The organism is Cellulomonas sp. Y8, assembly GCF_008033115.1.
Taxonomy (GTDB): domain Bacteria; phylum Actinomycetota; class Actinomycetes; order Actinomycetales; family Cellulomonadaceae; genus Cellulomonas.
This window is the reverse complement of sequence record NZ_CP041203.1, coordinates 1,377,408-1,602,046: the sequence shown is the minus strand read 5'-3', so window position 1 is coordinate 1,602,046 and position 224,639 is coordinate 1,377,408. Positions and strand designations below refer to the sequence as shown.

Below are 224,639 nucleotides of genomic sequence, written 5' to 3'. Positions count from 1 at the left end.
CGCCGTCGAGCGCACGCTGTTCAACGTGCTCGCCGCCTCGCCGTCGGCGGAGGGCACCGCGTTCTTCTACACGAACCCGCTCCAGCAGCGGGTGCCGGGCGACGTCCCGGACCCGGACGTGGCGAGCCCGCGCGCGTCGTCCAGCCTGCGGGCGCCGTGGTTCCACGTGTCCTGCTGCCCGACGAACGTGACCCGCACCGTCGCGTCGCTCGCGGCCTACGTGGCCAGCACCGACGACGCCGGGGTGCAGCTGCACCAGTACGCCGCGGGCACCGTCGCGGCGACGGTCGGCGGCGAGCCGGTGCGGCTGCGGGTCGAAACGGGCTACCCGCACGACGGGCGCGTGGTCGTGTCGGTCGGTCGAGGAGGCGCCGGCGGCGTGGACGCTCACACTCCGGGTGCCGTCCTGGGCGGCGGGTGCCACCGTGGACGGCCGCCCGGCCGAGCCGGGGTACGTGGCCGTGGCCGGGCCGGCGGCCGGCGGGAGCGTCGTGCTGGACCTGCCCGTCGCGCCGCGGTTCACCGTCGCCGACCCCCGGGTCGACGCCGTCCGGGGCCAGGTCGCCGTCGAGGCGGGGCCGCTGGTGTACGCGCTCGAGTCCGTCGACCTCGGGGCCGACGTCGGGCTGGCGCGGGTCGACACCGGGATCGCGCCCGAGGCCCGCGACGGCGCGGTGACCGTGCACGCGCGCACGGTCGACGTTCCCGAGGGGGACTGGCCGTACGCCGGCCGCCCCGCGGAGGCCGGGGAGGACGCGCCCCGCGAGGTGCCCCTGGTGCCGTACCACGCCTGGGGGCAACCGCGGGCCGTCGACGATGCGGGTCTGGATGCCTGTCGGCTGACGCCGTCGGGCCCGCCCCGGGCCCGACCGCGCGCGGCCTACGGTCTCCCGCGCGCCCCACGCCGATCGGCGGTGGCGGCGCCGGAGACCGTAGGCCGCGTCGCCGCGCGCGCGGTTGCCCTCGCGACCGCTGCCCTCGCGCGCCGCGCGCGGGCTCATCCCGCGCGGGTGGCGCCCGCCCGCGAGCGTCGTCGCTAGCGTCGGGCGCGTGTCCGCCACCGGCTCGACCGACGTCGCGGCCGTCCCCACGCGGGACCTGGCCCGGCTGACGCTGCTGGGCGCGCTGGTCGGGCTGCCCGCCGGCGTGGTCGCGTTCGCGTTCGTGGGCGCGGTGCACGTGCTCCAGGACCTGCTGTGGACCGAGCTCCCCGAGGCGCTGGGCACCGACGAGCCGCCCTGGTTCCTGGTGCTCGGGCTGCCGGTGGTCGCGGCGGTGCTGGTCGCGGCCGCGCGCCGGCTGCCGGGCGACGGCGGGCACGACCCGGTCGAGGGTCTGAGCATGGCGCCCCTGCCGCCGGTCTCCGCGGCCGGCGTGGCGCTCGCCGCGCTGGCCGGGCTCGGCTTCGGGATCGTCCTGGGCCCCGAGGCGCCGCTGATGACGCTCGGCGGCATCGTCGGCGTGTGGATGACGTCGTGGACCGGCGTCACCGGCCGCGCGCGGGGGCTGCTCGGCGTCTCCGGGGCGTCCGGCGCGATCTCGACGCTGTTCGGGGGGCCGCTGGTCGCCGGGGTCATGCTGCTCGAGGCGGGGGCCGGGGCGCTCGCGGCCGCGGCGCTGCTGCCGCCGCTCGCCGCCGCCGCGGTGGCGTACGTGCTGGTCACGGGCTTCGGCGACTGGGCCGGCGTGCCGGTGACGGGGCTGGCCGTCCCCGACCTCCCCGAGTACGACCGCGTCCGGCCGGGGTCGCTGCTGCTGGCCCTGGTGGTCGGGGTGGTCGCGGCGGTGGTGATCGCCGGGGTCAAGCGGCTCGCCCGGGCGCTGCGGGCGACGGGGCCGCGCGTCGGCCGGCTGCCGCTGCTGCTCGCGTCCGGGGCGGCGGTCGGGGCGCTCGCCCTGCTGGCGGGCGCGCTCGGCGCCGACCCGCGGGACGTCCTGTTCTCCGGCCAGTCGTCGATCCCGGCGCTGGTGGCCGAGGAGTCGGTGGGCGTCGTGCTGGTGCTCGTGGTGGCGAAGGGGCTCGCCTACGCGATCAGCATGGGCGGCGGGTTCCGCGGCGGCCCGATCTTCCCGGCGATCTTCCTCGGGGTCGGGCTGGCCTCGGTCGCCGTGGCGGCGCTGGACGTGTCGCCGACGCTCGCGGTGGCCGTCGGGGCCGCCGCCGGGATGGCGGCGACCAGCCGGCTGCTGCTGTCCGCGGTGATGTTCGCGGCGCTGCTGGTCGGCCGGGCGGGGCTGGACACGGCCCCGGCCGCGGTGGTCGCGGCGGCCGCGGCCCTGCTGACGGTCCGCCTCCTCGACCCGCCGCCCCGGCCGGCCTGACTCCCGGCCGGACGCGCCGGGACCCCGCCCGGCGGTGCCGAGCGGGGTCCCGGTCGCGCGGAGTGGATCCCTCTGCACCGACACGCCGTGGCGCGCCGGTGCGGAGGGATCCACCCGGGTGAGCTGCGTCAGGCGCGGTGCGCCGGCTCGCCCTCCGACGGCACGCCCTCGTCGGGGTCGGCCGACGTGCGGTGCATCGGGTGCGGGTGGCTGCGCTCGAGCGAGGCGCCCTCCACGTCGACGTCCGGCAGGATCCGGTCGAGCCACTTCGGGATCCACCAGGCCCACCTGCCGGCCAGGTGCATGACGGCCGGGATCAGCAGCATGCGGACCACGAACGCGTCGAGCAGCACGCCGAACGCCAGGCCGAAGCCGAGCGGCCGGATGATCGACGACTCCGCGAAGATGAACCCGGCGAACACCGACGCCATGATGATCGCCGCCGCCGTGACGACGACCCGGCCGGCGTGCAGGCCGCGCCGGACCGCCACCCGGGGGTCGACGCCGTGGGCGTACGCCTCGCGCATGCCGGACACCAGGAACAGCTGGTAGTCCATCGCGAGGCCGAACAGCACGCCGGTGACGATGATCGGCAGGAAGCTCAGCACCGGGCTGGGGTCGTGCACCCCGAACACCGAGCCGAGCCAGCCCCACTGGTAGATCGCCACGACGCCGCCGAACCCGGCGAACAGCGACATGACGAACCCGAGCGTCGCGGTGACCGGGACGAAGATCGACCGGAACACGATGATGAGGATGATCAGCGACAGGCCGACGACGATCGCCAGGTAGCCCGGCAGCACGTCGGACAGCTTCTCGGAGACGTCGATGTTGGCGCTCGCGGTGCCGGCGACGCCGAGCTCCACGTCGCCCTCGATCGGCGACGAGTCGCGCAGCGCGTGCACCAGGGCCTCGGTCGACTCGCTGTTCGGGCCCTCGGTCGGCACGACCTGGAACGCGAGCATCGTGCCGGCCTCGTTCGAGCCGATCGGCGCGACCGCCACGACGTCGTCGTGCGCCGCGAGCTCGGTCCCGATGCGGACCTGCTCCGCGGTCAGGTCCTCCGCGGAGACCGCGTCCGGGAGGTTCGCCACGACCAGCAGCGGGCCGTTCACGCCGGCGCCGAACTTGTCCGCAGTGATCTGGTACGCCCGGTACTGCGTCGACTCGGGCGACTCCGACGAGCCGTCCGGCAGGCCGAGCCGCATCGACAGCGCCGGGATCGCGATGATCAGCAGCGCCGCGACCCCGGCGACCAGCGTGAGCACCGCGCGGGACGTCTTCATCGGGGTGGTGGGGACGGCCTCGGGCTCCTCGTGGCCCACCGTGGCGCGCTTCTTCTTCGGCAGCACCCTCAGGCCGATCCGGGACAGCAGCGCGGGGGTCAGCGTGATCGCGATGAGGATCGCCACCAGGATGCAGATGGCGCCGACCGTGCCCATGAGGCCGAGGAACGGGATGCCGGTGACGTTGAGCGCCAGCAGCGCGACCAGCACGGTGGTGCCGGCGAACACGACCGCGTTGCCCGCGGTGCCGTTGGCCAGGCCGATCGACTCCTCGAGCTCGACCCCGTCGCGCAGCTGGCGGCGGTGCCGGTTGAGGATGAACAGCGAGTAGTCGATCCCGACCGCGAGGCCGAGCATGATGCCGAGCACCGGGGTGACGGACAGCATCTCGACCGCCCCGGACAGCGCCAACGACGCGACCGCGCCGATGCCGACGCCGACGAGGGCCGACAGGATCGGCAGGCCGGCGGCGACCAGCGAGCCCAGCATGACCAGCAGGACGATGCCGGCGACGACCACGCCGATGACCTCGCCCGGGCCGAGCACGCTCGGGATCTCCTGGGTCAGGTCGGACGACAGCTCGACGTCCACGCCCTGCAGGTCCGCGGACTCGAGGGCGTCGACGACGGCCTCCTTGGTCTCCGGAGCGATCTCGAACTGCGAGTCCTCGAACGCGATGGTGCCGACCGCGGCGGTGCCGTCCTCGGAGACGAGACGGATGCCGGAGGACAGCTCCAGCAGGTCGGCGCCGGCCTCGAGCTGGGCGCTCTGCGTCTCCAGCTCGGCGAGGCCGTCGGTCAGCTGCTGCGCCTGCGCGTCGAGCTGCGCCTGCTGCGCGTCGATCTCCGCCTGGCCGGCGTCGAGCTGCGGCTGCACCGCGGCGAGGGCGCCCGCGGCCTCCGCCTGCGCGCGCTGGGCGTCGAGCTGCGCCTGCGCGGCGTCGAGCTGCTGCTGGCCGGCGTCGAGCTGGGCCTGCCCGGCCTCGAGCTGGGCCCGGCCCTGCTCGATCTGGTCGCGGCCCGCGGTGACCTGCGCCTGCTGCTCCCCGAGCTGGGCGGTCGTCTGGAACGGGTCGGTGGCGCCGGTGACGCCGTCGACGTCCGCCAGGCCGGCCAGCGTGTCGCTGATCGCGGTCTGCTGGGCGTCGGTGAACGGGGCGTCGTCGGCGGTGTGGAACACCACCGTGCCGCTGCCGCCGCTCGCGGCGGGGAACTCGTCGGCCAGCTGCTCGGTCACGCGCTCGGTGGCGGTGCCGGGGATGGTGACGGCGGAGGTGAGCTGCCCGCCGAACGCGAAGTACGCGCCCACGGCCAGGGCGAGCACGACGACCCAGGCCGTCACGACGGCCCAGGCGCGGCGGGCCGAGAAGCGCCCGATGCGGTAGAGGAGTCCTGCCATGGTCCCTGTTCTCTCGGTGGTGGTGGGAGTGCGGGGCGTCAGTGCTCCGGCATGTACCCGGCTCGGACGCTCTGGATGAGCCGGTCGACGAGGGCGTCCCACTGCGCGCGGGCGTCCGGCGCGGCGGGGTCGGTGGTGGTGCACCAGTGCATCGCGATCACGGCGACGCCGTGCACCAGGGAGGAGACGAGCAGCCGGACGTCCAGCAGCTCGGCGCGGGGGTAACGGCGGACCAGCTCGGCGGAGAGGTGGTCGGCGACCCGGGAGAACGCCTCCTGCGCGAGCATGTTCGCGCGGGGGTCGTCCCCCTCGGCGAGCGGGCCGAGCGCGCCGGCCAGGTAGGTGATCGCGGGCGGCAGGTCCGCGCCGCGCAGGGTCTGCGCGAGCTCGTCGAACATCGACGCCCGGGAGCCATCGCCCACCGGGGTCGCGCTCGCGACGGCCTGGACCTGGTCGATGACCACGCCGAGCCGCTCGGTGCAGGTGGACAGGACGACGTCCTCGAGCGACCCGAAGTGGTTGAACACGGTGCGCCGGGACACGTCGGCGCGCTCGGCGAGCTCGTCGACCGTGAACTGGGCCGTGCCGCGCTCCGCGATGAGGGCGTCGGCGGCGTCCAGGATCGCGCGGCGGGAGCGCGCCTTGAGCGCCGCCCGCCGGTCGGTCCCCGCCGTCTCCGTCGTCACGCGGACGACCGTAGGCACGTGGGTGCACTCTGTGCAACCGTGCACGGGGTGCAATTCGGACAGGTGTGGCTCAGGTCACCAGGCCGGCCCGGTGCGCGACCGCGGCCGCCTCCAGCCGGGTCCGGCAGCCCAGCTTCGCCAGCACCCGGCTGACGTGGGTCTTCGCGGTGGTCTCGGAGACGGTGAGGGCGTCGGCGACCTGCTGGTTGGACCGGCCGCCGGCGAGCAGCACCAGCACCTCGCGCTCGCGGGCGGTGAGCAGGTCGAGCCCGGGCGGGTCCACCGGGCCGGTGCCGGGCGCAGGGACCCCGGGCGCGGACACCGACGCGGCGAGCACCCGGCGGGTCACCTCGGGCGCGAGGACGCCCTCGCCGGCGGCGACCCGGCGCACGGCCTCGACCAGCTCCGCCGCGCCGACCGACTTGAGCAGGAAGCCGACGGCGCCCGCGCGCAGCACCCCGAACAGGTACTCGTCGAGGTCGAAGGTGGTCAGCGCGACGACGGCGCCGAGCCCCTCGGCGACGACGCGGCGGGTCGCCTCGATGCCGTCGGTGCCGGGCATCCGGACGTCCATGAGCACGACGTCGGGGCGCAGCGCCCGGGCGTTCGCGACGGCCGCGGCGCCGTCGGCGGCCTCGCCCACGACCGTGATGTCCGGCGCCTGGTCGAGCATGAGGCGCAGGCCGGCGCGGATGGCGCCGTGGTCGTCGGCGAGCAGGACGCGGACCGTCATCGGGCGGCCGCCGTGCGGGTGGCGAGGGCGGCCGGGCGCCCGGCCGCCCCGGCTGCGGGGGCCGCGTCGCCGAGCGGCAGCACCGCCCGCACCCGCCACCGGGCGCCGTCGGGCCCGGCGGTCACGTCACCGCCGAGCGAGCGCGCGCGCTCGCGCATGGTGAGCAGCCCGGTCGCGGACCCGAGGGCCGCCCGCCCCGGTCCGCCGGCCCGGTCCGCGTCGCCGGCGCCCGCGTCGCGGGGGACTGCGTCGTCCGCGCGCGCGCCGCCCGCAGGCCGGAGCGCGCTCACCACCTCCACCTCCAGCGCGCCGTCCCCGGCGGCCACCCGCACGTCGACCCGGCCCCCGGCGGGCCCGTGCGCGGCGGCGTTCCGCAGCGCCTCGGCCGCGATCCGGTAGGCCGCCTGGTCGACCACCGCGGGCAGCGCAGGCTGCGGGGACGCGGACACGCGCACGTCCAGACCGCGGCCCTCGGCGTCGGCGACCAGGTCGGGCAGCCGGTCCAGCCCGGCGGCCGCCCCGGCCGGCGGGTCGCCCCCGCCCCCGCGCAGCACGAGCACCATCGACCGCATCTCGGCGAGCGACGCGACCGCCTCCGCGCGGACGGCGCCGAGCGCGGCCCGGTCGCGTCCGGCGTCCGGCGTCCCTGCGAGTGCCGCCTCCGCGTGGATCGCGATGGCGGACAACCGCGAGGCCACCACGTCGTGCAGGTCGCGGGCCATCGCGGCGCGCTCCTCCTGGACGGCAGCGTCCCGGTCCAGGTCGGCGATCCGCTCCACGTCGGCGGCGTGCGCGCGTGCCAGGTCGGCCTGCTGCCGCTCCAGCGCGGCGCGGCGGGCCTCCGAGGCGGCGAGCTCTGTCCGGCTGCGCACGTCCGAGGCCCACCACAGCGGGGTGACCAGCAACGCGGCCGCGAGCAGCAGCGCCTGGACCGCGCCGCGCACCCCGTCGGCGAGCACCCAGCCGGCGATCCCGGCCGCCACCGTGAGGAGGACGGCGGCCGCCGCCAGCCACCGTCGCGCCCGTGTGGGCAGCTGCACCCCCGCGGTGTACAGGGCGTCGACGAGCACCAGCAGCAGGCCGACCGAGCCGCCGACGGCGAGGCTGCCGGCGAACGCGCCCGTCGCCACGAGCAGCACCGCCAGCGGGTGCCGGCGCTTGGCGGCGAGGGCCGCGCAGCCGACGACCAGGAGCGCGGCGTGCAGCGCGTCCGCCCCCGGCCCGTCGGCCGCGGGGGCGGTGCTGGTCACCCCGAGGCCGAGCAGCAGCAGGCCGACGCCGAGGTACACCAGGGCGACGCCGCGGTCGTCGAGCCGCGGCCACCGGGCGGGTCGTCGCGGAGGCATGCGGCCATCCCAGCACGGACCTCCCCCGGGCGGGTCCTCCGAACGGACGACCCCGGCCCCCGGGATCGTGCGGACGGCCGACGCCGGCGCCCCGTCCCCGCCGCGAGGCTGCCCGGCATGGACGCCCTGCGCGAGAACCCCGTCGCCCTGCTCGTCGTCGCCTGCGAGGTCGCCTTCTGGGTGTTCCTCGCGGCGGCGGTCGTCGCGCGCTACGTGCTGCGGCGACGCCGCCTGTCGACGGTGCTGCTGCTCTGCGAGCCGCTGCTCGAGGTGGTGCTGCTGGTGGCGACGGTCGGCGACCTGCTCCGGGGCAGCGAGGCGACCTGGACCCACGGCCTCGCGGCGCTCTACCTCGGGTTCACGGTCGCGTTCGGGAAGCGCACGGTGCACGCGGTCGACGCGTGGGTGGCGCACCGGTTCTTCGGCGGGCCCGAGCCGGTGCGGCCGCCGAAGCACGGGCCGGTGCGGGTCCGGTACGAGTGGGCGCTGTGGCTCCGGGTGCTGCTGGCCTGGACCGTCGCGTGGGGCGTGCTGGGCGCGCTGCTGCTCGTCGCGTCCGGCGCGGGCGAGGCGGCGGCGCAGCAGCGGGAGGTGCTGCTCGGCTGGGGGGCGCGGGCCACGCTCGTGCTGGTGGGGTGGCTGGTGTTCGGCCCGGTGTGGGAGACGCTGACGCCCGCGCGGCGCGAGGAGGAGCCCCGCGCGGGCGACGACGCTCAGCCCGCGAAGATCCGGCGGTAGGTCTCCGGCGGGAGCTTCGGGTTGCGGTTCTCGTCGCACAGGCCGTTGGTCTCGAGGCCGGTGTCGGTGAGCTTGGGTGTAGCAGTAGCCCTGGAGCACGGCCGACGCGCGGACGGCCCCGACGATGTCGGACAGCCGCGCCTCCAGGTCCTCGGCCGAACGGGCCTCGGAGTAGCCCCAGGACCCCTCGGGCGCACCCGGCGCGAAGGACACGCCGCCGAACTCGGTCAGCAGGACCGGGATCGTCCCCGGCTCGGGTGCCGGGCCGCCGACCCACATCCGGCGACCGGCCGGCCCGACGCCGTCGAGGGTCGCCGCGACCGCCGCCGCGTCGGCGTACCGGGGGCCGAGCACCGCGCCGCTGTCGGCGTAGTCGTGCACCGTCAGCAGGTCGGAGGCCGTGTGCTCCCAGCCGTCGTTGGAGATGACCGGCCGGGTGGGGTCGAGCGCACGGGTCAGCTCGGTCAGCGCCCGGCTGTACGCCTGCTGCGCCGGGTCGTGCGCGACGTGCTGCACGCCCCACGACTCGTTGAACGGCACCCCACGCGATGATCGACGGGTGCGACACGTCGCGCCGCACGACGTCCAGCCACTCGCGGGTCAGCTGGGCGACCGCCTCGTCGCTGAACCGGTACGCGCCCGCCGTCTCGGACCACACCGCCAGGCCGAGCACGTCGCACCAGTACAGGTACCGCGGGTCCTCGACCTTCTGGTGCACCCGGACCGCGTTGAACCCGAGGTCCTTGGTCAGCTGCACCTCCGCGCGCAGGGCGTCGGGGCTCGGCGGGGTCAGGTGCGACTCCGGCCAGTAGCCCTGCTCCAGTACGGAGCGGAGGTAGAACGGGCGGTCGTTGAGCAGCAGCGTCGCGCCCTCGGTCGCGACCGAGCGCAGGCCGCAGTACGACTCCAGGCGGTCGAGCTCCGCGCCGTCCCCGAGCAGGGTGACCTCCGCGTCGAGCAGCACCGGGCTGTCCGGCGACCACAGCAGCCGCTCGTAGAGCTGGCCGTTGGCCTGCCGGGGGATCGCGACGGACACCTCGGCGACCGATCCCTCGACCGGCACCTCGGCGGCGCCGAGGTCCTCGCCGGCCCGGGTCAGCCGCACCCGGACCCGGGTGCCCGCGGGCGCGGTGGCGCGCAGCCGGACCTGGGCGGTCATCCGCCCGCCCGGGACGTCGGGCCGCCACGCCACGTCCGCCACGGCCACCGCCGGCACCCGCTCCAGCCACACCGTGCGCCAGATGCCGGAGGTCCGGTGGTACCAGATCGCGTGCTGCTCGGGCTGCCAGTCCTGCTTGCCGCGGGGCTGCTCGACGTCGGTGCGGTCGTCGGTCGCGCGCACCACGACGACGTGCGCGTCGGACGCGGTCTCCGGGTCGAGCAGGTCGGTGACGTCGACGGAGAACGGGGTCTGGCCGCCCTCGTGCCGGACGGCGTGCCGGCCGTCGACCCACACGTCGGCCTCGTGGTCGACGGCGCCGAGGTGCAGCAGCAACCGGTCGCCCTCCGGACCCGCGCCCAGGTCGGCGGGGACCGCGAACGACCGGCGGTACCAGAGCGCCGCGTGGTCCCCGTGGTCGCCGATCCCCGAGGCGGCCGACTCCGGGGGGAACGGCACGACGATCTCGCGTGCGAACCGGTCCGCCGCCGACGGGGCGTGCCAGCGCTCGCGCAGCCCGGCGTCCGCGTCGTCGAACGCGAAGGCCCACGGCCCGTCGAGCGACCACCAGCGGTCCGGGCGGACGAGCTGGGGGCGGGGGTGCAGGCCGCGGTCGGCTGCTGACGTCGTCGTCATGGCGGTCCTTCGGGGTCGCGGGAGTGCTGGCCAGGTCGCGCACCGCCATGTTGCCACGTGGCAAACGCGCGCGTCACGTCATGCGGCGGTGCGTGTCGGTGCCGGGCGCGCCCGACGCGGGGTCAGGACCCGGCCGTCGACTCCCGGCCCACGACCGCGTGCGGCACGGTGACGTCCTGGGCGGGCCCGGCCTCCTCGCCGAGCTGCACCCGCGTCACCAGCCGGCCGACCGCGGCGCGCGCGATCGCGTCCCGGTCCGGCCGCACCGACGACAGCGACGGCGTGGCGAACCGCGCCTCCTCGACGTCGTCGAACCCCATGATCGCCACGTCCTGAGGCACCCGGACCCCGCGGGTCAGGCACGCGCGGAGCGCGCCCGCCGCCAGCACGTCGGTGAAGCAGAACACCGCGTCCGGCCGCGGGTCCTCGTCCAGCAGGGCCGCCATGGCGTCGAACCCGGCGGAGCGCTCGTAGGCGTCGACGTACCGCATGAGCCGGGGGTCCGCGGGCAGGCCGGCGTCCTCGAGCGCGAGCCGGTACCCCGCCTCGCGCTGGCGGCCCGTGCGGGCCGCGGCACCCGGCTCGAGCCCGATCGCCGCGATCCGCCGCCGGCCCGCGGCCGCCAGGTGCGCGGTGGCCTCGCGCGCGGCGGCGACGTTGTCGATGTGCACGTGGTCGAAGGACGTCGGGACGGTCCGCTCGCCCAGCAGCACCACGGGCCGGACGGGGTCCGCGGCGACCAGGTCGTCCGGGGTCAGCGCCAGCGGGCTGAGCACCAGGCCGTCGAACAGCGCGCCGCGCGGGCCGCGCAGCAGCAGCTCGCGCTCGCGGTCGGGGTCGCCGTCGGTCTGGTCGACGACGACGGTGAACCCGGCGCCCGTCGCCTCGCGCACCACGGCGCGGGCGAGCTCGGCGAAGTACGGCTGGTCCAGCGCCGGCACGACCAGGCCCAGCAGGCCGGTGCGGCCGGTGCGCAGCGAGCGGGCGGCGGCGTTCGCGCGGTAGCCGAGCCGGTCGATCACGGACTGCACGTGCGCGCGGGTCCGGGGGGCGACGTGCGGGTAGCCGGTGACGACGTTCGACACGGTGCGCGGGGACACGCCCGCAGCCCGGGCCACCTCCTGCAGCGTCACCGCCGCCCTGCGCGCCATGCGGGGCACCCTAGCGCGGCGTTCGGCACGCCCGGCGGGCCGGCGCCTCGGCTCCGCCCGGTCCGCGAGGGGGTATGCGACGCGTCGAGCGAGTAGCCGCCGACTACTCCCTCGACGCGTCGGTTACCCCTTCGCGCCGGTGAGCGGGCCGGACGGACAGGAGGGCTCCCCGCCGGCGTCGGTAAGGTGCCGCTGTGCCGTCGCGCCCTCTGCCGTCCGTCGCGGTCCCGCCGCAGGTGGGGCCGGTCGTCGGGGCCCGCCGCGGCGGCGCGGTCGTCGCGCTGCTCGCCCTCGGTGCCGTCGGGGTGGCCCAGGTCGCGACCGCGGCCGTGCTGCCCGCGCTGACGCGGCAGCTCGGGCTGGCCGACTGGCAGGCCGGCGCCGTGACGTCGCTGTCCGCCGCGGTGGTCGTGCTGTCGAGCCCCTGGTGGGGGCGCCGCGCCGACCGGCGCGGCCCCCGACCCGTGCTCCTGGCCGCTGTGCTGGCCGGCGCGCTCGGCGCGGGCGTCGTCGCCGCGGTGCTCGCCGCCGGCCCCGCCCACGCGGGCTGGGCGTGGGCGCTGCTGCTGCTCGCGCGGGGCCTCGGGATCGGGGCCGCCGTCGCCGCCGCGGGACCCGCGACCCAGGTGGTGCTCGTCGCCCGGTCCCGCACCCAGGCCGAGCGGGTCGGCTGGATCGCCCGGGCGGGCGCCGTCCGCGGGCTCGCGACCGCCGTCGGCGCGGGGCTCGCTGCCGCCCTCGCGGGGCTGGGCACGGCGACGCCCGTGCTCGCGACGGTGGTCCTGCTCGCCGGTGCCGTGGTCGTCGTGATCGCGGCCGGCGGCCGGCTCGGGGGCGCGGGCGCGGCGGTCGGCGCCCCGGTCGCGGACGACCGGCCCCGCGCCGACCGGCTCGGCGGACTCGCGGTGCCCGGGGTGCGGGCGGCCGTCGTCGCCTCGGTGGCCGTGTTCCTCGCGCTCGCGCTGGTCCAGGGCAGCGTCGGGTTCCTCGTGCAGGACCGGTACGACCTCGGCCCGGCCCGTGCGACGGCGCTGACCGGCGGCCTGCTGCTCGCGGCGGGTGTGGGGTCGATGCTGACCCAGGGCCTCCTGGTGCCCCGGCTGCGGTGGGCGCCCTGGCGGCTCGTCCGCGTGGGGTCGGCCCTGGCCCTCGGGGCGCTCGTGGTCTACCTCGCGCCGGTGCCGGCAGCGGTGCTCGTCGGGGTCGCGGCGGTGTTCGGCGCCGCGGTGGGCGGCGCGGCGGCGGGCTGCACGTCGGCGGCGTCGGTCGCCGTCGGCCCCGGCAGCCAGGGCGACGTCGCCGGCCTCGTGAACGCGGGGAACGCCGCGACGTTCGTCCTCGGGCCGCTGCTGGCCACCTCGGCCTACGGGCTGCGGCCGGAGGCGCCCGCCGTCCTCGCGGTGCTGGCCGGCGCCGTGGCGCTGGCCGCGGCGGCGCGGAGCGGGCGGTGACCCCGGTGACCCCCGCCACCCCGGCGCCGCGGGGCGTCCCCCGGGTGCCGAGCTGGGCGGTGCCGCGACCGCGCCCGCTCGGCCTGCTCGACCCGGACGCGTCGCTCGTGGTCCTGCACGGTCCCGCGGGCGCGGGCAAGACCCTGCTGCTCGCGTCCTGGGTGCGCGCGGGCGTCCCGGCGGAGCGCACGGTCGTCTGGCTCGACGCCGAGGCCGCCGGCCCGGAGCCGTGGTCCGCCCTGCTCGAGCAGGTCGCCGGGGCGGGGCTGCTGGACGACGGGCCCGCCGACGCGGCGCGTGGTGCCGTCCGGCGCGGAGGACGGGCGGTCGCGGCGGAGGTCGTCCGGGCGCTCCGGGCGATGTCCGGCCCGGTGCTGCTGGTGCTCGACGGGTACGAGGCGATCTCCTCGCCGCGGGTCGACGACGACCTGGTCGAGGTGCTGGCCGGGACCGACCTGCTGCACGTCGCGGTCACCACCCGCTCGACGCAGGACCGGCTGCTCGCCGCCGCGGCGCTGCGGCTGGACGTGGTGGCGCTCGGGCCGGACGACCTGCGGCTGGACGACGCGGAGGTGGCGGACGTGCTCGCGCGCGCCGGTCAGGACCCGGCGGCGGCGCACCGGGTGCGGGAGGCGGGTGACGGGCTCGGGGTGCTGGTGCGGACGGTCGCGCTCGCCGCCGCGGCGGGCACCGTCGACCTGCGCACGGCGTCGCACCGTGACCTGGTCGACGTCGCGGCCCGCGGGGTGCGCGCCGTGCTGGAGCGCGACCCGGGCGACGAGGCCGTCCTGGCGGCGGCGCGCCGGGTCTCGGTCGCCGCGACCCTGACGCCCGCCCTCGCCGACGCCCTCGCCGGGGACGGCGGGGCGGCGCTGCTCGCGCGGCTCGAGCGCGACGGGCTCGGTGCGTGGGAGGAGGCGGCCGCGGTCCCCGGCGGCGCGCCCGCGGCGGGCGGGCCGGAGCTCCGGCTGACGCCGGTGGTCCGCGCCGCCCTGCGCGCCGACCTCGAGCGCGCGGAGCCGGAGGCCGTCGACCGGCTGCTCCGCACCGTCGTCGACTGGGGCCTGGGGGCTGGCCGGTACTACCCGGCGCTGCACGCCGCGGCCGAGACCGGCGACGTCGACCTGGTGACGACCGTCGTGATGCGCGTCTGGGGCGCCGGTCAGCGGACCAGCGCGGAGGACACGATCCGGGTGCTCGAGCGGCTGCCCCGGACCGCGGTCGCCGCCCGCCCGGCGCTGGCGCTGCTGCTCGCGCTGCTGCACAACACCCGGGCCGAGCACCGGGCGCGCGCCCTGGAGTGGCTGGCCGTCGCCGCGGGCGGGGCCGTCCTGCACCTGCCGCGGGCGACGACCGCGGAGCGCGCGGTGCTCCGCTCCGCGGAGAGCGTCGCCATGCGGCTGCTCGGCCGCGGCGGCCGCGCCCGGACGGCGGCGCTCGCGGCCGTGGAGCACCTCGCCGCGACACCGCCCGGGTCGGACGCGACCGTCGACGGGCTCCGGGCGCTGCTGCACCGGCAGCTCGGCACGTCGCTGCTCACGGCGGGCGACGTGGAGCGCGGCCTCGCCGTGGCCGCCGGCGGGCTGGCGCACGAGCGCACCGGCTCCCTCGGCGCGTTCACGGCCCAGGCGCTCGCGGCCGGCTTCCTCGCGGTGCAGGGCGACGTGGCCGGCGCACGCGCGGCGGTCGGGGCCGCCGCGGCGACGGAGCCGCCCCGGCGCCCCGAGACCGCGTACCGGCGCTCGCCGCTCGATCTGGCGCGGGTCCACCTGGCCCTCGAGGACGGCGACCCGGCCGCTGCGGCGGCGCTCCTCGACGGCCTGGCGGACGAGCTGCGGACCAACGAGTTCTGGCCCGCGTTCGCCGAGGCGCGGGCCACGGCCGACCTGCTGCTCGGCCAGGCGGTCGCCGGCGAGGAGGCACTCGCGTCGGCCCTGCACCGCGGCCGGCGTGCACCGACCACGGGGTACTGGCGGGCACGGCTCGCCGCGTCGCGGGCGCTGCTGGCCCTCGCCGCGGGCCAGCCCGAGCGGGGCCTGCAGCTGCTCGAGCCCGTCCGCGGGCCGCACGCCGCGGCCCGGGTCGCGCGCGGGCGGCTGCTGCTGTCGGTCGGGCGGCGGGACGAGGCGCGGGCGCTGCTCGCGGCGCCGGACCTGCCCGACGAGGGGCCGCGGCTGCGCGCCGCCCGGCAGTTCCTGCTGGCGGCCGCGACGGCGCCCGTCCCGACGGCGCCCGTCGGGGGGGCGTCGGGTGCCGACGCGCGCGCCCGCGCCGAGGCGCACCGGGCGGTGGCGTCCCGCGCGCTGCGCGAGGGGTGCGCGGTGGTCGCGGCGGGCGGCTCGCGGACGGGTTGGCTGCTGGTGTCCCCGGCCGAGCGTGCGGCGATCGCGGCCCTGGGGGCGCCGGATGCCGCGACGGCGGACGTGCTCGCCGGGCTCGCCGGCCTGCCGGCGCCGGTCCCGGACGGGGCCCCCGGGGCGGGTCTCACCGAGCGCGAGCTCGTCGTGCTCCGGCAGCTCGCGGACGACGCCGGGCTGGCCGAGGTGGCCGCGCGGCTGCACGTCTCGCACAACACCGTGAAGTCCCAGGCCCGGACCGCCTACCGCAAGCTCGGCGTCCGCAACCGCGCGGACGCCGTCGCCCGGCTGCGGGAGCTCGGCCTGCTCTGACCCGCGGCCGCGCCGGACGCCGACCTCGGGGGCCGGCGTCCCGCGCGCCCGGCGTGCCGCCCGCCCACGGCGCCCGACGAGCCGCCGTCGCCTTTCACCCCGGCTCTCACCTCCCCGCCCCCGGCCGCGCTCCCGATCCCCGATCCGCCGGACCAGGGCGCGCGACCCGCGCCCGCTCCGCCGGCGCAGTCGAGGGATGGGTACGGGGATGAGCTGGGGATCGGGCGCGCGCGGCGCGTCACGGGGGATGCTGGAGCGGCTGACGGCGCTCGCGACGGTGCTGGCGCTGCTGCTGGTCAGCGCGGTGCTGGCGGTCGCCGCGCCGCAGGCGGCGAGCGCGGCCGAGGGGCGACCGCGGCACGCTGGCGGTGCGCAAGACGGCGTCGGCGACGACGGCGCGGCCGGGCGACGGCGTGACGTGGACGGTCGAGGTGACCTGCGAGTCGATCGTCGCGATGTGCGCCGACGTCGTGCTCGAGGACGCCGTTCCGGAGCCGTTCGTGCTGGACGCGGACGGTGTGACGGTGCAGGCCGAGCAGACCGGGCAGGCGGTCGTGGCCGTGTCCGGCGCGACCGCCCGGGTGGCGTTCCGCGAGACGGACCCGAGCCACCCCGGCGTGGTCGGCCTCGCGGCGGGGCAGAGCGTGAGCGTCCTGCTCCGCACCACGCTGCCCGCGGGGACGCCGCTGTCCTGGGACGGCCGGTCGGTGACCAACACCGCCGCCGTCACGGCGAGCAACGCCGACCCGGTGAGCGCCCCGGCGACCGTCGGGGTCGTCGTCCCGGTGACCCCGAGCGTCGCGGTCACCAAGCGCGTCGCCCCGGCCGACCAGGTCGCGGGCGACCCCGGCGACGTCACCGTGACGCTGGGCGCGCAGAACACCTCGCCCGTCGCCGCCGCGGCGCTGACGGTGACGGACCCGGCGGCCGGGACCCCGGCCGCCTTCGGCCCCGGCACGCCGCTGGTGCTGCGCGGCCTGGGCTCGTGGACGGCGCCCGAGGGCGCCACGTCCGTCGCGGTCGACCTGACCACGCCGGGCGGCACCGTCACGGTCGGTCCGTTCGCGCCCGGCGCGGCGCTCGACGCGGGCGGCGTGGACCTCACGACGGTCTCGGGCGTCGCCCTGCGGTTCGCCGGGGACGGCGCGCCCGAGGGCACCATCGTCGCCGGCGGGGCCGCGGGCTCCGTCGCGCTCGTGCTCGGGCAGGCCGGGACCGCTCCGCGGGACGCCACGACCCGGGTGCCGAACACGGCCGCGGCCGCGCTCACGACGCCGCGCGGCGACGCGACCGGCGCCGCCTCGGCGACCTTCCAGATCAACCCGGTCACCGTCGAGGTCGCGGCCGGCAAGACCTTCGACGGCGCAGCCCGCGCGGAGGTGGTGGCCGGGCAGCCCTCGGTCGTCCGGCTGACCGCCCGCAACGCCTCGAACACCGAGCTGTCCGTGCTGCGCGTCGCGGAGCCCTCCGCCGCCGGCGCGGGCCCGCTCGGCGACCCGGCGGCCGGCCTGCTCGGCTTCGCCGGGTTCGGCGTCGACGGCGCGGGCGCCGTCGACGCGGCCGCGTGGCCCGCCGGCGCCACCGGCGCCACCGTGACCTTCCTCGGCACCGGGGTCGGCGGCCCGGTCGCCGTGGCGCCGCCGGCCGGTGGGGTCACCACCTGGCCCGCGTCGCCCGCCGGTGCCGTCGTGACCGGCTTCGTCGTCGAGTACCGCGGCACGCTCGCGCCCGGCGCCGAGGCGACCGTGCCGTTCCGGGTCGCCACCGACCCCGCGTGGACGCCGGTGCGGACGTTCACCAACGAGGTGGCGGTCGACGGCGAGGCCGCGGACGGCACGCCGGCGGCGGAGCGCACCGCGTCCGCGCGGCTCACCGTGGTCCCGCGGCAGGTCGTGACGACGGCGAGCAAGACGCTCACCCAGCAGGCGCAGGGCGCCCCGCTCCCGGGCGCGCCCGGGCAGGAGCTCGTCGCCACGCTGACCGGCCGGGTCTCCGCCGACACCACCGTCCCCGTCGGGTCGCTCGTGATCGAGGACGCCGCCGGCGGCGACGCCGCGTCGACGCTCTGGGACGCGGCCGCGCTCGACCGGGTCGGCTCCGTCCAGGTCCCGGCCGGCTCGAGCGCCGAGGTCCTGGTCCGGACCGGCGGCTCCTGGGTCCGGCTCGCGGGCCCGACCACCGACGCCGCGACGCTGCTCGACCTCGACGTCCCCGCGGGCGCGGACGGCGTGCGCGTCGTCTACACCCCGACGGGCGCGTCGCTGCCCGTCGACGGCTCGTTCACGCCGCGGGTCGCGCTGGTGCTGGCGCTCGACCAGGCGGTCGCCCCCGGGACCGCGCTGCGCAACGCCGTGGCGGTCGAGGCCACGGGCACCGGCGTCGGCTCCGGGCTCACCGGCCCGTCCGGCGACGGCGACACGGTGACGTTCGGCCCGGGCGACGCCCCGGTGGACATCCGCCGGGTGGACGCGAGCAAGTCGTGGCGGGACGCGTCCGCGCTGATCGGTGTCGACAACGCCGAGCCGGGCGCGGACCGGCCCGCCAACCGCCTGACCATGCGGGTGCAGAACGTGTCCGGCGTGCCCGTCGGTGCGCTGCGGCTGCTCGACCCGGACCCGGCGACCGACGACGGCAGCACGTTCGAGCACGTCGACCTGACGCGCCTCGCGGTGACGGCCCCGGCCGGGACCGGGACGCTGCGGGTCGTGCTGCGCGGCGCCGACGGCGGGGTGCTGCACGACCTCGGCTCGGCGGCCGCCGTCGCGGCGCTGTCGGCGGCGGACCTCGCGGACGTGGTGTCCGTCGAAGCCCGTGCCGACGGCACCCTCCCGGACGGTGCGGCGCTGGTCGTCGTCGCGGACACGGTGCTGCGGGCGGAGACCCGCGCCGGTGCGCCGATCACCGGGACCGCCGACGCGGCGCCGTCGACCACGCTCACCAACACGCTGCTCGGCGACCTCGGCCCCGGCACGCCCGCCGACGTCGCGCAGGCGGCCACCGTGCTGTACCCGGAGGCGCTGCAGCCGCTCGACGGCGCGCTCGCCAAGTCGATGTCCCCGGACACCGGGACGCGGTACGCCGCGGAGGACCGCACGGTGCGGCTGTCGCTCAGCGCGCGCCGGGTCAGCGACGAGGCCGTCAGCCGGCCCGCCACCTACGTGCTGGAGGACACCTCCGAGGCGTTCTGGGACGCGTTCGACCTGGTGGGCCTCGAGGCCCTCGCCGGGGTGACCGCGGCCGACGGCGCCGGCTACACCGCCGCCGTGCAGTACCGCGTCGACGGCGCGTGGACCGCGCCCGTCACCAGCGCGCTGCCGGCCGGCGTCAGCACGACGATGCCGCCGCTGCCCGACGGCGCCGCGGCGCTCCCGGACGGCACGTCGGCGGCGGACGTCACCGGCGTCCGGGTGACGTTCCAGGCGCCCGCCGGGTCCTGGTTCGCGAACCGCCGGGTCGGCGGCTTCGAGGGGCCCACCGCGGTGCTCGCGCTCAGCCCGCGGTCGACCCTGCGGAGCACCGGCGCCGAGGTGCCGGCCGGCGCGCTGACCAACGAGGTCACCGGGACCGTGCAGGCGGAGCGCCAGCCGGCGCCCGTCGTGCTGGATCCGGCCGTGGCGACCTACACGGTCACGGACGGCGTCGTGGACGCCGCCGTGACCAAGACGCCCGCCACCACCATGACCGGTCCCGGCTCGCGGCTGCCGTTCCGGCTGACCGCGACCAACACCGGCACCGCGCCGATCGTGGACCCGGTGCTGGCCGACGTGCTGCCCGCGGACGCCGCCGGGCCGCAGCTCGTGTACGACCCCGACGCGTACGGCACCGCCGCGGTCGCGGTCACGCCGGGTGATGCGGCGATCGCGGCGGCCGAGCCGTCCGTGGTGGTCGACGGCGGCGCGGTCCGGGTGACCTTCCCGCCCGGCACGCGGCTCATGCCCGGCGAGCAGGTGGCCGTCACGGTGCCGCTCGCCGTGCGCGCGGGGACACCGGCCGGGTCCGTGCTGACCAACCGGTTCGTCCTGTCGTCGGCGGACGGCCTCACCCGGGAGGCGACCGCGCGCGTCGACGTGGTGGCGCTGCCCAACTACCTGCGGGTCAAGGACGTCGCCGAGGACCTCGCGCCGGGCGCCGCCCCGACCGGGGTGGTCAACACCTCGGCGAACGGGCAGGAGTGCGTGTCCGCCGACGGCTTCTACCGGACGCCGTGCCTCGTGCGCACCCAGCCGGGCGGGACCGAGACCTGGCGGCTGCGGGTGACCAACACCGGCAACCTGCCGACGGCGAGCGCCACCCTGGTGGACGTGCTGCCGTTCGCGGGCGACACCGGGACCTCGCGGTCCCAGAGCAGCAGCGCGCGGGGGAGCGTGTGGGCCACCGAGTACCTCGGCGACCTGCGGCTCTCCGGCCTGCCCGACGGGGCGACGTCGACCGTGTCGTACCTGCTGGACGGCGCGAGCTGCACCTACACCGGCGACCCGCGCTCGGCCGACCCGTTCGGGGCCGGCTGCGCGGCCGACGTGTGGACCCCCGCGGAGCAGGTCGACGACCTGACCCGGGTGCGCGGCCTGCGCGTCGACCTGGACCTGTCGGCGGCGAACCTGCAGCCCGGCGAGACGGTCACGGCGACGTTCCGGACCCGGTCCGCGACGGCCTACGACACCGCGGCGGCGGACGTCGACGCCCCGGCCTGGAACACGATGGTGGTCACCACCGCCAGCGTGACGCCCTCCGGCGTGGAGCACGAGACGCTCGAGCCCAACCGGGCCGGCGTCGCCGTGCACCGGACGTTCGCCCTCGGGGACCGGGTGTGGCTCGACGAGGACCGCGACGGTCGCCAGGGCCCGGGGGAGCCGGGCGTCGGCGGGGTGACGGTCCGGCTGTACGCCGCCGGCTCGGACCAGCCGGTCGCCACGACCACCACCGATGCGGACGGGCGGTACCAGTTCGACCTGCTGCCGGCGGGGACCTACCGCGTGCGGTTCGTCCTCGACGGCGTGCTCGCGGGGCGGTACGGGTTCACCGCCGCGCGGCAGGGCGACGCGGCGGAGGACTCCGACGCGGACGCCGCGGGCTGGACGCGCGACGTGGTGCTCGGGGCCGGCGAGCCCCGGGTGCGCCCCGCGCTGCCCGAGGACGGGGTCGCGGCGGACTACCTGGACCCGACGGTCGACGCGGGGCTGGTGCGGGTGCTCGGGCCGACGCTGCCGGGCGACCCGGGCGACCCGGGCGACCCGGGCGCGGGCGACCCCGTCGAGGCCGTCGCCGGCGTCGTGGTCACCCCCGGCGGGGGCGCGCTCGCGGTGACCGGCGCGGGCGTCGGTCTGCTCGCGGCGGCCGCTGCGGTGCTGCTCGGGCTCGGCGGCCTCGCGCTGAGCGCCCGCCTGGCGCGCCGGCGGGGCTGACCTCGGCGCCGCGCTCCCCCGGGTCCTGACCGGGGGAGCGCGGCCCCGGCGTGCGGGCACGCCGGGAAGGCGCTTCACTCGGGCCGCATGAGACGCACCGCAGGACTGCTGCTGACCGCGGCGCTGCTGGCGGGGTGCTCGGGCGGGTTCCCCGCCGACCCCGACGGCACGCTGGAGCGGGTGACGGGGGACGCGCTCCGGGTCGGGGTCACCGCCAACCCGCCGTGGACCGAGGTCCAGGAGGGCGCGGCGCCGTCCGGGCTCGAGGCCGAGATCGTCGCCGAGTTCGCCGAGACCCTCGACGCCGAGGTCGACTGGACCGCCGGCAGCGAGGAGGTGCTCATCGGCGACCTGGAGGCCGGCGAGCTGGACCTGGTCATCGGCGGGTTCACCGGCCGGTCGCCCTGGTCGGCGCAGGCGGCGCTCACCACCCCGTACACGACCGTGCCGGACGAGCGCGGCGAGCCCGAGCCGCACGTCATGGCCGCGCCGCTCGGCGAGAACGCGTTCCTCGTCCGGCTGGAGACCTTCCTGCTGGAGGAGCACCGGGACGTGCTGCCGTGAGCGGCCGCGGGCCGGCCGCCGGGGCCGAGGGCGGCGTCACGTTCGGGCACACCGAGCTGCCGGAGGAGCAGTCGGCGGCGCTGCGCCGGGCGATCCGGCTCGCGTGGGGCACGATCGCGTTCCTCCTGGTCGGCGTCACGCTCGTCTACCTGGTGATGGGCAGCTCGCAGGCGATGAAGGCCGCCTGGGCGGAGGACCTGCTGTCGTTCATCCCGCCGATCTCGTTCCTGGTCGCCGTCCGGTTCGCGCGGCGCCGGCCGACCACCGCGCACCCCTACGGGTACCACCGGTCGGTCGGGGTCGGTCACCTGGTCGCGGCGGCGGCGCTGCTGACGATGGGCACGTTCCTGGTGCTCGACTCCGGGAGCGGGCTGCTGGCCGCCGAGCACCCGCCGGTGGGCGTCATGCACCTCGGCGACCACGTGTTCTGGGCCGGCTGGCCGATGATCGGCGCGATGGTGCTGACCGGGATCCCGCCGGTGCTGCTCGGCCGGGCCAAGATGCCGCTGGCCCGCACGCTGCACGACCGCGTCCTGTACGCCGACGCCGACATGAACAAGGCCGACTGGATGACGGCGCTGGGGTCGGTCGTCGGGATCCTCGGCATCGGCGCGGGCCTGTGGTGGGCCGACTCCGCCGCGGCGCTGTTCATCTCGGTCAGCATCCTGCGCGACGGGATCGCCAACCTGCGGGTCGCCTCCGGTGCCCTCATGGACGCGCGCGCGACCACCGTCGACGGCGACGAGCCGCACCCGCTCACCGGCGAGGTCGACGCCCGGCTCCGGGCGCTGCCCTGGGTCGAGGACGCGCGGTCGCGGGTCCGGGACCAGGGGCACGTGTTCCACGTGGAGGCGTTCGTCGTGCCCCGGGACGGCCGGGCGCCGAGCCTGCGGGAGCTCGCGGAGGCTCGGGAGGCCGCGACCGCGCTGGACTGGAAGGTGCAGGACCTCGTCGTGGTGCCGGTCGAGGAGCTCCCGGAGGAGATGCTGCCCGGCGTCGCCGCGGCGGAGGGCGAGGACGAGCGCCGCGCGGGCGCCGGCTCGCGCTGACTGCGGACACGCGGCCCGCCCGCTGCCCCGCGCCCCGCCGCCCCCCTCTCTCCCGCTGCCGCCGCCCGCCCTCCCGCCCTCCCGCCCACCGCCGAATGCACAAGAGACACGTCGAGTGCCTATCGGCTGGATAGGCACTCGACGTGTCGGTTGCGCACTCGGCGCGCGGTGGCGCGGTGGCGCGGGGGAGGAGGGGGGTCAGGCGGGGTCAGGCAGTGGGCGCCGGTGTGGACGGCGTAGTCGGCGCGGACGCCTGCGTCGGGGTCGCCGCCGGGGCGCCGGGCGCGCCGCGCTCCGGGCGGACGAAGAACGCGACCAGCACCGCGCCGACCAGGGCGATCGCGGCCGGCAGCAGCAGCGACTGCGCCATGGCGTCGGAGAAGCCGCCGGTCAGGAACTCCGGCAGCGAGCCCGCCGCCTCGGCCGCGCCGGTGGAGTCCGCCGCACCGGGACCCAGCTCGGCGACCAGCCGCGCCTGGATGAGCGCCGCGATGGCGGCCGAGCCGAGCACCGAGCCGATCTGCCGGGTCGTGTTGAACACGCCGGAGCCGGCGCCGGCCTGCGCGCGCGGCAGGTTGCGGGTCGCGGTCGACGAGATCGGCGACCAGAGGCAGGCGTTCGCGACGCCGAGCACCGCGCTCGGCAGCAGCAGCCGGGCCCACTGGTCGGGGTCGGGGCTCAGCCAGAGGAAGAACCACACCAGCGCGCCGGCCTGGAGCAGCATGCCGACCAGGGCGATGTTCCGCGGGTTCGCGGTGTCGACGCGGCGGCCGATCACCGGCGACAGCACCAGGGTCATCACGGCCATCGGCGCGAGCATCAGCGCCGACCGGGTCGGGGAGAACCCGAGGACGAGCTGGTAGTAGAAGACCAGCGGCAGCGACATCGAGGTCACCGTGAAGCCGAGGGCGCTGATCGCGCCGTTGGCGAGCGCGAAGTTCCGGTCGCGGAACAGGCCGAGGGGCAGCAGCGGCTCGTCCTTCGTCCGAGCCTGGTGCCAGACGAACAGCGCGAGCACGACCACGCCGGCCCCGACGACACCCCACACCGGCAGCCAGCCGCCGATCAGGCCCCAGTCGTAGGACTGGCCCTCCTGGATGCCGAACACCAGCAGGAACATGCCGAGCGCGCTGAGCACGACGCCGAGCACGTCGAACCGGTGCGCGTGCGTCTCGAGCCGCGGCACCAGCCGCCAGGCGAGCACGAACGCGACGACGCCGACCGGCACGTTGACGATGAAGATCCACTCCCAGCCGAGCCCGTCGACGAGCACGCCGCCGAGGATCGGGCCGACCAGCGTCGCGACGCCGGCGACGGCGCCCCACAGGCTCATGGCCTTGCCGCGGGAGTCCGGCGGGAACATCCGGGTGATGACGGCCATCGTCTGCGGGGTCATCAGCGCGGCGCCCAGGCCCTGCACGGCGCGCGCGGCGATCAGCACGCCGATCGACCCGGCGAGTCCGCAGGCGAGCGACGCCAGCGTGAAGACCACGAGGCCGGTGAGGTAGACGGGCTTGGGCCCGAAGCGGTCGCCGAGCCGCCCGGTGACGAGCAGCGGGGCGGCGTAGGTGAGCAGGTAGGCGCTGGTCACCCAGATGACCGCGTCGATGTCGGTGCCGAGCCCGGCCATGATGGCGGGGTTGGCGACCGACACGATCGTGGTGTCGACCAGGATCATGAAGAAGCCCACGACCAGCGCCCAGAGGGCGGGCCAGGGACGGGCGGTCTCGGACATGCGGGTTCCTCGCAGGGAAGCGTGCTCGCGCGGAGCGGGTGGGAGGGGTGCGCGGCGGGCCGCGCCGGGTCACCAGGCGATGTCGCCGGACTCGATGCCCTCGATGAAGGTGCCGATCCAGGTCGACTCGGTCTCGTAGACCGCGATCTGGTAGGTCAGGTCGATCCAGTAGCGGGCCGGCAGGCCCTTGGCCCGGACGCGGTCGACTCCCGAGCGCAGGCCGTCGAGCTCCGACGCGAGCCGGGTGCGCCGGTCGCGGAGGAGGGTCAGGACGGTGTCCTTCGGCAGGTTGTGCGCCTCCGCCAGCGCGAGCGGCAGGCGGGGGTACTCGTTGACCGGGGCGGCGATCATCGCGGCGAGCTGCTCGGAGAGCGCGTCGCGTCCGGCCGGGGTGATCTCGTAGGTGGTGCGCTCCGGGCGGTTGCCGGCGCGCTCGGTGCCGACCGCCCGCACGAGGCCGTCCCGGTGCAGCCGGTCCACCGAGTGGTAGAGCGAGCCGGGGCGGACCTTCACGATGCGGTCGGTGGCGCGGTGCAGGAGCACCTGGTGCATCTCGTAGGGGTGCAGGGGACGCTCGACCAGCAGCGCGAGGACCGCGACTGCGAGGGGGGTGAGCGTGCCGGCCACGTGATGCTCCTTCTTGATTACTCCACGTGGACTATAGGACGTCTGTCCCATGCAGGGAAGTCCTCGCGGCGTGACGCGGCCCACCTGACCCCGGCCGTCAGGGGGCGACGAGGTCCGCGCTGAGCACGACCGCGTCGACCGCCGCCTCGATCCGGGGCCCGCTGCTCGGGCCAGCGCTGCTCGGCGACCCGGTGCCGCACGACGTCCACCCAGTAGGGCCCGGCGTGCAGCGTCAGGGCGACGGCGCCTGCGGCGAGCGTCAGGGTGACGAGGACGGCGGTGCGGGGGCGGCTCACCCCCTGCTCATCGGCGGGGACGGGCAGCCGGCAGAGTCCTCCCGGGCGGGTCGCGCTCGTCGAGTGGAAGGTTCTGACCGACACGCCGAGGGCGTGTCGGTCAGAACCTTCCACCGTCGGGCAGACGGGGCGGTCAGGGGCGGGCCAGGAGCTCCGCGACCAGCGCCGGCAGCGCCTCCTCGATCGGCTCCCGCACGACCCGGTCGGCGATCCGGTCGTACGGCGTGGGCTCGGCGTTCACGATGATCACCTCGGCGCCGGAGTCGGCGGCGAGCGCGGCCAGGCTCGCCACGGGCTCCACGGTCAGCGTCGTGCCGACGGCGAGCAGCACGTCCCCGTCGGTGGCCGCGGCGATCGCGCGCTCCAGCGCCCGGTCCGGCAGCCGCTCGCCGAAGTAGACGACGTCCGGCTTGAGGATGCCCCCGCAGACCGCGCACGGCGGGTCGGGCTCCGCGTCGATGCGGGCGAGCACGTCCGCGGTCGGCTGCCGGTCGCCGCAGACCAGGCAGGACGTCGTGCGCAGCGTGCCGTGCAGCTCGACGACGTCGTCCGGGTCGGAGCCCGCGGCCTGGTGCAGCCCGTCGAAGTTCTGGGTCAGCAGCGCCTGCAGCCGGCCGGCCGCCGCCAGGTCGACGAGGGCGCGGTGCCCCGCCGCCGGCCGCGCCGTCCACGCCGGGTGCGTCCGCCACATCTGCCAGCCGCGTCGCCGCACGTCCGGGTCGGCGACCAGCCGGTCGATCTCCAGCAGCTCGGCCTGCTCGGGGTGCCGGGTCCAGGTGCCGTCGGGCCCGCGGAAGTCGGGGATGCCGGCGCCGGTCGAGACGCCGGCGCCGGTGAGGACCGTGACCCGGAGGCCCGGGGCGGGCATGTGCACGCCTCAGCGTCCCTTGCGACCGCGGGACGAACCGGGTCGGCCGCCGCCCGCACGACCGCGCCCGCCGCCGGAGCCGGACGACGGCCGGCCGCCGCGGGTGGCAGCCCCGCCCCTGCCGGTCGCGCCCCTGCCGGACGCCGCCTTCCCGGCCGTACCCTTCCCGGACCCGCCGGTCCTCGCGTCCGTGCGCTCGGCGCCCGCCGGGGCCGAGCCCGCCGCCCCGCGCCCGCGCGAGCTGTTCACCGTCCGCCCCCGCACGATGCCGATCAGCTCCTCGACCAGCGGGTCGCCGTCCCGGTCCGCGAGCCAGGCGAGCGCGGCCTGCGACCCCGGCGCGTCCGTCAGGGGCCGGTACGTCAGGTCCTTGCGGTGGTGCAGCCGGGCCAGCGACTGCGGCACGAGCAGCAGCCCGACGCCCGACGCGACGAGCGCCACCGCCTCCTCGGTCGTCGCAGGCGGCGGCAGCAGCGACGGCTCGCCGGGCGCGTCGGTCCAGCGCAGCACGTCGTCGGCCGGGGTGAGCAGCGTCTCCTCGGCCAGGTCGTCCGGCGCCACCTCGTCGAGGGCGGTGAGCACGTGGTCCTTCGGCAGCACGACGACGGTGGTCTCGACGTACAGCGGGATCGCGGACAGCACGTCGCGGTCGACCGGCAGCCGGAGCAGGGCGGCGTCGGCCTCGCCCCGCGCGAGCACGGCGCCGGCGTCGGCGGCGGGCGCGTGCACCAGCTCGAGCGGCACGTCGGCGACCCGCTCGCGCCAGGTCCTGACCCAGGAGGCGGGGACGACGCCGGGGACGAGCAGCAGCCGGAACCGCTGCGGGTCGTCGGTCGCGGCGGGCTCGGCGGGCTCGGCGGCGGGAGGCTCGGACATCGGCGTCAGCGTAGCCGCGCCCTGCGTCCGTATCCTGGTGGCGTGACCTCCGAGCCCGCACCCACGCCCGCCCGCCGCGCGCGCACGCCGCAGACCATGAAGCCGGCCACGGCCGCCGCCAAGCTCGGGGTCTACCTGCCCGCGACGCCCGAGGAGTTCCAGGCGGGGCCGGTGTCGCGCGAGCAGCTCGACGACCTGCAGCGGAACCCCCCGGAGTGGCTGGCCGAGCTCCGGAAGAACGGCCCGCACCCGCGCTCCGTCGTCGCCGCGCGGCTGCGGATCTCGACGTCCGGGCTCGCTCGCAACGGCCTCACCGACCCGCTCACCACCGAGCAGATCGACGCGATCGTCGAGGAGTCGCCGGAGTGGCTGCACCGCGAGCGCGCCACCCAGGCCGAGGTGAAGCGCGAGGAGCAGCGCCTGCGCGAGCGCGACGCCGCCCGTGCCGCCGAGGGCAAGGGCGACCGCCCCCGCGGCTGACGCCCGGAACCCGCTCCGCCGCACCCCCGTTCCGACCGAGCGCCGAGATGGCAGCTCTCGGCTGAGCGACCAGGCTTCACGACAGCCGAGAGTTGCCATCTCGGCGAGGTTCACGCCGGGGGTTCGCGGCGCGGTCCGCGCGGGTCAGCCGTGGGCCAGGAGCTCCAGGGACACCACCGCGATGCCCAGGGCGACCTCGGCGACCAGCACCAGGAGCTTCTGCCAGCCGGGGAGCGAGACGCGGCGCACCGCGAGCCAGCCGACGACCCCGAGGCTCGCCACCAGCGCGATCGTCGACGCCCGCAGTGCGCCGTCGACGGTCCACGACCCCGTCGCCGCGATGCCGACGAAGATCATCGGCAGCACCAGCACGCCGAGCGCCCCGGTGCACACCGCGACCATGTGCCGCGCCTCGGCGGCCGTGGGCAGCGCGGCGTGCACGGCGATGTGCGACACCACGTCGGCGAGCAGCACCGCGAGCAGGGTGCCGCCGACGGTGATCAGCAGGGTGGTCGCGGCGACCCCGGCGGTGACGTCGCCGTGCGACCGCAGCGTGAGCACGACGGCCAGCGCGGCGAACGTGACGTACACGCGCTCCTTGAGGCGGTCGGCGCGCTCCTCGGGCGTGGGCGCGGGGGCGTCGGCGTGGGCTCGGCGGTCCATCGGCCCAGGCTAGGGCCGGCTCACCCGAAGGTGTGCGATCCACTCGGCCCGACACCGCGTCTTGTCTTCTGAGGGTGGGCTAACTTAGGTTTGGCTCACCTTCGCCGCGGTGCCCATCGATGGTGCCCCCGTGCGCGAGCCACACCCTCGCAGGAGTCGCTTCGTCATGCCCGCACGCCCGCACGCACCGTCCCGCCGCGCCGCCCGTCGGTCGGTCCCGGCGCTGGTGGCGGCCGTCGTGGTGGCGGCGCTCGCGGGCTGCACGGGGGTGGCGGGGACGTCCGGCGGGACGGCCGCGGTGGCGGGCGACCGGCCCGCGCTGGCCGACGTCACGCCCGTCGACGACCCGCGCGGCTGGGAGGGCGAGCAGACGGCCGTGGCCGCCGCGACCCCCGTCGACCCGGTCGCCGACGACCCGCGGCCCGCACTCCCCGTCACGTTGACGGACGCGCAGGGCACCGAGGTCACGGTCACCGACACGAGCCGGGTCCTCGCGCTCGACCTGTACGGGTCGACGTCCCGGATCCTCTTCGAGCTCGGCCTGGGCGGGAGCGTCGTCGGCCGCGACTCGTCGTCCGACTTCCCGGAGATCGCCGACCTGCCCGTGGTGACGACGAGCGGGCACGACCTGTCCGGGGAGGCGATCCTCGAGCTCGCGCCGACGCTGATCATCACCGACACCACCCTCGGCCCCTGGGACACCGTGCTCCAGATGCGCGACGCGGGCATCCCCGTGGTCGTGGTCGACTCCCACCGCGAGCTCGGCACCGTCGGGGACCTGATCGCGTCCGTGGCGGCGGCGGTCGGGCTCCCCGAGGAGGGCGCCGCGCTCGCCGCCCGCACGCAGGCCGAGATCGACGAGGTCCGGGCCCAGGTCGACCGGCTGGCACCCCAGGACCCCGCCGACCGGCTGCGGGTGGTGTTCCTCTACCTGCGCGGCCAGGCCGGCGTGTACTACCTGTTCGGCGAGGGCTCCGGCGCGGACTCGCTCATCGAGGCGCTCGGCGCGGTCGACGTCGCCGGCGAGATCGGCTGGCAGGGGATGCGGCCGGTGACCGACGAGGGCCTGGTCGCCGCCCAGCCGGACCTCGTCCTGGTGATGACGAAGGGGCTGGAGTCGGTCGGCGGGGTCGACGGGCTGCTGGAGCAGCTGCCGGCGGTCGCGCAGACGCCCGCGGGCGAGCACCGCCGGGTCGTCGACATGGCGGACACCCAGGTGCTGTCGTTCGGGCCGACCTCGGCGCAGACGCTCGACGCCCTCGCCCGGGCCTTCTACGCGCCGGACGCGTCGTGACGGCGCTGCGCGAGCCGGGCGCGGACCGGGCCGCGGCGACCGGCGCCCCGCGCACGCCCGCACCCGTCCCGGGGCTCGCCCGCACCCGGCACCGCCGCGTCGTGCCGCTCGCGGTCGGCCTGGTCGTCGCCCTGCTCGCCCTCGCGGTCGTCGCCGCCGGGACCGGGCAGCTGCGCGTCCCGCCGGCCGAGGTCCTCGGTTCGGTGCTGCACCGGATCGGCCTCGACGCCGGCCCGCTGCCGAGCCACGCGAACGGCGACGCCGCCCTGTGGACCATCCGGTTCCCGCGCGTCGTCATGGCCGTGCTCGCGGGCGCGGCCCTCGCGACCGCCGGCGCCGTCATGCAGGGCGTCTTCGGCAACCCGCTCGCCGACCCCGGAGTCGTCGGGGTGTCGTCCGGCGCGGCGCTCGCGGCCTGCACCGGCATCGTGTTCGGCCTGAACTTCCTCGGTGCGTTCACGTCGGCGGCGCTGGCGTTCGTCGGCGGCCTGGTCACGACGCTCGTGGTCTACCTGCTGGCCCGGTCCGGCGGCCGCACCGAGGTGGTCACGCTGGTGCTGACCGGCGTCGCGGTGAACGCGGTCGCCGGCGCCGGCATCGCGTTCCTCACCTTCCTCGCCGACACCCAGGCGCGCGAGCAGATCGTGTTCTGGCAGCTCGGCTCGCTGAACGGGACGCGCTGGCAGTACGTGGCCGTGGTCGCGCCGTTCGTCGCCGTCGGGCTGCTCGTGGCGCTGCTGGTCGCGCGGCGCCTCGACCTGCTCGCGCTGGGGGAGCGGGCCGCGCGGCACGTCGGCGTCGACGTCGAGCGGCTGCGGATCGTGAGCATCGTCGCGGTCGCCCTGCTCACCGCAGCGGCCGTGGCGTTCTGCGGGATCATCGCGTTCGTCGGCCTGGTCGTGCCGCACCTGGTCCGGATGCTCGTCGGGCCCGGCCACCGGGCGTTGGTGCCGCTGAGCGCGCTGGGCGGCGCGGTGCTGCTGCTCGCCGCCGACCTCGTCGCCCGCACCGCCGTGGCCTACGCGGACCTGCCGATCGGCATGCTCACCGCGCTGGTCGGCGGCCCGTTCTCTTCTTCTGGCTGATCCGCCGCACCCGCCGCCAGGCCGGGGGCTGGGCGTGAGCGCGGCGGCGGTCGGGCTGACCGGGGCCGGGTACGACGTCGACGGGGTCACGCTGCTCGACGGCGTGGACCTGCGGGTCGAGGCCGGGGAGCTGCTCGCGGTCGTCGGGCCGAACGGGGCCGGGAAGTCCACGCTGCTCGGCCTGCTGGCGGGCGACCTGCCCGACCCGCGGCTCCGTGACGTCGGAGGGCGCCGCGGTCGAGCGGCTGAAGCCCGCCGACCTGGCGCGCCGGCGCGCCGTGCTGCTCCAGGAGCACCGGCTGAGCTTCCCGTTCGCGGTCGCCGAGGTCGTCCGCATGGGCCGGGCGCCCTGGCGCGGCACCGCCGCCGAGGACGACGACGACCGCCTGGTCGCCGAGGCCGCCGCCGCGGCCGACGTGCTGCACCTCGCGGACCGCCGGTTCCCCACGCTGTCCGGCGGCGAGAAGGCCCGCACCGCGTACGCCCGCGCCCGCGCGCAGGCCACGCCGGTGCTGCTGCTCGACGAGCCGACCGCGGCGCTCGACCTGCGGCACCAGGAGATGCTCCTCGGCCAGGCGCGCGACCTGGCCCGCGCGGGCCACGCCGTCGTCGCCGTCCTGCACGACCTCAGCCTCGCCGGCGCGTACGCCGACCGGGTCCTGCTGCTCGGCGGGGGCCGGGTACGCGGCCTGGCGCGCGCCCGCCGACGTCCTGCGACCCGACCTGCTCGGGGCCGTCTACCGGCACCCGGTCGAGGTCCTCGTCCACCCCCGCACGGGCGACCTGCTCGTGCTGCCCGACCGCTCCAGCACCACCCCGGAGGACCCCCGATGACCCCGACGCCGCTCCGCGCCCTCGCGGCCGCCGCGCTCGCCGCCGCAGCCGCCCTCGCCGCCGCCGGCCCCGCCGCCGCGGCGCCCCAGGTGGTCGTCGCCGGGGAGGGCGGGCAGGCCGTCGCCGCGCCGGACGCGCCCACGAGCGTGCAGGTGTCCGGCACCGGCTTCCAGTCCGTGCCCGGCGGGTTCGGCGGGGTGTACGTGCTGTTCGGCTGGGTCGACCCGGCGAGCGGCGACGGCTGGCGACCGTCCGCCGGCGGCGTCACGGGCACCCAGTACCGGTACGCCGTCGACGTGCAGGGCCAGGAGAACGCGGGCTACCAGCGGTTCGTCGCGTTCCCCGGCTCGACGACCGCGGCCGACGCCAACGGCGGCGTGGTCGCCGAGGACGGCTCGTGGTCGACGGACCTCACGATCCCCGGGGCGACCCTGACCGCGCTCGACGCCGCCGGCGGCACCGTCGAGGTGGACTGCCGCGCGGTGACGTGCGGGGTCATCACGATCGGCGCGCACGGGGTGGCGAACGCGAACAACGAGTCGTTCACGCCGGTGGCGTTCGAGGACGCCGGCGCGGCGGACGCCGGCGCGACGGGGTCGACCGCCGAGCCCGGCGCCGAGCCGGCGACCGCCGCGCCGACCGAGCCGGCGGCCGGGCCCACCGCCGAGGTGACCGCCGTCGCGGCCCCCGTCGAGGACGGCACCGAGGGCATCGGCGCCGCGCCGTGGGTCGTGGCCGGGTCGGCCGCCGCCGCGGCGGTCGCCGCGACGGTCGCCGGGGTGGCCGCGTCCCGCGCCGCCCGGCGCCGGCGCGAGGCCGAGGCGGCCGGCGCGACCGGCGCCGCACCGGGCGACCGGCCGGCCGAGCGGCACGGCGACCAGCAGCACTGACCGAGGAGGACCGCGGCCCGTCGGGGGGCGCGGCCCGCACGATCGCCCGGGTCCCCGGGCCGGAGAGGGAGACGATGCACCGAGGAACGAGGACCCGCGCCTGGCGCGCGGTGACCGGCGCGCTGGTCGCGCTGGTCGTGGGCGCGGGGTCCGCGCTCGTGGCGACCCCCGCGGTCGCCGCGCCGACGCCGACGCTGACGGTGTCGCCGACGACCGGGCTGGACCCGGACGGCGCGACGATCACGATCACCGGCCGGGACTTCGACCCCGCGTTCACGCAGGGGCCGATGGTGGCCGGCATGTACGCGCAGATCGGGTGGCTGGCGGACACCTGGCGCCCGTCGCAGGGGGCGTCGGCCGGCGCGCGGTCCAACGCCTACCGCGTCGCGGTCGAGGACACCCCGACCGGCGGCGAGTACGTGCAGTGGACGGACGACGACGGCGACGGCCTGGTGGACTTCACCTGGACCCAGACGATCACGAAGGCCGCGCTGGACGCCGTGGAGATCGAGGGCGGGCAGCTCGCGGTGTTCACCGTCGGCGGCAAGGGCGTGGTGCAGGCGGGCAACGAGGTCGCCGTGCCGATCGCGTTCGCGGAGCCGGTGACCGAGGAGCCGGGCACGGGTGAGCCGGGGACCGGGGAGCCGGGCACGGGTGAGCCCGGCACCGAGGAGCCGGGCACAGGCGAGCCCGGCACCGAGGAGCCGACGGCCCCGGCCGAGCCGACGCTGACCGTCACGCCGACGACGGGCCTGGACCCCGAGGGTGCGACCCTGACGATCACCGGCTCCGGCTACGACACCAGCGCGCTCGGCCTCTACGGCCCGAACGCGGGCCAGCCCGCCGGGTTCTACGCGCAGGTCGGCTGGCTGGCGAGCACCTGGCGCCCGTCGGAGGGGGCGGCCGCGTCGGCGCGCACGAACGCGTACTCGGCGTGGGTGCAGGGCGTCAGCGAGACGAGCCCCTACCTGAAGTGGACGCTGGCCGCCGACGGCACCGCGGGCTTCACCTGGACCGTCACGGTCGACAAGGAGACGCTGGACGCGAAGGCGCTCGCGGGCGGCACGCTCGCGGTCTTCACCACCGGCGCCGGCGGCACCACCCAGGCGGGCAACGAGCGCGCGGTCCCGATCGCCTTCGCGGCGGCGGGCGGCGAGACGCCCGGTGGCGAGAACCCGGGCGGCGGCGAGGGCGGCGAGACGCCCGGTACCCCCGGCACCCCCGGCGGCGGGACCCCGGCGCCCTCCTGCGTCGCGATCACCGGCGCCACCTTCTCCTGGGGCGTCCGCGAGTCGTTCCGCTCCTACATCACGAGCCCGATCGCGAGCGGCTCGATCAGCACCACCGGCGTGTCCGGCACCGGCCCGTGGACCTGGTCCGCCGGCACGGGCCGGGTCGACGCCGACGGCCTGGCGACGTCCACGTGGTCGGGCGGCGTCCGGTTCACCGGCCACGAGGGCGCGCTCGACCTCACGTTCGCGAGCCCCGAGGTGCGGGTCACCGGCGCCACCACGGCGTCGCTGCTGATGTCGGTCTCCTCCGGCACGGCCGTCGCCACCCGCGTCGAGGTCGCCACGCTCGACCTGGCGGGCGGCACCGCGGGCTCGACGGCCTCGACGGTCGCCTGGTCCGGCGTCCCCGCGACGCTGACCGCCGCGGGGAGCACGGCGTTCGCCGGCTTCTACCCGGCCGGCGCGCCGCTCGACCCGGTGTCGTTCACGCTGCCGCTCGGCGCGGCCACGGACTGCGGCACGCCGACGGTCCCGACCACCCCCACGGTCCCGACGACGCCGACCCTGCCCGGTGGCGACGCCGAGCCGGCGCCGGTGCGCGAGGTCCAGGGCCTGAACGCGTCGGGCGCGGTCACCGCGGGCGGCGAGCTCACCCTGACGGCGAACGGGTTCGGCGCGGGCGAGGGCGGCATCCGCCTCGAGCTGCACTCCGACCCGGTCCTGCTGGCGACGCTCACGGCCGACGCCTCCGGCACGGTCGCGGCGACGTTCACCATCCCGGCGTCCACGCCGGCGGGGGCGCACACGCTCGTGCTGATCGGCGCGGGCCAGACCCTCGAGTTCCCGATCACCGTCCAGGCCGCGGCGCCGACGTGCGTGGCCCGGGCCGTGTCCGGGGCGTCGTTCACCTGGGGCGTGCGGGACTCGTTCCGCAGCTACGTCACCGGGCCGATCGCGAGCGGGTCGATCAGCGCCTCCGGCGTCTCGGGCTCCGGCCCGTGGACCTGGTCCGGCGGCACCGGCCGGTACAACACCGCCGGCGACGTCGGCTCGGCCTCCTGGTCGGGCGGCGTGCAGTTCACCGGGCACGCGGGCCAGCTGGACCTGACGTTCTCGAACCCGACGGTCCGCGTCACGAGCGGCTCGTCCGCGACCCTGACGATGACCGTGGCGAGCCCGTCCGGCTCGTCCCGCGTGGCGCTCGCCACGCTGGACCTGTCCGCCGGCTCGGAGTCCTCGGGCGCCTCGCAGGTGGCGTGGTCCGGGGTCCCGGCGACGCTGACCCAGGCCGGCGCGACCGTGTTCCAGGGGTTCTACTCCGCCGGCGCGGCGCTCGACCCGGTGTCGTTCACGCTGCCGCTCGGCGCGGAGGTCGAGTGCGACGCCGCGTCCGGCAGCCTGGCCACCACGGGCGCCGAGCCCGGCGACGCGGTCGGCTACGCCGTCGCGCTGCTGCTGTTCGGCGCGCTCCTGACGGCGGCGGCGTACCGTCGCCGGCAGCGCTCGGCCGCGCTCGCGGCCTGATCGACGGGCGGCGCGACCGGACGGTCGCGCCGCCCCGACCACCGTGCCCGGGCACGGTGTCGCGCGGAGGGCGACCGCGTGGCACCGTGTCGGGCGCGCCCCCGTCCACCCGCACCGAACCGAGGACCCGCATGACCGCCCCGCACCCCGGCAGCTCCGCCGGCACCCCCGCCCGGCCCGGCGGGGAGCGTCCCCCCGGCAGCGCGCCGGGCGGCCGACCGGACGGGGCGGCCCGTCCCGCGAACGGGCGCCCGGGCGGAGGGCACCCCGGCGGTCGTCCCGCCGGCGGTCACCCCGGTGCACCCGGCGGCGGCCACCCGGGTCGCCCCGGTGGCGCGCCCCTCGGCCCGCCCCAGGTCCCGACGCCCCCGCTGTCCCGCCGGACCAGCCTGCTGCCCGCCGCGCTGACCTGGGGCGTCGCGGCCGGCACCACCGCCGTCTATCTCGCGCTCGGTGCGGTCCTCGACGGCGCCCGTACCGGCGCCGGCGTCCCGGTCGGCGCCCTGGTCGCGATCGTCCTCGGCGTCGTCGCCCTCGCGGCCGCGGCCTTCGCGGGCCCGCGGCTGAGCCTGGGCGCGGTCGGCCGCCGCGAGGTCGAGCGCCGCGACGTGCTGCTCGACCAGATGTTCCGGCTGGGCGTCGCGTTCCGGACCCAGGAGCGGTCGGGCCGGTTCGTCTCGACGGCCACCGACGGCGTCGAGCGAGTCGCCTCCTACGAGGTCACCTTCAAGTTCCCGATCATCGCCTCGATGACGGTCCCGGTGATCGCGCTCGTCGCGCTCGGCGCGGCCGTCGACTGGGTGGTGGCCGGCTGGCTGGCGCTCGCGCTGCCCGCCATCCCGCTGCTGGTCAACGGGTTCCAGAAGCTGTTCCGCAGCGTGTCCGTGCAGTACCGGATGACCGCGCGCCGGTTCTCCGCCCAGTTCCTCGACGCGATCCAGGGGTTGCCGACGTCGACGGCGTTCAACCGGGCGGCGACCAAGGGCGCGGAGCTCGCGCGCAGCGCGGAGCAGCTGCGCCGGATGGTCATGCGCCTCCTGGCGGGCAACCAGGTGGTGCTGCTCGTCATCGACGCCTCGTTCTCGCTGGCGATGGTCGCCGCCGCCGCCGGCCTCGCGATGGCGCGGCTCCGGGAGGGCGCGATCACCCCCGGGCAGGCGGTCGCGGTCGTCCTGGTGTCGACCGTGCTGCTCGAGCCGCTGGACCGGGTCGGTCAGTTCTTCTACGTCGGCATGGGGGGCCGCGCGGCCGTGCGGGAGATCGACACGGTGCTCGCGCAGCCGGCGACGGCCGGGGATGCGCCGGGCGTCCGCGAGCCGGTGACCAGCACGTTCCACGTGAATCCTCGCGAGGCCGACGCGGTGGGTGATGGCCGTCCCGAGGCGGTGGCGCTCGACCACGTGTCCTTCGCCTACCCCGGCGGCCGCCCCGTGCTCGACGACGTGTCGTTCGCCGTGCCCCGCGGCGGGCGGGTCGCGCTCATCGGGCCGTCCGGCTCCGGCAAGAGCACCGTCGCCGCGCTCGTCCAGGCGCACCTGCGCCCGGGGTCCGGCGTCGTCCGGGTCGGCGGCCACGACGCCACCACGGTCCCGGTCGACTGGGTCCGCGCGCAGACCGCGGTGGTCGCGCAGACCACCTACCTGTTCACCGGCACGCTGGCGGACAACCTGCGGCTCGCCGCGCGCGACGCCCACGACGACCGGCTGTGGCACGCGCTCGCGGAGGCGAACCTCGCCGACGACGTGCGCCGGTTCCCCGACCGACTGGCGACCCGGGTCGGCGAGCGCGGGCTGTCGCTGTCCGGCGGCCAGGCCCAGCGGCTCGCCGTCGCCCGCGCGCTGCTCAAGGACGCGCCCGTGCTGCTCCTCGACGAGCCGACGAGCCAGGTGGACGCCGCCTCGGAGTCGGCGCTGGTCGAGGCGCTCGACCGGGCCGGTGAGGGCCGCACGGTGGTCGTGGTCGCGCACCGGCTCAGCACGGTCCGCGGCGCGGACGAGGTGCTGGTGCTCGCCGAGGGCCGCATCGTCGAGCAGGGCCCGCCCGACCGGCTCGGCAGCATCGACTCGTACTACGCCCGCGCGCTGGACCTGTCCGGCGTCGTCGCGGGCCCGCTCACCGAGCAGGAGGCCCGCCCGTGAGCGCCGCCACGCAGCCCCGCCCCGCGACGCCGGCCGGGGCACCCGCCCCCGCCACGCCCGAGGTCCCCCTGACCCGGGCCGCCATCTCCCGCCGCCTGGTGCGGTTCGGCCGACCCGTCCTGCCGCCGCTCGCCGCGTCGCTCGTGTGCCGCGTGGTCGGCCAGCTGCTCGGCATCGCGCTGCTCGGCGTCTCCGCGTGGGGCGTCGCGCGAGTCGCGCAGGACCCCGACGCGGCGATCGCGCCCGTCGTGTGGACCCTCGTCGCGCTGTCGCTGGTCAAGGGGGTGCTGCGCTACCTGGAGCAGTTCACCGGGCACGCCGTCGCGTTCCGCGCGCTCGCCATGCTCCGCGTCGACTTCTACGACCGGCTCGCCCCGCAGTCGCCCGCCGGGGTGCTGTCCCGGCGCACCGGGGACCTGGTGAACCGCGCGACCAAGGACGTGGACCGCGTCGAGGTGTTCTTCGCGCACACCCTGGTGCCGGCGGTCAGCGCCGTCGTCGTGCCGGTGGTCGTGCTGGTGGTGCTCGCGGCCGGCTACGACCCGGTGCTCGCGCTGGTGCTGCTGCCGTTCCTGCTGCTCGTCGGCGCGGTGGTCCCCGGCTGGGGCCGCACCCCGAGCGCCGCGGCCGCGACCCGGGTCCGCGCCGCGCGCGGCCGGCTGGCCCAGCTGGTGACGGAGTCGCTGCAAGGCGTCCGCGAGGTGCTGGCGTTCGGCGCCGCCGGTCGCCGCCGCGCCGAGGCCCGGGACGTGGCCGCCGAGGTCGACGCCGGGCTCGCCGGCCTCGCGACCTGGACCGCGCGCCGCCGGGCCGCGAACTCGGTGCTCCTGGTCGGAGCGGTCGTGACCGTGGCGCTGGTCGGCGCCGCCCGCGTCGGGTCCGGCGCGCTGGACTGGCCGTCGTACGCGGTGGCGGTCGTGCTCGCGCTGGCGGTGTTCACCCCGGTGCTCGCCGTCGAGGATGTCGCGCCTGACCTCGAGCAGGCCTTCGCCGCGGCCCGCCGCATCTGGCGGATCACCGACGCCGCCCCCGCGACGACGTCTCCCGCCGACCCGGTGCCGCTGCCCGACGGGCCGCTCGACATCCGGTTCGAGGGCGTGGGCTTCACCTACCCGGCACCCGACCTCGACCCCGACGACCCGGCCGCCGCGACGCTGGGCTCCGTCGAGCGCCGGCCCGTGCTCACGGGGCTGGACCTGCACGTCCCGGCCGGGAGCACGACCGCCGTCGTCGGCTCGTCGGGCTCGGGCAAGTCGACGCTGGTGAACCTGCTGACCCGCGCCTGGGACCCGGACGCCGGGCGGGTGCTGCTCGGCGGGGTCGACGTGCGGGACGTGTCGCTCGAGGACCTGCGGCGGCACGTCGCCGTCGTCGGCCAGAGCACGTACCTGTTCAACGACACGCTCGCGGCGAACCTCCGGCTCGCCGCGCCGGACGCCACCGACGCCGAGCTGGAGGCCGCCTGCCGGCGCGCCGCCCTGCACGACGCGGTGCTGGCGATGCCGGACGGGTACGAGACCCGGGTCGGCGAGATGGGGGAGCGGCTGTCCGGCGGGCAGCGGCAGCGGGTCGCGATCGCGCGGGCGCTGCTGCTGGACGCGCCGGTGCTCGTGCTCGACGAGGCGACCAGCCAGCTCGACGTCGCGACCGAGGCCGAGATCCAGGACGCCCTGGCCGAGGCGGCGAAGGGGCGGACGGTCCTGGTCATCGCGCACCGCCCGGGCGCCGTCCGCACGGCCGACCGGGTCCTCCGCATCGAGAACCTCGCGCGCGCCTGACCGCCCGCAGCCGACCCCCGTCTCGGCGTACTGAGGCCGCCGAGCGAGCAGCCGACGCGTCGAGCGAGTACCCGGCGACTACTCGCTCGACGCGTCGGGTACTCCGTGGCGGGCGTGCACCCGCCCGGGGCGGGTGCGGGGGAACGCGTGCTGCAGGCCGGCGCGCGGCGGGTCAGGCGGTGCGGGTGGCGATGACGTCGTGGGACGGGCGGCCCGCCTGCTCGCCGCGGCGCTCGAACTTGGTGACCGGGCGGTGCGCCGGGCGCGGCGCGAAGCCGCCGTGCGGGTTGGTCAGCCCCGGGTCGGCGTCGACGACCTCGAGCATCTGCTCGGCGTACTCCGCCCAGTCCGTCGCGCAGTGCAGCGTGCCGCCGAGCCGCAGCCGGCTGCGCAGCAGGGCGACGTGGTCCGGCGCGATGATCCGGCGCTTGTGGTGCCGCGCCTTCGGCCACGGGTCGGGGAAGAACACGTGCACGGCGTCGAGCGAGTCGGGGGCGACGGTCCGGCGCACCAGGTCGAGGGCGTCCCCGTGCGCGACCCGGACGTTGGTGAGGCCCTGCTCCTCGACCAGCACCAGCAGGTTCGCGATGCCGGGCAGGTGCGCCTCGACGGCGAGGTAGTCCCGGGCGGGGTCGGCGGCGGCCATCGCCGCGGTGGCGTCGCCCATGCCGGAGCCGATCTCCAGCACGAGCGGGGCGGCGCGGCCGAACAGCCGGGCCGCGTCCAGGGCGCCGTCGGGGGTCGTCGGCGGGAGGCCGAGCGCCGGGTCGTGCACCGAGAAGCCGTACCGGGGCCACAGCCGGTCGAGCGCGTCGGTCCGGCGCTCGCCCAGCGCGGCGCGGCGCGGGTGGAAGGTGCGGATGGGGTCGCCGTGGGTGTTCGGGGCGTGCTGGAACGCGTCGCCGGGCCGCGCGTCCGCGGCGGCGGCACCCCCGGCTGCGCCGGCGTCGGCGGTCGGGGGGGCGGGGCGGTCGTCCGGGTCGGGCACGCGTCGAGGGTAACGGCGCCGCCGCACGCGTCCGCGCCGCCCCCGTCCTGGCCGGGCCGGGCCTCGTCGTCGCCGCGCCGCCCCCGTCGCCGCCGGGTCGGGCCCCGTCGTCGCCGCGCCGCCCCCGTCGCCGCCCGGGTCAGGCCCCGGCGGCCGCCGCCTCCTCGCCGGAGCTCGGCCCCATCAGCCCCAGCCGCTCCCCGAACGGCCCGGTGATCGACGCGACCCGCCCGTAGGGCGAGTCCTCCGCCGGGAGGTGCACCCCGCCGCCGAGCCGGGTGGCCGCCGCGACGACCGCGTCCGTGTCCGCGACCCGCACGTAGAGGCACCACTCGGCGCGGTCCCAGCCGCCGCCGATCCCGGCCACCGGCTCCCCGTCGAGCAGCAGCGTCGTGTAGTCGAAGCCCGGCTCGCTGATGTCCTGCAGCGCGTAGTCGAAGACCGCGGGGTAGAAGGCCCGGGCGGCGGTCGGGTCGGCGGACATGTGCTCGGCCCAGGCGATCGCGCCGGGCTCGTCGACGACCTCGGCGCCCAGGGAGGTGCCGGCCTGCCACAGCGCCACCGCCGCGCCGGCGGGGTCGGCCAGCACGGCCATCGCCCCGAACGCCATCACGTCCATCGGCCCGGCGAGCACGGTGGCCCCGAGGGCGGCGGCCCGGTCGGCGGTGCCGGCAGCGTCGGGCGTGGCGAGGAACGGCAGCCAGGCGACCGGGGCGTCGGCGGCCGGCCGGTAGCCGTTGAGCGCCGCGGCGCGCCGCCCGCCGACCAGGGCCTCGGAGTAGAAGCCGGTCTCCTCCGGCCCGACCGCGAACTCCCAGCCGAGCAGCGCGCCGTAGAACTGCCGGCCGAGCTCGAGGTCCGGGACGGCCAGCTCCGCCCAGCAGGGCGTCCCCTCGGGCCAGGGCGTGTCGCGCACGGTCATGTCGTCCCCCTCGGGTCGGGCGCGGGCCGTGGCGGCGCCGCCGGTCCCATCAGACCACCGCCCGCCGGCACCCGGCCAGCGCCGGGACGGCAGAGGGGCGCCCCGACGGGCCGGCGCTCCCTCCGCGCGCCGACCCGCCGGGACGCCCCGTCCTGTGGCCGCCCGTCAGGCGGCGAGCCGCCCCAGACCCGCGAACTCCCAGCCGGCGGTGCGCCAGCGGGTCGGGTCGAGCTTGCCGCGCGCGTCCACGACGCGGGGCGTGGCGGTGAGCGGCGCCAGCTTGTCGGCGTCCGCGTTCGCGAACTGGTCCCACTCGGTGAGCACCAGGACGACGTCGGTGCCCTCGACGGCCTCCTCGATGGAGGTCGCGTAGGACAGCGTCGGGAAGGACCGGCGCGCGGTGTCGCCGGCCTCGGGGTCGAAGACCGTCACCTGGGCGCCGCGCAGGTGCAGCGCCGCGGCGACGTTCAGCGGCCGGGGAGTCCCGGACGTCGTCGGTGTCCGGCTTGAACGCCGCACCGAGGACGCCGATGCGGCGGTTCAGCACGGAGCCGCCGCAGGCCTCGACCGCCATGTCCAGCACGCGCTCGCGCTGGCCCATGTTGATCTCGTCCACCTGCTGCAGCAGCGCCGAGGCCCGGTAGGCGCCGAGCTCGTTGGCGCGGTGCATCAGGGCGCGGATGTCCTTCGGCAGGCAGCCGCCGCCGAAGCCGAGGCCGGCGTTGAGGAACTGGCGGCCGATGCGGACGTCGTGGCCCAGGGCGTCGGCGAGGACGGTGACGTCGGCGCCGGCGGCCTCGCAGACCGTGGAGATCGCGTTGATGAACGAGATCTTCGTGGCGAGGAACGCGTTGGCGCTGACCTTGACCAGCTCGGCGGTCGGCAGGTCGGTGACGACGACCGGGGTGCCCTCGGCGATCGGGCCGGCGTAGACCTCGCGCAGCGTGGCCTCGGCCCGCGCGGAGGTGCCGCCGAGCACGATGCGGTCGGGGTGCAGGGTGTCGTCGACGGCCTTCCCCTCGCGCAGGAACTCCGGGTTCCAGACCAGCTCGAGGGAGAGCCCCGCGGGGACCTGGGCGGCGACGAGCTCGCGCAGCCGCGCCGCGGTGCCGACCGGGACGGTCGACTTGCCGACGATCAGCGCGTCCTTCGTCAGGTTCGTCGCGATGGTGGTCGCGGCGGACTCCACGTAGGACAGGTTCGCGGCGTGGCTGGTCTTCATCTGCGGGGTGCCGACGCAGATGAAGTGCACGTCGCCCCACGCGGCGGCGGACGCCAGGTCGGTGGTGAACCGCAGCCGGCCGGTCTCCAGGTGCTTCTCGAGCAGCGGGTCGAGCCCGGGCTCGAAGAACGGCACCTTGCCGGCGGCGAGCGCGTCGACCTTGGCCTGGTCGACGTCGGCGCCCAGGACCTCGAAGCCGAGCTCGGCCATGGCGACCGCGTGGGTCGCGCCGAGGTAGCCGGTGCCGTAGACGGCGATCTTCAGCGGGGCGGCCGGGGTGCCGGTGCCCGGGCGGGCCTCGGTCTCCTCGACGGGCAGGTCGGCTGCGGCCAGACCCTCGGCGGACAGGGCGGCGGCGGAGAGGGACGCGTCGTTCATGGCAGTGCTCCTCACGGTGGGGCGCGGGTGGCGGGGAGTGCGGGTCCGGCAGGCGGTCACGGGGTCGCCGCCGGGGTCGGGGTGGGCGAGGCGGTCGCGCTGGGCGACGGCGACGGCGCGGGGCTCGGCGAGGCGGTCGGCGCCGGGCCGGCGGTCGGTGCCGGGGACGGCGACGCGGTCGGAGCGGGTGCGGCGGCGGCCGCGGGCTCCTCCGCCGCCGGCGCCGCGGCGGTCGCGGCCGGTGCGGTGGCCAGCACCGTCCCGCCGAAGTTGCGCGCGGTGCCGGCCAGCCCGGTGCGGAATGCCTCGAGGCTGTTGGCCCGGGAGTCCACCCGCCAGTCGTTCGTGGCGAGCTGCCCGTCGACGTAGGTCGTCACCGCGAGGTTGAACCAGGCGAACCCGATCACGTCGTCGTTGCGGCCGGGGTCGAAGCCCTCGAAGAACGACTTCACCCAGGCGGGCTTGGTGCCGCCGACCTCGGACGCGCCGACCTCGGCGAGCAGGATCTTCTTGTCCGTGATCTCCCGGAGCTGGTTCAGCGTCCGGTCGAACGTGTACCCGAAGGTCGCGTCGTTGTCCGACTTGTACGGGGGCCGCTGGTAGCCGGAGACGCCGACCCAGTCCACGTACGCGTCGCCGGGGTAGAGCGCCCGCAGGAAGTCGGTGCTCTGGTTGGCGGCCGGCAGGTTGTTGACGATGTTCGGCGCCCACACCCAGATGACGTACTGGTTCGCGCCGTTCGCCTCGAAGACGTCGTGGACGTGCTGCCACATCTTCACGTAGTCGCCGACGCCGTTGCCGTTGATGGGGGCGCCCGAGCCGGTCTGCTCGGCCCACGGGTACCAGACGCCGTTCATCTCGTGGTCCAGGCGGATGGCGAGCGGCAGCCCGGTCGACGCGATGTCCTTCGCGTACTGGGTGAGGTAGGCGTCGAAGTCGCCGGCGATGATCTTCGGCAGGGTGTAGTCCGGCTCGTCGACCACGTCGTTGCCGGACGCGATCGGCCGGGACTCCCAGGTGAGCATCGGGAGCATGCCGCGCTGCCAGGCCCGGGTCACCGCGTTGGCGCGGTAGGCCTCGTCCCAGCCGCCGAAGAAGCCGACCATCGACTGCTGGCGGCCCACCTCGTCCGCCGCGTCGTCGAACGTGGCCCAGTTGAACGGGGCCTGCTCGGTGTACATGCCGAAGTAGCGGCTGGTCGGGTTCACCAGCGCCGCCTTGCTCGGGGCGGTCGGCCTGGTGGGCGCGGCGGGGGTGCTCGGGTTGTCCGGGCGCGGGGTGCTGGGGTTCGCCGCGCCGGAGCCGGCCGCCGCCGCCGTGCCGCCACGGCCCGACCGGGACGAGGAGCCGGACGACTTCGAGGAGCCCGACCTCGACGACCCGGAGGTCGCCTTCTGGTCCGCCTCGGCCGCCGCGGCGGCCTCGGCCTCGCGCTGCGCCTGGTTCTGCGCGGCGGACTCCTCGCCCTTCTTGCGCGCGGCCTGCTCGTCGCCGAGGACCTCGCGCAGGGCGTCGGCCTGCGCGCGGCTGGACTGGAGCTGGCCCTCGAGCTCGGCGTTCCGCTGCTGGAGCGCGAGCTCGGCGGCGGTCGGCTCGTCGGCCTGGGCGTTGACGATCGAGGAGACCGTCGGCAGGTTCCACACGACGGCGGTGACGGCCACGAGGGCCAGCACGATGACGGCGGTCGCGACGCGGGCGCGGACGGTCATCCGGCCCATCGTCGGGGCCCACCAGTGCTTGCCGCTGGGCGTGATCGGTGCGTCAGACATAGAGGAGGGCCTCCAGGGCGAACAGGACCACGGCGATCACGTAGGGGATCGCCGCGAGCGGGTTGAGCCGCCGGCGGGCGGGGGCGGGCGCGGCGGCACGGGCGTGCCGGCGCGAGCTCTCGGGGGCGGCCACGGTGGCGACCGCGGTGTGCGCGGCAGGGACCGGCGCGGCGGTGGTCGGGGCGGGCGCGGCGGCGCCGGCCTCCAGAGGGGCGTGCCCGGCGACCGCGTGCACGGGCTCGCCGTACGCGCCCGGGTCGGTGGCGTGGTCGCGCTGGGTCGGGAAGCCGCCGCGGTCGACGACGTCCACCGGCGCCGTGTCGGCGATCAGGCCGAGCTCGGCCTCGAGCGTGCCGGGCTGCGGGGCCTCCTCCGCGCCACCCTGACCCGGGTCGCCGCCGGCGTACGCACCGGCTCGGGTGCCCCAGCCGGAGGCGTGCGCCATGCGGAGGAAGCCGAGCAGCCGGACCGGCATGAGGAAGAACGTCGAGACGATGATGAAGATCGGCAGCCGGAAGAAGTCGCTCGGGACCTCCTGCAGGTGCCGTATCTGCCGGATCGCCATCGACAGCACGGAGGACACGACCATCAGGGCGATGACCCAGAACCAGCCGGCCTGGGCGCCGTAGGTCTCGAGCATCGCCTCGTAGAGGTTGACGCCCGTGCCGCTCACCGAGCGGTAGACCCAGCCCGCGATCGTCCCGACGAGCAGGAACGGCAGCAGGATGTCGGTCAGGAAGAAGATCGCCAGGATCGGCGCGTGCCCGAGCATCCAGGGCAGCATCCGCAGCGTGTTGTACTGCGACCCGCGGGCCCAGCGGAGCTGCTGCTTGAACAGCTTCTTCACCTGCAGCGGGGCGTCGGTGTAGACGAGGCTCGTGTGCTGGTAGACGGTCCGGTAGCCCTGCTTGAGGGTGAGGTTCGTCAGCGTGCGGTCGTCGGAGACCTCGAGGAAGACGCCCATGAACCGCTGGGTCATGAAGTCGTCCATGACGTCGATGAGGATGTGCCGGCGGAACGCGATCGTGCGCCCCGGGAGGCAGCCGACCTGGCCGAGCACCGACTGCGCGGGCATCGAGTAGAGCGAGCGCGAGTTCTCCAGCCAGTCCGCCCAGCGGGTGATCCAGGAGCGGGTCGGCTCGAGGATGCGCTGGCGGGTGGTGACGCCGCCGACGTTCGTGTCCTTGAACGGCTTGATCAGCTCGGGCAGCGTGCCCGGCGTCCACACCGTGTCGGAGTCGAGCAGCACGGTGATGTCGTACTTCGACATCTCGGTGCCGATCTTGACGGCGTTGCGCTTGCCCGGGATCGGGGTGTGCACCCAGCGGACGAGCGGTGCGAACTCCTCGCACACGGCCTCGAGCCCGGGGTTGCGCGCGCCGTTGATGACGACGATGACCTCGTCGGGGCGCTGCTCGGTCACCCGGGTCAGCACGTCGCGGAACAGGTCGAGCGGCTCGTCGACCACGGGGACGATCACGCTCGTCGTCTCGTGGTGCTCCTCGGTCCACGGGCGGTACCGGCGGGACAGGCCCACCTTGAGCAGCCACAGGGCCCAGACGAGCCCGGAGAAGATCGTGAACAGGTACAGCTCGGCTTGCTCGTCGAGCATGTGCCGGATCTGCAGGATGAAGATGAACATCGCTCACCTCGGCGTCGGTCGGGAGGGTGCCGGCGGCGACGGTGACGCGGCGGAGAACGGGGTCGGGATGCGCTGTCCCGGTCGGGAGGCGTCGGCCTCTGTGACTGGAGTGGGGGGCAGACGAGGACGTGGTGTCACCCGTTCGGACGGGCGGAGACGAGACGATCGGGTGAGTCTGTGCGCCGGTTGTGCTCCCGGCCTCGAGTGGGCCCAGCGTGTTGGACGCGGTACCCGTCGCGCAACTCGCACCCGGCAATTCGGGCACAGTTTGTGAGATGGATCACAGCTAACGTGTCCGGATTGCCCGCAAATGCGCAGATCACAGTCGTGCAAGTCGGACATGTCCGGAACAGGGAAGCGCTTCAACAGCGTCGCAGGTCAGCGCGCGTGTCGCGCGTTGCGCGGATGTGTCGTACGGGAGTCGGGGGCGTGAAGCCGGTCACAACGCGTGGTGACGAGGGTCAGAGTCACGCGCTGCTATGACCCGACGTCACCCGTGCGGTCGAGCCCCGTGTCGCCGCGTGGGGAAGTGGGCCCGCCTCGTTCCGGTCCGGCTCGACGCGCAGAGTTGAGCGGAATAGGCTCAACTTGCTCGGCGTTGCACCGGACGTCCCGCGCGGAGCCGCGGGGCGACACGCACGCTCGACCACGCGCGCGGCCGACCGGTCGCGCGCGACCCGGACGCACGGAGGGGACGTTGGACGCGAAGCTCACCACCAAGTCGCAGGAGGCGATCGGCGACGCCATCCAGCAGGCGTCGGCCGCGGGCAACCCGCAGCTGGAACCCGCCCACCTGCTGAACGCGCTGCTCGGCCAGGAGGGCGGCGTGGCGAACGGCCTGCTCGACGCCGTGGGTGCCGACCGCCAGGCACTCGGCCGCGCGGTGCGCGCGATCCTGGTCAACCTGCCCGCCGCGAGCGGCTCGTCCGTCGCGCAGCCGACCGCCTCCCGGGCCACCGCGTCCGCGATCGAGGCCGCGTCGGCCGAGGCGCGCACCCTGGGCGACGACTACGTGTCCACGGAGCACCTGCTGCTCGGGCTCGCCGCCGGGCAGACCGGCGTCGCCGACGCGCTCCGCGCCCAGGGCGCCTCCCGCGACGCGCTCGCCGCCGCACTGCCGTCCGTCCGCGGCTCCGCCCGCGTCACCAGCCCGAACCCGGAGGGCACCTACAAGGCGCTGGAGCAGTACGGCGTCGACCTCACGCAGCGCGCCCGCGACGGGAAGCTCGACCCGGTGATCGGCCGGGACGCCGAGATCCGCCGCGTGATCCAGGTGCTGTCCCGCCGGACCAAGAACAACCCGGTGCTGATCGGCGAGCCCGGCGTCGGCAAGACGGCCGTCGTCGAGGGCCTGGCCCAGCGCATCGTGGCCGGCGACGTGCCGGAGTCGCTGCGCGGCAAGCGCCTCGTCTCGCTCGACCTGGCGGCGATGGTCGCCGGCGCGAAGTACCGCGGCGAGTTCGAGGAGCGGCTGAAGGCCGTCCTGGAGGAGATCACCTCCTCCGAGGGCGAGGTCGTCACGTTCATCGACGAGCTGCACACGGTCGTCGGCGCGGGCGCGGGCGGCGAGGGTGCGATGGACGCGGGCAACATGCTCAAGCCCATGCTGGCCCGCGGCGAGCTGCGCCTGGTCGGCGCCACCACACTCGACGAGTACCGCGAGCGGATCGAGAAGGACCCCGCCCTCGAGCGGCGGTTCCAGCAGGTGTTCGTCGGCGAGCCGTCCGTGGAGGACACCGTCGCGATCCTGCGCGGGCTCAAGGAGCGGTACGAGGCGCACCACAAGGTGACGATCGCGGACGCCGCGCTGGTCGCCGCCGCCACGCTGTCGGACCGGTACATCACCGGCCGCCAGCTCCCGGACAAGGCGATCGACCTCGTCGACGAGGCCGCGTCCCGGCTGCGGATGGAGCTGGACTCCTCCCCGGTCGAGATCGACGAGCTGCAGCGCGCCGTCACCCGGCTGGAGATGGAGGAGGTCGTGCTGTCCGAGGCGGACGACCCGGCCTCCCGCGAGCGGCTGGAGAAGCTGCGCGCGGACCTCGCCGACCGCCGCGAGGAGCTCGCCGGGCTGACCGCCCGCTGGGAGAAGGAGAAGGCCGGCCACAACCTCGTCGGCGACCTCAAGGCGCGCCTGGACGACCTGCGCTCGACCGCGGACCGGCTGCTGCGCGAGGGCGACCTCGCCGCCGCGGCGCGGCTCCAGTACGGCGAGATCCCGGCCGTGGAGAAGGAGATCGCCGAGGCGGAGGCCAGCGAGCGCGAGGCGGACGCCGCGGCCGCCGAGGCGCAGGCGCCGATGATCGCCGACAAGGTCGGTCCGGACGAGATCGCCGAGGTCGTCGCCATGTGGACCGGCATCCCCGCCGGGCGGCTGCTCGAGGGGGAGACCGCGAAGCTGCTCCGGATGGAGGAGGTCATCGGCGAGCGGCTCATCGGCCAGTCCGCCGCGGTCGCCGCGGTGTCGGACGCCGTCCGGCGGTCCCGCGCGGGCATCGCCGACCCCGACCGGCCCACCGGGTCGTTCCTGTTCCTCGGCCCCACCGGCGTCGGCAAGACCGAGCTGGCCAAGGCGCTCGCCGACTTCCTGTTCGACGACGAGCGCGCCATGGTCCGGATCGACATGTCCGAGTACGCCGAGCGGCACTCCGTCGCGCGCCTCATCGGCGCGCCCCCGGGGTACGTCGGCTACGAGGAGGGCGGCCAGCTCACCGAGGCCGTCCGACGGCGCCCGTACTCGGTGCTGCTGCTCGACGAGGTCGAGAAGGCGCACCCCGAGGTGTTCGACATCCTGCTGCAGGTGCTCGACGACGGCCGGCTCACCGACGGCCAGGGGCGCACGGTCGACTTCCGGAACGTCATCCTCGTGCTGACGTCCAACCTCGGCTCGCAGCACCTCGTCGACCCGCTGCTCGACCCCGAGCAGCGTCGCGCCGGGGTGATGGACGCCGTGCGCGCGGCGTTCAAGCCGGAGTTCCTCAACCGGCTCGACGACATCGTGCTGTTCGACCCGCTGTCGCTCGAGGAGATCGGCCGGATCGTCGACCTGCAGGTGGCCGCGCTCGCGGCCCGGCTGCGGGACCGGCGGCTCGCGCTGGACGTCGACCCGGCTGCGCGCGAGTGGCTGGCGATCGAGGGCTTCGACCCGGCGTACGGCGCCCGGCCGCTCCGGCGCCTGGTGCAGCGGGAGATCGGCGACAAGCTGGCCCGGCTGCTGCTCGCGGGCGAGGTCCGGGACGGCGACACCGTGCGGGTCACGCGCGCGGGCGACGGCGGCCTGGAGCTGACCCGGGCCTGACCACGGGCGGTGCGGCGCCGACCGCGGTCCGTCGCGCCGAGCGCGGGGGCAGGAGCTGCCGCGCCCGGCGCGGACGACCGCGCTCGGCGACGCATGTCCGCGATGTCCGGTGTGCGAGGTGTGCAGGACCTGTGCGCCTCGCACGCCCGGCCGCCGTCCTCGCAGGCCGCGGGCGAGGTCGCGTGCGACGATCGACCGCGATGAACGCGACCCTCGCCCTGGCCGCCGGCGTCCCCGCCGCCTCCGACGCAGCGCCCGAGCTCACCGGTCTGGCCGGCTGGGTGGTGGGCGTGATCGAGGCGCTCGGCCCGGCCGGGGTGGGCCTGGTCGTCGCGCTGGAGAACCTGTTCCCGCCCATCCCGTCCGAGGTCGTGCTGCCCGTCGCGGGTTACGTCGCCAGCCAGGGGGAGATGAACCTGGCGTGGGCGATCGTCGCCGCCACGCTCGGCGCGGTGGCGGGCGCCTGGATCCTCTACGGCCTCGGCGCCTGGTTCGGGCGCGCCCGGCTGCGCCGCTGGCTCGAGCGGATCCCGCTGATGGAGGTCGAGGACCTCGACAAGGCCGAGGCCTGGTTCGACCGGCACGGCGGCGCCGCGGTGCTGATCGGGCGGTGCGTGCCGATCGTCCGCTCGCTGGTGTCGATCCCGGCCGGCCTGGAGCGGATGCCCCAGGTCCGGTTCCTGCTGTACACGGCGATCGGCAGCGCCGTCTGGAACAGCCTGCTCATCGTCGGCGGCTACCTGCTCGGCTCGCAGTGGCAGGACGTCGGGCACTACTCGGACTACATCAACTATGCCGTGTACGCGGCGATCGTGATCGTGGTCGTGCGGTTCGTCTGGACCCGCCTGCGCCGCCGCCGGGCCGCCGCGCGGGGCTGACCGCGCGGGGCCGGCCGCGCGGGGCCGGCCGCGCGGGGCCGGCCGCGCGGGGTTGACCGCGCTCAGGCGAACAGGGCCCCGACCCGCGACGCGTAGAGGTCCTCGCCCTTCAGGCGGCTCGTGGCCGCGGCGCCCACCACCCGGCGCACGCCGTCGTCGCCGACGAGCTGCGACGCGCCGCCGGAGCGGCCCAGCGGCAGCAGGATCCGCTCCGGGGCCGGGTGGTAGGTCGCGGCCGGCTCCCGGCCCTCGACCAGCGCCGTGATGTTCGCGGCCACCACCTCGGCGTGCGCCCGCGCCGCCGACGCGCGCTTGGACTCCGGCACGTCCGTGATGTCGCCGACCGCGAACACCGTCGGGTGCCCGGTGAGCGCGAGCGTGTCGTCCACCCGGACCTCGCCCAGCCCGTTGCGCGCACCCAGCAGGTCGCCCGCCAGGTAGTCGCTCGCCGGCAGGTTGCCGTAGCAGCGGAACCACATCTGCGCCTCGACGCGGACGCCGGCCTCGGTCTCCACGACGAACGGCTCGTGCACGCCGACGTCCGACGGCGGCAGGTAGCCCAGGCGGGAGCCCAGCACCAGCTCCACCCGGTCGGCGAGCTGCGCACGCACCACCTCGCGCAGCTCCGGCAGGTAGTCGTCGGTCGTCAGCACGTCGTCGGCCTGGTCCACCACGGTGATCCACAGGTGCGGGTAGGCGTCCAGCAGCTCGCCGACCAGCTCCAGGCCGACCGCGCCGGCGCCGACCACGAGGACGCGCTGCGCGCGCGCGAGCCCCTCGCGCATCCGGGCCAGGCGCGCCTGTGCGACCGCCGTCTCCGACTCGATGAACTTGGCCGGGAACGGGTAGGCGGTGCCCGTCGCGAGCACGAGGTAGTCCGCGTCCAGGGTGGTGCCGTCCGCCAGCCGCACCTGCGAGGAGGTGGCCCGCTCGACCCGCTGCCGCAGCACCAGGCCCCGGTCCAGCAGCCGCTCGTAGCCGAAGAACACGCGGTCCTCCCAAGCCGGGTCGACCGCCGCGCGCAGCGCCGCCGCCGCGTGCACGAACGCGTCCTTCGGGTCCACGAGGACGACGTCGGCGACGCCGTCCAGCAGCGAGGCGACCTGCGTCCCGCCGTACCCGCCACCGACCACGACGACCCGCGGTGCTGCCATGTCCGAACCCCTCTCGCCCCGACGCGACCGCCGGACGCGGCCCCGTGCCCTCGAGCCTGCCACCGCTGCCGTGGCGTGGGCTGGGACGCAGGACCCGCCCGCGCCGTGACGTGCGCGACGTCCGCCGGCGCATGTCCCCCGCGCGCGGTCCCCTCCGCCGCGCGGTCCCCTCCGTCGCGCGGTCCCCCCTCCGCCGAGACGGCAACTCTCGGCTGTGCGAGTGGGGCCGCGGACAGCCGAGAGTTGCCATCTCGGCGAGCAGGGTGGCGCGGGAGGGCAGAGCGGCGCGGGCGGGCAGGGCGGCGCGGGCGGGCAGGGCGGCGCGGGCGGGCAGGGCGGCGCGGCGAGGGCGACGGCCCGGACGCGCCGCAGGCCCGCCGCGCGAGGTGCGCGACGGGCCCGCGGGCGGGTGCGGCGAGCGGCGCCGCCGCCGGGGGTCAGGCCGCGGCCCGCGCCACCAGCGCGTCCAGGCCGTCCAGGTCGAAGCCGCCCATGCCGAAGCTCGCGACGACGCGCATCGGCATGTCGCCCATCATCGCCAGCATCGTCGGGTCGAGCGCGGCGGTGGCCTCGCCGAACGCGGCGCCGAGCAGCTCGGCGCCCCGCGGGTGGGCCAGCCACTCAATGACCGTCGAGTCCGCCGAGAGCGTCCCGTGCAGGGACTCGCCGGTGACCGTCACCTCGGCCGTGCCGCGGATGTCGCGGGACGACGCGCCGACCTCGACCACGGTGCGTCCGCCGCCGACGGCCCAGCGGCGCAGCGCCGGGTGCCAGTACGACAGGTCGCGGGCGTCGAGCGTGAACTGGAGCGTGCGGGACTCGCCCGGCTCCAGCGTCACCTTGGCGAACGCCTTGAGCTCACGGGTCGGGCGCAGCACCGCGGCCTCCGGGTCGCCGACGTAGACCTGCACGGTCTCCGCGCCGGCCCGGTCGCCGGTGTTGGTCACCGTCACCGACACGTCGACGGCGGACGAGGCGCCCTCGCCGGACACGGTGGCCGTGACGTCGGAGTAGCCGAACGTCGTGTACGACAGGCCGTGGCCGAACGGGTACGCGACGTCGACCAGGCGGGTGTCGTACCAGCGGTACCCGATGAGCACGCCCTCGCCGTACCGGACCTGGCCGTTGTCGCCGGGGAAGTTGCCGAACGCCGGAGTGTCCTCGACGCGGTGCGGGATGGTCTCGGCGAGCTTGCCGGACGGGTTCCGCACGCCGAGCAGGAGGTCCGCGACGGCCGAGCCGCCGGCCTGGCCGCCGAGCCAGGTCTCCAGGACCGCGGCGGCGTCGTCCTGCCACTCGACGGCGACCGCCGAGCCGTTGGCCAGCACGACGACCACGCGGTCGTTCACCTCGGCGACGGCGCGCAGCACGGCGAGCTGGTTGGCGGGCAGGTCGAGGTGCGTGCGGTCGTAGCCCTCGGACTCGTCCGGCGCGGGCAGGCCGAGGAACAGCAGCACGGTGCCGGCGCCACGGGCGGCCTCGACCGCCTCGGCGAGCAGCGCGGCATCTGTGGGCGCTGCGGCGTCGCCGTCCACGCCGGCGACCGAGAACCCGGCGGCGAACGCGAGGTCCGTGCTGGTGGCCGCGCGCAGCGCGGTGAGCGCGTCGTCCAGGCGGGTCGGGTTGACCTGGGAGGAGCCGGCGCCCTGGTACCGCGGGGTGCGGGCGAACTCGCCGATCACCACCGCGTGCGCCGCGTCGTCCGCCGACAGCGGCAGCACCGGGGCGTCGCCGACGACCGCGTTCTTCAGCAGCACCGAGCCGTCCGCCGCGGCCTCGCGAGCCAGCGCGTGGTGCGCCTCGACGTCGATCGAGCCGGGGTCGGCCAGCGCGGGCTGGGCGCGGGCGATCAGCGTCAGCACCCGGCGCACGGCGGTGTCGAGCACGGCCTCGTCGAGCTGCCCGTTCTTCACCGCGTCGACGATCAGCGCGTCCGTGCGGCCGCCGGTGGCCGGCATCTCCAGGTCCAGGCCCGCGGCGACGGCGGCCACGCGGTCGACCACGGCGCCCCAGTCGGAGACGACCAGGCCCTCGAAGCCCCACTCGTCGCGGAGGACCTCGGTCAGCAGCCAGGGATCCTGCGAGGCGTAGACGCCGTTGATCTTGTTGTACGAGCACATGACCGTCCACGGCTGCGCCCGCTTCACCACGCGCTCGAAGGCGGGGAAGTAGATCTCGCGGAGCGTGCGCTCGTCGACGTCGGAGGAGACCCGCATGCGGTCGGTCTCCTGGTTGTTCGCCGCGAAGTGCTTGAGGGACGTGCCCACGCCCTCGGACTGGATGCCGGACACGAGCGCCGCGCCGAGGTCGCCGGCCAGCGCAGGGTCCTCGGAGAAGTACTCGAAGTTCCGCCCGCACAGCGGGGAGCGCTTCATGTTCACGCCGGGGCCGAGCAGCACGGCGACCTCGTTGCCGCGGGTCTCGCGGCCGAGGGCGCGGCCGACGCGGTCGAGCAGGTCGACGTCCCAGGTCGAGGCCAGCGCGGCGGCGGGCGGGAAGCAGGTGGCGGGCACGGAGTTGCCGATGCCCAGGTGGTCGGCGCTCTCGGCCTGCTTGCGGAGGCCGTGCGGGCCGTCCGTCACCATCACCTGCGGGACGCCGAGGCGGTCGACGCCGTCGGTGTGCCAGAAGTCGGAGCCGGACGTCAGGGCGGCCTTCTCCTCCAGGGTGAGCTCGGCCAGGACGCGCTCGACGTCGAATGCGGCGGTCATGCGGGGGCACCTCCTCGTGCGGTGGGTCTGTTGCCGCCACTGTAGCCGATGCCTACCGTTCGGTCGGGTTTTAGGACGGGCGCCGCCGACCTCCTGTGAGAACCTGTCCACCACGCGCCGCCCGGCGCGGCAGGAGCACGGTGACGGGGGCAGGGACGATGTCCGTCGAGACGCAGCAACGGGGCTACGCGAAGGGGCGCGCGAAGCGCCGGGAGATCATCGACCAGGCGACGGCCATGTTCGGCGAGGTCGGCTACCGCGGGGCGTCGCTCCGCGAGATCGCGGCGCGGTGCGGGATCTCGCACCCGGGCCTGCTGCACCACTTCCCGACCAAGGAGTCCCTGCTGCTCGCGGTGCTGGAGCACCGGGACGACGTCGACATCGAGTGGCTGGAGACTGACAGCCCGGACGGGGTCACCACCCTGCGGCACCTCGTCGAGCTCGTGGCGCTGAACGCCACCCGGCGGGGGATCGTCGAGCTGTACGCGGTGCTGTCCGCCGAGGCGACCTCCGCCGACCACCCGGCGCACGCGTACTTCCAGGACCGGTACCGGCGCGCGCTCGACACCGCGACGACGGCGTTCGCGCGGGCGGCCGAGCAGGGCGCGCTGCGCGTCGGGGTGGACCCCGACTCGGCCGGCCGGCAGCTGATCGCGCTGATGGACGGCATGCAGGTGCAGTGGCTGATGGACGACGGCGCCACCGACATGGCCGGCGTCGTGCGGCGGCAGGTGCAGGACCAGCTGACCGTCCCGCTGGACGCGGCCCCGGACGCCGCCCCGGCCGACGCGGCGGAGCTCGACGCCGAGGGCTGACCGGCGAGCCGCGGCTAGGCCACCGGCACGGCCGTGCCGTCCAGCAGCGACCCCGTGACCGGGGCCGGCGGCACCGCCACGCACAGCCCGGCCCGGTCGCCGCGCGCCCAGGACGCCTCCGTCGGCGCCCACGCGAGCATCCGCGTCCCCTGCTCCCGCTCGCCGGCGGTCAGGTCGCACGACGCCGCGACCCGCGCCGACGCCTCGGCGGCGCCCGGCCACGCGGCGTCGGGCTCGAACGCGTAGGACGACACCGCCTGCGCGGCGTGCGGGTCCGCGCACGGCACGACGCGGACCCGGTCGACCGGGCCGTCGCCGGGCACGTCCGCGAGGCAGCTGCCCGGGACGAGCTGCACCGCGTGCGCGTCGACCGGCTCCGCGACGTCGGACGGCAGCGGGCGCTGCGCCTGCGCCGAGCCGACCAGCACCGCCGCCAGCGCGATCCATGCGAGCGTCGTCAGCGCACCGAGGACGACGCCCGCCACCGCGAGGCCGCGCCCGCGACGGGGCTCGGGCGCCGCGCGGCGGGTGCGCCGGAGCCCGACGAGCCCGAGCGCCAGCGCGACGGGGCCCGTGCCGAGGACCCCGGCGACCAGGGCCGCGACGGCGACGCCGTCGGTCCGCGGGCGGGGCGGCGCCCAGACGGGGGCGTAGAACGGCTCCGGGTAGCCGTACGGGGCGGCCACGTCAGACCTCCGCCGCGGACCCGGCCGCGAACGTCCCGGCGAGCACCGAGCCCGTGCCCGCCGGCTCGGTCGACAGCACGCAGTAGGCCCACCGGTCGCCGGCGGCCCACTGGTCGGGGTGCACGAAGTACACGTCCGCCCACGACTCCGCCGGCAGCGCGGTCGAACCGACCAGGCGCTCCGCCACCGCGGCGCACCGGTCGAGCAGCGCGGTGTACGCGGCGTCCGGCTCGGCCACGTCGGCGCGGACCGGCTCCGCCATGGACAGCTGCTCGAGGACCTCCGTCGCGTGCCCGGAGGCGCAGTCCACGACACCGGCGTCCGACATGTCGTAGGTCTCCGGCGCGGTCGCGAGGCAGTCGCCGGGGACGAGGTCGTGCGCCAGCTCGAACCACGGCAGCGTGGTCTGCTCACCCGACGCGCCGGCGGGGTCGCCCGGCGCCGGCCAGGAGCCCGCGGACGACGCGGTGGACGCGGTCGAGGCGATGCCCAGCGCGACCACGAAGCCCAGGCCGACGACGAGCGCGGCGGTCAGCACGCCGCCGATCCAGGTGGCCGCGATCGCGAGGCCACGACCCTCGGCGCCCGAGCGACGGACCCGGCGCTGCGCGGCGATGCCGAGCCCGAGGCCGACGGGCGCGGTGAGCAGGCTCGTGGCGAACGACGCGAGGGCGAGGACTAAGGCCGCCACGGCCAGGCCGTCCGTGCCGGGCGCGGGCGGGGGAGCGCCCCAGGCGACCGGCGGGGCGGGCGGGGCGACCGGCGGCGCCGGCGGCCAGGCGACCGGCGGCGCCGGCGGCCAGGCGGCCGGCGGCGCGACGGGCGGAGCGAGCGGCGCACCGGGCCCGGCGTAGGGCGGCAGCGGCGCGTACGGGGGTGCGGACGGCGCCGTGCCCGGCCAGGCCGGCGGACCCGGCTCGGGGGTCGACATGCGCCGAACCTAGCGGGCTCGCCCGCCGCGCCGACCGCCCGTCCGCCCGGTTCCCCCGGACGGGCGTGCGCCCACCCCGCGGGCCGTCAGGCCGCGTCGGCGATGTCGAGCACCACCGGCACGTGGTCCGACGGCGCCTTGCCCTTGCGCTCGACCCGCTCGATCGACGCGCCGGTGACCCGCGGCGCGAGCGCGGGCGAGGCCCAGGTGAAGTCGATCCGCATGCCCTCGTTCCGCGGGAACCGCAGCTGCTGGTAGTCCCAGTAGGTGTACGTGTGCTCGGCGGGGACGTGCACCCGGGACACCTCGGTGTAGCCGCCGGCGCCGAACGCCTGGAACGCGTCGCGCTCCGCCGGGGTCACGTGGGTGCGGCCGGCGAACACGCCGATGTCCCACACGTCGGTGTCCAGCGGGGCCACGTTCCAGTCCCCGACCAGGGCGACCGGCAGCGCCGGGTCCTCCTCGATCCAGCGGCGCGACTCCTGCTGCAGCGCCTCGAGCCAGCGCAGCTTGTAGTCGAAGTGCGGGTCCCCGACCTCGCGGCCGTTCGGGATGTACAGGCTCCACACCCGGACGCCGCCGCAGCTCGCGCCCAGCGCGCGGGCCTCGGTCACCGGGTCCTCGCCCCACCCGGGCTGGCCGGCGAACGCGTGCTCGACGTCGTGGATCCCGACCCGGGACGCGATCGCGACCCCGTTCCACTGGCTGAAGCCGCTCGTGACGACCTCGTAGCCCGCGGCCTCGAAGGCCTCGCGCGGGAACTGCTCGTCCTTGCACTTGGTCTCCTGCATCGCCAGCACGTCCGTGCCGGACCGCTCGAGGAAGGCGATCACGCGGTCGACGCGGGTGCGGACGGAGTTCACGTTCCAGGTGGCGAGGCGCATGACCGGCACGCTACCGGCCGGTCCCGACACCCGCGGAACCGCCGCCCGGCGGACCCGGGCGACCGGGGGTCCGCGACCGTAGGGTGGCGGCATGGGAACCGCACTGATCACGGGCGCCAGCTCCGGCCTGGGGCTCGAGTTCGCCTGGCAGCTCGCCACCGCCCGGCACGACGTCGTCCTCGTCGCCCGCGACGGCGAGCGGCTCGAGCGCCTCGCCGCCCAGCTCCGCGCCGCGGCCGGGGTGCACGCCGAGGTGCTGCGGGCGGACCTGACCGACCGCGACGACCTGGAGCGGGTCGCCGAGCGGCTGCGGGCCGCCGAGCGCCCCGTCGGGCTCCTGGTGAACAACGCGGGCATCGGGCTCGGCCAGCGGTTCGTCGGCAGCGACCTGGCGCAGCAGGAGGCGGCGCTCGCCCTGATGGTCCGCGCGGTGCTCGTGCTGTCGCACGCGGCCGCCGGCGCCATGGTCGAGCGGGGGCGCGGCGCGGTCCTCAACGTCGGCTCGGTCGCGGCCCTGATGACGTCCGGCACGTACTCCGCGCACAAGGCGTGGGTGCGCACCTTCACGGAGGGCCTCGCGGCCGAGCTGGCCGGCACGGGCGTGACGGCCACGGTGGTGTCGCCGGGCCTCACGCACACCGAGTTCCACGAGCGCGCCGGGCTGCGTGCCGAGCAGGCGTACCCCGAGCTGGCCTGGCTGTCCGCCGACCGGGTCGTGGCGACGGCGCTCGCGGACGTCCGGCGCGGGGCGGTCCTGTCCACCCCGAGCCTGCGGTACCGGGTCGCGTCCGGCGCCCTGCGGGTGCTGCCGCGCTCCGCGCTCCGCGCGCTGTCGACCCGCCGCCCGGACCGCGCCCCGGGGGACCGGGAGGCCTGAGCCGCCGCGCCGCCTCGCTACGCTGGCGGCCGTGACGACCTCCTCCCTCTCCCCGACGCCCCGCGAGCAGCTCCGCGACCTCATCGTCGAGCTGGCCGTCGTGCGCGGCCGGGTCACGCTGTCCTCCGGCCGCGAGGCCGACTACTACGTCGACCTGCGCCGGGTGACCCTGCACCACCGCGCGGCGCCGCTGATCGGGCACGTGCTGCTCGACCGGCTGGAGGAGGTCGGCCTGGGCACGGCGGACGTCGAGGCCGTGGGCGGCCTGACGCTCGGCGCCGACCCGGTGGCCACCGCGCTGCTGCACGCCGCGGCGTCCCGCGGTCAGGACCTCGACGCGTTCGTCGTCCGCAAGGAGGCCAAGGCGCACGGCATGCAGCGCCGCATCGAGGGCCCGGACATCGCGGGCCGCCCCGTCGTCGTCCTCGAGGACACCTCGACCACCGGGGCGTCGCCGATCGCCGCGGTCGAGGCCGCGCGCGAGGCGGGCGCGGACGTCCGCGGCGTGGCCGTGATCGTCGACCGGGCCACGGGGGCGCGGGAGAAGATCGAGGCCCTGGGCGTGCCGTACCACTTCCTGTTCGACCTGGCGGACCTCGGCCTGGCCTGACCGCGCCGGCGCGGGGCCCCATCCCCTGCGGATCCTCGCGCTGTCCCCCGATCGATCAGGGGACAGCGCGAGAACCGGGTGGGAACCAGCCGTCCGGGCTCAGGCCTCCGGGGCCGCCGTGGCGCCCGGGTACGACTCCGCCCACTCCGGCACCCGGTCCACCAGGTCCGCCACCGAGTCGAGGACCTGGGTCGGGCGGAACGGGTAGCGCACCAGGTCCTCGGTCCGGGTCGACCCGGTCAGCACCAGGAACGTCCGCAGGCCGGCCTCGATCCCGGCGACGACGTCCGTGTCCATCCGGTCGCCGATCATCGCGGTCGTCTCGGAGTGCGCGTCGATCCGGTTGAGCGCGGACCGGATCATCATCGGGTTCGGCTTGCCGACGAAGTACGGCTGCCGGCCCGTCGCCGCGGTGATCATCGCCGCGACCGCGCCGGTGGCGGGCAGGTCGCCCTCCTGGCTCGGCCCGGTGACGTCCGGGTTCGTCGCGATGAACCGCGCCCCGCCCTGGATCAGCCGGATCGCGCGGGTGATCGCCTCGAACGAGTACGTCCGGGTCTCACCCAGCACCACGAAGTCCGGGTCCGCCGAGGTCAGCGTGTAGCCCGCCTCGTACAGGGCGGTCGTCAGGCCGGCCTCGCCGATGACGTAGGCCGAGCCGCCGGGCTCCTGGTCGGTGAGGAACTGCGCCGTCGCCAGCGCCGACGTCCACAGCGACTCCTCGGCCAGGTCGATGCCGGAGGCCGCGAGCCGGGCGCGCAGGTCGCGCGGGGTGAAGATCGAGTTGTTGGTCAGCACCAGGAACGGGTGGTCGCCGTCCCGCAGCGCCCGCACGAACTCCGGCGCGCCCGGCAGGGCCACGCCCTCGTGCACGAGCACGCCGTCCATGTCGGACAGCCAGGAGGCGATCGGCCGGGCGGTCACTGGTCGAACGCCTTCCGCTCCACGGCGGCGCGCTCGGCGGGCTCGTCGTAGCGCTCGTCGCGGCCGTCCGCGGTGACCTGGCCGCGCTTCGCCGCCCGGCGGCCGCGCCACAGCTCGATCGCGACCGGGATCACCGAGACGAGGACGATCAGCACCGCCAGCGCCTCGATGTTGTCCCGGACGAACGAGATCGTGCCGAGCAGGTAGCCGAGCACCGTGACGCCGACGCCCCACAGCAGGGCGCCGACGACGTTGTACGACACGAACGTCCGGTACCGCATGCCGCCGACGCCCGCGGCGACCGGGGCGTAGGTGCGCACGATCGGCACGAACCGGGCCAGGATCACCGTCCGGCCGCCGTACTTGTCGAAGTAGGCGTAGGTCTGGTCGATGTACTGCTGCTTGAAGATCTTCGAGTCGGGCCGGCGGAACAGCCGCGGCCCGACCTTGTTGCCGATGAAGTAGGCCACCTGGTCGCCGAGGAACGCCGCCGCGAACAGCAGCACGCAGAGCAGCCACAGCGGGAAGTCCAGCGCCTCCTGCGCGACGAGCGCGCCCGCCGTGAACAGCAGCGAGTCGCCGGGGAGCAGCGGGAACAGCAGCCCCGTCTCGATGAACACGACGACGACGATCCCGATCAGCGCGTACGAGCCGAACGAGGAGATGAGGTGCTCCGCGTCGAGCCAGTCCGGCAGCAGCGCGGGCTGGGCGCCGAGGGCAGGGACGAGCGACACGAGCGCGGCTGACGCAGGCATGGGCCTCAGCGTACGGGTCGGGGGCCGGGACCCCGGGCGCCCGGCGTGCAGGTCCTGTGTGGGGTCCGCGGGCGGGGGAGGGGTGCGGCGGGTGCGCCGGCGGTGCGACAGGATGGCCGCCGTGACGACCTCCCCGCAGGCCGGCGAGCCCGGCGTCCTCGGCACCCCGCTCAGCCCTGGCGCGACCCGCGTGCTGCTGCTCGGCTCCGGCGAGCTCGGCAAGGAGGTCGCGATCGAGCTCCAGCGCCTCGGCGTCGAGGTGGTCGCCGTCGACCGGTACCCCGACGCGCCCGCGATGCAGGTGGCGCACCGGTCGCACGTCGTCGACATGCTCGACCCGGCTGCGCTGCGGGCCGTCCTCGACGCCGAGCGCCCGCACGTCGTGGTCCCGGAGATCGAGGCCATCGCGACGCACGTGCTCGCCGAGGTCGAGGCCGCCGGGGTCCGGGTGGTGCCGACCGCGCGCGCCACCGTCCTGACGATGGACCGGGAGGGCATCCGGCGGCTCGCCGCGGAGGAGCTCGGCCTGCCCACGTCGCCGTACCGGTTCGTCGACGACCTGACCGCCCTGCACGCGGCGGTGTCCGAGGTCGGCGTGCCGTGCGTGGTCAAGCCGGTCATGTCGTCGTCGGGCAAGGGGCAGTCGGTGGTCCGGACCGCGGCCGACGTCGAGGCGGCGTGGGCGTACGCGCAGTCCGGCGGCCGCGCCACCGCCGACGACGGTGCCGCGGTGCGGGTGATCGTCGAGGGCTTCGTGCGGTTCGACTCGGAGATCACCCTGCTCACCGTCCGGCACGCCGGCGGCACCACGTTCTGCGCGCCGGTCGGGCACGTGCAGGTCGACGGCGACTACCGGGAGTCCTGGCAGCCCGCGCCGCTCCCGCCGGGCACGCTCGCCGAGGCGCAGCGGGTCGCCGCCGCGGTGACCGACGCGCTCGGCGGCTGGGGCCTGTTCGGCGTCGAGCTGTTCGTCGTCGGGGACCGGGTGCTGTTCTCCGAGGTGTCGCCGCGCCCGCACGACACCGGACTCGTCACGCTCGCGTCCCAGGACTCCTCGGAGTTCGCCCTGCACGCCCGCGCCGTGCTCGGGCTGCCCGTGGGCGAGGTCCTGGAGCTCGGGCCGGCCGCCTCCTGCGCCGTCCTCGCCGAGGGCGACGGCGTGCCGCGGTTCTCGGGGGTCGACGCGGCGCTCGCGGTGCCGACCGCGCAGGTGCGGCTGTTCGGCAAGCCGTCCGTCGCGGGCCGACGGCGGGTCGCGGTGACCGTCGCCCGCGGCGCCGACGTGGAGCAGGCGCGGGAGCGGGCGCGGGAGTCGGCGGCCGCCCTGACCGTGGACCTGGTGTGACCGCGCCCGGCGACGGCGCCCCGGCCGACCCCCGCGACCCCGAGGAGGTCGGCGTCGGCCCCTGGCCCGGCGGCCCGGGCGCCTGGCCCGACGACCCGCGCCTCGACCCGGAGCTGCTCGCGCAGGGCGACCGCCGCAACGTCGCCGACCGCTACCGGTACTGGACCGTCGAGGCCGTCGTCGCCGACCTGGACACCCGGCGGCACCCGTTCCACGTGGCCATCGAGAACTGGGCGCACGACCTCAACATCGGCTCGGTGGTCCGCACCGCCAACGCGTTCAACGCCGCGGGCGTGCACGTGGTCGGCCGGCGCCGGTGGAACCGCCGTGGCGCGATGGTCACCGACCGCTACCTGCACGTCCACCACCACCCGGACGTCGAGCACCTGCTGGCGTGGGCCGCGACGGCGGGCCCGGACGGCGGCCCGCTGCCGGTGCTGGGCGTCGACAACGTGCCGGGGTCCGTGCCGCTCGACGGCTACCCGGTGCCGCGGGCGTGCGTCCTGCTGTTCGGCCAGGAGTCCGCGGGGCTGTCCGACGCCGCGCGGGCCGGCGCGGACGCGGTGCTGCACATCGACCAGTACGGTTCGACGCGGTCGATCAACGCGGGCGCGGCGGCCGCGATCGCGATGCACGCGTGGGCGGTCCGGCACGCGGGACCGCCGCCGGCCTGACCGGCCGAGTCCTCGGCGCGCCGCGGGACGCGCCGAGCGTGGTCCCCAGGCGGGGCTCGTGCCGGTTCCCTTCCGGTCCCGGTCGACGGGACCCTCTGGCGAGCAGACCCGAGGAGGCTGACCGTGATCGTCATCCGCGGCTTCGACCGCGCACTCGTCCGTCGCACCACGTTCTGGTCCGGCGAGCCCGGCCTGGACCTCTGGTTCCGCGAGCAGGCGTCGCAGCAGGAACGTCGGCACAACGTCCGGACCGTGCTCGCCGTGGACGACGACGCAGGGCGGGTCGCCGGCTACTGCTCGGCGAGGGCGTGCGAAACCGTCGCGGACGCGGCCTTCTCGCGCGGTGGCAGCGCGGAGCGGTATCGCGTCCCCGCGGTGCTGATCGCCCGGCTGGCCGTCGACGCCGACTACCAGGGGCAGGGGATCGGCAGGCTCCTGGTCGCCGACGCCCTCGAGCGCATCGCGCGCGTGTCCCGGACGCTCGGCTTCGAGGTCGTGGTCGTCCACGCCCTGCACGAGGCGGCCGCGCGGTTCTACCTCGCGTGCGGCTTCCGGCGGTTCCGTGATCAGCCGCTGTCGCTCTTCCTGACGACGCGCGACCTGCGCGCGACGGTGGCCGAGGTGGATCCCGGTTGATCGTGTGCAGTCCGTGTACGTACAGTGGACGTACGCCTACCGCCCACGAAGAGGTCCCGTGCCCGCTGAACCGCCGCCGGCAGATCGCACCGCCCGGCTCAACATGCGCATCGCGCCCCGCGCCCTCGACACGATCCGCCGTGCGGCCGCAGCGCAGCAGCAGGACGTCTCGTCCTTCGTCCTCGGAGCGGCCATGGAGCGGGCGCGCGCTGTCCTGGTCGAGGAAGGGGCGCTGGTCCTCACCGCACGGGAGGCCGCGCAGCTCGACGAGGCACTGGGCCAGGACCCGCGCGTGGTGCCCGAGCTGGCCACGCTCCTGCGCGAGGCGCGCGAGCTGCGCGCCCGGGCCTCCGGGGAGGGTCCGACCCGGGTCTGACGGCGACGACCGGCGTCTCGTGGGCAGGACGTCCCGCCCGGCCTGCGCGCAGGACGTGCCAGACTTGGGGAGAAAGCGAAACCCCACTCTCTTTGGAGCTGCTGCGATGCCCATCGCCACCCCCGAGGTGTACGCCGAGATGATCGACCGGGCGAAGGCGGGCAAGTTCGCCTACCCGGCCGTGAACATCACGTCCTCCCAGACCATCACCGCCGCGCTGCAGGGCTTCGCCGAGGCGGAGTCGGACGGCATCCTCCAGGTCTCCGTCGGTGGCGCCGAGTACGCGTCGGGCTCCACGGTCAAGGACCGCGTCTCGGGCACCCGCGCGCTCGCCGCGTACGCCACCGAGGTCGCCAAGGGCTACGGCATCACGGTCGCCCTGCACACGGACCACTGCGTCAAGAAGAACCTGGACTCCTGGGTCCGTCCGCTCCTGGCCCTGGAGGCCGAGGAGGTCAAGGCCGGCAAGAACCCGACCTTCCAGTCGCACATGTTCGACGGCTCCGACATCCCGCTGGACGAGAACCTCGTCATCGCGGCCGAGCTGCTCGAGCTGTCGCAGGCCGCGCGCACCATCCTCGAGATCGAGGTCGGCGTCGTGGGCGGCGAGGAGGACGGCCACGAGGCCGAGATCAACGAGAAGCTGTACACCACCTCCGAGGACGGCCTGGCGACGGTCCGCGCCCTCGGTGCCGGCGAGAAGGGCCGCTACCTGACGGCCCTGACCTTCGGCAACGTGCACGGCGTGTACAAGCCGGGTGCCGTCAAGCTGCGCCCGTCGATCCTCGCGGACATCCAGAAGGCCGTCGGCGCGGAGATCGGCAAGGAGAACCCGTTCGACCTCGTGTTCCACGGCGGTTCGGGCTCCACGGCCGCGGAGATCTCCGAGGCGGTCGACAACGGCGTCATCAAGATGAACATCGACACCGACACCCAGTACGCGTTCACGCGTCCCGTGGTCGGCCACATGTTCAGCAACTACGACGGCGTGCTGAAGATCGACGGCGAGGTCGGCAACAAGAAGGCGTACGACCCGCGCGCCTGGGGCAAGCTGGCCGAGGCCGGCATGGCCGCCCGCATCGTCGAGGCCGCGCAGCAGCTGCGCTCGGCGGGCCAGCGCCTGCGCTGATCCGCCCGACGGCCCCCGGGGCCGGCGACGCGACGAGGGCCCGGTCACCGCGACGGTGACCGGGCCCTCGTGCGTGCGGGGGCGCCGGGAGGGCGGTGCTCAGTCCCGGTGGTCGTCCTCGACCACGTCGAGCAGCTCGCCGATCCGGGTGACCTCGAGCAGGAACTGCACCGTCGGCGGCACGTGCAGCAGCCGGACCCGGTGCGGGGTTCGCATGGCCAGGCGGGCGAGGAACGCCACGCCCGACGAGTCCATGAACGTCACGTGGTGCGCGTCGACCTCGATCGGCACACCCGCCTGCTCGGCGTCGGTGGTCGCCTGCGCCAGGTCCGGGCCGAGATCCGCGTCGACCTCGCCGGAGAGGACGATCGTGGTCCGGTCGGGGGACAGGATGACGTGCACCGAGCCCGGCTCGCCGGCGGCCTCCCCGGGACCGGGTACGGTCGGGGCGGCCGCGGCTTCCGCGCCCTGGTCCCCGGCGAGCCCGCCCGGGGGTGTGCTGTTACCGTCGCGCACGATGCTCCCTCCCGTCCGGGTGGCGGTCGGACGACCGCGCCGGTGATGGCCACCGTCCCGGCGGGTTGCTGCACCGGGACCTGTCGGAGACGCTAGACGATCGGAGGCGGTGGTGGTCAACTCCACGCCCGGGGACGGCGCCGCGGAGACCGTCGGCTCCATCGGGCGGGCGGTGGGCCAGATCGTCGGGATGCCGGTCCTCGTGGTCGCCGCCGAGCCGCCCCGCTGGCCCGTCGTCTGGGTCAACCACGCCTTCACCGAGGTGACCGGCCTCACGCTCGACGACGTCGCCGGGCCTGCGGTCGACCTGATCGCGCTGTCCGCGGAGGACTCGTCCGGTCTGCACCAGCTGCAGGACGCCGTCCTGGACCGCCGCGCCACCTCCGCGCTGCTCCGGCTGCGCCGCGCCGGCGGCGACTGGTTCTGGGCGCGCACCGTCGTCACCCCGGTCACCGCCGAGGGGGCCGAGGACCCGACGCACTGGGTGGCGGCGCTCGTCGACGTGACCGACCAGGTGCACCGCGACGCCGCCGTCGCCGCGGAGGTCGAGGTCGTGCGCCGGGAGAGCGAGGACCTCGCGCTCATCGGCGCGGTCTCCGACCTGGTGATGGACCTCGACGACCCGTACGGCCTGCGCGCGATCGCCGAGCTGCTCGCGCTCCGGGTGGTCGGCTGGGCGGGGTTCTACGTGGACGACGACGGGCTGCAGGCCGCGGACGGCGTCGACGTCACCCGGGCCCCGCGTGCGTCCGGTCGCCGGCACGGGCCGGGCGGCACCGGCGTGCCGTTCGTCGCGCGCCGCGGCGCCCGGCCCGCCGGGGAGGACCCCGTGCAGCGCCTGCTCGACGGCGAGGGCGAGCCGCACCTCGTCCTCGACCTGGACACCGACGCCCCCCACCCCCCGGGCACCGCGTCGGCGTGGCTGGCGGCCGACCTGCGCGCGCGGGTGCCCGGCGGCGTCGGCGCCGGGCACGTCGCGGTGCTGCCGCTGCCCGGCCGGCACCGCGTGCTCGGCCTGCTCGCGGTGGTCCCGCGCGCCGCCGTCGGTCCGGACCTCGTGCACGACGCCCCCGCGCGCGGCGGCGTCGACGAGCGCACCCGCACCATCCTGTCGCTCACGGCGCGCCGGGTCGGGCTCGCCATGGAGAACGTGCGGCTGTACGCCCGGGAGCACCGGGTGGCGGAGACGCTGCAGCGGGCGATGCTCCCGGAGCAGGCCGAGGTCGAGGGCCTGGACGTCTGGTCCTACTACGCGCCGAACGTCGTCTACGCCCAGGTGGGCGGCGACTGGTACGACGTCGCGCAGATCACCGAGGACGTCGTCGGCGTGGTGATCGGCGACGTCGTCGGCCACGACGTCGAGGCCGCGGCGGCCATGGGCCAGCTCAGGTCGGTCGTGCGGGCCTACGCCTTCGAGGTCACCGAGCCCGGCCCCGTGCTCGAGCGCGTGGACCAGCTCGTGGGCGGCATGCGCATCCCGCGGTCGGCGGGTCTCGTGCTCACCACGCTGACCCGGCGCGACGCCGAGGACGGCGGCTGCCCGAGCTGGCACCTGGAGTACTCCCGCGCCGGCCACCTGCCCGCGCTGCTCGTGCGGGACGGCGCGGTCACGCTGCTCGACGAGGCAGGCGGACCTCTCATCGGCTTCGGGGACGGGCACCGGCGCACGGCGCGGCACGACCTGCGGCCCGGCGACGTCCTGGTCTTCTACACGGACGGGCTCATCGAGCGCCGGGACCGCGCCCTGCTCGACGGCCTCACCGCGCTGCGCGAGGTGGCCGCGGGCGCGACCGCCGTCGACGCGGCGGGCATCGGCGAGGAGCTGCTGGCCCGGCTCGCGGACAGCCCCGAGGACGACGTCGCGGTCGTCGTCGTGCGCATCCCGGACCTGACCGACACCTCCGGGCACGGCGGCAACGTCCGCAGCCGGCGCTGGCAGCTGCCCAGCGAGCCCGGGTCCATCGCGCGCGCCCGGCACGCGGTCCTCCGGACCTCGCACGCCTGGGAGCTCGGCGACGCGTCGAACGCCGAGCTCGTCGTCTCCGAGCTGGTCGCCAACGCGGTCCTGCACGGCTGGGGCCGGGTCACGCTGCGCCTGCACGACACCGGCGAGGGGCTGCGGATCGAGGTCGAGGACTCCAACCCGACCCCGCCCGTGGCCACCGAGGGGCACCCGGGCCGGATCGGCGGGTTCGGCATGCGGATCGTCGAGCGGCTGGCCGACTGGGGCTGGCGGCCCTCGCGCGGCGGCAAGGTCGTGTGGGCGCGGGTCCGGCCGACGGAGCCGTCGGTGCTGGAGGGGCCGCGGGGCGGGGTCTGACGAGCCCGGCAGGGGTCGTGCGCGGCGTCAGACGCCGGTGGACGCGTCCTGCGTCACGGGGCCCTGGCCGGCGTCCGCCTCGTCCGCGGCGCACCGGTGGTCGGCGTCGATCCGGAACAGCTCGAGCGCGCCGCAGATCTCCAGCACGAACAGGTCGCGCGGGTCCGCGCCGCGCAGGACGGTCGCGCCGCCGCGCTTGCGGCTCGCGTCGGCCAGCGAGATGAGGAACGCGGCGCCCGTCGAGTCCATGAACGTCACGCCGCACATGTCGATGACGAGCAGCTGGCGCCGCAGGCCGACCACGCGGGCGGCGATCTCGGGGAACTGGTCGCGCTCGGCCAGGTCGAGGTCGCCGGCGATGACGAGGGTGGTCGTCGCGGCCGAGGTGGCGATCTCGATCATGGGGGGACCTTCGACGAGGGGGGCGCGGGCTGGACGACTGTAACCACGTCCCGCACGCCACCGCATGCCGGGGCCCCCTACGGCTCGCCCTGACACACTGGGCGGCATGACCGGAGCCAACCTCCTCGGACCCGAGCCCACCCGCCTCCCGGACGGGGCCGACGCCGACGCGCGCGCCGTGCTGACCGCCGGCGGCGACCCGCGCGACGCCGCGCGCCGCGCGCCCGCCTCGTCGCTCGCCTGGGCGCTGCTCGCCGAGCGCGCCCTGCGGGACGAGGGCGACCCGGTCGCGGCCTACGCCTACGCGCGCACCGGCTACCACCGCGGGCTGGACGCGCTGCGCCGCGCGGGCTGGCGTGGCCAGGGCCCGATCCCGGCGGACCACGAGCCGAACCAGGGCTTCCTGCGCGCGCTGCTCGCGCTCGCCGAGGCCGCCGAGGCCATCGAGGAGGACGAGGAGGCCGCGCGGTGCGCGCAGTTCCTCGTCGACTCCGGCACCTCCGCGGCGGAGGTCGCGGGGCTGCGCTGACCGCGCGCGGGCGGCGGCGGCACCCGGGGGTGCGGGCGTCGTCCGGACGGTGATCACGCGGCTCCGGTAGCCTTTCGGAGGTACTGGGGTCGCCTGCCGCCCCGTGCCCGGACCTCCCGCGCCCGAGCCACGCCGCTCGGCCCCGCTGCGGGTGCCGCCGCGAGGCAGGGTGGGAGTGGTGATCACATGCCGGCCGTCGTGGTGCTCGGGACCCAGTGGGGCGACGAGGGCAAGGGCAAGGCGACCGACCAGCTCGGGTCGCGGATCGACTACGTGGTGAAGTTCAACGGCGGCAACAACGCCGGGCACACCGTGGTCGTGAACGGCGAGAAGTACGCCCTGCACCTGCTGCCGTCGGGCATCCTGTCGCCCGGCGTCGTGCCGGTCATCGGCAACGGCGTCGTCATCGACATCGCGGTCCTGTTCGAGGAGATCGACGCGCTGGAGGCCCGCGGGGTCTCCGCCGAGCGGCTGCTCGTCTCCTCCGCCGCGCACGTCATCGCGCCGTACCACCGCACGATCGACAAGGTCACCGAGCGGTTCCTCGGCAAGCGGAAGATCGGCACGACCGGCCGCGGCATCGGCCCCGCGTACGCGGACAAGATCAACCGGGTCGGCATCCGCATCCAGGACCTGTTCGACGAGAACATCCTGCGGCAGAAGGTCGAGGGCGCCCTCGACCAGAAGAACCACCTGCTCGTGAAGGTCTACAACCGCCGGGCCATCACGGTCGACGAGACGGTCGAGGACCTGCTCGGCTACGCGGAGCGGCTGCGCCCGTACGTCGCGGACACCCCGCTCGTGCTCAACCAGGCCCTCGACGCCGGCAAGACGCTGGTGTTCGAGGCGGGCCAGGCCACGATGCTCGACATCGACCACGGCACCTACCCGTTCGTCACGTCGTCGTCGGCGACCGCGGGCGGCGCCTGCACCGGCTCCGGCATCGGCCCGACCCGCATCGACCGCGTCGTCGGCGTGGCCAAGGCCTACACGACCCGCGTCGGCGAGGGCCCGTACCCGACGGAGCTGTTCGACGAGGACGGCGAGTGGCTCCGGCAGACCGGCGGCGAGTTCGGCACCACCACCGGCCGCCCCCGCCGCACCGGCTGGTACGACGCCGTCGTGGCCCGGTACTCCTCGCGGGTCAACGGCCTCACGGACCTGGTCGTCACCAAGCTCGACGTGCTCACCGGGCGGGACAAGATCCCCGTGGCCGTGGCGTACGACGTGGACGGCCGCCGGTTCGACGAGATGCCGGACGACCAGAGCGACTACCACCACGCGAAGCCCGTCTACGAGTACCTGGACGGCTGGACCGAGGACATCTCCGGCGCCCGCGAGCTCGAGGACCTGCCGGCGAACGCGCAGCGGTACCTGGCGCGGCTCGAGGAGATCAGCGGCACCCGGATCTCCGCGGTCGGCGTCGGCCCGGGCCGCGAGGCGACCGTCGCGATCCACGACCTGCTGGGCTGAGGCCGCCGTGGCGCCGCCCGACCGGTCGGGCGGCGCCACGCCGCGTCCACGGAGCGGCGCGCGTCGCCGCGGGCGCGGGGCCGGTCGGTAGGGTCGGCGTCGTGAAGATCCTCGTCGTCGGGGCCGGCGCCCGCGAGCACGCCCTCACCCTGGCCCTGTCCCGCGACCCGCAGGTGACCGACCTGCACGCCGCACCCGGCAACCCGGGGATCGGCGCGCTCGCGACGCTGCACGCGGTCGACCCGCTGGACGGCGCCGCGGTGGCCGACCTCGCGACGACGCTGGGCGCCGACCTGGTCGTCGTCGGCCCCGAGGCGCCGCTCGTCGCGGGGGTCGCCGACGCCGTGCGCGCCGCGGGGGTCCCGGTGTTCGGGCCGAGCGCGCAGGCCGCGCGGCTCGAGGGCTCGAAGGCGTTCGCCAAGGAGGTCATGGCCGCCGCCGGCGTGCCGACCGCCGACCCGGTCGTCGTCACCGAGGCGTCGGCCGCCGAGGCCGCGCTCGACACGTTCGGCGCGCCGTACGTCGTGAAGGACGACGGCCTCGCCGCCGGCAAGGGCGTGGTCGTCACCGAGGACCGGTCCGTCGCGCTCGAGCACGCGCTCGCCTGCCTGGCCAAGCCGGGCGGCCGCGTCGTCGTCGAGGACTACCTGGACGGCCCCGAGGTCTCGCTGTTCGTCCTGTCGGACGGCACCCACGTCGTCCCGCTCGTGCCGGCGCAGGACTTCAAGCGCGTCGGCGACGCGGACACGGGCCCGAACACCGGCGGCATGGGCGCGTACACGCCGCTGCCGTGGGCGCCGGAGGGGCTGGTCGACGAGGTCGTGGCCCAGGTCGCCCGGCCGACGGTGGACGAGATGGCCCGGCGCGGGACGCCGTTCGTCGGCGTCCTGTACTGCGGGCTCGCGCTGACCAGCCGCGGTACCCGGGTCGTGGAGTTCAACGCCCGGTTCGGCGACCCGGAGACCCAGGTCGTCCTGGCCCGGCTGGCGACGCCGCTCGCGGGCGTGCTGCTCGCCGCGGCGACCGGCGGGCTCGGCGACCTGCCTCCGCTGGAGTGGACCGACGAGGCGGCGGTGACCGTCGTCGTCGCCTCGCACGGCTACCCGGAGTCCCCGCGGACCGGGGACGTGATCGAGGGCCTGGACGAGGCCGGGGCGGTCCCCGGCGTCGACGTGCTGCACGCCGGCACGGCCGCCGGCGCGGACGGCGCGGTCGTGTCGGCGGGCGGCCGGGTGCTCTCGGTCGTCGGCACGGGCGAGGACCTGGCGGCGGCGCGCGCGACGGCGTACGCCGGCGTCGACCGCATCGCGCTGGCCGGCTCCCACCACCGCTCCGACATCGCCCGGGCGGCGGCGGAGGGCTGAGGCCGGGCCGTCGCCCGCCGGCAGCGGCGCCGAGCGCGGTGGTTCCCGTCGACCGCGGTACGTGCTGCTGCCGCGCTCGGCGGGACCGACCGCGCTCGGCGGGCGGGGCCGGCTGGCCGGGGCATACTCGCCCGCATGGAGCTGCCCCTCGCCTGGTCCCTCGTCCTGGTCGTCGCCGGCGCCTGGAGCCTGATCGTCTGGCCCCGGTTCGGCGCGCGGATCGCGAAGGACCCGCGGGCCCGGGACGCGCAGGGCCGGCCCACCCGGTTCCTCACCGTGCACCTGGTGCTCATCACCGTGTCGATGCTGCTGGGCGCCGCCGTCGCGCTGCTCGGCGTCCTCACGCTGGTCTGACGCCCGGACGCCCGGCCAGGCCATCCCCGCGGCTGCGGCAGGATGGCCCCATGACCGCACCCACGCTGCCCGGCTGGACGCACACCTACTCCGGCAAGGTCCGCGACCTGTACGTCCCGGACACCACCCAGGAGGCCGGGGCCGCGGTGGCCGAGGCGCACGGCGACGTCGTCCTGGTGGCGGCGAGCGACCGCGTGAGCGCGTTCGACCACGTCCTGAGCCCCGGCATCCCGGGCAAGGGCGTGGTGCTGACCCGGCTCAGCCTGTGGTGGTTCGACCAGCTCGCCGACCTGGTCCCGAACCACGTGGTGTCGGCGGAGGCGCCGGCGGTGCCGGAGGCGGTGCTCGGCCGGGCCATGGTGTGCCGGCGGCTGCAGATGTTCCCGGTCGAGTGCGTGGCCCGCGGCTACCTCACCGGGTCCGGCCTGGCGGAGTACCGGGCGTCCGGCGAGGTCACCGGGATCCCGCTGCCCGCCGGCCTGGTCGACGGCTCGCGGCTGCCGGAGCCGATCTTCACGCCCGCGACCAAGGCGGAGCTCGGCGAGCACGACGAGAACGTCAGCCTGGACGTGGTCGCCGGGCAGCTGGGCCGGGAGCGCGCGGAGGAGCTGCGCGACCTCACGCTGGCGGTCTACGCGCGGGCGGAGGGGATCGCGCGGGAGCGCGGGGTGATCCTGGCGGACACCAAGCTGGAGTTCGGCGTCGACCCGACGACGGGGGCCGTGACGCTCGGCGACGAGGTGCTCACCCCGGACTCCTCGCGGTTCTGGCCGGCGGACGGCTGGGAGCCCGGCCGGTCGCAGCCGAGCTTCGACAAGCAGTTCGTCCGCGACTGGCTGGCCTCGGCGGAGTCGGGCTGGGACCGCGCGGCCGACGGCGCGCCGCCGGCGCTGCCCGCGGACGTCGTCGACCGCACCCGCGCCCGCTACCTCGAGGCCTTCGAACGGCTGACGGGGACGCCGCTCACGGTGTGAGCGACGCCCCCGCCGGGGTCGTGCGTCGGGCCGGGCCGGCTCAGGAGCCGAGCGCGTCCTCGATGAGCGGCACCAGGTTGTCGAGCGCGTACTGCTGCGCGCCGACCGTGCCGAGCGAGTAGGCGGACTGCAGCTCGCTGCCGAGGATCACCGCGCGGCCGTCGGCGACGGCCGGGACCGCCTGCCACTGGGGGTCGTCGGTGATCTCGGAGGCGTCGAGGTAGATCGGGAACGCGACGATCAGGTCGGCGTCGAGCAGGTCGAGCTGCTCGGACGAGATGTCGACGCTGAAGCCGGAGGAGGACACGGGCAGCCCGGCGATGGTCGGCGACTGCTCGAACCCGAGGTTCTCCATGAACTGCACCCGCTCGCTGCCCTCGATGTACGCGCCCCAGCCCTCCGAGGTGCGCGCCGCGGCGGTGAACGTCTTGCCGTCCCACCCCGGGTGGTCGGTCCGGGCCTGCTCGAAGGCGTCGTCCAGGCCGGCCTGGAGCTCCTCGCCCTTCTCCGGGACGCCGAGGGCGGTGGAGATCAGCTCGAGCTGCTCCTCCCCGGTGGTGAGCCAGGTGTCGCCGCCCTCGGGGACGCCGACGGTGGTGGCGATCTCGGAGAGCCGGTCGTACCGGTCCTGGTCGCCGGACGACTTCACGTCGAGGATCAGGTCGGGCTCGAGCGCGGCGATCGCCTCGTAGGACGGCTCGAGGGTGTCGATGATCTCGGGCGACTCGTCGTACTGGCCCTCGGCCCACGGGCCCACGCCGTCGCCGCCGAACGCCAGCCAGTCGGACGCGCCGACGGGCTGGTAGCCCAGGGAGAGCGCGGTCTCGGCGTCGCCCCAGCCGAGCGCGACGATCCGCTCGGGCCGCTGCTCGACGGTGACCTCGCCGAACTTGGTGTCGACCGTGGCCGGGAAGGTGCCCTCGCCCGCCGAGGTCGAGCCGCCCGCGGCGGTAGTCTCGCCCGAGCCGGCGGAGTCGTCGGCGCCGGAGCACGCGCTCAGGGCCAGGACCGCGACCGCCGCGACGGCGGCGACACGCATGGACTTCATCGAAGGCCTTTCGTGGAGGGGGCCCGCGGACTTCGGGAACGGAGTCACGAACGAGCGGATGCCTCGGAAGGTTAGCCTAGCCTCATGATGTGCGGGAACCCCGGGTGAGCGCCGTCGGCGCCCCGCACCCCGCGGCGGTCCGCCCGACGACGTCCACGACCGCCCGACGCGGCACCGCGCTCGTGCTGCTCCTGGTCCTGCTCGTCGCCGCACTGGCCCTCAGCCTCGCCGTCGGGTCGCGCCCCGTGGGCCTGTCGACGGTGTGGGGCGCGCTCACCGGCGGGGACGTGCCCGCGGCGGACCACGCGGCGGTGGTCGGGCTGCGGCTGCCGCGCACCGTCCTGGCGGTGCTGGTCGGCGCGGGGCTCGCGGTGGCCGGGGGACTCATGCAGGCGCTGACCCGGAACCCGCTCGCGGACCCCGGCCTCCTCGGCGTGACCAGCGGCGCGGCGTTCGCGGTGGCGATGGGCGTGGTGCTCCTCGGGGTCACGCGGCCGTCGGGGTACGTCTGGTTCGCGTTCGGGGGCGCCCTGCTGGCGACGGTGGTCGTGTACCTGGTCGGGTCGGCGGGGCGGTCGAACGCCGGGCCGATCCAGCTGACGCTGGCCGGGGTGGCGCTGAGCGCGGTGCTGACCGGGGTGGTCGGCGCGCTGCGGCTGACCGACCAGGAGCGGTTCGCCGTGCTGCTGACCTGGGAGTCGGGGTCGTTCCAGGCGCGCGGCTGGGACGTGGTCCTGCCGGTGCTGCCGTTCGTGCTGCTCGGGCTGGTGGTCGCGGGGCTCGTGGCCGGGGCGTTGAACACGCTCGGGCTCGGTGAGGACCTGGCGACGGCGCTGGGCGCCTCCGTCGGTCGGACGCGGGTGCTGGCGGTCGTCGCGATCACGCTGCTGGCCGGCGGGGCGACGGCGATGGCCGGCCCGATCACGCTGGTGGGGCTGATGGTGCCGCACATCGTGCGGTGGCTCGTCGGCCCGGACCAGCGGTGGATCCTCGGGCTGTCCGCCGTCGCGGGGCCGGTGCTGGTGCTGCTCGCGGACGTGGCGGCGCGGGTGCTGCTGTGGCCGGGCGAGCTGCCGGTGGGCGTCGTGACGGCGTTCGTGGGCGCGCCGGTGCTGATCGCGCTGGTGCGGCGGCGGAAGGCGACCGGGCTGTGACGGGCGTGCGGGTGGCGACGACGCCCGGGGGCCTGCACGTCCGCGACCCGCGGCGCCGGTCCCGCGTCGCCGTGGCCGGCCTCGCCGTCGCCGCGCTGCTGCTCGCCCTCGTGGCGCTCGGCCTCGGCGACTACCCGCTGGGCGTCCCCGAGGTCGTCCGCGCGCTGGTGTCCGACCAGGGCTTCGCCAGCACGATCGTGACGCAGTGGCGGCTGCCGCGGGTCCTGGTGGCGCTGGTGTTCGGCGCCGCGCTCGCGGTGTCCGGCGCGCTGTTCCAGTCGCTGACCCGCAACCCGCTCGGGTCGCCGGACGTGATCGGGTTCGCGACCGGGTCGTACACGGGCGTGCTCGTCGTGACCACGGTGCTCGGCACGGGCACGCTCGGCGTCTCGGCCGGGGCGCTGGTCGCGGGGCTGCTGACCGCGCTGGTCGTCTACCTGCTGGCGTACCGGGACGGCGTGCAGGGCTTCCGGCTCATCGTGGTGGGCATCGGCGTGACCGGGATGCTGCACGGCGTGAACGTGTGGCTGCTGCTGCGCGCGAAGACGGAGGTGGCGCTCGCGGCCTCGATCTGGGGCGCGGGGTCGATCTCGCTGGTCGGCTGGTCGCAGGCGCTCCCGGCCCTCGCGGTGCTCGCGGTCCTCACGCCGCTGGTGTGGGCCGTGCGCGGGCCGCTGCGGCAGCTGGAGCTCGGCGACGACGCCGCCGGGTCGCACGGCCTGCGCGTCGAGGCGTCGCGGCTCGCGGTGGTGGTGCTCGGCGTCGCGCTGATCGCGACCGTGACGGCGACGGCGGGGCCGATCGCGTTCGTGGCGCTGGCCGCGCCGCAGATCGCGCGCCGGCTGGCCGGGTCGGCCGGGCTGCCGCTCGTGGCCTCCGCGCTGACCGGCGCGCTGGTGCTGCTCGCGGCGGACCTGCTGGCGCAGCACGTGCTGCCCACGGCGCTGCCGGTGGGCGTGGTGACCGTGGTGCTCGGCGGGGCGTACCTGCTGGCCCTGATCGTGCAGGAGGCGCGGCGGCGATGGTGAACGAGGAACGGCTGCGGGCCGACGCGGTGACGCTCGGCTACGAGCGCAGGACGGTGTCGACCGGCCTCAGCCTGGCGATCCCGGACGACTCGTTCACGGTGGTCGTCGGCCCGAACGCGTGCGGGAAGTCGACCCTGCTGCGGTCGCTGGCCCGGCTGCTGCGTCCCGCGGCGGGCGAGGTCGTGCTCGACGGGTCGTCGATCCACCGGATGGCCACCAAGGAGGTCGCGCGCCGGGTCGGCCTGCTGCCGCAGACGGCGCTGGCGCCCGAGGGCATCACCGTCGGCGAGCTCGTCGCGCGCGGCCGGTACCCGCACCAGAACCTGTTCCGGCAGCAGTCCGACGCCGACCGCCGTGCCGTGGCGGACGCCATGGACGCCACCCGGGTCACCGACCTGGCGGCCGTGCCGGTCGACGAGCTCTCCGGCGGCCAGCGGCAGCGCGTCTGGGTGGCGATGGCCCTGGCCCAGGAGACCGGCATCCTGCTGCTCGACGAGCCGACGACGTACCTCGACATCGCGCACCAGATCGAGCTGATGGACCTGTTCGCGCGGCTGCACGCCGAGGGCGCCACGCTGGTCGCCGTGCTGCACGACCTCAACCACGCGGCCCGGTACGCGACGCACCTGGTCGTGATGAAGGACGGCGCCGTGGTCGCGCAGGGCCGGCCGACCGAGGTGGTGACGGCCGACCTCGTCGAGGAGGTGTTCGGCCTGCCGTGCCTGGTGATCCCGGACCCGCTCGCGGGCACGCCGCTGGTGATCCCGCGCGGCGCGGCGCACACCGCCGCGGACTGACCGGCGCGCCGCCGGCCGCCGAGATCGGTGCTTCCGCTCGAGATCGGTGGTTGCAGGCACCGATCTCGGCGCGAGGCACCGATCTCGGCGCTCGGTGGGGCGCGTCAGGCCGGGGCCAGGACCACCACGGGCTCGCTCGTCGGCTGCTCCGAGCCGCCCTCCGGCTCCACCGTGAGTGCGAGCGCGTCGCCCGTCCGGTACACGTCCGTGCGGATCTGGAGCGTGCCGTCGGTGACGCCCGTCGTGCCCGCGGAGACCGGCGCGCCGTCCCGCATGACCCACAGCTGGTAGACCTCGTCGGCGCCCGGGGCGTCGACCCCGCTGGCGGTGACCAGGGCGGCGTCCGCCGTGACCACCGCGACGGCGGTGCCGCCCGACGTCACCGGCGCGGAGACGACCTGGGCGCCCGGCTCGGCGAGCAGGGCGGTGATCCGGTCGGCGCGGGCCTCGGCCTCGGCGGCGCGCTCGGCCTGGCGCCAGGCGACGGTCGACGGCACGGCGACGGCGGCCAGCACGGCCAGGGCGGCGACGGCGGTCGACCAGCGACGGCGGGCGCGGCGGCCGGCGGGCCGGGTGGACCTGGCGGGGGTGCCCGCGGGGCGCGCGGAGCGGGGCGGCGCGCCCGGGGCGGGGGGCGTGGCGGGCGCGGCGGGGGCCGGAGCCGTCGGAGCCGCCGCCGGGTGCACCGGCTCGGACTCCGGCACCGACGCCGCAGCGGCGTCCTCCTGCCGCGTGCGCTCGACCTCCGCCAGCACGGCGAGCCGCACGGCGTCGGGCGCGGCGACGGCCACGGCCTCGCCGAGCACCGCCGCGGTCTCGCGCAGCGAGCGGGCCTCGCGCGCGGCGTCGGGGTCGCGGGCGACCAGGTCGTCGACGCGGGCGCGCTCGGCGTCGTCGAGGGCGTCGAGCGCCCAGGCGCCGAGCAGCTCGCGGGTGGCGGCGTCGTCGGGCCGGCGCTCGCCGGGGCGCGGCGGGGTGGGGGTGGTCACGCGGCCACCCCCAGGCAGTCGCGCAGCCGGGTGAGGCCGTCACGGATGCGGCTCTTGACGGTGGGCAGCGGGGCCTCCAGCGACTCGGCGACCTCGCGGTACGTGCGCCCGTCGTAGTAGGCGAGCACGACGGCCTCGCGCTGCGTGTCGGTCAGGCCGCCGAGGCAGTGCCGGACGCGCTCGGCCTCGAGGTTCGACTCGGCCTGCTCGGCCACGACGTCGAAGGCGCGCGGGCGGTCGCCGTCGAGCACCGCCTGGTCGCGCGTGCGCTGGGCCTGCACCGAGCGCACGCGGTCGACGGCCCGGCGGTGCGCCATCGTGGTCGCCCACGCGCGCGCCGAGCCGCGCCGGGCGTCCCACCGGGACGCCGTGCGCCAGATCTCCACCATGACCTCCTGGGTGACCTCCGCCGCGTGGTCCGGGTCGCGGAGCACGGCGAGCGCCGTGCCGTGCACGGCGGGGGACAGCATGTCGTACAGCGTCGGGAAGGCGTCGCGGTCGCCGCCCGCGACGCGGGCGAGGGCCTCGTCGGCCGTCGCGTGGGCGGCGGGCGGGGAACCGGGGGAGGGCACCGCTGCAGTCTGCCGCACGGTGCCCGCCCCGGTCCCGTCGAACCGCCCGGTGCGGGCGTGACGCCGGCCCCGACGGGGAACGGGGCCGGCGTCACGGTCCTCGGCGCCCGTCAGGGGACGAGCGCGGCCGCCAGCGAGTCGATCGCACCGGCGAGGGTCGAGACGTGCATGCCGAGCCCGGCCGCGACGTCGTCCGCCGGCAGCTCGCCGTTGCTCACCTTCTCGAAGAAGGCGCCCGCCTCGGGCCGGTAGCCGTCGAGGTCGGCCAGCGCCTGCTGGCGGCCGTCCTCGTCGCCCGTGGCGTCGGCCACGGCGTAGTCGACGAAGAACCCGATGTGCTCGCGCCACAGGTCCAGGAACGCGGCGCCGTTCTCCTCGCCGGCCAGCGACGTCACGGCGTCGGACAGCGCGACGGAGTTGGCGTCGAGAGTCGCGGCCGCGGCGGTGAACGCCGGGGAGTCCACGCCGCCCTCGGCGGTGTACGCGGTGAACACCGCGTACGAGGCCAGGTACACGTGCTCCTGGAGCAGTGCGGTCAGCGTCGAGCGCAGGGTGGACGCGTCGTCCATCGCGTCGCCGGACAGGCCCGCGCCGGCCGCGAGCCCGGTCGCGATGGTGGCGGCGTCCATGCCGACGTGGTCGGCGGCGGCCTTGAGCGTGTCGGACGCGGTGGGCTCGCCCGCGGCGAGCGCGTCGATCGCGGCCGTCAGGGTCGTGACGTGCATGGTGAGCGCCTCGGCCACGGCGTCCGCGGGCAGGTTGCCGGCGCTGATCTGCTCGAAGAACGCCCCCGCCTGGGTCGTGTACCCGGCGAGGGAGGCCTGGGCCGCGTCGGCCGCCGCCTGGTCGCCCGACTTCACCGCGACGGCGTAGTCGACGAAGTAGCCGATGTGCTCGTCCCACAGGTCGTGGAACGCGGCACCCTGCTCCTCGCCGGCGAGCGAGCCCACGGCGTCCGCGAGGTCGTCGGTGTTGCCGTCGAGGGCCGCCTTGGCGGCCATGAACTCGGCGGAGTCGGCGCCCGCGGTGTACGCGGTGGCCACGCCGATGCCGGTCAGGTAGACGTGCTCCTGGAGCAGCGCGGTCAGACCGGCGCGCAGGGTGGCGGCGTCGGAGTCGACCTCGCCGGCGGTGTCGGTGGCGGCGGCCAGGCCGGTCGCCAGGGTGAGCCCGGTCTCGGGCATGTGCGCGGCTGCGGTGCGGGCGTCGGCGAACGGATCACCGGTGCTCACCGGCTCGACGGAGTCCATGCCGTCGTGGCCGGAGCCCATCTCCATCGACGACGAGGCCGACGGCGTCGTGCCGGTCGCGGTGTCGTCGGTGCTGCTGCAGGCGGCCAGCGTCAGGCTCAGGGTGAGCCCGGCGGCCATCGCGGCCACGGCGTAGGTGCTGCGGGTGCGTCGCATCATCGCTCCTTGCGTCCCTCGGGTGTGGTGTCGCGAGGGGTTCGGAGCGGGGCCCGGCCCGGATGGGGGTCGGAGCGGGTGAACGGCTCCTACGCGGCGCCGTGCCAGGCCAGCGCCAGGACGACGTCCTCGGGTCGCTCCGCGTGCTCGGGCGCGGGCCCGCCGACGAAGCACTGGCACGGTCCGTCGCGGTGCACCAGGCCGGCGTGCGGACGGGCGACGCAGGGGGTGGGGCCGACGGCGGCCCGCAGCTCGTCGAAGGGGGTCCAGGCCGCGGGCAGCCGGGTCACGGTCGCGGCCGGGCGGCCGAGGTCGTCGAGGGTCATGCGGTCCCACCTCCGTGCTCTGGTCCTCCCGGGGGAGGCCCCTGCGGCGTCGGCCGGGCCGATGTCGCCCCGCGGGCCGGGTCGGCCCGTGTGCTGCTGTCCATCGGACGGTCGCACGGGTTCCTGTGGCGTCAGGCGCATCTCGGTGGTATTGAGCGGGTGAAAAACCACACATGTGGTCGACATCACGGGCGAATCGGACGTCCCCGGTGGCGGGGGCGGCCGCGTCGTGCCAGCGCCCCCGCCCGCGGGAGCGCGCTTCAGCCCGCCAGCCGCACCGCCCGCCGCGCCGCCTGGGCCGCGGGGTCCGGCACCGGCGCCGCCGCCAGCAGCCGCCGGGTGTAGTCGTGCTCGGGCGCCCCCAGCACCCGGCTGCGCTCGCCCACCTCGACGACCCGCCCGCGGTGCATCACCGCGACCCGGTCGGCGAGCTCGTCCACCACCGCGAGGTCGTGGCTGATGAACAGGCACGCGAACCGGAGCCGCTGCTGGATCGACCGGAACAGCTCGAGCACGGTGGCCTGCACGGACACGTCGAGCGCGGAGGTCGGCTCGTCGGCGATCAGCAGCTCCGGGTCCAGCGACACCGCGCGGGCGATGGACACCCGCTGCCGCTGCCCGCCGGACAGCTCGTGCGGGTAGCGCGAGGCCCAGGCGGCGGGCAGCTCGACGCCGTCCAGGAGCTCCGCGACCCGTGCGGTCAGGGCGCCGCCCCGCAGCCCGGCGTGCACCCGGAGCGGCTCGGCCACGGACTCGCCGATCGTGTACCGCGGGTTGAGCGAGGCGGCGGGGTTCTGGAACACGACGCCGATCCGCGTGCGGGCGGCCCGGACGGCGCGCGGGGTGTCCCGGCCGAGCCGGGTGCCGACCACCTCGACGGTCCCGGAGGTGAGCGGCGCGAGCCCCAGGGCGCACCGGCCGAGCGTCGACTTCCCCGAGCCCGACTCGCCGACCAGGGCCAGCATCTCGCCGGGCTGCACCCGCAGCGTGACGTCGTCGACCGCCCGGACGACGCGGCCCCGGCGGTTCCGGTACTCGACGACCAGGTTCTCGACGTTGAGCGCGGGCCGCTCAGCGGCGTCGGTGCCGGCCGGACGCTCGTCGGCGCCGATGCGCGGCACGGCGTCCAGCAGGGTGCGCGTGTACGCCGCGGCGGGGGCGTCGAACAGGTCGGCGACGTCGGCCGTCTCCACGACCTCGCCGTGCCGCATGACGACGACCCGGTCCGCCAGGTCGGCGACCACGCCCATGTCGTGCGTGATGAGCACGACGGCCGCCGAGGTGCGGGCGCGCAGCCGGCGCAGGACGTCGAGGACCTCCTGCTGCACGGTGACGTCGAGCGCGGTGGTCGGCTCGTCGGCGATCAGCACCTCGGGGTCGCAGGCCAGCGCCATCGCGATCATCACCCGCTGGGCCTGCCCGCCGGACAGCTGGTGCGGGTAGAACTTCAACCGGTCCTCGGGGTCGGGCAGCTCGACCATGCGCAGCAGCTCGACGGCGCGGGCGCGCGCCTCGTCCCGGGACAGGCCGGGCAGGTGCCGGCGCAGGGTCTCGCGCAGCTGGAACCCGACGGTGAACACGGGGTCCAGCGCGTTGGACGGGTCCTGGAAGATCATCGCGACCCGGCGGCCGCGCACGTCGGACAGCGCCCGGTCGTCGAGGCCGACCAGCTCCAGGTCCCCGAGCCGCGCGCTGCCGGTGACCCGCGCGGTGCCGGGCAGCAGGCCGAGCACCGCGAGCGAGGACACGGACTTGCCGGAGCCGGACTCGCCGACGACGGCCAGCACCTCGCCGGCGTGCAGGTCGAACGAGACGCCGCGGACGGCGTGCACGTCGGGGCTCCGCCCGCGGTCGACGCGGAACGTGACGGTCAGGTCGCGGACGGACAGCACGGGGGCGGCGGCCGTCGCCGCGCCGGGGGTCGGGTCGGTCGTCACGGTTCTCCAGTCCCGGCCTGCGCGTCGCGGTAGGCCTCCCAGTCGGCGAGCATCTTGCGGTGGTACCCCGCGAGCCACTCCATGTAGTTGCGCGCGTTGCGCAGCCGGCGCTCCGGCCCCTCCGCGGGGCCGCCGGTGAGGGCCGCGTCGAGCACCCGCTGCAGCCGCGGCAGGTAGTTCCGCTCGCTCGCCAGCCAGCGCCCCCAGATGTCGTCCTCCACGCGGAAGTAGTGGTTCCGGTCGCCGCCGATCGCGTGCCGTTGGATGAACCCCACCTCCACGAGCCGCCGGGTCGCGGTGGACACCGCCCCGGCGCTCGCGGTGAGCAGCTGCGCGATCTGCTGGGACGACAGGTAGGGGCGATCGGCGATCATCAGCAGCCCGACCACGCGGCCCTCCATGCGGGCGCTGTTCGTGCCCTCCCAGGTGAGCGCGAACTGCTCGATCCACGCCAGCTGCTCCGGCGTCATCGTGAGGTCGGCGGCCGGTGCTGCGTCGTCGCTGGTCATGTTGGTCAGCCCAGGGACGCCGGGACCGGCGCACCGGCGTCCCGGCGGCGGGTCATCCCGGTGCGCCGGCGGCGGAACTCGTCGAGGGGCCAGGAGGTCATCCCGTTGCGCACGGCGGCGATGCTCCCGTCCGCCGCGCGCTCGACGACCACGTCCTCGCCGGCCGACCCGAAGCCCGGCTGCCGGGTGGTGCCGAGCACGTCGCGCCCGCGCACGTGCAGCTCGTCGTACGCGGCCACCGGGTCCGGGGCGGCGGGGTGCAGCAGCAGGAGCCGGCCGCCGAGCTCGGCGATGTCGGTGATCCCCCACAGGGCCCCGAACCGGCCGGTGTACTCGGCGAGCGGCCGGGCATCGGCGGCGGGCTCGGGCGCGTCCGCCGGCGGGTTCAGCGCGAGGTCGATCAGCTTGATGAGGCCGACCGCGATCGGGTCGGCCGGGCCGTCGATCGCGTTCGTGAGGACGCTGACGACCAGCCGCTTCTCCGGGTCGATGTAGGTGCGGGTGATGTGGCCCGGGTACCCGCCGGAGTGCCCGACGATCTCCCGGTCGCCGATGGTGTGCAGGTCCAGGCCGATGCCGTACCGCCCGACCTCCTTGCCGTGCACCTTCACGACCGACTCCTGGCGGTGCAGCAGCCGCTTGCCGCCGTCGGACAGCAGCGACTCGTCGCCGTAGAAGTGCGCGGCGCCGAAGGCCGTCATGTCCCGGGCGGTGGAGTAGAAGCCGGTGGCGGCGGCGAGCGCGCGGGTGTCGACGTGCTCGATCGTCTCCCGGCGGTCGTCGGCGTCGAGGAGGGCGGTGTGCCCGGCGGCGTACCGCGCGGCCAGCGCCTCGTCGTACTCGGCGCCGGTGTCGGCCATGCCGAGGGGGTCGAGCACCGCGGCGCGCAGGTGGTCGCGGAACGGCTCGCCGGTCACGGACTCCACGACCAGGCCGAGGATGCCGTACCCGTAGTTGGAGTACTTGAAGTGCTCGTTCGCGCCGTACACCTCGCCGGCCTCGCGCAGCTCCGCCAGCAGGGTCGGCTCGTCCGGGAAGGGCCCGTCGAGCTGCCAGAAGTCGCCGCGCTCGCCGTCACGGATCACGCCGGCCTGGTGGCCGAGCAGCTCGCGGACGGTGCGGGACCCGAGCGGGGACCCCGCCAGCCCGGCGACGTGCGTCCCGACGGTGTCGTCCAGCCGGAGCCGCCCGGCCTCGACCAGCCGCATCACCGCGGTCGCGGTGAACGACTTGGAGTGCGAGGCGATCCGGAACAGGTGGTCGGTGCGCAGCGGCTCGCCCGTGGTGACGTCGGCGGTGCCCCACGCGTGCTCGAGCACGACCTCGTCCCCGGACCGGATCGCCACCTGGACGCCGACGGCGCGGCGGAACGCGCCCTGGAGGTCGACCCACGACGCGAGGTAGGGGGCGGCGGCGCGGAGGGTGGCGGTCGTGTCGGACATGCGGTGGGCCTCTCGGGACGGTGCGGGGTGGTGCCGGGGGTGGTGCGGGGTGGTGCGAGGTGCGGTGCGGGCGGCGCGGCGTCAGCCGCGGCCCTTCGGGTCGAGGACGTCCCGCAGGACGTCGCCGAGCGTGATCATCGCGAGGACGGTCACGGTCAGGAAGATGCTCGGGAACAGCAGCATGTGAGGGGAGGTCTGGAAGTAGGTCTGCGCGCTGGACAGCTGCAGGCCCCAGGAGATCGACGGGGCGCGCAGGCCGAGGCCGAGGAAGGTCAGCGTCGACTCGGAGACGATGACACCGCCGACCATCGTGGTGGCCACGGCGAGCACCGGGCCGATCGAGTTGGGCAGCACGTACCGCGCGATGATCCGCCGGTCCCGCAGGCCCATCGCCTTGGCCGCCTCGACGTACGGGGCGTCCCGGACGGCGCGGACCGAGCCGCGGACGAGCCGGGCCATGGTCGGCCAGGAGAACAGCGCGAGCACCAGGGCGACCGTGACGGCGGACCGGGTGCCGATCGAGGTGAGCACGACGACCGCGCCGAGCAGGAACGGGAAGCCGAGGAACACGTCGGTGAGCCGGGCGATCAGCCGGTCGGCGATCCCGCCGTAGAACCCCGCGGCGGTGCCGACCACCAGGGCGACCAGCAGCGCGACCGCGGTCGCGAGCACGCCGACGGTGAGCGACGCCTGGGTGCCGTAGATGACGTTGGCGTACACGTCGCAGCCCTGGACGTCGGTGCCGAACACGTGGTCGCCGCCCGGGCGGAGCGCGCTGTCGGCGAGGTCGCAGGCCCGCGGGTCGGGCTGGCCGAACCAGCCGGCGAACCAGGACGGCGCGACGGCGATCAGCAGCAGCACGCCGAGCACCCCCGCGCAGAGCCAGAACAGCGGGCGGCGGCGCAGCGTGCGCCAGACCCCGCGCGGCGCCGCGGGGGCGTCCGCGTCGACCTCGGTGGCCGCGGTCGCGGTGAGGGTGTCACTCATGGCGGATCCTCGGGTCGAGCACCGACGACAGCAGGTCCACGACCAGGTTCGTCAGCAGGAAGATGATGATGAGCGCGGTGGAGACGCCGACGACGGTCGGCCCCTCGTGCGCGCGGATCGCCTGGAACAGCAGCTGGCCGACGCCCGGCAGGTTGAACACGCCCTCCACGACGACGGTGCCGCCGAGCAGGTAGCCGAGGTCGATGGCCAGGAAGGTCAGCACCGGGATCGCGGAGTTCCGCATCACGTGCACGCCGACGACCTGCCGCTCCCGCAGGCCCTTGGCCCGCAGGGTCCGCACGAAGTCGGACTGCAGCGTGTCGACCACCGAGCCGCGCATCAGCCGGGTGACCGACGCGAGGCCGAACACGGCGATGACGGCCGCGGGCAGCAGGTAGGAGGTCGGCCAGCCGTCGCTCGTCCCCGCGACCGGGAACCAGCCGAGCCGGACGCCGAGCACGAGCTGCGCGGTCACCGCGACGACGAACACCGGGATGCTGGTCGCGAGGATGGTGCCGGCCAGGACGAACCGGTCGCCGGCGCGGCCGCGGCGCAGGCCCGCGAACAGGCCGAGCAGCACGCCGAGGACGACCTCGATGCCCCACGCGGTCAGCGCCAGGGTGATCGTGACCGGCCACCGGGACTCCATGCGCCCCGCGACCGACTGGCCGCTGAAGTTGGTGCCGAGATCGCCGGTGAACAGGCCGCCCAGGTACCGGGCGTACTGCTGGAGCACGGGCTCGTCCAGGTGGTACCGGGACCGCAGCTCGGCCACGACGTTGTCCGGCAGCGGCCGGTCGCCGCCGAGCGACCGGATCGGGTCACCCGGGAGCGCGAACACCATGAGGTAGATGACCAGCGTGACGCCGAGGAACACGACCAGGAGCTCGACCGCGCGGCGCACCGCGTACCGGCTCACGACGCGCCGCCCGCGGCCCGCGCCGCCAGCACCTGCGACATCGCCAGCGTGGCGCCGTACTGCACGCCGACCAGCTGCTCAACCGGCAGCACGGTCAGGCCCGTGAGCGAGTCCGCCTCGGCGACCCAGCCGTCGTAGACCTCCCGCGCCCGGTCGGCGACCCGCCGCACCCGCGCCGTGGCGATCCCGGCGTGCACCTCCGCGTCGAGCGCCCGCAGCAGCATGCCCCCGAACCGCAGCCGGAAGCACCGGACGACGTCCTCGTTGCTGAACACCTCGGCCGCGGTGGCGGCGCGGCGCAGCTCCGGGCGCTCGGCCCGCAGCAGCTCGGCGCGGCCGCCCTCGCCCATCATCGGCACGAACGCCTCGCTCGCCCGCAGGAACGGCGAGCGCAGCGTGAGGTCGGGCCGGGCGTCCTCGAGCAGACCGGTCAGCGTCGCGCCGAGGTCGACGAGCTCCTCGCCCTTGGCGCGCACCACGTCGGCGTAGTCCGCCGAGGTCGCGGTGGTGTCGTCGGCGAGCGGGTGCGACCAGTACGGCAGCTCCGCGACCAGCGAGACGGTGCCGTGCCGGCGCGCGTAGGCGCTGGACGACTCGCCGCCGACCATCGTCGCCGCGGCCATGCCCAGCGACTCGAGGTAGTCGTACTCCTCGCGGGTGCTGGACATGTGGAACACCGCGGGGGCGATCGACCGGATCGACGGGGACTCCGGCTCGCCGACGTCGAGGGGCAGGCCGAGCGTGCGGGGGACGGCGTGCAGCGCGTCGACGGCCCCCGGCACCTCCTCGGACAGGTAGTAGTAGACGCCGCCGAGCTCCGCGTTGTGCAGGCTGACCATCAGCTCCGGCCGCACGTCGTCGATCACGCGCATGAGCGCCTGCGTCTCGGGGATGACGTCGTCGAAGTACGCGTCCTTGTAGGCGAACGGGAAGGTCCACTCGACCTGCTCGGACGGCGCGGGCCGGTAGAACCGCCGCGAGTACGCGGTGCGGTCGGACGGGTCGGCGAACCAGGACTCGTTCAGCCGGGTGCCGTCCGGGTCGATGCACGGGACGAGGTGCCAGGTGGCGCCGGACCGCGCGAGCAGGTCGGGGTCGGCCACCAGCTCCGAGGCGAGGTGCTGGAGCGTCCGGAAGCCGATCGGCTCGTTCGGGTGCACGCCCGCGAACAGCAGGTGCGCCCGCGGGCCGGATCCGACGGAGAACATCGGGATCGGCTCACCGAGGCGGGAGGTGCCGATCCGCCGCTCGGCGACGAGCCGCGGGTGGTCGGCCGCGAGCGTGCCGAACCAGGCCAGCAGCTCGTCGACCGGGGGGAAGCCGGACATCGGGGGGACCCGGCGGGCCCGCTCGAGGACGTCCTCGAGCGAGCCCGCCGGGAGGGTGCCGTGGCTCATGCGCCCTCGGCGAGGACGACCTGGGTGTACGTCGGGTTGCCGACCGCCGACGTGGGCAGCTCGGCGACCCGGTCGGACACCACGTAGGAGTAGGTCTCGAAGAACAGCGGCGGGGCCGGGAAGTCCTCGAGGATCCGCTCCTGCACGGCCGCGTAGGCCTCGGCCGCGGCGTCCGCGTCCACCTCGGCGTCGGCGGCCGCGATCAGGTCGGTCACCTCGGGCTCGTAGTACGGGATGCAGTTCGGGCAGCCGCCGCCCTCGACGTAGAACGCCCGCAGGGTGTTCTGCTGGCTCGGGTACAGCGCGCCCCACCGGGAGAAGAACGGCCCGGCGATGTCGCCCGCGGTCCGCTTGTCGGCGAACTCGGCCCAGTCGGTGCTCGGGGTCGCGACCGCGTCCACGCCCAGGTTCTGCCGGAGCTGGTTGGCGATGGCCGTGTACAGCTCGTCCAGGCCGGAGCCGCCCGGGAAGTAGATGTCGATCGTGCCGTCGAACCCGCCGGCCTCCTCGAGCAGCGCCTTCGCGCCCTCGGGGTCGTACTCGCAGAACTCCGCGCAGATCCCCTCGGGGGTGCCGGCCTCGACGGCCGGGGTCAGCGCGGTGGCCGGCGTGAACAGGCCGCCGTAGATGACGTCGTTGATCGTGTCCCGGTCGATCGCCATCGAGATCGCCTGGCGCACCCGGACGTCCGAGTAGCGCGCGTCCCACAGCGGCAGGCCGAGGTAGGAGATGCCGGCCGCCTCGAAGGTGTACAGCCGGTCGCCGAAGTCCGCCGAGGCCTGCGTCTGCCGCGCCACCGGGACGCCCGCGACGTCGATGTTGCCGGCCTGCACGTCGGTGTAGGCGGTGGTCGTGTCGGTGTACGGCACGAACGTGATCGCGTCGACCGTCGGGGCGGGGCCCTGGTAGTCGGCGTACGCCGTGACGGTCATCTCCTCGTTCTCGGCGTAGTCCGTCTCGACCTCGAACGGGCCGTTGCCGACCGGGTGCACGTTGTACGCGTCGAAGTCGTCGAACGCGGACTCCGGCATCGGGTAGAAGGCCGTCTGCGCCTGGCTGAGCTGCATCGGGAACTGGCCGTCGGGACCGGTGAGCGTGACGGTGAACGTGGTGTCGTCGACGACGGCCAGGCCGGACATCTCGGTGGTCGTCGGCTCGCCCTCGGCGGGGTTGAGGTCGGCGTAGCCCACGACGTTCGCGAGCTGGCCGGAGTTCTCCCACGCGTTCGGGCCGTAGGCCACCGCGTTCCAGGCGTCCACGTAGGACTGCGCCGTGACCGGCGTCCCGTCGTGGAAGGTCCACCCGTCCTTCAGCGTGATGGTCCAGGTGGTGCCGTCCTCCGACTCGACGGAGTCGGCCGCGACGTACGTCAGCTCGCCGGCGTCGTCGATCCAGGTCAGCGGGGCCCAGACGGCCATGTTGAAGTCGAAGGCGATCGACTGGCGGCCGGGGATCAGCTGGATCGGGTCGGTCACGGCGACGCGGATCGCGCCGCCGCCCGAGCCCGTCGCGCTGGTGTCGGCGGAGTCGTCACCACCGCCGCCGGAGCAGGCGGCCAGGGCGAGCGCCAGCACGGCGGCACCGGCCGCGAGCCGGATCCGGGTCGTTCTCATGGGTCCTCCACAGGGGGAGCGGCGGCAGGGGCCGCCGGGGCGGGGGAGTGCACGGGGGAGCGGGGTCGGCGGCTCTGCCGGGTGGCCGGTCGCGCGGCGTCGGGGGTGGGACGGCGCGGGCCGGGGGCCGGGTCTGGCGCCCGGCGGCGGTGCCGGACAGTCAACCGCGGTACCCCGTGGTGGAGTCAATAGCCGGGATGCTGAGAGTTCAGTAGGCAATGAAAGTTTTACGTGCGTGACACAGGGCGTGGGTGCCGCCCGAGGGGTGCGTGGTGGTTCGATGGGCCGCGTGATCCACACGACCGACTACGTGCTGACCGACGAGGGGCGCGTGCGCGACCTGGTGCGGGCCCACGGGTGGGCGACGCTCGTCTCCGTGACCGACGACGGGCCGGTGGCGTCGCACGTGCCGGTGCTGCTCGCCGAGGACGTGGCGCTGCCGTCCGGCGCGGCCGGGGACGCGACGCCCCCGGCCGCGCGGCCGGCCCGGGACGCGCACGGCCTGCCCGACCGGTTCACGGCGCCGTCCGCCCCGCTCACGGTGCTCAGCCACCTCGGTCGGCCCGACGAGCTGCTGCACCAGGCCGGGTCCGGCCGGGAGCACCTGCTGATCGTCGAGGGTCCGTACGGCTACGTGTCGCCCGGCTGGTACGGCTACGCACCGGCGGTGCCGACCTGGAACTACCTCGCCGTGCACCTGTACGGCACGCTCGAGCTGCTCGACGCCGAGGACTCGTACGCCGTCATGGCCGCGACCGTCGACCGGTACGAGGCGCCGATGCCCGAGCCGGTCCGGATGCCCGACGTCGAGGGCTACGCGCGCCGGATCGCACCCGGTGCCGTCGGGTTCCGGCTGTCGGTGACCCGCTGGCAGGGCAAGGCCAAGCTCAGTCAGGACAAGCCGCGCGCCGTCGCCGAGCGGGTCGTCGAGCACCTCGGGACCGACCCGCACTACGCCGAGCCGGCGCTCGCGGCCGAGATGCGGGCGGAGCTCGACCGCCGCCCGGACTGGACCTGACGCGCGGTTGACCCGCCGCATGACCGCGGGCCCGCGCCGCCGCCGGCCCTCTTCCCGAACGGAGACCCACCGCCGTGAGCACCGCACCGCTCGTCCTGACCCACGCCCGCCTGGTGGGCGCCGCCCGCACCGTCGACGTGCTGCTGCGCGACGGGCCGGGTGCACGCCGTCGGGCCGGACCTCGCGCGCGGTGCCGGTGCGGGCGTCGAGCAGGTCGACCTCGGCGGCCGCACCGTCATGCCGGGCCTCTGGGACGCGCACACCCACATGACGCAGTGGGCGCTCGCCCGGCAGCGGCTCGACGTCTCGGCGGCGACGTCGGCGGCGCACGCGATCCGGATCGTGCTCGACCGGCTCGCCGCGCGGCCGCTCACCCCGGGCACCGCGCTGGTCGGCTACGGGTTCCGCGACGGCCTGTGGCCGGACGCCCCCACCGCGGATCTGCTCGACGCCGCGGTCGGCGACGTGCCGGTGATCCTGGTGTCCGGCGACCTGCACTGCGCCTGGTTCAGCACCGCCGGCCTGCGGTACGCGGGCGTGGCCGGTCACCCGACCGGGCTGCTGCGCGAGGCCGAGTGGCTGCCGCTGACCAGCGTCGTCGACCACGTGCGGGACGACATCGCCGACGACTGGGTGGCCGAGGCGTCCCGGGCGGCCGCCGCGCGCGGCGTGGTGGGCGTGGTCGAGCTCGAGATCACCGAGAACCTCACGCCGTGGCGCCGCCGGATCGCCGCCGGCAACGACGCGCTCCGGGTCCGCGCCGGCGTCTGGGAGCCGTACCTGGACCGCGTGCTGGCCGAGGAGCTGCGCTCCGGCGACGTGGTCGTCGGCACCGGCGGGCTGCTCCAGCAGGGCCCGCTCAAGGTGGTGACGGACGGGTCGCTCAACACCCGCACCGCGTTCTGCCACGACCCGTACCCGGGCCTGTCCGGCGCCGACGCGCACGGCGTGCTGTCCGTGCCGCCCGAGCACCTGGTCCCGCTCATGGCGCACGCGACCCGCAAGGGCCTGACCTGCGCGATCCACGCGATCGGCGACCACGCGAACACCCTGGCCCTGGACGCGTTCGCCGCGTCCGGCGCCCGCGGGTCCGTCGAGCACGCGCAGCTGCTCACCGACGCCGACGTGGCGCGGTTCGCCGCGCTCGGCGTGGTGGCCTCCGTGCAGCCCGAGCACGCCATGGACGACCGCGACGTGGCCGACCGGCACTGGGCCGGCCGCACCGGGCGGGCGTTCGCGCTGGCCTCGCTCGCCGGCGCGGGGGTCGAGCTGGTGCTCGGCTCGGACGCGCCGGTCGCCCCGCTGGACCCCTGGGTCGCGGTGTCCGCGGCCGTCGAGCGGACCCGGGACGGGCGGGAGCCCTGGCACCCGGAGCAGCGGCTCGACCTGCTCACCGCGCTGCGGTCGTCGGTGGACGGGCAGCCGCTGACGCTCGCGGTCGGGGCGCCGGCCGACCTGGCGGTGCTCGACGCCGACCCGCTGTCGGCGGAGGCGCCGCTGCGGGAGATGCCGGTCGCGGGGACGCTGCTCGGCGGGCGCTGGACGCACCAGGCGTTCTGACCCGTCCGGGGGCGGTGCCACCGACCCACCCACCCGGACGGCGTCGACCGATCGGGTGGTCCGCCCAACGGGGGTGGGTGCTACCACCCAGACGTCCCAGGACACGCGGGCTACCGGGTCGTAACGTCCCCGCACATATGCACTCTGACCTGCACGTCCTCGCCCCCCACGGCATCGGCGGCCGCACCGCGCTCGGGTACCACCCCCGGGACGGCCGCCCCGTCGCGTGCTGGGTCGTGCACCCCACCCGCCGCGAGCCGGGCGTCGTGCCGCGGCTCGAGCGGTACGCCGCCGCGCTGGGCCTGTCCGACACCGACGCCGCCGCGCTGCGCGAGGTCGACGACTACCGCGCGTCCCTCACCGCCGCCGGCGGCTGGGCGACGCTCTGGGTCGGGGACGAGACCGAGCTCGCGGCCGAGCACGACGACGCCTGGCTGGACGCGCTGCTCGACCGCGGCTGGGCCGTTGTCGTCGTCGGGTACTCCACCGACCTCGCCACCTCGGACAACCCGGCGATCATGGCCTACCTGACCGGCGGCGGGAACGCGCACGTCGGGGTGGTCCGCGCCGCCTGACGGACGCGCGCGCGGAGGCACCCCGCGGGATCGGTACGCTGTGACCATCCCCACCGCCGCGAACCAGGGAGCTCACCCGTGGGACGAGTCGTCGTCGATGTGATGCCCAAGCCGGAGATCCTCGACCCGCAGGGCAAGGCCGTCGCCGGGGCGCTGCCGCGGCTCGGCTTCGGCCAGTTCACCTCCGTCCGCCAGGGCAAGCGGTTCGAGCTCGAGGTCGACGGCCCGGTCACCCCCGAGGTGCTGGCCGCCGCCGCCGAGGCCGCGACCCAGGTGCTGTCGAACCCGGTGATCGAGGACGTCGTCCGCGTGGCCGACTCCGAGGCCGACGCGGCCGGGGACCGTGCTGTCCGAGGGCCTGGCCTGATGACCAAGATCGGCGTCGTCACCTTCCCGGGCACCCTGGACGACCGCGACGCCGCGCGCGCCGTGCGCCTCGCCGGGGCCGAGCCCGTCGCGCTCTGGCACGCCGACGCGGACCTGCGCGGCGTCGACGCCGTCGTCCTGCCCGGCGGGTTCTCCTACGGCGACTACCTGCGCGCCGGCGCGATCAGCCGGTTCGCGCCCGTCATGGGCGAGGTCGTCGAGGCCGCCGGCAAGGGCATGCCCGTGCTGGGCATCTGCAACGGCTTCCAGGTCCTCACCGAGGCGCACCTGCTGCCCGGCTCGATGATCAAGAACGACCACCTGCACTTCGTCTGCCGCGAGCAGGTGCTGTCCGTCGAGCGCGCCGACACCGCCTGGACCAGCGAGTACGCCGCGGGCGAGCGGATCACCATCCCGCTCAAGAACCAGGACGGCCAGTACGTCGCCGACGAGCACACCCTCGACGAGCTCGAGGGTGAGGGCCGGGTCGTGTTCCGCTACGAGGACGTCAATCCCAACGGGTCGCGCCGCGGGATCGCCGGCATCAGCAACGCGCGCGGCAACGTCGTCGGCCTCATGCCGCACCCCGAGCACGCCGTCGAGGCGGGCTTCGGCCCGGACGGCGCCCGCGGGCCGCGCTCCGGCACGGACGGCCTGCGGTTCTTCACCTCGGTGATGCGCGCGCTCGTCTCCTGACCCACGCGCTCGGCGCCCCGGACCCCTCGGGTCCGGGGCGCTCCTGCGTCCCGGGCGCCCGCCCGCCCCGCCTGCCGCCCGCCGCCCGCCGCCCGCCCGCTGGCCCTGCCCTCCTGCGACCCGCCGCCCGCCGCCCGCCGCGGCGCCGAGTGCGTATCGGACACGTCGACTGCCTACCCAGTGGATAGGCAGTCGACGTGTCGGATGTGCACTCGCGGGCCGGGCCGGGCCGGCCGGCGCCGGGGCAGGGGCCGGGCCGGGGCAGGGCGGGCCGGTCACGTGCGCCCGGGATGTGGACACGGTGCTGCCTCGCCCGGCGGGGCGCGGCTAGGCTGCCCGCGTGTTCCTGAGCCGGGTGTGTTGTCGCTGAGCTGACACCCTCGCGCGCCCGCGGCCGGACGGCCCTCGCCGCGCACCCGCCTCACCCCGAGGACACCACCCCCATGGCTCAGCCCGTGCTGGACCGCGCGCTCGCGGTCGCCACCCGTCACGTCCCCGCCGCTGCCCGGCCGCGTCGTCCCGACCCGCCGCGCGCCCGCCACCCCGGCCCCGGCGCCAGCCCCGGCCCACGCCGCACCGGTGTCCCCGCTCCGGTCCCCTGCGGATTCTCGCGACGCCGCCCGATCCATCGGTGCACGGCGCGAGAACCAGGTGGGGACCAGCGGCCCGACCGCGGCGGACCGGCTCGCACCGCACGCGGAGCGCGCCCCGGTCGTGCACGTCGGCGCCCCGGCCTACGGCGTGCGGACCGTCGAGGCCCGGCCGGAGTCGGAATCGGGGATCGCCGTGGCCGCCCGCACCGCCGACGTCATCCGGCTCGGCTTCTCCGTCGCGGTGCCCTCCGTCGGGGCGCTCGCCCGGGTGACCGCCCTCGTCGAGGACGCCCTCGCCGAGGTCGGCCGCGACCGGTCAGCGGTCCGGGTGCTGCTCGACCTGGAGGTCGTGCTCGCCGGTGACGAGCGCACCGCTCGCCGCAAGCGGTCGCACCTGGAGTACCTCGATGCGCTCGCCGGGCTGTCGTGGGCGCCCGCCGACACGCGCGTCGTCACGACCGCGGACCGGCTCGTCGCCGAGGTCGGCGAGGTCGCCCGGCGCGCGGGCGTCGACGGCGTGGTCCTGCACCCCCTGGCCGGCGGCGCCGAGGTCGAGGCGGAGCTCCGCGCGCTGGTGGCCTGAACCCGGTCGAGCGGACGGTCCGGCCCGGCACCTCCGCTACCGAGCCCGGCCAAGGCGTCCACCGCCCGGGAGCCGGCGCGCGTCGGTACGGTGGGCTCCCATGACGCGGGTGTGGAACTGGTCGGTCCTGGGCGTGCTGCTGCTGGCCGTCTGGCTGGTCGCGCTCACCGGGACCGGCGACCCCGAGGCCCGCGCCGGGTTCCTCGGGTACGCGGTGCTGATCCTCCTGCTGGGCGCTGTGCCGGCCGCGCTGCTGGGCGGCCTGGTCGGCGCCGGGGTGCTGGCCGTCGCACGCCGCCTGCCGTCAGTCGGTGACCCCCGCCGCCCCCGCGCCCGGCTCGTCGCCGTCGCGGTCACGGGGGTGGGATCGACCCTCCTGGGCGCGGTCCTCGCCACCGGCGGAGTCGCGGCGGCGTTCGCGCCCGCGGTGCTCGGGTGGTCGGCGCTGCTCGTCGGCCTGCCGCTGACCCTCGCGGCGGCGACCGCCTGGGCGCGCTGGCGCCCGGAGCGGGACCGCCCCCGCCGTCCGGCGCCCGAGGGCACCTACCCCTGACTCCGGGGGTCCGACGTGCGGGGACGCCGGGGTTCCGCCACTCTCGGTCCCATGCTGAACGGCTGGCCGCTCGTCGTCATCGGCGTCGTCGCGGCGGTCGCCGGGCTGGCAGGGGTGCTCGGTCGCCTCGACCGCACGCGGTTCGCGCTGTCCAGGCGCCACGGCGAGCCGACCCGGCGCCAGCACATGATCCTGCAGCGGCTCGGCGGGGGGATGTTCGTGCTGGTCGGTGTCGGTTTCGTGATCGCCGGGGTGAACGACCTCTGACGGCCGGGCCGCGTCCGTAGCCTCGGTGCGTGACGAGGCTGCGGCACTGGGCGCTGTTGGGCGTCGTCCTGCCGCTGTGGCTCGCGGTGGTGCGCGCCGCGGGGGTCCTGGGCTGGCACCTCGGCCTCGCGGACTGGCTCGTGCTCGTGGCCTTCTGGACGGCGATCACCCTGGTGCCGGTCCTGGTGCCCTGCCTCGCCGTCGCGCTGCTGGTCGGGGCCGGCGTGCTGGCCGTGGGCCGGCGTCTGCCGCCACCCGGATCCCGGGCCCGCACGGTCGTCGTGGCGGCGGGCACGCTCGCGGTCGCCGCCGTGGCGACCGTCGCCGGGATGTGGCCGCAGGCGGTGTTCTCCGCGCCCCTCGACCTGGTGCCCGTCCCGAGGGTGCTCGCCACCGCGACGGCCTCCGGCGCGCCGCTGGTGGTGGCGGCCGTCGTCGCGTGGCGGCGCAGCGACGGCATCACGCCGCTGCCGGGCGTATGGGACGACCCGGCGGACTGACCGAGGCCGCGCGGTCCTCGCCGTCGGCCGGGCAGCGTCTGCACGGCGAGGCGGAGCTCGGCGCACTGGGGGCCCGACCCTTTCGAGGGGACCCGGCATCGTGCTCCAGGCGTCAGCGGTGCCGGAAGTACCGGAACAGGTGCTTCTCCCGGACGGCGAGAGTGGCGATCGCCACACCCAGCAGGTGACCGCACGCCATCAGCAGGACGCAGGAGGCGGCAACACGGCCGATCGCCCCGGCGTCGAGGGCTCCGACCGGCAACGCGAGCAGCACGACCGTCCCCGCGCCGGTGAGGCCAGCCGCTGCCGCGACCGCAGAGAGCGCCTCCAGCAGCATCTGTGCGAGCAGGGCCGATGGCGAGCAGCCGAGGTGCAGAGCACCCGAGAGGTCGAGACGCCGGCGACGCACGGCTACGAGGCCCACGCACGCTGCCGCAGCTCCGGCGACGATCGGTGCGAAGCGGGTCACCCGGGCGTCATGCTCCGCGCCCCCCGCGAAGGTCTGCCCGTGTCGGGTGCTCAGCTGCTGGACCCTCGGGTCCTCGGCTTCGTCCAAGATGCCATCGCGGAGCGTCGACCACAGCAGCCGCGCGTGCTCCTGCGACGGCGGCCACACCGTGATCCGGCACTCGTCGACAAGGCCGACCGCTGCGGTCGGTGCCAGCACTGCGTAGCCGATCCCAGTGCGGCGTCCGTCGTCCGGGTACGCGTACGTGCCTCGCACGGCGATCGCCTCGCCCCCTGCGAGCAGTTCGTCGCCCGCTTCCAGCCCGAGGTGCTCTGCCACGCGCTCGGCGAGCAGGACGCCTGGGCCGGCCCGACCTGATGGGGCCAGAGCCGACACCATTCCGGGCGTCGCCTCGAACACGGGAAGGTTCGTGCTCGGCATCCGCTCAGGCGCGAGGGTGTTCCTGGCGACCCGCAGTCCGCCCGCGTCGCCGATCCCGGTCACGGAGCCGAGCCGGTCGCACGCGTCGGCGGCCACCCGGCCCTCGGCCACGAGCACGTACGTCGCGGCACCCGACTGCCGGAAGTCGATCGCGCCGGAGACCAAGCGGTCCAGGGCGAACGCGTCGGCAGCCAGGCAGACGACCGTGGCGAGCGTCAGTGCGATCGCCACCCCGCACACCCGGGACGTGCCCGTGGCGACGTCCCGCCAGGCTTCGGAGAGCACCGTGGACGCGCGCACGGCACGTCGCCGTGTCACGGGTGCCTCGGACGGAACTGGGACAGGTCGACCACGTCCGTGCAGGCGTCCCGTGTGCCTCGGTCGTGAGTCGCGACGACCACGATCGCGCCGCGGTTCGCGATGCGGCCGAGGCACGCGTTCACGCCCTGGGCCGTGACCTGGTCGAGCTGGGCGGTGGGCTCGTCGACCAGCAGCAGGTGAGGCGCGCACGCGACAGCACGCGCGAGCATCAGCCGCTGGGCCTCCCCGCCGGACAGCGCGGCGAAGGGGAGATGCGCCCGGTCGCCGAGTCCGAACTCGTCGAGCAGCCGGTCTGCCTCTGGGATCGCGTCCTTCCGCCGCCATCCTCGGAGCAAGAGGCCTAGCACGACGTGGTCCAGGACAGAGCGCCGGGGGACGCCAGACGGGTTCTGGAAGACCCAGCGGACCTGACGCACGCCCTCGCTCCGGACGTCGCCCGCCCAGGGCTGGAGCATCCCGGCGAGGATCGCGAGGAGGGTCGACTTACCCGACCCGGAGGACCCGGTGACGGCGTAGGTCCGGCCCGGCACGAGGACGAGGTCGAGTCCGGTGAACAAGGCCGCGCCCTCGCCGTACCGGTGCCCCAGCCCGCTCAGCTCGACCTGCACGAAGCTCTCCGGCCCACGACGGCGGTCACTGTGGACGGGACATCACCGGACACGGTGACGATCGCCTGCCCCAGTTCCGAGGCGATCACCTGCACCTGGCGCTCGGCACCGTCCCCGATCAGGCACGCGTTGCCCTCGGCGTCCTCCCCGAAGACCGCGGTCACCGGGACGGAGATGACGGCGAGCGGCTCGTCGAGCGTGAGCACACCCGAGAGAGCATCTTCGTCGGTCGCTCGTGCTGCTTGGTACCCAGGGGTCGTGGACAGCAGGGCGAGGGCCTCGGGGTCGTCTACGACGCCGTCGGCCCCGACCGCGACGCTGACATGGTCCACCGCCAGCACACGGGTGCCGGGCACCAGGCCGGAAGGCGTATGGGCGACGGCGCGCACGAGGGGCGGCGCGAGCGTCGCGAACTCCGCGCCGGCAGCGAGGTCACCTCCGACGACAACTTCGCACGACTCCACGCGTGCCGTCGAGGAAGGGAGCCATACGACCGCAGAGCGTCGCAACAGCGGGCCGTCGCGGTGGAGGGCGATCCCGTGCGCCTCTGCGAAGGACCGCAGCGCGGACGTCGTGGAGCGATCGACTCGGCCGGACCCCGAGGTCGCGAAACCGAGTCGGTCGAGCTCGTCTTGCACTGCCTGCACGTCGTCGCCGCGGAGACCCGCGCTCAGATCGCGCCAGAGAGGCGTCGCGGTCGCTAGCCCGACGACGGTGGCTCCGTCGACGGCGATCAGCGGACCACCGCTCGCCACCTCGTCGCCTGGCGTGCACCACGACGCGGTGACCGTGCCGGAGGCCTGCGCGACCAGCGGTAGGGGCTCGGGGGTGGTCAGGGTCACCCGGACCGGTCGCGGGTCGCCGTACTGGTACGACGACACCGGCACTTCGTCCAGCGGGTCCGCGTCGGCCAGGAGGTCCGGCCGCGGCGCGGTGAGCACTGCGGTAGTGACTGCAGCGGTTCCAGTGACGAGAAGCAGCGCGAGCAGGGCAATCGTGCCGCCCGAGACGAGACGGCGGGCCGCGTCAGCCACGGTAGGGCTCGAGCGTGGAGTCCTCGGGGAACAGCCCGAGGATGTCGAATGGGTCCCGGTTGCACGCGATCGTCTCCTCACTCCAGTGGAAGTCGGACCAGGCGTTCCACTCGATGCTGGGGTCTGCTTCCTCGTCGAGGAGGCGGACGAAGTCGTCCAGCGTGAAGGAGGCGGCGAGCAGCCCGTGCCGCTGCAGACACGCGTGCGTGGCCTCGAGCGGAGGAACATTCTCGGGGTTTGCGCGCATCTCCCACGCGAGTCCGAGCGTGTTGGTACGGCACACGCTCTCGGCTGCCAGGATCCGGTCCTGATCGGATGAGCCGAGGTCGAAGCCGCCGTTGTCGAGCAGGGTGACGCTCAGTCCCTGGCCGGCCATGCAGCCGATGTACCAGTCGTGCAGTGCCTGCTGCTCGTCCTCGGTGATGACCCCGTCGCGCAGGATCTCGCGTTCCAGGTCGCTGAGACTGTCACGGTAGTGCTCGGTCAGCTCGGCCGCCCAGGGGCCGTCGAACTGCGGGACATCGCCCGCCAACGGGGCGGTGGTGTAGCGCGGGTCCGGGGTGGCGGTGCACGCGGCAAGCGCGCACACCGCCACCCCGACGGTGATTGCCCGCAAGGTGGGGGCGGTCACAGCTTCCCGTTGACCGAGTAGTAGAAGTTGTTGCCGCAGTACGTCACGCCCTTGCCGCCCGTCGTCCAGTTGCCGCCGGACTTCGCCGCGTTCGGTCCCACCTTGCCGTCCTGGTAGAACCACAAGGGGTTCGGGTTCGTCTTGTTCGTCAGGCCCTGGCGGTTGTACACGCCCCACGTGGGGTAGTAGTTGATGTTTCCGCTGCAGTAATCCCGCGCCTGGATCTGCTCGACGCCGTCACCGGTCGCCGCCGTCGCGGAAGGCGATCCGGCGATGGAGCCGACGGCTAGGCCGGCGGTGAGAGCGAGCGCGCTGAGACCCGCGATGATTCGACCAGGGTGCATGGCGTTTCCTTTTCGACAGGAGGATGAAGTCCGTGATGCGGCTGTCGAATGTGGAAACTAGCAGGAACCAGTCCGCGCGAAAATAGGTGATCTGATCTCGCTGAATGAGCGTGCGAGAAAGACGAATTGAGGTGGCTAGGCGCTCGGGGAGGGCGTGCTGAAAGGCATTTGAGTGGCGCCGCGCCAAGATGAGCACGAGCTCTGCCCCGTCGATCGCGGCATGCGTCTGAACCTGTCAGCCGCCCAGCGTCCCCAGGGCCTGCTCCAGGTCGTCGGCCAGGTCGTCGACGTCCTCCAGCCCCACCGACAGCCGCACCGTCGACTCCGCGATGCCGACCGCAGCACGCCCGTCGGGGCCGAGCTTGCGGTGCGTCGTCGTCGCCGGGTGCGTGACCAGCGACTTCGCGTCGCCGAGGTTGTTCGAGATGTCCACGACCCGCAGCGCGTCCAGCACGCCGAACGTCAGCGCCTTGGCCTCCGCGGGTGTCGACCCCTCCGGCACGCGCAGGTCGAGGGTCACCACCGTGCCGCCGCCCGACTGCTGCGCGAGCGCGAGGGCGTGCTGCGGGTGCGACGGCAGATACGGGTACCGGACCTGCGCGATCGCCGGATGCCCCTCCAGCCGGGTCGCCAGCTCCAGCGCGGACGCCGTCTGGTGCCGGACCCGCAGCGACAGCGTCTCCAGGCCCTTGAGCAGCACCCACGCGTTGAACGCCGACAGCGACGGCCCGGTGTTCCGGATCAGCGTCTGCACCGGCCCGTGCACGAACGCGTCGGTGCCGAGGATGGCCCCGCCGAGCACCCGTCCCTGCCCGTCGATGTGCTTGGTCGCCGAGTACACGACCACGTCGGCGCCGAAGTCGAGCGGCCGGGAGAGCACGGGCGTCGCGAACACGTTGTCCACGACGACGACCGCGCCCGCGGCGTGCGCGAGCCGGCTGACCGTGGCGATGTCGACCAGGTCCTGCATCGGGTTGGACGGCGTCTCGAAGAACACCACGTCCGCGGGGGTCGACAGGGCCTCCTCCCACTGCGCGGGCACGTGGCCGTCGACGTAGTCGGTGCGCACGCCCCACTTCGCGAGGATCTCGTCGAAGATCACCACCGACGACCCGAACAGCGCGCGCGCGGCGACGACCCGCGAGCCCGACCGGACGAGCGCGGCGAGCGCGGTGAACACTGCCGACATGCCGGACGCCGTGGCGTAGCAGGCCTCGGCGCCCTCGAGCAGCCGGAGCCGCTCCTCGAACGTCGACACCGTCGGGTTGCCGTACCGGGAGTACAGGAACCGGTCGGCCTCGCCCGCGAACGCCGCCTCGGCGTCGGCGGCGCGGGAGTAGACGTAGCCCTGCGTGAGGAACAGCGCCTCGGACGTCTCCTGGAACGGCGTGCGGACGTGGCCGCCGCGCACGGCGAGCGTGTCGGGCCGCAGGGACTCCCGGGGAAGCCGCTCGTCGTGCCAGTCCGCCGGTCCGGGAGCGGCGCTCACGCCTCCCGCCACGGCAGGCCGGCCGCGCGCCAGCCCTGGTGGCCCCGGCGGCCGTCGGGGCCGACGTCGCCCTCGAAGCCGGTGAGCACGTTGTACGCCGGGCCGAGGCCCGCGGCGGTCGCGGTGACGGCGGCGGCGACGGAGCGCACGCCCGACCGGCACAGGAACACCCCGGGGCGCGGGTCGTCGGCGGTCACGCCGGCGGCGGCCAGGCCGTCCAGGAACGCCGGGTTGGGCCGGCCGAACGCGTCGGTCCACTCGACGAACGCCGTGCGGCCCTCGCCGGCGTCGGCGGTGTCGGGGACGCCGATGGTCTGCCACTCGCCCTCGGTGCGGACGTCCACGAGGACGGCGCGCTCGTCGGTCAGCAGCAGGTCCCAGGCCTCCTGCGGGGTGAGGTCACCCGCGTACGGCGCGGTCACAGCGGGCGCACCGGGGTGCTCGGGGCCGCCGCGGCCGGCAGCACGACGGCCTGCGCGACGATCACGCGCTCCCCGTCGAAGGTGGCGGCAGGCCCGCCGTGGAGCTCGTAGCCCTCGGCCAGGGCGGCGCTGACCCGCTCGCAGAACGAGCGGTCGTCGGGCCCCGTCAGCAGGCGGTAGCGCAGGCGGTCGTCGGTGTCGGTCATGCCTCTCCTCCATCGGATCTGGCGGAAGCACCCTCGGCCGGCCCCGGTGGGGGTCCGCGGGTTGCTGCGGCGTCGACGAGCCAGATCTCTCGGCCGCTCTGGATGGTGCGGCGATGCTACGCCATCGCCCGGACCAGGACGACCGCCCGACCGCGCCCGGGTGAACCCGTGTCGCACCGTGGACCACGGTTGACACCTGCGCGCGGGCCGTCCCATCCTCGGACGAGGTCATGAGCGCCAGCGCGAAGCCCCGGCTCGCTGGCCGGCAACCCTCCCCTCCGCGGCGGGGTGCCCCGGGTGACGACCTGGCCGTCCACCGACCGGTGGCCGGCAAGCGCGGGGTCGCCCGGTCGGCGACCGGGCCCCCACCGATCCGCTCGGGGGTAGTCCCATGTCCGTCACCGCCACCACCTCGTGTGCCGAGACCGCCCTGCTGCCCGTCGTCGGCGGGGACACGCGCGTCCCGCTCGACGGCCGGTCCGTGCCGTACGCGAACCTCGACTACGCCGCGTCCGCGCCGGCGCTCGAGTCCGTCGCCGCCCGCGTCGTCGAGGTGCTGCCGCTCTACGCGTCGGTGCACCGCGGCGCCGGCTACCTGTCCCAGGTGTCGACGGCGCTGTACGAGGCGTCGCGCGCCACGGTCGCCCGGTTCGTGGGCGCGCGCCCCGACGACGTCGCGGTCATCACCCGGAACACCACCGACGCCCTGAACCTGCTGGCCGGCTGCGTCCCCGACGGCGGCCGGGTGCTCGTCCTGGACGTCGAGCACCACGCGAACCTGCTGCCGTGGGTGCGCTCGGTCCGCGGCTCCGGCCGCACGGCGACGATCCTGCCGTCGGCGCCGACCGTCGCCGAGACGCTGACCGCGCTGCGCACGGAGCTCGCCCGGCAGCCGTACGCGCTCGTCACGCTGACCGGGGCGTCGAACGTCACGGGCGAGGCGCTGCCGATCGCCTCGGTGGTCGCGCTGGCGCAGGAGGCCGGCGCGCGGGTGGCCGTCGACGGCGCCCAGCTCGTGCCGCACCGGGCGTTCTCGCTGGCGGACAGCGGCGTCGACTACGTCGCGTTCTCCGGGCACAAGACCTACGCGCCGTTCGGCGCGGGCGCCCTGGTGGGCCGGCGCGACTGGCTCGACGCCGGCACGCCGTACCTGGCCGGCGGTGGTGCCGTCCGCGACGTGCGCACCGACCGGACGCTGTGGCAGCCGGCGCCCGCGCGGCACGAGGGCGGGTCGCCCAACGTGCTCGGCGCCGTCGCGCTGGCCGAGGCGTGCGACGCCCTGGACGCCCTGCCCGCCGGGGCCCTCGTCGAGCACGAGCGCGCGCTGCGCGAGCGCCTGGTCGACGGGCTCGCGGCGATCCCGGGAGCCCGGGTGCTGCGGCTGTGGTCCGACTCGACCGACCCGGTCGGCGTGGTCGCGTTCACGCTCGGCGACCACGACTCCGGCCTCGTGGCCGCCTACCTGTCCGCCGAGCACGGCATCGGCGTGCGGGACGGGCGGTTCTGCGCGCACCCGCTGCTGGCGCGGGTCGGCGTGACGGGCGGGGCGATCCGCGCCTCCGTCGGGGTCGGGACGGCCACGGAGACGGTCGACCGGCTGCTCGCCGGGCTGCACGCGTACGTCACCGACGGTCCCGCGGCGTCCTACGAGGTCGTCGACGGCTGCTGGACCGTGGCGGACGACACCCGGCCCCGGCCCGCCGTGACCGGCATCGACGCGATCGCGGCGACCGCCGCGGCGGCCTGCGGGCCGGCCGTCGAGGACTGAGACCCCGGCGCCGGGCGGCCCGCGCAGGGGGCGGGTCGTCGGCGCCGGTTTCGGGGTTCCTCCGAGCCGGGACCCCGTGGTGCACTGACCGCGGGGTGCCGGGAGGACGGAGCGGTGAGCGAGGTCGTGGACACGCCGTACGCGGCGCTGGACCGGGCGCGGGCCCGTCGGCGCGGGAGGTGGCGCCGGGTCGGGCTGGTGACGGCGATGGCGGTGCTCGTGGTCGGCGCGGGCGCCGCGGCCGCCGGATACCCCCGGTGGCAGGCGTGGGACCAGCGCGAGCAGCGCCTCGTCGACGCGGGCGTCGCCGACCAGCAGAGTGCTTGGTCGGAGATCGGCGACGCGCTCCGGTCGGGGCGGGAGGTGCTGCTGGACGCGGGGGCGCGGACCGACGACCACGTGGCGCGGGACGCGCTCGCCGGCCTGCTGGAGGAGGCGACCACCCTGGACGCGATGACGATCCCGGTCAACGGGTCGCGCGCGGAGCAGGGGGGCCGAGCCGCACGCGCGCGCGGCGGTCGTGCGCGAGCACGCGGCCCGGATCCGCGCGGCCGCAACCGCGCTCTCGGCGTCGGTCGGGCCCGCGGGGTGACGGCGGGCCGGCGCGGCATCACCGCACCGCGACCCCGAGGTGCGCCGCCAGCGCGCCCGCCAGGTCCAGCAGCTGCGCCTGGCTGATCGTCGCGCCCTTCAGCCCGGCGGTGCCGTCGATGCCCGCGAGCTCCGCGCCGCGCAGGTCGACGTCCTTCAGCTGCGCCCGGGTCAGGTCCAGCCGCCCGACCCGGCAGTCCTCCAGCCGGACCCGCGCCGCGCGGGCGCCCGCGAGGTCGAGGTCGCCGATGGTGCAGCCGACCAGGCGGACGTCCTGCAGCCGGGCGTCGCGCAGGTTGAGGTAGTCGATCTTGCCGCCCTCGACCGTGACCCGGTCCCACGAGCCGCCGAACGCCTCCAGCGCACCGAGCCGGCAGCCCGCGAGCGTGACGTCGCGCCACGTGCCCGAGCGCGCGCGGAGCATCCCCGCCCGGCACTCGGCGAGCGTGGTGTCGACGAGGTGGGCGTGGTCGAGCTCCGCCCCGTCCAGGTCGCACGCCCGGAGCAGGCACTCGATGAACCGGGCGCTCTCCGCGTCGGCACCGGCGAGGTCGAGGCCGTCGAGCAGGAGGCGGTCGTAGTCGCCCTCGGGCTCGACGGGGCCGGGGTACGGGTCGAGGAGGTCGGTGCGCGGGGCGGGCATGGGTCCAGCCTCGCACCCCGGGACCCGGCCTGAGGACGACGGCCGATCGGGGTCCCGGCGCCCCTAGCGTGGTCGGCATGGCGGCGGGAGCGGCGGTGACGCAGGCGGCGCCGGCGCTCGGGACGGCGGAGTGGCTGGCGGAGTTCCTGCTGTCCCCGGGGCCGGCGGCGCTGGCGGCGGTGCTCGCCGCGGCGGTCGGGTTCGCGGCGACGCGGGCACGGATCCGGGCGGACCGGGCGGCGGCGGAGAAGGCGCGTCAGGACGCGGCGCTCCGGTCGGCCGTCGCCAGGCGCGGGCAGGTGGAGGACCGGGACCTCGCGCAGTGGTGGGCGGTCTTCCGCTGGGTGGCGGCGCAGGACGACCCGGACGGGACCGTCCCGGCATCGGGGGTCCTGGAGGCGCTCGGCGGCGGCGCGGACGATGGTGTCCGCTCGGCGCTCGTGACGCTAGCGTTGAGCCGGGGCCGGACGAGCGAGGAGCGCTGCGATGACGCCTGACCCCGAGTCCACGCCGCCTCGGCCGCGCCGCGGGTGGCCACCGGAGGTCCAGGCCCAGGTCGACGAGTACATCGCGCGGCTCTCCGAGGGCGGCGACCTGTGGCAGCGGGCCCGCGACCGGGAGCGCGCGAGGTACGAGGAGCTCGAGGAGGACATCCGCCCGCGCGCGGGAGGGTGTGGCGTACTGGGAGGCCGAGCACCGGCGCCTCACCCGCGGCGGCCCGGTCCGGCGGATGCTCCGCGCCCTCTTCACCTAGACGCCGCGCACCCGCCGGACCGCGTCGGCCTCACCCCCGCGCCCGCACCTCCGCCGTCAGGTGCGGCCTGCGGCGCTTCGCGTCCCACGCCGTCACCGACCACGCCCCGTCACCGGACGCGGCGACCCGCACCACCGGCGTCGACGGCAGCAGCACCGGCGCCGCGAACTCGACGTCCCAGTCGTACGCCTCCCCGCGCCGGGCGCCGACCGCGGCGAGCGCCCGCGCAGCGGTGAGCATCCCGTGCGCGATGGCCCGCGGGAAGCCGAGGGCCCGCGCGGTCAACGGGTGCAGGTGGATGGGGTTGGCGTCGCCCGACACGGCGGCGTACCGGCGGCCCGCCCCGGCGTCGAACGCCCACCGACCGGTGGGCACGGGCGCCACGAACTCCGGGCGGGCGCCGTCCTCGGGCTCCGGCCCGGGCACCCGGACCCCCGGCGCCAGGTAGGTCGACACCCCGCGCCAGGCCGGCGGCTCGTCGGCGGCGCGCCCGCGCGGCGCACCTCGGCGACCAGCTCGACCTGCGCACCCTTGCGGTGCGGCCGCAGGTCCTCCGCCCAGGACCGGATGTCCAGGACGTCCCCGACCCGGAGCGGGGAGCGCTGCTCGACCCGGTTGGCCAGGTGCACGATGCCGAGCGGCGGCATAGGGAAGTCCGGCCGGACGATCAGCGCGATGCCGACCGGGAACGTGAGGACGTGCACGAACCCCGCCGGCAGCACGTCCGACGCCGGCTCGCCGACCAGGTGCTGGTAGGCGGTGAGCCGCGCCGGGTCGGGGACGACGCCGCCGAGGCGGTGCTCGACGGACGGCAGCGCCGGGGCGGTGCGCGGGCTCTCGGCGTCCGGGCCGCCCGGGATCCCCGGCACCCCGCCCAGCACCCGCCGCACCGGACCGCCGACGGCCGCGCGCCCGGAGGCCAGCCCGGCACGCGCGTACAGCCCGCCGAGCCCGGGCGACTCCGCGAGCGTGAGCACCCGCCGACCGGCGGAACCGCCCGCCCCGCCGGACCCGGCTCCGTCCGCCCCGCCGGCCCGCGCCCGCGCCTCGACCGCCGTCACCGTCCCACCATGCTCTGCCCGCACACCCGCAGCACCTGCCCGACGACCCCACCCGCCTGCGGCGACGCGAGGAACGCCACGGCCTCGGCCACGTCCACCGGCAGCCCGCCCTGCTGGAGCGACGAGAGCCGGCGGGCGACCTGCCGGGTGAGCGCCGGCATCCGCGCCGTCATCTCGGTCTCGATGAAACCGGGGGCGACCGCGTTGGCGGTGCCTCCGGACGCGGCGAGCAGCGGCGCGGTGGCCTGCACCATGCCGATGACCCCGCCCTTCGACGCGGCGTAGTTGCTCTGCCCGCGGTTGCCCGCGATCCCCGACGTCGACGCGAGCGACACGATGCGCGGCGCGTCGGCGAAGTCGCCGGAGGTCAGCAGGGTCTCGTTGATCCGGAGCTGCGCCGCGATGTTCACCGCGATCACCGACTCCCAGCGGTCGGCCGTCATGTTGGCGAGCAGCTTGTCCCGCGTGATGCCGGCGTTGTGCACCATCACGTCGAGCCGCCCGTGCCGCCCGAGCGCGTGCTCCAGGATCCGGGCGCCGGCGTCGTCCGCGGTGACGTCGAGCTGCAGCGCGGTGCCGCGGACCCGGTTGGCGACGGCGGCCAGGGCCTCGCCCGCGGCGGGCACGTCGACGGCGACGACGGTCGCCCCGTCCCGCGCGAGCGTGGTCGCGATGGCCTCGCCGATCCCGCGCGCCGCGCCGGTCACGACGGCGACCCGGCCCTCCAGCGGCCGCTCCCAGTCCGCGGGCAGCGCACCGGCCGCGGAGTCGACGGGGAGCAGCTGGCCGTCCACGTACGCGGACCGGGCGGACAGCAGGAACCGGAGGGCACCGAGGACGGCGGGCGCGGTGACCGGCACGTCGTCGGCCAGGACCACGCCGTTGCCGGTCGCCCCGGCGCGGAGCTCCTTCGCGATCGACCGCAGCGCGCCGTCGACGCCCTGACGCGCGGCGGCGAGCGCAGGCGCCTGGTCAGGGGTGGCACCCCGGGACACCGTGACGACCCGGCCGCCGGGGGCCAGCGTCTTCAGCACCGGCGCGAGCGCCAGCAGGGGCTCGGCCAGGTCCCGCGGGTGCGCGACGTCGGTCAGCGCGAGGACGACGGCCGCGAACCGGGTGCCCTCGCCGGCGTGCCGGCGGACGTCCAGGTCCCAGCCCTTGTGCTCGGGCGAGGTGCCGGCCAGGAACTGCGCGAGCGTGTCGGCGTCGCCGCCCTCGCCGAGGACCAGCACCGGCCCGTCGACCAGCGGGGCGCCCGCGCGGTACCGGCGCAGCCGCGCCGGACGGGGGAGGCCGAGCTGCTTCGCGACCTTCGCGGTGAACCCGCTGTTCACCAGGTCCAGGTAGGTGTCGGTGGCCATCACACCGCCTCCAGGATCGCCGCGACGCCGAGGCCGCCCGCGGCGCACACGGACACCAGGGCGCGGACCGGCCGGTCCTCGCCGGCGGCGAGCAGCTCCGCCCGGCGCCGGTGCAGCGTCTTGGCGACCGTCGCGACGATCCGGCCGCCGGTCGCGGCGAACGGGTGCCCGGCCGCCAGCGAGGAGCCGTGCACGTTGAGGCGCTCGCGGTCGACGGTGCCGAGCGCGTCGTCCAGGCCGAGGCGGGACAGGCAGAACTCCTTGTCCTCCCAGGCCGCCAGGGTGGTCAGCAGCGTGGACGCGAACGCCTCGTGGATCTCCACGTAGTCCAGGTCGTCGAGCCCGAGGCCCTGCCGGGCGAGCAGCCGCGGCACCGCGTACACGGGGGCCATCAGGAGCCCGTCCTCGCCGTGCACGAAGTCGACGGCCGCGGTCTCGGCGTCGACCACGGCGGCGAGCGGGGTCAGGCCCCGGGCGCGGGCCCAGTCCTCGGACGCGAGCAGCACCGCGGACGCGCCGTCGGTGAGCGGCGTCGAGTTGCCGGCGGTCATCGTCGCCGGGGTGTCGAGCCGGGTGCCGAACACCGGCTTCAGCTTCCCGAGCTTCTCCAGCGAGGTGTCCGCGCGCAGGTTCTGGTCGCGGACGAGGCCGCGGTACGGGGTGACGAGGTCGTCGAAGAACCCCTCGTCGTACGCGGCGGCGAGCCGCTGGTGGCTGGCGAGCGCGACCTCGTCCTGCGCCTGCCGGGAGATGCCCCACTGCGCGGTGGTGAGCGCCTGGTGCTCGCCCATCGACAGGCCGGTGCGCGGCTCGTCGGTGCGCGGCGTCGCCGGCTTGAGGTCCCCGGGCCGGAGCGCCGACGCGGCCTTGAGCCGCTGCGGGACCGTCTTCGCCCGGGCCAGGGTCAGCAGCGTCCGGCGCAGGCCCTCGCTGACGGCGATCGGCACGTCCGACGCGGAGTCGACGCCGCCCGCGACGCCCGACTCGACCTGGCCGAGCCGGATCTTGTTGGCGATCGACACGACCGCCTCGAGCCCGGTCGCGCACGCCTGCTGCAGGTCGTACGCCGGGGTGCGCGCCGACAGCGGCGAACCGAGCACGGCCTCGCGGGTGAGGTTGAAGTCGCGGCTGTGCTTGAGCACGGCGCCGGCGACGACCTCGCCCAGGACCTCGTCCTGCAGCCCGTACCGGGCGACGAGCCCGTCGAGCGCGGCCGTGAGCATGTCGAGGTTGCTCACCCGGGCGTACGGCCCGCCGGCCCGCGCGAACGGGATCCGGTTGCCGCCGACCACCACGGCGCGCGCGCCGCCGGTCGTCGTGGCTGCCGTGGGTGAGCTGGGGGTCGCTGCCATCGGGGTCCTCCCGCATCGTCGTCGATCAGGGTGGTGCCGGTCGGGTCCTGCCCGCTGCGGCCGGGGAAAGTCGGGACCTCGGTCCCTTGCAGCAACGGTGCCCGAAACTCACAGTACCTGATACCGTCGGTTCTGTGACCCCGATCACCCGCGCACCGTCGACGGCGACGGACGACGGCCGGTCGACCCGGTGGGAGGACCACCGCGAGGCCCGCCGCGCCGAGCTCGTGCGCGTCGCGCGCAAGGTGGTGCACCACGGCGGCCCGGACGTGTCGATGGACGACATCGCAGCGGCCGCCGGCACGTCGAAGTCGATCGTCTACCGGTACTTCACCGACAAGGACGGCCTGCAGCTCGCGGTCGCCGCGGCGGTGGTCGCCGACATCCGCGACGCCCTGGACGTCGCCGCGGCGGGGGCGGCCGGGCCGCGCGACGCGCTGCGGGGGATGGTCGACACCTACCTGTCGATGATCGAGTCCTCGCCGCACGTGTACGCGTTCGTGACCCGCGGCGGCTCCGTGGGCCACTTCCTCGACTCGGTCACCGAGCTGGTGGCGGCGCCGTTCGTGCGGGCGCTGGAGGAGGGCCCCGGCGCCACGGCCGACCCCGCCGACGCCGCCTGGACGCGGCTGTGGGCCGCCGGTGCCGTCGGGTTCGTGCGGGGTGCGGGGGAGCGCTGGCTCGCGGCGCCCGGCACCCCCGACGCCGGCCGCGAGGACCGCGAGGACGTCGCCACCCGCGTCGCCGCCTGGTTGTGGGCCGGGCCGGTCGGCGCGCGCACCCGCGAGCAGGCCGGACGCACCGAGCCCGCTCCGCAGGGAGACCGGCAGGACCGAGAGCACCCGCAGGACTGATCCACCCCGTGCGTCGACGGCGACGCACCGACGGAGGGAACGCGCATGACGACCACCGCACCGACCCCGGCCACCACCCCCGGCCCGGCGGTGACGACCCCGACCGCGACCGTCCGGCCCACCGGCGCCGGGCACCCGCACGGCCGGAAGCACGCGGACCCGCGCGTGGACGTGCCCCGGCTGACCGACGTGCTGCTGGGCCGGTACGCCGACCTGCGCCGCGGCGCGCGCGACGTGGTCGCCCAGCCGCGGTTCCAGCGCGTCGAGGGCCTGCCCGTCCCCGAGCACCGGGCCCGGGTGCTCGACCAGCTCCGGACGCTGGCGCGCGAGGGCGACGTGCTGCGCGCCTTCCCCGAGCGGCTGGGTGGCGCCGACGACCACGGCGGCAGCCTGGCCCGGTTCGAGGAGCTGGTGGCCGCCGACCCGTCGCTGCAGATCAAGGCCGGCGTTCAGTGGGGCCTGTACGCGTCTGCGATCCTGCACCTCGGCACCGAGCGGCACCACGACCGGCTGCTCCCCGGCGCGATGTCGGTCGACGTGCCCGGTGCGTTCGCGATGACGGAGACCGGCCACGGCTCGGACGTCGCCAGCATCGGCACGACCGCCACGTACGACCCCGCCACCGAGGAGTTCGTGCTGCACACGCCGTTCCGGGCGGCGTGGAAGGACTACCTCGGCAACGCGGGCCAGCACGGCACGGCGGCGGTGGTGTTCGCCCAGCTCGTGTCGCAGGGCCCGGACGACCCGCGGCCGGTGAACCACGGGGTGCACGCCTTCCACGTGCCGATCCGGGACGCCGCGACCGGCGAGTTCCTGCCGGGCGTCGGCGGCGAGGACGACGGCCTCAAGGGCGGGCTGAACGGCATCGACAACGGCCGGCTGTGGTTCGACCACGTGCGGGTCCCGCGGGCCGACCTGCTCGACCGGTACGGCTCGGTGGCGGCGGACGGCACCTACTCCTCGCCGATCGCCAGCCCGGGTCGCCGGTTCTTCACCATGCTCGGCACTCTCGTGCAGGGCCGGGTCTCCCTCGACGGCGCGGCGGTGAACGCCGCCAAGCTCGGCCTGGTCGTCGCGGTGACCTACGGCAACCAGCGCCGGCAGTTCGCCGGGGCGTCCCCGACCGACGAGGTGGTCCTGCTCGACTACGGCGAGCACCGCCGCCGGCTGCTGCCGCTGCTCGCCGAGACCTACGCCGCGACGTTCGCGCACGAGCACCTGCTCGCCGCGTTCGACGACGTGTTCTCCGGCCGGGACGACACCCCGGAGTCGCGCGAGGAGCTCGAGACCCTCGCGGCGGCGCTGAAGCCGACGTCGACCTGGCACGCGCTGCGCACCCTGCAGACGTGCCGGGAGGCGTGCGGCGGCGCGGGCTTCCTCACCGCCAACCGGCTGACCTCGCTGCGCGCCGACCTCGACGTCTACGTGACGTTCGAGGGCGACAACACCGTGCTCTACCAGCTCGTCGGCAAGCGGCTGCTCGCCCGGTACGCCGCGCAGGTCGGCGGCGACCCGGCCGTCATGGCCCGGCTGGTGGCGGGCAAGGCGGCCGACGCCGCGCTGCACCGGATGCCGCTGGCCCGGGCCGTGCAGACGCTGGTCGACGCGGGCGACGCGCGCCGGTCGGCCGGCCAGCTCCGGGACCCGCACACCCAGCGGGACCTCCTGGCGGACCGGGTGGCGACGATGGTGGCCGAGCTCGCCCAGGCGCTCCGTCCGGCCCGGCGCGCCGCCCCCGAGGTCGCCGCCGAGCTGTTCGACGCCCACCAGCACGAGCTGGTCGAGGCCGCCCGCGCGCACGCCGAGCTGCTGCAGTGGGAGGCCTTCACCCGGGCGCTCGACGCGGTGCCGGACGCGGGCACCCGCCAGGTGCTCACCCGGCTGCGCGACCTGTTCGGGCTCACCGTCATCGAGCGCAACCTCGCCTGGTACCTGGTGAACGGGCGGCTGTCCGCGGGCCGGGCGCGCACGGTGACGTCCTACATCGAGCGGCTGCTGCTCCGGCTGCGGCCGCACGCGCAGGACCTGGTCGACGCGTTCGGGTACTCCCCGGAGCACGTGCGGGCCGAGATCGCGTCGGGCGCGGAGGCCGAGCGGCAGGCGGAGGCTCGGGAGGCGCAGCGCGCCGCGCGGGCGTCGGGGACGGAGCCGGTGCCGGAGCCCAAGCCGGCGCGCTGAGGCGGGGCGGGGCAGCCCGGGCCGCCACCCCGCCCGCGGTGGAAGGTTCTGCCGGACACGCCCGGGGCGTGTCCGGCAGAACCGTCCACTCGAGGGTCGTGCCGGGCCTCAGACCCCCGGCAGCTGCGGCACCGCCGCCAGGAGCCGGCGGGTGTACGCCTCCTGCGGCGACGCCAGCAGCGACGCCGTCGGCCCCTCCTCGACGACCCGGCCGTGGTGCAGCACGACGGTCCGCTCGCACAGCCGCCCGACGATGGCGATGTCGTGCGACACGAGCACCAGCGTCAGCCCCTGCTCCGCCGCGAGCCGCTGCAGCAGGTCGACGACCTGCCCGCGCACGGACACGTCGAGCGCCGAGACCGGCTCGTCGGCGACGAGCACCGACGGCCGGGGCGCCAGGGCCCGCGCGATCGCGATCCGCTGCCGCTGCCCGCCGGAGAACTGCGCCGGGTACCGGGACGCGACGTCGGGGTCGAGGCCGACCGCGGCCAGCACCTCGGCGACCCGCTCCCGGTGGTCGCCCGGGACCTTCAGCGAGCGGAGCGGCTCCGCGACCACGGCGCCGACCCGCATCCGGGGGTCGAGCGAGGACCGCGGGTCCTGGAACACCGGCTGGACGTCGGCGCGGAGTCGGCGGAGCAGGTGCCGGTCGCGGCGCGCCAGCGACTCGCCGCGGTACCGGACCTCGCCCGCGGTGGGGGAGTCGAGCGCGAGCAGCTGGCGCAGCAGGGTCGACTTCCCGGAGCCGGACTCGCCGACGATGCCGACGCTGCGGCCGGCCTCGACGCGCACCGAGACGCCGTCGAGCGCGCGGGTGGCGCCGAACGTGCGCACCACGTCGACGGCCTCGAGCACGGGCGCGGCAGGGGCGTCCGGCGCGCCGGCGGGGGTCGGGACGGTCGCGGTCATCGGGCCGCCTCCCCGCTCGTCGCCGGCCCCGCGGCCGACCCTCCGGGCAGCCCCGTCACCGCCCGCGCCGCCCCGACGAGCTCCCGCGTGTACGCGGCCTCGCCCCCGGCCAGCGCCGCGGCCACGGACGTGTGCTCCACCACCCGGCCGTCGCGCATGACCACCAGGTCCCGCGCGACGCGGGCGACCACGGGCAGGTCGTGCGTGACGAAGACGAGCGCGACGCCGGTCCGGTCCACGAGGTCGTCGAGCAGGTCGAGCACCTCGGCCTGGACGGTCACGTCGAGCGCGGTCGTCGGCTCGTCGGCCAGCAGCACGCGCGGCTCGCAGGCCAGGGCCATCGCCAGGGCGACCCGCTGCCGCTGCCCGCCGGACAGCTGCCACGGGTAGGAGCCGAGGATGCGCTCGGTGTCGTCGAGGTGCACGAGCCGGGCCAGCCGGGCCGCCTCCTCGCGCGCCGCCGCGCCGCGCAGCCCGCGGTGCAGCCGCAGCGGGCCGGTGATCTGCCGGCCGACGGTCATCAGCGGGTCGAGCGCGGTCAGCGGCTCCTGGAACACCATCGCGACCTGCCCGCCGCGGACCTTCGCCAGCCGCCGCGGGGGCAGCGTCAGCAGGTCCTCGCCGTCGAGCAGGACGCGGCCGGTGGCCCGCATCCCCTCGGGCAGCAGGCCGAGCACGGCCAGCGCGGTCATCGACTTGCCGGAGCCGGACTCGCCGACGACGCCGAGCCGGCCGCCCGCGTCCAGCGACCAGGAGACGCCGTCGAGGATCCGGCGCCCGGTCGAGGTGGTGACGGTCAGGTCCTCGACGGACAGCAGGGCGGTCATCGGTCCCCCCTCAGGTTCGGGTCGGTGCGCTCGCGGACGCCGTCGCCGAGCAGGTTCAGCCCGAGCACGGCGACCACGATCGCGAGGCCGGGCAGGATCGCGCCCCACGGCTGGACGAGCATGGTCGACTGCGCCTCCTGGAGCAGCCGGCCCCAGGACGCGTTGGGCGGCGGGGCGCCCAGGCCGAGGTAGGACAGCGACGCCTCGGCGAGCACGGCGCCGCCGCCGAGCAGCATCAGCTGCACCAGCAGGGTCGGCCAGACGTTCGGCACGACGTGCCGCAGCACGGTGCCCCACCAGCCGGTGCCCGCGGCGTGCGCGGCGGTGACGTAGTCCTCACGCAGCACCCGCGCGACGTTGACCCGGGTGACCCGGGCGATGACGGCCGACCCGGAGATGCCGATGGCCCAGATCGCCGACGACAGGGAGGCCCCGCGCACCGTGACGATGAGCATGGCGAGCAGCAGCGTGGGGAACGCGATGAGCAGGTCGACCGCCGAGAGCAGCGTGACGTCGACCCAGCGCCGGGTGGCGCCGGCGAGCACGCCGACCGCGACGCCGAGCACCCCGGCGACGAGCATCGAGGCGACCGCGACGACCAGGGCGTTGCCCGCGCCGGTCATCAGCTGGGACAGCAGGTCGCGGCCGAGGCGGTCGGTGCCGCCCCAGTGCGCGGCGCTCGGGCCGGCCAGGCGCTCGCCGGTGCCGGTGTCGTCGAGCGCGTAGGGCGTCCAGAACAGCGACACCAGACCGACCAGGGCGACCACCCCGACCAGGACGGCGCCCACGACGAGCGACGGGGGCAGGCGGCGGCCCCCGCGGGACCGCCCGGTCGCGGGGGTCTCCGGTGCGGCGCCGGGCGCCTCGACGCCCCGCGCGACCGGGCTCGTGGTGGTCAGCTCGCCGGTCATGCCGTCACCTCCGCCGTCCGCAGCCGCGGGTCGATGGCGCGCTGCCCGAGGTCGACCAGCGCGTTCATGATCAGCACGATCGCGGTGAGCCCCAGCACGAGCGCCTGCACCACCGGCAGGTCGCGGGAGGTCACCGAGTCGAGCAGCAGCGTGCCCAGCCCGGGCAGGGCGAACACGTTCTCGATCACCACGGCGCCGAGCAGCGAGGTCGCCAGCTCGATGCCGAGGATCGACACGACGGGCACGGCCGCGTTGCGCAGCCCGTGCCGCGCCAGCGCGTGCCACCGGCCGTAGCCGAGAGACCGCGCGGTGCGGAGGTAGTCCTGGTCCAGCACGTCGAGGGTCGCGGACCGCACGTACCGGACCATGACCGCCGACATCGCGATCGCCACGGTCACCACCGGCAGCACCAGCGACCGCACCGCCGCGGCGGGGTCGTCCCAGCCGGTGCGCGGGAACCCGCCGGCCGGCAGCCACCGGGCCTGCAGGGCCAGGACGAGCACGAGCAGCACGCCCACCCAGAACACCGGCACCGCGACGCCGAGCTGGGACACGGCCGACACCGCGACCCCGACCGGCCCGCGCCGGTGCACCGCGGCGATGACGCCGAGGGGCACCGACACGAGCACGGCCAGGACGAACGCGGACAGGCTGAGCGGCACCGTGATGGGCAGCTTCTGCGTGATGAGGTCGGCCACGGGGAGCCGGGACACGAACGACGTGCCCAGGTCCCCGCGGACGATCTGGCCGAGCCACTGCACGTACTGCGTCACCACCGGCTGGTCCGTCCCGAGCTCCGAGCGGAGCTGGTCGAGCTGGTCCGTGGTGGTGCCCACGCCCAGGGTGGCGCCCGCGGCGTCGCCCGGCAGCAGCCGGAGCACGACGAACACGACCACGCTGGCCAGGACGAGGGAGATCAGCAGGGCGCCGATCCGCAGCAGTGCAGCGCGCACGGTGTCAGGACTCCCGGACGATGTCGGCGACGTAGAACGACTCGGTCACCTGGTCGACGGGGAAGCCGGTGACGTCGGAGCGGGCGACGCGGATCTGCGGGTCCAGGTACAGCCAGGCGGACGCCGCCTCCTCGCCGATGGTCTCGTTGACCTGCTTGAGCAGGTCGACCTGCTCGGCCTCGGTGCTCGCCTCGTCGGCCTGGGCGACCCACTCCTGCACCTGCGGGTTGTCGTAGCCCCAGTAGAAGTCGGGGTTCGCGTACCAGAGCACGTCGCGCGGGTTCACGTGGCCCATGAGGGTCGTCTCGAAGTCGTGGTCCGTGTAGACCTTCTGGTACCAGGTGGCGTCGTCGATCGGGTTCGGGGTCAGCGTGACGCCGACGGCGGCGAGGTTCTTGGTGAGCAGCGCGAGGATCGCCTCGGTGGTGTCGTCCGGGATGTAGTCCACGGAGATCTCCAGGTCGGTGACGCCGGCCTCGTCGAGGAGCGCCTGCGCGGCCTCCGGGTCGTAGCCGTGCACGTCGGCCTGGTCGACGAACCACGGGTCCGTCGGCGGGACCATCGAGCCGACGACCTGGCCGTAGCCGTCCCAGACCGCCGACAGGATCGCGTCGCGGTCGATGGCCTTGTAGAGCGCCTGGCGGACGCGGACGTCGCTGAACGGCGCCTCGCGGTCGTTGAACGCCCAGAGCTGCTTGGTGGTCGAGGTGCCCTCGGTGATCGTGAAGTCCGGGTCGTCCTCGAACTGCACGAGCTGGTCCGGGGAGTCCTCGGCGATGACCAGGTCCAGGTCGCCGGTGAGCAGCGCGTTGTTCAGGGCGGTGGTGTCCTGGAAGAACCGGAACGTGACGCCGGCGTTCTGCGCGGGCTCGCCCCAGTAGCCGTCGTACTTCTCGATGGTGAGGTGGTCGCCCTGCACCCACTCGACGAACCGGTACGGGCCGGTGCCGTTGTCGCTGGTGAGCTCCGTGTCCCCGTCCTTCACGATCGTGACGGAGGCGAGGTAGAACGTCAGGCCCTGCGACGGGCGGGACAGGTCGAGCTCGACGGTGGCGTCGTCGACCGCGGTGGCCTGCTGGATGACGAGCAGGTCGCTCTTGCGGGCGGACTTCGACTCCGGGCCGATCGCCTCGGAGATGCTCCACACCACGTCGTCCGCGGTCAGCGGCGTGCCGTCGTGGAAGGTCACGTCCGGCTGCAGGTGGAACGTGTACGACAGGCCGTCCTCGGAGACGTCCCAGGACTCGGCCAGCGTCGGGATCACCTGGCCGTCGACGTCCACCGAGGTCAGGCCCTCGAACACGTTGCGCGTCATGGTCTGCGAGACGCCGGACGAGCCGCCGACGTTGCGGACGAGCCCGGTGGGCTCGTTGGTGGATCCGATGACGATCTCGGCCGAGGCGTCGGGTGTGCCCGAGGCTGCGGACGAGTCGCCGGAGCCCGAGCCGGAGCCGCAGGCGGCCAGCGCCAGGGCGGCGACGGCCAGGGCGGCGCCGAGCGGGGCGCGGCGGGAGCGACGGGTGCTCACGGGGGTGTCCTTCCGGGAGGGCCGCGCGGCGGTGTGCCGCGCGAGGGGGATGGGCGTGCGTCCGGGCGGCGGGCGGGCTGCCCGCGGCCGGGTGCGTGCGTCGGCGCCGCGGCTCCCCGGTGGACCGGAACCAGACCGGTGGGTCGGGAATTCCCGGGACGGGGTGGCGCGACGGGCGCGTGTGGGCGGAGCGGGCTCCGGGCGGCGGTGCCGGCGCGGGTGCGGCGGCGCGCCGGGCGCGTCAGGGACGCGCGGGCGTCAGGGACGCGGGACGCTCAGCGACGACAACAGCACGCGGCGGTCGACGCGGGTCGACAGGCGCGGGTGCGTGCGGGGAGGGTCGTCTGGCGCATGATGCGGATGACTGTAGCAACAACCGACCGCGGGTCGGGACGGGCGGTCCGGCATGCGGGCGCGCGGGTCGGTGCGCGCGGGTCGGTCAGGACGGGTTGCAGAGCGCCGCGATCGTCTCCAGCAGGCCGACGTCCGGCCGCCACGGCTCCAGGTTCCAGGTGGCCTTGTCGGGCGCGCCGATCAGGTGGCAGGTGAGCTGGTCCCGCACGTTCTGCGCGTCCGCCTCCGGCTCGGCGGCGACCAGCGCGGACCAGACCGCCTCCTCGGCGGCCAGGCTGCCCCGGCGCGCCCACGCGGCGGGCTCGACGGCGAGCGAGCGGCCGCCCTCGTCGGCCAGGTCGCGCCAGGTCGCGTCGAGCACGGCCGTCGCCGCGAACGTCGCGGTCACCGTGCCGCCCGCCGCGCCCGACCCGGCGGCGCCCTCCGCGAGCCAGGTCACCGTGCCGTCCTCCGCGGTGCGGACCCGGACGGTGCGGCCGGCGGGGTCGTCCAGCAGCGGGGCGGTGAGCCCGGCCAGCACCGCCCCGTCGGCGCTGCGGACCACGGCGGACAGGTCGTCGAGCACGTCGATCGTGCCGCCCTCCGGGGGCGCGAGCGTCGCGACGGTCACGAGCGTGCGCGTGGGGTCGTCGACCGGCACCGCGACCCCCAGCAGCACGGCGTCGTCGTCGGCGGGCGCGGTCGTCGGGGCGCCGGCGGGGGCCAGCACGGACAGCGTGACCCCGCCCGAGGCCACCGGGGCGCCGTCCGAGCGCGCGGCGGCGGCGCCCGGGGCGTCGGCGGACGCCCCGGGACCGCCCGCGCCGGTGGTGGCGGTCGACGCGACGGACGGGGTGCCCGGGCGCGGCCCCGCCGGACCCCCGGTGCAGCCGGCCAGCAGCAGCGACCCGAGCAGGGCGGCGGCCGCCAGGGACCGGGGTGTGCGTCGCGTCACCGCGCCATTGTCCCGCGACGACGACGTCGCCCGTCAGGCGTGCGGGTCCCAGACGTAGCCCGCGCCGCGGAACGCCCGCTCGAGGTCGGGCGCCGGGATGCCGGTCGTCGTCCGCGCCAGCTCGGTCCCGTTCGTCGCGAGCAGCACGAGCGCCCCGTCGTCGTGCAGCGCCTCCCGGACGTCCGCCCGCAGGTAGGTGCGCCGCCGCCGGCCCCGGACGACCACGACGTGCTCCGGCGACACCTCGAACCGGGGGCTCCTTCTCGACCTCGCCCGTCGCGACGACGAACCCCAGCAGCGCCCCGGCGGCGACCAGCGCCACCGCGCCCCACGGGCCCCAGCCGTCGACCACCCGGTCGACCGTCACCAGGACTCCGCGCCACGGCAGGACCTCCAGGGAGAGCAGCCGGTCCCGGAGCAGGTGCACCACCGCGCCGAGCGCCGCTCCGCCGCCCACCAGGAGCCCGTAGGTCCAGGCCACGTCGCGCCCCGGGTAGGCCAGCACCGTGGCCGGGAGGGCAGCGTCCCGGGGGGCGGGGTCGCCGAGCAGCCCGGGGACCCGCGGGACGTCGGGGGACCCTGGAGGAAGAGCGGTCATGCCGGGAGGCTACGAGCGGGGGGACGCCGCGCGCGTCCACCCTCGTGCGGAGGGCGGGACCGTCCCCGGGCGGACGTCCGAGCGGGGTGCCGGGCGCGGGTAACCTGGGTCACGTCTGCCGATGCCCGCCCGCCGCCGCCGGCCCGGTCCCCCGACCGCCGCGCAGCGGGCCCCCAGCCCGAGGGATTCGATGACCAGCACGACGCCCGCCTCGCAGCGCCCCGCCGAGCCGACCTCGGGCCACGTGTCCGACACCGTCGACGCGGCCGCGGCCACCCCCGACCAGGAGCAGCCGTTCGCGGAGCTCGGCCTCAAGCCGGACGAGTACCAGCGGATCCGCGACATCCTCGGCCGCCGCCCCACGGCCGCCGAGCTGGCCATGTACTCCGTCATGTGGTCGGAGCACTGCTCGTACAAGTCGAGCAAGACCCACCTGCGGAAGTTCGGCGAGCGCGTCACGCCGGAGATGACCGAGCACCTGCTCGTCGGCATCGGCGAGAACGCCGGCGTCGTCGACATCGGCGACGGCTGGGCGGTGACCTTCAAGGTCGAGTCGCACAACCACCCGTCGTACGTCGAGCCGTACCAGGGCGCCGCGACCGGCGTCGGCGGCATCGTCCGCGACATCATCTCGATGGGCGCGCGGCCGGTGGCGGTCATGGACCAGCTGCGGTTCGGCGCGGTCGACCACCCCGACACCGCCCGCGTCGTGCACGGCGTCGTCTCCGGCGTCGGCGGGTACGGCAACTCGCTCGGCCTGCCGAACATCGGCGGCGAGCTCGTGTTCGACGCCTCCTACCAGGGCAACCCGCTGGTCAACGCGCTGTGCCTCGGCGTGCTGCGGCACGAGGACATCCACCTGGCCAACGCCTCGGGTGTGGGCAACAAGGTCGTGCTGTTCGGCGCGCGCACCGGCGGCGACGGCATCGGCGGCGCCTCGATCCTGGCCTCGGAGACCTTCGACGACACCAAGCCGTCCAAGCGTCCCTCGGTCCAGGTCGGCGACCCGTTCATGGAGAAGGTGCTCATCGAGTGCTGCCTGGAGCTCTACGCGGCCCGCGTGGTCGAGGGCATCCAGGACCTCGGCGCGGCCGGCATCTCCTGCGCCACCTCCGAGCTCGCGTCCAACGGCGACGGCGGCATGCACGTCGACCTCGAGAACGTGCTGCTGCGCGACCCCACCCTGACGGCCGGCGAGATCCTCATGTCGGAGTCGCAGGAGCGGATGATGGCGGTCGTCACGCCGGAGAAGCTCGACGAGTTCCTCGCGATCACCGGGAGGTGGGACGTCGAGACCGCCGTGATCGGCGAGGTCACCGGCACCGGCCGCCTCACGATCGACCACCACGGGCAGCGGATCGTCGACGTCGACCCGAAGACGGTCGCGCACGAGGGCCCGGTCTACGACCGCCCGTACTCCCGCCCGGAGTGGCAGGACGGCCTGGTCGCGGACTCCGTCAGCACGCCGGAGGGCGTCGAGCGGTACGCCCGCCCCGAGGGCGGTCCCGCGTTGCGAGCCACCGTGCTGGCGCTGCTCGCGTCGCCGAACCTCGCGTCGAAGGCGTGGGTCACCGACCAGTACGACCGGTTCGTGCAGGGCAACACCGCGCTCGCCCAGCCCGACGACGCCGGCGTGGTCCGGGTCGACGAGTCGACCGGCCTGGGCGTGGCGCTCGCGACCGACGCGAACGGCCGGTACGCCAAGCTCGACCCGTACGCCGGCGCGCAGCTCGCGCTCGCCGAGGCGTACCGGAACGTGGCCGCCTCGGGCGCCACGCCGCTGGCCGTCACCGACTGCCTCAACTTCGGCAGCCCCGAGGACCCGGCGTCGATGTGGCAGCTCGTCCAGGCGATCGAGGGCCTCGCCGACGCCTGCGCGGTGCTCGGCACCCCGGTGACCGGCGGCAACGTCTCGCTCTACAACGGCACCGGCGAGCCCGGGAAGATCGACTCCGCCATCCACCCGACCCCGGTCGTCGGCGTGCTCGGCGTGATCGACGACGTCGCGGAGGCGACGCCGTCCGGCTGGACCACCGCTGGCCAGTCCGTCTACCTGCTCGGCACGACCCGCGGGGAGCTCGACGGCTCGGCGTGGGCCGACGTCGCGCACGCCCAGCTGGGCGGCACCCCGCCGCGGGTCGACCTGGAGGCCGAGCGCAAGCTCGCGACCGTCCTGGTCCGGGCGTCGCGGGACGACCTCGTCGACGCCGCGCACGACCTGTCCGAGGGCGGGCTCGCGCAGGCGCTCGTCGAGTCCTCGCTGCGGTACGGCGTCGGCGTGCAGGTCGACCTCGCCGGGCTGTGCGAGCGCGACGGCGTCACGCCGTTCGAGGCGCTGTTCTCGGAGTCGACGGCGCGCGCGGTCGTCGCGGTGCCGCGGTCCGAGGCGGTGCGGTTCGAGGACCTGTGCACCGCGCAGGGCGTCCCGGCGCTGGCGATCGGCGTCACCGCCGAGACGTGCAGCCCCGGCGCCGGCGCCCGGACGCAGGACGCGCCGGAGCAGCACGTGCACGCGCCGGCCGTCGAGGTCACGGGCCTGTTCACGCTCCCGCTGGCCGAGGCCCGCGCGGCGCACGAGGCCACCCTCCCGCGCCACTTCGGCTGACGGCTGGTCCCCACCCGATCCTCGCGTCGCCACCCGATCGATCGGGTGAGGGCGCGAGAACCGGGTGGGGATCCGGCACCCCGGCGCGGGAAAAGGGCTCGCGCGCGCCGTGCGGGGGTTCCTACCGTCGTGGGCATGTCCTCCTCCGATGCCGGGTCGCACGGCGCCGCGGGACGCGTCGTGCGCGTCGACCGCGGGGCCGTGCTCGTGCTGCCCGCGGACGACGCCGGCGCGGCGGTCGCCACGACCGGCGAGGCCCCGGCCGCGAACGGCGCCGAGCCCGTGCGGGTGCCGCTGCCCGGCGAGGGGCTGGTGCCGCTGCTCGACGCCGACGGCGCCCCCGGGGACGCGGTGCCGCCCGCGGTTGGCGACCACGCCGTGCTGGGCGCCGGCCCGGACGGCGCCCCGCTGCTCGTCGGCCTCCGCCCGCGCCGCACCGCGGTGGTCCGGGACGGCGCCGACCGCACCTCCCGCGCCCAGGTGCTCGCCGCGAACGTCGACGTCGTGCTCGTCGTCGAGCACCTGGACCCCGATCCCAGCCCCGGGCGCGTCGAGCGGCTGCTGACCCTGGCCTGGCGGTCGGGGGCGACGCCGGTCGTGGTGCTGACCAAGGCCGACCTCGTGCCGGACCCGGACGGCATGGCCGACGAGGTCCGGGCGCTCGCGATCGGCGCCGACGTGCACGCGGTCAGCGTCGCGGCCGGGACGGGGCTCGAGCCGGTGCGCGCCCTGCTGGGGCCCGGGCGGACGCTCGTGGTCGTGGGGCCGTCGGGCGCGGGGAAGTCGACGCTCGTGAACGCGCTGGCCGGCACGGACGTGATGGCGACCGGCGCCCGCCGGGCCGATGGGCGCGGGCGGCACACCACCGTGCACCGGGAGCTCGTGCCGCTCGCCGGGGGCGCCTGTCTCATCGACACCCCGGGGCTGCGCGGCGTCGGGCTGGTCGCCGACGCGGCGGCGTTGGACGCGACGTTCGCGGACGTGGCCGAGCTCGCCGCCGGCTGCCGGTTCGCCGACTGCGCGCACCGCACCGAGCCGGGCTGCGCGGTGCTCGCGGCCGTCGAGGACGGCACGCTGCCCGCGCGGCGGCTCGACTCCTGGCGGCGGCTGGCCCGGGAGGCGGCCTACCAGGAGCGCCGTGCGGACGCGGCGCTCGCCGCGGCGGAGCGCAACCGCGTGCGCCGCGCGACCGTGGCGTACCACCGCCTCCAGCAGGGCCGCCCGACGCGCTGAGCCGGTGAGGTCGTCAGGACCCGGTGAGGTCGTCCCGACCTGGTGAGGTCGTCAGGAACGAGTGACGACCTCACCACGACGGGACGACCTCGCCGGCGCCAGCAGCGCGTCCGGCGGCGTCAGCCCGCCCGCACCGCCAGCACGATGATCGCGCCCACCGCGGCCAGCCCGGCCGCTGCGGACCCGAGCGCGCCCCACAGGGCGGCGCGCGAGGCGCGCGGGCGGGGCTCGGTCGAGGGCACGTCGGTCGTCGCGGGCTCGGCGGGGGTGCGGCTCATGGGCGTCGATCCTGCCACGCGGCGCGCGGGCCGGAGGGCGCGGGGCCCGGGCGTGCGCCGCCGCGACCGGGGATGATGGCCCCATGCCTCCCCGTCGCCGCACCGACCCCGCGGTCGGCCGGGCCGCCGTCGCCGCCTGGCGCGCGGACCCGACCGACGTGGCCGCCCGCCGCACCGCCGTCCGGTTCACGCTGGAGGAGCTGGCCGACGTCGCCCCGGGCCACACGGTCGAGGTCCGGGTCCCGCCGGACGGCGCCGTCCAGGCCGTCGAGGGCCCGCGGCACACCCGCGGCACCCCGCCGAACGTCGTGGAGACGGACCCGCAGACCTGGCTCGCCCTCGCGACGGGCGCCGAGTCGTGGCACTAGGCGCTGGCCGCGGGCCGGGTGCACGCCTCGGGCGAGCGCGCCGACCTGGCGGACTGGCTCCCGCTCCAGGCGACCCGCTCCCGCCTCTAGTCGCCGAGGTCGTCGGTTCCGGCCGGGCGAGGGGTGGCGCAACCGCCGACCTCGGGCGCAACCGCCGACGTCGGCGGCCGCCCTAGCGGGAGAGGACCACCGTGGCGCCGCGTCCCGCGCGGAGGGTCCCCGAGGTGGCCGCGGCGAGGGCCGCGTCGAACGCGTCCAGGGCGGGCGGGGGGATCAGGAGCGTGAAGCGGGCCTCCGCGCCGTAGGCGACGTCCTCCAGGGCGCCCTCGTGCGCCTCCGTCCAGTCCCGCAGCACCCCGTGCAGCCGGCCCGCGTCGGCGTGCGGGGCGTCGACCGTGACCCGCACCGCGGCGCTGCGCCGGACGAGCCGCGCCCGGTCCAGGGCCCCGGAGGTCGCGGTCGAGTACGCCCGCACCAGACCGCCCGCGCCGAGCAGCACGCCGCCGAAGTACCGGGACACGACCGCGACCAGGTCGGTGAGCTCCCGGCGGCGCAGCACCTCGAGCATCGGGACGCCCGCGGTGCCGGACGGCTCGCCGTCGTCGGTCGAGCGCTGCTGCTCGGCGAGCGGCCCCACCGACAGCGCGACGCAGTGGTGCCGGGCGTCCCAGTACCGCTTGCGCACGGCGGCGACGACGGCGTCCGCCTCCGCCACCGAGGAGACCGGCTGCACCAGGGCGAGGAACCGGGACTTCTTGATCACGAGCTCGTGCTCGACCGCCGCGGCGATGGTGGACGGGTACCGCGGCGCGGGGTCGGCGGCGGGGGAGGGCATCGGTCCGAGCCTAGGCCGTCGCCCGGGAGCACCTAGGATCTGCGGGTGGCCGACACGACCGAACCCGGGCGACCCGACGACGAGCGGGGCGCCGACGCGCCCGCACCGACCGAGCCGGCCCCCGGTGCCGAGACGGCGCCCGACCCCGCGGCACCCACGGAGCCCGCGGTCGCGCCGGTGCCCGACGAGGACGTGCTGGCCCGCGTCGCCGAGCCCGCGCGCGTCCGCCGCGCGCCGAAGATCGGCGCGTTCATCACGGCGGGCGTCCTGCTCGGGGCGCTGATCGGGTTCGTGCTCGCGCAGGTGGCCGCCTCGGGGAGCGGGCTCGCCGAGTCCGACCCGCAGGCGTTCATCGGCTTCCTGGGCGGCCAGGGCGGTGCGCGGGCGGTCTCGGCGTTCGTCGGCGCGATCGTCGGCGCGTTCGCCGGGGCGCTCGCCGCGCTCGTCGCGGACCGGCGCAGCCGCCGGCGCTGACCCCCGCCGGCCCGCGGGGAACCGCCGCCGGCACGGCTGCCCGCCCCCGCCGCCCCGGGACGGACGTCCCGGTCTCGGGACGGGGCTGCGCGTGGCATGTGTCACCATGGAGTCGTGGCCCCCCGCGGAGACGGCAAGCTCAACCACGACCTCCTGCCGAACGAGAAGGGACCCCAGGACGCGTGCGGCGTGTTCGGGGTCTGGGCTCCCGGCGAGGAGGTCGCCAAGCTCACCTACTTCGGCCTGTACGCGCTGCAGCACCGCGGCCAGGAGTCGGCGGGCATCGCGACGTCGAACGGCGAGCAGCTGCTCGTCTACAAGGACATGGGCCTGGTGTCCCAGGTCTTCGACGAGACGGCGCTGAACGCCCTGCACGGCCACATCGCCGTCGGGCACGCGCGGTACTCGACGACCGGCGGCAGCACGTGGGAGAACGCCCAGCCGACGCTCGGCGCGACGGCCGGCGGCACGGTCGCGCTGGCCCACAACGGCAACCTGACGAACACGGCCGAGCTGGTCGACCTGGTCGCGGAGCGGTACGGCGCGCAGCGGCGCGGCGAGCTCGCGCGCGGCAACACCACGGACACGGCTCTGGTCACGGCGCTGTTCGCGGGGGACCAGGACCACACGCTCGAGGCCACGGCGATGGAGGTGCTCCCGCGGCTGCGCGGCGCCTTCAGCCTGGTGTGGATGGACGAGCACACGCTGTACGCCGCCCGCGACCCGCAGGGCGTGCGCCCGCTGGTGCTCGGCCGGCTGGAGCGCGGCTGGGTCGTCGCGAGCGAGACCCCGGCGCTCGACATCGTCGGCGCGTCGTTCGTCCGGGAGATCGAGCCGGGCGAGCTCGTCGCGATCGACGCGGACGGCCTGCGCACCCAGCGGTTCACCGAGAAGCAGCAGCGCGCGGGCTGCGTGTTCGAGTACGTCTACCTCGCGCGCCCCGACACCACGATCGCCGGCCGCTCCGTGCACGCCGCGCGCGTCGAGATGGGCCGCCGCCTGGCGAAGGAGCACCCGGTCGAGGCCGACCTGGTCATCCCGGTGCCCGAGTCCGGCACCCCGGCGGCGGTCGGCTACGCGCAGGCGTCCGGCATCCCGTTCGGCCAGGGCCTGACCAAGAACGCCTACGTCGGCCGGACGTTCATCCAGCCGTCGCAGACGCTGCGCCAGCTCGGCATCCGGCTCAAGCTCAACCCGCTGCGCGAGGTCATCCGCGGCAAGCGGCTGGTCGTCGTGGACGACTCGATCGTGCGCGGCAACACCCAGCGCGCGCTGATCCGGATGCTCCGCGAGGCGGGCGCCGCCGAGGTGCACGTGCGGATCAGCAGCCCGCCGGTGAAGTGGCCGTGCTTCTACGGCATCGACTTCGCGTCCCGGGCCGAGCTGATCGCGAACGGCCTCGCGGTCGAGGAGATCGGGTCCTCGCTGGGCGCCGACTCGCTCGGCTACATCTCCATGGACGGCATGATCGCCGCCACCGAGCAGCCCGCGGCGCAGCTGTGCACCGCGTGCTTCACCGGGAAGTACCCCATCGAGCTGCCGTCGCAGGACCGGCTCGGCAAGCACCTGCTGGAGCAGAACGAGCTGCCGCTCGGCGCTCCGGAGGACGGACTCGCCACCCTGGTCCCCGGGACCGGTGGCTCGAACGCGCTGGAGCACCCGTGACCGAGGGCATCACCTACGCCGCCGCCGGCGTCGACACCGAGGCGGGCGACAAGGCCGTCGAGCTGATGAAGGACGCCGTCCGCGCGACCCACGGGCCGCAGGTGCTGGGCGGGGTCGGCGGGTTCGCCGGGCTGTTCGACGCCTCGGCGCTCGTCGGCTCCCGGCGTCCGCTGCTCGCGACCTCGACCGACGGCGTCGGCACCAAGGTGGCGATCGCGCAGGCGATGGACGTGCACGACACCATCGGCTTCGACCTGGTGGGCATGGTCGTCGACGACATCGTCGTGGTGGGCGCGAAGCCGCTGTTCATGACCGACTACATCGCCTGCGGCCGGGTCGTCCCGGAGCGCATCGCCGACGTGGTCCGCGGGATCGCGGCGGCCTGCTCGGTCGCCGGCACCGCGCTGGTCGGCGGTGAGACCGCCGAGCACCCGGGTCTGCTGGGCCCCGACGAGTACGACGTGGCCGGCGCCGCGACCGGCGTGGTCGAGGCGGACGCGCTGCTCGGCCCGGAGCGGGTGCGGTCGGGCGACGTGCTGGTGGCGCTCGGGTCGAGCGGCCTGCACTCGAACGGCTACTCCCTGGTCCGCCGGGTCGTCGCGCACGCCGGCTGGTCGCTCGACCGGCAGGTGCCGGAGCTCGGGCGCACGCTCGGCGAGGAGCTGCTGGAGCCGACCCGCGTCTACGCGTCCGACTGCCTCGCGCTGGTCGAGCGCGCGGGCGGCGCGGTGCACGCGTTCAGCCACGTGACCGGCGGCGGGCTCGCGGCCAACGTCGCGCGGGTGCTGCCCGCCGGCCTGGTCGCGGACGTGCCGCGCGGGTCCTGGACGCTGCCGCCGGTGTTCTCGCTGGTGCAGGCCGCGGGCTCGGTCCCGTGGACGGACCTGGAGCGGACGCTCAACCTCGGCGTGGGCATGGTCGCGATCGTCGACGCCGCGGGCGCGGACGCGGTCGAGCGCCACGCGGCGGAGCTCGGGCTGACCGCCTGGCGGCTCGGGGAGGTGCGGGACCTCACGGCGGCGGACGCCGAGGGCGGCCCCGACCTGGTGGCCGGCACCAAGGGCGTGCAGGGCGGCGCGGTGCGGCTCAGCGGGGAGTACCGCACGGCCTGAGCGGCGGGTGGCGGGACGGCGCGGTCACGCGCCGCACGTCGCGCGCGGTCGCCCGGGAGCCTCGCCCACGCGTGCCGCCCGGGAGGGCCACCGGGGTGCGTGCAGCGCATCGGGGGAGTACGCACGAACGCCGCGGGCCTCGGCGCCGCGCACGGGGCGTAAGCCGGGCAGCGCGCACCGGCCCGGGCAGCGCGCACCGGCGCAGGCCGGGGCAGCGCACGAGCCGGGTCCGCCTGCGACCGTCGATCACGGTGCGCGGGGACCCGGCTCGTCGTGCTGGTGGCCGCTGCGTCTCAGCGGCGGGGCCGGTGCCACGCGGGGTGGCTGCCGACCCGGGTATTCAGCGCTCGTCCGCCCATCGAGGGGGGTAGTCGTCACCCTCGTCGTCGGAGTCCTGTCGGCTGTCGGTGACGAGGTCGTTCCGGTGGCCGGTGAGCTCCTGCTCCAGCGCCCGGTAGTTGGTGTCGGGGCTGAAGTACTTCAGCTCCCGAGCCACCTTCGTCTGCTTAGCCTTCTGACGGCCGCGCCCCATGGCATCGACCCCCTCTAACGTGGAAGCGGGGCGGCTCCGTGCTCACACGTGCGGCCCCGGGATGCTGAATAGTCTGTTCGTGTCGCAACGGTACATGGTCCCGCGGCATTCCGACCACTCGCCCGGGAGCGGGTCCGCGCCGGCGGAGCCCGCGCGGGTGGCTCGGCCGCCGCCGCGCGGCGCCGTGCGGCGCGTACGTCACGGGGCCCGACGTGCGCCGACGAGGTGGCGACCGGCGGGCCGGTGCGTAGGACCCAGGTCCGGGCACGCGGGGCGGGCCGGATGTGATCTTCGCCACTGGCGAACGCGCGCCGGCCTCGGGACGATGGGAAGCGCGGTGGCGCCGCGAGCGCGACGCCCGGGGCGCCGACTGGGACGAACGACCCGGTGGGCGGGCTGCGGGCGGTGCAGTCACGACGCCATGCACTCGGACGGGTGAGGCGGTCGGGCGTGGGGACCGCCCGTTCGGAGCACGGTGTCGACGCGCAGTCATGTCGACTTCGACCTAGAGTGTCCTCATAGTTACCACTTGTCCCGGAATGGGACGTTGGTACTAGTTGTCGGAAGTTCGCACGTGACACCGTCGTCACGGTGGGGGCGCAAGGGGGGTCGAGCGCGAATGACGTCACCGATGCCGAGCCGGCCCGGCTCCGTCCGGGCAGCGGTACCGATGTCCATGTTCCTGTCTGTCATGACGGCGGGTCAGCCGACCGGTCGTCGCCACGAGGGCACCCCGGAGGTCTGACGTGTCTGCCCCCCACACCGAGAACGAGATCCTGCTGACGCCGTCGGAGGTCGCGACCCTGTTCCGGGTCGACCCCAAGACGGTCACCCGCTGGGCGAAGTCCGGCAAGCTGTCGTCGATCCGCACCCTGGGCGGTCACCGGCGCTACCGCGAGACCGAGGTGCGCGAGCTCCTCGGCGGCGTCCCGGGTCAGCGCGGCGACGACGTCTGACGTCGTCGCGTCGGGCCTGACGCCTCGCGGCGGCGGGCCCGGTCGTCCCGCCACCGCCGACGGTGCCGGTCCCGCCGTGCCGCGATGTCCGATCGCCGCCGGTGCGCGCCCGGCCGGCGGGCGCAGGATGGTGCCATGACCGAGATCGCCACCGCCGTCCCGCCGCGCGCGACAGCCGCCGCGGTGCCGTTCGACCCTGCCGCGCCGCTGCTCGCGGCCGTGCTCCCCTCGCCCGCCGGCGGGCTCGCCGTGCTGCTGACCGAGGACGGCGTCGTGCGCGCCGCCGGTTTCGGCCCGGTGCCCGCGATGGCCGCGCGCCTGCCCCTGGACCTGGCCGCGCGTGGGCACGAGCTGCTCGAGCCCGCAGCGCTCGCCGCCCGCGGCGCCGGTCCCGCGCTGGTCGCCGACGCAGCGGCCCGCTACCTCGACGGCGAGGCGGGCGCGCTGGACACGGTGCCCGTCGCGCAGCCCGGCGGGCCGTTCCAGCAGCGGGCCTGGGCGGCGATGCGTGCGATCGCGCCGGGGACGACCGCCACGTACGCGGAGCTCGCCGCAGCGGCCGGCAGCCCGACCGCGGTGCGCGCGGCCGGCTCGGCGTGCGCGCGCAACCTGGTGGCCCCGTTCGTGCCGTGCCACCGGGTGCTGCGCAGCGGCGGGACGCTCGGCGGCTACTACTACGGGCTCGACACCAAGCGGGCGTTGCTGGCGCACGAGGCGCGCGGCTGACGCCCTCGGGGCGCGGGAGCCGGCTCGAGGCGCCCGCGCGGGGCGTCGGGCCCCGCGCGGGCGGAGGTCATCGACGGACGGCGAGCACGACCACGAGGGCCAGCGCCCCCACCGCGCCGGCGAGGATGCCGCGCGCCCGGTTCTTGTTGGCCGGGTCGGCGGCCGGGTCCGTGCCGACCGCGTCGCGCCAGATCTTCTCCGCGGCGGACCGGGCGTCGGCGACCTGCCGCTTCGGGCTCAGCCGCTCGGCGAGCGCGTCGGCGGTGCCGGCCAGCTCGGCGCGGGTCAGCAGGACCTCCGCCTCGAGGGCGGTGATCGTCGGCTTCGGCGTGGGGGAGTCGCTCATCGGCTCAGGCCCTCCTTGACGGACTTCTGCACGGTCGCGGCGTCCTGCTTCAGACCCGCGACGGCCTTCTCGGGCGTCGGCGGGGTGCCCTTCTGCAGGCTCTTCACCCCGACGAGCGCGAGCACGCCGGTGATGATCGCGAGCGCGACGAGCACGATCAGCGCGGCGAGCCACGGCGCCAGGCCCTCGCTGATCGCGAGGATCACCGTGGTGACCAGCACCGCGAACGTGAAGAACCCGAAGAACGCGGCGCCCGCGAGCAGCCCGATCCCGATCCCCGCGGCCTTGGCCTTCTGCGCGAGCTCGGCCTTGGCCAGGTCGATCTCCGCGCGCACCAGCCGGGCGGCCTGCTCGCTGAGCCGGCTGATGAGCTGGCCGATCGACTGCTGGTCCGGGCCGGACCCGCTGCCCGATGTCGTCGTCATCCGGTGCTCCTTCGTGGACGGGAGGCGTTCGGCCCCAGTCTGGCCCGTCCGCGTGATCTCCGCAGGTGGGACGGGCCGGGCGTGCCCCGTGCTGGGTGGTGCGGGTCAGTCGGCCCAGGGGTGGACGAGGTCGGCGTCGCGCGCCGGGCCGGGCGGCGGGGGCGTCGGTCGCACGCGCTCGGGGAGCCGGCTGCGGCCCCAGGCCGCGAGCCCGGCGGCGGCGCCGATCAGCACCACCCCGACGATCACGGCCGCGAGCCACAGCTCGACCACGTGCGCGAGACCGACGACGGCGGCGGTGACGAGCAGCGCCAGGCCGAAGACCGTGAGCAGCAGCGCCCCGGCGAACGCGATGGCGCTCGGCCGGACCTCCACCGCCCGTGCCCGCACCGAGCGGCTCACCGCGTCGATCTCCGCCTGCACCGAGCGCCGGACGCGGTCCTCGACCTGCTCGATGCGCTCACGGGTCTTCTCGGCCAGCGGCTCCGCCAGTCGGCCGAACAGGCTCCGCCGCGGCTCGTCGGCGTCGGTCACGGTGCCCTCCTCGTCAGGACCGGAGCCGCGCCGCGTCCTCGCGTCGGCTCCCGGTGCCACCTGGTTCGCCCGGTGGCACCACCCTAGTCACCGCGCGGCGTCCCGCCCGCTCCACCTGCGCGGCGTGCCGCCGGGCGTACGGTGCCCCCGTGGTCGGACGCGTCGTGCGGGTGGCTCTCGTCGTGGACGAGGCGCTGTCGCGCGCCGCGCTGGCGCTCGGCCTCGAGACGGACCCGCGGCTCGCCGTGGTGCACCGGCTCGCGGGCCGGGTCGAGGCGCTCGACCGCGTCGAGCCGCGCACCGTCGACGTGCTGGTCGTCGAGGACGCGCTGGCGGACGGGACCGGGGTCGAGGTCGGCCTGCGGCTCCAGGAGCGCGATCCCGACCTCGCGGTGCTGCTGCTGTCGGGCGGCGACGCCTCCGGCGTGGTGCTGGCGCTGCGGGACCGCGCGCCCCGGCCGTGGAGCCACGTGTCCCGACGGGCGTGCCCCGACCCGGGTGCGCTCGCGCGCGCGGTGGTCGCGGCGGCGGACGGGCACGCGGTGGTCGGCCCCGGTGACGCCGCGGCGGCGCCCGGCGGGGCCCTGGGACTGACCGCCGCGCAGGACGGGGTGCTCGCGCTCGTCGCCCAGGGCCTGTCGAACCGGGCGGTGGCGCACGCGCTCGGGCTGTCGCCGCGGTCGGTGGAGAACCACCTGGCGGCCGTCTACCGTGCGCTCGGCGCCACCGGCCCGGACGTCAGCCCGCGCGTGCTGGCGGCGCTGGCGTACCGCACGGGCACCGCGCCGCGTGCGGCAGGATGAGCCGCGGCCCGCACCAGCCGCGACGAGCCGACCCGGAGGCCCCCACGAGCACGCCCCCCGTCCCCCCGACCGCGCCCCGCCCGGCGCACCACCGCGCGGGCCTCGCCCTGCTCGTCGCGGCGGGTGGCGCCCTGGGGTCGCTCGGCCGGTACGGGCTGTCCCTCGCGCTGCCCCCGCAGGACGGCTGGCCGATCGGGACGCTGACCGCGAACCTCTCGGGGGCGTTCCTGCTGGGCGCGCTGCTCGAGGTGCTGGGTCGCCGCGGGCCGGAGACGCCCGGGGTGCAGCGGGTGCGGCTCGCGCTCGGCACGGGCGTCCTCGGCGGCTACACCACGTTCAGCTCGCTGGCGCTGGAGACCGAGCGGCTGCTCGCGTCCGGGGCCGTCGGGACCGCCCTGGGGTACGCGGCGGTGTCCCTGGTCGCCGGCGTGCTGTGCGCGGCCGCGGGCGTGGCGGCGGTGGCGGCGCTCGCGGACCGCGGCCGGGGTGCGACCCCGACGCCCGGCGGTGCGCGGTGACCGACGCGCTGCTCGTCGCGGTCCTGGGCGGCCTCGGCGCCGCGACCCGGTTCTGGGTCGACGGCACCATCCGGGCCCGCGGGCGCACGGTGCTGCCCGTGGCCACCATCGCGGTCAACGTCACCGGGTCGCTGCTCATCGGCCTGGTGGCGGGGGCGCACCTGTACCTCGGCCTGCCCGCGACGTGGCAGCTGCTCCTGGCGACCGGCTTCTGCGGCGGGTACACGACGTTCTCCGCCGCGGCGGTCGAGACCGTCCGGCTGGCGCAGGCCGGCGAGCGGGCCCGTGCGGTCGCCAACCTCCTCGGCACCATGGTGCTCACGGTCGCGGCCGCCGCGGCCGGGCTGGCGCTCACCGCCGTGTGGGCCGGCTGACCCACTTGCCACGGGTCGTCCCGGTTTGCGAGGGTCGTCGGGGACCGCGCCGCCGCGCGCCCGCTCGGCCCACCCGGTCGGGTCCTCCGACCGGAAGGACACGGCGTTGAGCGAGACCTTCGTGGCGCCCGGCGACCCGATCGACCTCGACAACTGCGCGCGCGAGCCCATCCACGTCCCGGGCTCGGTGCAGCCGCGCGGGGTGCTCCTGGTGGTGCAGGACGACGGCGCCGTCGTCCTGCAGGCCTCCGAGAACGTCGCGACCGTGCTCGGCCGACCCGTCGACACCGTGCTGGGCGCGCCGCTCGGCGACGTCCTGGGGGTGCCGGCGGCCCGGGTGGTGCTCGAGCAGCTCGCCGCGGTGCCGGACCACCGGACCCGCAACCCGGGGCTCGTCGAGATCGCGACCGCGGACGGGACCGTCCAGCTCGACGTCGTCGTGCACCGCCCGCCGCCGGCGACGCTCGCCGACCCCGGCCCGGTGTTCGTCGTCGAGCTCGAGCCCGCCGACGGCCCGCGGCCGCTGACCTACGGCACCACCTACGAGAGCGTCCGCGACGCGATCGCCGACCTGAACCGCGCCGGCGAGCTCACCGAGCTGTACGACATCGCGGCCCGGCACGTGCGGCGGCTGACCGGCTTCGACCGCGTGATGATCTACCGGTTCGACGCCGAGTACAACGGCGAGGTCGTCGCCGAGGCGCGCCGCCGGGACCTGGAGCCGTTCCTCGGTCTGCACTACCCGGCGTCCGACATCCCGGCGCAGGCGCGGGCGATGTACGAGAAGAGCTGGATCCGGCTCATCTCCGACGTCGAGTACACGCCGGTGCCGGTCGTGCCGACGGTCGACCCGCTGTCGGGCCGGCCGCTCGACCTGACCTACGCCACGCTCCGCTCCGTCTCGCCGATCCACTGCGAGTACCTGCGCAACATGGGCGTGCGGGCGTCGATGTCGATCTCGCTGCTCCGCGACGGGAAGCTCTGGGGCATGGTGGCGTGCCACCACTACTCCGGCCCGCACGCGCCGTCCTACGGGGTGCGCGCCGCGGCGGAGTTCCTCGGCGTCGCCCTGTCCGCCCGGCTGGTCGCCCAGGTCGAGGAGGACGCCCTGGCGGAGAGCCGCCGGGCGTCCGGCGTGCTGGCCCGCCTGGTCGGTGCCAGCCGCGACGAGGAGGTGCGGCTGGCGCAGGCGCTGACCCGGACCGACGACCTGCTGACCCTGGTCCCCGCCGACGGGGTGGTGGTCAGCGTCGGCGCGGACGTGCTGACCCGGGGCCGGGTGCCCGACGGCGAGGCCTGCCGGAAGATCGCGGCGTGGGCGTCCTCCGCGGACGAGGTGCTCGCCACCGACCGGCTGCCCGAGGAGCCGGGGGCGCCCGACGTGCCCGGGATCGCCGGCGCGGTCGTGGTGGCCCTGCCCGACGGCGGGACGGTCGTCTGGCTGCGCGGCGAGGTTGTGCGCACCGTCGACTGGGGCGGCGACCCGCACCACAAGATGATCGCGGTGCCGGAGGGTGACGGGGTGCGGCTCGGCCCGCGGCAGTCGTTCGACCTGTGGCGGGAGCAGGTCCGCGGGCGCTCGCTGCCGTGGGACGACCAGCACGTGCAGAACGCGGCCGACCTGCGGACGTACCTCGTGGAGGCGCTGTTCCGCCGTGGGCGGGCCGAGGTCAACGCCGCGCGCGCGATCCAGCGGACCCTGCTGCCCACCTCGCTCCCGTTCGTCGCGGGCTGGTCGGTGGACGCGCGGTACGAGCCCGCCGGGACCGGGCAGGTCGGCGGCGACTGGTACGACGTGCTGCGGCTGGCCGACGGCCGGCTCGCGCTCACGATCGGCGACGTCACGGGCCACGGCCTCGCGACGGCGGCGGCGATGGGCCAGCTGCGCAACGCCACCCGCGCCTACCTGCTCGACTCCGCACCGCCCGCCGTGGTGCTGTCCCGGGTCGCCGCGCTCGCGCGGTGGACCCTGCCGGGCCAGATGGCGACGATGGCGGTCGTGCTGCTCGACCCCGCCACCGGCGAGGTGGAGTACTCCGGGGCGGGGCACCTGCCGCCGCTCGTGGTGCGGGCCGACGGCACCGCGGCGTGGGAGCCCGTGCTGGGCTCGCCGCTCATCGGGCTGCTGACCGGGGAGCCCGCGGCTGGCCGGACGACGCTCGGGCCGGGCGACGCGCTGCTGCTGCTCACGGACGGGGTGATCGAGCGGCGGAGGGAGTCGCTGCGCGACGCCCTCGCCCGGACGGTCGAGGCGGTCGGCCGCCCGGTGCCGGGGGACCTGGACGCACTCGTGGAGCGGCTGCGGGACCCGGCGTCGGACGACGACGCGACGGTGGTGCTGCTGGCGCGCGACTGACGCGCGCGGCGCGGGCCGCGGGCGCGGCTCAGCCGCCCAGCAGGTCCGCGAAGGACGGGGCGCCGGCGAACGGGTCCTGCGGCCCGCGCGGCCCGCGGGCGGCGACGGTCGTGGCGAGCTCGGCGCCGGCGCGGCGGATGCGCGCGGGCAGCGGGCTCGGCTCGTCGGCGGTGGCGCCGGCGGCCCAGTCGTCGGTCGCGGCGAACACCGAGGTCGTGGCGACGTCGGCCCGCAGGTAGGTGAACAGCGGGCGGATCGAGTACTCGAGCGCCAGGGAGTGCCGCGCGGTGCCGCCGGTCGCGCCGAGCAGCACGGGCAGACCCACCAGCGAGTCCTTGTCCAGGATGTCGACGAACGACTTGAACAGGCCCGAGTAGGTCGTCGTGAACAGCGGGGTGACCGCGATGAGCGCGTCCGCGCCGGTCACGGCCTCGATCACCTCGGCCAGCGCGGGGCTGGGCACGCCGGTCAGCATCGCGTTGACGATGTCGTGCGCGTGGTCGCGCAGCTCGACGACGCGGACCTCCGGGCGCTGCCCGCGGTCGGCGAGCTCGGTCGCGGTCGCCTCGGCGAGGCGGTCGGCGAGCAGACGGGTCGAGGACGGCTGGCCGAGGCCGGCCGACAGCGCGACGATCGAGCGCTGGGTCATGGCGTGCTCCTTCGGGGTCCTGCTGGGGTGGTGCGCGGGGTGGTGCTCGGGTGGTGCGGGGCGCCGGGTGGGAGGTCCGGCCGGGCACGCCGACGGCGTGCCGGTCAGAACCTCCCGCCCGACGGGGTTGTTCCTTCGGTCAGAGGCCGGACGCGGCGCCCTGCCGGGCGGTGACCGCGTCGGCGGCCGCGGCGTCGTCCTCGGCCGTCTTCCCGGTCCAGTGGTCCGCGGCGGCGACGGTCTGCTCGTGCACCTGGCCGGTGGCGCGGGCCTTCGCGACGCGCTCGGCGTGCGTGGGCGGGCCGGACGGGACGTCGGCGGGGCGGTCGGACTCCATCTCCTTGCGGAGCACCGGGACGACCTCGCCACCCAGGATGTCGAGCTGCTCGAATACGGTCTTGAGCGGCAGGCCCGCGTGGTCGATGAGGAACAGCTGGCGCTGGTAGTGGCCGATGTCGTGCCGCATGGCGGCGTACCGGTCGATGACCTGCTGCGGCGAGCCGACGGTCAGCGGCGTCTGCGCGGAGAAGTCCTCCAGCGACGGCCCGTGGCCGTAGACCGGCGCGTTGTCGAAGTACGGCCGGAACTCGGTCACGGCGTCCTGCGAGTTCTTCCGCATGAACACCTGACCGCCGAGGCCGACGATCGCCTGGTCCGCGCGGCCGTGGCCGTAGTGCTCGAACCGCTGCCGGTAGAACTGCACCATCTGCTTGGTGTGGCTCATCGGCCAGAAGATGTTGTTGTGGAAGAAGCCGTCGCCGTAGTAGGCGGCCTGCTCGGCGATCTCGGGGCTCCGGATCGAGCCGTGCCACACGAACGGCGGGACGCCGTCCAGCGGCCGCGGGGTCGACGTGAAGCCCTGCAGCGGCGTGCGGAACTTGCCCTCCCAGTCGACGACCTCCTCCTCCCAGAGGCGGCGGAGCAGGGCGTAGTTCTCGATCGCCAGCGGGATGCCCTGCCGGATGTCCTGGCCGAACCACGGGTAGACGGGGCCGGTGTTGCCGCGGCCCATCATGAGGTCCATCCGGCCGCCGGAGATGACCTGGAGCATCGCGTACTCCTCGGCCAGCCGGACCGGGTCGTTCGTGGTGATCAGGGTCGTGGCGGTCGAGAGCACGATGTTCTTGGTGCGCCCGGCCAGGTAGCCGAGCATCGTGGTCGGGGACGACGCCACGAACGGCGGGTTGTGGTGCTCGCCGGTCGCGAAGACGTCGAGGCCGACCTCCTCCGCGTGCTCGGCGATCGCGAGGATCGACCGGACGCGCTCGGTGTCGTCGGGCGCGCGGCCCGTGCGGGGGTCAGGCGTGATGTCGCTGACCGTGAAGACTCCGAACTGCATCTCGCGCTCCTCAAGTCGATGCGTTTGCATGTACTTGCGCCCCAACGAGGGCGTGCGCCGATCTATTCCGCGCCGCCGGGACGTTCGTCCCCGACCCGGTGCCCGTGCGCGTCGGCGCAGGTCAGTGCGTCGTGGCGCCGGTCTCGGCCGGGGCCCGCCGGCTCGCCCGCCGCGTCACCAGGTGCAGGACCAGCCCGACCGCGAGCAGCACCCCGGCGAGCGCCCAGTGCCGCGCCTCCTGCTGGGTCAGCAGCACGACGCAGGTGACGACCGCCAGCACCGGCAGCGCGGTCCAGGCCCGGAAGTGCGGGTGGTCGACCCGGTCCCGGCGCAGGACGAGCACGGCCACGTTGGTGCTGAGGAAGACGAACAGCAGCAGCAGGACGACCGTCGACGCCAGGTCGACCAGCTCGCCGGTGGCGGCCAGGACCATCGCGACGACCGTGGTGACGACGATCGCGACCCACGGGGTGCGGCGGCCCGGCAGCACCCGCCCGAGCGCCGGAGGCAGCAGGCCCTCCTGCGCCATGCCGTAGGTGAGCCGGCTGGCCATGATCATCGTCAGCAGCGCGCCGTTCGCGACCGCGACCAGCGCCACCGCCGAGAAGATCTCGAGGGGGACGCCGCCGGCCGAGCGCACGACCTCCAGGAGCGGGCCGCTGGAGGCGGCGAGGTCCTCGGGCGCGACGACCGCCGGGGCGACGAGCCCCACCAGCAGGTAGACCACGCCCGCGGCGAGGAGGGCGCCGAACAGCGCGCGCGGGTAGACGCGGCGGACGTCGGTGACCTCCTCGGCCAGGTTCGCGGAGGTCTCGAACCCGACGAACGAGTAGAACGCGATCAGCGCCCCGCCGAGGACCGCAGCCGCCCAGGAGGTTTCCGCGGGCAGCTCCAGCACCCGGCCGGGGTCGCCGTCGCCGCGGCCGAGGACGACGGCGCCCAGGACCACGACGAGGACCAGGCCGGACAGCTCGATCGACGTCATGACGACGTTCGCGCGCAGCGACTCCTGGATGCCGCGCATGTTCAGCGCCGCCACCAGGGCCAGGAACACGATCGCGGTGAGCACCGGCGGCAGGTCGAGGAACACCGAGAGGTAGTCGCCGCCGAACGCCAGCGCCAGGCCCGCCGCCGAGGTGACCCCCGCCGCGAGCATGCAGAAGCCGACGAGGAACGACACCAGCGGGCTGCCGAACGCGCGCTGCGCGAACACCGCGGACCCACCGGCCTTCGGGTACTTGGTGACGAGCTCGGCGTACGAGGCCGCCGTGAGCAGGGCCATGCCCAGCGCGACCAGCAGCGGCAGCCAGATGGCGCCGCCGGCCTCCGCCCCGAGCTCGCCGACCAGCGCGTACACGCCCGCGCCGAGCACGTCTCCGAGGATGAACAGGAACAGCAGCGGACCGGTCACGGCCCGGCGGAGGCCGGGGGACTTCTCGCTGGCGGTGTCGGTGGTCACCGGGCCGAGTATCGGCGCGCCGGAGCGGTCGCGCGCGGCGAGCGTGCGGGCCGCCCGGCGCCGAGGGAGTAGCCGACGCGTCGAGCGAGCAACCCGGGGCTACCCCCTCGACGCGTCGACTGCCCCCTCGGTCGGGGATCTGCCCGCGCGGCGGGCTGCGGGGTGTGAGCGGGTGCACACGCCCGGCCGGAGGGCTCAGGTGGTCGTGCGCGTTGTCGATGGTGGACGTGCGGGCCCGGCCCGCCGTCCCGCCCGGAGGACCGGGCGACGCCGCGTGACGAGACCGCGGCAGCAGGTGCCGGTGCCCGCGGGCCGGCGCCGACCGCACCACCGCGCACCACCACCCCGCACCACCGCGCGCCGCGCTCGTCGCGGCAGTCCGCGGGGGCGACGTCGCCCCCGCGCCACCGGCCCGCCGCCGGCGCCGCCGGTCACCGCAGCACCGCACGACCGGGCGCCCGCGCGCGCCCGCACGCAGGGGGATCCGCATGTCCGCACCGACCCGCGCCCGCAGGGGCGCCGCTCTCGTCGCCGCGTTGGCGGCGGTGCTCGCGCTCGCCGCACCGGCCGCCGCCGCGCCCGCCCCGACCAGCACCGAGGGCTTCCGCCTCGGCGCGCACGTCGACCGCGGCCCCGCCCCCGACGCCGCCGCGGCCGTCGCGGGCTTCGAGGACGCGCTCGGTCGCCGGCTCGACGTGCACCGCTGGTACAGCCGGTGGGACGACGCCCAGCCCGCGGGCCCGGTCGCGGACTCGGTCGCCCGGGGCCGCACCCCGCTGCTGTCGATCTGGCCGAAGCGCCTCGACGGCTCGGTGGTCCCGTGGTCGGCGATCGCCTCCGGAGCGGTCGACGGCGACATCCGCCGGCAGGCCGCGGGCGTCGCGGCCCTGGGCGTCCCGCTGTACCTGACGCTGCACCACGAGGCCGACATCGCGCAGGGCTGGGGCACCCCGGCGGAGTTCCGGGCCGCCTGGCGGCGCTACGTGCAGGTGTTCCGCGACGCGGGCGTGCGCGACGTGCGGTGGACGTGGGTGGTGACGCCGGGCAGCTTCGGGTCGTCGCCCTCGACCCCCGGGGCGGACGCGTTCTACCCGGGGGACGACGTGGTGGACCGGGTCGGGCTGGACGCCTACAACTGGTACGGCTGCGCGCCGGGCAAGCCGGCCGGGTGGCGGTCGCTCGCCGAGGTGGCCGGTCCGTTCCGCCGGTGGGCGGAGGCGCGCGGCAAGCAGGCGGTGCTGGCGGAGTTCGGCACCGCCGCCGACCCCGCGGACCCCGCGCGGCGCGCCGCCTGGCTGACCGAGGCGGTCGCGTACCTCGGCGCCTGGCCGGGGCTCGACGTGGCGTCGTCGTTCGAGGGGACGGGCACCTGCCCGTGGGCGGTGGCGGGCTCGGAGCCGGCGCGCGCCGCCTACGCCGCCGCGGTCGCCCGGCCCTCGGCGAACGCCGCCCCGACCGCGGACCTGCGCCCGTCGGCCCTGGTCGGACCGGCGCCGCTCGCGGTCACGTTCGACCTCGCGCGCAGCACGGGCGGCGGCGCCGCGACGGGTGGGGGCATCATCCGCTGGACCCTCGCGCTCGGTGACGGCACGACCCGCACCGGCACCGGGCAGCCCGGCGTCGTCACGCACACCTACGCCGCGGGCACGGTGACCGCTCGGCTGACGGTCACGGACGCCGCGGGCCGCACCGCCACGGACGCGCGCACCCTCGTGGTCGCCGCGCCCCCGGTGGTCACCGGCGTCGAGAGCGGCGTCACCGGGACGGGGGCCCGGCTGCGCGCGTGGGCGGACCCCGCCGGCCTGGCCGGGACGGTCCGCATCGCCTGGGGTCCCGAGGGCGGCGCCGAGAGCGGCCGCGTCGAGCGCCCGCTCGCCGCGTCGACCGCCGCGCAGGCGGTCGCGCACGACCTCGTCGGCCTGGTCCCGGGCACCCGGTACCGGTGGACGGCCACCGCGACCACGGCGGCGGGCAGCACCATGCTGACGAGGACGTTCGACACCCCGGGACCGCCGACGGTGCGGGCGCTCGCGGCGACGGGCGTGACGCGGACCGGCGCGGTCGCGCAGCTGCGGGTGCACCCGCGCGGCCTCGACACGACGGTGCACGTCGAGTGGGGGAGCGGCTGGGCCTCGCGGTCCGGCGACGTGCCGTTCCCCGCCGCCTCCTGGGAGCGCTCGGGCACGGTCGACCTCACGGGCCTCGCGCCGGGGACGACCTACCGGTACCGCGTGGTGGCGACGAACGCGGCGGGGACCACCGTCGGGCCGGAGCAGGTGCTGACCACCACGGGGTGACCCCCGGCCCTCGGCCCTGCGCCGGTCCCGCGCCGGTCCCGCTGCGGCGAGCGGGCCCCCGCCCCGAGCCCGCCGCGTTGCGCAACTGCGCGGTTGTGGTCGCTGCGGGTGGCGTGGCACGCTACGGCAGCCGTCACCCACCCACCCGTCAGGTGGACCCGTGGCCGCCGACCCCCTGTCGCAGGTGTTCGCGGCGCTCGCCGACCCGCTGCGCCGCGACCTGGTCGCCCGGCTCGCGTCCGGCGACGCCACGGTCGGCGCGCTGGCGGCCCCGTACGACGTCTCGCCGCAGGCGGTGTCCAAGCACCTGCGCGTGCTCGAGGAGGCGGGGCTCGTCAGCCGGCGACGCGAGGCGCAGCGCCGACCCGCGCACCTGGAGACCGAGGTGCTCGACCTGATGACGATGTGGATCGAGCGGAACCGCCGCGAGGCGGAGTTCCGCTACCGGCGGCTGGACGACGTCCTGCTGGGGGAGGGGGAGCCCCGGCCCGAGGGCGGCGGCCCCGCCGCCCCCGCCGCCTCCGCCGTGCGGCCCGCCCCGGCCGCCGCGCCCGCCCGGCCCGACACGCCCGCCCGGCCCGCCCCGCCCGCCCCGCCCGCCCCGCCCGCCCCGCCCGCCGTGGGGGACGTCGTCGAGCCCGACCCCGACGCCGCCGCCGGCCCGCGGGTGCGCACCCAGCGGACCCTGCGGTTCCGGATGGACGGCGAGCGGGTGTTCCAGCCGTGGGACCTCGGCGCGCGCGTGATCATCCCCGACGACGACCCCGCGGACGACCCGGACGGCCCCGACGGCGGCACCGGGGGCGCCGCCGCGGACCGCCCGTCCCGCGCCTGAGTCCGAACGGCCGCGTTTGCCCGAATCACCCGGTTCGTGGCGCGCGATCCGCTCACGCGGGCCCCGCGGACGTCGATGGGTTCCTCGCCAGGGGTACCGACCCACGAGGAGCCACGTGTTCACCCGCACCCGCCCGCAGCCGCCGACCGCGGCCACCGAGCTGTCCGAGTCCCGCGCGAACATCGACGCCGTCACCGCGGTCGTGCACGCGCTCGCCGGCGCGACCACGTCCGAGGAGGCGGTCCGCGCCGCGCTCGACGTCGTCCGCGAGCGGTTCGACTGGGCGTACGGCTCGTACTGGCGGGTGGAGGCCGACCGCGCGCTGCACCTCGTCCAGGAGTCCGGGGACGCCGGCGACGAGTTCCGCCGGGTGACCCGCGCGGCGTCGTTCACCGAGGGCGTCGGGCTGTCGGGTCGGGCCTGGCGGCACCGCGACCTCGTGTTCGTGGCGGACCTGGGCGAGCTCACGGACTGCGTGCGCGCCCCGGCGGCGCAGCGGGCGGGCGTCCGCTCCGGCATCTGCTTCCCGCTGCTGGAGAACGGCGTCGTCACCGGCACGATGGACTTCTTCACCACGGAGACGCTCAGCCCCTCCCCGCAGCGCCTCGCGACGCTGCGCAGCATCGGGGTGCTGGTCAGCCAGGCGATCGAGCGGGTCGCCACCGCCGAGCGGCAGGCCGAGGCGCTGCAGGACATCGAGGCGGTCAACCGCGTGATCCACGAGGTCACCGGCGCGCCGACCGCCGAGGAGGCGCTCCACCGGGCTCTCGCGGCCATCCGCGAGGGGTTCGGCTGGGCGTACGGGTCCTACTGGCGGGTCGACGAGCAGCAGCGCGCGCTCACCTTCGTCCAGGAGTCCGGCGACGCGGGCGCCGAGTTCCGCGAGGTGACGCGGACGGCGTCGTTCCGCGAGGGCGTCGGCCTCGCCGGCCGCGCCTGGCGGGCGCGGGACGTGGTGTTCGTGCCCGACCTCGGCGAGCTCACCGACTGCGTCCGGGCGCCCGCGGCCCAGCGGGTCGGCGTGAAGTCGGGCGTCTGCCTGCCGATCGTCGTGGCCGGGCAGGTCATCGGCACGATGGACTTCTTCGCGACCACCACGCTGACGCTGTCGCAGGGCCGCACGGACGCGCTGCGCAACACCGCGTTCCTGGTGGCGCAGGCGCTCGAGCGGCACGCGGGCGCGGCCCGGCTGCGCACCGCGGGCGAGGAGCTCGTGACGTCGATCCAGGAGGTGGAGCGGAACGTGCTCGCCGCCACGACTGTGGCCACCGACGGCCAGCGCATCGCCCAGGACGCCAACCGGGACGTGGCGGGGCTCGGGCAGTCGAGCGCCGAGATCGGCCAGGTCGTCACCGTCATCCAGGGCATCGCGGCGCAGACGAACCTGCTCGCGCTGAACGCCACGATCGAGGCGGCGCGCGCGGGGGAGGCGGGTCGCGGGTTCGCCGTCGTCGCGCACGAGGTCAAGGAGCTCGCCAACGAGACCGCCGCGGCGACCACCCAGGTCGGCGACAAGGTGCGGACGATCCAGCAGCAGGTCGACGGCGTGATCGCGTCGCTGGCGCAGATCGGCGGCGTCGTGGAGCGGATCAACGAGACCCAGCAGACGATCGGCGGGGTGCTGACCGAGCAGGTGGCGGTCACCCGCGCGATCCTCGACTGACCCGGGCGCACGGCGCCGCGGGGAGCAGTGGAAGGTTGTGACGGACACGCCGACGGCGTGTCCGTCACAACCTTCCACCGCCCGGGGTGGCCCCGGGGCGCACCAGGTCAGCCCTGGTACGCCCAGTGCCAGGGCTCGCGCGGGGTGTCCTCGACGAAGCCGTACCGGCCGCCGTTCGCGCGCATCCACGACTGCGCCGCGTCGTCCAGCTTCAGGTCGACCGCCATGCCCCAGCCGTGGTCGCTCGTGCCCGGCACCGCGGCGAGGCCGCCCTGCGAGTACAGGCCCTTGCGCGCGGCGACGTCGACCTGGGCCTCGTACGACCGGTAGGAGTCGGTGATGCCGATGGTCACGCCGTCGCGCGCGGCGTCGGCGACCAGGCTCTCGAGCGCGTCGGCCGCGGGCGCCCACAGCCGGTGGCCGGTGCTGCCGACCTCGTGCAGCGCGTCGGCGGGGATCTTCCCGTTGCCGTAGCCGGCCAGCGCGAGGGGCACGCCGTCGGCGTCCCGCGCGGTGCTGCTCGCCGCCGTGGCGGAGGTGCCGGCCGCCGCGGTGCCCGAGGCGGCCGGGTCGACGGCCTGCGCGAGCGCCTGCGCGAACGCGGCGCCGCTGGTGGTGGTCGTGGGCGTCGGCGCCAGCGACCCGATGGTCGCCTGGATGGCGGCGATGCGCTGGTTGATCGACGCGATGCCGTCGAGGCTCATGCGGTGCGGTTCCTCCCCCGGGGGTGCACCGTTCCCCATCGACCGGCGGTGCTCCGTCCTGAGGACCGCGCCGCTCCCGGGGGCGGGGTCCCGCGGGATCACGCGGCAGATCGCGACACGCGGGGTGCGGAACGGGGGCGTGTCGGTGGTCGTGCGTACCGTCGTGGCCATGAGGAGTCAGCGGCACGTGTGCATCTGGTTCGACGACGGCGACGGCGTCGAGCTCCTGTGCGCCTGCGGCACCCGCGCGGTCGCCGTGGTGGACGAGGAGACGGGCGAGCTGGTCGTCGTCGCGACGGTCGAGGAGCCCGCACCCCTGGCCGTCTCGGCCTGACCGGGGCGCGGCGGCGGTCGCCGGTCAGCTCACCGGCACCGTGCGCCGCTCGGGCGTGAACGCGTAGAGCACCCCGTCGCGCTCGCCCACCCACCACGACCCGCACATGACGGTGGCGTCCTGCTCCGCCTCGGCCGGCCACCAGTCGGCCGTGAGCGTCGACACCGACCGGAAGTCCGCCGGGTCGCCCTGCGCCGGGCGAGGTGCGAGGGGGTGCTCCGCCGACACCGGGACGCAGTCGTCCGGCAGGTCCGCGAGCGCGGCGCGCATGGTGACGATTCGCTCGTCCCCGCCCGGGCGCTGCTTCACCCGGACGTCCGTGGCGCCGTCGGGCGCCCACCCCGGGAGCGAGGCGTCGGCCTTCGCGTCGGCGCCGGTGGCGAAGGTGGTGGCCCGCGGGTCGGGCTGCCGCCCGAGAGCGTTCGCGACCGCACCTCCGCACGCGCTGAGCGAGAGCGCCGCGGCGGCGGCGAGCGACAGCGCGCCGAGCAGCCGGCGCTCGGGCGTGCGCGGCGGGGTGCTGGTGAGCGGGGTGCCGTCCATGCCCTCGACGCTAGGATCCGGGCCCGCGCTGGCGCGTCGGCTCGGGGGACGGTCGTGCCCGCCGGCCGGTCATCCCGCAGGCGGACCCGCCGCTCCGCCCGGGGGCGGTCCCGGACGTCAGGGCGGCGCCGGGGGAGCGGCGGGCGCCGCCGCCGGGGGCGGCGCGGGCGCCGGTCCCGCCGAGGGCACGATCGTCACCGTGGCACCGGCGGTGGCGGTCCCGGACGGGCTCTGCCGGAGCACGGTGCCGGCGGGCGCGGGGTCGGGCACGGCGGCCGCGACCGACACCCGGAACCCGGCGCGCAGCAGCGCGGACTGGGCCCCGGCGACGTCCCGCCCGACCACCCGCGGCACCGGCAGCTGCTTGCCGAGCACCTCGTCCTGGCCCGGGGGCGCGAACCCGGGCACCGCCTGCCCGTCCAGCGCCGGGATCATGAACGACTTCCAGATGGGCACCGCGACCGAGGACCCGAACACGTTCCGGATGTACCGCCCGTTGATCGTGATGCGCTGCATGGGGAGCATCCGGTCCGCGAAGCCGACCCACACCGCGGTCGCCCGCAGCGGCGTGTAGCCGACGAACCAGGTGTGCTCGTTGTGGGACGTCGTCCCGGTCTTGCCGGCCGAGGGGAACGGCGGCGGGTCGGTGGCCGCGGTCCCGCTCCACACGTTCTGCAGCGCGTACGTCACGGCGTCGGCGACCCGGGGCTCGAGGGCGCCCGGCGTGCAGCCGCCCGGCGGCACGGGCATCGCCTGCCCGTCGGTGTCCGTCACGGAGAGGATCGCCACCGGCACGCAGTAGGTCCCGCTGTTCGCGAACGCCGCGAACGCGGCCGCCATCGACAGCGGGGAGACCGAGTTCGACCCGAGGACGTTGGCGGGCAGCGGGTCGAACGGGCCCTCGCCGGACGAGCCGCCGGGCTTGTGGATGCCGAGGGCGGTCGCGGTGTCGAACACCCCGCAGATGTCGATCTGCGAGGCCATCGCGATGTAGCCGGAGTTCACGGAGTTCCGGGTGGCGTCGAGCACGCTCATCACCCCGCCGGACCGCGGGCCCTCGGCGTTCGCGAACCGGTACTCGGTGCGGGGGTCGAGCCGGGTGCACGAGGTCCGGAACTCGCTGAACCGGTACGAGAACCGGGTGCCGTTCACCCGCTCCGACAGGCTGTGCCCCTCCTTCAGCCACTCGGCCAGGGTGAACGGCTTGAACGTCGACCCGGGCGGGAACCCGCTGCCCCCGCCGTACGCGAAGTCGGTGCTGTAGTTGACGGCGGTCTCGCGGTCCCCGTGGTCCTCGGTGTTGTTGTACCGGCGGTTCTGCGCCATCGAGGTGATCTTCCCGGTGCCGGGCTCCACCGTGACCAGTGCCGTCGCGACCCCGGACGGGTCGTCCGCGGGCACGCCGGCCTGCACCGCGGCGGCGGCGAGCGTCTGCTCCCGCGGGTCGAGGGTCGTCGTGATGGTCAGCCCGCCGCGGTACAGCCGGTCGACCCGCTCGGCCTCGGTCGCCCCGAACGCCGGGTCGTTCCGGATCACCTTGGTCACGTAGTCGCAGAAGTAGCCGGAGCCGGGCACGGCGGTCTCCGCTGCCATGCAGCCGACGGGCCGGGTGTCGACGAGCAGCGTGCCGGCGAGCGGCGTCGCCAGCCCCGCCGCGAGCTCGTCGGCGGTCAGGTACCCCTGCTCGCGCATGAGCCGGAGCACGAGGTCGCGCCGTTCCTGCGCCGCCTCGGGGTTGCGCACCGGGTCGTAGGCCGTCGGGCTCTGCGTCACGGCGGCGATGGTCGCCGCCTCCAGGTACGTCACCTCCGCGGCGGGCTTGCTGAAGTACCGGCGCGCCGCCGCCTCGACGCCGTACGTGTTCACGCCGAACTGGGCGATGTTCAGGTACGCCTCGAGGATCTGGTCCTTCGTCATCTCCTTCTCGAGCGCGATCGCGAGCTTGGCCTCGCGGAGCTTGCGCGCGTAGCCCTCGGGTCCGCTCGCCTCGCGTGCGGCGTCGGCGCCGGCCGGGTCGCCCGCGCGGACGGCCTGCTCGATCAGGACGTTCTTCACGTACTGCTGGGTGAGCGTGGAGGCGCCCTCGGTCCGGCCCGACGACTGCAGGTTGCGGACGAGGGCGCGGACCATGCCCTCCGGGTCGATGCCGCCGTGCTGGTAGAACCGCTTGTCCTCGATGGCGATGACCGCCTGCTGCAGCGGCTCGGCGACCGCCGTCAGCGGGACCACCACCCGGTTCTCCGCCCAGAACGTCGCCAGGACGGTGGCGCCGTCGGACGCGAGGACCGTGGACCGCTCGGACAGCGGCTGCCGCTCGATCTCCGACGGCAGGTCCTCGAAGGCCTCGACCGCGAGGTCGGTGGTGCCGTTCGCGACGGCCACGGTCGGCAGCACCAGCGCCGCGGCGAGCACGCCCCCGAGCACGGCGGTGAGGACGAACGCCAGCACCAGCGCGACCGCCCTCGTGACGGTCATGCGCCGGGCGGCTCGACCCCCGCCGGGTGCCATGTGCGCCACGGTAGGGGGTCCGCGCGCAGGTCGCGCCCGGGAGCGGGGTGAGTTCATCCCCACCGGGTGAGGGCGAGGCACGGGCGACGCGGTGCCGCGGCCCGGGGGCGCCCGGGGTGGGCGCCCCCGGGAGGGCTCAGAAGTCGCCGCCCCCGAAGTCGCCGCCCCCGAAGTCGCCGCCGCCGAAGTCGCCGCCGCCGACGTCGCCCCAGCCACCGCCGTCACCGCCCCAGCCGCCGCCGTCCGCGGAGACGTCCCCGCCGTCGCCGTACCCGTCCGCGCCGTGGTCGGCGCCCGGGTCGCCGCCCGCGTCCGCCGCGGCGTCGCCCTGGTCGGACAGGTCGAACAGGCTGTCCGCGATCGCCGTGCCGACGAACGCCCCGGCCACGCTGGCGAGCAGCGAGCCGGCGATCATGCCGCCCATCCCCATGCCGCCGCCCATGCCGCCGCCCATGCCGCCGGCGCGGCCGAACGACCGCTCCAGCGTGCCCGGCTGCCGCAGCTCGGCCCGGGTGGCCGTCCGCGCGAGCGAGCGCGGGTCGTCGTCCGTGGTGCGCTCGGCGGGCGGCACCTCCGCGGCCAGGCCGTCGAGGACCTGCCGGCGCTGCTCGGGCGTCAGCTGCGCGAACGCCTCCGCGTGCGCCTGCTCGATCGCGTCGGGCGGGGCGGTGCGCAGCAGGTACCGGTACCGCTCGATCGCGGCCTGGTCGGGGTCGGCGGGCGGTCGCGCGTCGGCCGGGCGTGCGCCGTACGGCTGCCGGTACGGCTGCTCCTGCCGGGGCTCGCGGCCCAGCAGACGGTCCAGGAAGCCCATGGTCGTCCCCTCTCGTCGTCGTCCCCGGGTCGAACGGCCCGGTCGGGGCGCCGGTTCCCGCGCCGGTCCCCCCGGCATCATCACCCGGTTCTCGCGAGGCCACCCGATCGACCGGGTGGGCTCGCGAGAATGGGGTGGGAACCCGGCGCGGCCGCTGCCTACGCTGCCGGGGTGGCTGACGACGACGCACGCGCGGGTGCCCGGCCCGCGGCCCCGACGCCCTTGCCCGCCGACCCCGCGCGGTTCCTGGTGCGCGGGCGGCTCGAGAACCTCCCCCGGCGCCGGGCGGACCGCGACCTGGTGCTGCGGTGGGTGGCGCAGGGCGCGCTGCCGCTCGAGGAGCCCGTCGGCGAGCGGGTGCTCACCGACCGGCTCGCGGGGCTGGCGCGCGACCCCGTGGGCCTGCGCCGGGAGCTCGTCGAGGCGGGCCTCGTCACCCGCACCCGCGACGGCGCGGAGTACTGGCGGACCCGCGTGACGGAGTTCGACCCGCTCTGACCGCCCGGCCCGTCCGGCGTGCGTCAGGTGAGCGCGGCGAACGCGTCCGCGACGGTTTCGTGCGGCGGCAGCACCCGGATCATCGTGGTCAGGGTCAGCACGTCGAGCACCTGCCCGGTGGGTCGCGCGATGGTGAGGTCGCCGCCGGCGGTGCGCGTCGCGCGCAGCCCGGCGACGAGCGCCCCGAGGCCCGACGAGTCCAGGAACGTCGTCTCCTCCAGGTCGACGACGAGCTTGGTGCGCCCCTGCTCGACCAGGTCGGCGACCACCGCGCGGAGCTCCGGGGCGTCGCCGGCGGTCAGCCGCCCCCGGGGCCGCAGGACCACCACGGGCCCCCCGATCCGCTGCACCGCGATCTCCACGTCCGCCCCTTCCGCCGCGCGCCGGCGTGCGCCGACCCACCCAGCGTAGGCAACGGCGCCCGGCGGTGCCGCACGCGTCCAGGTGCTGCGACCGGATGCGACCCGACGCCGCCCGACGCCGCCCGCCTCACGCGTCCGGCCGGACCCGGGCCTCGTGCCGCGGCAGGTCGTCGTCGCCCAGGTCGGTGCGCCAGCCGCCGACAACCCGCAGCCCCGCCACGTCGAGGTGCGGGGCGATGATCTCGGCCAGCGGCGTCGGCCAGTCCGGCGCGCTCAGCCGCTCCCGGCCCAGCGGCTCGCCGTCGCCGTCCCGGACCGTCAGCGTCCACACGAGGTCGCCGTCCCCGGACGCGTCGGGCGAGTGGACGGTCACCGTCCGGGCCCGCGCGAGGGTCACGTCGTCGAGCGCCGCCAGGCGCGGCAGGTCCGAGTGGTGCGGCATCGTCGCCTCCCCGTCCGATGACGGCATCATGCGCGCGGCCCTCGCGGCCCGACCGCCGCCGTGCGGGTGAATCTGCGAGCATGGCCGGGGCGGGCCGCCGGGCCGTCCGGCCACGTGCACCACCTGGGGGGACTGCTTGACGGGCACTGCGCTCCGGGTCGTCGTGCTGGACGACGACCCCGACGTCGCGGCGTACACGGGGACCGTGCTGGAGGGCCGCGCGGGCTGCGAGGTGGTCGTGCTGCACGACGCCTCGGACATCGCGGGCACGCTGGAACGGTTCGACCCGGACGTCGTGGTGACCGACATCGAGATGCCGGGCACGTCCGGCCTGGAGCTCGCGGGCGTGCTGCGGGAGCGGGCGCCGGACGTGGGCGTCGTCGTGATGACCGCGCACGTCTCGGTCGAGTACGCGGTCGGCGCCCTGCGGCAGCGCGCCGACGAGTTCCTCACCAAGCCGGTCCCCGCGGGCCAGCTCGTCGAGGTGGTGCGCCGGCTGGGCGAGCGCCGCCGCGCCGTCCTCGCCGCCCGGCCGGTGGTGCTCGCGGTGGGCGCCCACCCCGACGACGTCGAGATCGGCGCCGGGGGGATCCTCGCGGCGCACCGGGCCGCCGGGGACGCGGTGGTGGTCCTCACGCTGTCCCGGGGCGCGCGGGGCGGGGACGTCGCGGACCGGGAGGGCGAGTCGCGGGCTGCGGCCGCGCTGATCGGCGCGCGCCTGCTCCTGGAGGACCTGCCGGACACGCAGGTCCCGGTCGCCGGGCCGACCCTGGAGGTCCTCGAGCGCGTCGTCGCCGAGGTGCGGCCCTCGGTCGTCTACACGCACAGCGCGAACGACCGGCACCAGGACCACCGCGCCGTGCACGACGCGACCATGGTCGCGACCCGCGGGATCGGCACGGTCGCCTGCTTCCAGAGCCCGTCGGCGACCGTCGACTACCGGCCGAACCGGTTCGTGACGATCGACGGCCACCTGGAGACCAAGCTGGCGATGCTGGCGTGCTTCGCGTCCCAGGTCGGCATCCGCGACTACCTGGAGCCGGACTTCGTGCGCGCGACGGCGCGGTACTGGTCCCGGTTCGGGTCCGGGCGCGCGGTGGAGCCGCTGGAGATCGTCCGGGACACCGCGTGACGTCCCGGGCCCGCGACCGCACCGTGCTGCTCAAGCACGCGCCCACGCTGCTCGCCGTCGGCATCGGCGGCGCGCTCGCGGCCGCGGCCCCCGGTTCCGTGGTGACCGACCGGGGCGCCGTGCTCGCGGGCGTGCTCGGCCTGGCGGCGGCGACCGTCCTCGCGGTCGTGGCCGCCCTCCGGCCGCCGGCCGCGACCCGCCGCGCGGTCGACGCCTGGGCCGCGGGTGACGGCTGGGTCGTCGTCGTGCCGCTGCTGTCCGTGCTGGCGGTCGGCGCGCTGCGGGCCGGGACCGGCGGGACCGGGTCGCTGCTCGGCGCGGTGCTGGTGCTGCCGGTGATCTGGATCGCGGCGGAGCCCGGGCGGTGGTCGGTCCTGCTGGCCGCCGGCGCCGCGTGCCTGGCGCTGCTGCTGCCGGCGCTCCCGGGGGTCGACGGCCACCCGGACGACCTGGCGTGGTGGCGCGCCGCGTTCGCGCCGGTCGTCTACGCGCTCGCGGCCCTGACGGTCAACGAGCTGGCGCGCCGCCTGCGCCGGCACCTGGCCCGGCTCCGGGACGCGGACCGGCTCACGCGCAGCGTGCTGGACGCCGTGACCGAGCAGGCCGTGGTCGGCACCGGCCCGGACGGGCTGGTCGACGTGTGGAACCCCGGCGCGGAGCGGCTGCTGGGCCGGACCGCCGCCGAGGCCCAGGGCGCGCTGCGGGCCGACGCCCTCGTGGCGCCCACGGAGCTGCAGGAGCGCTGGCGGCAGGCGGGGACCACGACCCCGTTCGCGGCGCTGGTCGCGGACGTGGCGCCGGGCCGGCCGGAGGCGTCCGAGTGGACCTGGCTGCGCGCGGACGGCTCGCCGGTGCCCGTGCAGGTGTCGACGACCGTGCGGCTCGACGGCGCGGGCCGCCCGGCGGGCTACCTGTTCGTCGCGACGGACGCGACGGCCGTGCACGAGGCCGCCCGGTTGCAGGACCAGTTCACCGGCATGATCTCGCACGAGCTGCGCACCCCGGTCAGCGCGGTCGTGGGCCACCTGGACCTGCTGCGGGACGACCCCCTGACGCCGGACCAGCAGCGGTCGGTCGAGGTCGCCGAGCGGAACGCCGCGCGCCTGCTCCGCCTCGTCGACGACCTGCTGTTCACCGCCCGCGTCGACGCGGGCCGGTTCCCGCTGGCGCTCGCGGACGTCGACGTGGCGGAGGTGGCGCGCGCGGCCGTCGAGTCGGCGCGGCCGGCGGCGGACCGGGCCGGGGTGGCCCTGGTGCTCGACGTGCCGGACGGGCCCGTGCCGCTCCGGGCCGACGCGGTCCGGCTGGCCCAGGTCGGCGACAACCTGCTGTCGAACGCGGTGAAGTTCACGCCCGCCGGCGGCGCGGTGACCGTGCGGGTGACCGCGTCGGTGGACCACGTGCGCCTGGCGGTCGCGGAAACCGGGCTCGGCATCCCCGCCGACGAGGTGGACCGGCTGTTCTCCCGGTTCTTCCGGACGACGACGGCGACCCGGAACGCCGTGCCCGGCGTCGGGCTCGGGCTGGCGATCACCCGGTCGGTCGTCGTGGCGCACGGCGGCGTGATGGAGGTCACGAGCGCCGAGGGGGAGGGGACCACGTTCACGGCGGTCCTGCCGCGCCGGCGACGGGACCCGGCGTCCGGCTGAGCCCGCGGGCGAGCCCGGGAACGACGAAGCCCCGCGTCGCCTGGGGCGATGCGGGGCTTCCTCGGTGGCTCCGACCGGCGTCGATCCGGTGACCTTTCGATTTTCAGTCGAACGCTCTACCAACTGAGCTACAGAGCCTTGATACGACGACACCGGCCCAGTGGACCGGTGTGATCGAGCGACCCCGACGGGACTTGAACCCGCGACCTCCGCCGTGACAGGGCGGCGCGCTAACCAACTGCGCTACGGGGCCTCGTTGTGAGACCTATTCTTCCACATGCACGGAGCTCGTACCCCCAACGGGATTCGAACCCGTGCTACCGCCGTGAAAGGGCGGGGTCCTGGGCCGCTAGACGATGGGGGCTCGCGCCCCTGACGTCGAGGCGTCTTCAGACCGAGGAAGACTCTACGGGTAGGTCTGCGGATCCTCCAAATCGGCGAGGATGGTCCGGTGATCGACATGTCGCGCGAGGACTTCGAGGACGCCGTCCGGGACGGCCTGGACCGCATCCCGGACGAGCTCGCCGCCCGGATGGACAACGTGGTGGTGCTGGTCGAGGACGACGCGCCGGCCGACGACCCCGACCTGCTCGGGCTGTACGAGGGCGTGCCGCTGACCGAGCGCGGCGAGTTCTGGGCCGCCGGCTCCCTGCCCGACCGCATCACGATCTTCCGCCGGCCGACGCTCGCGATCTGCGCGGACCGCGAGGAGGTGGCCGAGGAGGTCGCGGTCACGGTGGTGCACGAGATCGCGCACCACTTCGGCATCGACGACGAGCGGCTGCACGAGCTGGGCTGGGCCTGACGTCGGTCCGGCGCCTAGGTGGGGGCCAAGGTCCCGTCCGGGGCGGGCCGCGCGCTCGTAAAGTCCGGGTCAAGCGCGCCCTCGCGACCCCCGTCGCGCCGCGGCGCGCCCCGGGGCACCCCTCGCGGCCGCCCCGCGGCCTCGACGCGTAGGGAGCCCCACCATGACCGTGGACCTGACCCTGGACCTGTCCTGCGTGCACCTGGCGCGCGACGTCCGCGCCGCCCTCGACGCGAGCCCGCGCGTGATCGTGCCGCAGACGCGGGCCGAGCTGTACGAGCTGGCCCTCGGTCCGGACGGCGGCCCGACCTTCGCGGTCGAGTACGACGTGGACGGCGCGCCGTACCGGGAGGCGGACGTCGCCCGGTGCCGCAACGGCCTCGCGGTGAACTACCCCCCCGAGGACTACATGCGCCGCCGGGACCCGGACTGCATGCGGATCGCGGACGGTCTGCCGACGGACAAGCCCCGGTACAGGGACGTCTACGGCGAGGACTTCGACCCGGTCCGCGCGGAGACGCTCGCGTGGCTCGGGACGCAGGAGCTCGTCGTGGTGCCGTTCCGCGCCGGCGGCCCCGCGGTGGGGTACCCGTCGCTCGCGATCTGCCCGGCGAACGCCGCGTTCTTCGCGCTCACGCTCGTCGACCTGCAGGGCTGGGTGACGTTCGAGGAGCTCGGCCCGTTCGACCCGCGGTCGATCCTGTACGTCGCGCCGCCGTTCCGGCACACCCGGTTCGGCGGCCGGCAGGTCGTCGTCCACGACCGGTCCGAGCGGCTGCACGAGGTGTGGGCCTACAACCTGTACCCGGGGCCGAGCGCCAAGAAGGGCGTGTTCTCGGTGCTGCTCGACATCGGCGAGCGGGAGGGGTGGCTCACGGCGCACGCGTCGTCGGTCCGCGTGACCACCCCGTACGAGAACGAGACCGTGATCATGCACGAGGGCGCCTCGGGCGGCGGGAAGTCCGAGATGTGCCAGGAGATCCGGCGGGAGGACGACGGGCGGATCCTCGTCGGCACGAACGTGGTCCGGGACGAGCCGTACCACCTGACGCTCGGTGAGACGTCGTCGCTCGCGCCGGTCACCGACGACATGACGCTGTGCCACCCGTCGGTGCAGGGCGAGGACGGCCGCCTGACGGTCTCCGACGCCGAGGCGGGCTGGTTCGTCCGGGTCGACAACCTGACCGCCTACGGCGAGGACGTCGCGCTGGAGCGCGCCGTCATCGAGCCCGACCAGCCGCTGGTGCTCCTGTCGATCGACGGCGTCCCCGGCGCCACGGCCCTGCCGTGGGAGCACACGCTCGACTCCACGGGGCGGCGGTGCCCGAACCCGCGCGTCGTCATCCCGCGGTCGTCGATCCGGAACGTCGTCGACGAGCCGCAGCCGGTGGACGTGCGCACGTTCGGCGTCCGGATGCCGCTGTGCACCCGGGACGCGCCCACCTACGGGATCATGGGGATGATGCACGTGGTGCCGCCCGCGCTGGCCTGGGTCTGGCGGCTGATCGCCCCGCGCGGCGACAAGAACCCCTCGATCGGGGAGAGCGCCGACGTCACCGCGGCGCTCGCGCACGGCGGCATGGTGGCCGAGGGCGTCGGCTCGTACTGGCCGTTCTCGACGGGCACGAAGGTCGCGGCCGCGAACCTGCTGCTCCGGCAGCTGGTCGAGCACGACCGCACCCGGTACGTCCTCACGCCGAACCAGCACATCGGGGCCTACCACGTGGGCTTCTCGGCCGAGTGGCTGACCCGGGAGTACCTGGCCCGGCGCGGCGGCGGCCGGATCCGGCGGGAGCAGCTGGCGCCCGCGCGGTGCGCGCTGTTCGGCTACCGGCCCACCGAGATGAAGCTCGACGGCCAGCAGATCCGGCCGACCCTGCTGCAGCCGGAGTACCAGACGAACGTCGGCGCGGACGCGTACGACGCGGGCGCCGCGGTGCTCCAGGGGTTCTTCGCCCACGAGCTGCAGCAGTTCCGCACCGACGACCTCGACCCGCTGGGCCGGGAGATCATCGACCTGTGCCTCGCCGGGGCGCCGGTCGAGGCGTACGAGGAGCTGACGCCGCTGCACCTGTAGGCCCCGCGCGCGGCGTGGCTACGCTCGGGTGCGTGACCGCCGAGACGACCCACGCCGCCCGCCCCGCCCGCCCGCGCCTCGGCGTGGTGCTCCTGCCCCAGCAGCGCTGGGCGGAGGCGCGGCACACCTGGCGGCGCGCCGAGGAGCTCGGCTTCGACCACGCGTGGACGTACGACCACCTGGCGTGGCGGACGCTCGCCGACGAGCCGTGGTTCGCCACCGTCCCGCTGCTCGCGGCGGCGGCGGCCGTCACCGAGCGGATCCGGCTCGGCACCTGGGTGGCGTCGCCGAACTTCCGCCACCCGGTGCCGTTCGCCAAGGACGTCATGGGGCTCGACGACGTCGCCGGCGGCCGGTTCCTGCTCGGGCTCGGCGCCGGCGGCGAGGGCTTCGACGCCGGCGTGCTCGGCCCGGCGCCGACCCGCGGCGAGCGCACCCGGCGGTTCGAGGAGTTCGTCGAGCTGCTGGACCGGCTGCTCACCCACCCCGTGACCGACCACGAGGGCACGTTCTACGAGGCGCACGGCGCGCGGATGCACCCGGGCACGATCGCCCGGCCCCGCACCCCGTTCGTCGTCGCCGCGGGCGGCCCGCGCACGATGGCGCTGGCCGCGCGGTACGGGCAGGGCTGGGCGACCTACGGGCCGGTGCTCGCGCCGGACGAGCAGCCCGCGTCGCCCGCGGCCGCCCAGGAGGCGTGGTGGGCCGGGCTCGCCGAGCAGGTGGACCAGCTGCGGGAGATCGCCGGCCGGCTCGCCCCCGGCGGCCCGGTGCCGGACCTGTACCTCAACCTCGACGGGGCGCCCGTGTTCTCGCTGGAGTCCGCCGCGACGCTCGTCGAGGGCGTCGAGCGCGCGGCGGAGCTCGGGTTCACGGACGTGGTCGTGCACTGGCCCCGCGCCGAGGGGATCTACGCGGGGTCCGAGGACGTGCTGACCGAGGGGCTGTCCCGCCTCGGTCGGTGAGGGCCGTCAGCGGGCCTGCCGCGCCTCCCACGCGCTGGCGACCATCTCGGTCAGGGTGTGCCGCATGACCCAGTCGAGGTCGCGGGCCGCGGCCTCGCCCGACGCGACGATCCGCGCCGGGTCGCCCGGGCGCCGCGGGGCGACCTCGGGCTCGAACGCGATGCCCGTGCCCTCGGCCATCGCGGACATGATCTCCCGCACGGAGACGCCGTCCCCGGAGCCGAGGTTGTAGACCCGCTGCAGCTCCCGGCCCTCGTCGAGCGCGCGCGCCGCGGCGACGTGCGAGGTGGCGAGGTCGGCGACGTGCACGTAGTCGCGCACGCAGGTGCCGTCGGGGGTGTCGTAGTCGTCGCCGTTGATCCGGGGGGTGCGGCCCGCGGCGAGCGCGTCCAGCACGAGCGGGAACAGGTTGTGCGGGCTGGTGTCGGACAGCTCGGGCGTGCCCGACCCGACGACGTTGAAGTAGCGCAGCGAGGTGTGCGCGAGGTCGGTCGCCCGGCCCTGGTCCCGGAGCAGCCACTCCCCGATGAGCTTCGACTCGCCGTAGGGCGACTCGGGCGCGGTCGGGGTGTCCTCGGTGACCAGGTCGACGTCGGGGGTGCCGTACACGGCGGCGCTCGACGAGAACACGATCCGCCGGACGTCCGCGGCGGCCATCGCCTCGAGCAGCCGCGCGGTGCCGGTGACGTTCTGGTCGTAGGTGTGCAGCGGGCGCTGCACCGAGACCCCTGCGTACTTGAAGCCGGCCAGGTGCACGACGCCGGTCACGGCGTGCTCGCGGAGCGCCGCGGTGACGAGGTCGGCGTCGAGGATCGAGCCCTGCACGAACGGCACCTCGTCGGGGACGAACTCCCGGTGCCCCGAGGACAGGTCGTCGAGCACCACCGCGCGCATGCCCACCTGCCCGAACGCCCGCACCACGTGCGATCCGATGTACCCCGCGCCTCCGGTGACCAGCCACGTCGTCATGGGTCCAGCGTAGCCCGGCCCGCGGGCGGTCGTGGTGCTTCCTGATCGATCTCGATCGTTTCTGGTGGATCCGTAGGTGGTGCCGCGGCGATGAGGGGGCGCGCCCGCTGCCTACTTTGAGTGGCACCAGCACTCAGCCGCAGGAGCCCGAGGAGCGACGATGGTCCAGGAAGAGCGCGGCGCGAGCCGCAGCAGGGGAGTCACCGGGCGGGCGCGTGTCCTGGCGGCGGCGGGGGTCGTCGCGGTCATGGCCGCGGTCGGCTCGTACGCGCTGTTCTCCGACGGCGGGACCGTCCGCACCACCTTCACCGCCGGCACCCTCGACCTGCGGTTCGACGCAGACGCCGACGGCGCCGCCGCGCCGTACGTCGTGACGTTCGACGGCGGGGACGCGCTGGCGCCCGGCGTTCCGGTGACGCGCGAGCTGGTGGTCTACAACTCGGGGTCCGTGCCCGCCCTGCTGGCGCTCGGGGCGCCGGTGGTGGTCAACGAGGACCCCGGCGACGAGCCGCTGCAGGACGTGCTCTCGGTCCGGGTCGACGAGGCCACCGCGGGCACGCTCTACGACGGGCCGCTGGTCGGCGCGGGGTTCAGCGGCCTCGAGCTCGGCGCCGGCGGTACGACGGCGACCGGGCTGACGCTCACGTTCGAGGTGACCGTGGACGCGACCGCCGGAGTCGGCGTCGCGGGGCAGACGGTGCAGGTCGACCTGCCCTTCACCGCGGCCCAGGCCGCGCCGTGACCGCGTCCGGGTCGGTGGTCGTCGACCCGGCGGAGCTCGACGTGACCGGGCTGGCGCCGGGCGAGGCCGTCGTGCGCGAGGTGACGGTCCGCAACGACTCCGGGGTGCCCGTGCTGCTGGCCTGGACCCGGCGCGAGGAGGGCGCGCTGTTCGCGGGCGGCACGCCGCTCGGCGTCGGCTACGCCTGGGACCCCGGCGGCGGCGCGGCCTGCGACGGCCGGCCCGTCGTCGGGGCGGGGTCGACGCTCGACCTGCGCGTCGAGGTCGTGCTCCCCGCCGGGGCGGGCGACGAGCTGCAGGGCGCCACCGGGACGTCGACCCTCGACTGGGTGGCGACGGCGCTGCCGGGCGGGGTGTGCCCGCCGGGCGGCGGTCCGGGCGCGCCGGGCGGCGGCGACGGCGGGTCCGGCGGCGGCTCGACCACCGCGGGCGACGCCTGGACCGGCGGTCTCGGTGCCACCGGGGCCGAGGTGGGTGTCCTGGCGCTCGCCGCCGCCGTCCTGCTCGCGGCCGGGGCGGCGCTGGTGCGCGGCGCCCTGCGAGGGCGGTCCCGGTGCCCGGCCGGCTGAGCGGGGCCGCGCGCGACCGCACCGTCCGCCGCGACGGGCGGCCCCGGCGCGCCGTCCTCCGGGTCCTGGCCGCGTGGTGCGCCGCGGCGGTGCTGCTCGCGCCCGTCGTCGCCACCCCGTCCACCGCGCTGCTCGCGGACGGCGGCGCCGTCCGCGCGACCCTGGGCACCGTCGAGGCGGAGCCGCTGCTGCTCCGGGGCGGGATCGGCGCGGGCGAGGCGTGGTCGCTCGGCTGGGACGCCGACGGGCGGCTGTTCGCCTGGGGGAGCAACGGCGTGGGCCAGCTGGGCACCGGTCTCGAGACCGCGTCCGTGACCCGCCCGACCCCGGTCGCGGTGCCGGACGGGCGACGCGTGGTGCAGGCGTCCGCGGGCATCGACCTGGGCATCGCGCTCACCGACGACGGCGGCGTCTGGGCCTGGGGCAACCCGGACATCTGGACGAACACCGACGTGCCGCAGCGGGTGGCGTTCTTCGACGACCTGGACGACGAGGTGGTCGGGGTGGACGCCGGCGGGTACTACTACCTCGCCTGGACGGGGACGGGCGCGCTCTACTCCTGGGGTGTGGCGTCCCACCGGCTCGGGCGGCCGTTCCAGACGGACCGGGACCCGCCGGCCCGGGTCACCGCGCAGGGGCTCGACTCCCGGACCGTGGTGACCGCCTCCGCCGGCCGGTTTCACGGCGCGGCGGTGACGGCCGACGGGGTGGCCGTCTGGGGTGCGGACGTCGGCGACACCGCCGGCTCCGCCGTCACCGGCCTGCCTGACGACGACCCCGTGGTCGGGGTGTCGGCGGGCGCGCGGGCGACCCTGCTCTGGACGGCGTCCGGCCGGCTGCTCGGCACCACGAGCCGGGAGGCGGAGCCGGTCCCGGGGCTCGTCGACGTCGTGGGCGCGGTGGTCTCGTCGCCGGTGACGGGCCTCCCCGGCCAGTGGGCGTGGGACGGTGCGGGCCGGCTGTGGGCGTGGGGCTCGAACGCGGGTGGCCAGCTCGGGATCGGCGCGCCCGGGGGCGTCTACGTCTCGCCGCAGGCCGTGGAGCTGGCGCCGGGGTCGACGGCGGCGGCGGTCGCGGGCGGCGGGGCGCACGCCCTGTACGAGGCCGGGTCCGGGACGTTCGCCGCGGCGGGCAGCAACGAGCACGGCCAGCTCGGCGACGGCACGACGACGCCGCGCACCGAGTTCCGGGTCGAGGTGCCGATCGCGGGCTGGCCGCCGCGGGGCGCCCTCGACGACCCGCCGTGACGCGGGGACCGCGGCACGCGCGGCCGGGCGCCGGGCGCCGGTGCGCGCGGGTCGCCGGCGCGTCCCGGCGGCCCGCGTGGTCCGGGCCGGGCGACGGGGTCGTCGTCGAGCGGCTGGCCCGGCGCCTGGTCGACGTCGCGGCCGTGGCCGGCGTCCTCTGCGCCGCGGCCGTCGCGGCGCTGCTGCTCGCGGGGTGGCGGCCCGTCGTCCTGGTGTCGGGGTCGATGGCACCCGCGATGCCTGCCGGATCGCTGGTGCTGGCCCGCCCCGTCCCGGCCGCGGAGGTGCGGGTGGGCGACGTGGTGACCGTGCCGCTGCCGGGGAGCGCGACGCCGGTCACGCACCGGGTCGCCGCAGTGCGGTCCGCCGACGGCGAGCTGCGGGCGACGCTGCGCGGGGACGCGAACGCCGCGGACGACCCGCACGAGTACGTGCTGCCGGCCCGGACGCACCGCGCGGCGCTGCACGTCCCGCGCGCCGGCCTGCTGGTGACGGGCGCCCCGGGGACCGTGCTCGTCGCGGGCGCCGCGACGCTGGTGCTGCTCGCCGTGCTGCCCGCGCGGCCGGGCTCCTCGGCGACCGCGCCGCCCGGGGTGGTGCGGTCGCGCGCGCGATGAGGCAGAGTGCACCGCAGGCAGGCGCGCGGCGCGGGGGGCGCCGGGTCGGCGCCGGGTCGACGGCGTGGTCGGCGTCCCGGTGGCGGCGTGCCGGATGCTCAGTATGCTGAGCATCTACTCGAGCCCAGGGGAGGTCGCGTGCGCAGTGCCCGCACCCGAGCGGACGCGGGCGGCGGTCTGGTGGCCGACGCCCCGGCGTCGCACGCGCGCGCCCGCGCGCACACGGCCTCGGACCCGGCGCCCGACCTCGCCGCCCGCGTCGAGGACGGCCTCGCCGCCGTCCGGCTGCTGCTGGTCGACGACGTCGCCGCCCGTCGCTCCCGGGCGCGGGAGCTCGCCGTCGAGCACGCGGCGCTGTGGCGCGCGGTCGGTGACCAGCTCGGCGGCGGCCGGCTCATGCGCCCGCGGCTGACCGTCGCCGCCTACCTCGGGCTGGGCGGGACGGACCTGGCCGCCGTCGCCCCCGTGGCCGCGGCGCAGGAGATGCTGCACACCGCGATGCTGGTGCACGACGACGTGCTGGACCACGACGACACCCGCCGCGGCCGGCCGAACGTCACCGGGACCGCGCGCCGCCGGCTCGCCGCCCGCGGGGTCCACGGGCCCGCGGCGGAGGACCCGGTGCTGGCCGCCGGCCTGCTCGGCGGCGACGTCGCGATCGCCGCAGCCTTCGACCTCGCCGCCTCGGCGCCGGTGCCCCCGCAGGTCGCGCTGCGGGTGGTCCGGTCGCTGGCCCGCGCGGTCGACACCACCGTGGCGGGCGAGCTGCTCGACGTCACCGGTGGCCTGCACGGCCCGACGGCGGTCGACGCCCTGCGGGTCGCGGAGCTCAAGACGGCCGTGTACTCGTGCTGCGGGCCGCTCGGCGCGGGCGCGGTGCTCGCCGGCGCGGACGACGCCGTGCTCGGCGTGCTCGACCGGTTCGGGACCGCGTTCGGCGTCGCGTTCCAGCTCCTCGACGACGAGCTCGGCGTGTTCGGCGACCCGCAGGTCACCGGCAAGTCCGTGCTGTCCGACCTCCGGGAGGGCAAGCGCACCGAGCTGCTGCGGCTCGCGTACCTGCGGGCCGACGAGGGGCACCGCGCGGTGCTGGACGCCTCGGTCGGCCGCCCCGACCTGACGGAGGCCGACGCCGCCCGCGTGCGCGAGGTCATCGCCGCCTCCGGCGCGCTCGACGAGGCGCGCCTGGTGCGGGCGGACGCCGTGCGCACCGCTCGTTCCGCCGCGGTGGGTGGCCTGCCCGAGCCGCTGGCCCGCTACCTCACCGACCTGCTCGACGCGACCGCCGGGGTGGCCGGGTGACCGCGACCCGGCTCCCCGTGCGGACCGCGTCGGCCGCGCTGTACGACCGCACCGCCGCCCGGGCCAGCCGCGCCGTGCTGGCGGGGTACTCGACGTCGTTCGGGCTGGGCACCCGGCTGCTCGGCCCGCGCGCCCGGCGGGACATCGAGGCCGTGTACGCCCTGGTCCGGATCGCCGACGAGGTGGTGGACACCCGCGGCGGCGACGACGCGGGGGCGCTGCTCGACGAGCTCGAGGCGCAGACCGCCCGCGCGATGGCGTCGGGGTACTCGACCAACCTCGTCGTGCACGCGTTCGCCCGCACCGCCCGCCGTACCGGGATCGGCGCGGCCGAGGTCGACCCGTTCTTCGCGTCCATGCGCGCCGACCTCACCGTCCGGGTGCACGACCGCGAGTCCTACCTGCGGTACGTCTACGGCTCGGCCGAGGTGGTCGGCCTCATGTGCCTGCAGGTGTTCCTCAACGCGGACCGCGCGCCCGGCGAGCCGGTGCGCCGCCCCGACGCGCCGACGGTCGACGGCGCGCGGGCGCTCGGCGCCGCGTTCCAGAAGATCAACTTCCTGCGCGACCTCGGCGCCGACTCCGGCGAGCTCGGCCGGCTGTACTTCCCCGGGGTCGGGCCCGAGGGGCCGACCGACGCCCAGCTCGCGGCCATCCTGGACGAGATCGGCGCCGACCTGGCGCGGGCGCGCGCGGCGCTCCCGCGGCTGCCCCGGCGGGCGCGCGCGGCCGTGTCGGCGACGCTGGCGCTGTACGACACGCTGCTGGCCGACCTGGCCGCGACGCCCCCCGAGCGGGTGCTGGCGACGCGGGTGCGGGTGAGCACGCCGCGGAAGCTGGCGGTGCTGGCCCGGACGCTGGCGGGCGAGGCGGCGGACGCGGCGCGGTCGCGCGGCGGGCGCGGGAGCGGGCGCGGTGGCGCGACCGTGCAGGACGACGGACGAGACGACGGAGGTGCGGCGTGACGGGTCGGGTGGTCGTGGTCGGCGGCGGGATCGGCGGCCTCGCGACCGCCGCCCTGCTCGCCCGGGGCGGCGCGGACGTCACGCTGCTGGAGCGGCACGACCGGGTGGGCGGCCGCACCGGCACCTGGGAGCAGGACGGGTTCCGGTTCGACACCGGGCCGTCCTGGTACTTCATGCCGGAGGTGTTCGACCACTTCTTCGCGCTGCTCGGCGAGCGGGTCGAGGACCACGTCGACCTCGTGCGGCTCGACCCGGCCTACCGGCTGTTCCCCGAGCCCGACGCGGCGGCCGGTCCGGGAGCGGCGTCCGAGCCGTTCGACGTCGTCGGCGACCCCGAGGCGAACTGGGCGACCTTCGACGCCATGGAGCCCGGCGCGGGCGAGGCGTTCCGCCGGTACACCGCGGAGTCGACCGACGCGTACCGCACGGCGCTGGACCACTTCCTCTACACGACCTTCGAGCGGCCGGACCGCGCGATCACCGCCGACGTCGCGCGGCGCTCCGGGACGCTGGCGTCGCTGCTGACCCGGTCGCTGGCCGACAAGGTCGCCGCGACCACGGACCACCCGGTGCTGCGCCAGGTGCTCGGCTACCACGCGGTGTTCCTCGGCTCGTCGCCGTACCGCGTGCCCGCGCTGTACTCGCTGATGAGCCACCTCGACCTCGTCGACGGCGTCCGGTACCCGCGCGGCGGGATGTACACGCTCATCGAGGCGATCGAGCGGCTGGCGGTCAAGGAGGGCGTCACGATCCGGACCGGCGCCGACGTCGTCGCGGTCGAGGTCGACGGCGCGGCGCGCTCGGCCCGGCACCCGCGGCGCACCGGCGTGGCCCGCGGGGTGCGCCTGGCGTCCGGCGAGGTCGTCCCCGCGGACGTCGTGGTGTCCGGCGCCGACCTGTTCCACACCGAGACCACGCTGCTGGCGCCCGAGCACCGCACGCTGCCGGAGGCCTGGTGGCAGGACCGGGGCCCTGGCATCTCGGCGCTGCTGGTCATGGCGGGCGTCCGCGGCGAGCTGCCCGAGCTGGCGCACCACTCGCTGTTCTTCACGCGCGACTGGCCGGGCAACTTCGACGCGATCCTCGGCCCCGGGCGGTCGTCGCGGCCGGAGGACCTCCGGGTCCCGGACTCCGCCTCGCTGTACGTCTCGCGCACCACGGCCACGGACCCGTCCGCCGCGCCGGAGGGCCACGAGAACCTGTTCGTGCTGGTGCCGTTCCCGGCGGACGCGTCGATCGGCGCCGGGCCGGCCGGGGCGGCCGAGCTCGACTCGTACGCCGACCGGTACCTCGACCAGGTCGCGCGCTGGGCCGGCGTGCCGGACCTGCGTGCCCGGGTCGTCACCCGCAAGGTCGTCGGCCCGGCGGACTTCGCGCGCGACTTCTCCGCGTGGCGCGGGACCGCGCTCGGGATGGAGCACACGCTCCGGCAGAGCGCGATGTTCCGGCCCGGCGACCGGTCGCCGCGGGTGCCGAACCTGCTGCACGTCGGTGGCGGCACCGTGCCCGGCGTCGGGCTGCCGATGTGCCTGATCAGCGCCGAGCTCGTCGCCAAGCGCCTGCTGGGCGAGACCTCGCCGAGCCCGCTGCCGGCGCCGCTGCGCAGCGGCTACCTCGACGCCGCCCGCCGGCGCGGGGCGTGGACCGAGGCCGTCCCGGCGGGGGCGCGGTGATCCGGTTCGCCTACCTCGGCGCGCTGCTGCTCGCGCTGGGGGGCCTCGCGCTGATCGACCGCCGGTGGCGCCTCGCGTTCTGGGACGCCCCGCGCCGCGCCGCGCTGTGCGTCGGGATCGGCGTCGTCGGCTTCCTGCTCTGGGACGTCGCGGGCCTGGTGCTCGGGATCTTCGCGCGCGGCGAGAGCCCGCACATGACCGGCCTGCTGCTGGCACCCGACCTCCCGGTCGAGGAGGCGGTGTTCCTCACGCTGCTCTGCTACAACGCGCTCCTGGCCTGGCGCGGGATCGACCGGGCGCTGGCGTGGCGGCGGACGCGGACCGCCGGCCCGGCCGGTGCCGCGGGGGAGGCGGCCCGGTGACCAACATCGTGCTGAACGTGCTCGTGCTCGCGGCGGTCGTCGCGGTCTCCTGGCGGGTGCTGCGCGGGATGCGCCTCGGGCCCGTCGCCGGCGCCGCGCTCGTGCTGTGCGTGCTCACCATGGTGTTCGACACCCTGATGATCGCCGCCGACCTGTACGTCTTCGACTCCGAGAAGATCCTCGGCGTCTACCTCTGGGGGGCTCCGCTGGAGGACTTCTTCTACGCCGTCGTCGCCGCGCTGGCGATGCCGGTGCTGTGGACCGTGCTGGGGCGCCGGTCCGCGGCGCGCGCGTCGGCGGCGCCCGGCGCCCGGACCCGGGAGGGCGACGCGTGAGGCAGGTGCTCGCCGCCTCGCGGCCGTTCTCGTGGATCAACACCGCCTACCCGTTCGCCGCCGGCTACCTGCTCGCGACCGAGGGGCGGGTCGACCTCACGTTCGTGATCGGGACGCTGTTCTTCCTCATCCCGTACAACCTGCTCATGTACGGCGTGAACGACGTGTTCGACTACGCCTCCGACCTGCAGAACCCGCGCAAGGGCGGCATCGAGGGGGCGCTCGCCGACCCGGCCGTGGCACGGGTCGTGCACCGGCGGATCCTGTGGGCGAGCGCGCTGTCGGTGCTGCCCTTCCTGGTCTACCTGCTCGCGGTCGGGTCCCTCGCGGCCGGGCTGACGCTGCTGCTGGTGGTGTTCCTCGTCGTCGCGTACTCGGCGCCGGTGCTGCGGTTCAAGGAGCGCCCGGTCCTGGACTCGGCGACGTCCGCGATGCACTTCGTCGGTCCGCTGCTCTACGCGCTGGTGCTCGTCGGGGCCGACCTCGGGTCGTGGTCGGTGTGGCCGGTGCTCGTGGCGTTCGTGCTGTGGGGGATGGCGTCGCACGCGTTCGGCGCCGTGCAGGACGTGCGGGCCGACCGGGAGGGCGGGATCGGGTCCGTGGCGACGGTGCTCGGCGCGCACCCGACCGTCGTGCTCGCGACGGGTGCGTACGTGCTGGCCGCGGCCGTGCTGCTGGTGCTGCCGTGGCCGGGGTGGCTCGCCGCGGTGCTGCCGCTCGTCTACGCCGCGAGCACCGCGCGCTTCTGGTCCGTGCGGGACGAGGACTGCGAGCGGGCCAACGCCGGCTGGCGGACGTTCCTGTGGCTCAACCTCGTCGTCGGCTTCCTGGTGACGATGCTGCTGATCGCGATCGCGCTCACCACCTGAGCCCGCGGGTCAGTCCCCGGACCCGAGCGGGGCGTGCAGCTCCGGGAGCGGCGCGTCCGCCTCGAACGCGGGCGCGTGCAGCAGCGTCACGGTGGCCCAGCCGCGCAGCAGCAGGCCGGCGTCGGTCTCCGACTCCTGGGACGCGGCGAGCTCGGAGTACGTGAGCATGAGGTTCCCGTGCTCGACCTCGTGCACCCGCGCCTGCACCGCGCCGAACGCGGCGAGCGGCGCCCGGCGCAGCCCGCGCACCTCGGCGAGCGGGCGGTCGGGGACGTTGAGGTTCACCACCCGGTCGCGCTGCTGCGGCTGGTCCAGCATCCAGCGGAGCACGTGCGTGGTGTACGCCTCGGCGGTGGCCCAGTGCTGCGGCCGGGCGTCGCCGAGCGACACCGCGAGCCCGCGGATGCCGTGCGTGGCCGCCGACAGCGCGGCGCCGACCGTGCCGGAGTGCAGCACGGCGTGCCCGGTGTTGGCGCCGCGGTTGACGCCGGACAGCAGCAGGTCCGGCTTCGGGCCGAACCCGCCGTGCGCCGCGACGAACGCGATCAGCGCCGGGGCCGCCCGGACGGCGAACGAGTCGACGCCGTCGGGCAGGCCGGGGGCGTCCTTGCGGTCGACCACCAGCCGGCCGTCGTGCTCGGCGCCGAGCAGCGACGCGCTCGCACCGGACGAGTCCCGCGCGGGCGCCGCGACCACCACCTCGTCCGCGCCGGCGGCGAGCGCAGCGCGGGCCAGGACGGCCAGCCCCTCGGACTCGATCCCGTCGTCGTTCGTCACCAGGACGCGCATGGTCGCTCCTCCTCGTCCCCGGCCGCACCGGGGGTCGTCGGTCGTCCGTCCTCCGGCCGGCGGTCAGCCGACCTCCCGTACCACGATCTGCTCGGCGAACCGCTCGATCTGCTCGCGGTGGCCGGTGCCCAGCCCGCGCCGCGTGACGTTCAGGGCGCCCGCCGCGGCGCCGAGCCGCGCCGCCTCGGTCAGCCGGAGGCCGCGCCCGACACCGACCGCCATGCCGGCGGTCATGGAGTCGCCCGCCCCGCGGTGGTCGACCGTCGTCACCGACGGCGCCACGACCTCCGAGACGCCGGACGCGGTCACCAGCAGCGCCGGGTCGGCGGCGCGGGACACCACCATCGCCCCGACCTGGCCGGGCGCCCCGGCGTCCACGTCGATGGGGTCGTCGGGGAACTCGTCCCCGTGGCCCTCGGGCAGCCCCGGTTCGGGGCGCAGCAGCCGCCGGGCACCCTCGCGCAGCGAGTCCACCGAGCCGTCCGCCGCGAGCCCGGCCTCGAGCAGCTCCTCGTGCGACATCTTCAGCACGTCGACCCCGGCCCTCGCGGCCTCGACGGCGGCCTTGCCCGACAGGTCGGCGACCGTCTTCACGCCCGCGGCCCGCAGGTCGCCGATCAGGCGGCCGAAGAACGACGCCGGCAGCAGCGGCGACGGGTACGCGCCCGTGATCACGCAGACGTCCGCGTCCAGGGCCTCGACGAGGATCGTGCCGTACAGGTCGTCGATCTCGTGCCGGTCCAGCCGCGCCGGCGGCATGAACGCGAGCTCGGTGCGCTCCCCGCCCCGCCGGTCGTGCAGGTAGGCGCCGTTGCCGCCCGCGTAGGACACCCGCCGCACCCGCAGGTTCTCGGTCTCCGCGAGGTGCCCGAGCACGGTGCCGGTCTCGCCGCCGAACGGTCCGCACACCACGACCTCGGCGCCGAGCGAGTACGCCATCCGCGCCACCCACAGGCCCTGGCCGCCGGAGTGCACGTGCAGCTCCGGGGTCTCGTCGTCGGAGCCGGTCTCCAGCGTGACCGTGAGGATCGGCGTCGGGGCGAGCACGCACACGCGGGGGTTGCGGCTGGTCGGCACGGGCGTCCTCCTGGGCTCGGGGTCGTCCCGACCCATGCTGACGTGCGGCGACGCGCGGTGCGACCGGAGCGGACGCGGCTCGGGCGGTGCCGCGCGGTGTGCAGGTCGTGCGCAGGGTCGGCGGAGCGCCCGGCCCCGGGTGGTGACCGCGCGACGGGGCGTGTTCGATGGCTCGCGTGATCCGTGCAGCAACACCGTCCTCCGTGCCCGCCGCGACGACCGAGGAGGCCGTCGACACCGCCCGCGACGTCCTCGTCCCCGTGCTCTGGGTGGCCGGCGCCGTGGTCGTGGCCCTCCTGGTCGCGGTGCTCATCGGCGCCCTCGTCCGCACCGTCGCGAAGCGGTCCGCGCTCGCCGCCGACCTGGCCCGCCGGTCCAAGCGCCCGCTGCGGGCGGTGCTCATCGTCATCGCGGTCTGGGTGGCGCTGGCGATCTCCGTGTCCGACGCCGACTGGGAGACCTCGTGGATGCGGGCGATCGGGCACGTGCTGCTCATCGCGCTGATCGCCGCGGCGACGTGGCTCGTCGGCACGCTGGCGTTCGTCGTCGAGGACCTCGCGCTGCAGCGCTACCGGGTGGACGTGAAGGACAACCGGCACGCCCGCCGGGTGCGCACGCAGGTCCAGCTGCTCCGCCGCATCACGGTCGCGGTGCTGGTCGTCGTCGGCGTCGCCGCGGTGCTGCTGACCTTCCCGGGCGTCTCGGCGTTCGGCGCGAGCCTGCTGGCGTCGGCCGGTCTGCTGTCCGTCGTCGCCGGTCTCGCGGCGCAGAGCTCGCTGGCCAACGTGTTCGCCGGCCTGCAGATCGCGTTCACGGACGGCATCCGGGTCGACGACGTCGTCATCGTCGAGCAGCAGTGGGGCCGGATCGAGGAGATCACCCTCACCTACGTGGTCGTGCACATCTGGGACGACCGCCGGCTCATCCTGCCGTCGACCTACTTCACGCAGACGCCCTTCGAGAACTGGACCCGGCGTGCGGCGGAGCTGCTGGGCACCGTCGAGATCGACGTCGACTGGCAGGTGCCGGTGGACGAGCTGCGCGCCGAGCTCAACCGGCTGCTCGCCGACACCGACCTGTGGGACCACCGGGTCGGCATCCTCCAGGTCACGGACGCGGTCGGCGGGGTCGTCCGGCTGCGCGCGCTGGCGAGCGCCGTGGACGCCCCGACCCTGTTCGACCTGCGCTGCTACCTGCGCGAGGGCCTGGTGTCCTACCTCCAGCGGAACGCTCCCCAGGGGCTGCCCCGGACCCGCATCGAGACGACGAAGGGCGCGCCGCTGCCGGTCGTCGAGCCGGCGCCCGCGCAGTCCCGGCGGCCGCGCACCGGCGCGCACGCGGTCGTCGAGCCGGCGACCGAGACCGGGCAGCTCGACGCCCGCCTGTTCACCGGGAGCGTCGAGGCCATGCAGCGCGCGGGGTCGTTCGCGGGCCCGGGCGAGGACGTGATCGCCGAGCGCGAGGAGCACGCCGCGGAGGCCCGGCAGGAGGCCGAGGTCGCCGCCGGCCGGTCGTCCGGCGGGCGGAAGGTCGACGTCGTGCCGGCGCCCGGGACGGACGCGGTGCCGCTCGCCGTGGCCGCCGCGGGCGGCGGCACGCCCGACGCGGTGCCGGTCGCGCCGGGGTCGGGCCAGGCGCCGACCGGGCCGCCGGCGTCCGGGGAGCACCCGGGTGCGGCGGGGTCGGCCGAGGCGCCGACCGTGCCGCCCGCGTCCGGGGAGCACCCGGGTGCGGCGGGGGCGGCCGAGGCGCCGACCGTGCCGCCCGCGTCCGGGGAGCACCCGGCCGCGCCGGAGCTGGCCCAGGAGTCCGGGACGATGATTCTGCCTGCCTACGGCGCGGACCGGACGTCGACCGGCCAGACCGGCGAGACCCAGGTCCAGCCCACGGTCGCCGCGTCCCCGGCTGCGCCGGCGGACGCCCCGGTCACGTCCGAGGCCGCCTCGGCGGCCCCGTCCGACGACACCCCCGCGCCGCCGACGCGCCGCTCGGTCCGCAGCGCCCCGATCGACCCCCGCGACCGCCCCACCCGCTGACCCCGCACACCCGCCCCCCGCGCCCCCGCACCCCCGCGCCCCCGCCGAGGTGGCAACTCTCGGCTCCGCAGGACCACGTCCGCGCAGCCGAGAGTTGCCATCTCGGCGAGTGGGGCCGCGGGGGAGCGGAGGGTGCAGGGGGAGGAGGGTGCGGGATCGCGGCGCGGGTGTCCAGCGGGCTCCGCGCAGCGGACGCGCGCGGTCTTGCCCAGCGGACGTGCGGTTGCGTCCCGGCGACGACCCGCCGACGGTGGAAGGGTCCGATGGTCGCGGCGCCCCGGCGTCACGACCGCCACCGGCCACGAGAGGAGCACCCGTGCTCACCCTGACCGAGAACGCCAGCACCGCCGTCCGCGACCTCGCCACCCGCGCGGGCCTGCCCGACTCGGGCGGTCTGCGCATCGCCGAGTCCCAGCAGCAGCTCGGGTCGTTCGAGCTCGCGCTCGTCCCGGAGGCCGTGCCCGGCGACGACGTCATCGACTCCGACGGCGCCACCGTGTTCGTCTCCCCGGAGACGTCGACGGCGCTCGCGGACCTCACGCTCGACGCCGACCCGTCGGCGACCGGCGCCCCGGGTTTCACCCTGGCGCCCCAGGGCTGACCTCCTCCGGGCACGCAGCGAGGGCCCGCGCAGCCGCTTGGTGCGGATGTGCGGGCCCTCGTCGTGCCGGGCGCCCCGGGCGGTCTCCCACCGTCAGGGGCTGGTGCCCGGCAACGGTCCGGCGACGATCTCCCACCGTCGCCGGACCGGGTCACGGCCGGCCGTGCGTCAGGCGCGAGCGCCCTTGCGGCCGGTCAGCGCGCCGTAGATCAGGAGCACGATGATCGAACCGCCGATCGCGAGCAGCCAGGTCTGGATCGAGAAGAAGTCCTCGAGCGGGCGGTTGAACAGCACGCTGCCCAGCCAGCCGCCCAGCAGGGCCCCGATCACACCCAGGAGCAGCGTCACGAACCAGCCACCGGCCTGACGCCCCGGCAGGATCGCCTTCGCGATAGCCCCCGCGATCAGACCCAGCAGCAGGAAAGCGAAGAATCCCATCTGGCACCTCCAACAACTCGTTCGGACGGAGAGAACCGTGACACGGGCGGTCGCGGTCCGCATCCGGAACGCGTGCGGGCCCGCTGGTGAGCGCTCCGCGCCGCGCCCGGCGCGCGGGCGTCAGGACATCTGGCTCACGACGAGGGCCCCGAGCGCGAAGCCGATGATCGTGGCGACGATCGCGACGATCAGCGCGATCTTGCCGAGGCGCTCCTTGCGGACGACGGCCACGATGCCGGTGACGATGCCGGCGAGACCGAACACGATCGGCAGGAACAGGATCGCGATCGCCGACAGGACGAACGTGATGATGGACAGCACCGGGGTGCCGGTGCTCGCGCCGACCGGGGCGGGAGCGCCGTAGCCGGCGGCGCCTGCGGGCGGTGCGGCGGGCGGCGTCGAGGCGGCGGGCTGGTGCGGGTCCTGACCGTACGGGTGCGTCATGGCGTGGTCCCCTGTCTCGTTCTCGGCACGGGTGGTGCGCAGATCCGGCCGCCATCGGGGCGGCACGCCGAAAACTAGGGCGAAACGGACAGGAGCGCCCGTCGAGACCGCGCCCGTCACCCGGACGGGTGGCGGGCGTGGCGGCCGGGCTCAGGCGGCGGGGAGCAGGGCGAAGGCGTTGCCCTCGGGGTCCGTGAGGTTGACCCACCGGGCGGTGCCGCCGACGGCGCCGACCCGGCGCGCGCCGAGGCGGACGAGCCGCTCGGACTCGGTCTCGAGGTCGGACGTGACCAGGTCGAGGTGCAGCGCGTTGCGCACCACCCCGCCGGACGGCACGCGGTCGAAGACGAGGCGCGGTGCGCCGGTGTGGTCGAGGAGCTCGGCGTGCTCGGGGCTGGCGCCCGGGGCGACGTCCCGGCCGAGCGCGGCGCCCCAGAACCGGGCGACGGCCTGGGCGTCGTAGGCGTCGAACGTCACGCCGTGGAAGGTGCTGGCCATGGGGCCTCCTGGGATGGTCGTGGTGCGGGTTCGCGGGCCGGCGTCGACGGTGCCCAGCTCCCCGCGGGGCGGGGAGGTGACCGGGCGTCGGAGGCGGCGTACCCTGGAACGGAGGTGCCTCCGTTTCGCGTTCGACTCTAACCGGAGGATCCTCCGCATCGCAAGAGCTATCCCGAGGAGCAGTCCCGTGGCCACCCCGTCCGCCCCCGCCGAGCGCCCCGCCCCGCGTCCCCTGCGGGCCGACGCCGCGCGCAACCGCGCCCGGCTGCTGGAGTGCGCCGCGACCGCGCTGGCCGAGGACGGGGACGCGCCGCTGGAGTCGATCGCCCAGCAGGCCGGCGTGGGGATCGGCACGCTGTACCGGCACTTCCCGGAGCGCAGCGCGCTGGTCGAGGCGGCCTACCGCCAGGAGGTCAGCGCCCTGTGCGACGCCGCGCCGGCGTTGCTGGACGACGACCGCCCCGCGGTGGAGGCGCTGCGCGACTGGATGGGCCGGTTCGTCCGGTACGCCGCCACCAAGCGGGGGATGGGCGCGGCGCTGCGCACGGCGGTGGGCTCGGACTCGTCGCTGTTCGCCGACACCAAGGCCGGGATCATCGCGGCGATCGACGAGCTGCTCGCCGCCGGCCGGGCGGACGGCTCGGTCCGCCCCGACGTCGACGGCGAGCAGGTCATGCTCGCGATGGGCGGCGTGTGGAACGTGCCCGACTCCGACCGGTGGGCCGAGCGCGTGCGCGGCCTGCTCGACCTCGTCGTCGACGGGCTGCGGTACGGCGCGGGCGACGCCCGCCCCTGAGGTCGGCCCCGGGGCGGGCGCCGGCGTCGCGACGGCTCGAGGGCTCAGGCCCGGGACAGGTACGCGCCGATCCGGTCGAACGCGCCCTCCCAGGCGTGCTCGGCGAAGAAGTCCCGGATCTCGGGCGTCGGGAAGCCGCTCTGCACGACGCTCATCAGCGTGCCGCCGTCGACCGCCTCGAACGTGACGACCACGCGGGTCGCCATCGTCGCGCCGTCCGGGCTGCTGCCGACCGAGTCGGTGACCAGGCGGTGCGGGCGGTCGATCTCCAGGAACGTCTGGGTCTCGCGGAACAGCTCGTCGCGACTCGGGCCCCAGACCGCGGTCTGCTGCCCGCCGACCCGCAGGTCGACCTCGATCTCGACGATGCCCGGCTCCGTGTCCAGGATCGCGAACCAGGTGCGCTGCTTCTCGGCGTCGGTGTAGGCGTCGAAGACCTCGTCCGGGGTGGCGGGCAGGACGCGCTGGGCGCGGAGCTCGAGGTCGGTGGCGTCGGTGGTCATGGCGTGGGTCCTTCCGGTCGCGTCCGGCGGGCCGCCTCGTCGGCGCGCCCGCGCTGCAGGGTGAAGAAGGCCTCGAGCCCGTCCAGCCGGCGCTCCCAGAGCCGCTGGTAGAACCCGATCCAGGACATCGCGTCGTCCAGGCGCTCCGCCCCGAGGCGGCACTGCCGGGTGCGCCCGACCTTCTCGGTGACGACCAGGCCCGCGTCCTCCAGCACCCGCACGTGCTTCGTCATGCCGGTGAGGGTGATGCCGTACGGCTCGGCGAGCTGCCCGATGGTGGCCGGACCGTCGCCGAGGCGCACGAGGACGTCGCGCCGGGTCGCGTCGGACAGGGCGGCGAACACCTCGTCCAGGCGCTGTTGCTGAACCATGCGGTTCACCATAACGCTGAACCGACCGGTGCACAATCCCCTCGTCTGGGCCGGCTCAAGCCGCGCGGGCGCGCCGGTACGACGGGAGCCGCAGGCGCGCGGCCCAGCCCGGGACCCGCAGGGCGCCGGGGACGTGCCGCACCGGGTCGAACCGCAGGTCCGGGTCGTCCCCGTCCCCGGGTCGCGCGGGGCACACCAGCCGGCCCAGGCGGTGCCAGCGACCACCGGGTCGCGCGGACAGGAGCACCAGGTCGACGCCGCCGTCCCGCGGTACGCCGGGCGTCGGCACCGCGGCGACGACCAGCGCCCGCCCCTCGCCGTCGAGGAACGGCATCAGCGTCCCGTGCGGGCCGTCGAGCGGTCGCCGGCGCGGCACCAGGACGAACCGGTTCAGCCGGCCGAGCCCCGTCCCGGACAGCAGCAGGTCCTGGGTCCGCCCGTCCGCCTCCCACCGCACCGCCACGCCGAAGACGTCGGGGAGCGGGGCGGGCAGGCCGGCGGCCCGCGACACCCGGGCGACGGCGGGGACGACCAGCGGCGCCCCGAGCTCCAGGGCGCCCGGGGCGCCGTCGTCGTCGACGAGCAGCGTCCCGTGCCGGACGACGCCGCGCGGGTGCAGCGGCCGGGGGGAGGGTCGGAGGCGGTCGACGGCCCCGACGAGCGCGCGCAGGACCGCACCGGCGGCGTCGGCCGCCCGCGTGGTCCCGGTGGTGGTCGACACGGTCACGAGGGTCCTCCCGTGCGGGTGCGGTCCCGGTCCGCGCCCCGGCGCGACGCAGGCCGGGGCGTGCGGGTCGCGCCGATGCCGGACGCGGCGTCCAGCATGCGTCGGGGCCGGTCGGCCTGCACCCGAGGCGCTCCCGCCGTGCGGCCACGACCCGGCGGGGTGATGCTCGACCCCTGGACGCCCCGCCCCCGGCCGACGAGGAGACACCGTGCACGCCGACGAGAGCCCCCTGCTGACCGCGACCCGGCGCCTCGAGCGCGCCACCGCCCTGGACGACGCGGTCGACCGCGTGCAGCCCGTCGTCCTGAAGGCGCTCCGCACCAGCCCGCGGCTGGCCTCGCTGCTGCACGGCCGGCCGCTCGGTCACGCCGCGCACCCGCTGCTCACGGACGTGCCGATCGGCTTCTGGGCGAGCGCGACCGTGCTCGACGTGACGCCGGGCGGCGGGGACGGCCGCCGTCGCGCCGCCGACCGGCTGCTCGGGCTCGGCATCCTGGCCGCCGTGCCGGCCGCGGTCACCGGCCTCGCGGACTGGGCGGTGTCCGACCGGAAGACGCTCCGCGTCGGCACGGTGCACGGCTTCCTCAACAACGTCGCGCTCGGCCTCTACGGCACGTCCTGGCTGCTGCGGCGCCGCGGGCACCGCGGGCTCGGCGTCGCGGTGGCGCTCGGTGCCGGTGGCGTGCTCGGTGCCAGCGGCTACCTCGGCGGGCACATGGCGTCCCGGCTCGGCTCCCCGCCCACGTCGGCGTCGGGCCCGGCGGAGCCGGAGGGCCGCGAGGGCACGGCGGCAGACGCGACGGCGTGACGCAGCGGCGTACGGCCGCCGCGCTGCTGCTGCGCGGACCGGGCGGCGTCGTCCGGGTGCTCGGGGTCGTGAGCGTGGTCGTCGCGGCGGTCGTCGACGGCCCCGTGGGGGTGGCCCTGCTGCTGCTCGTGCTGGCGGGGCTCGTGGTGCCGCCGGCCGTGCGGGCGGACCCGCGGCTCGACGCGGCGTACGGGGTCGGGCTGCTCGCCGCCGGCTGGGCGGGGGCGCTCGACCTCTACCAGCGGATCTCCTGGCTCGACGTCGTCACGCACCTGGTCGTCACCGGGCTGATCGCCGCGGTCGCGCACCTGGTGGTCGCGCGCGCCACGGGCGCGGTCGTCGACCCGGTCCTGCCGGCGGCCCGGCGCACGCACGTGGGCTCGGTCGGCGTGACGACCGCGCTCGGGCTCGGGCTCAGCGTGCTGTGGGAGGTCGGCGAGTACCTCGGGAACACCTACATCGACGCCTCGATCCACGTGGGGTACCGGGACACGATCGGGGACATGGCCCTCGGCGGGATCGGATCGCTGGCCGCGGGGCTCGCGCTGGTCGGGGCGGGCGTCGTCGCCGGGCGGCGCGCCTGACCTGGCAGAGTACGGAGGCGAACGCCGTCCCCTCGACGAAGCAGGGAACCGATGATCCACCATCTGCGCGCCGGGGGCGTCAGCCTCCTGGTCGACGCCCGCGGCACCGCGGTGCCGGCCGTGCTGCACTGGGGTACCGACCTCGGGCACCTCGACGACGACGCCCTCGCGGCGCTGGCCGACGCCCTGGTGCCGCCCGTGCCGCCCAGCTCGGTCGACGACCCCCTGCGGCTCTCGCTGCTGCCGACCCTCTCCCAGGGCTGGTCGGGCCAGCAGGCGCTCGCCGTGCACCGGTCGGGCCGGCTCGACGTCGACCCCACCCTGCTCTCCGTCGAGCGCCTGACCGTCGACTGGGACGACGTGCTGCGGGTGGACGTCGGCGACGCGGAGGCCGGCCTCGAGGTGCGCACCGAGCTGCGGCTGTCGCCCGAGGGCGTGCTCGCGGTCCGGCACGAGCTGCGCAACGTCGACGGCACCCCGCTGGGCGTGGGCACCCTCGACGTCGTCCTGCCGGTCCCGGACCGGGCGCGCGAGGTCGCCGACCACACCGGGCTGTGGTCGCACGAGCGCCGGCCGCAGCGGCTCACCCCCGGGCACGGGGTGTGGCTGCGCGAGGCGCGGCACGGCCGGCCCGGCCACGACGACGCGTACCTGCTCGCCGCCGGGACGCCCGGGTTCGGCTTCCGGTCCGGCGAGGTGTGGACCGCGCACGTCGCCTGGAGCGGCGACCGCCGGCTGTGGGCCGAGCGCAACCCGCTCGGTCCGTCGGCCGTCGGCGGCGGCGAGCGGCTCGACCCGGGCGAGGTCGTGCTGGCGCCCGGCGAGGTGCTCGCCACGCCGTGGCTCGTCGCCACCTGGTCCGACGCCGGCATCGACGGCGCGAGCGACCGGCTGCACCGCCGGCACCGGCGCCGCCGCGGCCCGCTCCGGCCGCGGCCCCTCGTGCTCAACACCTGGGAGGCCGTGTACTTCGACCACGACCTGCCGACCCTCGCGCGCCTGGTCGACGCGGCCGCCGCGGCCGGGGTCGAGCGGTTCGTGCTCGACGACGGCTGGTTCCACGGCCGCCGGGACGACCGCACCTCGCTCGGCGACTGGACGGTCGACGCCACCGTCTGGCCCGAGGGCCTGCACCCGCTCGCCACGCTCGTCCGCGACGCCGGGATGGAGCTCGGGCTGTGGGTCGAGCCCGAGATGGTCAGCGCCGACTCCGACCTGGCGCGGGCGCACCCCGAGTGGGTGCTCGGCCGGCCGTCGACGCCCGAGTGGCGGCACCAGCGCGTGCTCGACCTCGCCCAGCCCGGCGCGTGGGCGCACGTGCACGACGCCCTGGCCGCGCTGCTGCGCGAGAACCCGATCGCGTACCTGAAGTGGGACCACAACCGCGACCTGCTCGGCGGCTCCGCGCACCGGCAGACCGAGGCGCTGTACCGGCTGCTCGACGCCCTCCGGGAGGAGTTCCCCGACGTCGAGATCGAGTCCTGCGCGTCGGGCGGCGGCCGGGTCGACCTCGGGATCCTGGACCGCGTCGACCGGTTCTGGCCGTCGGACACCAACGACCCGCTCGACCGCCAGGAGATCCACCGCTGGACGTCGGTGCTGGTCCCGCCGGAGCACCTGGGTGCGCACCTCGGCGACGCCCGCGCGCACACGACCGGGCGGTCGAGCGACCTGGGCTTCCGGTTCGCGACCGCGCTGTTCGGCCACGCCGGGATCGAGTGGGACCTGACCCGCGCGTCCGACGACGAGCGCGCCGCGGTCGCGACGTGGGCCGCCGCCTACCGGGACCTCCGCGGCCTGCTGCACGCCGGGACCGTCGTGCGGGCGGACGTCGCGGACCCGGCGCTCGCCGTGCACGGCGTCGTCGCGGAGGACCGGTCGGCCGCCGTCGTGGCGCTGGTGGCGCTGTCGGCGCCCGGGGTCTCCCGGCCCGCGCCGGCGCGCGTGCCCGGCCTGGACCCCGAGCGGTCCTACCGGGTCGAGGTCGTCGACCTGGGTGCCGGGCTGCCGCGGGTGCTCGACGCCGGGGCGCCGGCGTGGTGGGACGCGGTCGTCGGCGGCGGGTCCGTCGTGCTGCCCGGCCGGGCGCTCGCGGAGACCGGGCTGGCGTGGCCGCTGCTCACGCCGCAGCAGGCGGCGGTGCTGCGGCTGACGGCGGTGTGACGCCGGGCCGCGCGACAAGCGAGAACAGCGGGGCGCTTGTTCTCGCTTACGGCGATAAGCGAGAATAGCGCAGCCTCTCTTCTCGCTCAGGAGCCCGATGACCCAGGGTGCGCAGCACGCGCCGCCGGCCGCGTCGAACGACCCGGCCGGCGCCCGCGTGCCGCCGCACGGGTCCGAGGTCCTGCCGTGGACGTCGCGGTCCTCGCGGCGGACGGAGATCGACGAGTACCGGGCGTCGGTCCCCCCGCTGATCGCCGACGTCGACCTCCGGCCGTCGCGCACGCTCCTGGAGGCCGCGCGCCGGGCCCAGGTCGAGATCGGCGTCCTGGAGCGCGCCCACGCGGACCAGGTCGCGGCGCTGGAGCCGTTCCTCCTCCGCACGGAGGCCATCGCCTCCTCGCAGATCGAGGAGGAGCTCACGACGGTCGACCAGCTGGCGCGCGCCCAGTACGGCATCCGTGCACCGCGTACCGCCCGGACCGTGAAGGGGGCCATCGACGGGCTCGCGCTCCTCGTGGAACGCGCAGGCGGCGGGATCGTGCTGGACGACGTGCTGGCCGCGCACCGGCCGCTCATGGCGGACGACCCGCACGAGAAGTGGGACGCGGGCCGGCTCCGGACCGTGCAGAACTGGATCGGCGGTTCGAACCGCTCGCCGCGAGGCGCGGTGCACGTGCCGCCCGCACCCGCTCGTGTCCCGGAGCTGATGGACGACCTCATCCGGTTCGCCCGCCGGACCGACCTCGACCCGGTCGTGCAGGCGGCGGTCGTGCACGCGCAGTTCGAGTCGATCCACCCGTTCACCGACGGCAACGGGCGTCTCGGCCGCTCCCTCATCAACGCGGTGTGGCGGTTCCGCGGGGCGACACGGGAGATGGCCGTCCCGGTGGCCTCCGCCATCGTCGCCGACCGCGGGCACTACTTCGCGCTGGTGAACGGCTACCGCGACGGTGACGTCGAGGCGTTCGCCGCGTACCTCGCCGACGCGGCGTCGCGGGCGGTCGCGGCCGCCGAGGTGTCCGCGCAGCGGCTGCTGGCGCTCCCCGGCGAGTGGCAGGCTCGCGTGCGCCCGCGCGCCGGGTCGGCGGTCGCCACCCTGCTGCCGCTGCTCGTGAGCCGTCCGGTGGTGGACGCCTCCGACGTGATGCGCCTGACCGGGGTCTCGTCCGCACGGGCATACGCGGCCGTCGAGAGGCTGGTCGAGGAGGACGTGCTGCGTCCGATCACCGAGTCCCGCCGCGACATGACCTGGGCGGCCGGCGAGGTGCTGGACGAGGCCGACCTGATGGTGGACCGGCTCCGGGGCGGGTGAGCGGTCAGCGCGCTCCCGCGCCCGCCCGCGCCGGGGTGGTGGCGGGCGCTGCCGGCTCCGCCGGGACCTTGCGGAAGATGATCTTGAGGATCGGGAAGAACACCACGAACGAGATCAGCGCGTTGATGATCATGGTGACGACGTCGGCGCCCGCCTCGCCGGTGCTGCCCCAGCGGTCGATCATCCAGCGGTAGATCGGCGCCTTGTAGAAGCCCTGCAGCCACGCGGCGGCGAACGTGATCACGACGTACGCGAACGCGTACCAGGCAGCGGCCCGCCACACGTTCGTGTCCGACTTGAACGTCACGTTGCGCTGCAGGAAGAAGTTGATGATCTGCGCGATCGCCAGCGTGATCTGCACGGCCAGGAAGTAGGCGAGCCCGCCACCGCCCTCGGGCAGCGCCCCGGCGGCGTAGTCGAAGACGTAGAACGTGCTGCCGTCGGCGTTGGTGTTGACCCCGAGCACCTGGAACGCGGTGTCGACCAGCGGGGTCAGGCCGAACACCCACTTGAGCACCGGCATGAGCGCGAGCTGCAGGACCGTCATGGCCATGCTGATCCCGGTGAACAGGGCGAACTCCGCGACGGCGGGACGTGCCTCGGCGAAGCGCCGCCAGGCGCGGCGGGTGCGGCTGAGCATGGGGGTCCTCCTGGCGTGGGCGCGCCCGGTCCGTCCCGGGGCCGAGGACAGGTAAACCGACCGGCGGGCCCGGCGGCGGTCGTCCGGCACAACCTGTCCGCGGGGGTCCACAGGCTGTCGGGCGCGGCTAGCCTGCCCGTGTGACCGCCCCGTACCTCGACGCCCCCTGGCCGATCACCACCGAGCGCCTCCTGCTGCGCCCCGCGACGGCGGCCGACGCGTCGGCGGTCTGGGCCTACCGCCGGCTCCCCGAGGTCGCCCGCTGGATGACCGCGCTGCCCGACGACGAGCAGGCGTTCGCCGCGCGGTTCGTCGAGCCCGACCGCCTCGGCCCGACCCTCGTCGTCGAGCGTGACGGCGCCGTGGTCGGCGACCTGATGGTCCGCATCGAGGACGGCTGGGGTCAGACGGAGGTCGCCGAGCAGGCGAAGGGCACCCAGGCGGAGATCGGCTGGGCGTTCGACCCCGCCGCGCAGGGTCACGGCCTCGCGACCGAGGCGGTCCGCCGGCTGCTCGACGTCTGCTTCACCGACCTCGGCCTGCGGCGGCTGACCGCGCTGTGCTTCGCGGACAACGCGCCGTCCTGGCGGCTCATGGAGCGGGTCGGGATGCGGCGCGAGGGGGTGTACCGGGCGGACTCGCTGCACCGGGACGGGCGGTGGCTGGACTCGTACGCGTACGCGCTGCTGCGCGAGGAGTGGGCGGCGCGACGCTGAGCCGGGCGGGGGAGAGGGCTTGCGCCCGCCCCGGGCGGGTCGGGCACAGTGACCCCATGAGGTTCCTGACGTCCGGCAACGGCTGGTGGTGGCGCTCGCAGGGCGCCGCCTGACCTCATGTCCCCGGCCGCCCACCTCGGGCGGCCGCTCGCACGTTCCTCGCAGGGCTCCGACCGTCGTGGGCGCACCCCACCCCGAAGGAGTCCTCCTGTGCCCACGCGTGTGTTCACCGGCCTCAAGCCCACCGGCAGCCTGCAGCTCGGCAACTACCTCGGCGCGATCCGGCCGCTGCTCGACCTCGCCGCGGACCCCGGTGCGGACGTCGTCGTCTGCGTCGCCGACCTGCACGCCCTCACCGTGGAGCACGACCCCGCGCTGCTCCGTGCGCGCACCCGGGAGGTGGCCACGACGATGCTGGCCTGCGGCCTCGACCCGAGCGCCCGGCTGTTCGTGCAGTCGACCGTCCCGGCGCACACCGAGCTGGCGCACCTCCTCGAGTGCACCGCGACGTACGGCGAGATGACGCGGATGGTCCAGTTCAAGGAGAAGTCGGCGGGCGGCGACTCGATCCGGCTGTCGCTGCTCACCTACCCCGCCCTCATGGCGGCGGACATCCTCGCCCACGACACGGAGGTGGTGCCCGTCGGCGAGGACCAGCGGCAGCACCTGGAGCTGACCACGACCCTCGCCCGCCGGTTCAACGCCCGCTACGGCGAGACCTTCGTGATCCCGCGGGGGAGCACGCCCCCGACGACCGCACGGCTCAAGGACCTGCGGGACCCGCGGACCAAGATGGGCAAGACCGGGTCGGACGGCGCGGGGGTGCTGTTCCTGCTCGACGACCCCGACACCGTCGCGGCGAAGGTGCGCCGGGCGGTCACGGACGGAGAGCCGGCGCTGGCGTTCGACCCCGAGGGGCGGCCCGGCGTCGCGAACCTCGCCGCCCTGCTCGGCGCGCTCACGGGCCGGTCACCCGAGGAGGCGCTCGCGGGGCTGCGGGGGGCCGGGGCGCTCAAGTCCGCGGTGACCGAGGCGGTGGTGGCGGCCCTCGACCCGGTCCGGCGTCGGTACGCCGAGCTCGAGGCGGACCCGGCCGAGGTGGACCGGGTGCTGCGCGCGGGCAGGGACGCCGTGACGCCCCGGGCGGCGGCGACCACGGCGCGGGCGCGGGAAGCGATCGGGCTGCTGGGCGTGGCGTGACCGTGTCGCGCGAGTCCGCACGGACCGGGACCTGCTGGCCGGCCCGGCGTCACGGCGCCGGGCTGAGGCCCTCTGCCCCGGCGGTCGCGTCGGCACCTGCGCCCCCGTCCAGCCGCGGCAGCTCCACCTCCAGGCACGACATCGCCACGGGGTCGCCGCCGGCCAGCGCGGTGACGCGCGCCGCGGCCTCCGACAGCCGGGCCTCGGGCAGCTGCCCGGAGCGGACCGCGGCGACGAGGCCGTCGCGCATCCGGGCGGCGTGGTTGCCGTCGGTCGCGAGGACCGCGTCGGCTCCGGCGGACACCGCCTGCACGGCGGCGTCTGGGAAGTCCCAGCGGAGGTTGACGGCGCCCATCCCGACCGAGTCCGTCATCGCGACCCCCTCGAAGCCCATCTCGCGCAGCAGCGCGTAGGCGCGCGGGCTGAGGGACGCGGGCAGGTCGGGGTCGAGGGCCGCGTACTGCAGGTGGTTGAGCATGACGACGGGAGCGCCGGCGTCGACGGCCGCCTGGAACGGCGCCAGGTCGGTCGCCGCGAGCTCGTCCAGCGCCGCCTCGACCAGGGACGACTCGCGGTGCGAGTCGACCGCCGAGCGTCCGTGCCCGGGGAAGTGCTTGACCGCCGAGGTGACGCCCGCGTCGGCGAGCCCGCGCGCGTAGGCGAGCCCGTACGTCGCCGCCTCCTGGGGGTCGGCGCTGAAGGACCGGTCGCCGATCACGCCCGTCGCGGGGCCGTCGTCCAGGTCGAGCACCGGCGCGAGGTCCAGGTCCACGCCGACCTCGGCCAGCACGCGGCCGGTCTCCGCCGCCCGGGCACGGACGTCGTCCGGCGACTCCTCCCGGGCCATGCGGCGCGGCGACGGCCCGGCGCCGACGACCTGGCGCATGTGGGCCACCCGGCCGGACTCCTCGTCGGTCGACACCAGCAGCGGCCGGCCCGCCGCGGCGCGCAGCCCGGTGGTGAGCGCCGCCACCTGGTCGGCGCTGCGGGCGTTCCCGCCCGCCAGGAACACGCCACCGACGCCGAGCCCGACGACCTGCTGCGCGAGCGCGTCGTCCGCGCGCGTCACGCCGGGCAGCCCGACGACGAGCACCGCGGCGGCGCGGGCCTCGAGGGGCTGCGGGGTGCACGTGGGGGTGGGGGCGGGTGGCTGCGACGTCGGCGCGGCGGCGACGGCGGCGGCCTCGGTGACCGCGGGTGCGGGGCCGGCCGGGCCGCCCTCCGCCGCCCAGGCGAGGGGTACGGCGGTCGCCGCGGCGGCGACCAGCGCGGTGAGCAGGACCGCAGGACCCCGGCGGGACCGCCGAGCGCGCCGGGCGTGCTGCGGCGACCGGTCGGACGGGCCGGGGGTCGTCGGGAGGCTCACCACGGCAGGCTACGTGGGTGGGCCCCGTGGGGATCGAACCCACAACCCGCGGATTAAAAGTCCGCTGCTCTGCCAGTTGAGCTAGAGGCCCGGGATGTGTCGTCCGGGGCGGGCGTGACGCCGCCCCGAGGCCGACGAGGTCGAAGGTACCGCCTCTTCGGGGCGTGCGTCGGACCGGCTGCCGTCGTCCCGGCGACGGTTCAGTCATCGGGTCGTCCTCCCCGTCCTGCGCGGCGGACCGCCTCGACGCGGGGCGGCGCGTCCGCCTCCCGGCGCCGGCGGGCGCGTGCGCCGAGGACGACCCCGGCTAGCGCCACCGCGGCGAGCACGACGAGGTACCAGGCGTCGGCGAAGCCGTCGGTGACGGCCAGAAGCACGACGACCCCGACGAGCACCGCCGCGAACAGGACGACCGCGACCACGTCCAGCACCCGGCGCCCGCGCTCGGTGAGCCGGTCGACAAGACGCGTCACGAGCACGAGCCCGGTGGCGGTCACGGACACCGTGGCCCAGCCCTGCTGTCCCGTCACCGCGGACAGGACCACGCCGGCCGCGCAGAAAGCGGCGAGGCCTGCCCAGAACGCCACGAGGACGGACGAGCGGCGACCGTCGTGCGCGGTCACCGCATGCTTCCTATCCGCTCGATCGTCAAGGTGTCGCCCGGCGCCGTGACCATCCTCCAGATCATGGAGAGCGGCAGCCCGGTCCTGATCTCGACGCGCTCGCCCGGGACCAGGTCGAGGTCCAGCGCCCCGGAGGTCGTCCAGTCCATCGACGCGCGCACGCGGTGCCGGCCCGGCGGCACGTCGACCTCCGCCACGGTGCGCGGCTTCAGGAGTGCCACGAGTTCGCCGTCGACCGTGACGCGGATGTGCCGCATCATGCCGGCTGAGTCGTCGCCACGGGACAGCACGAGGCGCGCGGGCGGACCCGGCGCGGTCGGCCCGGCGGCGCCGCGATCGTCCGGTCGCCCCTGGCGTGCCCGGACGACGACCGCGGTCCACCCGGCGACGAGTCCGACGGCAGCACCGAGCGCTGCCGGCAGCGACGGCCCGCCGTCCCCCGCGACCACCACGATCACCACGACCGCCAGCCCGACGGCGCTCGCCGCCACCAGCAACCAGAACGGCAGGTCGCGCTTCACGCCGTCACCGGTCCAGGTCGAGGAGAGACAGCTCGATCATCACCGCACCGCCGGACGAGTGCGGCGCCCGCGCGCAGCACGACCGACCCCGGTGCGCAGAGGCGGCCAGAAGACCGTCACGCGACATCCCTCCTCTGCAGAACTGCAGAACCGTCATGACGTCAGCGACCGGACCGCGAAGAACGCCACCGCCGCGAAGCCCACGACGGCGGCCGTCACCTGGACCCGTCGGCGCCGCGGCGGGTCGTCGCGGAACCGGAAGAGCAGCCACGCCGCCAGCAGGACGAGCGCCACGGCGACCGCCGCCTCGGCCGCCGAGATGCTGCCGCCGCCCGTCCCTGTCACCGGGTCGTCCGGGAATCGTCGGGGCGGTCGCCGTCCTGCCTCGCACGGCGCCGCTGCCGGTATGACACGACCGCGAGCGCCGCCATGAGCACAGCCAGGAGCCCGAGCAGCACGAGCAGCGAGGCGGGTGCGCCCAGGGCGGCACCGGCAGCGAGCACGACCACCTCGCAGACCGCGATGGTGGCGTACAGCCCCCAGTGCGGCAGCGGGCCGCGGGCCTTGGTGAGGCCGAGGAACCGCAGGACGTCGCGGGTGGTGGTCATCGTCGCCGCCGCAGGCACGTGACGAGCGCCAGGGGCGGGTCGACGGGGACGCGCCCGTCCTCAGAACCCCGCACGCCGTCCGCCCTCCGTCATCGACCCGTGCCTGCACTCTGCCTGGTCAGCTGTCACCCGGCCGGACGAACCGGACATTTCACTCGGACGGGCGACTCGTGCGGCGCAGGAGAGAGCAGGAGGTGCCGTCATGACGAACTTCCCTGCCCCGCCCCTCAGCCCGCGACCTGCTCGTACCGCTCGACGAGCCCGACGAACTCCGACCGCAGCCCGTACGGGTCCTCCCCGAGCGCCTCCGCGGCCCGGTCCCGGGCGCGGCCCGGGTCGGCGCCGTCGGCGTACTCGGACCCCGACGCGACGAGACCGAACTCCGCCACCGCGGACGCGAACCGGAAGTCCGCGCCGGGGGAGCGGGTGTACGCGTCCGCGCCGGCCGGGACGACGACCTCGGTGCTCTCGGTCGCCCCGGGGTCCTTGTAGCGGACGTGCACCGTGAGGAAGTCGTCGGAGCCGCGCGTCTTGCGGTCCTGGTAGTCGAGGTCGTCGTCGCCGCTCCCGCTCTCGCGCCCGGCCGGCACCAGCTCGTAGAACGCCGTGACCGAGTGCCCGGCGCCGACGTCGCCGGCGTCCTTCGTGTCGTCGTCGAAGTCCTCGTCCTCCAGGCGGCGGTTGTCGTAGCCCAGCAGCCGGTACTGCGAGACGGTCGCCGGGTTCAGCTCGACCTGGAGCTTGAGGTCCTGGGCGACGACGAACATCGTGGAGTCGAACTCGTCCACCAGGACCTTGCGCGCCTCGTCGAGGGTGTCGATGTACGCGTAGTTGCCGTTCCCGTGGTCGGCGATCGCCTCCATGGTGCTGTCCTTGAGGTTGCCCATGCCGAACCCGAGGACGGAGATGTGCACGCCGGTCCGGGCGTGCTCCTCGATGAGGTCGGTGAGCTGCTCGGGCGTCGACGGGCCGACGTTGAAGTCGCCGTCGGTGGCCAGGACGACGCGGTTGTTGCCGCCCTCGACGAAGTTCTTCGTGGCGAGCTCGTACGCGGTCTCCGGGCCCCGCGCCCCGCCGGTCGAGCCGCCCGCGCTGAGCTCGCGCAGGATCCCGACGAGCGTGCGCTGCTCGTTCCCCGGCACCGAGTCCGCGAGGACGGTGTCGCTGCCGGCGTACGTCACGATCGAGACGGTGTCGTCCTCGTCGAGCTGCTCGACCAGGAGCTCGAACGACCGCGCGAGCAGCGGCAGCTTGTCCGGCTCGTCCATGGAGCCGGACACGTCGAGCAGGAAGACGATGTTGTCGCCCCGGCTCGTCGGGACGGCGTCCGTGACCTGCACGCCGATCATCGCCAGCTGGTGGTCCGGGTCCCACGGCGCGTCCGCGACCTGCGTCGTCACCGTGAACGGGTCCTCCGCGTCCGGCGCCGGCGCCGGGTAGTCGTAGTCGAAGTAGTTGACGAGCTCCTCGATCCGCACGCCCTGCGGCTGGGTGCCCTGGGTGAGCTGCCGGCGCAGGTTGCTGTACGAGGCGGTGTCGACGTCGGAGGCGAACGTCGACAGCGGGCTGGTCGCGACGTCCTGGAACGGCTGCTCCGGCGAGTCGTCGTAGTCCTCCTGCGACTCGGTGGGGGCGTACGGCCACGGATCGGGTGCGTACGCGTCGTCCTGCGCGACCTCCTGGCCGTAGGAGGCGTCGCTCGCGTCCCCCGAGCTGCACGCGCCGAGCGCTCCCAGCGCCACCACCGCGACCGCGACGACCAGGCGGTCCCGCGACCGCCGCGCCGTCCCGGGACGAGCCGCTTCCGTCGACGTCCGACCACGCATGAGATTTCCTCCATCGTCCGATGGACGGCATGCTTCCGGCTCCGTGACCAGGGTGGACAGCACGGGAGCATCACGCTGGCGTCCCGTTCCGGTCACGGCGGCCACGGGACCACCCGTTCGGGCGACGCCGGCGCGCGGGAGAGTGGTTGACGCCCCTGGGCGCCGGCAGCCATCATCGTCCTGTGGCGATGACATCCCCCGCTATCGATGACGAGAACGAGACCCGTTCCGCCGACGACGCCGCCCTCACCGCGCCGACCGCCGCGCTGTTCCGGGCGCTCGGCGAGCCGGCCCGGCTGACGATGCTGCGCCACCTGTTCACCGGCGAGCACTCGGTGCGCGAGCTGACGGACCACCTCGGGCTCGCGCAGAGCACGGTCAGCGTGCACCTCGCCTGCCTCCGGGACTGCGGGCTGGTCACCGTGCGGCAGCGCGGCCGGGCCTCCATCTACGCGATCGCCGACCCCGGTCGCCTGGCGACGCTCGTCGGCGCGGCGGAGGACCTGCTGCGCGGCGGCTCGAGCCCGGACGCGTGCGCGCATCTCGCGGGGGACCCGGCGTGAGCCACGACCACGGGCACGGCGGCGGTGCCGACGGCGCCCCGGCGGACCACCGGCGACGGCTCGCGATCGCGTTCGGCCTGACGTCGACGGTGCTGGTCGCCCAGGCGGTCGGCGCGCTGGTGACCGGCAGCCTCGCGCTGCTGGTGGACACCGCGCACATGCTCACCGACGCCGCGGGGCTCGCCATGGCGCTGGTCGCCGCGCACCTCGCGCTCAAGCCGGCGACGTCGCGGCGGACCTGGGGCTACCGGCGGGCCGAGGTGCTGGGCGCGCTGGCGCAGTCCGCGGTGCTGCTGGCGGTCGGCGGGTACGTGCTGGTCGAGGGCGTCCGGCGGCTGTTCGCACCGCCCGACGTCCCGTCGACCGAGCTGATCGTGTTCGGCGTCGTCGGGCTCGTCGCGAACCTGCTCGCGATCGCGGTGCTGGCCGGGGGCCGGAAGGCGAACTTCAACCTGCGCGCCGCCTTCCTCGAGGTGCTGAACGACGCGCTCGGCTCGGTCGGCGTCATCGTCGCCGCGGTCGTCATCGCGACCACGGGCTGGCAGCAGGCGGACGCGGTCGCCGGCCTGCTCATCGGCGCCCTGATCGTCCCCCGCGCGATCCGGCTGCTGCGCGAGACCGCCGCCGTGCTGCTGGAGTCGACGCCGCCCGGGCTCGACCTCGACGCGGTGCGGGACCACCTGCTCGGCGTCGAGCACGTGCGCTCGGTGCACGACCTGCACGCGACGCTGGTCGCGACGGGGCTGCCGGTGGTCACGGCGCACATCACGGTCGACGACGAGTGCTTCTCCGACGGGCACACCGCGCGGATCCTCGACCAGCTCCAGGACTGCCTCGCCACGCACTTCCCGATCTCGGTCGAGCACTCGACGTTCCAGATCGAGCCCGCGTCGCACCGCACGCACGAGCACCTCGGGCACGCCTGACCCGTCCGGGGCGTGCGAGGCTCGTCCCATGCCCGACGCGCCCCGCCTGCCGGCCGACGACCGCCCCGCGATCATCCGGATCGTCGCGACCCTGGTGCTCGGGGGTGCGCTGACCCTGGGCGGTGTGCTCACGAGCACCCCGGCGGTGACGATCGCCGGGGTGCTCGTGCTGTTCGTCTGCTCGCTCGCGACGCGGGTCTGGTACTTCCGCCGCCGGCGCTGACCCGCGGGTTCAGCGGTCGACGTCCTCCGGCTCCGGGCCGGGGCTCGTCGGCCGCGCGGCGCCCGGTGCCCCCGACGGCGTCCCCGGGACCGGCTCGGTCCCGGCGCCGGCGGCGCCCGACGCGCGCTCCGCGCGGTGCGCGTCGTGGCGCGGGTCGCCCTGGTTGATGTCGTCGGGGTCCGGCCCGGGGCTCGACGGGCGGGTGGGGGCCTCGGCCGGGGTGCGGACGGGCTCGTCCTGGGGGTCCGGCGTGGTCGTCATGGCGATCTCCTTCGCACGGGGGCGGGTCGTGTGCGGAGCGCCGCGACCCTGCGTCCACCCGACGCTACGCCCGTCCCGGGCGTCCGCATCCGGACGGCCGGACCCCTGTGCCGGGTCCGATATGTCCGGTATGGTCGCGCTGACGGGTGGCCCGAGGGCCACCCCGCCGCCGTCCTGCGCGCCCCGCCCGCGTCCCCCGCCGGGCCGGCCGCCACACCCCCCGGACGGGCACCGCCACCCGCGGTCGCCCCCGCACGGGTGAGGAGACGCGTGGTGCTTCCCGTCGACCAGCTCGCCGCCGCCGCGGCCGCCGTCAGCGCGGTCGACCCGGTGCCGTGGGCCCGCTCGCAGATGGCGTTCACGCTCGGGTTCCACATCATCCTGGTGCCGCTCGGGGTCTCGTGGGCGGCGATGGCCCTCATCGCGAACTACCGCGGGGTGAAGCACGACGACCGCGACGCCCTGGAGCTCGCGCAGCGCTGGTCGAAGTACATGGCGGTGACGTTCGCCGTCGGCGCGGTGACCGGCACGGTGCTGAGCTTCGAGTTCGGCCTGCTGTGGCCGCGGTTCATGGCGCAGTGGGGCGACGCGTTCGGGGTGCCGTTCGCGTTCGAGGGGATCTTCTTCTTCCTCGAGGCGATCTTCGTCGCGATCTACATCTTCGGCTGGCGGCGGCTGCGGCCCTGGCCGCACTTCTGGACCGGGGTGCCGATCGTGCTGACGGGCGTGCTGGGCTCGGTGTCGGTGGTCGCGGCCAACGCCTGGATGAACGCCCCCACGGGGTACACGCTCGACTCCTCCGGGCGGATCGCGACCGTGGACCCGGTGCGGGTCATCTTCAACGACTCGATGCCCTGGCAGGCCGCGCACATGGTGGTCGCGGCGTACCTGGTCGGCGGGTGCCTCGTGGCGTCGGTGTACGCCTTCGCGATGCTCCGCGGCCGGCGGGACCGGTACCACCGGCTCGGGTTCACGATCGCGTTCACGGTGGCGGCGATCGCGGCGCCGATCCAGATGGGGGTCGGCGACGGGCTGGCGCGCTGGGTCTACGAGAACCAGCCGGTGAAGTTCGCCGCGATCGAGCTGGTGCCCGAGACGTCGTCGGACGTGCCGGAGACGCTGCTGGGCCGGCTGGGCCCGGACGGCCAGGTGGAGGGCGGGCTGCCGATCCCCGGGCTGGCGTCCTGGCTGTCGGACCCGAGCACGGGGCGGGACACCGTCGTGCAGGGCCTCGACTCGGTGCCGGCGGACGAGCGGCCGACCACCCGCGAGGTCAACACGGTCCACCTGGCCTGGGACGTCATGGTCGGGATCGGCACGCTGCTCCTGCTGCTGGCCGGCTGGTACGGGGTGGTCTGGCTCGTGCGGCGCCGGGCGCCGCGGGGACGGCTGTTCCTCGCGGCGGTCTCGGCCTCCGGGGTGCTCGCCGTGCTGGCGATGGAGGCCGGCTGGATCGTGACCGAGGTCGGCCGGCAGCCGTGGATCGTCTACGAGGTGATGCGGGTCGAGGACGCCGCCACCGGCAACGAGGGCGTGTGGGCGACCTTCGTCGGCGTGGTGCTGCTGTACCTGGTGCTGGGCACGACGACGGTGCTGGTGCTGCGCGCGATGAGCCGGCGGTTCCGGCGGCAGGCGGCGTTCCGGGACGACGACACCCCCTACGGGCCGTCGCCCGACGGGGTGGGGCGGGTGCCCGACGACGCCCGCGCCCCGGAGCCGGCCGCGGGCGGCGCGGCGCCGGACCAGGACGCCCGGGGGCCGCGATGAGCACCGCCGTCGCCGTCGTGCTGCTGCTCGCGCTCGCGGCCTACGCCGCGTTCGGCGGGGCGGACTTCGGCGCGGGGTTCTGGGACCTGACCGCCGGCGGCGCCGAGCGGGGGGCCGCGCCGCGGGCCGTCGTCGAGCGGTCGATCGGCCCGGTGTGGGAGGCCAACCACGTGTGGCTGATCTTCGTCCTGGTGGTGACCTGGACGGCGTTCCCCGAGGCGTACGCGGCGATCTGGCTCACCATGTTCGTCCCCCTGACGATCGCGGCGGTGGGCATCGTGCTGCGTGGCGCCAGCTTCGCGTTCCGCAAGGCGGTGGTCGGCACGGGCGTGCGGCGGGTGTTCGGCGGCGCGTTCGCGCTGTCGTCGGTGCTGGTGCCGTTCTGCCTGGGCGCCGTGGCGGGCGGGATCGCGGCAGGGGAGGTGCCGGCGGGCGGCCGTGCGGGCGACCCCGTCACCAGCTGGCTGAACCCGGTGTCGATCGCGGTCGGCGTGCTGGCGGTGGCGCTCGCGGCCTACCTCGCGGCGGTGTACCTGGTGCGCGACGCCCGGCACGGCGACGACCCGGCGATGGTCGGCTACTTCCGGCGCCGGGCGGTGGCCGCCGCCGTGGTGGCGGGCGTGGTCGCCGCGGTCGGGCTGGTCGTGGTGGACCGGGACGCGCACCCCGTCTTCGAGGAGCTGGTGACCACCGCGCTGCCCCTGGTCGTGGCCGGGACGCTGTGCGCGGTGGGCGCCCTGCTGCTCCTGCTGCGCGACGCGACCCGCGGGGCCCGGGTGCTCGCCGTGCTCGCCGTCACAGGCGTCATCGCCGCGTGGGGGGTGGCGCAGTGGCCCGACCTGCTGCCGGGCGCCCTCACCGTCGCCGACGCGGCCGCCCCTGACGGGACGCTCACCGCCCTGGTCGCCGCCGTCGGGCTCGGGCTGCTGCTCGTCGCCCCGTCCTTCGTCCTGCTCTACGTCCTGGCGCAGCGCCGGCTGCTCCCCGAGGAAGGTGTCGAACCATGAGCGTGTCCCCGTTCCCGCCGATCGCCGACTACGCGTTCCTGTCGAACTGCCACACCGGGGCGCTGATCGCGCCGGACGGCTCGGTCGACTGGCTGTGCCTGCCGTCGTTCGACTCGCCGGCCGTGTTCGGCAACCTGCTGGACCGCGGGGCGGGGTCGTTCCGGTTCGGGCCGTACGGCATCAACGTGCCGACGGCGCGCGCCTACGTGCCCGGCACCAACGTCATGACGACGACCTGGCACACCCCGGGCGGCTGGCTGCTGGTGCACGACGCGCTGACCATGGGCCCGAGCACCGGCCACGACACCATCACCCCGCACACGCGCCCGCCGGCCGACGACGACGCCGAGCACCTCCTGGTCCGGACGGTGACGTGCCTGAGCGGCAGCATCGAGGTCGAGCTGGTCTGCGAGCCCGCGTTCGACTACGGGCGCACGCCGGCGACCTGGACCGCCGTGGGCGACGACGGCCACGCGGCCGACGCGAGCGGCGCGGGGCAGACCTTCCGGCTCGCGAGCGACATGCGGATCGGCATCGAGGGCGGGTCGGCCCGCGCCCGGCACGTGCTCGCGGAGGGGGAGACCGCGTACTGCGTGGTGTCCTGGGCGGAGGGGCTGGCGGTGCCGGTCGACGACGCCGACGCCGAGGGCCGGGTCCGGGCCACGATCGACTTCTGGCGGAACTGGCTCGCCCGCGCGCGGGTGCCCGACCACCACCTGCGACCCGCCATCGAGCGGTCCGCGCTCACCATCAAGGGCCTGACGTACATGCCGACCGGGGCCACGGTGGCGGCGCTCACCACGTCGCTGCCCGAGACGCCCGGCGGCGAGCGGAACTGGGACTACCGGTACACCTGGATCCGCGACACCACGTTCACGCTCCAGGCGCTGCACTACCTCAACCTGGACTGGGAGGCCGACGAGTTCATGCAGTTCGTCGCCGACCTGGAGCCGGCCGAGGACGGCGGGCTGCAGATCATGTACGGCGTCGACGGGCGGCGGGACCTCACCGAGTCCACCCGGGACGAGCTCACCGGCTACGAGCACGCCCGCCCGGTCCGGATCGGCAACGCCGCGTTCGACCAGCGGCAGAACGACGTCTACGGCGCCGTGCTGGACTCGATCCTGCTGCACACCGTCCGCAGCCGGCACGTGCCCCGGCGGCTGTGGCCGCTGGTCGAGTCGCAGGCCGCGGCGGCGATGGCCACCTGGAAGGAGCCCGACCAGGGCATCTGGGAGGCGCGCGGGAAGCCGCAGCACTACGTGTCGTCCAAGCTCATGGGCTGGGTGGCGCTGGACCGAGCCGCGCAGCTCGCGGGCATCCGGGACGACCGGGAGCACGCGGAGCAGTGGCGGGCGACCGCCGACGAGATCCGGGCCGACATCCTGGAGCACGGGCTGCGCGACGACGGCGCCCTGCGGCAGCACTACGACACCGACGCGCTCGACGCCTCCACGCTGCTCGCGCCGCTGTTCGGCTTCCTGCCGCCGGACGACCCCCGGATCCGGGCCACGGTCGAGGCGGTCGGCGCCGAGCTGACGGAAAACGGGTACGTGCTCCGCTACCGCACCGACGAGACCGACGACGGCATGTCCGGCAAGGAGGGCACGTTCCTCATCTGCTCGTTCTGGCTGGTGTCGGCGCTCGCGGCGATCGGCGAGTCCGAGCGGGCCAACGACCTCATGGAGCGGCTGCTGCGCATCGCCTCCCCGCTCGGCCTGTACGCCGAGGAGTACGAGGTCGAGCGGTCCCGGCACCTCGGCAACGTGCCGCAGGCGTTCTCCCACCTGGCGCTCATGCAGGCCGCGGGGCGGATCATCCTCACCGACTTCCGCAGGGAGATGTCCCTGTGACCGCCGACGGCGCGGTGGACCTGCCGCAGGACCCGGTCGTCGTCCTCGGCGGCGGCCTCGCGGGCGTCGCGTGCGCCCACACGCTCGGCGACGCGGGGGAGCCGGTCGTGCTGGTCGACCGGAACGACTACCACCAGTTCCAGCCGCTGCTCTACCAGGTGGCGACGTCGCAGCTGCCCGCCGAGGACGTCGCGCGCCCGCACCGGGTCATCTTCCACAAGCACCCGACCGTGCGCGTGCTGACCGCCGAGGCGGTCGCGGTGGACGCCGCCGCGCACCGGGTCACGCTGGGCGACGGGACGGAGGTCGCGGGGTCGCAGCTGGTGCTGGCCGCGGGGGCGCAGCCCGAGTTCTTCGGGGTGCCCGGCGCGGCGGAGCACGCGTTCCCGCTGTACTCGGTGGTGGACGCGGAGCGGCTGCGCCGGCACCTGCACGGCCTCGTGCGGGAGCACGCGCACGCGCCCGGGACGCAGGACGCGCCGGAGCCGCCCGCGGGCGCGCTGGACGTCGTCGTGGTGGGCGGCGGCCCGACCGGCGTCGAGACGGCGGGCGCCGTGGCCGAGCTGATGGCCGCGCTGACCCGCACCGGGCGCCTGGCCGCGCCGGCGCGGGTCGTCCTGGTCGACCGCGGCACCGCCCTGCTCGCGCCGTTCACCGACGCGGCGCACCACTACGCGCACGGGCACCTGACGGGCGTCGGCGTCGAGGTCCGGCTGGGCACCGGGGTCGCGGCGGTGCACGCCGACCGGGTGGAGCTCGACGACGGCACGGCGATCCCGACCCGGACCGTCGTCTGGGGCGGCGGGGAGTCGGCCGCGCCGATCGTGCTCGGGGCCGGCGTGCCGACCGGCCGCGGCGGTCGGGTGGACGTCGCCGCCGACCTGAGCGTGCCCGGGCTGCCCGGCGTCTACGCGGTCGGCGACGCGGCCAACATCCCGGGCCCGGACGGCCGCGCGCTCCCGCAGCTCGGCTCCGTCGCGCAGCAGTCCGGCCGGGCCGCGGGGGCGAACGTGCTCCGCGAGCGGCGCGGGGAGCCGACCGAGCCGTTCCGGTACAAGGACAAGGGCATCATGGCGATGATCGGCCGGAACGCCGCGGTCGCCGAGGTCGGGCACCGGCACCACACGGTGGAGGGCCCGGTCGCCTTCGCCGCCTGGCTCGGGGTGCACGCCATGCTGCTCAGCGGCGCGCACTCCAAGACCGACGCGTTCCTGTCCTGGGCGTGGGACTACTTCGAACGGGACCACTCGGCGCTGGTCGAGATGACGGACGCCCCGCACCGGATCGCGTGGGAGGACACGACGGCGGACGTGCCGCACATCGACCCGGGGGAGTGAGCACCGCGGGCCTCAGACCCACGGCCCCCGCCAGCCGCCCGACCGCTCGGTGAGCGCGTCGGCGGCGGCGGGCCCCCACGTGCCCGGGGCGTAGGCGTGCACCGGCGGCGGGTCGTCCAGCAGCGGCTGCATGATCCGCCAGGTCTCCTCGACGGCGTCCTGCCGGGCGAACCGCGTGCTCACGCCCGAGAGCGCCGCCTGCAGCAGCACCTCGTACGGCGTCGGGCCCTCGCCCCCCTCGTCGGCGAACTGCATGTCGAGCTCGATCGGGGCCGCCAGCCGGGCGACGTCCGCCCGGTGCGCGTCCACGACGATCCGGATCCCCGTCGAGGGGTCGAGCCGCACGATCAGCTGGTTCGGCTCCACCACGCCGCCGCGCGGCCCGAACCCGAGCCGCGGCGGCCGCTGGAACACCAGCCGCAGCTCGGTCTGCGTCGCGCGGAGCCTCTTCCCGGTCCGGAGGTAGAACGGCACCCCGGCCCAGCGCCAGTTCTCGATCTCGAGCCGCAGCGCCGCGTAGGTCTCCGTGGTCGACCCCGGGGCGACGCCCGCGACGTCCCGGTACCCCTCGTACTGGCCGCGGACGTAGTGCCGCGGGTCGGCCTCGACCACCGCCCGGAACAGCGCGGCCTCGGAGTCCTTGAGCGTCGCCGGGTCGCCGCGGGACGGCGGCTCCATCGCGGAGGCCGCCACCACCTGCATGAGGTGGTTGACCACGACGTCCCGCAGCGCGCCCACCGGGTCGTAGAAGTGGCCGCGGTCGTCGACGCCGAAGTCCTCGGCCATCGTGATCTGCACGCACTCGAGGTAGCTGCGGCTCCACAGCGGCTCGAGGATCGCGTTGGCGAACCGCAGGTGCAGGATCTCCTCGAGCCCCATCTTCCCCAGGTAGTGGTCGATCCGGAACAGCTGCGACTCGTCGAGGTGCTCGTGCAGCTGGTCGGCGAGCTCCCGCGCCGACGCGAGGTCGTGCCCGAACGGCTTCTCGACGACGACCCGCGCGTGCTCGGTCAGGTCCGCCCCGGCGAGGCCGTCCACGACCCGGCCGAACAGCGACGGCGGGATCTCCAGGTAGAACACCGGGGTCGCCGCCCCGTCGACGGCCTTCGCCACCCGCTCGTAGGTCTCGGGGTCGGTGAAGTCGCCGCTGACGTAGGACAGCCGGCCGGCGAACCGGGCGAACACCTCCTCGTCGATCTGCTGCCCGGTCGCCTCGATCGAGGTCCGCGCGCGCTCGACCAGCCGGTCGAGCGGCCAGTCGTCGACCGCGACCCCGACGACCGGCAGGTCCAGCAGGCCGCGGCTCTCCAGCCGGTACAGCGACCGGAAGGTCATCACCCGGGCGAGGTCGCCGGTGATGCCGAACACGACCAGGACGTCGGCGGGTCGCGGCTCCGTGGCCGCGCGGGATCCAGTCATCGCTGCCTCCTCGGCTGGCGGGCCGGGTGGCGCCGGGTCGCGTCACCGGGTCCGGTCCGAGCCAACTCCCGTGCCGGGCCGCCGTCCTCATCCGCTGCGGGCGATGCGGGGGCCGGGCCGCAGGAGTTGCGTGGCGCCCATGGCGGACGACCGGCACTACGACGTGATCATCGTCGGCACGGGCGCGGGCGGCGGCACCCTCGGGTACCGGCTCGCGACGAACGGGGTGCGCGTGCTCTGGCTCGAACGCGGGGGCTTCCTGCCCCGCGAGCTCGACAACTGGGACACCCGGGCGGTGTTCGTGCGCGGCGCCTACCTGGCGCCGGAGCAGTGGTACGACCGGCACGGCCACGAGTTCCAGCCCGAGGTGAACTACTACGTCGGGGGGAACACCAAGTTCTACGGCGCGGCGCTGTTCCGGCTCCGCCCGGAGGACTTCGGCGAGCTGGTGCACCACGGCGGCATCTCGCCCGCGTGGCCGCTGTCCTACACGGACTTCGAGCCGTACTACACGGAGGCCGAGCACCTGTACAAGGTGCACGGCCGGCACGGCGAGGACCCGAGCGAGGGCCCGGCGGGCGCCGACTACGCGCACGGGCCGGTGGCGCACGAGCCGCGGATCCAGCAGCTCAGCGACGACCTGGAGCGCGCGGGGCTGCACCCGTTCCACCTGCCCATCGGGGTGGACCTGGACGAGGAGTCGCCGGGGCACGCGACGCTCGGCAGCCCCTGCCTGCGGTGCTCGAAGGTCGACGGCTTCCCGTGCCTGGTGCGCGCGAAGTCGGACGCGGAGGTGATCTGCGTCGACCCGGTGCTGGGTCGCGACAACGTCACGCTGGTCACGGGGGCGTCGGTCGAGCGGCTCACCACCGACGCGGCCGGGACGACCGTCACGGGCGTCGAGGCGACCCTCGCCGACGGCAGCAGCACCACGTTCACCGGTGACGTCGTCGTGGTCGCGTGCGGCGCGGTCAACTCGGCGGCGCTGCTGCTGCGCTTCCGGTCGGACGCGCACCCCGACGGGCTGGCCAACTCCTCGGGCGTGGTGGGTCGGCACTACCTCCGGCACAACAACGTCGCCGTGATGGCCGTGTCGACCGAGCCGAACCCCACCCGGTTCCAGAAGACGCTCGCGCTGAACGACTGGTACCTCGGGTCGGACGACTGGGACTACCCGCTCGGCGGCATCCAGCTGCTCGGCAAGTCCGACCAGGCGATGATCCACGCGGAGGCGCCGCGCTGGGCGGGGCGGCTGTCGCCGGACCTGCCGTTCGAGGTGATCGCGCACCACGCCGTCGACTTCTGGCTGTGCGGCGAGGACCTGCCGGACCCGGACAACCGCGTGACGGTCGACCGCGAGGGCCGGGTGCACCTCGCGCTGGACGAGCGCAACAACGTCGAGGGCGTGCGGCGGCTGCGGCGGAAGCTCGACGGCCTGCTCTCCAGGCTCGGGATGCGGCCGCACCACCTGCTCGACCACAGCCTGTACCTGCACAAGTCGATGCCGATCGGCGCGACCGCGCACCAGGCCGGGACGGTGCGGTTCGGCACCGACCCGACGAGCAGCGCGCTCGACCCCGACTGCAAGGCGCACGACCTCGACAACCTGTACGTGGTGGACACCAGCTTCTTCCCGAGCATCGGCGCCGTGAACCCGTCGCTGACCGCGATCGCGAACGCGCTCCGGGTCGGGGACCACCTCCTGGACCGGCTGCGGTGAGCGGCCCGGGCGTGCGCGCGCGGCACGGGGTGGCGGCCGCCGGGCTGCTGGCCGCCGGGCTGCTGGCGCTGGCCACCGCCTGCTCGGGCGGGTCCGGCGGGTACGGCGGCGCGTCGTCGGCGGGCCCGTCGCCGAGCGGCTCCGCGAGCGCGTCCGCGGCTCCGACGGCCCCGGCGCCGTCCGGGTCGCCGCTCGCACTGACCGCCGGGTCGTCCGTCGTCGGGCTGCCCGAGGGCGTGGCCGAGCCCCCGGCGGGCGCGGTCGCCGGGGCGTCGCGCACCACCGACCCGTCGCTGATCTACGTCATCACGTTCGGGTCGAGCACCTGCCCGATGGTCGCGGACCCCGACGCGGTCGCCACCGGCGCGGCGGGCGCGGCCGAGGTCGAGATCACGTTCCCCGAGCCCACCGGCGGCGCGTGCACCGCGGACTACGTGCCCGCGACGACCGTGGTGGCGGTGCCGGAGGAGCCCGCGGGCGACCTGCGCGTGCTGCTCGGCCCGGCGGGCGACGTGACCCTGCCCGCAGGATCGGACGCGGTCGAGTGGGTGATCGACCAGGGGTGAGGGTCAGACCAGCGCGCGCCGGTCCGGGGGCGCCCCCACGTCCGTCGCACCGACGAGGCCGCCGCGCGGCACCGCACGCCCCGCGGCCAGCGAGGCCGGGACGTCCAGCACCCGCTGGTTCCGGCTGCCGCGGAACGCCAGCGTGAGGTCGCGCTGCGCGAGCTCGAACCGGCCGTCCACCAGCACGTCGAGCTCGCCGAGCAGCTCGGCCTTGTCGGCCTGCCCCGCCGCGGCCTCCGCCAGGAGCTCCTCGAACGTGTAGCCGGACCAGCACCACACGTCCTTCGCCCGGCCGTGCTCGGCCCGCAGCCGGCGCACCACCCGCAGGCACGCGCCGGTGTTGAGGAACGGCTCGCCGCCGAGCAGGGACAGCCCCTGCACGGCCTCGTGCGCGAGGTCGGCGGCGATCCGGTCCGCGAGCGCGTCGTCGAACGGCGTGCCGTACCGGAACGACCAGGCCGCCTCGTTGAAGCAGCCGGCGCAGGCGAACGGGCAGCCCGACACGTACAGGCTGCACCGCACGCCCTCGCCGTCGACCATGACGAACGGCTTGTAGTCGGCGACGCGGTCCTGGCTCAGGGCCGCCGCGCGCCACTGGCCGACGGCGGGCGTGCGGGCCACGTCAGGCGCCCCCGGCGTCCCCGGCCGCCGCCGCGAGCGACGTCGGGCCGGCGAGGTGCTTGACCCGGGACGAGATCTCCACGTGCCGGCCGTGCACCATCGGCCGCTGCTGGGGGTTGCCCAGGTAGCCGCAGGTCCGCTTGACGACGTCGCAGGTGCGCGGATCGGTGTTGCCGCAGCCCGGGCAGGCGAAGCCGCGCTCGGTCGGGGTGAAGTCGCCGGAGAACCCGCACTCCAGGCAGCGGTCGATCGGGGTGTTCGTGCCGAGGTAGCCGACCCGGTCGTAGGCGTAGTCCCACACGGCCTCGAGCGCCTTCGGGTTCTGCTGCAGCACCGGGTACTCGCAGTAGTGGATGAACCCGCCCGAGGCGTACTGCGGGTACTCGGCCTCGAAGTCGAGCTTCTCGAACGGGGTGGGCGCCTTGCGGACGTCGTAGTGGAACGAGTTGGTGTAGTAGTCCTTGTCGGTGATGTCCGGGACGAGCCCGAACTTCTTCGTGTCCAGCCGGCAGAACCGGTCGGTGAGCGACTCGGACGGCGTGGAGTACACCGAGAACTGGTACCCGTGCCGGGCGGTCCACTCCTTCGCGCGGGCCGCGAGGGTGCGCAGCACGCGCAGCGTGAACTCCTTGGCCTCCGGGTCGGACTCCCACGCGCCGCCGTAGAACGCGGCCGCCGCCTCGTACAGCCCGATGTAGCCGAGCGAGACCGTCGCGCGGCCGCCCCGGAACAGCGCGTCGACGTCGTCGTCCGGCGCCAGCCGCTGCCCGAACGCGCCGTGCACGTACAGGATCGGGGCGTTCGCCGGCACGGCCTCCTTGCACCGCTCGACGCGGTACAGCAGGGCGTCGTGCACCGTCTCGAGCCGCTGGTCCAGCAGGGCCCAGAACGCGTCCAGGTCGCCACGGGTCTCCAGGGCGATCCGGGGGACGTTGAGGGTGACGACGCCCAGGTTCATCCGGCCCTCGACGACGTCGTTCCCGTCGGCGTCCTCCCAGCCCTGCAGGAACGACCGGCAGCCCATCGGCACCTTGAACGAGCCGGTGATCTCGACGATCTTGTCGTAGCTGAGGATGTCCGGGTACATGCGCTTGGTCGCGCACTCGACGGCCAGCTGCTTGATGTCGTGGTTCGGGTCGTCCGCGGTGAGGTTCACGCCTCGGCGCAGCGTGAAGATGAGCTTGGGGAAGATCGCGGTGCGGCGCTCCTTGCCCAGCCCGAGGATGCGGATCTGCAGGATGGCGCGCTGGATCTCGCGCTCGAACCAACCCGTGCCGAGGCCGAACCCGACCGACGTGAACGGGGTCTGCCCGTTCGACGTGAACAGGGTGTTGATCTCGTACTCGAGGCTCTGCATCGCGTCGTAGACGTCCTTGCGGGTCTTCTCCTCCGCGTACGCGCGACGGCGCTCCGGCTCGGTGACCCACTGCTCGGCGTCGGCCAGGTGCTTGGCGAAGTTCCGCTCCGCGTACGGGGCCAGCAGCTCGTCGATCCGGTTGACCGAGCAGCCGCCGTACTGGCTCGACGACACGTTGGCGATGATCTGCGAGATCTGCGCGGTGGCCGTCTGTATGGACCGCGGCGGGTCGACCTGCGCGTTCCCGATCCGGAAGCCCTCGGACAGCATCGTCCGGAAGTCGATGAGGCAGCAGTTCGTCATCGGGGCGTAGGGGTGGTAGTCGAGGTCGTGGTAGTGCAGGTCGCCCTTGGCGTGCGCGTTCGCGACGTGCGGCGGGAGCATCCGCAGGCCGATGGCCTTGCCCACCGCGCCGGCCGTGAGGTCGCGCTGGGTGTTGAAGACGTCGGCGTCCTTGTTGGCGTTCTCGTGGACGACCGACGAGTCCTTGCCGACGAGCTGGCCGATCGAGTGGTTGACGTCGAGGGCCTTCGACCGCGCGAGGTCCCGCTGCACCCGGTAGTCGATGTACGCCTCGGCGACCTCGTACTCGCGGGCCTCCAGGAGCGTGTGCTCGACGACGTTCTGGATCTCGTAGATCCGCACCTCGCCGGTGAACCGGGCGGCGAGCTCGGCGTCGATCCGCTCGACCAGCTCGGCGATCGTGAGGTCGTGCAGCGGGCCCAGCAGGCCGTGCACGTGCGCGAACGCCCGGCCGAGCGCGCTGTGCACCCGGATGGGGTCGAAGGGCAGCGCGCGGCCGTCCCGCTTCCGCACGACGAGCCCGGCGGCGGCCGAGGGGGAGTACGGGCCGTCCGCGGCCGGCGCGGCCTCCGCGAGCTCCGAGACGTGCGGTCCCACCAGCGTCATGCGTATCCACTCCCGATCTGCTCACGGCACTAGATGTAGTGCCTCGCCCAGCCTCGCAACCCCACATGTGGGGTTCAATGGGACGAACGTCCCGAGGGTGCGTCGTCCCGCGGGGCAGCGTGCGGCCGTTCACCCGATCGGAGCACCGGCACCCCTCACGCCAGGACGCGGAGCTCGGCGACGCTCCACCACGGGTCGGCGTCGGCGGTCAGCCGGACGCGCAGGTACCGCACCCCGGTGCCGTCGAGCGCGGCGGCCGCGACCTGACCGGCCCCCGCGCGGGTGGGGGCGGCGACGGTCCAGGACGCGCCGTCCGCGCTGGCGAGCACCTCGTAGCCGCGGGGCCAGTCGCCCCCGCTCCCCGCGCCGGCGTCGAGGACGACGGCGCGGACCGCGACCGCGCGGCCGAGGTCGACCTCCAGCGTGTCGCCGGGGCGCTGCGGACGGCCGGTGGACCACCGGGTGGTGGGGTCGCCGTCGACCGCCCGCGCGGCGACGTCGGCGGTGCAGCACGGGTCGTCGGGGCCGGCCGGGTCGGCGGTGGCGGTGGCGCCCGAGAGGTCCGGCTCGGCGGGGAGCGCGGGGGTGCGGGCGCCCCCGGGGCCGGCGACCGCGCGGGCGTCCGCGGCGCCGACGAGGACCGTGCTCAGCGAGCGCGGCGGGAGGCGCACGGGGTAGCGGTCCCCGCCGTCCAGGACGGCGACGGTGGCCTCGCCGTCGCCGTCGTGCGCCACGAGCAGGACCGTCGCCCCGGCCGGGGTCCGGAGCGCCACCTGCGCCACGGCGTCGCCGGCGGTCGACGTCGAGCCGACCCGGGTCGAGCCGCGCGGCAGGAAGCGTCCGGCGTGGGCGAGCACGTCGTGCTCCGCGTTCGGCGTCGCCTCCGCCCCGTCGACGGTGACCACCCCGGTGCAGGTGCCGCAGCCGCCGACGTGCGGCCCGCCGTCGGGGTCGAGCGCGAGGTTCCAGGTGAGCACCGCCGACGCCCCGTGCGCGAGCGAGGCCACCAGCAGGTTCCGGGACTGCCAGGTGAGGGTGTCCGCGAACACCCGCTCGGGCGGGGTGCCCGGGGCGTGCGATCCCGAGCACTCCGTGACCCAGATCGCCGCGTCCGGGAACTCGTCCCGGACCGCGTCCTGGGCCGACGCGTCGCCGGAGTAGCAGTGGAAGGCGACGCCGGCGACCCGGCGCACGGCGTCGCTCCGCAGCACGCGCAGCGGGTAGTCGGCCTCGGGGTCCGCGCCCTCCGGCGTCGACGCCGCGTCGGCCGGGTGCAGCGCCCAGTTGTGGTCGTACGCCAGCACCGCCGGGTCGAGGCCCGCGTCCGCCAGCGCCGGGCCCAGCGCGTCGAGCAGCCGCACCTCGTCGGCGGCCGGCAGGTCCGTCCCGGGGTAGCCGTCGGGGTGCCGGGCCTGCGGCTCGTTCTGCACCGTGAGCGCGTCGACCGGCACCCCGGCCGCCGCCCACTCCTGCAGGGCCCGCACCAGGTACGCGGCGTAGGTCGCGTACGCGCGGTCGTCGTCGAGCAGCCGACCCCCCTCGAGGCTGCCCGAGGTCTTCAGCCAGGCCGGCGGGCTCCACGGCGACGCGATCACCGTCAGGTCCGGTGCCAGCACCCGGATCTCGCGGAGCAGCGCGCGCACCGGCTCGTCGCCCGCGCTGCTGAACCGCTCGAGGTCCCAGTCGGTCTCGCCGGGCGGGAGGTCGTCGTAGGTGGTCGCGGGGCCGGGTCCGGGGACGAAGTCGGAGCCGCCGAGCGCGACCCGGACGACCGACAGCCGCACCGGGCCGGCGGGGTCGAACAGCTCGGTGAGCAGCGCGCGGCGGTCGTCCTCGGGCATGGCGAGCAGGAGCGACGCCGAGGACAGGGTGAGTGCCGCGCCGAAACCGGTGACCTCGGGGCCGGGGTCGCCGGGGCCGTGGTCGTCGACGGTGATCGTGGGGGTGCCGGGGTCCGGCGTGCCTGAGGGGGCCGGGTCGACCGTCGCGGTGCGCTCGACCCGGAGCGCACCGTCGGCGGTCGTGGTCCACACCTCGGCGACCCGGGCGGCGGGCGAGGCGCCGCCGTCGGGGGAGCGGTCGCCCCCGGTCCGGGTCAGCAGCAGCGGCACCGCGACGGCCAGAGCGGCCACCAGCGCCGCGGCGACCAGGAGCGCGCGCCGCGTGCGCCGCCGGGACCCGTGCCCCGTGGGTCGCTCCGACATCGTCGCCCCCCTGGGATCGACCCCTCCGCGAGAGTGGAAGGTGGTGACGGACACGCCGACGGCGTGTTGGTCACAACCTTCCACCGTCAGGCCGGCGCGGCGATCAGAGCGGGGTCGGGCCCGGGTGGTGCCAGGCGTCCGGGCGCCCCCGGAGCGGCCGGGTGGGTCAGGCCAGTCGCTTCTCGTAGCACCGGGACTGCAGCGGCAGCGCGGTGTCGTACGGCGGGTAGGTGGGGATCCGGGTCCAGCCCAGCGCGGCGTACAGCGCCTCGGCCTCGGGCTGGCGGTCGCCCGTCTGCAGGATCACGCGGTCGGCGCCCGCGGCGCGGGCGACCCGCTCGACCTCGGACATGATCGCGCGCCCCACCCCCCGGCCGCGTTGCCCGGCCGCGACGACGACGCGCTTGACCTCCCACTCGCCGCCGTGGTCCCGCAGGGCCGCGTGGCCGATCGGGGTGCCGTCGTGGTCGACGGCGAGCACGACGTGCCGGACGGCGGCCGGGTCGACGGTGAGGGCGGCGTGCGCCGCGGCGCTCATCGGGCCGGCCGACGCGTAGCGCGCGCCCATCTCGGCGTCCATGGCGTCGCGCAGGCCGGCGGCGCGCGGGTCGGCCCAGTCGACGGACTCGAGCGTGTACGACGCGTCGGACGTGGTGGTCATGCGGCTGGTTCCTCCCGGGGTGCGGGGCCCCGCCCGGGGTCGCGCGCGGCGCAACCTAGCACGGGGGGTGCGACGGGCTCGGTGGGCGTCCGGCGCGGTCGACGGCCCCGGCCGCGTGGGCGGCTAGGTGCCCCGCGCCGCGGTCGGCGCGTCGAGGTCGGCGGCCGCGGCGCAGGCGGCCGAGGCGGTCGTGTCGACCGCGGTGCAGGCGGGCAGCAGCTCGGCGACGTCGGGCGCGGCGTGCCGCACGACGGTCAGGGCGGCGTCGCCGAGCGCTGCCATCCGGTCCGGGCCGAGCGCGTCGACGACGAGGCGGCGCACCTCCCGGACGTGCCCAGGCGCCGCGCGGCGGAGCTGGTCCTCGCCGCCCTCGGTGAGCCGGGCGCTGGTGCGCTTGCCGGCGGCCACGCACGAGCCGCGCGTGACCCAGCCGGCCTGCTCGAGCCGCGCGACCGCGTGCGACAGCCGGGACGGGGAGCTCTGCGTGAGGCGCGCGAGGTCGCTCATCGGGATCTCGCCGTGCGGCCGCTCGGACAGCGCGACCAGCACGTTGTACTCGTAGAGGTTCATCCCGGCGTCCCGCTTGAGCTGCGCGTCGAGCGCCGCGGGCAGCGTCGTCAGCAGCGCGACGACGGCCTTCCAGTCCTCGACCTGGGCGTCGGGGAGCCAGGGCGTGGCGTCGTCGACCCGCTGGCTCATGCCGACGATCCTACCGGACTTGAACATTCAACACCTGGGTGCCTAGGGTGCGTGTTGAACATTCAACCTCGCGTCGCGGGTCCGCGGCGCCGTCCTCCCGGGAGTCCCCATGACCGTGCTGCGCATCGACGCCTCCATCCAGGGCGCGCACTCCGCGAGCACCGCGCTCGCCGACCTCGTCACCGCCGAGCTCGCGGCCGCGCGCCCCGACGAGACCGTCGTCCGCCGGCACCTCGGCGAGCAGCCGCTGCCCGCCGACGCGTGGGCCACGGCCGTCGGCGCGGGCTGGACGCCCGCCGAGCAGCGGACCCCCGAGCAGGCCGCCGCCGTGGCGCTGGCGGTCGAGGTGGCCGACGAGCTCCGCGCGGCCGACGCCGCCGTGCTCGCGCTGCCGCTCTACAACTGGGGCGTCTCGCAGCACGTGAAGACCTGGATCGACCTGGCCATCGCCGGCGGCACCCCGGGCGACGCCTACCTGGCGGGCAAGCCGGTCGTGCTCATCGTGACCCGCGGCGGCGGCTACGGCCCGGGCACCCCGAAGCACGGCTGGGACCACAGCATCGACTACCTGCGCCGGATCGTCGGCGAGGTGTGGGGCGCCGACCTCACCGTCATCGAGCGCGAGCTGACCCTCGTCGGCGTGAACCCGGCGATGGACGCGCTGGCCGAGCCGGCCGCGCTCATGCGCAAGGAGGCCGAGGCGGCGGCGACGGCCGCGGGCCGGGCGCTCGCGGCGCGCTGACGCACCGCCGCGGCTGCTCCCGCCGGGCTCGCAGCAGGCGCGGGGTCCCGGGGCTCCGGACCCCGCACCTGCCGCACGCGCGGTGCGCGGTCGGCGCGCACGTCAGGCCGGGACCGCGTCCAGGTCGAAGCCCTGGGTGCGGAGACGGTCGACCAGGACGTCGCCCAGCGCGGTCGCCGGGGTGAGCGACCCCGCGCGGTCGGGGAGCGCCGCCCCGTCGAGCGCCAGCGCGAGCGCGGCCTCGCCCAGCATCACCGCGGTCGCCGCGTAGCCGGGGTCGCCGGACGCCTGCACCCGCGCCGCGTACCGCCGCCCGGACGCGGAGGTCGCGAGGAACCGGTGCCGGAACCAGCCCGCCTCCCGGGTCGCGGCGTCCGGGCCGTCCCCGGCGGCGGGCAGCGCGCGCTCGACCAGCGCCCGGGTCGGCGGCAGCGCGAGCGCGGCCGCGCCCAGTGCGGTCGCCCCGGTGAGCGCGACGGCGCGCAGCAGCCCGGCGGGGCCCCGGCCGGCGTCGAGGTGCTCGGCGTACCGCAGCCCGCGGCCGTAGGCCCAGCCCGTCAGCGCGTTCGACCGCCGGACCACGTGCGCGTCGAACGGCGCCATCACCGACGGCGCCGCCCACCGCCCGGCGACCCGGTGCGGGGGCACCAGCAGCCGCGGCTGCGGCGTGCCGGGCTCGGCTGCGGGGTCGGGGGACAGGGCGTGCGGGTCCGCGTGCAGCCGACGGACCCGCGGGTCGGTCCGCACCGCCTCCGCCTCCCCGAGCAGGGAGGCCACGGTGCCGCCGGACACGCCCCCGCGCGCCGCGACCAGCGCCTGCACGTCGCCGAGCCCGCCCGCCTCGCCCGCCGCCACCGCGGCCCGGTGCAGCAGGTGCACCCCGAGGTCGGACGGGATCGAGTCGTAGCCGCACGCGTGCACCAGCCGCGCGCCGGTGGTCCGCGCCCGCGCGTCCGCCGCGTCGACCGCCACCCGCACGAACGCGAGCTCCCCGCTGAGGTCGGCGTAGTGGGTCCCCGCGGTCGCGCAGGCCTCGACGACCGGCAGGCCGTGGCGCCCGTAGGGGCCGACGGTGGAGGCGAGGGCGGTGGCCGACCCGGCCGCCCGGCGCAGCGCAGGTGCGTCCGTGACGTCGACGACGACGAGCGGCCAGTCCGCGGCGCGTGCGGGCAGCCGGCGGCGCACCGCGGCCAGCCGCTCCGGGTCCCGGCCCGCCAGCGCGATCCGGGCGGAGGGCGGCGCGGCGCGGGCGAGGTGCTCGGCGGTCAGCGCCCCGACGAAGCTCGTCGCGCCCAGCAGGACCAGGTCGTGCTCGCGGTCGGCCATGCGCCGCACCGTAGGCACGCCCCGCGGCCGGCGCACGGCGGACCGTATCCCGCGATACACGTTTCGCTGTACTGTCGTGATCATGGAGACGGTGACGCTCACGCACACGGCCGCCCTCGCGCGGCTGGGCCACGCGCTGTCCGACGAGACCCGCGCGCGGATCCTGCTCGCGCTGCGCGAGGCCCCCGCGTACCCGTCCGACCTCGCCGACGCGCTCGGCGTGTCCCGCCAGGTCATGTCGAACCAGCTCGCCTGCCTGCGCGGGTGCGGGCTCGTCGAGGCGATCCCGGACGGTCGGAGGGTCTGGTACCGGCTCGCCGACGGCCACCTGGCGCCGGCGCTCGGCGACCTGCTCGCGCTCGTCGTCGCCGTCGACCCCGGCTGCTGCGGCCCCGACTGCGCGTGCGCGTGACCGCCGCCGCCCCGTCCCTCGGCCCCGACCGCCGCGCCGTGCTGCAGCGGCGCATCCGCCTGGTCGTCGCCGCGACGATCGCCTACAACGTGGTCGAGGCCGTGGTCGCGCTGGCGGCAGGCCGGGCCGCGTCGTCGGCGGCGCTGGTGGCGTTCGGGCTGGACTCGGTGGTCGAGGTGCTGTCCGCCGCCGCCGTCGCCTGGCAGTTCGCGGCGCGTGACCCGGAGACCCGCGAACGGGCGGCGATGCGGGCGATCGCGGTGTCGTTCTTCGGGCTCTCGGCGTTCGTCGCGGTCGACGCCGCCCGCGCGCTCCTGGGGGCGGGGGAGCCGGAGCGCTCGACGGTCGGGGTCGTGCTCGCGGCCGTCAGCCTGGCCGTCATGCCGGGGCTGTCCTGGTTCGAGCGGCGTACCGGCCGGGAGCTCGGGTCGGCGTCGGCGGTGGCCGACTCGAAGCAGACGCTGATCTGCTCGTACCTGTCGGCGGTGCTGCTCGTCGGGCTGCTGCTGAACGGCACGCTCGGCTGGTGGTGGGCGGACCCGGTGGCGGCGCTGGTGATCGCCGGCTTCGCGGTGCGCGAGGGCGTCGAGGCCTGGCGCGGCGACGCGTGCGGCACGCCGCTGGCGGACCTGGTCGGTGGGGACGCCCGGGCCGAGGACGACGACTGCTGCTGAGGGCCGTCGAGGTCGAGGTCCTCCGCTGAGGTGCGGTCGGCGGTCAGCCCTCGCCGTACGTGCGGCGACGCCACCTGACGTACTCGCGCTGCCGGCGCGTGCGCAACCGCCCTCCGAGCCGGGCGCCGGCGACCGCCCCGCCGGCCACGCCGACCGCGATCCCTCCGCCGACCAGCGCCGGGTAGGACGGCGTCTGCTCGCCGCGCCACACGCTCACACCCAGGTTCGTGCCGAGGCCCGCCGGCCGGGGCTCGAGGGCCACCGAGACCACGGCGCCTCCACGTCGGGCGCGCACGTCCGTGCCCGCAGCGGTCTGCTCGACCGTGGGGGGCTCCCACCCGGCGTCGGTCAGGGACGCGACGAGCGCGTCGACGTCGGGTGCGGTGTCCGCCTGCGCCCGGCTGAAGACGTGGCCGCGGGAGAACGCCGGCGCCCACGCGCCGTCGACGAACGGCGGCTCCAGCACGGCGAACCCGTCCGGCGTGACCTCGGCGGCCACGGCGAGCAGCTCGCCGTCGCTCGGCTGCACGAGCACGTAGTGCGCCACGGCCGCGGCACCGCCGCCCAGTGCGGCAGCGGGCAGGGCGAGGGCCACGGCGACTGCGGTCCGGAGGGCGGCGCTCACCCGCACGACGCTAGCGCGGCCGCGTTCGTCCACAGGCAGTTTCCGCGCGCACCGCCCGATCGGCGCAGGAGCCGCGCTCCCGGAGGCGTCGCTCGTCGCCGGGTCGCCGTCAGCCCGCGGCGACCTCGTCGAGCAGCGCGGTGCTCGCCGCGACGATCTCGGCCTGCGCCCGCTCGCGCGGGACCGTCGGGGTGCCGTCGCCCGGCTGCGGGCCGTAGTCGGCGAAGAACGCGTGCACCGCGCCGTCGACCTCGGTGAAGGTCGTCGCGGCGGGCAGGTCGGCGCGCGACGCGTCGACGTCGGCCGGCGTGGTCAGCCCGTCCTCGGACCCGGACGCGGACGCGACCACGAGGTCCGCGTCCGACATGTCGCCCAGCGGGTAGGACGCGTGCAGCAGCAGGCCGTCGACCTCGTCGTCGCGCGCGGCGGCGAAGGACGACGCCGCGACCCCGCCGAGCGAGTGCCCGCCGACCGCCCATCGCTCGACCCCGTCGAACGCCGCCATCGCCGACGCGGACTGGCCCGGCGAGGTCAGCGCGATGCCGAGCGGCTCCTTCAGCGCGACGACGAGGTAGCCCTCCTCGGCGAGCGGCCGCAGCACGGCGGCGGTGGCGCGCACGTCGACGCGCGCGCCGGGGGAGTACACCAGCCCGGTGGTCGGCTCGGCGTCGCGCGGGACGAACGCGTACCAGCCGGCCGACTCCCGCACCTCGACGGCGTCGTCGCCGCGCAGGGCGTCGAGCGCGGCGTCGGTGGCGGGGAACGGGCGGAGCCAGGCGGTCGCGGCGGCGAGCACGGCGAGCAGCGCGAGCCCGACCCCGGCGCCGGTGGCGCGCAGCACGCGGCGACCGCGGGGGCGTGCCGGTCCGGGGCGGGCGACGGGCTCGGCGCGGGACGACGGGGCCGCCCCGGGCGCGGCGCTCGGCACCGGGTCGTCGGCCGACGGCGTGGGGGGAGGTGCCGTCGCGCGCCGCCGCTCGCGGAGCAGGGCCAGCGCCGTCGTGGCCAGCAGGGCGACCCCGGTGAGCGCGCTCACCGCGAGCAGCGCGCCGAGCGTCCAGTGCTGGTGCGGCACGGCCCCGCCGGCGGTCGCCAGCACCCACGCGGGGGCGGCGAGCAGGGCGAGCCCCACGAGCGCGCGGAGGGTGAGCCAGGCGGTCCGTCGGGTCATGTGCGCCAGTCTAGGCGATCCTCAGCATGCTGAGTATTCTGTCCGTCGGCCCCCCAGTGGAAGGTTCTGCCGGACACGCCCCGGGCGTGTCCGGCAGAACCTTCCACTCGACCCCGTTCGACGGCCGGTCGCTGAACCGGCCTCGCCGCCGTGCGAGCCCCGGTAGCGTCCCGGAGCGGGGCGGGTCGTCCGCTCCGCTGCGGTGGAGGGGGACGGGATGGGCGCGGGTGGCGACCTCGACGGCTGGCGGCTGATGATCCCCGCCCCGTACGACGTGCTGTGGACCGCGGCCGTCGTCCTGCTCGTCGCGCTGACGGTGGGCGCGCTGCTGGTGTGGGCACGCCGCCGGGAGTCGGCGTCGAACGCCCTGGTGCACCTCGCGCTGATCCTCGTGGTCCCGGTGCTCGGGCCGGCGGCCTACCTCGCGGGCGCGGCGCTGGACCGCCGCGCGGCCGGCCGGGCCGCGGCGCGGACCCCTCGGCCCGGCCGCGGCTGAGCTCCGGGATCCGTCGACCCGCGTCGAGTGGAGCGTTCTGCCGGACACGCCCCGGGCGTGTCGGGCAGAACCTTCCACTGAACCCCGTTCCCCGGCCACCGACGACGAACCGCCCGCCCCCGGGGTGCCGGGGGCGGGCGGTCGGTGCCGTGCGGTAGTGGTCAGGCGCGGGCGCGGAGCGCGACGACGACCTCGTCGAGCAGGTCGTCGATCGCGTCCTGGTCGTAGCCCTCGCGGAACTTCGTCGCCTGGAACCGCTGGTTCAGCACGTCCTCCGGCGCGAGCGACCCGTCGACCCCGTCCAGCGCGGCCGCCGCGCGCTCGGCGAACTCCTCGACCTCGCCCTGGTCGTAGCCCTCGCGGAACTTCGTCACCGGGGTCGCCGCGAGCCGGGCGCGCAGCTGCGCACCGGTGAGCTCAGCCCCCCGGCCCGGGGCTCCACCCCGGCCGTCGGCCGCGGTCCCCGACGTCGCCGAGAGCATCGGCGCGTCGGGGCCGCGGAGCAGCTTCGTCAGCCAGGACATCCCCGTGCCCCGGTCAGTCCGCCGCGCCGTCGGCACCGGCCGCGGGCCGGTCGGCCGGCGCGTGCACCGGGGCGACGGCCGCGTGGCTCTGGGCCGGGACGGCGTGCCCCGCCGCCGGGTGCGAGCCGCCGCCGAGCCCGCGGACCAGGTCGAGCAGGTCGATGCCCGTCTGCGCCTTGAGCATCGTCGCCAGCTCCTGCACGCCCGTCGACACCTGGCCGGGCAGCCGCGAGGCGCCGTCCTTGTCGATGATCGTGATGTCGTCGATCTTCCCGAGCGCGTCGGCGTACGGCTGGGCCACCTTCGGCAGCGCGTCGAGCACCATCTGCAGCCGCGCGGACTCCGGGAACGCCTGGTAGGCGTCGGACTCCGCCTTGATCGCGGCGGCGCGGGCCTCGCCCTGGGCGCGCTCGGCGGCGGCCTCGGCCTCACCGCGCGCCTGGATGCCGTCGGCCTCGGCCCGGGCGATCGCCAGCGCACCCTCGGCGCGGCGCTGCTGCTCGATCAGCGCGGCCTCGGCTCGGGCGCGGGCGGCGGACGCCTCGGCGTCGGCCTGCGCGGTCGTGCGCTGCGCCTCGGCCTCGGCCTTGCGGATCGCCGAGGTCTTGAACGCCTCGGCCTCCTGCTCCGCGGCGTACTTGCGGGCGTCTGCCTCCTGGGCCGCCTCGTACTTGCGGGCCTCGGCGGGCTTGCGGACCTCGGTCTGCAGCTCCTGCTCGCGCAGGGCCGCGCGGCGCAGAGCCACCTGCTCCTGCTGGACCAGGACCTCCTGCTGCGCCTCGGCCTGCGCACGCTCCTGCGCGGCGGCGGCGTCGGCCTGGGCGGTCGCGGTCTCCTGCGCGATGGTCGCGTTGCGCAGCGCGAGAGCCTTGTTCGACTCGGCGATCTGCACGGCGGCCTCGTTCGACCGCTCGGTGCTCTCCTGCCGGGCCTGCGCCTCGGCGATCTCGGCGTCGCGGGCGACGGCGGCGGCGCGCGGACGACCGAGGTTGCGGATGTACTCGCCGGTGTCCTCGACGGTCTGGATCTCGAAGTTCTCCAGGATCAGGCCGCGCTCGGCCAGCATCGGCACCGCGATGTCCTTGACCTCCTTCGAGAACTCCTGGCGCTCGTAGAGGATCGACTCGACGGTCAGCGTGCCCGCGATCGTGCGGAGCACGCCGACGAGGACCTCGGAGGTCTGCTGCTCGATGACCTGCTCCTGGCTGCGGCCCGCGAACCGCTGCGCGGCTGCGCGCACCATGCGCTCGGTGCCGCCGACCTTGACGACCGCGATCGACCGCAGCGTCACGCCGACGCCGGACTTGGTGGTGGCGTCCTCGGCCGCGACCGGGAAGCTCTGCGACGCCAGCGAGAGCCGGACGACCTGCTCGAAGATCGGCTTCACGAACGTGCCGCCGCCGATCACGACGCGCTGGCCGGACAGGTCGGTGGTCTCGTCGCCCGTCTCCGGGTTGATCACCGGCTTGCCGCTCTTGCGGCCGGTGATGATCAGCGCCTCGTCGGGCGTGGCGATCTTGAACCGGACCTTGGCGTAGATCGCGCCCACGATCGCGACCGCGATCAGGGCGACGACCGCCAGCACGACGATCAGGGCAGTTCCTGCGAGCTCCATGGGACTCCTCGGGCGCGGCCGCGAGGGCCGGTCGGTCGGGTGGGCTGCCTCGACCCTAAGGGGACGCACAGCCCGCGGTCAGCCGTTTCGCTGACGCATCACCCCGCCGTCGCCGAGGTCGGCGGTTCCGCGCCGGTGCCCGGTGTGTCGCCGCGGCGTGTCGTGCGGAACCGCCGACCTCGCGCCCGCGGCTACGCCGGCCCGACCCGGAGCGCCGCCTCCGCGCCGTCGGCGGCCCACTCCTCGTCCGTCAGGAGCCGGCTGCGGATCAGGAAGCGGACGCCCTCCGGGGCCTCCAGCGAGAACCCCGCACCCCGCCCGGGCACCACGTCGATCGTCAGGTGCGTGTGCCGCCAGTACGCGAACTGGCTGCGGCTCATCCAGACCGGCACCGTGAAGTCGTCGTCGACCTCGAGGTCGCCCAGGTGGACGTCGGCGTCGCCCGTGAGGAACTCGCCCGCCGGGTAGCACATCGGCGACGACCCGTCGCAGCAGCCCCCGGACTGGTGGAACATCAGCTCCCCGTGCTGGTCCCGCAGCCGGCGCAGCATGTCGGCGGCGGACGGGGTGTGGTCGACCCTGCTCATCGTGCCTCCCTGCCCGCGGGGCCCCGGGCGTGCGGGGCCCCGCGGGGTGCCGGTCAGAAGAACCCGAGCTTCTGGCCCGAGTAGGACACCAGCAGGTTCTTGGTCTGCTGGTAGTGGTCGAGCATCATCTTGTGGTTCTCGCGGCCGACGCCCGACCCCTTGTAGCCGCCGAACGCCGCCGCCGCGGGGTACGCGTGGTAGCAGTTCGTCCACACGCGGCCGGCCTCGATGTCCCGGCCCGCGCGGTAGGCGATCGCCGACTCCCGGGACCACACGCCGGCGCCGAGGCCGTACAGGGTGTCGTTGGCGGTGTGGATCGCGTCCGAGTAGTCGGAGAACGACGTCACCGCGACGACGGGGCCGAAGATCTCCTCCTGGAAGATCCGCATGGAGTTCTTGCCCTCGAAGATCGTCGGCGTCACGTAGTACCCGCCGGCCAGGTCGCCGTCGAGCTCGGCGCGCGTCCCGCCGGTCAGGACCTTGGCGCCCTCGGCCTTGCCGATGTCGATGTAGGACAGGATCTTCTCGAGCTGGTCGTTGGACGCCTGCGCGCCGATCATCGTCTCGGTGTCGAGCGGGTTGCCCTGCTTGACCGCCTCGGTGCGGGCGATGGCGTCGGCGAGGAAGCCGTCGTAGATCGACTCCTGGATGAGCGCGCGCGACGGGCAGGTGCACACCTCGCCCTGGTTGAGGGCGAACATCGTGAACCCCTCGAGCGCCTTGTCGTAGTAGTCGTCCTTCGCGCGGGCGACGTCCTCGAAGAAGATGTTCGGGCTCTTCCCGCCGAGCTCCAGCGTGACCGGGATGATGTTCTGGCTGGCGTACTGCATGATCAGGCGCCCGGTGGTGGTCTCGCCGGTGAACGCGATCTTCCGGATGCGCGGGCTGGACGCGAGCGGCTTGCCGGCCTCGACCCCGAACCCGTTGACCACGTTGACGACGCCCGGGGGCAGCAGGTCGGCGATCAGCTCCATCAGCAGCAGGATCGACGCGGGGGTCTGCTCGGCCGGCTTCATCACGACGGCGTTCCCCGCGGCCAGCGCGGGCGCGAGCTTCCAGGTGGCCATGAGCAGCGGGAAGTTCCACGGGATGATCTGCCCGACGACGCCCAGCGGCTCGTGGAAGTGGTACGCGATGGTGTCGGCGTCGATCTCGGAGATCGAGCCCTCCTGCGCGCGGACCGCTCCGGCGAAGTACCGGAAGTGGTCCACGGCCAGCGGCAGGTCGGCGGCCAGCGTCTCGCGGACCGGCTTGCCGTTCTCCCAGGTCTCGGCGACGGCCAGCATCTCGAGGTTGTCCTCGATCCGGTCGGCGATCTTGTTGAGGATCACGGCCCGCTCCGTCGCGGACGTCCTCCCCCAGGACCGCGCGGCGCCGTGCGCGGCGTCCAGCGCCCGGTCGATGTCGGCGGCGTCGCCGCGCGCGACCTCGGTGAAGGTGCGACCCGTCACCGGCGACGGGTTCTCGAAGTAGCGGCCGGACGCGGGGGCGACGAACTCGCCGCCGATCCAGTGGTCGTAGCGCTCGCGGTAGGTGGCGGGGCTGCCGGGCTGACCCGGCGCTGCGTAGACGGTCATGTGCGCCCTCCGTGCAGGCTGACCGGCCGTCGGCGGGGTACGGCGGCGGCCGGGCGCGCCGCCTCGTTGCGGCGCGTGCCCCGGACGCTAGGGCCGCGACGGTTGCAGGTGCGTTGCACCGCAGGCCGGGCGGCGCCCCGAGGTCAGTTCGGGACCTCCGTCAGCGCCCGCTCGATGCGCTCCAGCCGGTGCTCGATCGCCTCGAGGCGGACCAGGACCTCGTGCCGCGAGGGACCGGCGTTGATCTGGGCGATCTTGCGGCGGTTCTTGAGCACGCCGTCGACGACCGAGGCGAGGCTGCCGAACACGATCGCGCCCAGCACGATCCACGCGAACCAGGGGATGCTCTCCATGCTCAGGGCCCTTCCTCGGGGGTCTCGGCGATCGCCGCGGCGACGATCGCGGGGGTGACGCGCAGGTCGAACGGGACGACCTCGTAGTGCCGGAGCGCCTTGCCGTCCGGCGAGACGCTGTGGTGGCTGGTGACCAGGCCGGCCTGCTCCAGCTTGGTGAGGTGGCCGTAGAGCAGCGGGCGCGACATGCCCACCCGGCGGGCGAGCTCGCTGACGTGCACGCTCTCCTGCCCGAGCTCCCCGAGCACCCGCAGGCGCTGCGGGCTCGCGAGGGCGCCCAGCGCCTGCACCAGCTCGTCCACCGTCATGACCGGCCTCCACGTGTCACAAGAAAGTTACACATGGAACCGCGCGGGCGTCCAGTCGCGCCGCGGCGCTGCCGCTGCACCGCCGGTGCCGCCGCCGCCCCGCAGGTGCACCGGCCCCGCTCATCAGCGCCAGGGGTGCCGGGCAGGCCCGGTGCCGAGCCGGCGCACGAGCAGATCGAGCCGCCCCGCCGCCCGGACGTGCGCGGCGGACCCCGGCGCGGTCACCGCGACGAGCCGCTCCCACGCCTGCCAGTCCTCGGCGCCCTCCTCGCGGTCGAGCCAGCGCTCCAGGGCGACCGGGTCGCTGGCGTGCAGCACCGCAGCCCGCACGTCGGACGCGAGGGCGTCCCGCGCCTGCTCGACGCCGGGCGCCCGCGACCGCGGCAGCACGGGGCCGGCGTACCGGTCGAGCGCCGCGCGCACGTCGCCCGCGGCCAGCGCCTCGCGGACCCCGGCGACGTCGGTGCCGAGCGCCGTCGCGAGCCGGTACGGCCGGGACCGGCCGACCAGGGAACCGGCGACGCGGCGCAGCCGCGACACCTCTGCGCGCACCGCGACGTCCGACATGCTGCCGGGGTGCAGCAGCACGGCGAGCTCGTCGGCGTGCAGGCCGCGCGGGTGCTCGGCGAGCAGGAGCAGCAGCTCGGCGTGCCGGAGGGACAGCGCGCGGGCGGGGGCGCCGGGGGTGTGCAGGACGCCGGACCCGGGGCGGAGCACCTCGAGCCGGGCGGCGGGGGACGCTGCGCGCCCGTCCGGGCCGGTGAGGGCCGGGACGTCCCCCGACGGCCCGGGCGCGACCGGCCACCCCGCGCCCGTCGCCGCCGCGGGCCACCCGCCCCCGCCCGCCGGTCCCGGCCCGCGCGCGAGGACCCGGGCCCGCAGGTCCGCCTCCACCGCCGCGGCGGTGGCCCGCACCAGCGACAGCATCAGCGCCGACGCCGCCGCGTCCCGCCCGGTGACGTCGAGCGCCCCCAGCGCCCGCCCGGCGGGGTCCCGCAGCACCGCGGCGGTGCAGCTCCACGGCTGGACGGACCGCGTGAAGTGCTCCGCACCGAGCACCTGGACGTCGTGCCCGGTGGCCAGCGCGGTGCCGGGGGCGTTCGTCCCGGCGTGCGCCTCGTCCCACGCCGCGCCCTCGACGAACCCGACGCCCTCGACGGCCCGGCGCACGCGGGCGTCACCGGCGACCCAGAGCAGCGCGCCCTCGGCGTCGGTGAGCGCGACCAGGAACCCCTCGGTCAGAGCGGCGTCGAGGAGCAGCCCGCGCACCACCGGCAGCGCGTGCCGCAGCGGGTGCTCGGACCGGTAGGCGCGCAGGTCGGCGTCGGTCAGCGCGACGGGCGGCGCCGGGCGCTCGGGGTCGACGCCGCTGCGCAGGCTGCGCCGCCAGGAGTCGGCGACGAGGGCCCGGACGCCCGCGGCGGTCCCGGTGCTGAGGAACCGCTCGTGCGCGGCGTGCAGGGCGCGGCCGCGCGCGAGGGAGCGCGCGTCGGGACGGAGCAGGTCAGGTTCCTCGCCCGGCACGGCCCACCCCCTCGACGTCGTCGTCGCGGGGCCAGTGTGGCGCGCGCGGCGCCGGGCCGCCAGAGCGGACCGCGCGTGGGGCTCGCTGCGCCGACCGGGTGTCCGCCGTTCGGGGGAACGCGCTTCCTTCCCGGCGCCGGCAGCGGGTCGTCGCCGGGACGGGCTCGCGGGCGCTGAGCAGGGCGGTCGCGTCCCCGCCCGGGCGGTGGGCCGCCAGTACGGCGATCCCGGCCGGGCGGTCGCCATCGTGATCACCCGCAAAACCACACAAAACGGGACAAACCTGCTCCTACGCTCGCGCTCGGACACGCCGGGACCAGGCGTGCCAGGGGGAGGACATCGTGCGGACCCGGCTGCTCGCGCTCGCCGACGTGACGGACGCCGACGAGGAGGCCTGGCACCGCCTGGCCGACCACGCCGCCGAGCCGAACGTCTACCTCGACCCGCGGTTCCTGCTGCCGGCGCGCGACCGCGGGTCGGCGGCGGCGGACCTCCGGCTGCTCGTCGTCGACGACGGCCCCGAGTGGCTGGCGGCGCTCGCGGTGACGACCAAGCCGTTCGCGCCTCGGCTCCCGCTGCGCGCGGCGACGACGGGCGGGGCGTTCATGACCGGGCACGCCGACCGGCACCACCCGCTGCTCCGCGCCCGGCGCGAGGTCGAGTCGCTCCGCGCGCTGCTCCGCGGGGCGCGGTCGGCGGGGCTCCCGGGGCTGCTCCAGCTGCAGCACCTGCCGCTCGGCGGGGCGGTCGAGCGGGCGCTCGCCGAGATCGCGGCGGCCGACGGCACGCCGGTGCTGGAGCGCCGGCGGGCGGTCGCCGCGTTCGCGCCGCGCGCGGGCGTGGTGGTGCCGGAGGTGCCCGAGGGGCCGGGACCGCTGGTCGACCCGCCGCTCGCCTGGGAGCACATGGCGACCGACGAGCGCCGGAACATGCGCCGCGGCGTCCGCGGGCTCGCCCGCGAGACCGGCGGCCCGCTCGAGCTGCACGACGTGACGGACGACCCGCGGGCCGACGACGACTTCCTCGCGCTGCAGGCGGCCGGCTGGAAGGGGGACTCGGGGCGGGGTGGCGCCGCGCTGGCGCTGGACCCCGTCGCCGAGCGCTGGTTCCGTGCGGTCGTCGGCGCGTTCCGGCGGGACAAGGACCTCCGGGTCGTCCGGCTCGCCGGCGGCGGGACGACGCTCTGGACCGGGTACGCCCTGCGGTCGGGCTCGGCCTGGTTCGGGTTCCTCGACGCCTACGCCGAGGCGCACCGGCGGTACAGCCCGGGGTCGATCGGGCGGGTCGCGAACATGACCTACCTGCTCGCCACCACCGACGCCCCGTTCTTCGACCCGGCGTTCGACGCCCGGTACGCGACCGGCGCCCGCCTCTTCCCGGCCACCCGCACGCACGTCGACGTGCTCGTCGCGACCGGCGGCCCGGCGGCGCGCGGGGTGCTGCGCGCGATCCCCGCGGCGCGCCGCCTGGGGCTGGTTCCGGACTGACGCCGGGCGCACCGGCCCGATCGCGGGAGCGCGCGTGGGACGCTGGGCTGGTGAGACTCCGCCGCCCCACGGTCGCCGCCGACCTGCCCGCCGGCTTCCACGCCGCCGAGGCCCGCGCGCTCCAGGTCGCGCTCACGGGCGTGCTGTCGGCCGTCGAGCGCGCCGCCGACGCGCCGGTGCCGGTGGACCTCGCCTTCGAGGCGGGCCGGGACGACGCGCTCGTCGTGCTGTGCCGGAACCGGGTCGTCGGCTTCGTGCCCGCCGCGTACGCCGACGGGCTGCGGGCACAGGTGGCGGCGGCCGGCCGGCGCGCGCACCTCGTGGCGCCGGGGCGGGTCGTCCGGGACGGCGGACTGCGGCGGGTGTGGGTCGGCCCCGAGCCCGAGGGCGGGCTGCCGCCGGTGCCCGACGGCCTCGACACGCTGCCCGAGCCGCAGCCGACGATCCTCGGCGTCCCGCTGCGGCGCGACGGGGTCTGACGCCGCGCCGCGCACGCCGCCCTCACGCCCCGGCGAAGAACCCGCCCGGTGCGATCCGGTCGCTGAGCCGCTGGGCGTAGTGGTCGAAGAACACCCGCGCGACGAGCTCCCGCCGGCTGCCGACGCCCGCCTTCTCGAACACCGCCTTGAGGTGGTCCTGCACCGTCCACGGCGACAGGTGCAGCGCGCGGCTGATCTCCTGCGTGCTCTCGCCCTGGAGCACCCCCGCCACGACCTCCTGCTCGCGGCCGGTCAGCCCGAGCGCGGCGACGACGAGCGGCACGATCTCCGGTGGCCGGGCCTCCTCGATCGTCACGACGACCTGCCGGGGCCGGCCGTCCGGCCCGCTGAGCGGCGCGGCGTGCACGACCAGCCACTCGCCCGCCGGGGTGCGCACCCGCAGGCGCGGGACGGTGCCCAGCCGCCCGGCGGCCAGCGCGCGCGCCGCGGCGGTGATCGCCGCGACGGGGTTGGGCAGCGCGCCCCAGCCGGTCCCGCCGAGCTCCGCCAGCCGCACCTCCGCGGCGGGGCTGAGCCGGCTCACGGAGTCGTCCTCCTCGACCACGAGCACCGCGGGCCCGACGAGGGGGGCGGCGCGCTCGTCGGCGGCACCCGCCACCACGGCCGTCACCAGGCCCGCGCGCACGCCGAGCGCGATCGTCGGCGCCATCCGCGCGAGGAACGCCGCCTCCGCCGGGCTGAACCCGCCCGCGGCACCGCTGCGGTACAGGGCGACCGCGGCCCACGGGGTCCCGTCGGCGAGCGCGGCGGCGCGCATCTCGTGGTCGAGCGCCCAGTGCGGGACGAACACCTCGCGGTGCCGGCTGCTCCGGCGGGGGTCGCCTCCGGTGTCGTCCTCGAGGATGCCCACGGGGTGCTCCCGCCGGGCGAGCGCGAGGAACAGGTTGACCTCGTCGGTCACGTACTCGTGCCGGAGGAACTCGGCATCCATCTCGTCGCCGAGGTTCCGTTTGACGGACCCGGTCAGCAGGCCGGTGTCGGGGTCGACGGGGCCGATGCACGCGGCGTCGAACGGCACGGCCGCGCCGAGCAGCTCGGTCGCCTGCTCCGCGAACGCGCGCCACCCCAGCCCGGAGCGGGCCAGCGTCTCGAGCCCGCGCTGCACGGGCTCCGTGCGGAGCGTCGTCATGCCCCCGATGGTGCTCCTGTCGGGATCGTCCGGAAAGCCCCTTTTTCCCGGCGGCGGCCGTGCGTGGGAGGGCCGGGCCGCGACCACCCAGGTTCCTGGGATACCGCGCCCCGCCCCGCGCCGCGACGCTCGTCGACATGGTCACCCAGATCACGGCCCCCGAGCCGCTCGGCACCACGCTCCTCGACGAGCTCCGCGCCGCCGTCACCGGCGCCGTGCTCGATCCCGGCGACCCCGAGTGGGACGTCGCACGCCTCCCGTGGAACCGGCTGGTCGACCAGCGGCCGCTCGCCCTCGTCGTCGCCGCGGACGCCTCGGACGTCGCCGCGACCGTGCGCTGGGCCGCGCGCCACGGCGTCACGGTCAGCGCCCAGCCCAACGGGCACGGGGCGAGCGCGGCCCTCGACGGCACCGTGGTCGTGCGGACCGCCGCGCTCGGCGACATCTGGGTGGACGCGGACGCCCGCGTGGCCCGGGTCGGCGCCGGGGTGAAGTGGGGCGACCTGCAGGCGGCGCTCGACGGCACCGGCCTGACCGCGCTCATCGGCTCGAACCCCGACGTCACCGTCGTCGGCTACAGCCTGAGCGGCGGGCTGTCCTGGTTCAGCCGCGCGTACGGGCCCGGCGCCCAGTCGATCCGCGCCGCCGAGGTCGTCGACGCCTCCGGCGCGCTGCGCTGGGTGCGGTCGGACGACCCCGCGGACGCAGACCTGCTCTGGGCCCTGCGCGGGGGCGGCGGCGAGTTCGCGCTCGTCACCGCGCTCGAGCTGGACCTGCACCCGGCGCCGCGGATCTCCGGCGGCCTGCTCGGCTACCCGGCCGAGGCGGCGGGGCCGGTGCTCCGCGCGTTCCTGGAGGTCACGCGGTCCGCGCCCGAGGAGCTGACCGCGTGGTTCACGCTCATGCACCTGCCGGACGCCCCGTTCATCCCCGCGGAGCTGCGGGGGCAGTCGCTCGCGGTCGTCACGGCCACCTACCTGGGCGACGCCGCGGCCTGCGAGCAGCTGCTCGCGCCGCTGCGCGCCGCCGGGCCGGTGCTCCGGGACACCGTCCGGGCCGTGGCGCCGGGGGAGGTGGGGCTGCTCGCGGAGGAGCCCGTCGACCCGGTCCCGGCCGTCCTCGCCGGCACCCGGCTGCACGGCTTCGACGACGACGCGGCCGCCGAGCTGCTCCGCGTCGCCGGCGCGGGCAGCGGCACCCCGCTGCTCCAGGTGCAGCTCCGGCACGTCGGCGGCGCCCTCGCCCGGGAGCGGGTGCCCTCCGCCGCCGGCACCGCCGACGAGCCCTACCTGCTCACCGGCCTCACGATCGTGCCGAGCCCGGACCTGGCCCCGCTGGTGTCCGCGGCGCTGGACCAGCTGTTCACGACGTTCGCGCCCTGGAGCACGGGCACGGCGCCGCTCACGTTCCTCGACCGGGACGAGTCGATCCGGCGGGCCTACCCGGCCGCGACGGTCGACCGGCTGCGGGCGGTCAAGGCCGCGGTCGACCCCGCGGGGATCTTCCGGGGCAACCGACCGGTCGACGCCTGACGCGCGGGGCGCGCGGGCCGGTCCCCGGCAGGGGGGTGGGCCGGCCCGCGCGCCCGCGCACGCGGGAATCAGCGGCCGGCGGACGCCGCCCAGCGGATCAGCGGCCACTGCAGCGGCAGCCGGGCGAGCGTGACGCCCGCCCGCACGGCGGTGCCGCGGCTCCGGTGCCGGGCCAGCCCGCGCACGCCGTCGACGGCCATCTGCACGTTCGCCGGGAACACCGCGGCGAGGAGCGCCGCGCTCGCGGGCCCCGCGACGCGCCGGGTGGCCGGGAGCACCAGCCCCGCGGCGCACGCGAGCTCCGCGACGCCGGACGCGAGCACGAGGTCGCGCGGGCGGGGGAGCGCGCGCGGCACGGCCGGCTCGAACACGCGGGGCCGGACCAGGTGGACCACGCCGGAGACGAGGAAGGCGACGGCCACGACGCCGGCGCCGCGGGTGAGCGGGCGGGCGGGGGCCGGTGCGTCGGCGGTCGGCAGGCTGCGGGTCACGCGCCCATCCTCGCCGCGTGCGCCCCCGCGGGCACCCGGGCCAGACTGGGGCGATGACCGCACGGCGCTGGGTGGTGCACGGACAGGTGCAGGGGGTCGGCTACCGGGCCTCGATGGCTGCGGAGGCCCGGCGGCTCGGCGTCACGGGCTGGGTGCGGAACCGGGCCGACGGCACCGTCGAGGCGCTGGCCGAGGGGTCCGCGGACGCGGTGGCGGCGCTCGCGGCCTGGGCGCGCGAGGGTCCGCGGTTCGCCGACGTGACGCGCGTCGAGGAGCGCGACGCGCCTCCGGAGGGGTCGACGGCCTTCACGATCGCGGGCTGAGCTCGCACCGGCGCGCCCACCCCGGTCCCCGGACGCCGAGATCGGTGGTTCCCGCCGAGATCGGTGGCTGGAACCACCGATCTCGGCGCGAGGCACCGATCTCGGCGACGTGCTGTCGGACCGTCAGGCGCCCGGGACGATCACGGCGCGCCCGCGGACCTGGCCGGCGTGCAGCCGCTCGTACGCCTCCGGCGCCTGGTCGAGCGTGAACTCCTCGACGTGGATCGTGATCGCGCCGCGCTTCGCGAGCTCGACGACCTCCATCAGCTCCGTGCGCGAGCCCCAGTTGATCGCCCGGCCGTTGACGTCGAGCGGCACGGTCGTCTGGCCGATCCGCACCGCGCCGGACGCCACGCCCACGACCACGACGTCGCCGCCGACGCGCACCATGCCGCCGGCCAGGTCGGCGGTCGGCTGGATGCCGACGAAGTCGAGGACGACGTCCGCGCCGAGCCCGCGGGTCAGGCCCTTGACCGACTCGATCGCGTCCGGGTTCGACAGGAACGCGTGGTCCGCGCCGACCTCGCGGGCGAACGCGAGCTTGTCCTCGGCGACGTCGAGCACCACGACGGTGCTCTGGGTCAGCGCCTTGAGGATCTGGATCGCGACGTGGCCCAGGCCGCCCGAGCCGATGACGACGGCGGTCGTGCCCGGCGTCAGGCGGGGGAGCGCGGACTTCACGGCGCGGTACGGGGTGAGGCCCGCGTCCGTGAGCGAGACGTTGCGCACCGGGTCCAGGTCGCCGAGCGGCACGAGGTGCCGGGCGTCGTCGACGACCATGTACTCGGCCATGCCGCCGTCGGTGAAGATGCCGGGCGCGCGCATGCCCTGCTCGCAGTTCTGCTCCTCGCCCGACGCGCACGCGTAGCAGCGGCCGCAGCCCCACGGGCCGTAGACCAGGACGCTCTCGCCGACCTCGACGCCGTGCACGCCCGCGCCGACCTGCTCGACGACGCCGGCGACCTCGTGGCCCAGCGTCAGCGGCAGCGGCTTGAAGGAGTAGTCCTCCGCGGAGGCGCCCATGATGAACTCGTCCGAGTGGCAGGCGCCGGCGGCGGTGACGCGCAGCAGCACCTCCGACGGGCCGGGGGTGGGCTTGTCGACCTCGACCAGCTCGGGGCGGGCGCCGATCTCGCGGTACTGCAGGGCCTTCATAGCAGCGACTTCTTCCTCCGGGACGACCCCCGGATCGGTGGTAGACAAAGCCACCATACGCTTGAAGTGTCAACTACCGGGTGGTCGAGATCGGCGGCGCGTGCGCACCGTCGCGTGTGTCGGAGGTCACGTCTACGGTCGGAGCATGAACGTCGTCCTGATCCCGGGTTTCTGGCTCGACGCGTCCTCCTGGGCGCCGGTCTCCGCGGCCCTGGAGGCCGCCGGGCACACCCCGCACCCCGTCACGCCGCTGGGCGCCGGCGGCGCGGCGGACGAGGTCGCGGGCATCACGATCGCCGACCAGGCGCGCGCGGTCGCGGAGCTGATCGACGGCATGGACGGCCCGTTCGTGGTCGTCGGCCACAGCGGTGGCGGCGCCGTCGCGCACGCCGTGGCCGACCTGCGGCCCGACCGCGTCGAGCAGGTGGTCTACGTCGACAGCGGCCCGCTCGGCGAGGGCGGCGTCGTCAACGACGAGCTGCCGGTGGTCGACGGCGTCGTGCCGCTGCCGGACTGGGGCGTGTTCGAGGAGGAGGAGCTGGAGGGCCTGACCGACCAGGTCCGCGCCGACTTCCGTGCGCGGGCGCTCTCCGTCCCCCCGCTCGTGGCCAACGGCCCGCAGCGGCTGCACGACGAGCGCCGGTACGAGGTCCCCGTCACGGTCATCACCTCGACCATGCCCGAGGCGGTGCTGCGCGACCTCATGGCGAAGGACCACCCGTACGTGCGCGAGCTCGCCCGCATCCGGGACGTGACGGTCGTCGAGCTGCCGACCGGCCACTGGCCGCAGCTCAGCCGCCCGGACGACCTCGCGGCGGTCGTCGTGGCCGCGGTCCAGGGCGAGGCCGACGCCGAGGAGGCCATGGCCGTCCCGACGTGAGCACGTCGCGGCCCTGCGTCTCACCCTCCTGCCAGCGTGGATGACACGTCAGGTGCGCGTCACCTACCATCGGCCGCGACCCGCCGGAGCCGCGGGCCGCGACAGGGGACCGCGGCACGCCACGCCGCTCCGGGGCGGGCGCAAGGGCCCGCGTCGCCGCGGGCGTGGCAGGCGGACCCCGGAGAACGGCACCGTGATCAGGATCGGCATCGTCGAGGACGACGCGGCGAGCGCCGCGCTCCTCCTCGACCACCTGCGTCGGTACGAGCGCGACCACGGCGAGCAGTTCGACGTCACCCGGTTCGCCGACGGCGCCCAGGTCGTCGCGGGCTACCGGCCGGTGTTCGACATCCTGCTGCTGGACGTCGAGATGCCCGAGCTCGACGGGTTCAGCGCCGCCGAGAAGATCCGCCAGGTCGACCGGGACGTCGTCATCGTGTTCATCACGAACATGACGCAGTACGCGATCAAGGGCTACGAGGTCGACGCGCTGAGCTACGTCCTCAAGCCGGTGCCGTACTTCGCGTTCTCGCAGGAGATCAAGCGCTCGATCGCGCGGCTGCGCCGCCGGTCGGCCGACTACCTGCTGCTGACCGTCGACGGCGGCCTGGTGCGGGTCGCGACCGACGACATCGTGTTCCTGGAGTCGGCCAAGCACCGCACCACGGTGCACACGGTCGACGGCCGGTACTCGGTGGTCGGCCCGCTGAAGTCGCTGGAGGCGGAGCTCGAGGGCAAGAGCTTCTTCCGCAGCAACAGCGGCTACCTGGTGAACCTGCGGCACGTGCTCGGGGTGCAGGGC

At 76.1% G+C, this 224,639-nt stretch carries 209 protein-coding genes, 4 tRNA genes, 8 pseudogenes and 2 riboswitches (2 of these 223 cut by a window edge); of the genes and pseudogenes, 109 read left to right on the top strand and 112 right to left on the bottom strand.

Translation table 11 applies throughout. The annotated features are described in order from the left end of the window. From FKM96_RS21380 to FKM96_RS07165, 3 genes and pseudogenes are all read left to right on the top strand, one after another. A pseudogene (locus FKM96_RS21380) lies at window positions 1-154 on the top strand (glycoside hydrolase family 127 protein) (its annotated part extends 1,061 nt beyond the left edge of the window); the annotation flags it as partial. A gap of 244 nt (window positions 155-398) precedes the next feature. Further along, window positions 399-1,040, top strand: coding sequence for a beta-L-arabinofuranosidase domain-containing protein (locus tag FKM96_RS21375; RefSeq protein WP_246855348.1), 642 nt, complete (start codon window positions 399-401; stop codon window positions 1,038-1,040). A gap of 10 nt (window positions 1,041-1,050) precedes the next feature. Continuing rightward, window positions 1,051-2,322 carry a chloride channel protein gene (locus FKM96_RS07165; RefSeq protein ID WP_147794654.1) on the top strand — a complete coding sequence of 424 codons (1,272 nt, stop codon included), beginning with the start codon at window positions 1,051-1,053 and terminating at the stop codon, window positions 2,320-2,322. A 128-nt stretch (window positions 2,323-2,450) separates the two neighbouring features. On the opposite strand, the gene FKM96_RS07160 is transcribed toward FKM96_RS07165, so the two are convergent. From FKM96_RS07160 to FKM96_RS07145, 4 genes are all read right to left on the bottom strand, one after another. Continuing rightward, window positions 2,451-5,006, bottom strand: a complete 2,556-nt coding sequence (locus FKM96_RS07160) for an MMPL family transporter (RefSeq protein ID WP_147794653.1) — start codon at window positions 5,004-5,006, stop codon at window positions 2,451-2,453. Between the two features lie 38 nt (window positions 5,007-5,044). Next, window positions 5,045-5,692, bottom strand: coding sequence for a TetR/AcrR family transcriptional regulator (locus FKM96_RS07155; protein WP_147794652.1), 648 nt, complete (start codon window positions 5,690-5,692; stop codon window positions 5,045-5,047). Window positions 5,693-5,762: 70 nt separating this feature from the next. Then, entirely contained in the window at window positions 5,763-6,425 is a 663-nt protein-coding gene (locus tag FKM96_RS07150) for a response regulator transcription factor (RefSeq protein WP_147794651.1), read from the bottom strand. Further along, window positions 6,422-7,771 carry a sensor histidine kinase gene (locus FKM96_RS07145; RefSeq protein ID WP_147794650.1) on the bottom strand — a complete coding sequence of 450 codons (1,350 nt, stop codon included), beginning with the start codon at window positions 7,769-7,771 and terminating at the stop codon, window positions 6,422-6,424. The genes FKM96_RS07150 and FKM96_RS07145 overlap by 4 nt, the downstream gene beginning before the upstream one ends. Window positions 7,772-7,888: 117 nt before the next feature. On the opposite strand from FKM96_RS07145, the gene FKM96_RS07140 reads away from it, so the two are divergent. Next, entirely contained in the window at window positions 7,889-8,509 is a 621-nt protein-coding gene (locus FKM96_RS07140; protein WP_147794649.1) for a hypothetical protein, read from the top strand. 601 nt (window positions 8,510-9,110) lie between these two features. Here the strand turns inward: FKM96_RS07140 and FKM96_RS07135 are convergent. Both FKM96_RS07135 and FKM96_RS07130 read right to left on the bottom strand, forming a co-directional pair. Then, a pseudogene (locus FKM96_RS07135) lies at window positions 9,111-10,304 on the bottom strand (glycoside hydrolase family 2 protein); the annotation flags it as partial. Between the two features lie 122 nt (window positions 10,305-10,426). Further along, on the bottom strand, window positions 10,427-11,455 hold the full coding sequence (locus FKM96_RS07130) for a LacI family DNA-binding transcriptional regulator (RefSeq protein WP_147794648.1): 1,029 nt from the start codon (window positions 11,453-11,455) through the stop codon (window positions 10,427-10,429). A 194-nt stretch (window positions 11,456-11,649) separates the two neighbouring features. Here FKM96_RS07130 and FKM96_RS07125 point away from each other — a divergent pair, with 194 nt between their 5' ends. The 5 genes from FKM96_RS07125 (at window position 11,650) to FKM96_RS07105 (ending at window position 22,590) form a co-directional block, all read left to right on the top strand. Continuing rightward, entirely contained in the window at window positions 11,650-12,906 is a 1,257-nt protein-coding gene (locus tag FKM96_RS07125; protein WP_147794647.1) for an MFS transporter, read from the top strand. Then, on the top strand, window positions 12,903-15,575 hold the full coding sequence (locus tag FKM96_RS21910; protein ID WP_147794646.1) for a LuxR C-terminal-related transcriptional regulator: 2,673 nt from the start codon (window positions 12,903-12,905) through the stop codon (window positions 15,573-15,575). The genes FKM96_RS07125 and FKM96_RS21910 overlap by 4 nt, the downstream gene beginning before the upstream one ends. A 368-nt stretch (window positions 15,576-15,943) precedes the next feature. Further along, on the top strand, window positions 15,944-20,977 hold the full coding sequence (locus FKM96_RS07115; RefSeq protein ID WP_147794645.1) for an SdrD B-like domain-containing protein: 5,034 nt from the start codon (window positions 15,944-15,946) through the stop codon (window positions 20,975-20,977). Window positions 20,978-21,064: 87 nt separating this feature from the next. Then, a complete protein-coding gene (locus FKM96_RS07110) occupies window positions 21,065-21,541 on the top strand; it encodes a transporter substrate-binding domain-containing protein (protein ID WP_147794644.1) in 477 nt (158 codons plus the stop codon). Further along, window positions 21,538-22,590 carry a cation transporter gene (locus FKM96_RS07105; RefSeq protein ID WP_147794643.1) on the top strand — a complete coding sequence of 351 codons (1,053 nt, stop codon included), beginning with the start codon at window positions 21,538-21,540 and terminating at the stop codon, window positions 22,588-22,590. Before FKM96_RS07110 ends, FKM96_RS07105 begins: the two co-directional genes overlap by 4 nt. Window positions 22,591-22,798: 208 nt before the next feature. Here FKM96_RS07105 and FKM96_RS07095 read toward each other — a convergent pair whose 3' ends face one another. The 4 genes from FKM96_RS07095 to FKM96_RS07080 form a co-directional block, all read right to left on the bottom strand. Further along, window positions 22,799-24,325 carry a DHA2 family efflux MFS transporter permease subunit gene (locus FKM96_RS07095; protein WP_147794642.1) on the bottom strand — a complete coding sequence of 509 codons (1,527 nt, stop codon included), beginning with the start codon at window positions 24,323-24,325 and terminating at the stop codon, window positions 22,799-22,801. A gap of 69 nt (window positions 24,326-24,394) precedes the next feature. Next, entirely contained in the window at window positions 24,395-25,003 is a 609-nt protein-coding gene (locus FKM96_RS07090) for a PadR family transcriptional regulator (RefSeq protein WP_147794641.1), read from the bottom strand. Window positions 25,004-25,381: 378 nt separating this feature from the next. Continuing rightward, a complete protein-coding gene (locus FKM96_RS07085) occupies window positions 25,382-26,116 on the bottom strand; it encodes a Sir2 family NAD-dependent protein deacetylase (protein WP_147794640.1) in 735 nt (244 codons plus the stop codon). A 9-nt stretch (window positions 26,117-26,125) separates the two neighbouring features. After that, the gene (locus FKM96_RS07080; protein ID WP_147794639.1) at window positions 26,126-26,992 is read right to left on the bottom strand and encodes a LysR family substrate-binding domain-containing protein; all 867 of its coding nucleotides are present in this window, start codon (window positions 26,990-26,992) and stop codon (window positions 26,126-26,128) included. Between the two features lie 96 nt (window positions 26,993-27,088). Between FKM96_RS07080 and FKM96_RS07075 the strand changes: the two genes are divergently transcribed. Further along, the gene (locus FKM96_RS07075) at window positions 27,089-27,472 is read left to right on the top strand and encodes a DUF5997 family protein (protein WP_147796979.1); all 384 of its coding nucleotides are present in this window, start codon (window positions 27,089-27,091) and stop codon (window positions 27,470-27,472) included. A 144-nt stretch (window positions 27,473-27,616) separates the two neighbouring features. Here FKM96_RS07075 and FKM96_RS07070 read toward each other — a convergent pair whose 3' ends face one another. Further along, window positions 27,617-28,135 (bottom strand): hypothetical protein, encoded by a 519-nt coding sequence (locus FKM96_RS07070; protein WP_147794638.1) that lies wholly within the window; start codon window positions 28,133-28,135, stop codon window positions 27,617-27,619. 166 nt (window positions 28,136-28,301) lie between these two features. Here FKM96_RS07070 and FKM96_RS07065 point away from each other — a divergent pair, with 166 nt between their 5' ends. From FKM96_RS07065 to cydC, 6 genes and pseudogenes are all read left to right on the top strand, one after another. Beyond that, complete coding sequence (locus tag FKM96_RS07065; RefSeq protein WP_147794637.1) at window positions 28,302-29,429, top strand: hemin ABC transporter substrate-binding protein; 1,128 nt, start codon at window positions 28,302-28,304, stop codon at window positions 29,427-29,429. A gap of 101 nt (window positions 29,430-29,530) precedes the next feature. Next, window positions 29,531-30,552: pseudogene (locus FKM96_RS07060) on the top strand (FecCD family ABC transporter permease). Next, window positions 30,549-32,238, top strand: a pseudogene (locus FKM96_RS21365) (ATP-binding cassette domain-containing protein). Before FKM96_RS07060 ends, FKM96_RS21365 begins: the two co-directional pseudogenes overlap by 4 nt. 74 nt (window positions 32,239-32,312) lie before the next feature. Continuing rightward, entirely contained in the window at window positions 32,313-34,994 is a 2,682-nt protein-coding gene (locus FKM96_RS07045; RefSeq protein WP_147794635.1) for an HtaA domain-containing protein, read from the top strand. Between the two features lie 131 nt (window positions 34,995-35,125). Continuing rightward, window positions 35,126-37,132 carry an ABC transporter ATP-binding protein/permease gene (locus tag FKM96_RS07040; RefSeq protein ID WP_147794634.1) on the top strand — a complete coding sequence of 669 codons (2,007 nt, stop codon included), beginning with the start codon at window positions 35,126-35,128 and terminating at the stop codon, window positions 37,130-37,132. Continuing rightward, complete coding sequence (gene cydC, locus FKM96_RS07035) at window positions 37,129-38,910, top strand: thiol reductant ABC exporter subunit CydC (protein WP_147794633.1); 1,782 nt, start codon at window positions 37,129-37,131, stop codon at window positions 38,908-38,910. The genes FKM96_RS07040 and cydC overlap by 4 nt, the downstream gene beginning before the upstream one ends. A gap of 172 nt (window positions 38,911-39,082) precedes the next feature. On the opposite strand, the gene trmB is transcribed toward cydC, so the two are convergent. The 5 genes and pseudogenes from trmB to FKM96_RS07010 form a co-directional block, all read right to left on the bottom strand. Next, the gene (gene trmB / locus FKM96_RS07030; protein ID WP_210417387.1) at window positions 39,083-39,898 is read right to left on the bottom strand and encodes a tRNA (guanosine(46)-N7)-methyltransferase TrmB; all 816 of its coding nucleotides are present in this window, start codon (window positions 39,896-39,898) and stop codon (window positions 39,083-39,085) included. 139 nt (window positions 39,899-40,037) lie between these two features. Then, the gene (locus FKM96_RS07025; protein WP_147794632.1) at window positions 40,038-40,820 is read right to left on the bottom strand and encodes a VOC family protein; all 783 of its coding nucleotides are present in this window, start codon (window positions 40,818-40,820) and stop codon (window positions 40,038-40,040) included. A gap of 165 nt (window positions 40,821-40,985) precedes the next feature. Beyond that, a pseudogene (locus tag FKM96_RS07020) lies at window positions 40,986-42,306 on the bottom strand (UDP-glucose/GDP-mannose dehydrogenase family protein). A 170-nt stretch (window positions 42,307-42,476) separates the two neighbouring features. Further along, a complete protein-coding gene (locus tag FKM96_RS07015) occupies window positions 42,477-44,189 on the bottom strand; it encodes a glycoside hydrolase family 26 protein (protein WP_210417386.1) in 1,713 nt (570 codons plus the stop codon). After that, complete coding sequence (locus tag FKM96_RS07010; RefSeq protein WP_147794631.1) at window positions 44,182-45,831, bottom strand: glycosyltransferase family 2 protein; 1,650 nt, start codon at window positions 45,829-45,831, stop codon at window positions 44,182-44,184. The genes FKM96_RS07015 and FKM96_RS07010 overlap by 8 nt, the downstream gene beginning before the upstream one ends. Before the next feature lie 697 nt (window positions 45,832-46,528). On the opposite strand from FKM96_RS07010, the gene clpB reads away from it, so the two are divergent. Continuing rightward, entirely contained in the window at window positions 46,529-49,129 is a 2,601-nt protein-coding gene (gene clpB, locus FKM96_RS07005) for an ATP-dependent chaperone ClpB (RefSeq protein ID WP_147794630.1), read from the top strand. Between the two features lie 200 nt (window positions 49,130-49,329). Next, complete coding sequence (locus tag FKM96_RS07000; RefSeq protein WP_147794629.1) at window positions 49,330-50,007, top strand: DedA family protein; 678 nt, start codon at window positions 49,330-49,332, stop codon at window positions 50,005-50,007. Window positions 50,008-50,069: 62 nt separating this feature from the next. Here FKM96_RS07000 and FKM96_RS06995 read toward each other — a convergent pair whose 3' ends face one another. Then, window positions 50,070-51,161 carry an FAD-dependent oxidoreductase gene (locus FKM96_RS06995; RefSeq protein ID WP_147794628.1) on the bottom strand — a complete coding sequence of 364 codons (1,092 nt, stop codon included), beginning with the start codon at window positions 51,159-51,161 and terminating at the stop codon, window positions 50,070-50,072. 437 nt (window positions 51,162-51,598) lie between these two features. Then, complete coding sequence (locus FKM96_RS06990) at window positions 51,599-53,872, bottom strand: glycoside hydrolase family 3 C-terminal domain-containing protein (RefSeq protein WP_147794627.1); 2,274 nt, start codon at window positions 53,870-53,872, stop codon at window positions 51,599-51,601. Between the two features lie 140 nt (window positions 53,873-54,012). On the opposite strand from FKM96_RS06990, the gene FKM96_RS06985 reads away from it, so the two are divergent. Next, window positions 54,013-54,687 (top strand): TetR/AcrR family transcriptional regulator, encoded by a 675-nt coding sequence (locus tag FKM96_RS06985; protein WP_246855243.1) that lies wholly within the window; start codon window positions 54,013-54,015, stop codon window positions 54,685-54,687. 14 nt (window positions 54,688-54,701) lie between these two features. On the opposite strand, the gene FKM96_RS06980 is transcribed toward FKM96_RS06985, so the two are convergent. From FKM96_RS06980 to FKM96_RS06970, 3 genes are all read right to left on the bottom strand, one after another. Then, complete coding sequence (locus FKM96_RS06980; RefSeq protein WP_246855242.1) at window positions 54,702-55,373, bottom strand: DUF4190 domain-containing protein; 672 nt, start codon at window positions 55,371-55,373, stop codon at window positions 54,702-54,704. Window position 55,374: 1 nt separating this feature from the next. After that, window positions 55,375-56,304: a DUF4190 domain-containing protein gene (locus FKM96_RS06975; RefSeq protein ID WP_147794626.1), complete on the bottom strand. Its 930-nt coding sequence runs from the start codon at window positions 56,302-56,304 to the stop codon at window positions 55,375-55,377. An 86-nt stretch (window positions 56,305-56,390) separates the two neighbouring features. Continuing rightward, window positions 56,391-57,188 (bottom strand): exodeoxyribonuclease III, encoded by a 798-nt coding sequence (locus FKM96_RS06970; protein ID WP_147794625.1) that lies wholly within the window; start codon window positions 57,186-57,188, stop codon window positions 56,391-56,393. Window positions 57,189-57,279: 91 nt separating this feature from the next. Here FKM96_RS06970 and FKM96_RS06965 point away from each other — a divergent pair, with 91 nt between their 5' ends. Both FKM96_RS06965 and pyrE read left to right on the top strand, forming a co-directional pair. Next, on the top strand, window positions 57,280-58,065 hold the full coding sequence (locus FKM96_RS06965) for an SDR family oxidoreductase (protein WP_147794624.1): 786 nt from the start codon (window positions 57,280-57,282) through the stop codon (window positions 58,063-58,065). Window positions 58,066-58,096: 31 nt separating this feature from the next. Next, the gene (gene pyrE, locus FKM96_RS06960; protein WP_147794623.1) at window positions 58,097-58,675 is read left to right on the top strand and encodes an orotate phosphoribosyltransferase; all 579 of its coding nucleotides are present in this window, start codon (window positions 58,097-58,099) and stop codon (window positions 58,673-58,675) included. A 99-nt stretch (window positions 58,676-58,774) separates the two neighbouring features. Here the strand turns inward: pyrE and FKM96_RS06955 are convergent, their stop codons facing one another. Both FKM96_RS06955 and FKM96_RS06950 read right to left on the bottom strand, forming a co-directional pair. Next, the gene (locus FKM96_RS06955) at window positions 58,775-59,563 is read right to left on the bottom strand and encodes an HAD-IIA family hydrolase (protein WP_147796975.1); all 789 of its coding nucleotides are present in this window, start codon (window positions 59,561-59,563) and stop codon (window positions 58,775-58,777) included. Between the two features lie 32 nt (window positions 59,564-59,595). Beyond that, entirely contained in the window at window positions 59,596-60,354 is a 759-nt protein-coding gene (locus FKM96_RS06950; protein ID WP_147794622.1) for a VTT domain-containing protein, read from the bottom strand. Between the two features lie 121 nt (window positions 60,355-60,475). Between FKM96_RS06950 and purT the strand changes: the two genes are divergently transcribed. The 5 genes from purT (at window position 60,476) to fbaA (ending at window position 64,514) form a co-directional block, all read left to right on the top strand. Further along, window positions 60,476-61,699: a formate-dependent phosphoribosylglycinamide formyltransferase gene (purT, locus tag FKM96_RS06945; protein WP_246855241.1), complete on the top strand. Its 1,224-nt coding sequence runs from the start codon at window positions 60,476-60,478 to the stop codon at window positions 61,697-61,699. Continuing rightward, window positions 61,696-62,373: an RNA methyltransferase gene (locus FKM96_RS06940; protein WP_147794620.1), complete on the top strand. Its 678-nt coding sequence runs from the start codon at window positions 61,696-61,698 to the stop codon at window positions 62,371-62,373. Before purT ends, FKM96_RS06940 begins: the two co-directional genes overlap by 4 nt. 123 nt (window positions 62,374-62,496) lie before the next feature. Beyond that, window positions 62,497-63,009, top strand: coding sequence for a GNAT family N-acetyltransferase (locus tag FKM96_RS06935; RefSeq protein WP_168216904.1), 513 nt, complete (start codon window positions 62,497-62,499; stop codon window positions 63,007-63,009). A 58-nt stretch (window positions 63,010-63,067) separates the two neighbouring features. Further along, window positions 63,068-63,385, top strand: a complete 318-nt coding sequence (locus FKM96_RS06930) for a DUF1778 domain-containing protein (protein WP_147794618.1) — start codon at window positions 63,068-63,070, stop codon at window positions 63,383-63,385. Window positions 63,386-63,491: 106 nt separating this feature from the next. Next, complete coding sequence (gene fbaA, locus FKM96_RS06925; RefSeq protein WP_147794617.1) at window positions 63,492-64,514, top strand: class II fructose-bisphosphate aldolase; 1,023 nt, start codon at window positions 63,492-63,494, stop codon at window positions 64,512-64,514. Between the two features lie 99 nt (window positions 64,515-64,613). Here the strand turns inward: fbaA and FKM96_RS06920 are convergent, their stop codons facing one another. Next, window positions 64,614-65,030: an STAS domain-containing protein gene (locus FKM96_RS06920; RefSeq protein ID WP_371300503.1), complete on the bottom strand. Its 417-nt coding sequence runs from the start codon at window positions 65,028-65,030 to the stop codon at window positions 64,614-64,616. A gap of 109 nt (window positions 65,031-65,139) precedes the next feature. On the opposite strand from FKM96_RS06920, the gene FKM96_RS06915 reads away from it, so the two are divergent. Then, complete coding sequence (locus FKM96_RS06915) at window positions 65,140-67,350, top strand: SpoIIE family protein phosphatase (RefSeq protein ID WP_246855240.1); 2,211 nt, start codon at window positions 65,140-65,142, stop codon at window positions 67,348-67,350. A 27-nt stretch (window positions 67,351-67,377) separates the two neighbouring features. Here the strand turns inward: FKM96_RS06915 and FKM96_RS06910 are convergent, their stop codons facing one another. Beyond that, window positions 67,378-67,752 carry an STAS domain-containing protein gene (locus tag FKM96_RS06910; RefSeq protein WP_147794616.1) on the bottom strand — a complete coding sequence of 125 codons (375 nt, stop codon included), beginning with the start codon at window positions 67,750-67,752 and terminating at the stop codon, window positions 67,378-67,380. 106 nt (window positions 67,753-67,858) lie between these two features. Here FKM96_RS06910 and FKM96_RS06905 point away from each other — a divergent pair, with 106 nt between their 5' ends. The 5 genes from FKM96_RS06905 (at window position 67,859) to FKM96_RS06885 (ending at window position 72,446) form a co-directional block, all read left to right on the top strand. Next, on the top strand, window positions 67,859-68,281 hold the full coding sequence (locus FKM96_RS06905; protein WP_147794615.1) for a DUF3151 domain-containing protein: 423 nt from the start codon (window positions 67,859-67,861) through the stop codon (window positions 68,279-68,281). 186 nt (window positions 68,282-68,467) lie between these two features. Then, window positions 68,468-69,754, top strand: a complete 1,287-nt coding sequence (locus tag FKM96_RS06900) for an adenylosuccinate synthase (RefSeq protein WP_147794614.1) — start codon at window positions 68,468-68,470, stop codon at window positions 69,752-69,754. 101 nt (window positions 69,755-69,855) lie between these two features. Next, window positions 69,856-71,118 carry a phosphoribosylamine--glycine ligase gene (gene purD, locus FKM96_RS06895; RefSeq protein ID WP_147794613.1) on the top strand — a complete coding sequence of 421 codons (1,263 nt, stop codon included), beginning with the start codon at window positions 69,856-69,858 and terminating at the stop codon, window positions 71,116-71,118. Window positions 71,119-71,253: 135 nt separating this feature from the next. Continuing rightward, window positions 71,254-71,472: an SCO4848 family membrane protein gene (locus FKM96_RS06890; protein ID WP_147794612.1), complete on the top strand. Its 219-nt coding sequence runs from the start codon at window positions 71,254-71,256 to the stop codon at window positions 71,470-71,472. A gap of 50 nt (window positions 71,473-71,522) precedes the next feature. Then, window positions 71,523-72,446: a phosphoribosylaminoimidazolesuccinocarboxamide synthase gene (locus tag FKM96_RS06885; RefSeq protein WP_147794611.1), complete on the top strand. Its 924-nt coding sequence runs from the start codon at window positions 71,523-71,525 to the stop codon at window positions 72,444-72,446. A 40-nt stretch (window positions 72,447-72,486) separates the two neighbouring features. Here FKM96_RS06885 and FKM96_RS06880 read toward each other — a convergent pair whose 3' ends face one another. Next, a complete protein-coding gene (locus FKM96_RS06880; RefSeq protein ID WP_210417385.1) occupies window positions 72,487-73,494 on the bottom strand; it encodes an iron-siderophore ABC transporter substrate-binding protein in 1,008 nt (335 codons plus the stop codon). A gap of 104 nt (window positions 73,495-73,598) precedes the next feature. On the opposite strand from FKM96_RS06880, the gene FKM96_RS06875 reads away from it, so the two are divergent. Genes FKM96_RS06875 through FKM96_RS06865 form a run of 3 tightly spaced genes read left to right on the top strand, consistent with a single transcriptional unit; the run spans window position 73,599 to window position 76,473 of the window. Next, a complete protein-coding gene (locus tag FKM96_RS06875) occupies window positions 73,599-74,648 on the top strand; it encodes an iron ABC transporter permease (RefSeq protein WP_210417384.1) in 1,050 nt (349 codons plus the stop codon). After that, on the top strand, window positions 74,645-75,676 hold the full coding sequence (locus tag FKM96_RS06870; protein ID WP_147794610.1) for an iron chelate uptake ABC transporter family permease subunit: 1,032 nt from the start codon (window positions 74,645-74,647) through the stop codon (window positions 75,674-75,676). Before FKM96_RS06875 ends, FKM96_RS06870 begins: the two co-directional genes overlap by 4 nt. After that, the gene (locus FKM96_RS06865) at window positions 75,670-76,473 is read left to right on the top strand and encodes an ABC transporter ATP-binding protein (RefSeq protein WP_147794609.1); all 804 of its coding nucleotides are present in this window, start codon (window positions 75,670-75,672) and stop codon (window positions 76,471-76,473) included. Before FKM96_RS06870 ends, FKM96_RS06865 begins: the two co-directional genes overlap by 7 nt. A gap of 104 nt (window positions 76,474-76,577) precedes the next feature. Here the strand turns inward: FKM96_RS06865 and FKM96_RS06860 are convergent, their stop codons facing one another. The 11 genes from FKM96_RS06860 to FKM96_RS06810 form a co-directional block, all read right to left on the bottom strand. Continuing rightward, a complete protein-coding gene (locus FKM96_RS06860) occupies window positions 76,578-77,462 on the bottom strand; it encodes an anti-sigma factor (protein WP_168216903.1) in 885 nt (294 codons plus the stop codon). Beyond that, a complete protein-coding gene (gene sigK / locus FKM96_RS06855; RefSeq protein ID WP_147794607.1) occupies window positions 77,459-78,034 on the bottom strand; it encodes an ECF RNA polymerase sigma factor SigK in 576 nt (191 codons plus the stop codon). The genes FKM96_RS06860 and sigK overlap by 4 nt, the downstream gene beginning before the upstream one ends. 110 nt (window positions 78,035-78,144) lie before the next feature. Continuing rightward, window positions 78,145-79,440 carry a copper amine oxidase gene (locus FKM96_RS06850; protein ID WP_147794606.1) on the bottom strand — a complete coding sequence of 432 codons (1,296 nt, stop codon included), beginning with the start codon at window positions 79,438-79,440 and terminating at the stop codon, window positions 78,145-78,147. Between the two features lie 89 nt (window positions 79,441-79,529). Continuing rightward, window positions 79,530-79,766 (bottom strand): hypothetical protein, encoded by a 237-nt coding sequence (locus FKM96_RS06845; RefSeq protein ID WP_147794605.1) that lies wholly within the window; start codon window positions 79,764-79,766, stop codon window positions 79,530-79,532. A 260-nt stretch (window positions 79,767-80,026) separates the two neighbouring features. Next, entirely contained in the window at window positions 80,027-81,703 is a 1,677-nt protein-coding gene (locus tag FKM96_RS06840) for an ABC transporter ATP-binding protein (RefSeq protein WP_147794604.1), read from the bottom strand. Then, entirely contained in the window at window positions 81,700-82,212 is a 513-nt protein-coding gene (locus tag FKM96_RS06835) for a GbsR/MarR family transcriptional regulator (protein WP_210417383.1), read from the bottom strand. Before FKM96_RS06835 ends, FKM96_RS06840 begins: the two co-directional genes overlap by 4 nt. Before the next feature lie 5 nt (window positions 82,213-82,217). Further along, window positions 82,218-83,654, bottom strand: coding sequence for a serine hydrolase (locus FKM96_RS06830; RefSeq protein ID WP_147794603.1), 1,437 nt, complete (start codon window positions 83,652-83,654; stop codon window positions 82,218-82,220). A gap of 81 nt (window positions 83,655-83,735) precedes the next feature. Continuing rightward, window positions 83,736-84,641 carry an ABC transporter permease gene (locus tag FKM96_RS06825; protein ID WP_147794602.1) on the bottom strand — a complete coding sequence of 302 codons (906 nt, stop codon included), beginning with the start codon at window positions 84,639-84,641 and terminating at the stop codon, window positions 83,736-83,738. After that, the gene (locus FKM96_RS06820) at window positions 84,634-85,560 is read right to left on the bottom strand and encodes an ABC transporter permease (RefSeq protein WP_147794601.1); all 927 of its coding nucleotides are present in this window, start codon (window positions 85,558-85,560) and stop codon (window positions 84,634-84,636) included. The genes FKM96_RS06825 and FKM96_RS06820 overlap by 8 nt, the downstream gene beginning before the upstream one ends. After that, complete coding sequence (locus FKM96_RS06815) at window positions 85,557-86,957, bottom strand: M14 family zinc carboxypeptidase (protein ID WP_147794600.1); 1,401 nt, start codon at window positions 86,955-86,957, stop codon at window positions 85,557-85,559. Before FKM96_RS06815 ends, FKM96_RS06820 begins: the two co-directional genes overlap by 4 nt. Continuing rightward, complete coding sequence (locus FKM96_RS06810) at window positions 86,954-88,570, bottom strand: ABC transporter substrate-binding protein (RefSeq protein WP_147794599.1); 1,617 nt, start codon at window positions 88,568-88,570, stop codon at window positions 86,954-86,956. The genes FKM96_RS06815 and FKM96_RS06810 overlap by 4 nt, the downstream gene beginning before the upstream one ends. A gap of 289 nt (window positions 88,571-88,859) precedes the next feature. Between FKM96_RS06810 and FKM96_RS06805 the strand changes: the two genes are divergently transcribed. From FKM96_RS06805 to FKM96_RS06770, 9 genes and pseudogenes are all read left to right on the top strand, one after another. After that, window positions 88,860-89,588 carry an FMN-binding negative transcriptional regulator gene (locus tag FKM96_RS06805; RefSeq protein WP_168216902.1) on the top strand — a complete coding sequence of 243 codons (729 nt, stop codon included), beginning with the start codon at window positions 88,860-88,862 and terminating at the stop codon, window positions 89,586-89,588. 159 nt (window positions 89,589-89,747) lie between these two features. Then, complete coding sequence (locus tag FKM96_RS06800; protein ID WP_371300502.1) at window positions 89,748-91,148, top strand: amidohydrolase; 1,401 nt, start codon at window positions 89,748-89,750, stop codon at window positions 91,146-91,148. A gap of 137 nt (window positions 91,149-91,285) precedes the next feature. Beyond that, complete coding sequence (locus tag FKM96_RS06795) at window positions 91,286-91,723, top strand: hypothetical protein (protein ID WP_147794597.1); 438 nt, start codon at window positions 91,286-91,288, stop codon at window positions 91,721-91,723. Window positions 91,724-91,825: 102 nt separating this feature from the next. Beyond that, a pseudogene (locus FKM96_RS21360) lies at window positions 91,826-91,966 on the top strand (phosphoribosylformylglycinamidine synthase subunit PurS); the annotation flags it as partial. A 30-nt stretch (window positions 91,967-91,996) separates the two neighbouring features. After that, window positions 91,997-92,785, top strand: a complete 789-nt coding sequence (purQ, locus tag FKM96_RS06790) for a phosphoribosylformylglycinamidine synthase subunit PurQ (protein WP_371300525.1) — start codon at window positions 91,997-91,999, stop codon at window positions 92,783-92,785. Window positions 92,786-93,436: 651 nt separating this feature from the next. Next, the gene (locus FKM96_RS06785; RefSeq protein ID WP_168216901.1) at window positions 93,437-93,961 is read left to right on the top strand and encodes an LLM class flavin-dependent oxidoreductase; all 525 of its coding nucleotides are present in this window, start codon (window positions 93,437-93,439) and stop codon (window positions 93,959-93,961) included. Between the two features lie 100 nt (window positions 93,962-94,061). Continuing rightward, complete coding sequence (locus FKM96_RS06780) at window positions 94,062-94,514, top strand: hypothetical protein (RefSeq protein ID WP_147794594.1); 453 nt, start codon at window positions 94,062-94,064, stop codon at window positions 94,512-94,514. Between the two features lie 51 nt (window positions 94,515-94,565). Beyond that, a complete protein-coding gene (locus tag FKM96_RS06775) occupies window positions 94,566-94,781 on the top strand; it encodes a hypothetical protein (protein WP_147794593.1) in 216 nt (71 codons plus the stop codon). A 29-nt stretch (window positions 94,782-94,810) separates the two neighbouring features. Continuing rightward, on the top strand, window positions 94,811-95,281 hold the full coding sequence (locus FKM96_RS06770) for a hypothetical protein (protein ID WP_147794592.1): 471 nt from the start codon (window positions 94,811-94,813) through the stop codon (window positions 95,279-95,281). 112 nt (window positions 95,282-95,393) lie between these two features. Here FKM96_RS06770 and FKM96_RS06765 read toward each other — a convergent pair whose 3' ends face one another. The 8 genes from FKM96_RS06765 to FKM96_RS06735 all read right to left on the bottom strand — a co-directional run bounded on the left by FKM96_RS06765 (window position 95,394) and on the right by FKM96_RS06735 (window position 101,225). Continuing rightward, complete coding sequence (locus FKM96_RS06765; protein WP_147794591.1) at window positions 95,394-96,401, bottom strand: hypothetical protein; 1,008 nt, start codon at window positions 96,399-96,401, stop codon at window positions 95,394-95,396. An 83-nt stretch (window positions 96,402-96,484) separates the two neighbouring features. Next, window positions 96,485-97,099, bottom strand: coding sequence for an ABC transporter ATP-binding protein (locus tag FKM96_RS06760; protein WP_147794590.1), 615 nt, complete (start codon window positions 97,097-97,099; stop codon window positions 96,485-96,487). Beyond that, window positions 97,084-98,133: a peptidoglycan-binding protein gene (locus FKM96_RS06755; protein ID WP_147794589.1), complete on the bottom strand. Its 1,050-nt coding sequence runs from the start codon at window positions 98,131-98,133 to the stop codon at window positions 97,084-97,086. The genes FKM96_RS06760 and FKM96_RS06755 overlap by 16 nt, the downstream gene beginning before the upstream one ends. Next, complete coding sequence (locus FKM96_RS06750) at window positions 98,126-98,764, bottom strand: hypothetical protein (RefSeq protein ID WP_147794588.1); 639 nt, start codon at window positions 98,762-98,764, stop codon at window positions 98,126-98,128. The genes FKM96_RS06755 and FKM96_RS06750 overlap by 8 nt, the downstream gene beginning before the upstream one ends. After that, window positions 98,761-98,934, bottom strand: coding sequence for a hypothetical protein (locus FKM96_RS20570; RefSeq protein ID WP_168216900.1), 174 nt, complete (start codon window positions 98,932-98,934; stop codon window positions 98,761-98,763). Before FKM96_RS20570 ends, FKM96_RS06750 begins: the two co-directional genes overlap by 4 nt. A 409-nt stretch (window positions 98,935-99,343) precedes the next feature. Beyond that, complete coding sequence (locus tag FKM96_RS06745) at window positions 99,344-100,597, bottom strand: O-succinylhomoserine sulfhydrylase (RefSeq protein ID WP_246855239.1); 1,254 nt, start codon at window positions 100,595-100,597, stop codon at window positions 99,344-99,346. Further along, window positions 100,594-101,019 (bottom strand): rhodanese-like domain-containing protein, encoded by a 426-nt coding sequence (locus tag FKM96_RS06740; protein ID WP_147794586.1) that lies wholly within the window; start codon window positions 101,017-101,019, stop codon window positions 100,594-100,596. The genes FKM96_RS06745 and FKM96_RS06740 overlap by 4 nt, the downstream gene beginning before the upstream one ends. Then, window positions 101,016-101,225, bottom strand: a complete 210-nt coding sequence (locus FKM96_RS06735) for a DUF1737 domain-containing protein (RefSeq protein WP_147794585.1) — start codon at window positions 101,223-101,225, stop codon at window positions 101,016-101,018. Before FKM96_RS06735 ends, FKM96_RS06740 begins: the two co-directional genes overlap by 4 nt. Window positions 101,226-101,231: 6 nt before the next feature. After that, window positions 101,232-101,334: riboswitch (SAM riboswitch) on the bottom strand. A 117-nt stretch (window positions 101,335-101,451) separates the two neighbouring features. Next, a riboswitch (SAM riboswitch) is annotated at window positions 101,452-101,568 on the top strand. A gap of 48 nt (window positions 101,569-101,616) precedes the next feature. Between FKM96_RS06735 and FKM96_RS06730 the strand changes: the two genes are divergently transcribed. Both FKM96_RS06730 and FKM96_RS06725 read left to right on the top strand, forming a co-directional pair. Next, window positions 101,617-102,993 carry an aminotransferase class V-fold PLP-dependent enzyme gene (locus FKM96_RS06730; RefSeq protein WP_147794584.1) on the top strand — a complete coding sequence of 459 codons (1,377 nt, stop codon included), beginning with the start codon at window positions 101,617-101,619 and terminating at the stop codon, window positions 102,991-102,993. A 114-nt stretch (window positions 102,994-103,107) separates the two neighbouring features. Beyond that, window positions 103,108-103,671 carry a hypothetical protein gene (locus tag FKM96_RS06725; RefSeq protein WP_147794583.1) on the top strand — a complete coding sequence of 188 codons (564 nt, stop codon included), beginning with the start codon at window positions 103,108-103,110 and terminating at the stop codon, window positions 103,669-103,671. Here the strand turns inward: FKM96_RS06725 and FKM96_RS06720 are convergent. Further along, window positions 103,604-104,227 (bottom strand): pentapeptide repeat-containing protein, encoded by a 624-nt coding sequence (locus FKM96_RS06720; protein ID WP_147794582.1) that lies wholly within the window; start codon window positions 104,225-104,227, stop codon window positions 103,604-103,606. The genes FKM96_RS06725 and FKM96_RS06720 overlap by 68 nt on opposite strands. 77 nt (window positions 104,228-104,304) lie before the next feature. Here FKM96_RS06720 and FKM96_RS06715 point away from each other — a divergent pair, with 77 nt between their 5' ends. Further along, window positions 104,305-104,724, top strand: coding sequence for a hypothetical protein (locus FKM96_RS06715; protein ID WP_147794581.1), 420 nt, complete (start codon window positions 104,305-104,307; stop codon window positions 104,722-104,724). 287 nt (window positions 104,725-105,011) lie between these two features. On the opposite strand, the gene FKM96_RS21355 is transcribed toward FKM96_RS06715, so the two are convergent. Genes FKM96_RS21355 through FKM96_RS06700 form a run of 4 tightly spaced genes read right to left on the bottom strand, consistent with a single transcriptional unit; the run spans window position 105,012 to window position 108,755 of the window. Continuing rightward, entirely contained in the window at window positions 105,012-105,266 is a 255-nt protein-coding gene (locus FKM96_RS21355) for a MaoC/PaaZ C-terminal domain-containing protein (protein WP_246855238.1), read from the bottom strand. Next, entirely contained in the window at window positions 105,263-106,042 is a 780-nt protein-coding gene (locus FKM96_RS06710) for a hypothetical protein (protein ID WP_246855237.1), read from the bottom strand. The genes FKM96_RS21355 and FKM96_RS06710 overlap by 4 nt, the downstream gene beginning before the upstream one ends. Then, entirely contained in the window at window positions 106,039-107,403 is a 1,365-nt protein-coding gene (locus FKM96_RS06705) for a 3-oxoacyl-ACP reductase (RefSeq protein WP_147794580.1), read from the bottom strand. Before FKM96_RS06705 ends, FKM96_RS06710 begins: the two co-directional genes overlap by 4 nt. Then, a complete protein-coding gene (locus FKM96_RS06700; protein ID WP_147794579.1) occupies window positions 107,403-108,755 on the bottom strand; it encodes an acetyl-CoA C-acetyltransferase in 1,353 nt (450 codons plus the stop codon). Before FKM96_RS06700 ends, FKM96_RS06705 begins: the two co-directional genes overlap by 1 nt. 134 nt (window positions 108,756-108,889) lie before the next feature. On the opposite strand from FKM96_RS06700, the gene FKM96_RS06695 reads away from it, so the two are divergent. Then, window positions 108,890-109,609 carry a TetR/AcrR family transcriptional regulator gene (locus FKM96_RS06695; RefSeq protein WP_147794578.1) on the top strand — a complete coding sequence of 240 codons (720 nt, stop codon included), beginning with the start codon at window positions 108,890-108,892 and terminating at the stop codon, window positions 109,607-109,609. Window positions 109,610-109,654: 45 nt separating this feature from the next. Beyond that, a complete protein-coding gene (locus FKM96_RS06690) occupies window positions 109,655-111,787 on the top strand; it encodes an acyl-CoA dehydrogenase (protein ID WP_147794577.1) in 2,133 nt (710 codons plus the stop codon). Between the two features lie 108 nt (window positions 111,788-111,895). On the opposite strand, the gene FKM96_RS06685 is transcribed toward FKM96_RS06690, so the two are convergent. The 7 genes from FKM96_RS06685 to FKM96_RS06655 all read right to left on the bottom strand — a co-directional run bounded on the left by FKM96_RS06685 (window position 111,896) and on the right by FKM96_RS06655 (window position 118,446). Further along, entirely contained in the window at window positions 111,896-112,696 is an 801-nt protein-coding gene (locus tag FKM96_RS06685) for an ABC transporter ATP-binding protein (RefSeq protein WP_147794576.1), read from the bottom strand. Further along, window positions 112,693-113,523, bottom strand: a complete 831-nt coding sequence (locus tag FKM96_RS06680) for an ABC transporter ATP-binding protein (RefSeq protein ID WP_147794575.1) — start codon at window positions 113,521-113,523, stop codon at window positions 112,693-112,695. Before FKM96_RS06680 ends, FKM96_RS06685 begins: the two co-directional genes overlap by 4 nt. Continuing rightward, window positions 113,520-114,434 carry an ABC transporter permease gene (locus FKM96_RS06675; protein WP_147794574.1) on the bottom strand — a complete coding sequence of 305 codons (915 nt, stop codon included), beginning with the start codon at window positions 114,432-114,434 and terminating at the stop codon, window positions 113,520-113,522. Before FKM96_RS06675 ends, FKM96_RS06680 begins: the two co-directional genes overlap by 4 nt. After that, complete coding sequence (locus FKM96_RS06670; protein WP_147794573.1) at window positions 114,431-115,387, bottom strand: ABC transporter permease; 957 nt, start codon at window positions 115,385-115,387, stop codon at window positions 114,431-114,433. The genes FKM96_RS06675 and FKM96_RS06670 overlap by 4 nt, the downstream gene beginning before the upstream one ends. Before the next feature lie 4 nt (window positions 115,388-115,391). After that, window positions 115,392-116,915, bottom strand: a complete 1,524-nt coding sequence (locus FKM96_RS06665; protein WP_147794572.1) for an ABC transporter substrate-binding protein — start codon at window positions 116,913-116,915, stop codon at window positions 115,392-115,394. A gap of 439 nt (window positions 116,916-117,354) precedes the next feature. Then, a complete protein-coding gene (locus tag FKM96_RS21350) occupies window positions 117,355-118,203 on the bottom strand; it encodes a DUF2599 domain-containing protein (RefSeq protein ID WP_246855236.1) in 849 nt (282 codons plus the stop codon). Window positions 118,204-118,236: 33 nt separating this feature from the next. Next, window positions 118,237-118,446: a hypothetical protein gene (locus tag FKM96_RS06655; protein ID WP_147794571.1), complete on the bottom strand. Its 210-nt coding sequence runs from the start codon at window positions 118,444-118,446 to the stop codon at window positions 118,237-118,239. Between the two features lie 545 nt (window positions 118,447-118,991). Here FKM96_RS06655 and purL point away from each other — a divergent pair. Then, window positions 118,992-121,406 carry a phosphoribosylformylglycinamidine synthase subunit PurL gene (gene purL, locus FKM96_RS06650; protein ID WP_210417382.1) on the top strand — a complete coding sequence of 805 codons (2,415 nt, stop codon included), beginning with the start codon at window positions 118,992-118,994 and terminating at the stop codon, window positions 121,404-121,406. A gap of 135 nt (window positions 121,407-121,541) precedes the next feature. Continuing rightward, window positions 121,542-122,639 carry a ribosome small subunit-dependent GTPase A gene (rsgA, locus tag FKM96_RS06645; protein ID WP_147794569.1) on the top strand — a complete coding sequence of 366 codons (1,098 nt, stop codon included), beginning with the start codon at window positions 121,542-121,544 and terminating at the stop codon, window positions 122,637-122,639. Between the two features lie 119 nt (window positions 122,640-122,758). Here rsgA and FKM96_RS20565 read toward each other — a convergent pair whose 3' ends face one another. Continuing rightward, window positions 122,759-122,917 (bottom strand): hypothetical protein, encoded by a 159-nt coding sequence (locus FKM96_RS20565; RefSeq protein ID WP_168216899.1) that lies wholly within the window; start codon window positions 122,915-122,917, stop codon window positions 122,759-122,761. An 83-nt stretch (window positions 122,918-123,000) separates the two neighbouring features. On the opposite strand from FKM96_RS20565, the pseudogene FKM96_RS06640 reads away from it, so the two are divergent. After that, a pseudogene (locus FKM96_RS06640) lies at window positions 123,001-123,375 on the top strand (sterol carrier family protein). Window positions 123,376-123,457: 82 nt separating this feature from the next. On the opposite strand, the gene FKM96_RS06635 reads toward FKM96_RS06640, so the two are convergent. Then, window positions 123,458-124,120, bottom strand: coding sequence for a YigZ family protein (locus FKM96_RS06635; protein WP_147794568.1), 663 nt, complete (start codon window positions 124,118-124,120; stop codon window positions 123,458-123,460). 45 nt (window positions 124,121-124,165) lie between these two features. On the opposite strand from FKM96_RS06635, the gene FKM96_RS06630 reads away from it, so the two are divergent. The 3 genes from FKM96_RS06630 (at window position 124,166) to purM (ending at window position 127,371) form a co-directional block, all read left to right on the top strand. Continuing rightward, window positions 124,166-124,594 carry a histidine kinase gene (locus FKM96_RS06630; protein ID WP_246855235.1) on the top strand — a complete coding sequence of 143 codons (429 nt, stop codon included), beginning with the start codon at window positions 124,166-124,168 and terminating at the stop codon, window positions 124,592-124,594. A 114-nt stretch (window positions 124,595-124,708) separates the two neighbouring features. Next, on the top strand, window positions 124,709-126,259 hold the full coding sequence (purF, locus tag FKM96_RS06625; RefSeq protein ID WP_147794567.1) for an amidophosphoribosyltransferase: 1,551 nt from the start codon (window positions 124,709-124,711) through the stop codon (window positions 126,257-126,259). Further along, complete coding sequence (purM, locus tag FKM96_RS06620; protein ID WP_147794566.1) at window positions 126,256-127,371, top strand: phosphoribosylformylglycinamidine cyclo-ligase; 1,116 nt, start codon at window positions 126,256-126,258, stop codon at window positions 127,369-127,371. The genes purF and purM overlap by 4 nt, the downstream gene beginning before the upstream one ends. Window positions 127,372-127,711: 340 nt before the next feature. Here the strand turns inward: purM and FKM96_RS06615 are convergent, their stop codons facing one another. Next, on the bottom strand, window positions 127,712-127,903 hold the full coding sequence (locus FKM96_RS06615; protein ID WP_147794565.1) for a DUF3073 domain-containing protein: 192 nt from the start codon (window positions 127,901-127,903) through the stop codon (window positions 127,712-127,714). A gap of 746 nt (window positions 127,904-128,649) precedes the next feature. Here FKM96_RS06615 and FKM96_RS06610 point away from each other — a divergent pair. Beyond that, entirely contained in the window at window positions 128,650-128,859 is a 210-nt protein-coding gene (locus tag FKM96_RS06610; protein WP_147794564.1) for a BldC family transcriptional regulator, read from the top strand. Between the two features lie 135 nt (window positions 128,860-128,994). Continuing rightward, on the top strand, window positions 128,995-129,585 hold the full coding sequence (locus tag FKM96_RS06605) for a methylated-DNA--[protein]-cysteine S-methyltransferase (protein WP_147794563.1): 591 nt from the start codon (window positions 128,995-128,997) through the stop codon (window positions 129,583-129,585). Between the two features lie 67 nt (window positions 129,586-129,652). Here the strand turns inward: FKM96_RS06605 and FKM96_RS06600 are convergent, their stop codons facing one another. The 3 genes from FKM96_RS06600 to FKM96_RS06590 all read right to left on the bottom strand — a co-directional run bounded on the left by FKM96_RS06600 (window position 129,653) and on the right by FKM96_RS06590 (window position 130,890). Beyond that, window positions 129,653-129,931, bottom strand: coding sequence for a DUF3618 domain-containing protein (locus FKM96_RS06600; RefSeq protein ID WP_147794562.1), 279 nt, complete (start codon window positions 129,929-129,931; stop codon window positions 129,653-129,655). After that, on the bottom strand, window positions 129,928-130,356 hold the full coding sequence (locus FKM96_RS06595) for a phage holin family protein (protein ID WP_147794561.1): 429 nt from the start codon (window positions 130,354-130,356) through the stop codon (window positions 129,928-129,930). The genes FKM96_RS06600 and FKM96_RS06595 overlap by 4 nt, the downstream gene beginning before the upstream one ends. Window positions 130,357-130,461: 105 nt before the next feature. After that, complete coding sequence (locus FKM96_RS06590; RefSeq protein ID WP_168216897.1) at window positions 130,462-130,890, bottom strand: phage holin family protein; 429 nt, start codon at window positions 130,888-130,890, stop codon at window positions 130,462-130,464. A 149-nt stretch (window positions 130,891-131,039) separates the two neighbouring features. On the opposite strand from FKM96_RS06590, the gene FKM96_RS06585 reads away from it, so the two are divergent. The 4 genes from FKM96_RS06585 (at window position 131,040) to FKM96_RS06570 (ending at window position 134,941) form a co-directional block, all read left to right on the top strand. Next, window positions 131,040-131,693 (top strand): response regulator transcription factor, encoded by a 654-nt coding sequence (locus FKM96_RS06585; RefSeq protein WP_168216896.1) that lies wholly within the window; start codon window positions 131,040-131,042, stop codon window positions 131,691-131,693. After that, window positions 131,690-132,211, top strand: coding sequence for a CrcB family protein (locus tag FKM96_RS06580; protein ID WP_147794559.1), 522 nt, complete (start codon window positions 131,690-131,692; stop codon window positions 132,209-132,211). Before FKM96_RS06585 ends, FKM96_RS06580 begins: the two co-directional genes overlap by 4 nt. After that, the gene (gene crcB, locus FKM96_RS06575) at window positions 132,208-132,585 is read left to right on the top strand and encodes a fluoride efflux transporter CrcB (protein ID WP_147794558.1); all 378 of its coding nucleotides are present in this window, start codon (window positions 132,208-132,210) and stop codon (window positions 132,583-132,585) included. Before FKM96_RS06580 ends, crcB begins: the two co-directional genes overlap by 4 nt. 106 nt (window positions 132,586-132,691) lie before the next feature. Beyond that, entirely contained in the window at window positions 132,692-134,941 is a 2,250-nt protein-coding gene (locus tag FKM96_RS06570) for a SpoIIE family protein phosphatase (RefSeq protein ID WP_147794557.1), read from the top strand. A 28-nt stretch (window positions 134,942-134,969) separates the two neighbouring features. Here the strand turns inward: FKM96_RS06570 and FKM96_RS06565 are convergent, their stop codons facing one another. From FKM96_RS06565 to FKM96_RS06555, 3 genes are all read right to left on the bottom strand, one after another. Next, complete coding sequence (locus FKM96_RS06565) at window positions 134,970-135,590, bottom strand: FMN reductase (RefSeq protein ID WP_147794556.1); 621 nt, start codon at window positions 135,588-135,590, stop codon at window positions 134,970-134,972. A 139-nt stretch (window positions 135,591-135,729) separates the two neighbouring features. Beyond that, window positions 135,730-136,929 carry an LLM class flavin-dependent oxidoreductase gene (locus FKM96_RS06560; protein ID WP_147794555.1) on the bottom strand — a complete coding sequence of 400 codons (1,200 nt, stop codon included), beginning with the start codon at window positions 136,927-136,929 and terminating at the stop codon, window positions 135,730-135,732. 121 nt (window positions 136,930-137,050) lie between these two features. Next, window positions 137,051-138,388: an APC family permease gene (locus tag FKM96_RS06555; RefSeq protein ID WP_147794554.1), complete on the bottom strand. Its 1,338-nt coding sequence runs from the start codon at window positions 138,386-138,388 to the stop codon at window positions 137,051-137,053. Window positions 138,389-138,876: 488 nt separating this feature from the next. On the opposite strand from FKM96_RS06555, the gene FKM96_RS06550 reads away from it, so the two are divergent. From FKM96_RS06550 to FKM96_RS21905, 3 genes are all read left to right on the top strand, one after another. Continuing rightward, on the top strand, window positions 138,877-140,685 hold the full coding sequence (locus tag FKM96_RS06550; RefSeq protein ID WP_147794553.1) for a PKD domain-containing protein: 1,809 nt from the start codon (window positions 138,877-138,879) through the stop codon (window positions 140,683-140,685). A gap of 160 nt (window positions 140,686-140,845) precedes the next feature. Continuing rightward, window positions 140,846-141,520, top strand: a complete 675-nt coding sequence (locus tag FKM96_RS22145) for an ArsR/SmtB family transcription factor (protein ID WP_371300501.1) — start codon at window positions 140,846-140,848, stop codon at window positions 141,518-141,520. Window positions 141,521-141,635: 115 nt separating this feature from the next. After that, window positions 141,636-143,183, top strand: coding sequence for a GAF domain-containing protein (locus FKM96_RS21905; protein WP_147794552.1), 1,548 nt, complete (start codon window positions 141,636-141,638; stop codon window positions 143,181-143,183). 107 nt (window positions 143,184-143,290) lie between these two features. Here the strand turns inward: FKM96_RS21905 and FKM96_RS06535 are convergent, their stop codons facing one another. Continuing rightward, window positions 143,291-143,887 (bottom strand): D-alanyl-D-alanine carboxypeptidase family protein, encoded by a 597-nt coding sequence (locus FKM96_RS06535; protein ID WP_147794551.1) that lies wholly within the window; start codon window positions 143,885-143,887, stop codon window positions 143,291-143,293. 169 nt (window positions 143,888-144,056) lie between these two features. Between FKM96_RS06535 and FKM96_RS20560 the strand changes: the two genes are divergently transcribed. Then, window positions 144,057-144,221 carry a hypothetical protein gene (locus FKM96_RS20560; protein WP_168216895.1) on the top strand — a complete coding sequence of 55 codons (165 nt, stop codon included), beginning with the start codon at window positions 144,057-144,059 and terminating at the stop codon, window positions 144,219-144,221. Window positions 144,222-144,245: 24 nt separating this feature from the next. On the opposite strand, the gene FKM96_RS06530 is transcribed toward FKM96_RS20560, so the two are convergent. From FKM96_RS06530 to FKM96_RS06520, 3 genes are all read right to left on the bottom strand, one after another. Continuing rightward, a complete protein-coding gene (locus tag FKM96_RS06530; protein ID WP_147794550.1) occupies window positions 144,246-144,764 on the bottom strand; it encodes a hypothetical protein in 519 nt (172 codons plus the stop codon). A gap of 117 nt (window positions 144,765-144,881) precedes the next feature. Then, entirely contained in the window at window positions 144,882-147,239 is a 2,358-nt protein-coding gene (locus FKM96_RS06525) for a penicillin-binding protein (RefSeq protein WP_147794549.1), read from the bottom strand. A gap of 169 nt (window positions 147,240-147,408) precedes the next feature. Further along, a complete protein-coding gene (locus tag FKM96_RS06520) occupies window positions 147,409-148,086 on the bottom strand; it encodes a hypothetical protein (RefSeq protein ID WP_147794548.1) in 678 nt (225 codons plus the stop codon). Between the two features lie 171 nt (window positions 148,087-148,257). Between FKM96_RS06520 and FKM96_RS06515 the strand changes: the two genes are divergently transcribed. Next, entirely contained in the window at window positions 148,258-148,584 is a 327-nt protein-coding gene (locus FKM96_RS06515) for a DUF2087 domain-containing protein (RefSeq protein ID WP_246855234.1), read from the top strand. Between the two features lie 23 nt (window positions 148,585-148,607). Here FKM96_RS06515 and FKM96_RS06510 read toward each other — a convergent pair whose 3' ends face one another. Together FKM96_RS06510 and FKM96_RS06505 are read right to left on the bottom strand one after the other, a co-directional pair. Continuing rightward, window positions 148,608-148,946 (bottom strand): STAS domain-containing protein, encoded by a 339-nt coding sequence (locus tag FKM96_RS06510; protein ID WP_168216894.1) that lies wholly within the window; start codon window positions 148,944-148,946, stop codon window positions 148,608-148,610. 127 nt (window positions 148,947-149,073) lie between these two features. Then, the gene (locus FKM96_RS06505) at window positions 149,074-149,388 is read right to left on the bottom strand and encodes a hypothetical protein (protein WP_147794546.1); all 315 of its coding nucleotides are present in this window, start codon (window positions 149,386-149,388) and stop codon (window positions 149,074-149,076) included. A gap of 136 nt (window positions 149,389-149,524) precedes the next feature. Between FKM96_RS06505 and FKM96_RS06500 the strand changes: the two genes are divergently transcribed. After that, window positions 149,525-150,520 carry a PIG-L family deacetylase gene (locus FKM96_RS06500; protein WP_147794545.1) on the top strand — a complete coding sequence of 332 codons (996 nt, stop codon included), beginning with the start codon at window positions 149,525-149,527 and terminating at the stop codon, window positions 150,518-150,520. Beyond that, entirely contained in the window at window positions 150,517-152,169 is a 1,653-nt protein-coding gene (locus FKM96_RS21900) for a cell wall metabolism sensor histidine kinase WalK (protein WP_147794544.1), read from the top strand. Before FKM96_RS06500 ends, FKM96_RS21900 begins: the two co-directional genes overlap by 4 nt. 65 nt (window positions 152,170-152,234) lie before the next feature. Here FKM96_RS21900 and FKM96_RS06490 read toward each other — a convergent pair. From FKM96_RS06490 to FKM96_RS06480, 3 genes are all read right to left on the bottom strand, one after another. Further along, a tRNA-Phe gene (locus FKM96_RS06490) sits at window positions 152,235-152,307 on the bottom strand. Window positions 152,308-152,348: 41 nt separating this feature from the next. Further along, a tRNA-Asp gene (locus tag FKM96_RS06485) sits at window positions 152,349-152,422 on the bottom strand. Window positions 152,423-152,460: 38 nt separating this feature from the next. Then, window positions 152,461-152,533, bottom strand: a tRNA-Glu gene (locus tag FKM96_RS06480). A gap of 96 nt (window positions 152,534-152,629) precedes the next feature. On the opposite strand from FKM96_RS06480, the gene FKM96_RS06475 reads away from it, so the two are divergent. The 3 genes from FKM96_RS06475 (at window position 152,630) to FKM96_RS06465 (ending at window position 156,016) form a co-directional block, all read left to right on the top strand. Beyond that, on the top strand, window positions 152,630-152,974 hold the full coding sequence (locus tag FKM96_RS06475; protein ID WP_147796966.1) for a metallopeptidase family protein: 345 nt from the start codon (window positions 152,630-152,632) through the stop codon (window positions 152,972-152,974). 163 nt (window positions 152,975-153,137) lie between these two features. Then, window positions 153,138-155,051: a DUF4914 family protein gene (locus FKM96_RS06470; protein WP_147794543.1), complete on the top strand. Its 1,914-nt coding sequence runs from the start codon at window positions 153,138-153,140 to the stop codon at window positions 155,049-155,051. A gap of 32 nt (window positions 155,052-155,083) precedes the next feature. Further along, window positions 155,084-156,016, top strand: coding sequence for an LLM class flavin-dependent oxidoreductase (locus FKM96_RS06465; protein WP_147794542.1), 933 nt, complete (start codon window positions 155,084-155,086; stop codon window positions 156,014-156,016). Window positions 156,017-156,022: 6 nt separating this feature from the next. Here FKM96_RS06465 and galE read toward each other — a convergent pair whose 3' ends face one another. Then, a complete protein-coding gene (gene galE, locus FKM96_RS06460) occupies window positions 156,023-156,985 on the bottom strand; it encodes a UDP-glucose 4-epimerase GalE (protein ID WP_147794541.1) in 963 nt (320 codons plus the stop codon). 160 nt (window positions 156,986-157,145) lie between these two features. Between galE and FKM96_RS06455 the strand changes: the two genes are divergently transcribed. The 10 genes from FKM96_RS06455 to FKM96_RS06410 all read left to right on the top strand — a co-directional run bounded on the left by FKM96_RS06455 (window position 157,146) and on the right by FKM96_RS06410 (window position 165,666). After that, the gene (locus tag FKM96_RS06455; RefSeq protein WP_147794540.1) at window positions 157,146-157,727 is read left to right on the top strand and encodes a TasA family protein; all 582 of its coding nucleotides are present in this window, start codon (window positions 157,146-157,148) and stop codon (window positions 157,725-157,727) included. Next, the gene (locus tag FKM96_RS06450; RefSeq protein WP_147794539.1) at window positions 157,724-158,296 is read left to right on the top strand and encodes a hypothetical protein; all 573 of its coding nucleotides are present in this window, start codon (window positions 157,724-157,726) and stop codon (window positions 158,294-158,296) included. Before FKM96_RS06455 ends, FKM96_RS06450 begins: the two co-directional genes overlap by 4 nt. Beyond that, window positions 158,281-159,543, top strand: a complete 1,263-nt coding sequence (locus FKM96_RS06445; protein ID WP_147794538.1) for a hypothetical protein — start codon at window positions 158,281-158,283, stop codon at window positions 159,541-159,543. Before FKM96_RS06450 ends, FKM96_RS06445 begins: the two co-directional genes overlap by 16 nt. Then, complete coding sequence (locus FKM96_RS06440) at window positions 159,540-160,160, top strand: signal peptidase I (RefSeq protein WP_147794537.1); 621 nt, start codon at window positions 159,540-159,542, stop codon at window positions 160,158-160,160. The genes FKM96_RS06445 and FKM96_RS06440 overlap by 4 nt, the downstream gene beginning before the upstream one ends. Before the next feature lie 138 nt (window positions 160,161-160,298). Beyond that, window positions 160,299-161,462 (top strand): polyprenyl synthetase family protein, encoded by a 1,164-nt coding sequence (locus FKM96_RS06435; RefSeq protein ID WP_147794536.1) that lies wholly within the window; start codon window positions 160,299-160,301, stop codon window positions 161,460-161,462. After that, window positions 161,459-162,427, top strand: a complete 969-nt coding sequence (locus FKM96_RS06430; RefSeq protein WP_246855233.1) for a squalene/phytoene synthase family protein — start codon at window positions 161,459-161,461, stop codon at window positions 162,425-162,427. The genes FKM96_RS06435 and FKM96_RS06430 overlap by 4 nt, the downstream gene beginning before the upstream one ends. Continuing rightward, window positions 162,424-164,100 (top strand): phytoene desaturase family protein, encoded by a 1,677-nt coding sequence (gene crtI / locus FKM96_RS06425; RefSeq protein WP_147794535.1) that lies wholly within the window; start codon window positions 162,424-162,426, stop codon window positions 164,098-164,100. The genes FKM96_RS06430 and crtI overlap by 4 nt, the downstream gene beginning before the upstream one ends. After that, a complete protein-coding gene (locus FKM96_RS06420; protein WP_371300500.1) occupies window positions 164,097-164,462 on the top strand; it encodes a lycopene cyclase domain-containing protein in 366 nt (121 codons plus the stop codon). Before crtI ends, FKM96_RS06420 begins: the two co-directional genes overlap by 4 nt. Continuing rightward, the gene (locus tag FKM96_RS06415; protein ID WP_147794534.1) at window positions 164,459-164,797 is read left to right on the top strand and encodes a lycopene cyclase domain-containing protein; all 339 of its coding nucleotides are present in this window, start codon (window positions 164,459-164,461) and stop codon (window positions 164,795-164,797) included. Before FKM96_RS06420 ends, FKM96_RS06415 begins: the two co-directional genes overlap by 4 nt. Further along, complete coding sequence (locus FKM96_RS06410; protein WP_147794533.1) at window positions 164,794-165,666, top strand: prenyltransferase; 873 nt, start codon at window positions 164,794-164,796, stop codon at window positions 165,664-165,666. Before FKM96_RS06415 ends, FKM96_RS06410 begins: the two co-directional genes overlap by 4 nt. Before the next feature lie 9 nt (window positions 165,667-165,675). On the opposite strand, the gene surE is transcribed toward FKM96_RS06410, so the two are convergent. Beyond that, on the bottom strand, window positions 165,676-166,455 hold the full coding sequence (gene surE, locus FKM96_RS06405) for a 5'/3'-nucleotidase SurE (RefSeq protein WP_147794532.1): 780 nt from the start codon (window positions 166,453-166,455) through the stop codon (window positions 165,676-165,678). A 63-nt stretch (window positions 166,456-166,518) separates the two neighbouring features. Beyond that, window positions 166,519-167,532 (bottom strand): 1-phosphofructokinase family hexose kinase, encoded by a 1,014-nt coding sequence (locus FKM96_RS06400; RefSeq protein ID WP_246855232.1) that lies wholly within the window; start codon window positions 167,530-167,532, stop codon window positions 166,519-166,521. Between the two features lie 203 nt (window positions 167,533-167,735). On the opposite strand from FKM96_RS06400, the gene FKM96_RS06395 reads away from it, so the two are divergent. Both FKM96_RS06395 and FKM96_RS06390 read left to right on the top strand, forming a co-directional pair. Beyond that, window positions 167,736-169,568, top strand: a complete 1,833-nt coding sequence (locus FKM96_RS06395) for a mechanosensitive ion channel domain-containing protein (protein WP_246855231.1) — start codon at window positions 167,736-167,738, stop codon at window positions 169,566-169,568. Window positions 169,569-169,884: 316 nt separating this feature from the next. Then, on the top strand, window positions 169,885-170,169 hold the full coding sequence (locus FKM96_RS06390) for a hypothetical protein (protein ID WP_147794530.1): 285 nt from the start codon (window positions 169,885-169,887) through the stop codon (window positions 170,167-170,169). A gap of 168 nt (window positions 170,170-170,337) precedes the next feature. Here FKM96_RS06390 and FKM96_RS06385 read toward each other — a convergent pair whose 3' ends face one another. From FKM96_RS06385 to FKM96_RS06375, 3 genes are all read right to left on the bottom strand, one after another. Then, a complete protein-coding gene (locus FKM96_RS06385; protein ID WP_147794529.1) occupies window positions 170,338-170,607 on the bottom strand; it encodes a GlsB/YeaQ/YmgE family stress response membrane protein in 270 nt (89 codons plus the stop codon). A gap of 120 nt (window positions 170,608-170,727) precedes the next feature. After that, the gene (locus FKM96_RS06380; protein ID WP_147794528.1) at window positions 170,728-171,051 is read right to left on the bottom strand and encodes a hypothetical protein; all 324 of its coding nucleotides are present in this window, start codon (window positions 171,049-171,051) and stop codon (window positions 170,728-170,730) included. Between the two features lie 150 nt (window positions 171,052-171,201). Beyond that, window positions 171,202-171,549, bottom strand: coding sequence for a VOC family protein (locus FKM96_RS06375; protein WP_147794527.1), 348 nt, complete (start codon window positions 171,547-171,549; stop codon window positions 171,202-171,204). A gap of 187 nt (window positions 171,550-171,736) precedes the next feature. Here FKM96_RS06375 and FKM96_RS06370 point away from each other — a divergent pair, with 187 nt between their 5' ends. Then, window positions 171,737-172,345, top strand: a complete 609-nt coding sequence (locus FKM96_RS06370) for a TetR/AcrR family transcriptional regulator (protein ID WP_210417380.1) — start codon at window positions 171,737-171,739, stop codon at window positions 172,343-172,345. A gap of 44 nt (window positions 172,346-172,389) precedes the next feature. Here FKM96_RS06370 and FKM96_RS06365 read toward each other — a convergent pair whose 3' ends face one another. The 3 genes from FKM96_RS06365 to FKM96_RS06355 are packed head-to-tail and all read right to left on the bottom strand — an operon-like array spanning window position 172,390 to window position 173,940. Continuing rightward, window positions 172,390-172,848, bottom strand: a complete 459-nt coding sequence (locus tag FKM96_RS06365; protein ID WP_147794526.1) for an SRPBCC domain-containing protein — start codon at window positions 172,846-172,848, stop codon at window positions 172,390-172,392. Next, on the bottom strand, window positions 172,845-173,219 hold the full coding sequence (locus FKM96_RS06360; RefSeq protein WP_147794525.1) for a helix-turn-helix transcriptional regulator: 375 nt from the start codon (window positions 173,217-173,219) through the stop codon (window positions 172,845-172,847). The genes FKM96_RS06365 and FKM96_RS06360 overlap by 4 nt, the downstream gene beginning before the upstream one ends. A gap of 55 nt (window positions 173,220-173,274) precedes the next feature. Next, complete coding sequence (locus FKM96_RS06355; protein WP_147794524.1) at window positions 173,275-173,940, bottom strand: hypothetical protein; 666 nt, start codon at window positions 173,938-173,940, stop codon at window positions 173,275-173,277. 214 nt (window positions 173,941-174,154) lie between these two features. Here FKM96_RS06355 and FKM96_RS06350 point away from each other — a divergent pair, with 214 nt between their 5' ends. The 4 genes from FKM96_RS06350 (at window position 174,155) to FKM96_RS21895 (ending at window position 178,813) form a co-directional block, all read left to right on the top strand. Then, a complete protein-coding gene (locus FKM96_RS06350) occupies window positions 174,155-174,754 on the top strand; it encodes a DUF2231 domain-containing protein (RefSeq protein WP_147794523.1) in 600 nt (199 codons plus the stop codon). Next, complete coding sequence (locus tag FKM96_RS06345) at window positions 174,751-175,338, top strand: hypothetical protein (protein ID WP_147794522.1); 588 nt, start codon at window positions 174,751-174,753, stop codon at window positions 175,336-175,338. The genes FKM96_RS06350 and FKM96_RS06345 overlap by 4 nt, the downstream gene beginning before the upstream one ends. A 51-nt stretch (window positions 175,339-175,389) precedes the next feature. After that, complete coding sequence (locus FKM96_RS06340; RefSeq protein ID WP_147794521.1) at window positions 175,390-177,501, top strand: alpha-galactosidase; 2,112 nt, start codon at window positions 175,390-175,392, stop codon at window positions 177,499-177,501. A 97-nt stretch (window positions 177,502-177,598) separates the two neighbouring features. Further along, window positions 177,599-178,813: a Fic family protein gene (locus FKM96_RS21895; RefSeq protein ID WP_147794520.1), complete on the top strand. Its 1,215-nt coding sequence runs from the start codon at window positions 177,599-177,601 to the stop codon at window positions 178,811-178,813. Window positions 178,814-178,817: 4 nt separating this feature from the next. Here FKM96_RS21895 and FKM96_RS06330 read toward each other — a convergent pair whose 3' ends face one another. Beyond that, a complete protein-coding gene (locus FKM96_RS06330) occupies window positions 178,818-179,453 on the bottom strand; it encodes a hypothetical protein (RefSeq protein ID WP_147794519.1) in 636 nt (211 codons plus the stop codon). Between the two features lie 140 nt (window positions 179,454-179,593). On the opposite strand from FKM96_RS06330, the gene FKM96_RS06325 reads away from it, so the two are divergent. Both FKM96_RS06325 and trpS read left to right on the top strand, forming a co-directional pair. Further along, complete coding sequence (locus FKM96_RS06325; protein WP_210417378.1) at window positions 179,594-180,169, top strand: GNAT family N-acetyltransferase; 576 nt, start codon at window positions 179,594-179,596, stop codon at window positions 180,167-180,169. A 210-nt stretch (window positions 180,170-180,379) separates the two neighbouring features. Then, complete coding sequence (trpS, locus tag FKM96_RS06320) at window positions 180,380-181,369, top strand: tryptophan--tRNA ligase (RefSeq protein WP_246855230.1); 990 nt, start codon at window positions 180,380-180,382, stop codon at window positions 181,367-181,369. Between the two features lie 49 nt (window positions 181,370-181,418). Here trpS and FKM96_RS06315 read toward each other — a convergent pair whose 3' ends face one another. From FKM96_RS06315 to FKM96_RS06285, 7 genes are all read right to left on the bottom strand, one after another. After that, window positions 181,419-182,735 carry a glycoside hydrolase family 3 N-terminal domain-containing protein gene (locus FKM96_RS06315; protein WP_168216893.1) on the bottom strand — a complete coding sequence of 439 codons (1,317 nt, stop codon included), beginning with the start codon at window positions 182,733-182,735 and terminating at the stop codon, window positions 181,419-181,421. Window positions 182,736-182,753: 18 nt separating this feature from the next. Then, window positions 182,754-182,826, bottom strand: a tRNA-Lys gene (locus FKM96_RS06310). 109 nt (window positions 182,827-182,935) lie between these two features. Next, window positions 182,936-183,358 carry a hypothetical protein gene (locus FKM96_RS06305; protein WP_147794516.1) on the bottom strand — a complete coding sequence of 141 codons (423 nt, stop codon included), beginning with the start codon at window positions 183,356-183,358 and terminating at the stop codon, window positions 182,936-182,938. Next, complete coding sequence (locus FKM96_RS06300) at window positions 183,355-183,879, bottom strand: hypothetical protein (RefSeq protein WP_147794515.1); 525 nt, start codon at window positions 183,877-183,879, stop codon at window positions 183,355-183,357. The genes FKM96_RS06305 and FKM96_RS06300 overlap by 4 nt, the downstream gene beginning before the upstream one ends. Window positions 183,880-184,032: 153 nt before the next feature. After that, window positions 184,033-184,224: a hypothetical protein gene (locus FKM96_RS06295; protein ID WP_147794514.1), complete on the bottom strand. Its 192-nt coding sequence runs from the start codon at window positions 184,222-184,224 to the stop codon at window positions 184,033-184,035. Beyond that, on the bottom strand, window positions 184,221-184,487 hold the full coding sequence (locus tag FKM96_RS06290; RefSeq protein WP_147794513.1) for a hypothetical protein: 267 nt from the start codon (window positions 184,485-184,487) through the stop codon (window positions 184,221-184,223). Before FKM96_RS06290 ends, FKM96_RS06295 begins: the two co-directional genes overlap by 4 nt. A 227-nt stretch (window positions 184,488-184,714) precedes the next feature. Continuing rightward, window positions 184,715-186,313 (bottom strand): von Willebrand factor type A domain-containing protein, encoded by a 1,599-nt coding sequence (locus tag FKM96_RS06285; RefSeq protein WP_147794512.1) that lies wholly within the window; start codon window positions 186,311-186,313, stop codon window positions 184,715-184,717. A 188-nt stretch (window positions 186,314-186,501) separates the two neighbouring features. Between FKM96_RS06285 and FKM96_RS06280 the strand changes: the two genes are divergently transcribed. From FKM96_RS06280 to FKM96_RS06270, 3 genes are read left to right on the top strand one after another with little or no spacing between them, the layout of a single operon-like run. Beyond that, window positions 186,502-186,876: a helix-turn-helix transcriptional regulator gene (locus tag FKM96_RS06280; protein WP_147794511.1), complete on the top strand. Its 375-nt coding sequence runs from the start codon at window positions 186,502-186,504 to the stop codon at window positions 186,874-186,876. Beyond that, a complete protein-coding gene (locus FKM96_RS06275) occupies window positions 186,873-187,802 on the top strand; it encodes a cation diffusion facilitator family transporter (protein WP_147794510.1) in 930 nt (309 codons plus the stop codon). The genes FKM96_RS06280 and FKM96_RS06275 overlap by 4 nt, the downstream gene beginning before the upstream one ends. A 28-nt stretch (window positions 187,803-187,830) precedes the next feature. Beyond that, window positions 187,831-188,025 carry a hypothetical protein gene (locus FKM96_RS06270; protein ID WP_147794509.1) on the top strand — a complete coding sequence of 65 codons (195 nt, stop codon included), beginning with the start codon at window positions 187,831-187,833 and terminating at the stop codon, window positions 188,023-188,025. A gap of 9 nt (window positions 188,026-188,034) precedes the next feature. Here FKM96_RS06270 and FKM96_RS06265 read toward each other — a convergent pair whose 3' ends face one another. After that, a complete protein-coding gene (locus FKM96_RS06265) occupies window positions 188,035-188,286 on the bottom strand; it encodes a hypothetical protein (protein WP_147794508.1) in 252 nt (83 codons plus the stop codon). Between the two features lie 270 nt (window positions 188,287-188,556). Between FKM96_RS06265 and FKM96_RS06260 the strand changes: the two genes are divergently transcribed. Genes FKM96_RS06260 through FKM96_RS06245 form a run of 4 tightly spaced genes read left to right on the top strand, consistent with a single transcriptional unit; the run spans window position 188,557 to window position 194,250 of the window. Next, window positions 188,557-190,053 carry a cytochrome ubiquinol oxidase subunit I gene (locus FKM96_RS06260; RefSeq protein ID WP_246855229.1) on the top strand — a complete coding sequence of 499 codons (1,497 nt, stop codon included), beginning with the start codon at window positions 188,557-188,559 and terminating at the stop codon, window positions 190,051-190,053. Next, complete coding sequence (locus FKM96_RS06255) at window positions 190,050-191,060, top strand: cytochrome d ubiquinol oxidase subunit II (protein WP_147794507.1); 1,011 nt, start codon at window positions 190,050-190,052, stop codon at window positions 191,058-191,060. The genes FKM96_RS06260 and FKM96_RS06255 overlap by 4 nt, the downstream gene beginning before the upstream one ends. Further along, the gene (locus FKM96_RS06250; protein WP_147794506.1) at window positions 191,057-192,913 is read left to right on the top strand and encodes a glycoside hydrolase family 15 protein; all 1,857 of its coding nucleotides are present in this window, start codon (window positions 191,057-191,059) and stop codon (window positions 192,911-192,913) included. The genes FKM96_RS06255 and FKM96_RS06250 overlap by 4 nt, the downstream gene beginning before the upstream one ends. Next, the gene (locus FKM96_RS06245; RefSeq protein ID WP_210417377.1) at window positions 192,910-194,250 is read left to right on the top strand and encodes an NAD(P)/FAD-dependent oxidoreductase; all 1,341 of its coding nucleotides are present in this window, start codon (window positions 192,910-192,912) and stop codon (window positions 194,248-194,250) included. The genes FKM96_RS06250 and FKM96_RS06245 overlap by 4 nt, the downstream gene beginning before the upstream one ends. Before the next feature lie 12 nt (window positions 194,251-194,262). Here FKM96_RS06245 and zwf read toward each other — a convergent pair whose 3' ends face one another. Then, entirely contained in the window at window positions 194,263-195,669 is a 1,407-nt protein-coding gene (gene zwf, locus FKM96_RS06240) for a glucose-6-phosphate dehydrogenase (protein ID WP_147794505.1), read from the bottom strand. Window positions 195,670-195,808: 139 nt separating this feature from the next. Here zwf and FKM96_RS06235 point away from each other — a divergent pair, with 139 nt between their 5' ends. Both FKM96_RS06235 and FKM96_RS06230 read left to right on the top strand, forming a co-directional pair. Further along, window positions 195,809-197,389, top strand: a complete 1,581-nt coding sequence (locus FKM96_RS06235) for a GMC oxidoreductase (RefSeq protein ID WP_147794504.1) — start codon at window positions 195,809-195,811, stop codon at window positions 197,387-197,389. An 11-nt stretch (window positions 197,390-197,400) separates the two neighbouring features. After that, window positions 197,401-197,955, top strand: a complete 555-nt coding sequence (locus tag FKM96_RS06230) for a hypothetical protein (protein ID WP_147794503.1) — start codon at window positions 197,401-197,403, stop codon at window positions 197,953-197,955. Window positions 197,956-197,958: 3 nt separating this feature from the next. On the opposite strand, the gene nrdG is transcribed toward FKM96_RS06230, so the two are convergent. The 5 genes from nrdG to FKM96_RS06205 form a co-directional block, all read right to left on the bottom strand. Continuing rightward, window positions 197,959-198,576 carry an anaerobic ribonucleoside-triphosphate reductase activating protein gene (gene nrdG / locus FKM96_RS06225; RefSeq protein ID WP_147794502.1) on the bottom strand — a complete coding sequence of 206 codons (618 nt, stop codon included), beginning with the start codon at window positions 198,574-198,576 and terminating at the stop codon, window positions 197,959-197,961. Between the two features lies 1 nt (window position 198,577). Further along, window positions 198,578-200,842, bottom strand: a complete 2,265-nt coding sequence (gene nrdD / locus FKM96_RS06220) for an anaerobic ribonucleoside-triphosphate reductase (protein ID WP_168216892.1) — start codon at window positions 200,840-200,842, stop codon at window positions 198,578-198,580. A 155-nt stretch (window positions 200,843-200,997) separates the two neighbouring features. Continuing rightward, window positions 200,998-203,046 (bottom strand): discoidin domain-containing protein, encoded by a 2,049-nt coding sequence (locus FKM96_RS06215; RefSeq protein ID WP_147794501.1) that lies wholly within the window; start codon window positions 203,044-203,046, stop codon window positions 200,998-201,000. A gap of 166 nt (window positions 203,047-203,212) precedes the next feature. Then, window positions 203,213-203,707 (bottom strand): GNAT family N-acetyltransferase, encoded by a 495-nt coding sequence (locus FKM96_RS06210; RefSeq protein ID WP_147794500.1) that lies wholly within the window; start codon window positions 203,705-203,707, stop codon window positions 203,213-203,215. A 123-nt stretch (window positions 203,708-203,830) separates the two neighbouring features. Beyond that, on the bottom strand, window positions 203,831-204,406 hold the full coding sequence (locus tag FKM96_RS06205; RefSeq protein WP_147794499.1) for a MarR family winged helix-turn-helix transcriptional regulator: 576 nt from the start codon (window positions 204,404-204,406) through the stop codon (window positions 203,831-203,833). Between the two features lie 109 nt (window positions 204,407-204,515). On the opposite strand from FKM96_RS06205, the gene FKM96_RS06200 reads away from it, so the two are divergent. Beyond that, entirely contained in the window at window positions 204,516-205,148 is a 633-nt protein-coding gene (locus FKM96_RS06200; RefSeq protein ID WP_147794498.1) for an FMN-dependent NADH-azoreductase, read from the top strand. A gap of 102 nt (window positions 205,149-205,250) precedes the next feature. On the opposite strand, the gene FKM96_RS06195 is transcribed toward FKM96_RS06200, so the two are convergent. Then, window positions 205,251-206,474 (bottom strand): trans-acting enoyl reductase family protein, encoded by a 1,224-nt coding sequence (locus tag FKM96_RS06195; RefSeq protein ID WP_147794497.1) that lies wholly within the window; start codon window positions 206,472-206,474, stop codon window positions 205,251-205,253. A gap of 82 nt (window positions 206,475-206,556) precedes the next feature. Between FKM96_RS06195 and FKM96_RS06190 the strand changes: the two genes are divergently transcribed. Together FKM96_RS06190 and FKM96_RS06185 are read left to right on the top strand one after the other, a co-directional pair. Next, window positions 206,557-206,886, top strand: a complete 330-nt coding sequence (locus FKM96_RS06190; protein WP_147794496.1) for a helix-turn-helix transcriptional regulator — start codon at window positions 206,557-206,559, stop codon at window positions 206,884-206,886. After that, window positions 206,883-207,560 (top strand): cation transporter, encoded by a 678-nt coding sequence (locus FKM96_RS06185; RefSeq protein ID WP_147794495.1) that lies wholly within the window; start codon window positions 206,883-206,885, stop codon window positions 207,558-207,560. The genes FKM96_RS06190 and FKM96_RS06185 overlap by 4 nt, the downstream gene beginning before the upstream one ends. A gap of 43 nt (window positions 207,561-207,603) precedes the next feature. Here the strand turns inward: FKM96_RS06185 and FKM96_RS06180 are convergent, their stop codons facing one another. Continuing rightward, complete coding sequence (locus FKM96_RS06180) at window positions 207,604-208,185, bottom strand: hypothetical protein (protein WP_147794494.1); 582 nt, start codon at window positions 208,183-208,185, stop codon at window positions 207,604-207,606. Between the two features lie 109 nt (window positions 208,186-208,294). Beyond that, window positions 208,295-209,356, bottom strand: a complete 1,062-nt coding sequence (locus FKM96_RS06175; protein ID WP_147794493.1) for an alpha/beta hydrolase — start codon at window positions 209,354-209,356, stop codon at window positions 208,295-208,297. A 217-nt stretch (window positions 209,357-209,573) separates the two neighbouring features. On the opposite strand from FKM96_RS06175, the gene FKM96_RS06170 reads away from it, so the two are divergent. After that, complete coding sequence (locus FKM96_RS06170; protein ID WP_147794492.1) at window positions 209,574-209,852, top strand: PLDc N-terminal domain-containing protein; 279 nt, start codon at window positions 209,574-209,576, stop codon at window positions 209,850-209,852. 173 nt (window positions 209,853-210,025) lie between these two features. Here FKM96_RS06170 and FKM96_RS21325 read toward each other — a convergent pair. The 7 genes and pseudogenes from FKM96_RS21325 to FKM96_RS06135 all read right to left on the bottom strand — a co-directional run. Next, a pseudogene (locus FKM96_RS21325) lies at window positions 210,026-210,157 on the bottom strand (DivIVA domain-containing protein); the annotation flags it as partial. A 232-nt stretch (window positions 210,158-210,389) separates the two neighbouring features. Beyond that, window positions 210,390-211,991 carry a flotillin family protein gene (locus tag FKM96_RS06160; protein ID WP_147794491.1) on the bottom strand — a complete coding sequence of 534 codons (1,602 nt, stop codon included), beginning with the start codon at window positions 211,989-211,991 and terminating at the stop codon, window positions 210,390-210,392. A 191-nt stretch (window positions 211,992-212,182) separates the two neighbouring features. Further along, the gene (locus tag FKM96_RS06155; RefSeq protein WP_147794490.1) at window positions 212,183-212,578 is read right to left on the bottom strand and encodes a DUF779 domain-containing protein; all 396 of its coding nucleotides are present in this window, start codon (window positions 212,576-212,578) and stop codon (window positions 212,183-212,185) included. Between the two features lie 53 nt (window positions 212,579-212,631). After that, window positions 212,632-214,155, bottom strand: a complete 1,524-nt coding sequence (adh, locus tag FKM96_RS06150; RefSeq protein WP_147794489.1) for an aldehyde dehydrogenase — start codon at window positions 214,153-214,155, stop codon at window positions 212,632-212,634. Between the two features lie 143 nt (window positions 214,156-214,298). Beyond that, window positions 214,299-214,508, bottom strand: coding sequence for a DUF4175 domain-containing protein (locus tag FKM96_RS06145; protein ID WP_147794488.1), 210 nt, complete (start codon window positions 214,506-214,508; stop codon window positions 214,299-214,301). Between the two features lie 2 nt (window positions 214,509-214,510). Continuing rightward, the gene (locus FKM96_RS06140) at window positions 214,511-214,816 is read right to left on the bottom strand and encodes a helix-turn-helix domain-containing protein (protein ID WP_147794487.1); all 306 of its coding nucleotides are present in this window, start codon (window positions 214,814-214,816) and stop codon (window positions 214,511-214,513) included. Between the two features lie 123 nt (window positions 214,817-214,939). Further along, window positions 214,940-216,340 carry a transcriptional regulator gene (locus FKM96_RS06135; RefSeq protein ID WP_147794486.1) on the bottom strand — a complete coding sequence of 467 codons (1,401 nt, stop codon included), beginning with the start codon at window positions 216,338-216,340 and terminating at the stop codon, window positions 214,940-214,942. 341 nt (window positions 216,341-216,681) lie between these two features. Between FKM96_RS06135 and FKM96_RS06130 the strand changes: the two genes are divergently transcribed. Together FKM96_RS06130 and FKM96_RS20555 are read left to right on the top strand one after the other, a co-directional pair. Beyond that, window positions 216,682-217,827 (top strand): GNAT family N-acetyltransferase, encoded by a 1,146-nt coding sequence (locus tag FKM96_RS06130; protein ID WP_147794485.1) that lies wholly within the window; start codon window positions 216,682-216,684, stop codon window positions 217,825-217,827. Window positions 217,828-217,877: 50 nt separating this feature from the next. Further along, window positions 217,878-218,306: a hypothetical protein gene (locus FKM96_RS20555; RefSeq protein WP_168216891.1), complete on the top strand. Its 429-nt coding sequence runs from the start codon at window positions 217,878-217,880 to the stop codon at window positions 218,304-218,306. A gap of 22 nt (window positions 218,307-218,328) precedes the next feature. Here FKM96_RS20555 and FKM96_RS06120 read toward each other — a convergent pair whose 3' ends face one another. Next, complete coding sequence (locus tag FKM96_RS06120) at window positions 218,329-219,456, bottom strand: LuxR C-terminal-related transcriptional regulator (protein WP_147794483.1); 1,128 nt, start codon at window positions 219,454-219,456, stop codon at window positions 218,329-218,331. A 137-nt stretch (window positions 219,457-219,593) separates the two neighbouring features. Here FKM96_RS06120 and FKM96_RS06115 point away from each other — a divergent pair, with 137 nt between their 5' ends. Beyond that, window positions 219,594-220,988 (top strand): FAD-binding oxidoreductase, encoded by a 1,395-nt coding sequence (locus FKM96_RS06115; protein ID WP_147794482.1) that lies wholly within the window; start codon window positions 219,594-219,596, stop codon window positions 220,986-220,988. A 68-nt stretch (window positions 220,989-221,056) separates the two neighbouring features. Here FKM96_RS06115 and FKM96_RS06110 read toward each other — a convergent pair whose 3' ends face one another. Further along, on the bottom strand, window positions 221,057-221,479 hold the full coding sequence (locus tag FKM96_RS06110) for a DoxX family protein (protein WP_246855228.1): 423 nt from the start codon (window positions 221,477-221,479) through the stop codon (window positions 221,057-221,059). A gap of 53 nt (window positions 221,480-221,532) precedes the next feature. Here FKM96_RS06110 and FKM96_RS06105 point away from each other — a divergent pair, with 53 nt between their 5' ends. Further along, window positions 221,533-221,802, top strand: a complete 270-nt coding sequence (locus FKM96_RS06105) for an acylphosphatase (protein ID WP_147794481.1) — start codon at window positions 221,533-221,535, stop codon at window positions 221,800-221,802. Between the two features lie 123 nt (window positions 221,803-221,925). Here the strand turns inward: FKM96_RS06105 and FKM96_RS06100 are convergent, their stop codons facing one another. Beyond that, on the bottom strand, window positions 221,926-222,957 hold the full coding sequence (locus tag FKM96_RS06100; protein ID WP_147794480.1) for an NAD(P)-dependent alcohol dehydrogenase: 1,032 nt from the start codon (window positions 222,955-222,957) through the stop codon (window positions 221,926-221,928). A 145-nt stretch (window positions 222,958-223,102) separates the two neighbouring features. Here FKM96_RS06100 and FKM96_RS06095 point away from each other — a divergent pair, with 145 nt between their 5' ends. Both FKM96_RS06095 and FKM96_RS06090 read left to right on the top strand, forming a co-directional pair. Next, entirely contained in the window at window positions 223,103-223,837 is a 735-nt protein-coding gene (locus FKM96_RS06095; protein ID WP_147794479.1) for an alpha/beta fold hydrolase, read from the top strand. 193 nt (window positions 223,838-224,030) lie between these two features. Then, window positions 224,031-224,639: the 5' portion of a LytTR family DNA-binding domain-containing protein gene (locus FKM96_RS06090; protein WP_210417376.1), read on the top strand. It continues 105 nt past the right edge of the window; 609 of the gene's 714 nt are visible here — the first part of the coding sequence; the start codon lies at window positions 224,031-224,033; its stop codon lies beyond the right edge, outside the window.

Coding starts and splice junctions, on each gene's coding strand:
- FKM96_RS07160 (WP_147794653.1), bottom strand. CDS start 5,006: ATGGCAGGACTCCTCTACCGCATCGGGCGCTTCTCGGCCCGCCGCGCC.
- FKM96_RS07150 (WP_147794651.1), bottom strand. CDS start 6,425: ATGACGGTCCGCGTCCTGCTCGCCGACGACCACGGCGCCATCCGCGCC.
- FKM96_RS07145 (WP_147794650.1), bottom strand. CDS start 7,771: ATGCCTCCGCGACGACCCGCCCGGTGGCCGCGGCTCGACGACCGCGGC.
- FKM96_RS07140 (WP_147794649.1), top strand. CDS start 7,889: ATGGACGCCCTGCGCGAGAACCCCGTCGCCCTGCTCGTCGTCGCCTGC.
- FKM96_RS07130 (WP_147794648.1), bottom strand. CDS start 11,455: ATGGCGCGCAGGGCGGCGGTGACGCTGCAGGAGGTGGCCCGGGCTGCG.
- FKM96_RS07110 (WP_147794644.1), top strand. CDS start 21,065: ATGAGACGCACCGCAGGACTGCTGCTGACCGCGGCGCTGCTGGCGGGG.
- FKM96_RS07095 (WP_147794642.1), bottom strand. CDS start 24,325: ATGTCCGAGACCGCCCGTCCCTGGCCCGCCCTCTGGGCGCTGGTCGTG.
- FKM96_RS07090 (WP_147794641.1), bottom strand. CDS start 25,003: ATGGGACAGACGTCCTATAGTCCACGTGGAGTAATCAAGAAGGAGCAT.
- FKM96_RS07085 (WP_147794640.1), bottom strand. CDS start 26,116: ATGCCCGCCCCGGGCCTCCGGGTCACGGTCCTCACCGGCGCCGGCGTC.
- FKM96_RS07080 (WP_147794639.1), bottom strand. CDS start 26,992: ATGTCCGAGCCTCCCGCCGCCGAGCCCGCCGAGCCCGCCGCGACCGAC.
- FKM96_RS07075 (WP_147796979.1), top strand. CDS start 27,089: ATGAAGCCGGCCACGGCCGCCGCCAAGCTCGGGGTCTACCTGCCCGCG.
- FKM96_RS07070 (WP_147794638.1), bottom strand. CDS start 28,135: ATGGACCGCCGAGCCCACGCCGACGCCCCCGCGCCCACGCCCGAGGAG.
- FKM96_RS07065 (WP_147794637.1), top strand. CDS start 28,302: ATGCCCGCACGCCCGCACGCACCGTCCCGCCGCGCCGCCCGTCGGTCG.
- FKM96_RS07045 (WP_147794635.1), top strand. CDS start 32,313: ATGCACCGAGGAACGAGGACCCGCGCCTGGCGCGCGGTGACCGGCGCG.
- FKM96_RS07040 (WP_147794634.1), top strand. CDS start 35,126: ATGACCGCCCCGCACCCCGGCAGCTCCGCCGGCACCCCCGCCCGGCCC.
- FKM96_RS07025 (WP_147794632.1), bottom strand. CDS start 40,820: ATGACCGTGCGCGACACGCCCTGGCCCGAGGGGACGCCCTGCTGGGCG.
- FKM96_RS07015 (WP_210417386.1), bottom strand. CDS start 44,189: ATGTCTGACGCACCGATCACGCCCAGCGGCAAGCACTGGTGGGCCCCG.
- FKM96_RS07010 (WP_147794631.1), bottom strand. CDS start 45,831: ATGTTCATCTTCATCCTGCAGATCCGGCACATGCTCGACGAGCAAGCC.
- FKM96_RS07000 (WP_147794629.1), top strand. CDS start 49,330: ATGAACGCGACCCTCGCCCTGGCCGCCGGCGTCCCCGCCGCCTCCGAC.
- FKM96_RS06995 (WP_147794628.1), bottom strand. CDS start 51,161: ATGGCAGCACCGCGGGTCGTCGTGGTCGGTGGCGGGTACGGCGGGACG.
- FKM96_RS06990 (WP_147794627.1), bottom strand. CDS start 53,872: ATGACCGCCGCATTCGACGTCGAGCGCGTCCTGGCCGAGCTCACCCTG.
- FKM96_RS06975 (WP_147794626.1), bottom strand. CDS start 56,304: ATGTCGACCCCCGAGCCGGGTCCGCCGGCCTGGCCGGGCACGGCGCCG.
- FKM96_RS06970 (WP_147794625.1), bottom strand. CDS start 57,188: ATGCGCCTCGCCACCTGGAACGTGAACTCCGTCCGCACCCGCGTCGAC.
- FKM96_RS06965 (WP_147794624.1), top strand. CDS start 57,280: ATGGGAACCGCACTGATCACGGGCGCCAGCTCCGGCCTGGGGCTCGAG.
- FKM96_RS06955 (WP_147796975.1), bottom strand. CDS start 59,563: ATGGACGGCGTGCTCGTGCACGAGGGCGTGGCCCTGCCGGGCGCGCCG.
- FKM96_RS06950 (WP_147794622.1), bottom strand. CDS start 60,354: ATGCCTGCGTCAGCCGCGCTCGTGTCGCTCGTCCCTGCCCTCGGCGCC.
- fbaA (WP_147794617.1), top strand. CDS start 63,492: ATGCCCATCGCCACCCCCGAGGTGTACGCCGAGATGATCGACCGGGCG.
- FKM96_RS06910 (WP_147794616.1), bottom strand. CDS start 67,752: ATGATCGAGATCGCCACCTCGGCCGCGACGACCACCCTCGTCATCGCC.
- FKM96_RS06905 (WP_147794615.1), top strand. CDS start 67,859: ATGACCGGAGCCAACCTCCTCGGACCCGAGCCCACCCGCCTCCCGGAC.
- FKM96_RS06900 (WP_147794614.1), top strand. CDS start 68,468: ATGCCGGCCGTCGTGGTGCTCGGGACCCAGTGGGGCGACGAGGGCAAG.
- FKM96_RS06890 (WP_147794612.1), top strand. CDS start 71,254: ATGGAGCTGCCCCTCGCCTGGTCCCTCGTCCTGGTCGTCGCCGGCGCC.
- FKM96_RS06885 (WP_147794611.1), top strand. CDS start 71,523: ATGACCGCACCCACGCTGCCCGGCTGGACGCACACCTACTCCGGCAAG.
- FKM96_RS06880 (WP_210417385.1), bottom strand. CDS start 73,494: ATGAAGTCCATGCGTGTCGCCGCCGTCGCGGCGGTCGCGGTCCTGGCC.
- FKM96_RS06865 (WP_147794609.1), top strand. CDS start 75,670: ATGGTGAACGAGGAACGGCTGCGGGCCGACGCGGTGACGCTCGGCTAC.
- FKM96_RS06850 (WP_147794606.1), bottom strand. CDS start 79,440: ATGCGACGCACCCGCAGCACCTACGCCGTGGCCGCGATGGCCGCCGGG.
- FKM96_RS06845 (WP_147794605.1), bottom strand. CDS start 79,766: ATGACCCTCGACGACCTCGGCCGCCCGGCCGCGACCGTGACCCGGCTG.
- FKM96_RS06835 (WP_210417383.1), bottom strand. CDS start 82,212: ATGACCAGCGACGACGCAGCACCGGCCGCCGACCTCACGATGACGCCG.
- FKM96_RS06830 (WP_147794603.1), bottom strand. CDS start 83,654: ATGTCCGACACGACCGCCACCCTCCGCGCCGCCGCCCCCTACCTCGCG.
- FKM96_RS06825 (WP_147794602.1), bottom strand. CDS start 84,641: ATGAGTGACACCCTCACCGCGACCGCGGCCACCGAGGTCGACGCGGAC.
- FKM96_RS06815 (WP_147794600.1), bottom strand. CDS start 86,957: ATGAGCCACGGCACCCTCCCGGCGGGCTCGCTCGAGGACGTCCTCGAG.
- FKM96_RS06810 (WP_147794599.1), bottom strand. CDS start 88,570: ATGAGAACGACCCGGATCCGGCTCGCGGCCGGTGCCGCCGTGCTGGCG.
- FKM96_RS06795 (WP_147794597.1), top strand. CDS start 91,286: ATGCACTCTGACCTGCACGTCCTCGCCCCCCACGGCATCGGCGGCCGC.
- FKM96_RS06780 (WP_147794594.1), top strand. CDS start 94,062: ATGACGCGGGTGTGGAACTGGTCGGTCCTGGGCGTGCTGCTGCTGGCC.
- FKM96_RS06775 (WP_147794593.1), top strand. CDS start 94,566: ATGCTGAACGGCTGGCCGCTCGTCGTCATCGGCGTCGTCGCGGCGGTC.
- FKM96_RS06735 (WP_147794585.1), bottom strand. CDS start 101,225: ATGACCGACACCGACGACCGCCTGCGCTACCGCCTGCTGACGGGGCCC.
- FKM96_RS06730 (WP_147794584.1), top strand. CDS start 101,617: ATGTCCGTCACCGCCACCACCTCGTGTGCCGAGACCGCCCTGCTGCCC.
- FKM96_RS06720 (WP_147794582.1), bottom strand. CDS start 104,227: ATGCCCGCCCCGCGCACCGACCTCCTCGACCCGTACCCCGGCCCCGTC.
- FKM96_RS06715 (WP_147794581.1), top strand. CDS start 104,305: ATGGCGGCGGGAGCGGCGGTGACGCAGGCGGCGCCGGCGCTCGGGACG.
- FKM96_RS06705 (WP_147794580.1), bottom strand. CDS start 107,403: ATGGCCACCGACACCTACCTGGACCTGGTGAACAGCGGGTTCACCGCG.
- FKM96_RS06700 (WP_147794579.1), bottom strand. CDS start 108,755: ATGGCAGCGACCCCCAGCTCACCCACGGCAGCCACGACGACCGGCGGC.
- FKM96_RS06690 (WP_147794577.1), top strand. CDS start 109,655: ATGACGACCACCGCACCGACCCCGGCCACCACCCCCGGCCCGGCGGTG.
- FKM96_RS06685 (WP_147794576.1), bottom strand. CDS start 112,696: ATGACCGCGACCGTCCCGACCCCCGCCGGCGCGCCGGACGCCCCTGCC.
- FKM96_RS06680 (WP_147794575.1), bottom strand. CDS start 113,523: ATGACCGCCCTGCTGTCCGTCGAGGACCTGACCGTCACCACCTCGACC.
- FKM96_RS06675 (WP_147794574.1), bottom strand. CDS start 114,434: ATGACCGGCGAGCTGACCACCACGAGCCCGGTCGCGCGGGGCGTCGAG.
- purL (WP_210417382.1), top strand. CDS start 118,992: ATGACCAGCACGACGCCCGCCTCGCAGCGCCCCGCCGAGCCGACCTCG.
- rsgA (WP_147794569.1), top strand. CDS start 121,542: ATGTCCTCCTCCGATGCCGGGTCGCACGGCGCCGCGGGACGCGTCGTG.
- FKM96_RS20565 (WP_168216899.1), bottom strand. CDS start 122,917: ATGAGCCGCACCCCCGCCGAGCCCGCGACGACCGACGTGCCCTCGACC.
- FKM96_RS06635 (WP_147794568.1), bottom strand. CDS start 124,120: ATGCCCTCCCCCGCCGCCGACCCCGCGCCGCGGTACCCGTCCACCATC.
- FKM96_RS06615 (WP_147794565.1), bottom strand. CDS start 127,903: ATGGGGCGCGGCCGTCAGAAGGCTAAGCAGACGAAGGTGGCTCGGGAG.
- FKM96_RS06605 (WP_147794563.1), top strand. CDS start 128,995: ATGACCGAGATCGCCACCGCCGTCCCGCCGCGCGCGACAGCCGCCGCG.
- FKM96_RS06600 (WP_147794562.1), bottom strand. CDS start 129,931: ATGAGCGACTCCCCCACGCCGAAGCCGACGATCACCGCCCTCGAGGCG.
- FKM96_RS06595 (WP_147794561.1), bottom strand. CDS start 130,356: ATGACGACGACATCGGGCAGCGGGTCCGGCCCGGACCAGCAGTCGATC.
- FKM96_RS06580 (WP_147794559.1), top strand. CDS start 131,690: ATGAGCCGCGGCCCGCACCAGCCGCGACGAGCCGACCCGGAGGCCCCC.
- FKM96_RS06565 (WP_147794556.1), bottom strand. CDS start 135,590: ATGACCCAGCGCTCGATCGTCGCGCTGTCGGCCGGCCTCGGCCAGCCG.
- FKM96_RS06560 (WP_147794555.1), bottom strand. CDS start 136,929: ATGCAGTTCGGAGTCTTCACGGTCAGCGACATCACGCCTGACCCCCGC.
- FKM96_RS06550 (WP_147794553.1), top strand. CDS start 138,877: ATGTCCGCACCGACCCGCGCCCGCAGGGGCGCCGCTCTCGTCGCCGCG.
- FKM96_RS06535 (WP_147794551.1), bottom strand. CDS start 143,887: ATGAGCCTCGACGGCATCGCGTCGATCAACCAGCGCATCGCCGCCATC.
- FKM96_RS20560 (WP_168216895.1), top strand. CDS start 144,057: ATGAGGAGTCAGCGGCACGTGTGCATCTGGTTCGACGACGGCGACGGC.
- FKM96_RS06530 (WP_147794550.1), bottom strand. CDS start 144,764: ATGGACGGCACCCCGCTCACCAGCACCCCGCCGCGCACGCCCGAGCGC.
- FKM96_RS06525 (WP_147794549.1), bottom strand. CDS start 147,239: ATGACCGTCACGAGGGCGGTCGCGCTGGTGCTGGCGTTCGTCCTCACC.
- FKM96_RS06520 (WP_147794548.1), bottom strand. CDS start 148,086: ATGGGCTTCCTGGACCGTCTGCTGGGCCGCGAGCCCCGGCAGGAGCAG.
- FKM96_RS06505 (WP_147794546.1), bottom strand. CDS start 149,388: ATGCCGCACCACTCGGACCTGCCGCGCCTGGCGGCGCTCGACGACGTG.
- FKM96_RS06475 (WP_147796966.1), top strand. CDS start 152,630: ATGTCGCGCGAGGACTTCGAGGACGCCGTCCGGGACGGCCTGGACCGC.
- FKM96_RS06470 (WP_147794543.1), top strand. CDS start 153,138: ATGACCGTGGACCTGACCCTGGACCTGTCCTGCGTGCACCTGGCGCGC.
- galE (WP_147794541.1), bottom strand. CDS start 156,985: ATGACGACGTGGCTGGTCACCGGAGGCGCGGGGTACATCGGATCGCAC.
- FKM96_RS06455 (WP_147794540.1), top strand. CDS start 157,146: ATGGTCCAGGAAGAGCGCGGCGCGAGCCGCAGCAGGGGAGTCACCGGG.
- surE (WP_147794532.1), bottom strand. CDS start 166,455: ATGCGCGTCCTGGTGACGAACGACGACGGGATCGAGTCCGAGGGGCTG.
- FKM96_RS06385 (WP_147794529.1), bottom strand. CDS start 170,607: ATGGGATTCTTCGCTTTCCTGCTGCTGGGTCTGATCGCGGGGGCTATC.
- FKM96_RS06380 (WP_147794528.1), bottom strand. CDS start 171,051: ATGACGCACCCGTACGGTCAGGACCCGCACCAGCCCGCCGCCTCGACG.
- FKM96_RS06375 (WP_147794527.1), bottom strand. CDS start 171,549: ATGGCCAGCACCTTCCACGGCGTGACGTTCGACGCCTACGACGCCCAG.
- FKM96_RS06365 (WP_147794526.1), bottom strand. CDS start 172,848: ATGACCACCGACGCCACCGACCTCGAGCTCCGCGCCCAGCGCGTCCTG.
- FKM96_RS06360 (WP_147794525.1), bottom strand. CDS start 173,219: ATGGTTCAGCAACAGCGCCTGGACGAGGTGTTCGCCGCCCTGTCCGAC.
- FKM96_RS06340 (WP_147794521.1), top strand. CDS start 175,390: ATGATCCACCATCTGCGCGCCGGGGGCGTCAGCCTCCTGGTCGACGCC.
- FKM96_RS21895 (WP_147794520.1), top strand. CDS start 177,599: ATGACCCAGGGTGCGCAGCACGCGCCGCCGGCCGCGTCGAACGACCCG.
- FKM96_RS06330 (WP_147794519.1), bottom strand. CDS start 179,453: ATGCTCAGCCGCACCCGCCGCGCCTGGCGGCGCTTCGCCGAGGCACGT.
- FKM96_RS06290 (WP_147794513.1), bottom strand. CDS start 184,487: ATGACCACCACCCGCGACGTCCTGCGGTTCCTCGGCCTCACCAAGGCC.
- FKM96_RS06285 (WP_147794512.1), bottom strand. CDS start 186,313: ATGCGTGGTCGGACGTCGACGGAAGCGGCTCGTCCCGGGACGGCGCGG.
- FKM96_RS06280 (WP_147794511.1), top strand. CDS start 186,502: ATGACATCCCCCGCTATCGATGACGAGAACGAGACCCGTTCCGCCGAC.
- FKM96_RS06270 (WP_147794509.1), top strand. CDS start 187,831: ATGCCCGACGCGCCCCGCCTGCCGGCCGACGACCGCCCCGCGATCATC.
- FKM96_RS06265 (WP_147794508.1), bottom strand. CDS start 188,286: ATGACGACCACGCCGGACCCCCAGGACGAGCCCGTCCGCACCCCGGCC.
- FKM96_RS06255 (WP_147794507.1), top strand. CDS start 190,050: ATGAGCACCGCCGTCGCCGTCGTGCTGCTGCTCGCGCTCGCGGCCTAC.
- FKM96_RS06250 (WP_147794506.1), top strand. CDS start 191,057: ATGAGCGTGTCCCCGTTCCCGCCGATCGCCGACTACGCGTTCCTGTCG.
- zwf (WP_147794505.1), bottom strand. CDS start 195,669: ATGACTGGATCCCGCGCGGCCACGGAGCCGCGACCCGCCGACGTCCTG.
- FKM96_RS06235 (WP_147794504.1), top strand. CDS start 195,809: ATGGCGGACGACCGGCACTACGACGTGATCATCGTCGGCACGGGCGCG.
- nrdD (WP_168216892.1), bottom strand. CDS start 200,842: ATGACGCTGGTGGGACCGCACGTCTCGGAGCTCGCGGAGGCCGCGCCG.
- FKM96_RS06215 (WP_147794501.1), bottom strand. CDS start 203,046: ATGTCGGAGCGACCCACGGGGCACGGGTCCCGGCGGCGCACGCGGCGC.
- FKM96_RS06210 (WP_147794500.1), bottom strand. CDS start 203,707: ATGACCACCACGTCCGACGCGTCGTACACGCTCGAGTCCGTCGACTGG.
- FKM96_RS06205 (WP_147794499.1), bottom strand. CDS start 204,406: ATGAGCCAGCGGGTCGACGACGCCACGCCCTGGCTCCCCGACGCCCAG.
- FKM96_RS06200 (WP_147794498.1), top strand. CDS start 204,516: ATGACCGTGCTGCGCATCGACGCCTCCATCCAGGGCGCGCACTCCGCG.
- FKM96_RS06195 (WP_147794497.1), bottom strand. CDS start 206,474: ATGGCCGACCGCGAGCACGACCTGGTCCTGCTGGGCGCGACGAGCTTC.
- FKM96_RS06190 (WP_147794496.1), top strand. CDS start 206,557: ATGGAGACGGTGACGCTCACGCACACGGCCGCCCTCGCGCGGCTGGGC.
- FKM96_RS06175 (WP_147794493.1), bottom strand. CDS start 209,356: ATGACCCGACGGACCGCCTGGCTCACCCTCCGCGCGCTCGTGGGGCTC.
- FKM96_RS06170 (WP_147794492.1), top strand. CDS start 209,574: ATGGGCGCGGGTGGCGACCTCGACGGCTGGCGGCTGATGATCCCCGCC.
- FKM96_RS06160 (WP_147794491.1), bottom strand. CDS start 211,991: ATGGAGCTCGCAGGAACTGCCCTGATCGTCGTGCTGGCGGTCGTCGCC.
- FKM96_RS06155 (WP_147794490.1), bottom strand. CDS start 212,578: ATGAGCAGGGTCGACCACACCCCGTCCGCCGCCGACATGCTGCGCCGG.
- adh (WP_147794489.1), bottom strand. CDS start 214,155: ATGACCGTCTACGCAGCGCCGGGTCAGCCCGGCAGCCCCGCCACCTAC.
- FKM96_RS06145 (WP_147794488.1), bottom strand. CDS start 214,508: ATGGAGAGCATCCCCTGGTTCGCGTGGATCGTGCTGGGCGCGATCGTG.
- FKM96_RS06140 (WP_147794487.1), bottom strand. CDS start 214,816: ATGACGGTGGACGAGCTGGTGCAGGCGCTGGGCGCCCTCGCGAGCCCG.
- FKM96_RS06120 (WP_147794483.1), bottom strand. CDS start 219,456: ATGACGACGCTCCGCACGGAGCCCGTGCAGCGCGGGCTCGAGACGCTG.
- FKM96_RS06115 (WP_147794482.1), top strand. CDS start 219,594: ATGGTCACCCAGATCACGGCCCCCGAGCCGCTCGGCACCACGCTCCTC.
- FKM96_RS06105 (WP_147794481.1), top strand. CDS start 221,533: ATGACCGCACGGCGCTGGGTGGTGCACGGACAGGTGCAGGGGGTCGGC.
- FKM96_RS06100 (WP_147794480.1), bottom strand. CDS start 222,957: ATGAAGGCCCTGCAGTACCGCGAGATCGGCGCCCGCCCCGAGCTGGTC.
- FKM96_RS06095 (WP_147794479.1), top strand. CDS start 223,103: ATGAACGTCGTCCTGATCCCGGGTTTCTGGCTCGACGCGTCCTCCTGG.